At 38.0% G+C, this 230686-nt stretch carries 216 protein-coding genes, 1 other RNA gene, 5 pseudogenes and 1 riboswitch (2 of these 223 only partly in view); of the genes and pseudogenes, 61 read left to right on the top strand and 161 right to left on the bottom strand.

Features of this window, described 5'->3' with window-relative positions; genetic code table 11:
* The 3 genes from MHB44_RS09065 to MHB44_RS09055 all read right to left on the bottom strand — a co-directional run.
* Nucleotides 1-199, bottom strand: the 5' portion of a protein-coding gene (locus MHB44_RS09065; protein ID WP_341302949.1) for a benzoate/H(+) symporter BenE family transporter. Its footprint begins 1028 nt before the window's first position; only the first 199 of its 1227 coding nucleotides appear in the window; the start codon lies at nt 197-199; its stop codon lies off the left edge, out of view.
* A 29-nt stretch (nt 200-228) separates the two neighbouring features.
* Entirely contained in the window at nt 229-369 is a 141-nt protein-coding gene (locus MHB44_RS09060; protein ID WP_341302475.1) for a hypothetical protein, read from the bottom strand.
* Nucleotides 370-904: 535 nt separating this feature from the next.
* Nucleotides 905-1666, bottom strand: coding sequence for an NRDE family protein (locus tag MHB44_RS09055; protein WP_341302474.1), 762 nt, complete (start codon nt 1664-1666; stop codon nt 905-907).
* Between the two features lie 350 nt (nt 1667-2016).
* On the opposite strand from MHB44_RS09055, the gene MHB44_RS09050 reads away from it, so the two are divergent.
* Entirely contained in the window at nt 2017-2295 is a 279-nt protein-coding gene (locus MHB44_RS09050) for an amphi-Trp domain-containing protein (RefSeq protein ID WP_341302473.1), read from the top strand.
* 49 nt (nt 2296-2344) lie between these two features.
* On the opposite strand, the gene MHB44_RS09045 is transcribed toward MHB44_RS09050, so the two are convergent.
* Entirely contained in the window at nt 2345-3133 is a 789-nt protein-coding gene (locus tag MHB44_RS09045; protein WP_341302472.1) for a VOC family protein, read from the bottom strand.
* Between the two features lie 115 nt (nt 3134-3248).
* Here MHB44_RS09045 and MHB44_RS09040 point away from each other — a divergent pair, with 115 nt between their 5' ends.
* Nucleotides 3249-3734, top strand: a complete 486-nt coding sequence (locus tag MHB44_RS09040; protein ID WP_341302471.1) for a flavin reductase family protein — start codon at nt 3249-3251, stop codon at nt 3732-3734.
* A gap of 87 nt (nt 3735-3821) precedes the next feature.
* Here the strand turns inward: MHB44_RS09040 and MHB44_RS09035 are convergent, their stop codons facing one another.
* From MHB44_RS09035 to MHB44_RS09025, 3 genes are all read right to left on the bottom strand, one after another.
* A complete protein-coding gene (locus tag MHB44_RS09035) occupies nt 3822-3977 on the bottom strand; it encodes a YezD family protein (RefSeq protein ID WP_004269393.1) in 156 nt (51 codons plus the stop codon).
* Nucleotides 3978-4036: 59 nt separating this feature from the next.
* Nucleotides 4037-4123: riboswitch (SAM riboswitch) on the bottom strand.
* 180 nt (nt 4124-4303) lie between these two features.
* Entirely contained in the window at nt 4304-4984 is a 681-nt protein-coding gene (locus MHB44_RS09030; protein WP_341302470.1) for a phosphopantothenoylcysteine decarboxylase, read from the bottom strand.
* 68 nt (nt 4985-5052) lie between these two features.
* The gene (locus MHB44_RS09025; RefSeq protein ID WP_341302469.1) at nt 5053-5931 is read right to left on the bottom strand and encodes a LysR family transcriptional regulator; all 879 of its coding nucleotides are present in this window, start codon (nt 5929-5931) and stop codon (nt 5053-5055) included.
* A gap of 134 nt (nt 5932-6065) precedes the next feature.
* Here MHB44_RS09025 and MHB44_RS09020 point away from each other — a divergent pair, with 134 nt between their 5' ends.
* On the top strand, nt 6066-6965 hold the full coding sequence (locus MHB44_RS09020; RefSeq protein ID WP_341302468.1) for a DMT family transporter: 900 nt from the start codon (nt 6066-6068) through the stop codon (nt 6963-6965).
* Nucleotides 6966-7177: 212 nt separating this feature from the next.
* Here the strand turns inward: MHB44_RS09020 and MHB44_RS09015 are convergent, their stop codons facing one another.
* The 3 genes from MHB44_RS09015 to MHB44_RS09005 form a co-directional block, all read right to left on the bottom strand.
* The gene (locus MHB44_RS09015; RefSeq protein ID WP_341302467.1) at nt 7178-7693 is read right to left on the bottom strand and encodes a hypothetical protein; all 516 of its coding nucleotides are present in this window, start codon (nt 7691-7693) and stop codon (nt 7178-7180) included.
* Nucleotides 7694-8308: 615 nt separating this feature from the next.
* The gene (locus MHB44_RS09010; RefSeq protein ID WP_341302466.1) at nt 8309-8746 is read right to left on the bottom strand and encodes a general stress protein; all 438 of its coding nucleotides are present in this window, start codon (nt 8744-8746) and stop codon (nt 8309-8311) included.
* A gap of 159 nt (nt 8747-8905) precedes the next feature.
* On the bottom strand, nt 8906-9346 hold the full coding sequence (locus MHB44_RS09005) for a DNA starvation/stationary phase protection protein (protein WP_341302465.1): 441 nt from the start codon (nt 9344-9346) through the stop codon (nt 8906-8908).
* Between the two features lie 220 nt (nt 9347-9566).
* Here MHB44_RS09005 and pepF point away from each other — a divergent pair, with 220 nt between their 5' ends.
* Nucleotides 9567-11378 (top strand): oligoendopeptidase F, encoded by a 1812-nt coding sequence (gene pepF, locus MHB44_RS09000; protein WP_341302464.1) that lies wholly within the window; start codon nt 9567-9569, stop codon nt 11376-11378.
* A 218-nt stretch (nt 11379-11596) separates the two neighbouring features.
* Nucleotides 11597-12580 (top strand): SEC-C domain-containing protein, encoded by a 984-nt coding sequence (locus MHB44_RS08995; protein WP_341302463.1) that lies wholly within the window; start codon nt 11597-11599, stop codon nt 12578-12580.
* Nucleotides 12581-12705: 125 nt separating this feature from the next.
* Here the strand turns inward: MHB44_RS08995 and MHB44_RS08990 are convergent, their stop codons facing one another.
* On the bottom strand, nt 12706-13668 hold the full coding sequence (locus tag MHB44_RS08990) for a 2-dehydropantoate 2-reductase N-terminal domain-containing protein (protein WP_341302462.1): 963 nt from the start codon (nt 13666-13668) through the stop codon (nt 12706-12708).
* A 149-nt stretch (nt 13669-13817) separates the two neighbouring features.
* Here MHB44_RS08990 and MHB44_RS08985 point away from each other — a divergent pair, with 149 nt between their 5' ends.
* Nucleotides 13818-14324, top strand: a complete 507-nt coding sequence (locus MHB44_RS08985; RefSeq protein ID WP_341302461.1) for a TetR/AcrR family transcriptional regulator — start codon at nt 13818-13820, stop codon at nt 14322-14324.
* Between the two features lie 157 nt (nt 14325-14481).
* Here the strand turns inward: MHB44_RS08985 and MHB44_RS08980 are convergent, their stop codons facing one another.
* The gene (locus MHB44_RS08980) at nt 14482-14673 is read right to left on the bottom strand and encodes a zinc-finger domain-containing protein (RefSeq protein WP_053996013.1); all 192 of its coding nucleotides are present in this window, start codon (nt 14671-14673) and stop codon (nt 14482-14484) included.
* Nucleotides 14674-14833: 160 nt separating this feature from the next.
* Between MHB44_RS08980 and MHB44_RS08975 the strand changes: the two genes are divergently transcribed.
* The 4 genes from MHB44_RS08975 (at nt 14834) to MHB44_RS08960 (ending at nt 17714) form a co-directional block, all read left to right on the top strand.
* Nucleotides 14834-15226 carry a ribonuclease HI family protein gene (locus MHB44_RS08975; protein WP_341302460.1) on the top strand — a complete coding sequence of 131 codons (393 nt, stop codon included), beginning with the start codon at nt 14834-14836 and terminating at the stop codon, nt 15224-15226.
* A 204-nt stretch (nt 15227-15430) separates the two neighbouring features.
* On the top strand, nt 15431-16237 hold the full coding sequence (locus MHB44_RS08970) for an amino acid ABC transporter substrate-binding protein (RefSeq protein ID WP_341302948.1): 807 nt from the start codon (nt 15431-15433) through the stop codon (nt 16235-16237).
* Nucleotides 16238-16299: 62 nt separating this feature from the next.
* The gene (locus MHB44_RS08965) at nt 16300-16956 is read left to right on the top strand and encodes an amino acid ABC transporter permease (protein ID WP_053996016.1); all 657 of its coding nucleotides are present in this window, start codon (nt 16300-16302) and stop codon (nt 16954-16956) included.
* A gap of 11 nt (nt 16957-16967) precedes the next feature.
* Complete coding sequence (locus MHB44_RS08960; RefSeq protein WP_341302459.1) at nt 16968-17714, top strand: amino acid ABC transporter ATP-binding protein; 747 nt, start codon at nt 16968-16970, stop codon at nt 17712-17714.
* Nucleotides 17715-17896: 182 nt separating this feature from the next.
* On the opposite strand, the gene MHB44_RS08955 is transcribed toward MHB44_RS08960, so the two are convergent.
* The 4 genes from MHB44_RS08955 to MHB44_RS08940 all read right to left on the bottom strand — a co-directional run bounded on the left by MHB44_RS08955 (nt 17897) and on the right by MHB44_RS08940 (nt 22554).
* Nucleotides 17897-19957, bottom strand: coding sequence for a HAMP domain-containing sensor histidine kinase (locus tag MHB44_RS08955; protein WP_341302458.1), 2061 nt, complete (start codon nt 19955-19957; stop codon nt 17897-17899).
* Nucleotides 19935-20630, bottom strand: coding sequence for a response regulator transcription factor (locus MHB44_RS08950; protein ID WP_341302457.1), 696 nt, complete (start codon nt 20628-20630; stop codon nt 19935-19937). The genes MHB44_RS08955 and MHB44_RS08950 overlap by 23 nt, the downstream gene beginning before the upstream one ends.
* A gap of 332 nt (nt 20631-20962) precedes the next feature.
* A complete protein-coding gene (locus MHB44_RS08945) occupies nt 20963-22150 on the bottom strand; it encodes an MFS transporter (RefSeq protein WP_341302456.1) in 1188 nt (395 codons plus the stop codon).
* A 5-nt stretch (nt 22151-22155) separates the two neighbouring features.
* Nucleotides 22156-22554: a MarR family transcriptional regulator gene (locus tag MHB44_RS08940; RefSeq protein ID WP_341302455.1), complete on the bottom strand. Its 399-nt coding sequence runs from the start codon at nt 22552-22554 to the stop codon at nt 22156-22158.
* A gap of 146 nt (nt 22555-22700) precedes the next feature.
* Here MHB44_RS08940 and MHB44_RS08935 point away from each other — a divergent pair, with 146 nt between their 5' ends.
* The gene (locus MHB44_RS08935) at nt 22701-23255 is read left to right on the top strand and encodes a DJ-1/PfpI family protein (RefSeq protein ID WP_341302454.1); all 555 of its coding nucleotides are present in this window, start codon (nt 22701-22703) and stop codon (nt 23253-23255) included.
* A gap of 20 nt (nt 23256-23275) precedes the next feature.
* Here the strand turns inward: MHB44_RS08935 and MHB44_RS08930 are convergent, their stop codons facing one another.
* The 5 genes from MHB44_RS08930 to MHB44_RS08910 form a co-directional block, all read right to left on the bottom strand.
* Nucleotides 23276-23602 carry a DUF3889 domain-containing protein gene (locus MHB44_RS08930; protein WP_341302453.1) on the bottom strand — a complete coding sequence of 109 codons (327 nt, stop codon included), beginning with the start codon at nt 23600-23602 and terminating at the stop codon, nt 23276-23278.
* A 70-nt stretch (nt 23603-23672) separates the two neighbouring features.
* Nucleotides 23673-23807, bottom strand: coding sequence for a hypothetical protein (locus MHB44_RS08925; protein WP_341302452.1), 135 nt, complete (start codon nt 23805-23807; stop codon nt 23673-23675).
* Nucleotides 23808-23821: 14 nt separating this feature from the next.
* Nucleotides 23822-24046 carry a hypothetical protein gene (locus MHB44_RS08920; RefSeq protein ID WP_083448589.1) on the bottom strand — a complete coding sequence of 75 codons (225 nt, stop codon included), beginning with the start codon at nt 24044-24046 and terminating at the stop codon, nt 23822-23824.
* Nucleotides 24047-24239: 193 nt separating this feature from the next.
* Entirely contained in the window at nt 24240-25076 is an 837-nt protein-coding gene (coaW, locus tag MHB44_RS08915) for a type II pantothenate kinase (protein ID WP_341302451.1), read from the bottom strand.
* Nucleotides 25077-25489: 413 nt separating this feature from the next.
* Nucleotides 25490-26224: an SDR family oxidoreductase gene (locus MHB44_RS08910; RefSeq protein ID WP_341302450.1), complete on the bottom strand. Its 735-nt coding sequence runs from the start codon at nt 26222-26224 to the stop codon at nt 25490-25492.
* 182 nt (nt 26225-26406) lie between these two features.
* On the opposite strand from MHB44_RS08910, the gene MHB44_RS08905 reads away from it, so the two are divergent.
* On the top strand, nt 26407-27228 hold the full coding sequence (locus MHB44_RS08905) for a squalene/phytoene synthase family protein (protein WP_341302449.1): 822 nt from the start codon (nt 26407-26409) through the stop codon (nt 27226-27228).
* A gap of 38 nt (nt 27229-27266) precedes the next feature.
* Here the strand turns inward: MHB44_RS08905 and MHB44_RS08900 are convergent, their stop codons facing one another.
* Entirely contained in the window at nt 27267-27755 is a 489-nt protein-coding gene (locus MHB44_RS08900; RefSeq protein WP_341302448.1) for a metal-dependent hydrolase, read from the bottom strand.
* A 180-nt stretch (nt 27756-27935) separates the two neighbouring features.
* On the opposite strand from MHB44_RS08900, the gene MHB44_RS08895 reads away from it, so the two are divergent.
* The 3 genes from MHB44_RS08895 to MHB44_RS08885 all read left to right on the top strand — a co-directional run bounded on the left by MHB44_RS08895 (nt 27936) and on the right by MHB44_RS08885 (nt 30996).
* Nucleotides 27936-28562 carry a nitroreductase family protein gene (locus MHB44_RS08895; protein WP_341302447.1) on the top strand — a complete coding sequence of 209 codons (627 nt, stop codon included), beginning with the start codon at nt 27936-27938 and terminating at the stop codon, nt 28560-28562.
* 327 nt (nt 28563-28889) lie between these two features.
* Nucleotides 28890-29378 (top strand): hypothetical protein, encoded by a 489-nt coding sequence (locus tag MHB44_RS08890; RefSeq protein WP_341302446.1) that lies wholly within the window; start codon nt 28890-28892, stop codon nt 29376-29378.
* Between the two features lie 457 nt (nt 29379-29835).
* Nucleotides 29836-30996 carry an alanine--glyoxylate aminotransferase family protein gene (locus MHB44_RS08885; protein ID WP_341302445.1) on the top strand — a complete coding sequence of 387 codons (1161 nt, stop codon included), beginning with the start codon at nt 29836-29838 and terminating at the stop codon, nt 30994-30996.
* Between the two features lie 509 nt (nt 30997-31505).
* Here the strand turns inward: MHB44_RS08885 and MHB44_RS08880 are convergent.
* Nucleotides 31506-32822: a D-serine ammonia-lyase gene (locus MHB44_RS08880; protein ID WP_341302444.1), complete on the bottom strand. Its 1317-nt coding sequence runs from the start codon at nt 32820-32822 to the stop codon at nt 31506-31508.
* Entirely contained in the window at nt 32815-33288 is a 474-nt protein-coding gene (locus MHB44_RS08875; RefSeq protein ID WP_341302947.1) for a YaiI/YqxD family protein, read from the bottom strand. The genes MHB44_RS08880 and MHB44_RS08875 overlap by 8 nt, the downstream gene beginning before the upstream one ends.
* Before the next feature lie 173 nt (nt 33289-33461).
* On the opposite strand from MHB44_RS08875, the gene gdhA reads away from it, so the two are divergent.
* From gdhA to MHB44_RS08860, 3 genes are all read left to right on the top strand, one after another.
* On the top strand, nt 33462-34835 hold the full coding sequence (gdhA, locus tag MHB44_RS08870) for an NADP-specific glutamate dehydrogenase (protein ID WP_341302443.1): 1374 nt from the start codon (nt 33462-33464) through the stop codon (nt 34833-34835).
* Between the two features lie 184 nt (nt 34836-35019).
* Nucleotides 35020-35706 carry a phosphoribosylaminoimidazolesuccinocarboxamide synthase gene (locus MHB44_RS08865; RefSeq protein WP_341302442.1) on the top strand — a complete coding sequence of 229 codons (687 nt, stop codon included), beginning with the start codon at nt 35020-35022 and terminating at the stop codon, nt 35704-35706.
* A 127-nt stretch (nt 35707-35833) separates the two neighbouring features.
* Nucleotides 35834-36487, top strand: a complete 654-nt coding sequence (locus tag MHB44_RS08860) for a Yip1 family protein (protein ID WP_341302441.1) — start codon at nt 35834-35836, stop codon at nt 36485-36487.
* 40 nt (nt 36488-36527) lie between these two features.
* On the opposite strand, the gene MHB44_RS08855 is transcribed toward MHB44_RS08860, so the two are convergent.
* The 5 genes from MHB44_RS08855 to MHB44_RS08835 all read right to left on the bottom strand — a co-directional run bounded on the left by MHB44_RS08855 (nt 36528) and on the right by MHB44_RS08835 (nt 41318).
* The gene (locus MHB44_RS08855; protein ID WP_341302440.1) at nt 36528-37730 is read right to left on the bottom strand and encodes a malic enzyme-like NAD(P)-binding protein; all 1203 of its coding nucleotides are present in this window, start codon (nt 37728-37730) and stop codon (nt 36528-36530) included.
* Nucleotides 37731-38137: 407 nt separating this feature from the next.
* Complete coding sequence (locus MHB44_RS08850) at nt 38138-38968, bottom strand: MBL fold metallo-hydrolase (protein ID WP_341302439.1); 831 nt, start codon at nt 38966-38968, stop codon at nt 38138-38140.
* A 52-nt stretch (nt 38969-39020) separates the two neighbouring features.
* Nucleotides 39021-39575: a hypothetical protein gene (locus tag MHB44_RS08845; RefSeq protein WP_341302438.1), complete on the bottom strand. Its 555-nt coding sequence runs from the start codon at nt 39573-39575 to the stop codon at nt 39021-39023.
* A complete protein-coding gene (locus MHB44_RS08840; protein WP_341302437.1) occupies nt 39559-40332 on the bottom strand; it encodes a hypothetical protein in 774 nt (257 codons plus the stop codon). Before MHB44_RS08840 ends, MHB44_RS08845 begins: the two co-directional genes overlap by 17 nt.
* Before the next feature lie 581 nt (nt 40333-40913).
* Nucleotides 40914-41318, bottom strand: a complete 405-nt coding sequence (locus MHB44_RS08835) for an SMI1/KNR4 family protein (protein ID WP_341302436.1) — start codon at nt 41316-41318, stop codon at nt 40914-40916.
* Nucleotides 41319-41938: 620 nt separating this feature from the next.
* Between MHB44_RS08835 and MHB44_RS08830 the strand changes: the two genes are divergently transcribed.
* The gene (locus MHB44_RS08830) at nt 41939-43177 is read left to right on the top strand and encodes an IS110 family transposase (RefSeq protein ID WP_341300262.1); all 1239 of its coding nucleotides are present in this window, start codon (nt 41939-41941) and stop codon (nt 43175-43177) included.
* Between the two features lie 173 nt (nt 43178-43350).
* Here the strand turns inward: MHB44_RS08830 and MHB44_RS08825 are convergent, their stop codons facing one another.
* Genes MHB44_RS08825 through MHB44_RS08805 form a run of 5 tightly spaced genes read right to left on the bottom strand, consistent with a single transcriptional unit; the run spans nt 43351 to nt 50610 of the window.
* Entirely contained in the window at nt 43351-43947 is a 597-nt protein-coding gene (locus MHB44_RS08825) for an HNH endonuclease (RefSeq protein WP_341302435.1), read from the bottom strand.
* Nucleotides 43944-47033, bottom strand: a complete 3090-nt coding sequence (locus MHB44_RS08820) for an ATP-binding protein (RefSeq protein ID WP_341302434.1) — start codon at nt 47031-47033, stop codon at nt 43944-43946. The genes MHB44_RS08825 and MHB44_RS08820 overlap by 4 nt, the downstream gene beginning before the upstream one ends.
* A complete protein-coding gene (locus MHB44_RS08815; RefSeq protein ID WP_341302433.1) occupies nt 47030-47677 on the bottom strand; it encodes a hypothetical protein in 648 nt (215 codons plus the stop codon). Before MHB44_RS08815 ends, MHB44_RS08820 begins: the two co-directional genes overlap by 4 nt.
* A complete protein-coding gene (locus MHB44_RS08810) occupies nt 47667-49676 on the bottom strand; it encodes a dynamin family protein (RefSeq protein ID WP_341302432.1) in 2010 nt (669 codons plus the stop codon). Before MHB44_RS08810 ends, MHB44_RS08815 begins: the two co-directional genes overlap by 11 nt.
* Before the next feature lie 13 nt (nt 49677-49689).
* Nucleotides 49690-50610: a WYL domain-containing protein gene (locus tag MHB44_RS08805; protein ID WP_341302431.1), complete on the bottom strand. Its 921-nt coding sequence runs from the start codon at nt 50608-50610 to the stop codon at nt 49690-49692.
* 856 nt (nt 50611-51466) lie between these two features.
* On the opposite strand from MHB44_RS08805, the gene MHB44_RS08800 reads away from it, so the two are divergent.
* The 4 genes from MHB44_RS08800 (at nt 51467) to MHB44_RS08785 (ending at nt 57121) form a co-directional block, all read left to right on the top strand.
* The gene (locus MHB44_RS08800) at nt 51467-53698 is read left to right on the top strand and encodes a phage/plasmid primase, P4 family (protein ID WP_341302430.1); all 2232 of its coding nucleotides are present in this window, start codon (nt 51467-51469) and stop codon (nt 53696-53698) included.
* 534 nt (nt 53699-54232) lie between these two features.
* Nucleotides 54233-55132 carry a phage major capsid protein gene (locus tag MHB44_RS08795; RefSeq protein WP_341302429.1) on the top strand — a complete coding sequence of 300 codons (900 nt, stop codon included), beginning with the start codon at nt 54233-54235 and terminating at the stop codon, nt 55130-55132.
* A gap of 75 nt (nt 55133-55207) precedes the next feature.
* On the top strand, nt 55208-55411 hold the full coding sequence (locus MHB44_RS08790; RefSeq protein ID WP_341302428.1) for a transposon-encoded TnpW family protein: 204 nt from the start codon (nt 55208-55210) through the stop codon (nt 55409-55411).
* Between the two features lie 57 nt (nt 55412-55468).
* The gene (locus MHB44_RS08785) at nt 55469-57121 is read left to right on the top strand and encodes a DUF4368 domain-containing protein (RefSeq protein ID WP_341302427.1); all 1653 of its coding nucleotides are present in this window, start codon (nt 55469-55471) and stop codon (nt 57119-57121) included.
* Between the two features lie 88 nt (nt 57122-57209).
* On the opposite strand, the gene MHB44_RS08780 is transcribed toward MHB44_RS08785, so the two are convergent.
* From MHB44_RS08780 to ccsB, 3 genes are all read right to left on the bottom strand, one after another.
* Nucleotides 57210-58004, bottom strand: a complete 795-nt coding sequence (locus MHB44_RS08780) for a sulfurtransferase (RefSeq protein WP_341302426.1) — start codon at nt 58002-58004, stop codon at nt 57210-57212.
* Between the two features lie 10 nt (nt 58005-58014).
* The gene (locus tag MHB44_RS08775) at nt 58015-61626 is read right to left on the bottom strand and encodes a dynamin family protein (protein WP_341302425.1); all 3612 of its coding nucleotides are present in this window, start codon (nt 61624-61626) and stop codon (nt 58015-58017) included.
* 97 nt (nt 61627-61723) lie between these two features.
* Nucleotides 61724-62866 (bottom strand): c-type cytochrome biogenesis protein CcsB, encoded by a 1143-nt coding sequence (ccsB, locus tag MHB44_RS08770; RefSeq protein WP_341302424.1) that lies wholly within the window; start codon nt 62864-62866, stop codon nt 61724-61726.
* 145 nt (nt 62867-63011) lie between these two features.
* Here ccsB and MHB44_RS08765 point away from each other — a divergent pair, with 145 nt between their 5' ends.
* The 6 genes from MHB44_RS08765 to MHB44_RS08740 all read left to right on the top strand — a co-directional run bounded on the left by MHB44_RS08765 (nt 63012) and on the right by MHB44_RS08740 (nt 68424).
* A complete protein-coding gene (locus MHB44_RS08765; RefSeq protein ID WP_341302423.1) occupies nt 63012-64298 on the top strand; it encodes a GHKL domain-containing protein in 1287 nt (428 codons plus the stop codon).
* Entirely contained in the window at nt 64279-65019 is a 741-nt protein-coding gene (locus MHB44_RS08760) for a LytTR family DNA-binding domain-containing protein (RefSeq protein ID WP_341302422.1), read from the top strand. Before MHB44_RS08765 ends, MHB44_RS08760 begins: the two co-directional genes overlap by 20 nt.
* A gap of 416 nt (nt 65020-65435) precedes the next feature.
* Nucleotides 65436-65894 carry a chemotaxis protein CheX gene (locus tag MHB44_RS08755; RefSeq protein WP_341302946.1) on the top strand — a complete coding sequence of 153 codons (459 nt, stop codon included), beginning with the start codon at nt 65436-65438 and terminating at the stop codon, nt 65892-65894.
* 243 nt (nt 65895-66137) lie between these two features.
* On the top strand, nt 66138-66260 hold the full coding sequence (locus MHB44_RS08750) for a hypothetical protein (protein ID WP_009370491.1): 123 nt from the start codon (nt 66138-66140) through the stop codon (nt 66258-66260).
* 24 nt (nt 66261-66284) lie between these two features.
* A complete protein-coding gene (locus tag MHB44_RS08745) occupies nt 66285-66776 on the top strand; it encodes a cytochrome B5 (RefSeq protein WP_341302421.1) in 492 nt (163 codons plus the stop codon).
* Complete coding sequence (locus tag MHB44_RS08740) at nt 66763-68424, top strand: b(o/a)3-type cytochrome-c oxidase subunit 1 (RefSeq protein ID WP_341302420.1); 1662 nt, start codon at nt 66763-66765, stop codon at nt 68422-68424. Before MHB44_RS08745 ends, MHB44_RS08740 begins: the two co-directional genes overlap by 14 nt.
* Nucleotides 68425-68464: 40 nt before the next feature.
* Here MHB44_RS08740 and MHB44_RS08735 read toward each other — a convergent pair.
* From MHB44_RS08735 to MHB44_RS08615, 25 genes and pseudogenes are all read right to left on the bottom strand, one after another.
* Nucleotides 68465-69951 (bottom strand): annotated as a pseudogene (locus MHB44_RS08735) (carboxypeptidase M32).
* A gap of 161 nt (nt 69952-70112) precedes the next feature.
* Nucleotides 70113-70205, bottom strand: coding sequence for a PspC domain-containing protein (locus tag MHB44_RS08730; RefSeq protein ID WP_341302419.1), 93 nt, complete (start codon nt 70203-70205; stop codon nt 70113-70115).
* A gap of 244 nt (nt 70206-70449) precedes the next feature.
* Nucleotides 70450-71397 carry a malate dehydrogenase gene (gene mdh / locus MHB44_RS08725; protein ID WP_341302418.1) on the bottom strand — a complete coding sequence of 316 codons (948 nt, stop codon included), beginning with the start codon at nt 71395-71397 and terminating at the stop codon, nt 70450-70452.
* Nucleotides 71397-71753, bottom strand: a complete 357-nt coding sequence (locus MHB44_RS08720; RefSeq protein ID WP_341302417.1) for a BMC domain-containing protein — start codon at nt 71751-71753, stop codon at nt 71397-71399. The genes mdh and MHB44_RS08720 overlap by 1 nt, the downstream gene beginning before the upstream one ends.
* Nucleotides 71746-72030 (bottom strand): EutN/CcmL family microcompartment protein, encoded by a 285-nt coding sequence (locus MHB44_RS08715; protein ID WP_053996051.1) that lies wholly within the window; start codon nt 72028-72030, stop codon nt 71746-71748. Before MHB44_RS08715 ends, MHB44_RS08720 begins: the two co-directional genes overlap by 8 nt.
* Nucleotides 72031-72066: 36 nt before the next feature.
* The gene (locus MHB44_RS08710; protein ID WP_341302416.1) at nt 72067-72936 is read right to left on the bottom strand and encodes a phosphate propanoyltransferase; all 870 of its coding nucleotides are present in this window, start codon (nt 72934-72936) and stop codon (nt 72067-72069) included.
* 12 nt (nt 72937-72948) lie between these two features.
* Nucleotides 72949-73539 (bottom strand): phosphate propanoyltransferase, encoded by a 591-nt coding sequence (locus tag MHB44_RS08705; RefSeq protein ID WP_341302415.1) that lies wholly within the window; start codon nt 73537-73539, stop codon nt 72949-72951.
* 81 nt (nt 73540-73620) lie between these two features.
* On the bottom strand, nt 73621-73899 hold the full coding sequence (locus MHB44_RS08700) for a BMC domain-containing protein (protein WP_004269321.1): 279 nt from the start codon (nt 73897-73899) through the stop codon (nt 73621-73623).
* 16 nt (nt 73900-73915) lie between these two features.
* Nucleotides 73916-75406 (bottom strand): aldehyde dehydrogenase family protein, encoded by a 1491-nt coding sequence (locus MHB44_RS08695; RefSeq protein WP_341302414.1) that lies wholly within the window; start codon nt 75404-75406, stop codon nt 73916-73918.
* 15 nt (nt 75407-75421) lie between these two features.
* Nucleotides 75422-76072 carry an ethanolamine utilization microcompartment protein EutL gene (gene eutL / locus MHB44_RS08690; RefSeq protein ID WP_341302413.1) on the bottom strand — a complete coding sequence of 217 codons (651 nt, stop codon included), beginning with the start codon at nt 76070-76072 and terminating at the stop codon, nt 75422-75424.
* A 12-nt stretch (nt 76073-76084) separates the two neighbouring features.
* Nucleotides 76085-77062, bottom strand: a complete 978-nt coding sequence (gene eutC / locus MHB44_RS08685) for an ethanolamine ammonia-lyase subunit EutC (RefSeq protein WP_341302412.1) — start codon at nt 77060-77062, stop codon at nt 76085-76087.
* Between the two features lie 9 nt (nt 77063-77071).
* The gene (locus tag MHB44_RS08680) at nt 77072-78442 is read right to left on the bottom strand and encodes an ethanolamine ammonia-lyase subunit EutB (protein ID WP_341302411.1); all 1371 of its coding nucleotides are present in this window, start codon (nt 78440-78442) and stop codon (nt 77072-77074) included.
* Between the two features lie 5 nt (nt 78443-78447).
* On the bottom strand, nt 78448-79869 hold the full coding sequence (locus MHB44_RS08675; protein WP_341302410.1) for an ethanolamine ammonia-lyase reactivating factor EutA: 1422 nt from the start codon (nt 79867-79869) through the stop codon (nt 78448-78450).
* Between the two features lie 19 nt (nt 79870-79888).
* Nucleotides 79889-80386, bottom strand: a complete 498-nt coding sequence (locus tag MHB44_RS08670; RefSeq protein ID WP_341302409.1) for a EutP/PduV family microcompartment system protein — start codon at nt 80384-80386, stop codon at nt 79889-79891.
* Between the two features lie 10 nt (nt 80387-80396).
* A complete protein-coding gene (locus MHB44_RS08665) occupies nt 80397-80738 on the bottom strand; it encodes a BMC domain-containing protein (protein ID WP_341302408.1) in 342 nt (113 codons plus the stop codon).
* Nucleotides 80739-80759: 21 nt separating this feature from the next.
* On the bottom strand, nt 80760-82007 hold the full coding sequence (gene eutH / locus MHB44_RS08660; RefSeq protein ID WP_341302407.1) for an ethanolamine utilization protein EutH: 1248 nt from the start codon (nt 82005-82007) through the stop codon (nt 80760-80762).
* 83 nt (nt 82008-82090) lie between these two features.
* A complete protein-coding gene (locus tag MHB44_RS08655; RefSeq protein WP_341302406.1) occupies nt 82091-82669 on the bottom strand; it encodes a response regulator in 579 nt (192 codons plus the stop codon).
* On the bottom strand, nt 82662-84068 hold the full coding sequence (locus MHB44_RS08650; protein WP_341302405.1) for a histidine kinase N-terminal domain-containing protein: 1407 nt from the start codon (nt 84066-84068) through the stop codon (nt 82662-82664). The genes MHB44_RS08655 and MHB44_RS08650 overlap by 8 nt, the downstream gene beginning before the upstream one ends.
* 286 nt (nt 84069-84354) lie before the next feature.
* Nucleotides 84355-86262: an ATP-dependent DNA helicase gene (locus MHB44_RS08645; protein ID WP_341302404.1), complete on the bottom strand. Its 1908-nt coding sequence runs from the start codon at nt 86260-86262 to the stop codon at nt 84355-84357.
* Between the two features lie 85 nt (nt 86263-86347).
* On the bottom strand, nt 86348-87484 hold the full coding sequence (locus MHB44_RS08640; RefSeq protein ID WP_341302403.1) for a class I SAM-dependent RNA methyltransferase: 1137 nt from the start codon (nt 87482-87484) through the stop codon (nt 86348-86350).
* 3 nt (nt 87485-87487) lie between these two features.
* On the bottom strand, nt 87488-89233 hold the full coding sequence (locus MHB44_RS08635) for an EAL domain-containing protein (RefSeq protein ID WP_341302402.1): 1746 nt from the start codon (nt 89231-89233) through the stop codon (nt 87488-87490).
* Nucleotides 89234-89774: 541 nt separating this feature from the next.
* Nucleotides 89775-90155, bottom strand: an RNA gene (rnpB, locus tag MHB44_RS08630) — RNase P RNA component class B.
* Nucleotides 90156-90215: 60 nt separating this feature from the next.
* Complete coding sequence (gpsB, locus tag MHB44_RS08625) at nt 90216-90533, bottom strand: cell division regulator GpsB (RefSeq protein WP_341302401.1); 318 nt, start codon at nt 90531-90533, stop codon at nt 90216-90218.
* Between the two features lie 121 nt (nt 90534-90654).
* Nucleotides 90655-91902, bottom strand: coding sequence for a ribonuclease H-like domain-containing protein (locus MHB44_RS08620; protein WP_341302400.1), 1248 nt, complete (start codon nt 91900-91902; stop codon nt 90655-90657).
* A 298-nt stretch (nt 91903-92200) separates the two neighbouring features.
* Nucleotides 92201-92866 carry a VWA domain-containing protein gene (locus MHB44_RS08615; protein ID WP_341302399.1) on the bottom strand — a complete coding sequence of 222 codons (666 nt, stop codon included), beginning with the start codon at nt 92864-92866 and terminating at the stop codon, nt 92201-92203.
* Nucleotides 92867-93690: 824 nt separating this feature from the next.
* Here MHB44_RS08615 and MHB44_RS08610 point away from each other — a divergent pair.
* A complete protein-coding gene (locus MHB44_RS08610; RefSeq protein ID WP_341302398.1) occupies nt 93691-93909 on the top strand; it encodes a hypothetical protein in 219 nt (72 codons plus the stop codon).
* Nucleotides 93910-94485 carry a Uma2 family endonuclease gene (locus MHB44_RS08605; RefSeq protein ID WP_341302397.1) on the top strand — a complete coding sequence of 192 codons (576 nt, stop codon included), beginning with the start codon at nt 93910-93912 and terminating at the stop codon, nt 94483-94485.
* Nucleotides 94486-94913: 428 nt separating this feature from the next.
* Here the strand turns inward: MHB44_RS08605 and MHB44_RS08600 are convergent, their stop codons facing one another.
* From MHB44_RS08600 to MHB44_RS08590, 3 genes are read right to left on the bottom strand one after another with little or no spacing between them, the layout of a single operon-like run.
* Nucleotides 94914-97208 carry a DEAD/DEAH box helicase gene (locus MHB44_RS08600; protein ID WP_341302396.1) on the bottom strand — a complete coding sequence of 765 codons (2295 nt, stop codon included), beginning with the start codon at nt 97206-97208 and terminating at the stop codon, nt 94914-94916.
* Nucleotides 97183-97566 (bottom strand): YppE family protein, encoded by a 384-nt coding sequence (locus MHB44_RS08595; protein WP_341302395.1) that lies wholly within the window; start codon nt 97564-97566, stop codon nt 97183-97185. Before MHB44_RS08595 ends, MHB44_RS08600 begins: the two co-directional genes overlap by 26 nt.
* A 56-nt stretch (nt 97567-97622) precedes the next feature.
* Entirely contained in the window at nt 97623-97817 is a 195-nt protein-coding gene (locus MHB44_RS08590) for a hypothetical protein (RefSeq protein WP_053996073.1), read from the bottom strand.
* 337 nt (nt 97818-98154) lie between these two features.
* Between MHB44_RS08590 and recU the strand changes: the two genes are divergently transcribed.
* On the top strand, nt 98155-98799 hold the full coding sequence (recU, locus tag MHB44_RS08585; RefSeq protein ID WP_341302394.1) for a Holliday junction resolvase RecU: 645 nt from the start codon (nt 98155-98157) through the stop codon (nt 98797-98799).
* A gap of 1 nt (nt 98800) precedes the next feature.
* A complete protein-coding gene (locus MHB44_RS08580) occupies nt 98801-101455 on the top strand; it encodes a PBP1A family penicillin-binding protein (protein ID WP_341302393.1) in 2655 nt (884 codons plus the stop codon).
* A 102-nt stretch (nt 101456-101557) separates the two neighbouring features.
* Here the strand turns inward: MHB44_RS08580 and MHB44_RS08575 are convergent, their stop codons facing one another.
* The 9 genes from MHB44_RS08575 to MHB44_RS08535 all read right to left on the bottom strand — a co-directional run bounded on the left by MHB44_RS08575 (nt 101558) and on the right by MHB44_RS08535 (nt 109767).
* On the bottom strand, nt 101558-101872 hold the full coding sequence (locus MHB44_RS08575; protein ID WP_341302392.1) for a YpoC family protein: 315 nt from the start codon (nt 101870-101872) through the stop codon (nt 101558-101560).
* Complete coding sequence (nth, locus tag MHB44_RS08570; RefSeq protein ID WP_341302391.1) at nt 101869-102531, bottom strand: endonuclease III; 663 nt, start codon at nt 102529-102531, stop codon at nt 101869-101871. Before nth ends, MHB44_RS08575 begins: the two co-directional genes overlap by 4 nt.
* Nucleotides 102532-102543: 12 nt before the next feature.
* Nucleotides 102544-103275: a DnaD domain-containing protein gene (locus tag MHB44_RS08565; RefSeq protein ID WP_341302390.1), complete on the bottom strand. Its 732-nt coding sequence runs from the start codon at nt 103273-103275 to the stop codon at nt 102544-102546.
* Nucleotides 103276-103352: 77 nt separating this feature from the next.
* Nucleotides 103353-104648, bottom strand: coding sequence for an asparagine--tRNA ligase (asnS, locus tag MHB44_RS08560; RefSeq protein ID WP_341302389.1), 1296 nt, complete (start codon nt 104646-104648; stop codon nt 103353-103355).
* Nucleotides 104649-104676: 28 nt separating this feature from the next.
* The gene (locus MHB44_RS08555) at nt 104677-105870 is read right to left on the bottom strand and encodes a pyridoxal phosphate-dependent aminotransferase (protein WP_341302388.1); all 1194 of its coding nucleotides are present in this window, start codon (nt 105868-105870) and stop codon (nt 104677-104679) included.
* A gap of 16 nt (nt 105871-105886) precedes the next feature.
* Nucleotides 105887-106369: a DUF5590 domain-containing protein gene (locus MHB44_RS08550; protein WP_341302387.1), complete on the bottom strand. Its 483-nt coding sequence runs from the start codon at nt 106367-106369 to the stop codon at nt 105887-105889.
* Between the two features lie 203 nt (nt 106370-106572).
* A complete protein-coding gene (locus MHB44_RS08545; protein ID WP_341302386.1) occupies nt 106573-107526 on the bottom strand; it encodes a tetratricopeptide repeat-containing diguanylate cyclase in 954 nt (317 codons plus the stop codon).
* Nucleotides 107527-107955: 429 nt separating this feature from the next.
* Entirely contained in the window at nt 107956-109233 is a 1278-nt protein-coding gene (locus MHB44_RS08540; protein WP_341299573.1) for an IS110 family transposase, read from the bottom strand.
* 105 nt (nt 109234-109338) lie between these two features.
* Nucleotides 109339-109767 carry a hypothetical protein gene (locus MHB44_RS08535; protein ID WP_341302385.1) on the bottom strand — a complete coding sequence of 143 codons (429 nt, stop codon included), beginning with the start codon at nt 109765-109767 and terminating at the stop codon, nt 109339-109341.
* A gap of 268 nt (nt 109768-110035) precedes the next feature.
* Here MHB44_RS08535 and MHB44_RS08530 point away from each other — a divergent pair, with 268 nt between their 5' ends.
* Nucleotides 110036-111787, top strand: a complete 1752-nt coding sequence (locus MHB44_RS08530) for a multicopper oxidase (protein WP_341302384.1) — start codon at nt 110036-110038, stop codon at nt 111785-111787.
* Between the two features lie 66 nt (nt 111788-111853).
* On the opposite strand, the pseudogene MHB44_RS08525 reads toward MHB44_RS08530, so the two are convergent.
* From MHB44_RS08525 to MHB44_RS08515, 3 genes and pseudogenes are all read right to left on the bottom strand, one after another.
* Nucleotides 111854-112252: pseudogene (locus tag MHB44_RS08525) on the bottom strand (IS3 family transposase); the annotation flags it as partial.
* 593 nt (nt 112253-112845) lie between these two features.
* Nucleotides 112846-113598 (bottom strand): DUF3800 domain-containing protein, encoded by a 753-nt coding sequence (locus MHB44_RS08520; RefSeq protein ID WP_143759470.1) that lies wholly within the window; start codon nt 113596-113598, stop codon nt 112846-112848.
* A gap of 12 nt (nt 113599-113610) precedes the next feature.
* Nucleotides 113611-114003, bottom strand: coding sequence for a hypothetical protein (locus tag MHB44_RS08515; protein WP_341302383.1), 393 nt, complete (start codon nt 114001-114003; stop codon nt 113611-113613).
* 478 nt (nt 114004-114481) lie between these two features.
* Here MHB44_RS08515 and MHB44_RS08510 point away from each other — a divergent pair, with 478 nt between their 5' ends.
* Nucleotides 114482-114979, top strand: coding sequence for a hypothetical protein (locus MHB44_RS08510; protein ID WP_341302382.1), 498 nt, complete (start codon nt 114482-114484; stop codon nt 114977-114979).
* 273 nt (nt 114980-115252) lie between these two features.
* On the opposite strand, the gene MHB44_RS08505 is transcribed toward MHB44_RS08510, so the two are convergent.
* The 9 genes from MHB44_RS08505 to MHB44_RS08465 form a co-directional block, all read right to left on the bottom strand.
* Nucleotides 115253-117484 (bottom strand): phage/plasmid primase, P4 family, encoded by a 2232-nt coding sequence (locus MHB44_RS08505; protein ID WP_341302381.1) that lies wholly within the window; start codon nt 117482-117484, stop codon nt 115253-115255.
* A 139-nt stretch (nt 117485-117623) separates the two neighbouring features.
* Nucleotides 117624-118436: a Shedu anti-phage system protein SduA domain-containing protein gene (locus tag MHB44_RS08500; RefSeq protein ID WP_341302380.1), complete on the bottom strand. Its 813-nt coding sequence runs from the start codon at nt 118434-118436 to the stop codon at nt 117624-117626.
* 123 nt (nt 118437-118559) lie between these two features.
* Entirely contained in the window at nt 118560-121259 is a 2700-nt protein-coding gene (locus MHB44_RS08495) for a phospholipase D-like domain-containing anti-phage protein (RefSeq protein WP_341302379.1), read from the bottom strand.
* Nucleotides 121260-121274: 15 nt separating this feature from the next.
* Nucleotides 121275-124211, bottom strand: coding sequence for an anti-phage-associated DUF1156 domain-containing protein (locus MHB44_RS08490; RefSeq protein WP_341302378.1), 2937 nt, complete (start codon nt 124209-124211; stop codon nt 121275-121277).
* Between the two features lies 1 nt (nt 124212).
* Nucleotides 124213-124773 (bottom strand): DUF3780 domain-containing protein, encoded by a 561-nt coding sequence (locus MHB44_RS08485; RefSeq protein ID WP_341302377.1) that lies wholly within the window; start codon nt 124771-124773, stop codon nt 124213-124215.
* 12 nt (nt 124774-124785) lie between these two features.
* Nucleotides 124786-127887 carry a DUF499 domain-containing protein gene (locus MHB44_RS08480; RefSeq protein ID WP_341302376.1) on the bottom strand — a complete coding sequence of 1034 codons (3102 nt, stop codon included), beginning with the start codon at nt 127885-127887 and terminating at the stop codon, nt 124786-124788.
* A gap of 78 nt (nt 127888-127965) precedes the next feature.
* Entirely contained in the window at nt 127966-128220 is a 255-nt protein-coding gene (locus tag MHB44_RS08475) for a TIGR04540 family protein (RefSeq protein WP_341302375.1), read from the bottom strand.
* 151 nt (nt 128221-128371) lie between these two features.
* On the bottom strand, nt 128372-129469 hold the full coding sequence (locus MHB44_RS08470; protein ID WP_341302374.1) for a hypothetical protein: 1098 nt from the start codon (nt 129467-129469) through the stop codon (nt 128372-128374).
* Between the two features lie 413 nt (nt 129470-129882).
* Nucleotides 129883-130317, bottom strand: a complete 435-nt coding sequence (locus MHB44_RS08465) for a helix-turn-helix transcriptional regulator (RefSeq protein WP_341302373.1) — start codon at nt 130315-130317, stop codon at nt 129883-129885.
* Nucleotides 130318-130769: 452 nt separating this feature from the next.
* Between MHB44_RS08465 and MHB44_RS08460 the strand changes: the two genes are divergently transcribed.
* The 3 genes from MHB44_RS08460 to MHB44_RS08450 all read left to right on the top strand — a co-directional run bounded on the left by MHB44_RS08460 (nt 130770) and on the right by MHB44_RS08450 (nt 134231).
* The gene (locus MHB44_RS08460; protein WP_341302372.1) at nt 130770-130943 is read left to right on the top strand and encodes a hypothetical protein; all 174 of its coding nucleotides are present in this window, start codon (nt 130770-130772) and stop codon (nt 130941-130943) included.
* A complete protein-coding gene (locus tag MHB44_RS08455) occupies nt 130940-132442 on the top strand; it encodes a recombinase family protein (RefSeq protein ID WP_341302371.1) in 1503 nt (500 codons plus the stop codon). Before MHB44_RS08460 ends, MHB44_RS08455 begins: the two co-directional genes overlap by 4 nt.
* Before the next feature lie 82 nt (nt 132443-132524).
* A complete protein-coding gene (locus MHB44_RS08450; protein ID WP_341302370.1) occupies nt 132525-134231 on the top strand; it encodes a recombinase family protein in 1707 nt (568 codons plus the stop codon).
* A gap of 210 nt (nt 134232-134441) precedes the next feature.
* Here MHB44_RS08450 and MHB44_RS08445 read toward each other — a convergent pair whose 3' ends face one another.
* On the bottom strand, nt 134442-135014 hold the full coding sequence (locus MHB44_RS08445) for a hypothetical protein (protein ID WP_341302369.1): 573 nt from the start codon (nt 135012-135014) through the stop codon (nt 134442-134444).
* 325 nt (nt 135015-135339) lie between these two features.
* Here MHB44_RS08445 and MHB44_RS08440 point away from each other — a divergent pair.
* From MHB44_RS08440 to MHB44_RS08430, 3 genes and pseudogenes are all read left to right on the top strand, one after another.
* Nucleotides 135340-135486, top strand: a pseudogene (locus tag MHB44_RS08440) (recombinase family protein); the annotation flags it as partial.
* 158 nt (nt 135487-135644) lie between these two features.
* The gene (locus tag MHB44_RS08435; protein ID WP_341302368.1) at nt 135645-135893 is read left to right on the top strand and encodes a helix-turn-helix domain-containing protein; all 249 of its coding nucleotides are present in this window, start codon (nt 135645-135647) and stop codon (nt 135891-135893) included.
* Nucleotides 135894-136081: 188 nt separating this feature from the next.
* Nucleotides 136082-136597, top strand: a complete 516-nt coding sequence (locus MHB44_RS08430; protein WP_341302367.1) for a hypothetical protein — start codon at nt 136082-136084, stop codon at nt 136595-136597.
* Between the two features lie 95 nt (nt 136598-136692).
* Here MHB44_RS08430 and MHB44_RS08425 read toward each other — a convergent pair.
* Nucleotides 136693-138071 (bottom strand): annotated as a pseudogene (locus tag MHB44_RS08425) (IS3 family transposase).
* Nucleotides 138072-138270: 199 nt separating this feature from the next.
* Here MHB44_RS08425 and MHB44_RS08420 point away from each other — a divergent pair.
* Genes MHB44_RS08420 through MHB44_RS08410 form a run of 3 tightly spaced genes read left to right on the top strand, consistent with a single transcriptional unit; the run spans nt 138271 to nt 141790 of the window.
* Nucleotides 138271-140028, top strand: a complete 1758-nt coding sequence (locus MHB44_RS08420) for an ABC transporter ATP-binding protein (protein ID WP_341302366.1) — start codon at nt 138271-138273, stop codon at nt 140026-140028.
* Nucleotides 140029-140042: 14 nt separating this feature from the next.
* Nucleotides 140043-140720 (top strand): response regulator transcription factor, encoded by a 678-nt coding sequence (locus MHB44_RS08415; protein WP_341302365.1) that lies wholly within the window; start codon nt 140043-140045, stop codon nt 140718-140720.
* Complete coding sequence (locus MHB44_RS08410) at nt 140717-141790, top strand: HAMP domain-containing sensor histidine kinase (protein ID WP_341302364.1); 1074 nt, start codon at nt 140717-140719, stop codon at nt 141788-141790. The genes MHB44_RS08415 and MHB44_RS08410 overlap by 4 nt, the downstream gene beginning before the upstream one ends.
* A 24-nt stretch (nt 141791-141814) precedes the next feature.
* Here MHB44_RS08410 and MHB44_RS08405 read toward each other — a convergent pair whose 3' ends face one another.
* Nucleotides 141815-142402: an NAD(P)H-dependent oxidoreductase gene (locus MHB44_RS08405; protein WP_341302363.1), complete on the bottom strand. Its 588-nt coding sequence runs from the start codon at nt 142400-142402 to the stop codon at nt 141815-141817.
* 121 nt (nt 142403-142523) lie between these two features.
* Here MHB44_RS08405 and MHB44_RS08400 point away from each other — a divergent pair, with 121 nt between their 5' ends.
* Together MHB44_RS08400 and MHB44_RS08395 are read left to right on the top strand one after the other, a co-directional pair.
* Complete coding sequence (locus tag MHB44_RS08400; protein ID WP_341302362.1) at nt 142524-142961, top strand: MarR family transcriptional regulator; 438 nt, start codon at nt 142524-142526, stop codon at nt 142959-142961.
* A 281-nt stretch (nt 142962-143242) separates the two neighbouring features.
* Nucleotides 143243-144049 carry a YqcI/YcgG family protein gene (locus tag MHB44_RS08395; protein ID WP_341302361.1) on the top strand — a complete coding sequence of 269 codons (807 nt, stop codon included), beginning with the start codon at nt 143243-143245 and terminating at the stop codon, nt 144047-144049.
* Here the strand turns inward: MHB44_RS08395 and MHB44_RS08390 are convergent.
* The 4 genes from MHB44_RS08390 to MHB44_RS08375 all read right to left on the bottom strand — a co-directional run bounded on the left by MHB44_RS08390 (nt 143996) and on the right by MHB44_RS08375 (nt 148020).
* Nucleotides 143996-145309, bottom strand: coding sequence for an amino acid permease (locus tag MHB44_RS08390; protein WP_341302360.1), 1314 nt, complete (start codon nt 145307-145309; stop codon nt 143996-143998). The two genes, MHB44_RS08395 and MHB44_RS08390, sit on opposite strands and share 54 nt — an antisense overlap.
* A 17-nt stretch (nt 145310-145326) precedes the next feature.
* Nucleotides 145327-146262, bottom strand: a complete 936-nt coding sequence (locus MHB44_RS08385) for an arginine deiminase family protein (protein ID WP_341302359.1) — start codon at nt 146260-146262, stop codon at nt 145327-145329.
* Between the two features lie 492 nt (nt 146263-146754).
* Nucleotides 146755-147783: a spore photoproduct lyase gene (splB, locus tag MHB44_RS08380; RefSeq protein WP_341302358.1), complete on the bottom strand. Its 1029-nt coding sequence runs from the start codon at nt 147781-147783 to the stop codon at nt 146755-146757.
* Between the two features lie 12 nt (nt 147784-147795).
* Nucleotides 147796-148020, bottom strand: coding sequence for a transcriptional regulator SplA domain-containing protein (locus MHB44_RS08375; protein ID WP_341302357.1), 225 nt, complete (start codon nt 148018-148020; stop codon nt 147796-147798).
* Between the two features lie 429 nt (nt 148021-148449).
* Here MHB44_RS08375 and MHB44_RS08370 point away from each other — a divergent pair, with 429 nt between their 5' ends.
* Entirely contained in the window at nt 148450-151542 is a 3093-nt protein-coding gene (locus MHB44_RS08370) for a copper amine oxidase N-terminal domain-containing protein (protein ID WP_341302356.1), read from the top strand.
* Between the two features lie 578 nt (nt 151543-152120).
* Here the strand turns inward: MHB44_RS08370 and MHB44_RS08365 are convergent.
* From MHB44_RS08365 to MHB44_RS08345, 5 genes are all read right to left on the bottom strand, one after another.
* Nucleotides 152121-152630 carry a QueT transporter family protein gene (locus MHB44_RS08365; RefSeq protein WP_341302355.1) on the bottom strand — a complete coding sequence of 170 codons (510 nt, stop codon included), beginning with the start codon at nt 152628-152630 and terminating at the stop codon, nt 152121-152123.
* A gap of 151 nt (nt 152631-152781) precedes the next feature.
* Complete coding sequence (locus MHB44_RS08360; protein WP_341302354.1) at nt 152782-153537, bottom strand: 3-oxoacyl-ACP reductase; 756 nt, start codon at nt 153535-153537, stop codon at nt 152782-152784.
* A 54-nt stretch (nt 153538-153591) separates the two neighbouring features.
* The gene (locus MHB44_RS08355) at nt 153592-153816 is read right to left on the bottom strand and encodes a DUF2829 domain-containing protein (protein ID WP_341302353.1); all 225 of its coding nucleotides are present in this window, start codon (nt 153814-153816) and stop codon (nt 153592-153594) included.
* Nucleotides 153817-153944: 128 nt separating this feature from the next.
* Nucleotides 153945-155252: a GHKL domain-containing protein gene (locus MHB44_RS08350; protein ID WP_341302352.1), complete on the bottom strand. Its 1308-nt coding sequence runs from the start codon at nt 155250-155252 to the stop codon at nt 153945-153947.
* A 352-nt stretch (nt 155253-155604) separates the two neighbouring features.
* Entirely contained in the window at nt 155605-157041 is a 1437-nt protein-coding gene (locus MHB44_RS08345; RefSeq protein ID WP_341302351.1) for a spore germination protein, read from the bottom strand.
* A gap of 257 nt (nt 157042-157298) precedes the next feature.
* On the opposite strand from MHB44_RS08345, the gene MHB44_RS08340 reads away from it, so the two are divergent.
* The 3 genes from MHB44_RS08340 (at nt 157299) to MHB44_RS08330 (ending at nt 159896) form a co-directional block, all read left to right on the top strand.
* Nucleotides 157299-158432, top strand: a complete 1134-nt coding sequence (locus MHB44_RS08340; RefSeq protein WP_341302945.1) for a YibE/F family protein — start codon at nt 157299-157301, stop codon at nt 158430-158432.
* Nucleotides 158429-159196 carry a YibE/F family protein gene (locus MHB44_RS08335; protein ID WP_341302350.1) on the top strand — a complete coding sequence of 256 codons (768 nt, stop codon included), beginning with the start codon at nt 158429-158431 and terminating at the stop codon, nt 159194-159196. The genes MHB44_RS08340 and MHB44_RS08335 overlap by 4 nt, the downstream gene beginning before the upstream one ends.
* A gap of 73 nt (nt 159197-159269) precedes the next feature.
* Nucleotides 159270-159896 carry an HAD-IA family hydrolase gene (locus MHB44_RS08330; protein WP_341302349.1) on the top strand — a complete coding sequence of 209 codons (627 nt, stop codon included), beginning with the start codon at nt 159270-159272 and terminating at the stop codon, nt 159894-159896.
* Nucleotides 159897-159932: 36 nt separating this feature from the next.
* Here the strand turns inward: MHB44_RS08330 and MHB44_RS08325 are convergent, their stop codons facing one another.
* The 4 genes from MHB44_RS08325 to MHB44_RS08310 all read right to left on the bottom strand — a co-directional run bounded on the left by MHB44_RS08325 (nt 159933) and on the right by MHB44_RS08310 (nt 163765).
* Nucleotides 159933-160904, bottom strand: a complete 972-nt coding sequence (locus MHB44_RS08325) for a VanW family protein (RefSeq protein WP_341302348.1) — start codon at nt 160902-160904, stop codon at nt 159933-159935.
* 345 nt (nt 160905-161249) lie between these two features.
* The gene (locus MHB44_RS08320) at nt 161250-162092 is read right to left on the bottom strand and encodes a hypothetical protein (protein WP_341302347.1); all 843 of its coding nucleotides are present in this window, start codon (nt 162090-162092) and stop codon (nt 161250-161252) included.
* Between the two features lie 208 nt (nt 162093-162300).
* Nucleotides 162301-162909 carry a CAP domain-containing protein gene (locus MHB44_RS08315; protein WP_341302346.1) on the bottom strand — a complete coding sequence of 203 codons (609 nt, stop codon included), beginning with the start codon at nt 162907-162909 and terminating at the stop codon, nt 162301-162303.
* A gap of 229 nt (nt 162910-163138) precedes the next feature.
* Nucleotides 163139-163765: a hypothetical protein gene (locus MHB44_RS08310; protein ID WP_341302345.1), complete on the bottom strand. Its 627-nt coding sequence runs from the start codon at nt 163763-163765 to the stop codon at nt 163139-163141.
* Between the two features lie 162 nt (nt 163766-163927).
* Between MHB44_RS08310 and pgeF the strand changes: the two genes are divergently transcribed.
* Nucleotides 163928-164689: a peptidoglycan editing factor PgeF gene (gene pgeF, locus MHB44_RS08305; protein WP_341302344.1), complete on the top strand. Its 762-nt coding sequence runs from the start codon at nt 163928-163930 to the stop codon at nt 164687-164689.
* A 56-nt stretch (nt 164690-164745) separates the two neighbouring features.
* Here pgeF and MHB44_RS08300 read toward each other — a convergent pair whose 3' ends face one another.
* The 6 genes from MHB44_RS08300 to MHB44_RS08275 form a co-directional block, all read right to left on the bottom strand.
* Nucleotides 164746-164955 carry a hypothetical protein gene (locus MHB44_RS08300; protein WP_341302343.1) on the bottom strand — a complete coding sequence of 70 codons (210 nt, stop codon included), beginning with the start codon at nt 164953-164955 and terminating at the stop codon, nt 164746-164748.
* A 35-nt stretch (nt 164956-164990) separates the two neighbouring features.
* Nucleotides 164991-166490 (bottom strand): NCS1 family transporter, encoded by a 1500-nt coding sequence (locus MHB44_RS08295; RefSeq protein ID WP_341302342.1) that lies wholly within the window; start codon nt 166488-166490, stop codon nt 164991-164993.
* A 306-nt stretch (nt 166491-166796) separates the two neighbouring features.
* Nucleotides 166797-168059, bottom strand: a complete 1263-nt coding sequence (gene preA, locus MHB44_RS08290) for an NAD-dependent dihydropyrimidine dehydrogenase subunit PreA (RefSeq protein WP_341302341.1) — start codon at nt 168057-168059, stop codon at nt 166797-166799.
* 81 nt (nt 168060-168140) lie between these two features.
* Nucleotides 168141-169508 (bottom strand): NAD(P)-dependent oxidoreductase, encoded by a 1368-nt coding sequence (locus tag MHB44_RS08285; protein ID WP_341302340.1) that lies wholly within the window; start codon nt 169506-169508, stop codon nt 168141-168143.
* Nucleotides 169509-169607: 99 nt separating this feature from the next.
* Entirely contained in the window at nt 169608-171011 is a 1404-nt protein-coding gene (gene hydA / locus MHB44_RS08280) for a dihydropyrimidinase (RefSeq protein ID WP_341302339.1), read from the bottom strand.
* Between the two features lie 44 nt (nt 171012-171055).
* Nucleotides 171056-172300, bottom strand: a complete 1245-nt coding sequence (locus MHB44_RS08275) for a Zn-dependent hydrolase (RefSeq protein WP_341302338.1) — start codon at nt 172298-172300, stop codon at nt 171056-171058.
* A 140-nt stretch (nt 172301-172440) separates the two neighbouring features.
* Between MHB44_RS08275 and MHB44_RS08270 the strand changes: the two genes are divergently transcribed.
* Nucleotides 172441-173610, top strand: a complete 1170-nt coding sequence (locus MHB44_RS08270; protein ID WP_341302337.1) for a PucR family transcriptional regulator — start codon at nt 172441-172443, stop codon at nt 173608-173610.
* 132 nt (nt 173611-173742) lie between these two features.
* On the opposite strand, the gene MHB44_RS08265 is transcribed toward MHB44_RS08270, so the two are convergent.
* From MHB44_RS08265 to MHB44_RS08230, 8 genes are all read right to left on the bottom strand, one after another.
* Nucleotides 173743-174078: a DUF378 domain-containing protein gene (locus MHB44_RS08265; RefSeq protein ID WP_341302336.1), complete on the bottom strand. Its 336-nt coding sequence runs from the start codon at nt 174076-174078 to the stop codon at nt 173743-173745.
* 156 nt (nt 174079-174234) lie between these two features.
* Nucleotides 174235-174732, bottom strand: coding sequence for a methylated-DNA--[protein]-cysteine S-methyltransferase (locus tag MHB44_RS08260; RefSeq protein ID WP_341302335.1), 498 nt, complete (start codon nt 174730-174732; stop codon nt 174235-174237).
* A complete protein-coding gene (locus tag MHB44_RS08255; RefSeq protein ID WP_341302334.1) occupies nt 174719-175633 on the bottom strand; it encodes a DNA-3-methyladenine glycosylase 2 in 915 nt (304 codons plus the stop codon). Before MHB44_RS08255 ends, MHB44_RS08260 begins: the two co-directional genes overlap by 14 nt.
* The gene (locus MHB44_RS08250; RefSeq protein ID WP_341302333.1) at nt 175630-176199 is read right to left on the bottom strand and encodes an Ada metal-binding domain-containing protein; all 570 of its coding nucleotides are present in this window, start codon (nt 176197-176199) and stop codon (nt 175630-175632) included. The genes MHB44_RS08255 and MHB44_RS08250 overlap by 4 nt, the downstream gene beginning before the upstream one ends.
* A gap of 24 nt (nt 176200-176223) precedes the next feature.
* On the bottom strand, nt 176224-176832 hold the full coding sequence (locus tag MHB44_RS08245; protein WP_341302944.1) for an isocitrate lyase/phosphoenolpyruvate mutase family protein: 609 nt from the start codon (nt 176830-176832) through the stop codon (nt 176224-176226).
* Nucleotides 176833-176967, bottom strand: coding sequence for an isocitrate lyase/phosphoenolpyruvate mutase family protein (locus MHB44_RS08240; RefSeq protein ID WP_341302332.1), 135 nt, complete (start codon nt 176965-176967; stop codon nt 176833-176835).
* A gap of 129 nt (nt 176968-177096) precedes the next feature.
* Nucleotides 177097-179868 carry an ATP-dependent DNA helicase DinG gene (dinG, locus tag MHB44_RS08235; RefSeq protein ID WP_341302331.1) on the bottom strand — a complete coding sequence of 924 codons (2772 nt, stop codon included), beginning with the start codon at nt 179866-179868 and terminating at the stop codon, nt 177097-177099.
* A 161-nt stretch (nt 179869-180029) separates the two neighbouring features.
* Entirely contained in the window at nt 180030-182174 is a 2145-nt protein-coding gene (locus tag MHB44_RS08230; protein ID WP_341302330.1) for a 5'-nucleotidase C-terminal domain-containing protein, read from the bottom strand.
* Between the two features lie 251 nt (nt 182175-182425).
* Here MHB44_RS08230 and MHB44_RS08225 point away from each other — a divergent pair, with 251 nt between their 5' ends.
* Together MHB44_RS08225 and MHB44_RS08220 are read left to right on the top strand one after the other, a co-directional pair.
* Nucleotides 182426-183049, top strand: coding sequence for a hypothetical protein (locus MHB44_RS08225; RefSeq protein ID WP_341302329.1), 624 nt, complete (start codon nt 182426-182428; stop codon nt 183047-183049).
* A 3-nt stretch (nt 183050-183052) separates the two neighbouring features.
* Nucleotides 183053-183634, top strand: coding sequence for a hypothetical protein (locus MHB44_RS08220; RefSeq protein ID WP_341302328.1), 582 nt, complete (start codon nt 183053-183055; stop codon nt 183632-183634).
* 343 nt (nt 183635-183977) lie between these two features.
* On the opposite strand, the gene panD is transcribed toward MHB44_RS08220, so the two are convergent.
* From panD to panB, 3 genes are read right to left on the bottom strand one after another with little or no spacing between them, the layout of a single operon-like run.
* Nucleotides 183978-184361: an aspartate 1-decarboxylase gene (panD, locus tag MHB44_RS08215; protein ID WP_341302327.1), complete on the bottom strand. Its 384-nt coding sequence runs from the start codon at nt 184359-184361 to the stop codon at nt 183978-183980.
* 1 nt (nt 184362) lies between these two features.
* Nucleotides 184363-185217, bottom strand: a complete 855-nt coding sequence (gene panC / locus MHB44_RS08210; protein ID WP_341302326.1) for a pantoate--beta-alanine ligase — start codon at nt 185215-185217, stop codon at nt 184363-184365.
* Nucleotides 185217-186053 carry a 3-methyl-2-oxobutanoate hydroxymethyltransferase gene (gene panB / locus MHB44_RS08205; RefSeq protein WP_341302325.1) on the bottom strand — a complete coding sequence of 279 codons (837 nt, stop codon included), beginning with the start codon at nt 186051-186053 and terminating at the stop codon, nt 185217-185219. Before panB ends, panC begins: the two co-directional genes overlap by 1 nt.
* Nucleotides 186054-186459: 406 nt before the next feature.
* Between panB and MHB44_RS08200 the strand changes: the two genes are divergently transcribed.
* The 3 genes from MHB44_RS08200 to MHB44_RS08190 are packed head-to-tail and all read left to right on the top strand — an operon-like array spanning nt 186460 to nt 188211.
* Nucleotides 186460-186780, top strand: coding sequence for a PadR family transcriptional regulator (locus MHB44_RS08200; protein WP_341302324.1), 321 nt, complete (start codon nt 186460-186462; stop codon nt 186778-186780).
* Nucleotides 186773-187378 carry a DUF1700 domain-containing protein gene (locus MHB44_RS08195; protein ID WP_341302323.1) on the top strand — a complete coding sequence of 202 codons (606 nt, stop codon included), beginning with the start codon at nt 186773-186775 and terminating at the stop codon, nt 187376-187378. The genes MHB44_RS08200 and MHB44_RS08195 overlap by 8 nt, the downstream gene beginning before the upstream one ends.
* The gene (locus MHB44_RS08190) at nt 187375-188211 is read left to right on the top strand and encodes a DUF4097 family beta strand repeat-containing protein (protein WP_341302322.1); all 837 of its coding nucleotides are present in this window, start codon (nt 187375-187377) and stop codon (nt 188209-188211) included. Before MHB44_RS08195 ends, MHB44_RS08190 begins: the two co-directional genes overlap by 4 nt.
* A gap of 76 nt (nt 188212-188287) precedes the next feature.
* On the opposite strand, the gene MHB44_RS08185 is transcribed toward MHB44_RS08190, so the two are convergent.
* From MHB44_RS08185 to MHB44_RS08160, 6 genes are all read right to left on the bottom strand, one after another.
* A complete protein-coding gene (locus MHB44_RS08185) occupies nt 188288-189271 on the bottom strand; it encodes a biotin--[acetyl-CoA-carboxylase] ligase (RefSeq protein ID WP_341302321.1) in 984 nt (327 codons plus the stop codon).
* A gap of 139 nt (nt 189272-189410) precedes the next feature.
* The gene (locus MHB44_RS08180) at nt 189411-190589 is read right to left on the bottom strand and encodes a CCA tRNA nucleotidyltransferase (protein ID WP_341302320.1); all 1179 of its coding nucleotides are present in this window, start codon (nt 190587-190589) and stop codon (nt 189411-189413) included.
* On the bottom strand, nt 190576-191721 hold the full coding sequence (bshA, locus tag MHB44_RS08175) for an N-acetyl-alpha-D-glucosaminyl L-malate synthase BshA (RefSeq protein WP_341302319.1): 1146 nt from the start codon (nt 191719-191721) through the stop codon (nt 190576-190578). Before bshA ends, MHB44_RS08180 begins: the two co-directional genes overlap by 14 nt.
* Before the next feature lie 38 nt (nt 191722-191759).
* A complete protein-coding gene (mgsA, locus tag MHB44_RS08170; protein WP_341302318.1) occupies nt 191760-192164 on the bottom strand; it encodes a methylglyoxal synthase in 405 nt (134 codons plus the stop codon).
* 19 nt (nt 192165-192183) lie between these two features.
* Nucleotides 192184-192981, bottom strand: a complete 798-nt coding sequence (dapB, locus tag MHB44_RS08165) for a 4-hydroxy-tetrahydrodipicolinate reductase (RefSeq protein ID WP_341302317.1) — start codon at nt 192979-192981, stop codon at nt 192184-192186.
* The gene (locus tag MHB44_RS08160; RefSeq protein ID WP_341302316.1) at nt 192981-193316 is read right to left on the bottom strand and encodes a nucleotide pyrophosphohydrolase; all 336 of its coding nucleotides are present in this window, start codon (nt 193314-193316) and stop codon (nt 192981-192983) included. The genes dapB and MHB44_RS08160 overlap by 1 nt, the downstream gene beginning before the upstream one ends.
* Before the next feature lie 115 nt (nt 193317-193431).
* On the opposite strand from MHB44_RS08160, the gene MHB44_RS08155 reads away from it, so the two are divergent.
* Nucleotides 193432-194301: a YitT family protein gene (locus MHB44_RS08155; RefSeq protein ID WP_341302315.1), complete on the top strand. Its 870-nt coding sequence runs from the start codon at nt 193432-193434 to the stop codon at nt 194299-194301.
* Between the two features lie 621 nt (nt 194302-194922).
* Here the strand turns inward: MHB44_RS08155 and MHB44_RS08150 are convergent.
* From MHB44_RS08150 to MHB44_RS08035, 24 genes and pseudogenes are all read right to left on the bottom strand, one after another.
* The gene (locus MHB44_RS08150; protein WP_341302943.1) at nt 194923-195597 is read right to left on the bottom strand and encodes a zinc metallopeptidase; all 675 of its coding nucleotides are present in this window, start codon (nt 195595-195597) and stop codon (nt 194923-194925) included.
* Between the two features lie 61 nt (nt 195598-195658).
* Nucleotides 195659-196255 (bottom strand): DUF1405 domain-containing protein, encoded by a 597-nt coding sequence (locus MHB44_RS08145; RefSeq protein ID WP_341302314.1) that lies wholly within the window; start codon nt 196253-196255, stop codon nt 195659-195661.
* A 193-nt stretch (nt 196256-196448) separates the two neighbouring features.
* Nucleotides 196449-197243, bottom strand: coding sequence for a c-type cytochrome (locus MHB44_RS08140; protein WP_341302313.1), 795 nt, complete (start codon nt 197241-197243; stop codon nt 196449-196451).
* A 45-nt stretch (nt 197244-197288) separates the two neighbouring features.
* On the bottom strand, nt 197289-197963 hold the full coding sequence (locus MHB44_RS08135; protein ID WP_004232663.1) for a cytochrome b6: 675 nt from the start codon (nt 197961-197963) through the stop codon (nt 197289-197291).
* Between the two features lie 23 nt (nt 197964-197986).
* Nucleotides 197987-198490 (bottom strand): ubiquinol-cytochrome c reductase iron-sulfur subunit, encoded by a 504-nt coding sequence (locus tag MHB44_RS08130; RefSeq protein ID WP_341302312.1) that lies wholly within the window; start codon nt 198488-198490, stop codon nt 197987-197989.
* A 155-nt stretch (nt 198491-198645) separates the two neighbouring features.
* A complete protein-coding gene (locus MHB44_RS08125; protein ID WP_341302311.1) occupies nt 198646-199095 on the bottom strand; it encodes a YpiF family protein in 450 nt (149 codons plus the stop codon).
* 140 nt (nt 199096-199235) lie between these two features.
* The gene (locus MHB44_RS08120) at nt 199236-199793 is read right to left on the bottom strand and encodes a ReoY family proteolytic degradation factor (protein WP_341302310.1); all 558 of its coding nucleotides are present in this window, start codon (nt 199791-199793) and stop codon (nt 199236-199238) included.
* Nucleotides 199794-199807: 14 nt separating this feature from the next.
* Complete coding sequence (locus MHB44_RS08115) at nt 199808-201070, bottom strand: tetratricopeptide repeat protein (RefSeq protein ID WP_341302309.1); 1263 nt, start codon at nt 201068-201070, stop codon at nt 199808-199810.
* Between the two features lie 101 nt (nt 201071-201171).
* Complete coding sequence (gene aroA, locus MHB44_RS08110) at nt 201172-202458, bottom strand: 3-phosphoshikimate 1-carboxyvinyltransferase (RefSeq protein ID WP_341302308.1); 1287 nt, start codon at nt 202456-202458, stop codon at nt 201172-201174.
* 87 nt (nt 202459-202545) lie between these two features.
* Nucleotides 202546-203643: a prephenate dehydrogenase gene (locus tag MHB44_RS08105; RefSeq protein ID WP_341302307.1), complete on the bottom strand. Its 1098-nt coding sequence runs from the start codon at nt 203641-203643 to the stop codon at nt 202546-202548.
* The gene (gene hisC, locus MHB44_RS08100; RefSeq protein WP_341302306.1) at nt 203640-204740 is read right to left on the bottom strand and encodes a histidinol-phosphate transaminase; all 1101 of its coding nucleotides are present in this window, start codon (nt 204738-204740) and stop codon (nt 203640-203642) included. Before hisC ends, MHB44_RS08105 begins: the two co-directional genes overlap by 4 nt.
* Before the next feature lie 18 nt (nt 204741-204758).
* A complete protein-coding gene (gene aroH / locus MHB44_RS08095) occupies nt 204759-205127 on the bottom strand; it encodes a chorismate mutase (protein WP_341302305.1) in 369 nt (122 codons plus the stop codon).
* Complete coding sequence (gene aroB / locus MHB44_RS08090; protein ID WP_341302304.1) at nt 205124-206215, bottom strand: 3-dehydroquinate synthase; 1092 nt, start codon at nt 206213-206215, stop codon at nt 205124-205126. Before aroB ends, aroH begins: the two co-directional genes overlap by 4 nt.
* A gap of 3 nt (nt 206216-206218) precedes the next feature.
* Complete coding sequence (aroC, locus tag MHB44_RS08085) at nt 206219-207400, bottom strand: chorismate synthase (protein WP_341302303.1); 1182 nt, start codon at nt 207398-207400, stop codon at nt 206219-206221.
* Nucleotides 207401-207674: 274 nt separating this feature from the next.
* Nucleotides 207675-208445, bottom strand: a complete 771-nt coding sequence (locus MHB44_RS08080) for a protein-glutamate O-methyltransferase CheR (RefSeq protein WP_341302302.1) — start codon at nt 208443-208445, stop codon at nt 207675-207677.
* 84 nt (nt 208446-208529) lie between these two features.
* Nucleotides 208530-208760 (bottom strand): hypothetical protein, encoded by a 231-nt coding sequence (locus MHB44_RS08075; RefSeq protein ID WP_341302301.1) that lies wholly within the window; start codon nt 208758-208760, stop codon nt 208530-208532.
* Between the two features lie 301 nt (nt 208761-209061).
* Nucleotides 209062-210687 carry a long-chain fatty acid--CoA ligase gene (locus MHB44_RS08070; protein WP_341302300.1) on the bottom strand — a complete coding sequence of 542 codons (1626 nt, stop codon included), beginning with the start codon at nt 210685-210687 and terminating at the stop codon, nt 209062-209064.
* Nucleotides 210688-210762: 75 nt separating this feature from the next.
* Nucleotides 210763-211530: a 3-hydroxyacyl-CoA dehydrogenase gene (locus MHB44_RS08065; protein ID WP_341302299.1), complete on the bottom strand. Its 768-nt coding sequence runs from the start codon at nt 211528-211530 to the stop codon at nt 210763-210765.
* A 15-nt stretch (nt 211531-211545) separates the two neighbouring features.
* Nucleotides 211546-212694 carry a thiolase family protein gene (locus tag MHB44_RS08060; protein ID WP_341302298.1) on the bottom strand — a complete coding sequence of 383 codons (1149 nt, stop codon included), beginning with the start codon at nt 212692-212694 and terminating at the stop codon, nt 211546-211548.
* A gap of 214 nt (nt 212695-212908) precedes the next feature.
* A pseudogene (locus MHB44_RS08055) lies at nt 212909-213034 on the bottom strand (nucleoside-diphosphate kinase); the annotation flags it as partial.
* 260 nt (nt 213035-213294) lie between these two features.
* Nucleotides 213295-214347 carry an HNH endonuclease domain-containing protein gene (locus MHB44_RS08050; protein ID WP_341302297.1) on the bottom strand — a complete coding sequence of 351 codons (1053 nt, stop codon included), beginning with the start codon at nt 214345-214347 and terminating at the stop codon, nt 213295-213297.
* 23 nt (nt 214348-214370) lie between these two features.
* Nucleotides 214371-214697, bottom strand: coding sequence for a nucleoside triphosphate pyrophosphohydrolase (locus MHB44_RS08045; protein WP_341302296.1), 327 nt, complete (start codon nt 214695-214697; stop codon nt 214371-214373).
* Nucleotides 214698-214948: 251 nt separating this feature from the next.
* Nucleotides 214949-216103 (bottom strand): ATP-binding protein, encoded by a 1155-nt coding sequence (locus MHB44_RS08040; protein ID WP_341302295.1) that lies wholly within the window; start codon nt 216101-216103, stop codon nt 214949-214951.
* A 205-nt stretch (nt 216104-216308) separates the two neighbouring features.
* Nucleotides 216309-217364, bottom strand: coding sequence for a macro domain-containing protein (locus tag MHB44_RS08035; protein ID WP_341302294.1), 1056 nt, complete (start codon nt 217362-217364; stop codon nt 216309-216311).
* Nucleotides 217365-217432: 68 nt separating this feature from the next.
* On the opposite strand from MHB44_RS08035, the gene MHB44_RS08030 reads away from it, so the two are divergent.
* The gene (locus MHB44_RS08030) at nt 217433-218431 is read left to right on the top strand and encodes a DarT ssDNA thymidine ADP-ribosyltransferase family protein (protein ID WP_341302293.1); all 999 of its coding nucleotides are present in this window, start codon (nt 217433-217435) and stop codon (nt 218429-218431) included.
* A 522-nt stretch (nt 218432-218953) separates the two neighbouring features.
* On the top strand, nt 218954-220453 hold the full coding sequence (locus MHB44_RS08025) for a reverse transcriptase domain-containing protein (RefSeq protein ID WP_341302292.1): 1500 nt from the start codon (nt 218954-218956) through the stop codon (nt 220451-220453).
* A 283-nt stretch (nt 220454-220736) separates the two neighbouring features.
* Here the strand turns inward: MHB44_RS08025 and MHB44_RS08020 are convergent, their stop codons facing one another.
* The 4 genes from MHB44_RS08020 to MHB44_RS08005 form a co-directional block, all read right to left on the bottom strand.
* On the bottom strand, nt 220737-221993 hold the full coding sequence (locus MHB44_RS08020; RefSeq protein ID WP_341302291.1) for a hypothetical protein: 1257 nt from the start codon (nt 221991-221993) through the stop codon (nt 220737-220739).
* Between the two features lie 878 nt (nt 221994-222871).
* Nucleotides 222872-223333: a hypothetical protein gene (locus MHB44_RS08015; protein ID WP_341302290.1), complete on the bottom strand. Its 462-nt coding sequence runs from the start codon at nt 223331-223333 to the stop codon at nt 222872-222874.
* A 25-nt stretch (nt 223334-223358) separates the two neighbouring features.
* Complete coding sequence (locus tag MHB44_RS08010) at nt 223359-224072, bottom strand: hypothetical protein (protein WP_341302289.1); 714 nt, start codon at nt 224070-224072, stop codon at nt 223359-223361.
* An 85-nt stretch (nt 224073-224157) separates the two neighbouring features.
* Nucleotides 224158-224325 (bottom strand): hypothetical protein, encoded by a 168-nt coding sequence (locus MHB44_RS08005; protein ID WP_161804059.1) that lies wholly within the window; start codon nt 224323-224325, stop codon nt 224158-224160.
* 134 nt (nt 224326-224459) lie between these two features.
* On the opposite strand from MHB44_RS08005, the gene MHB44_RS08000 reads away from it, so the two are divergent.
* On the top strand, nt 224460-224816 hold the full coding sequence (locus tag MHB44_RS08000) for a helix-turn-helix transcriptional regulator (RefSeq protein WP_341302288.1): 357 nt from the start codon (nt 224460-224462) through the stop codon (nt 224814-224816).
* 120 nt (nt 224817-224936) lie between these two features.
* Here the strand turns inward: MHB44_RS08000 and MHB44_RS07995 are convergent, their stop codons facing one another.
* The 8 genes from MHB44_RS07995 to MHB44_RS07960 form a co-directional block, all read right to left on the bottom strand.
* Complete coding sequence (locus tag MHB44_RS07995) at nt 224937-225974, bottom strand: site-specific integrase (protein ID WP_341302287.1); 1038 nt, start codon at nt 225972-225974, stop codon at nt 224937-224939.
* Nucleotides 225975-226090: 116 nt separating this feature from the next.
* Nucleotides 226091-226507 (bottom strand): nucleoside-diphosphate kinase, encoded by a 417-nt coding sequence (gene ndk, locus MHB44_RS07990; protein WP_053994319.1) that lies wholly within the window; start codon nt 226505-226507, stop codon nt 226091-226093.
* A gap of 86 nt (nt 226508-226593) precedes the next feature.
* Nucleotides 226594-227568, bottom strand: coding sequence for a heptaprenyl diphosphate synthase component II (gene hepT, locus MHB44_RS07985; protein WP_053994318.1), 975 nt, complete (start codon nt 227566-227568; stop codon nt 226594-226596).
* Between the two features lie 19 nt (nt 227569-227587).
* On the bottom strand, nt 227588-228292 hold the full coding sequence (locus MHB44_RS07980; protein WP_341302286.1) for a demethylmenaquinone methyltransferase: 705 nt from the start codon (nt 228290-228292) through the stop codon (nt 227588-227590).
* Between the two features lie 15 nt (nt 228293-228307).
* The gene (locus MHB44_RS07975; protein WP_053994316.1) at nt 228308-229075 is read right to left on the bottom strand and encodes a heptaprenyl diphosphate synthase component 1; all 768 of its coding nucleotides are present in this window, start codon (nt 229073-229075) and stop codon (nt 228308-228310) included.
* 257 nt (nt 229076-229332) lie between these two features.
* Entirely contained in the window at nt 229333-229551 is a 219-nt protein-coding gene (gene mtrB / locus MHB44_RS07970) for a trp RNA-binding attenuation protein MtrB (RefSeq protein WP_053994315.1), read from the bottom strand.
* Between the two features lie 62 nt (nt 229552-229613).
* Nucleotides 229614-230183 (bottom strand): GTP cyclohydrolase I FolE, encoded by a 570-nt coding sequence (gene folE / locus MHB44_RS07965; protein WP_341302285.1) that lies wholly within the window; start codon nt 230181-230183, stop codon nt 229614-229616.
* 369 nt (nt 230184-230552) lie between these two features.
* Nucleotides 230553-230686, bottom strand: the 3' portion of a protein-coding gene (locus MHB44_RS07960) for an HU family DNA-binding protein (protein WP_053994313.1). Its footprint extends 139 nt past the window's final position; only the last 134 of its 273 coding nucleotides appear in the window; the start codon falls outside the window, past its right edge; the stop codon is at nt 230553-230555.

Raw genomic sequence — 230686 nt, 5'->3', positions numbered from 1 at the left:
GCCAAATACCAGTTATCCCTACACCGATGGAAATCGACCATATCCATGAAGCAGTCATTTCAGGATTCAGGCCAGCAACCTTGGCAGCCTGAAACACCAAAATAAAAGTACCCCCATAGTTAACTAAGACAGATATAAAAGCAGCGATGGTGGGCGATAGCAAATCACGACCACTCAGTGAAGCAGATGTTGTGTTCATACGCATTCCCTACCTCTCTCCTCCTTATCCTAAACAAAACTTTCCTGCCAGTTATACTCATTTGGCAAATACACTCTTATAATTGTAGATTCCTCATTACCTGAGGCTTGACAGGCTAATTCTATCAGCCTTCTCACACTTAGAGGATTTTCTTCAACTAAATAAATCATAATAGGCCTCCTTTTTTTGTCAGTTGTATTCATGAACACTTTTAGCATAGCGAATTATGGATTGAGAAAAAACATCCAAAAAATCAATTTCTAGCAGTCCATAATTGTATTATTTACAATTCTATTACCAAGTAATCTTATGTCTCACATCCTTAGTTTGATAGAAATAAAAAAATAGAGCGGTGACTAAAATATCTGAAGCTCAAAAACGTACTATGCAGATATTCCCTGAAAGGACACATCGTCAGTCCAGTCTACTAAAACTTCTATCCATAAATATTGCAAGACGAATAAACACAAAAAAGACTATCGGAAAAGAAAAATCTATTCCGATAGTCCTAGCTTTTCTATGAAATATTGGCTAAAAATTTGTGCTGTTGTGTGAAAGCGACAGCGGCATGCTCCCCCTCCCAGCAACACCACCTGCTTCACTGAGACGAATGCCTTTGGGCGGATTACGTTAAAGATATGTAAGTACATTCATTATTCGGATATTTTGTTTGAAGCGGATGAATAACTTCCATCATTGGCAAAGCTATTTACTTCTTCTTGTAACCTCTAACCTTATATCCCCAGCAAATTCACCATTAACAAAGCTTCGTTCTAGGATATCCCAGCCCGTCTGATGCTGCTTCACAATTGTCGAGGCACGCGTACCATAGCCATCAATATCAATAAAAATAGAGGAAAGCTGTTGTTCCAGTTCAAACGGTATACCTGTTGAAGGTAAATCTTTAGCTGCTGCTGTGGTTGGGTCCTTCAAAATAGCTAGTAATGCTTCTTCCTCTGTTGTGTGTTGGAGTGTTTGAGCAAAGGCTTCCTTTAAGCGATCCACCTTAGGCCATGGTGTATTAAAGGTTGCATTTGATACACAATGAACGCCTGGTGGGATAATTGTTTGCTCATTATGTACAGTATTATAATGCACAAGCTCTGTTTCATCATAGAGCAGTACATTTAACCCGCCATATAAATAACGCTCCTGCTGTAACTGACTAGCAAAATCCCGAGCACTTATAGAGCTATTCATAAATGCAATAGGAACGGCTCCCCTCGATTTTTCACCGACAATTGGCAGTTGTGGATCGCGGTAATTGGTGACTGCTGCAAATCGCCCATTATTACTCACAGCTAGCCATGTACCCATTTTCTCTAAATCTCTACCGGCCCAAATATGTGGCATATCTTTCCAGTTATGCATGCGCTCAGTTGGTCTTGCATAAAATTCATCACGATTTGCCGCAATCAGCAAAGGATACTGTGGATGCACTTGATAGCCAATTACAATAATACACATAGCGTGCCCTCCTATTTTTTTTATCTTGGTTCAACCAAAGACCCCTTCCTCTACAAGGTAGGGATGAACGCTTTTTTTACCTCTGTTCAGTGGGTGTCCAAACGCCCACTAAACCAAGATAAAAGCCCCGGTGGATGTACCTGACGCTAGCGCTTTCGGTACAAAAAACATTGTTACGGATTTTTGAGAGGAGCTTTTCGAGTGAACTCGAAAAAATCCGAACACAATGACGCTGAGGCTTAATTGATATTGAACATAGTATAGAGCACACAATAAACAAGTGCAATGCAAATGGTAGCGTTAACATTTTATGCTATAATAGAAGTAACGATAATAGGGGAGGGATTTCGATGCAAAAACAAATGAAGCCGATGACAGAAGTTATCCTAAAGCATAAAGAACGGCAAAGTGTTGTCGAATTTGCAACAATGCTTGAAGCAATTGCTCAAAAACTAAAAGAAAACGGTGAATTTACATTTATTCAAGGCACAGAGCAAACCGTTGTGGGCCCTACAGAACCACTTAAAATCGAATACTCCTATACAAAAAAGGGCGACAAACACTCATTTGAAATTGAATTTGATTGGTACACAGGCACACAAGCACCAAAGAAAATGACGATTGAATAATTGAAAAGCTACGGCAAGGGGCATTATACGCTCCCCTTGCCGTAGCTTTTTAGCGATTAATCCAATAAAAAGCGCCTGGACAAACCAATGTTTCTTTTACTCGATATGGGTCTTTTAATTGCACACCAAACGGACCGTGCTTTAAAGGTGTAAGTGTCATAGCTGTGGCAACTGCCTCATCATAAAAATCCAAGCGTATATTTGGTAACTGTAGTGATACATATTGCTCATCATGCTGTTCTGCTTTTGACAATTGCAATGCCTTCTGCCAAAGCTCAACGGTTGTCGGTACGTCCCTTACAACAAACAGCACCGCTTCCATTGTAATATTTTGCTGCTGATGAATTGCACCACTTGCCTGCAATTGTGCAAAACGCTCCTTATCATCCTCCGCCCATTCAATAAGAAATGGAAAGTCAATGGCAAGGTCAGGCTTACCAAAATGCAGCAGCTTCCACTCTACAACAGAGCCATCTGGTCTTGTGCGACTACAAGCATCAGGTCCATAAACATCAAAGCCTAATGCACGCAATCGTTCACCCTCTGCCTCTATATTTGTTGTGCGTAATGCAATTCGTGAAAATCCTTGGTCCTCTCCATCCCGTTTAAACGTATAATGTAGAGTGTAAGGGTTTAATGCCGCCTGCTCAAATAAATCACGATCATACACCGCAATTTGCTCAATATAGCTTAAGCCAAAATAGCTTAATGTATTATAAGTCCCCCACATTGTATGCTGACCACCGTTTACTGTATGGATATTTCGTTTGTTAAAGAAAACCTTTATATTTTCTGGTGATTCCACTTGCTGAACCAGATGATCGAAATATAAAGTCATGGTCATTCCCCTTTCTTTCCCGATTACCTTTACCTATATGTTGGATTCGTTTAAAATTTATGCAAGACAATGATAGCTATTTAACTTCATTGAAAATAATAACGAGGTGATTTGAATGACAGATCAAGTAACTGCTTTTAAATTAGCACTAGGTAATTACCCTACAGGTGTAACGGTTGTTACTACATGCCATGACACACAACCGCTTGGCTTAACCGTTAATTCCTTTGCATCTGTTTCGATTGACCCACTCCTTATTTTATGGTCACTCGATAAAAAATCTCAGCTTCATTCCTATTTTACAGCAGCGTCAACATTTGCAGTCAATATTTTAGCGAGTGATCAAGAACTTTTATGTACGCTATTTGCCAGCAAAGTGCCAGATCGTTTTGCCCAGGCAAAGTGGTCTATGTCCTCCCTTGACCTACCGATTTTACATGATACAGCAGCTATTTTACAATGTAAAACATATCAACAGGTTGATGCTGGTGACCACACTATTTTTATTGGGCAGGTGCTAGATATTACAAATTCACCAAAAGAGCCTTTATTGTATCATCGTCGCCATATTGGCGAGATTCCAAAAAGCTTTTATCGTTAATCGTTACACAAAAAAGGGCCACTTGTAAGCAAAGGACATCCTTTCTGCTTAGTTGTGGCCTATGACATCGTTCAACTGAAATCATCACTATTTTTTCTGCGGAAATCTCTGTTTTTCTAGCCTATTAATTTGCACAATTACACCATCCTGAATCGTAATATGCACTTCACCAAATTCAAGATTTTGAATAGCCTTCGCGATAGCCTCTAACTTCTTATCATCCACTTTTACCGACTGTGCCATATCATACACCCCTTCTTTTTCATGCTTCCTTTACAAAAGAGTTCAATTGATGGATAGCCCCTTTATCTTTTAGATACTATTGGCATCTATTCTATTGGTTGCCGAGGCTTCATTGGGCCAAATCCCTCCACCTCTCTCGATAAGAGCACTGCTTACTTGGAAATAATTTTATAATTGTGCTATACAATTGTCAATATAAATTATTAGAAAACCTAGTCGAATACTTTGTAATACGATATTTATCTCGATTTCTTCTAGCATTGTATGCAGACAATTACACATTTAGCGCTGCATAGCCATAAAAAAACTGTGCAGAAGTATACCTTCTACACAGTTTCTTGTTGTAAGCATGTTATCAATGCTTGCGCTGTTTGTTCTTTGCCCATCACCTTGATCGGCTGCCCCTCTGCTGGTACAATCCAATGAGGCTCATCTCCACCATATAACGATTGAGAGCTATTTGCCACCATAAACTGCGCCTGTGCTGTTTCCATACGTAATCTTGCACGCGCAAGTAAAAATGCCTCATCGTCTGTTGCCTCTAGTTTAAAGCCTACCAATGTAACATTTGGTTGCCAGTCCTTTATTTGCCCTAATAGTTTTGGTGCTTTTTTAAAATGAATAATAGGTGGCTCATCAGAAGGCATTTTTCCCGCCTCCTCCATTAAATTGCCTGATTGGTCATACACCTTATCAATGACCCAATCGGAGCCAGCAGCCGCCATAATGATAATATCCACTTGTTGTTCTTGCACAGCGTGGCGAAGTTTCTCGCCTAAATCCTCAATACCCTCAAATTTAATAGTTTGCATTTTACTATGATTGACTGGTAGCTGTGCAAAATAGCCATGCATATACAAAACATAAGCACCTGCTACAAGTGCTGCCTCTGCTAAATAGCAGCCCATTGTCCCCTTTGATAAATTCGTGTGCCCTCGTACACGATCCCATTTTTCAAGTGTTCCCCCACTTGTAATAAGTACGGTTTTACCTTGTAATGTCCCCATACACTCACCTATTTTCTACAATATATACAAATCCTATTTTAACGTAATGCAAGGATAGGCTTCAATAGCTACAGCACACTGTTTTGCTCCTTTAACCAAGCACTTAAAATTTCCGCAAATTTCTTCGTTACAGGCGAGGCATGATGCTTCATCGCAATACCAATTGTCCGATAGCCCCCTTGTTTTAATGGAATAGCCTTTAATGTTGACGGTAAATTATGAATAACAAGCTGCGGTAAAATACTAATACCAAGATGGTGGGAGATCATGGAGAGAATCCCAACCTCCTCTGATAGCTCAAAGCGAATATTTGGCTTTACATGATATTGCTCTAAAAGAACCTTCACATCATTTGTACCCTTATAAGAGGTCATAATAAAGGGCATTTCCTCCAAATCCGCAATATCAACCTCTGTTTTATCATAAAGAGGACTTTTAGCCGAAACAATGCACAACAAAGGGTCCTGCTGCAATTCCGTAAATTGATATTGTGCCGACTTTTGACCATTTAAAAATCCCGCCTCTATTTCACCACTTAGTAGCCATTGCTCGATTTCATAATAATCGCCCTCACGCAATTCTACCCGTATCCCTGGAAACTGATGATCCATAATACGAATAATTTCTGGCATCCAATTTGATGAGATACTTGAAATAACGCCAATCCGCACCTTACCTCTTGTGACACCCAAAATATGAGCAGCTTCCTGCTGCAATAGCTCCTGCGCATCTAAAACCTGCCGCATCGCTCGTAGCATTGTATACCCCTCACTTGTTAGCGTCACACCTGTACGACTACGATGAATCAATGCAAAGCCAAATTCTTTTTCCAAGCTTGACACGGCATGACTTACAGCAGACTGTGTTAAGCCAAGTGCATCTGCCGCTTTTGTAAAGCTTGCTACCTCTGCCACCTTTGTCAAAATTTCATATTTAACTAGGCTCATCCATTATCCCTCTATATACATGAATTTTTTTAATCCTATTCATTATAAACATTCGTTTTACTAATCACAAGACAAGCTATATAGTAATTTTTAGTAGTCAAACTGTTTTAGTACACAGATCGTAGGTGAACATCATGAGTATCCAAGGAAAAGCAAATGTATTGATGGTAATTGTTACAATGTTTTGGGGGTTATCCTATACCTTTATGGTGATGGGGCTTGAAACATTGGCTGTTTATAATGTGGTGGCATTGCGTTGCATTATCGCATTTGTAATCGCAGGTCTTATTTTTTATAAACGGATGAGTAAAGTAAATGGACAAACATTAAAATATGCGGCTATTCAAGGATTATTATTATTCATTGTGTTTGCACTCAGCTTATTTGGTTTACAATCCACTTCCGTATCAAATGCAGGCTTTATTTTAAGCCTTACAGTTGTGCTAGTGCCGATTTTCAGTAGCTTTATTGATAAAAAATTACCTTCAAGAGCCGTTAGCTTTGCAGTTATTTGCACAATGATTGGTATTACGGTGCTGACAGCAAATGGTTCATTTACTTTCCAAAAAGGTGATATATTAGTGGCGATCGCAGCGTTATGTTATTCCATTTATTTACTGTTAAATAGCTCTTTTACACGCAATGTTGAATCCATTTCTTATGGGATTTATCAGCTCGGCTTTGCAGGATTATATGCACTCATTTTAACATGTTTATTTGAAACACCAGCATTGCCTCATTCCACAACATCTTGGATCGCGATTTTAGGGCTTAGCGTTATCTGTAGTGCCTTTTGCTTTGTGGGCCAAACTGTTGCACAACAATATACATCTGCTACACATACAGGTCTTATCTTTTCCTTAGAGCCTATTTTTGCAGCCATGTTTGCGATGATGTTTATTGGCGAAGGATTAACAATGAAATTAGTGATTGGTGGTAGCTTTATTCTGATTGGGAATGTAGTGGCACAATTAGAGCATTTCCATCTATTACGCTTCATCAAAAAAGAGGCACACGAAAAAGTGATGCCATAATCAATGCTATTTTTAGCACATAAAGAGAGCTATCTCAATCGTCAATCAAATGGACGATTAGGATAGCTCTTATTCTTAATATCGATCTGCTATGGTCCATCTTCTGCATTCACTGCCTGTAATGCTCCTTGTGAATAAATAAATGACTTGCCATTTATCGTAAAAGGCTGACTTATATCAAGTCCAATTCCTTGTACAAATTTAGGAAAATACTACTTAAACATAGCATCATTATTGACATTGGCTATAGACTGTCTCCTCTCTGCTAACCGCGAGAGATTCATAAAGACAGCAACCAATTCATTTGCGCCTTGTCGCTCTGCTTGTGAATAAGAGCGGTGTCTTCTAAGAGCTTCTTCTTGTTCTGGTGTCAGCCTTGTTCCTGTTCCAGAATCTTTAAACATTGGATTGAAATTTGAATTAAAGCCGCCACCCGTTAAAGCCGTGCCATTCAAAGGTTTGCCATTTACCAAGCCTAAATGGTAGTAAACACCACTAGCAATATTAATGGCATTAGTATGTTTATCGACAAGCTGAGTTGGTGTTGCATTTTGATAAATCACATTGCAAGATTGTACAAATTCTGCATATTTTTTACGTGATGCGCCAATTTCAGGTTGTTGAGAGTCGGCTTCATCCATTTCAACTGTAAAAGATTGCTGGCTGTGCTTTGCTTGAAAGGTAGAAACGATTCCTAAACTGTTTAGTGGATTAAAAGCAAGTGTCATTAGCTATTCTTCCTTTTCAACGATTTTGAGCTCTTCTTGCTTCAGAAGTGTGCCAGATTTACTTACTATTGATGTACTAGCTTTTGCACTTAGAGAATCTTTCCGTAATAGCGTTAACACAGACCTGTACAATTGAATCTAAATCCATCCAACCACCAGTCCCACTTTCTATAAATTATGCGACAGAAGTTGTACTATAGGTCATACCATAAATTTCCAATTCAGCCCCTTTCACTACTGCTGTAACTGGAATAGAGAGCTTACATGGCTAGAAACCTTGCTTGGTTCATAAATTACGGCTATAGGCATAAATAAAAGATGGTGAACTTAAAGCAGTGCTATAAGCTGAGGCTACTTCTGTATTTAGGGCATAATTAACACTGAAAAAAAAGCAGCTATTTTTTCATAACACACTCTTTCTCCCATTTTAGTTTTAATTCAGCCTATTAAGTATGTTCATGCTGATATTATTTAGTATAATATAGATATGAAAAATTTATAAATTTTTTTAAAGTTAAAGCCAAAATATGTAAAATAGATGATTTCAATATTTCTCTCATATACACCATAAGAAAACCAGAGTGATTGTCCATCGTCACTCTGGTTTTTTGAGCTTTATAAAAATCGTCGATATTGCTCTGCCTCGATATTACGTTTTTGGTCCTCTAAACGCTTATCTAGTTCCTCAGTTGTCATGGCTGGTGTTTCTAATGGAGACAAGTCATCATCATGTTCCGCAAATAATACAATGCTTCCCTGCTCTACAAGGTGTGCATAGTAGGCTGTTTGACCCTCCGTAAAATTAAAGCGTTTTAAGCCCTCTTCTACAGCTGAATCACCTGTAAACCATGATTTGAACTGGTCTCGCCAATTACCAGCCTCATGTGTTTGCACATCCTCATCCCATCTGACATCCTCTAGCTGTTCGGGATCCTTTGCAATAATATGGATATCCTCTTTATGATACCCCTCCAAACGCATACTTTCTAAAATATGAAGCATTTCATCCTTTGTATGAGCCACTTCAATTTGTGGGTGTTGTTCATTCATCATGTTCAATTCCTCCTAATTCATATGGCTTATTAAGTTAATACCCTTACTTGTCCTAAACAAACGCTCTTTTCCATACTGTAATCAAATTGTAATCTTGTTGTGATGAAGGAAAAATAGACATCCAGAGCTGGTAAAGCTCCAAATGCCTATTGTAATATGCTAATTGTCAAGGAAGGCTTTTAGCATCCAAGTATGCTTTTCAAGGGATTGGAACATTGCATTCAGTAAATCCTCCGTGCGATCGTCCCCTTCCTCTGCTGCAAGCTCCATCGTCGAATTTAAGGCTTTCATTAGCTTTTCAAAGTCCGCAATCGTTGTTGCAACCATTTCTTCTGTTGACTCTTTTCCTGTCGCCTCTTCTACATATGACAGCTCAAGATGCTCTTTTAAGGTTGCTACTGGTTTACCATCTTTTGATAAAACACGCTCCGCAATATCATCTAAATTCAAGGTTGCTTCATTATACAATTCTTCAAATTTGGCATGTAGGGTAAAGAATGCATGACCTGTCACATACCAATGATAATTGTGAAGCTTTGTATACAGCACAGACCATGTGGCAACTAACTTATTTAATTGTTTGTTTAAATTTTGTGTCATACGTACATTTCCTCCAATATATTAAATGTTTTAGCCATTCATATGTATTACATAAGATACTGGCTATATGTCTATTGTTCCCGACCAGTTATATTTCAAACATCTATTTTGCAGTATTGGGTGTTTATGAAGAATAGTGCAACTATCTCATTTAATTATTTCACTTTCCGAAATAGTTCGTTATAATGAAATCACTTATATTACGAAGGGGTGTTTAGAAATGGATGTTTTACCATTACGCAAAGATGTCGCAGTAGAAGAAACATGGGATTTAACCCATTTATTAAAAAATGATGCTGATTTTGACCCAATGCTTGCGCAGCTTGTAGAGGATGCACTTCAGTTTGAGCAACAGTTTCAAGGAACAATTACAGATGCACAGCACGTAATTGCTGTACTAACAGCCTTTGAGGAGCTCTATAAAAACATTGTTCCTATTGGCACATATGCCAGCTTAAACCTTCAAGTAGACCGTACAAACGATAAAGCACAAATGCGTGCTGCTAAATATAGCTCAGCCATTGGGAAAATTAATAGTGCGCTCGCTTTTGTTCGCAGTGAGCTACTTGCCTTAGATGAAGCCATTTTACAGGAAGCCGCAACAGTAAACCCGCTATATCAGCACTATATTGCAGAGCTCTTAAAATACAAGCCTTATCAACTACACCCTGAGGTCGAAAAAGCACTTGCTGCCTTTAGTGCGACATTTAATGCGCCATATGAAACCTATAACACAACCAAATTAGTCGATATGAACTTTGGTGAATTTGAAGTCAATGGCGAAAAGCATCCACTTAGCTTCGTACTATTTGAAAATGACTGGGAATTTGAAGCTAACACAGATGTACGTCGTGCTGCATTTGATGCCTTTTCAAGCAAGCTGCGTGATTATCAGCATACAACAGCACAAGTTTATAACACACATATCCAGCAGGAGAAAACTATGGCGGATTTACGTGGCTTTGATTCTGTTATTGATTATTTATTATTGAATCAAGATGTAGACCGTTCACTTTATAATCGTCAAATAGATTTAATTACAACAGAGCTTGCACCACATATGCGTCGCTATGCCAAATTAATTCAAAAAACGAATGGTATTGACCAAATGACATTTGCCGACTTAAAAATAGCACTTGATCCTGACTATGATCCACATGTATCAATGGCAGAGGCAAAGGAATATGTAGAGAAGGCATTAGCCGTTATGGGAGAGGATTATAACCGTTTAATGGATAGAGCCTTTGCCGAGCGCTGGATTGATTATGCCCCAAACAAAGGGAAATCAACGGGTGCCTTTTGTTCAAGTCCATATGGCAGTCATCCTTATATTTTAATATCATGGAATGAGCGTATGAATGAGGTCTTTACGCTGATTCATGAGCTGGGTCATGCAGGGCATTTTGCGAATGCACATGCCCATCAATCTTATTTCAATAGTCGCCCTTCGCTTTACTTTATTGAAGCGCCATCTACGATGAATGAAATGCTGCTGGCCAATTATTTATTAGCGCATCATGATGATATACGCTTTAAACGTTGGGTTATTTCTAATATTGTATCAAAAACGTATTATCATAACTTTGTTACGCATTTACTAGAGGCTGCCTATCAACGAAAAGTATATGAACTGATTGATGCTGGAGAGGCTGTCAATGCTAATAGTTTAAATCAATTAAAACGTTCTGTACTTGAGGCTTTCTGGGGTGATGCAGTCGATATTTCTGAGGGTGCTGAGCTTACATGGATGCGTCAGCCGCACTATTATATGGGGCTGTATCCATACACATATAGCGCTGGCTTAACAATTTCTACACAGGTGTCTCAGCGGATTTTACAAGAAGGTGATACAGCTGTGCAAGAATGGTTAGCCGTTTTACAGGCTGGTGGCACAAAATCACCTGTAGAATTAGCGCAAATGGCAGGTGTGGATATTACAACAGAGCAGCCATTAAAAGATACCATTGCTTATATTGGTCATTTAATTGATGAGCTTGAACGATTAACACTTGAAATTGAAGCTGACCAATAATTGAAAACGGTGCTGTGCTTGATTGCGCAGCTCGTTTTCTTTTTTAGTTCTAAGTAGAAAACTAAGTACATATACTAGAATTAGGGCGTCCCACTATGTTTTTAGATATTTCAAAATAGACAATCATTTTTCTTCATACAAAAGTACCGTTATTATTAAGAGTGCGCAAATTATTTAGCAATAGTTGATTAACAATTTTCAAAGGAAGTGTTCTAATTATGGTAAAACGTAATGATCCATGCCCATGCGGTAGCGGCAAAAAATATAAAAAATGTTGTGAAGGCAAACAACAAGTAACAGTAGAAGCTGTACAGGTTGAAGAATTAGAGCGTGTGCTACAAACATTTTATTTAGAATATCCTGAGCGTAAAGATGTTCGTGCTTATATCGAGCATGTGGGCACATGGCAGCCTAAATTAGAGAGTGTTCTACAGCGTGAGCTAATTGAAGCCATTGCACTAGACGACTTTTTCTTCCATCAAGAGCCCTCTATTTGGAAGGGCTATTTAAAGAAAACAAAGAAAAAGGCAGTAAGACCTTCTACTGTCAAAGTGCTAGAAAATTGGTCTCAGCCAACGCTCTTTATTGGTATGGTGTCTGCTGTTGAGGAAAAATATTTTAAAGCTACACATTTGTTGACAAATGAGGAGCTATATATTCGTCGTGAAAATGATAAACCGATTCCTGAAGGTATGCATGTCTTTGCCTTTATTTTACCTGATGGAACAGCCACATCGACACACTACTTAGCTGTGTCTACACTGATTTTCTTCCCAGAGGATCACACGAAAGTATTTGAGGAATTTAAGAAAAACTTTGAGGCATCTAACAAGAAGGTAAATATATTCTTAAAAGATGAGCATCTAACGTTCTGGGAGCTACTTGTTGCGAATGGTTATAAAGGAGAGGAATTCACGAACTTTGAAAGCAATGTGCTATCACAGGTAAAGGATTTCTTAGAGCAAAATCAGCGTGAAACAGCACCAATGCTGGAGCTTTTAGAGGATTATCTAATCGAGGGACAGCCTTCTGCTCGTAAAGAGGCTGCTATTGCTGCTGGTGCCATTCGCTATGGTCAGGAAAAAGAGCTCTTTGAATCTCTCTCAATGACAGTAAAAGAAATTGCTGCGACATTCGAAATTTCTGCGGCTTCCCTGACAAAGTATTACCAAGATTTAAGTAGCTACGCTGCTACAAAATAATGACCATCTCAAAAAGCTACCTTTGTGCAATCACAAAGGTAGCTTTTATATAGTTATTTGGAAAATGCCCTGTTTACATGTTTTCTCTCAGCCTTGCTATTTTCAAGTACATATGTCCAATGCTATTATCGCCCTTCAACACTAGCATTTGCCATATATGTTGGTGGCAATACACGATTGTTGAATATGCTCCTTAATTCTGAAAAATGCTTAAGCTCCATGCTTGACTGTTGTCTTTTCATCTCAAAGCTATCAAAAAGTTCTTTTGTTTCCTCCACAGTTGACTGCATCATGCCTAATAAAGGCATTCGATAGAGCAGAGACATGCCTATTGTGAACAGTGTTGGAGAGCGAACCAAGTTCTTTTGTAAAACTGGTTTAATCTGATAGCCGCTCCTCTCAAGCATTTTATATAAATCTATTTGAGCCTTGGCAACAAGCTTCCATCCATGTTTATCTTTCACTAAGTCATTTACATTTGAAGCATGAATTTCTTGTAAAGCTGTCATCGTGACAATATTTACTGCATGTGTTAAGAGCCACTCCTCCATAGCTGACTCAACTTTTATGCTATAAAGCCTTGGGTTAATGCTATTCTTTAATATATTGATTTCTTTTTGATGATTGGATAAAGAGCCAATGAGCATACGCCCTTTTAAAAATCGTAGCACATTGATGTCACCATTCATTCGTTTACCTCCGGTAAGCTGAAATGCAAAGAGGATTTTTTTTGAAGAATCGTATTGGAGAATATCATGTTCCCATTTGTGCGTATCGATGTTGTTCCCTACTAATACAATATTTTTACTGATGTTCACCTTTACATCTTCTATAATCTCTGTTAAATCAGAGAACTTTGCGGTCACAAAAATAAAATCATAATAGGCTTCTCGTGATAATGCTGAAATGACTGTTATTCGATCCTCCGTCTGCTTTCTCTGTAAATAATGATTTAACCGTATGCCTTGTTCATACAGCTCGTCATATCGGCTATTTCGGGCAAGCACATCCACTTGGTTGCCTGATCGATATAGGATATGAGCAAGATAGCTTCCTTGCACACCCGCTCCATATATAAGTATTTTCATAAGCTCCCCCCTTTTTATAGACAGATGTTAATTTATGAACATCTGTATGTTACAATAGCATTGCTTTATGGGAGGGACAATGATTGATTTCCAATAAATGACCATTAATAAACAAATCTAAAATATTGTATAGAAAGCAGGAAGATCGCATGGATAGAAGAAAGAGAAAAACACAAAATGCCATCATGTCCACTTTCATGGAACTGATGGCAAAAAAAGATGTGGAAAAGATTTCAATTAGTGAAATAGCTGAAATGGCAGATGTGAGTAGAGGAACTTTTTATCTCCATTACATAGATAAATATGATTTACTTGAAAAGTGTATCGAAAGCTCTTTCGATGATTTAGAACATGTATGCGAAACCGCCAATTCCTTTGATGAAAACATGTTTGAAGTAACCTTTGATTACTTTGATAAACAGAAAGATACACTGAAAATTATCTGGAAAGCTGATAAAGAACAAATTTTCAAGAGAAAACTATCTGCAAGAATATCGACAAACATACAAACCGTTATGCCGAACATGGATGAGGTAGGGATTACTTTCATTACTGCAGGAGTTATTGGTGTCATTGATTATTGGTTTAACAATGACAATATAGCCAAAGAAATACTATCTCAAAGGTTAAGCAATGTTGTCAAAGCAACTGTTTAACAAAGTAGGAAAAAGTTACTAAATGGGAGCTATAAATGGTGGAATCATTAAAAATAGAAATAGTATCAGTTTACTGTACTTTTTTATCTATAATGTAGGGATAGGACTGTGAGCCGTGCAAAATATTCCTTTTATTTGAATACAGCGCTTAAATGGCTTATTTATGATAAACCTTTAAAAGCTCTTCTCCTAAAAACTGTAGCTTTTCACCAATTGAACAGGATTCGATACAGAAGCGATGAGCTCCTGGCTTTCCACGCTCTTTACGCAACTGCTGAATCACTAAACAATCTGCACAATACGTGTCATGCAGTTCGTCGATATCCTTCATAACCGTCACTTTATCCATAGTGAACTCTCGCTCCTTTCATAACATATGTTCAAAATTCACTTCTTTTTATTATGAAGTGTTCATTTTGAACAAGCAACTATTTTGTTTATTTTTTTCAACAATGCCCATCACCTTGTTGTACAATAACAGAGAAATTAAATTGCAAAGTAGGGATAACATGTTAGAAGTGTATATCGATGCTGCAAGTGCAGGGAATCCTGGCCCAAGCGGTATTGGACTTTATATTAAAGGTGAAGGCCACCATCTACAAATGAGTGAATATATCGGGCAGACGAACAATCATATTGCTGAATTTACGGCTTTACTCCGTGGACTTGAAGAGGCACAAAAGCTAGGCTCCTCATTTGTATCCGTACGCTCTGATTCTAAAATCGTTGTTGCCTCCATGGAAAAAGAATATGTGAAAAACGAGGAATTTAAACCTTATCTCGAAAAAGCTTTAATGCTTGCCGCAAGCTTTGATTTATTTTTTATTAAATGGATACCAGAAGCACAAAATAAGGCGGCAGATGCCTTAGCACGCCAAGCTATTCACAACCAACATAAATAAGGAAGGAACTGGGACTGTCTTTTATAAACAGTCCTTTTTCATGGTTCCCTGTCATATTATTTTCGAAAAACACTGATGAATACATTTAATTTTCTGACTACTCTCAGGTTATATTGACAATCCTGTAGCGCGATGATAACCTTTTAACAAATTAGTAATTTAGCGAACGAAAGCAACGCATCGGATTTGAGGGGGAAATAAATGATGAAACGTATAGTAACTTTATGCATGATGCTGATGGCAGTGATTGTGTTAGCAGCATGTGGCACATCGAAAGAAGGTTCAACAGAGAAAGATCAAGATCAATCATCCTCTGCTGACAAGGAAAAAATCATTGTTGGGATTGATGATAAATTTGCACCAATGGGCTTCCGTGATGAGAAAAATGACATTGTTGGCTTTGATATTGATTTAGCACGAGCAGCAGGAGAGCATATGGGCGTAGAAGTAGAGTTCCAGCCAATCGATTGGAAAACAAAAGAGGCAGAGCTGCTTAGTGGACGTATTGATTTAATTTGGAATGGCTATACAATTACAGATGTGCGTAAAGAAAAGGTCTTATTTACAAAGCCTTATCTTGAAAATGCGCAAGTGGTGGCAACAAAGGCAGACTCAGAGATTGCCCAGCTAAGTGATTTAGCAGGTAAAGAGATCGGTCTTCAATCCCTATCCTCTGCAGCAGATGCATTAAATAGTAACCCTATTCATAAAGAAGTAAAAAACATTACAGAATTTGCGGATAATGTGCTAGCTTTATCCGATTTAAAAACAGGCCGTGTGGATGCTGTTATTATTGACGCTGTGGTAGCAGAATATTATATGACACAACAGCCTGATACATTTAAGCTATTAGAAGAATCCCTTGCACCTGAGCAATATGGAATTGGTGTAAAGCCAGGCAATGAAGCATTACTAGAAAAACTACAAGCCGCATTAGATAAAATGAATGAGGATGGTACGGCTGCTGACATTTCTACAAAATGGTTTGGTGAAGATAAAGTATTAAAATAATGATAGGATTTTAGTAAGAGTTTCCTTTGTGAAGCTCTTACTCTTTTTGGAGGGACATTGTTATGGCGGATTACTGGCAAACTATGATATTGCCGATGCTAGAAGGCGCGAAAATGACTGTCTTACTGTTTATTATCGCAATTCTAGTATCCATTCCATTCGGCTTTTTACTCACACTCGCAGTAAAAAGTCGTATTAAACCACTTTCTTGGCTCGCACATACATATATTTACATCATGCGTGGTACACCGCTATTACTACAATTATTATTAATTTGCTTCGGTTTACCGATGCTGCCAGTAATCGGCGAGTATTTAGTGCTTGATCGCTTTGTGGCCGCTTGCCTTGGCTTTATTTTAAATTATGCTGCCTATTTTGCCGAAATTTTTCGTGGTGGACTTCTTGCGATTGATAAAGGACAGTATGAGGCAGCCCAAGTTCTTGGCTTATCAAAATGGCACACAACAACACGCGTTATTTTGCCACAAATGTTTCGTGTAGCATTGCCCGCATTATCAAATGAATCGGTGACATTAATTAAGGATACGGCTCTCCTCTATGCGGTCGCTGTGCCAGAGCTACTGCATTTTGCGCAAACAGCCGTCAATCGCGACTTTACGATTACGCCATTCTTTATTGCTGGAGCTATTTATTTACTGATGACACTTGTGTTAACAGTGTTCTTTAAATGGCTGGAAAAACGCTTTAAATTTGAATAGAGGTGATACATATGGCATTGATAGAAGTAACAAACTTAAAGAAAGCCTTTGATCAGACAGAGGTTCTTAAACAAATTACATTTACAGTGGAGAAAAATGATGTCATTGCTGTTATCGGTCCCTCTGGATCAGGCAAAAGCACAATGCTGCGAAGCTTAATTCATTTGGAAGAAATCAATGGTGGTAGTATTTTAGTGGATGGCGATTATCTTGTGCAGGATGGGGTCTATGCAAAACCACAGGACATTAAAGCCCTAACGGCAAAAATGGGCATGGTCTTTCAACACTTTAACCTGTTCCCTCATTTAACAGTTCAGCAAAACCTTGAAATGGCACCTCGCTTATTAAAAACGGAATCAGCTGAAGCCATTTCGAGTCGCTGTCATGATTTATTAAAGAAAACGGGACTTGCTGACAAAGCGGCGGCTTATCCAGCCAATCTATCAGGCGGTCAAAAGCAGCGTGTAGCTATTGCCCGTGCGTTAATGATGAATCCCCAAATTTTATTATTTGATGAGCCAACCTCCGCCCTTGACCCTGAGCTGACAGGAGAGGTCTTAAAGGTTATGAAAAGCTTAGCGGAAGATCATATGACAATGATTGTTGTTACGCATGAAATGGGCTTTGCGCAGGAAGTTGCCAACAAAGTAGTCTTTATGGATGGTGGCGAAATTATTGAAACCAACCATCCCGATCAATTCTTTACAAACCCACAAAATGACCGAACAAAGGCATTTTTACAAAAAAATCTTAACTAAGGTTGAAGGAGAGCAGACTGATGTCGCTCTCTTTTTTACACCAAATTATAGATCTGTACGTACATCAATATTAATTCTCAAGCATAAGCATGTTTTCTTAACCTAGTGCTTCCACTTTTATTAGCTACACCTATACACAGAAAAAGAATAGGACATGCAAGTTATCCTATTCCCTTATTACATTATTCATTTAGAAATTTCGATAGATAAATCATGACCTTAAATAAATCACCATCTACTTGAACTAAGAACTTGCCGTGCTGGATGTGAATAAGGCTTTCAGCAATCGATAACCCTAATCCACTACCTTGACTTGATCTTGATTCATCTCCGCGTTTAAAGCGTTCCATTAACTCATCAACTGAAATATTTAATTCATAAGCTGAAATATTTTTAAATGTCACAAGTATTTCATTCCCTAAATCTTCAACACCAATATATACCCTTGATGTAGGCAGTGCGTATTTAAAAATATTCGAGAATAAGTTTTCGATGGAACGCCATAGGAGTTTACCATCAGCCTTCACATACACTTTTTCTGTTGGATGGGCTAACTTAAAATCTAATGACGAGGCTTCAATTTTTTCATCCATTTCTCCAATTCCTTGCGTTAGTAATGAGACGATATCAATCCGTTCTAACTGAACAGGTATACTACCACTTGATGCTTTAGCCGCTTCAAATAAATCATCCGTTAAAAGCTTGAGTCTTTTCGATTTTTGATCTAACACATCTACATATTCTTCAATCATTTTAGGATCGTTTTCTAATTTTAATAAATCAACATACGTAATAATTGACGTTAAAGGTGTTCTAATATCATGCGAAACATTCGTAATAAGTTCTGTTTTTAAACGCTCACTCTTGATTTCACTATCCACTGCCTTTTTTAACCCATCTGTAATACGGTTAATATTTTCTGCAAGTTGATTAAACTCCCCTTTTCCGTCAACTTCAATTCGATGATGAAGATCTCCATTTTTAATTTGCTCTACGCCCTCTTTAATGCGGTTAAACGACTTCACCTTTCTCATTGCCAACCAGGCAGCTATCCCCATCGTAATAGGAAACATGAAAAACGTTGCCGCTACTATTAATGGATAGCCAATAACTAGCAGCACAATTTTCACGCCTGTACTACCACTGTCAAAAACATGTTTCACCAAAATAAATAGCTTTTTGAAAAGTTGATAGAGGAGTGTATGCTGAAATAACGTTCTATTTTTAATATGCTTTACGAGTGATAAAATCAATAATAAGCCAATGATAAAAATAGGCACGGTGAAGAACATGTACATATCACGGAAGACTTCAACAATCATGGCGATCCACATCGCTGTTAAGCAACCGATTAGCACAATATTGAGATCATTATAAAGTTTATCTATGACATGGAAATGAATTTCTTTATCTTTAAATGACGTTCTTCCAATAACTATGATTAAATACACAAAAGATAAAATAAACCCTGCTAGAAATACCATAAATTCATTCAGAAAGCTTTGGGCAGTCGCTTTATCTTTTTCCCATTCCGACATTTTTTGTTGTAGGTAAGAATCTTTAAACGCTACATACATAACATCTGTCTGTGGGTTCAATATGTCAACTTCATGTGTAAAGTAATCCAAGTATTGACTTTCTTTCACTTCATTCGGATGAAGCTTTTGTTGATAATTTTCAAATAACATATAGGCATCAAAGGATTCAAATTGCTCTTTCTTATTGAGATCACTATTGGAGAACTCATGTTCACCGTCACTCGCATAAAACACAATTCCTTCATAGGCTTCGAGCGTACTACGTAATTGATAAAAATTTCTTACCTGTTCTGTCATACTTTCTTCTTTTGTTCTAGCAATGTCTTTTGCATATTTTTCCTGATAGATGTGCTTATTTTCCTCTTCATTCAAATTAGGATTATATCTGTAAGAATTGCGAAAATCATAATATAATTCCTCTTCGATTCTTCTATTATCCTCTTCTGTTAGTGTCTTCCCACTTAAAATATATTCTTCACTTTTGTATTTTCCGATTAATTGCGCTAAAGGAGCAATAATGCTGTAACTTTCATCTGCGAATGCTCGGCTTTCAAAATAGTTATCTTGATTTATACTACTAAGATGAATCTCATTAAATTCCAGGTTAATCATTACTCTCGCTATACCAGTTAAACAAGCGACAGCAATTAGAAACACAACTACTTTCGTAATAAGTGCATGACTAATACTTCTCAACTTTCTCAACCTTATACCCAACTCCCCATACAACTTTTAAATACTTCGGCTCTTTTGGATTAATTTCAATTTTTTCTCGAATCTTTCGAATATGAACCGAAACCGTATTTTCAGGATTAATAGCCCTGACATTCCATACCTTTTCATAAATTTCTTCAATCGTGAATACTCTTCCAGCATTGGCTGTGAGAAGCTTTAAGATTTTATATTGCACTGGTGTCAAATGAACCTCTTGTTTATCAACAGTAATGATTTTCTGTTCATCATCAATCACAAGACCACCCGTTTGAAATACAGCACTACTCCTCTCAAGACTTCCAAAGGTCGTATACCTTCTGAGCTGCGATTTCACTCTAGCCACAAGTTCTAATGGATTAAACGGCTTGGCCATATAATCATCTGCTCCGATATTTAATCCCAGTATTTTATCATAATCCTCTGATTTAGCAGAAAGCATAATTAACGGAATCATATTATCTTGCCGAATCTTCATCGTCGCCGTAATCCCATCCATTTTGGGCATCATAATATCCATAATAATAAGATGAATAACGTGATCCCGAATAAGATCGATTGCCTCTATACCATTGTAAGCTTTGAATACTTGATAGCCCTCATTTTCTAAATAAATGCTAATCGCCCTAACAATTTCTTTATCATCATCACAAATCAAAATGTTCAACTACATTCACTCCTCCACCGCTTTAGGTTCATGTCATCACCCCTATAGGATTCGTATAAGGATATAATACTAATTAAATCTTAACAAACTCAGACATCAATTCTTAAGATTTTCTTAGTGTTTTCCTATGTACATTAATTATGCCGAATAGACGATGATTCTGTTTTTCTGATTCAATATAAATCCTGGGAAAACATCGCAGTTAACCAACCTGTAAGACCCTGTTAAGTTAATGGATAGATTCAAATGTTTATGTCAAATATGAGCTATGAGCTTAGAAAATAGTTAAATCACATATAAAAAAACAGCTGGGGCAGTCCCCAACTGTTTTACTATATATTTACTACTTTTTTCGGTTTCATCTTTGCAAGGCGTAATAGATAAATCATAAAGACAACCACCAGTAAGCCTGCACTTGATAAGTAGACAGAAGCATAGCCTGCCTGTACGGCCACCATACCTAAAATGTAGGAACCTAGTGCAATCCCAAGGTCAAACATCGTAAAATAAGTAGCAGTTGCGTAGCCACTCCGTTGAATAGCTGTTGATTGAATGGCTAATGCTTGGAAGCTTGTTGTCACAGCTCCATAGCCGAAGCCTACAAAAACCGCTGCACCTAAAAAAAGCACTGCCCCTTCCACAAATGCTAGCATCACAAGTCCGATAGCAAAGGCAATCAAACCGGGCAAAATCACATAGTGCGCTCCCCTTGTATCATAAAGCCTGCCTGTATACGGTCGTGTAATTAACATCGCTGCTGCAAACACCGCGTAAAAAAGGCTGGCAATAGCCATTAAGCCCTTTTGCTGTGCATAAATTGATAAAAATGATAGGACGCTTGCATAAGCAAACGACACAAGGCTCGCAATGGCGGCAATTGGCAATGCTTTACGCTCAAATAAATCATTAAATTTAAAGGTTAATGTCCCTTTTGAGGCGGGTTTTGGTAAATCATCTGTATTCACTGTTAATGCACAAAAGCCTCCTGCCAATATACAAATACTCATTACAATAAACAATACATGAAAGCTACTATATTGAATTAATAATAAGCCGATAAATGGTCCGATGACAACGGCAAGATTCGTGGACATGGTGAAATAGCCTAAACCTGCCCCTTTGCGCTTAGCAGGAATAATCTCTGCTGCTAATGACCCTGCTGCTGTTGTAATAATACTAAAGAAAATCCCTTGAATAAATCGCAGCCCAAGTAAAAGTCCAAATGGATGAATCACTACATACAATACTGTACAAATAAAATAGCCTACTAACGATAACAGTAACAGTTTTTTCTTACCAAAAACATCTAATAATTTCCCTGAAAATGGCCGTACAATAATAGCGGATAATAAAAAGCTGGATAATAATAGGCCTGCTTCCCTATCCGTTTGATGAAGTTCCCCAATGGCATAAAGTGGCAAAGTGGTTACAAGCCCATAAAAAACAAAAAATACTGATATATTCGTTAAAAATAGACTTATAAAACGCTTTGTCCATATTTGTGTCTGCTCTTGCTGCATAGCTATCAACCTTTCATTTTTTCCAATAACATCATAAATTGCTGTTGTTCCTCCGTAGTGAGTGAGCCAACCATTTCTTCCTCAAATGCTAGAATGGTTTCCATAATCGTTGGTAAACGCACCTCAGCCTGTGCAGATAAGGTGACAATTTTTTCGCGCTTATCCTCGCCATCTAAGCGTTCAATCCAGCCTAATGTTTCAAGTCGTGTAATGGCTCTTGTAACACTTGGCGCTTCCACATTTAAATATTTCCAAATTTGGGTTAAGGTCATAGGCCCATTTTTATGTAAACAATATAAAATCGCCCACTGGGAGCTATATAAATGATGCGGCTTTAATACTTCATTTAAGCAATTTGTTAAATAGCGACTTTTTTGAAATAGCGCATGGAATATTGGATTCATCTCGTAGCCTCCTCTATTTGTTTACCTAGCTAAATAAATACTATACGCCTCCTTTTTTTCTTTGTAAAGGTTTCTTTATTGGGAAGGAAATTTTTTAGTGGTGTCGAATTTAGCAGGTAGACTCACACTATAAGGGAGATGAAAGCATGGGGAAAAAGGTATTAATCATAGCAGGAGATGCAGTAGAGGCTTTAGAAATTTATTATCCGTATTATCGCTGTTTAGAGGCAGGCTACGACGTAACAATTGCAGCTCCATCAGCAAAGAAATTACAAACGGTTTTACATGATTTTGTAGATGGCGTCGATACATATATCGAGCGTCCTGCTTACGGGTTAGAGGCACATGTCGCATTTGCAGAGGTTGAGCCAGCACAATTTGATGGACTGATTATCCCCGGTGGTCGTGCGCCAGAATATATTCGTTTAAATGAGCATGTACCAGCGATCGTTAGCCATTTCTTTGAGGCCAATAAGCCAATTGCTGCTGTGTGCCATGCAGCGCAAATTTTCGCCACAATTCCTGAAGTATTAAAAGGACGTGAGCTAACAGCCTATATCGCCTGCAAGCCAGAGGTGCAAGTGGCAGGAGGCACTTATATTGATGCCAATCTCCATACAGATGGCAACTTGGTTAGTGGACATGCATGGCCTGATTTACCAGATTTAATGCGTGAATTTATTCATAAATTAGAGGAATAATCCAGAAGGATGCCGTAATTTCAGGCATCCTTCTTAGTTTCTTGTAATTCAATATGAACAATCTCCTGTGACGCAGTAATATAGCTGATACGAACATATACGCCAAATTCCTTATCAGATTGCTTCAGCCAAAGCTTAAATTTTTCAATGGTTGATTCTCCATGTACTTCTTTTCCCTCATGCAAATAATCCACAATCTTTGCGTGAGGATATTTTGCCTGCACCTCTTTTACCGCTACTTGTCCCCACCTAGCGTAGGTCGGTATTTCTTGCTCGGCATGGGCTATATGTACAGGGACCATATAACCGACGAAGAGAAGGGCTAACATCAAATAAAGTTTTTTCATTTGAATTTCCTCCCTGCTGTATAAAAAACAGCTCCAAAAGTATACTAACCCTACTTATGGAGCTGTATTTTTATGATTGTTTTGGCTGCTGAGGATTATTATGAATCACTTGGTTAAACTCTGCTGAGTATTCCTCACGATCATTTTTGTTGTGGTGCTTTTCTTGCTTCTTCTTTTTAAAGCTTGTCTTACTCTTTTTTGCCATCGCGAAGCCCCTCCTTATTTTGTTTTATTGGACTGCTGGTTTTTATCATGATTGGTTTTATTGTTTTTATTTTTTGCCTTTGCATCAAATTCAGCGCCAAACTCCTCGTTTAAGTTGTCATTTGGATTATTATTATTGCTGTTACTGCGATCGAGGTCTTTGCTTTTGTAGGTACCAAAAGGATTATGCGTTCTAACATTCATCGTCTTATTGTTGTTGCGATTATTTCGTTTGCCCACGTCCATTCACCTCCTACCTGTAATGTGTTCAGGTAGAGGCGTTTATATGTAGGTAATTTTTTCAGCACCAATACAATCAGTTGGGGTCTTATAGCCTGTACCTAATACTACGCTTTCGAACAAAAAATTATTAATACAGAATAAAAAATGTACACGACTCATTCACTTTAGCCATGTACATTCATGTCTGTCCCTAGACAGGCGTATATTCTGTAATATTGAGTAATGCGCCAACAGCTCCTGAAAAGCCATGGTCATTAATAAAGACAGGTGTATGCTTTTTTGTGCGAGTATAATTCGCAATAACGCGCGTGAGGTGCTCATTATTGCTTAAGGTTGAGCCAATATAAACGATATGCTGTGTATTTTTTTCCTCTGCATATTGAATACTGAGTGTTGTAATAACCTCACCTACAAGCCCTTGCACAGTTGCGATAATATCCTCAGCTTGATGCTTTGTTGATTTGGTAATACCTACCTTACCAAAATTACTAGCTGTTAAATGGCCATCAATCGGTGTATCCATGCCTTGATAAATATCCTTGACTAATAAATCAACACCTTCTCGATTGCCACCTGCGGCCATTTCTCGTATATCATTATAGTCTATAATACCTGTTGTAAGCGCTGACAAACCAATTAACGTCCCACCACCAACGCCTGTCCCACCAACACGAATATGGGCATTACCTTCCATATAATGAATGGAAGTACCTGTACCAATATTAGTAATAATACTACGTTCAAAAAAGTATCCTTCTTTATTTAGCAAAAATCGGACACCCTTTAAGGTTGCTTCAAATTCAACGATATAATGAATCGATTTCATTGTTTTAATGACATCAAGTAATTGTTCAGTACGCCCCCCCGTCACACCAATATCCTCAATATCTGGATGCTCTATAATCCATTTTTTCACAGTTTGCAAATCATTCGACGGAAAGGTTACTAAAACAAGTTCATTACTTTTGTCTAAATAAGCTACCTTTGTCAATGTGCCACCTGCATCAATCCCTATAGCCTTTGGCATATAATTCTCCTTTGATTTTATTGCATATATCATCGTGCTTATTAGATGATGATTATGTAAGCTGACTAAAGCTTATGCCCTCTTTGGTGCCAAGGATTTACCAGGAGCGCTTTTAAGCAAATCCGAAAAATCCTGACTTCCCTATTTGTGATAGAAAGGCTTAACGCTCTGTACAACCCTTCAAATTGTATGATAATATTTTTGCCCTTTCTAAACTTTAACGCTGTTGAAATAATTGTGCAATAACTTCATAAATTTTCATGAAAAAATCACGAAAAATATCAAAATTTTTCTATCTTAAAGCTATTTCGTGACGAATTTCTAAAACTTTATCATCATTTTACTAAAAAAATAAAAAAAGTGGAAATACCCTGTTTCATTAGGTATTTCCACTTTCCTTACACTATGGTGCATTAACGTGCGGAATAACCACCGTCAATAACAAGTTCGCCACCAGTGATATAAGATGCTTCATCTGATGCTAAAAATAAAATAGCATTTGCCACCTCTTCAGGTTGTCCAAGTCGCCCCATTGGTGTTGCTCTTACTAACATATCCATCGCTTCTTTTGCTTCCGATAAATTAGCTGTCATAGGTGTTTCAATGACCCCTGGGAATACGGTATTCACACGGATATTATAAGCGCCAAGCTCTGATGCCGCTGCACGCGCAATCGCACGTAAAGATCCTTTTGAGGCTGTGTAGGCATTGAAACCTGCGCCAATAATCGCTGTGTAAGACGATGTATTAACGATCGAGCCCTTCCCCGCTTCCTTCATATACTTAGCAGCATGTTTAATTCCAAGGAATGGACCGAATGCATTGATATTATGCATCACTGTCCAATCAGCCTGTAAGATTTGATCTGGACCTTTTTCAGAGGAAATGCCAGCATTATTAATTAAAATATCTAGTCGACCATATTTAGCAATAATAGCTTCCATTACCTCCGACCAATTATCATCAGAGGAAACATCTAGCTTTATTCCTTCTACATTGTCTAGCTCCGAAATTTTAACTAGATTTTCCTCGTTAATGTCCGCTGCGATCACCGTTGCTCCTTCCTGTGCAAACAGCTTTGCCATCGCCGCACCCATACCCGATGCGCCACCTGTTATCATAGCGATTTTATGTTCTAAACGTCCCATCTCTATAAACTTCCTTTCTTTTAAATCGTATAGTTTTAAATAGTTTATTATTAAACTATATCATCATTCGTAAACGTTTTCAAAGAATATCTTTGTATTTGTGAACAATCTGTTTTATCTTTCTTTCTATTTAAGATACGATATACTATAGAAGTGGAACCATTTGAACGGAGGAATAATAAGTGAACGATCAAAAAAGACTTTATAAGGAAGCAATGCAAGTATTAAAGGATACAAGCCGTACTTTTTATATACCGATCACTTTTTTAAAAAATGATTTAAAACTATCCGTAGCAGCCGCTTATTTAGCGATGCGTGCGATTGATGAAATTGAAGACCACGATAAACTATCTAACGATGTAAAATTTGATTTACTATCAGCAACGAGTGAGTTATTAAAGGATGCATTTAATGAAGAAGCCTATCAAGCATTACTCGCACCTTATGCAAACCAATTACCTGAAGTATCACTTCGCCTAGCTGATTGGTTAACGTTTTGTCCTGAGGGTTCACGACATATTGTGCAGGCTTCTACAAGTGAAATGGCTTTTGGGATGGCAAAGTGGGCAAAGGCAAATTGGCAGGTGCATACACGTGAAGATTTAGACGATTATACATACTATGTCGCAGGGCTTGTCGGAACAATGTTATCAGAGCTTTGGACATGGGGAGCAGATATGCAAACTGATCGTGAACTAGCAATTGGCTATGGACGTGGGCTGCAAGCTGTCAATATTTTACGCAATCAACATGAGGATTTGGATGAGCGCGGTGTGAGCTTTGTTCCTGATGGATGGACACGTGAGGATTTATTTGCTTACGCAGAAGAAAATCTTGCCAAAGCAGACCTTTATATAGCAGACATCAATAAACGTACCATTCTGCTGTTCTGTCGTTTGCCACTTGCATTAGCCCATAAAACATTAAAAGCGATGCAGGAAGGCCGAGAGAAAATGACACGTGCAGAAGTTGAACAAACCGTCGAAGAAGTACAAGCTGATTAATCAATAAAGCCCTAGTCCATGAAAACTAGGGCTTTTCTTTATGCAGAGGCAATAAATTCCACTATTAATTGATAGCTAAAGTAAATCGAGCATATCACAAGCAACATAAGTACAACATTTTCCACCTTACTGCCTGTTTTTGTGGTCAATGGAAAACGCACAGCTATGGAGGCAGGGAAAAATAATTTAACCCCTTTCTTTGTACACATATCCAGTAAAATATGACTAGCCATTCCTATTATAATTCCAACTGAAATCGCTTTATAAGGGATGAATGTATGTAATATTACCATCATTAACAATAAAAATAGTAAGCTATGTGTAAAAGAGCGATGCCCAAAGAATGTATTGACAAGCTTCGATATTATTGGAAATTTACGGCCAATTTTACTACCCCTATGACATATATCTGGAAGCAATGCACCAATCGCACTCGCCCCTACTAAAATAAGTGGATTGTCATTTGAATAATGTGCAAAGGCAAGTGCTGCTGTAATGCCTCCAACAATATGGGTATTCCCTTGCATAAACTACATCCACTCCTTCTTTCCTAATCTTTTTCTCCTATTTACTGTACCATACTTTCACATAAAAAAGAACATATATTCCGAACGCACGCTCGAATTTTAACCCAAGCAATTCACTTGGAAAATAACTTTATTTGTCGTATAGTAAAAACACATTTTACAATAAAGGAGATCATAATAATGCCTATTACAAAAAGCCAGTTACATAAAGTGATGCACGAACGTAAATCTGTTCGTAAATATGATGCAAGTTTTAAAATTCCACAAGAGCAACTAGAGGAACTTCTTATAGAAGCAACTTCTGCTCCCTCCTCCAGTAACCTACAGCCATGGCGCTTTCTTGTCATTCAAGACGATGCTGTCAAAAAAGAGCTACGCGCCATCGCTAATAATCAGGAGCAGGTGGAAACAGCCTCAGCTATTATTGCCGTTCTAGGTGATACAGAAATGTACAAAAACGCGGAAGCTGTTTATACAAAAAATTTCGAGCTTGGCTATATTAATGAAACAACAAAGGACTTTATGATTAACAACTCCATCAAGCTCTATTCACAGCTACCACAGGAGGCCTTAACAAATATCGTGACATTTGATGCGGGCTTAATTTCTATGCAAATTATGCTATTGGCTAAAGAGATGGGCTATGATACAGTGCCAATGGGAGGCTTTTCGAAAGAAGCCTTTGCAAAACATTTTGACTTAGCCAATCATATAGTGCCAGTCATTTTAATTGCGATTGGTAAAGCAGCAGCGCCAGCCTATAATTCTTCGCGTATTGAACTAAATAATATCGCTAAATTTATCTAACTATCCGTCAAGCCACCTTTTCAATCAGGTGGCTTTTTTCATGATAATGGGAATGTTCAACTAATTCGGACATATGCTAGTAATGCTTTACAATAAGCAGAGAAGCAAAAATGATTCTCTAAAACTAGCTTTAGGAATTTTCTAAGGATATTTTTTGCATTTTTTGTATCAACTACGCAAAAATCCATCATAAATGACTTGAAATCAAAAATTATTCTAGTACAAATGTGTGATTTCCAGTAAATATTACTGATAAATTATGGTAGCTTTAATAGTTTTAGCTTGTTATGATTAAGGGGAACTTACTTTCGAAGGGAGGTTTTATGGATGAGTTATGATTCTTATTATTACAATGATTATGATGCACTTTTTGGCGGTTTATTTCTTATTATTATTTTGGTAAGCCTTGTGATAGGATTAATCGCCTATGTGATTACTGCACTTATTTATTTTATGGCATCAAAAACAAATGGCTTTGCAGATGTTGCCTATATCGCTTGGATTCCTATTATTAACGTTTATAGTCTTTTCCTGCTAACTGCGGATGGATACGATCAGGAAACAGTACGTGCCACAGCTAAAAGAAATATACTTATTTATGCTGGTTTAATTATCGTTTCATTTATACCATTTATTGGATGGATTGCTTCCATTGGGGCTGCTGGCTTTACATTGTATTTCACGTATCGCCTATTTTATCGCTGGTCTGGGGAAACAGGTAAAGCTGTCCTATACATTATTTTAACAATCCTCACAGGCGGATTATTCTTTATGATTTACGGCTTAATGCGTATGAACAGACCATTTATTGCATAATTAATTCAAATGGAACCCTCTTTCTGCCCTAAAGCAAAGAGGGTTTTGTTTGTGCGGTTATTTTAAAAATAATATCGCATTGATTTAGAGATGCCTTCTACCATACAATCGACAAGCTGATCTAATTGATCTTAATAAACTCCATAAGGACCACCCTTCCAGCGGGCTACTTTGTCCGTGGTTAAACGTTGCAAACTGCTCATGTTACTGAAGCCGATTCTCCCTTTTCCATAATATCTTACTTAAATTTTATAAATAATCACATGACCTAGCGAATGTAAAAATAAATGGCTAACGTATTTTGTTTACATTCAATCTTCCCTTTTTAAGAGGTTTTATTATTAGTAGTAATAGGCTTTCCATCATTTTTCAAAAAAGCGGTTAGCATGGTCAAGAAATGTGTTATTATTTAGTTAGAAAATTTAGAATTTCTATTAAGCAAAGGGGGATGATGATTGTGTATGAAAATATTTTAAGACATCCAGGGCCAACGCCTATTCCAAAAAAGGTTCAGCTGGCAATGAATCAAGATATTTTTAGTCATCGAAGTCAAGAATTTGTGGAATTATACCGTGAAACAACGGAACTCGTAAAGCCGATTTTTGGCACAACACAAGAGATACTCTTATTGCCATCAGGGGGAACAGCTGCATTAGAGGCTGCGGCAGTCAATACAGTAGCTGCGGGTGAGGAAGTTGTTGTCATTACAGTTGGCGCATTTGGTGACTATTTTGTCTCAATTTGTGAGCAGTACGGCTTCCATGTACATAAGCTGGCAAAAGAATGGGGCCAAGCTTGCACGGCTGAGGAGCTACGGGAATTTTTACAGCCTTTAAATAATATTAAAGCTGTTTTTGTTACATACAATGAAACATCTACAGGTATTTTGAATCCAGTTGCAGCATTAGCACAAGTGATTCGTCAGGAAACAGATGCTCTTGTTATTGTCGATGGTGTGAGCTGTATTGGTGGAGCACCTGCTGAAATGGATGCTTGGGGCATTGATATTTTAGTAACAGGTTCTCAAAAAGCAATGATGTTACCTCCCGGGCTTTCGCTTGTTAGCGTCAGTGAAAGAGCATGGAAAGTAATTGAAGAAAATCAAACACCATCCTATTATTTGAATTTATTAAGCTATCGTAGCTGGGCAGAAAAGGGCATGACGCCAAATACCCCTGCGATTACATTGATTTACGGGTTGCATGAGGTGTGCAAGCTAATTGAGCAGGAGGGCGGCTTTGCTCAAACGGTTGCTCGTCATGCTTTAATGAAGGACATGGTACGTAGTGCAATGAAGGCATTGAATATTGAACTCTTAACAGAGGATCAATATGCTTCACCAACTATTACAGCCATTAAAACACCTCAAGGCATTGACCTTGGTGAATTTTTAACACGTCTTAAGCAGCACTATCATGTAGATTTTGCTGGGGGTCTTGGCCATCTACAAGGGCAAATTTTCAGATTCGGTCATATGGGCTATTGCTTCCCAAGTGATATTTTACAAGCCGTATCGTTAATGGAGGCTGCGCTAAAAGACTTTTCCTACGATTTTGAACCAGGGGCAGGCATTCTTGCCGCACAGCAAGTATTTTTAGCTGCACAACAAAAAGCATAATAAATAGGAGGAGCTCTTCTAGCAAGTGGCTCCTCCTATTTATTGAGCGAATTGATTCTAGTTTTGATCACTCACACACTCGGATTGAGTGAATCTCTCCCTTTTTGATCACCCACACACTTGGATTGAGCGAATCTCTCCCTTTTTGATCACTTACACACTCAGATTGAGCGAATCTCTCCCTTTTTGATCACTCACACACTCGGATTGAGTGAATCTCTCTACTTCTGATCACCCACACACTCGGATTGAGCGAATCTCTCCCTTTTTGATCACTCACACACTCGGATTGAGCGAATCTCTCTACTTTTGATCACTCACACACTCAGATTGAGCGAATCTCTCTACTTTTGATCACCCACACACTCAGATTGAGCGAATCTCTCTACTTTTGATCACCCACACACTCAGATTGAGCGAATCTCTCCACTTTTGATCACTCACACACTCAGATTGAGCGAATCTCTCTACTTTTGATCACCCACACACTCAGATTGAGCGAATCTCTCCTAACGCTTGGCTAAATACGCTGCACGCATTGCTGCGGGAACCATACTGCCGCCGGTTGCCCAGACAAGATGTGTTGCTTGGTCCATGTGATTTACCAAGCTATGCTTCTCCAAATAGGATTGCCCCTTTTGCCATAAACGACTAGCGCCAAACATTCCTGCATGTGCGGAGGGCTCTAAAAATAACCCCTCCCGTTCCATCGCCAAGCTCAGTGAAGTAAACAGCTCCTGATCTGTCACCGTATAGCATCCGCTAATATAATGTTCCATCACCTTCCCTACAAATTTCGATGCGCGCCCAACAGCAAGGCCATCCGCTTCCGTTTTATTGTTAAGACCAATATCCTCGACACTAATGGCATCATGTAAACCTGTCATTAAGCCAATGGTCATACAAGGGGAGGCAACTGGCTCTGCAAAGAAAATATGCACATGCTCACCAAATAATTCACGTAACCCATAGGCAACACCTCCTGGACCTCCCCCTACCCCGCACGGTAAATAAACGAACAAGGGATGGGCCTTATCTACAGCTATATCCGCCTCTTCTAATTGATCTTTCAAACGTTTGGCTGCAACAGCATAGCCTGCAAACAGGTCCTTGGAATTTTCATCATCAATAAAATGGCACATCGGATCTTGCACAGCTTCCTGTCGCCCCTGCTCTACGGCAACACTGTAATCCGCCTGATATTCAATAACTGTCGCTCCCTTTTCACGCAGCATAGCCTTTTTCCATTCCTTTGCATCACTCGACATATGTACAACGACATTAAAGCCGAGCTTCTTGCCCATAATGCCGATACTTAAGCCTAAGTTGCCTGTAGAGCCAACCGCAATCGTATACTGCTGGAAGAACGTCTGCCATTCCTCTGTTGCTAGGACGGCATAATTATCCTCTTCTTTTAGTTTGCCACTTGCTAATGCTAGCCTTTCTGCATGCTTTAATACCTCATAAACTCCCCCACGCGCCTTGATCGAGCCAGAAATCGGCAAAGCATGGTCGCATTTTACCAATAGCTGACCTGGTATCGTCACTCCAAACACCTCTTCAAGTGCTTGCTTCATTGCAGGTATACTCTTAATCGATGATTCAATCAAACCATCGCTTTTCATAAGTTCAGGAAAAGTTACTTTTAGATAAGAAGAAAAGCGCAGCAATGTTTCTTGTGCCTCTTCTACTTCTTGTAGTGAAAACAGAGATGTGGTTGGTTTTGCTAGCCAATTTGTATTTTCCCACAATACAGTGTGTTGGTTGGCTACTTCTTTTAACTGTGGAAATTGCTGAAATAGTTCATGCTGATCGTTGCTATTCATCCGTTGCTTCCTCCGTTTTAGATGCTAAAATTGCTCGTTCACAAATTTGTCGAAATTTCATTTCAAACGAAATATTGTTTTCTTGTGTCCTTTTTTTCGGTCCCTTTGTACGTCCTCCTGCACGTCTAATTTTTTGCCCAACATGGCGCATTTCGAGCAAACGTTCGATATTATCATTGGACATTTCTCGTCCATTTTGGTCAATTGGGTAGCCACCTCTCGCTAATACCATGGCAGCTAAACCATAATCTTGTGTAATGACTATATCATGTTTTGAAAGCGCATTCACTAGCGTAAAATCAACTGAATCAGGACCTTTGGGTACAATAATTGTTATTACATTATCACGTTCAATACGGTGGGATGTATCGCAAAACAAGATAGTTTCAATCTCAAACTCAGATGATACAGATAGCGCCAAATCCACTACTGGACAGGCATCAGCGTCTATTAGAACCTTTACAATAAAGCATCATTCCTTTCTCATAATTAGATCAATCAATCACCACATAATTATTTTAGAATAATTTTAATGCAGCTCCTCTTGCTCAATTTTTCACAAAGTCCAAAAATATTTTATTGAATAGTTCGAAAAATAAATATACGATACACCTATCAAATCAAATGGGGGGTTTCATTATGACAATCACAACGGTAAATAATGAACAATTAGCAAAAGAGTACGTAGATGGTGTATTTGAACAATTAAAACAACAAAACAGTCATCAAGCAGAATTTTTACAAGCAGCTGAAGAAGTTTTTATTTCATTAGTGCCTGTCTTTGCACAGCATCCTGAATATATTGAAGCAAATATTTTATCTCGTATCGTTGAGCCAGACCGCATTATTTCCTTCCGTGTAGCTTGGCAAGATGATAATAACCAAGTGCAAGTGAATCGCGGTTATCGTGTACAATATAGTAATGTAATGGGTCCTTATAAAGGCGGTCTTCGCTTCCACCCTTCTGTAAATGAATCAATCATTAAATTCCTAGGTTTTGAACAAATCTTTAAAAATGCTTTAACAGGGCAGCCAATTGGTGGCGGTAAAGGTGGTTCTAACTTTGATCCAAAAGGTAAATCAAACGCAGAAATCATGCGCTTCTGCCAAGCATTTATGACTGAATTATACCGCCATATTGGGCCAGATGTCGATGTTCCTGCTGGTGATATTGGTGTAGGCGGTCGTGAAGTTGGCTATTTATGGGGCCAATACAAGCGTTTAACAAAAGCTAGCGAATCAGGCGTATTAACAGGTAAAACACCTGGCTATGGTGGCTCTTTAGCACGTAAAGAAGCAACTGGCTACGGTACTGTTTATTTTGTCAATGAAATGCTAAAGGACACAAATGATTCATTTGAAGGAAAAACAGTTATTGTTTCAGGCTCTGGTAATGTTTCCATCTATGCGATTGAAAAAGCACAGCAATACGGTGCAAAAGTGGTGGCTTGCTCTGACTCCTCAGGCTATATCTATGACCCAGAAGGCTTAGATTTAGATGCTATTAAAGAAATTAAAGAGGTAAAAGGTGACCGTATTTCAACTTACGTTAATTACCGACCAAATGCTACTTTCACAGAAGGTTGTACAGGTATCTGGACAATTCCTTGTGATATTGCCCTACCATGTGCTACCCAAAATGAAATTAATGGTGCATCAGCTCGTACATTAATTTCAAATGGTGTGAAAGCAATCGGTGAAGGTGCTAATATGCCATCAGACCTTGAAGCGATCAATGAGTTCTTAGAGGCTGGTGTATTATTTGGCCCTGCGAAAGCAGCAAATGCTGGTGGTGTAGCTGTATCTGCACTTGAAATGGCACAAGATTCAAGCCGCGTATTTTGGTCATTTGAAGAAGTAGATGCGAAACTTCATCAAATTATGAAAGATATTTATGCAGATAGCAAAGCAGCAGCTGAAAAATATGGTTTCCCAGGTAACCTTGTTGTTGGTGCAAACATTGCTGGCTTTGTGAAAGTAGCAGATGGCATGTTAACGGAAGGCGTTTATTAATCACATTTCCGATGATTTCCAAACAAACAAGATGATGACGATCATTCGTTATTATCTTGTTTTTTTCTAGCGAACACGTTAAAAACAATAGAGAAAAACTATTTAAACGAACATTTTTCGTGTTAAATATTTAAAATATTCGTGTTATAATTTTAGTATATTATGAAATATTGGAGGGCTTGTTGTGGAATTATTGTATACAGGAAAAACAAAAAATGTATTTAAGTTAGAAGATGGTCATTATTTATTAAAATTTAAAGATGATGTCACAGGAGAAAACGGCGTATTTGATCCAGGTGCGAATACGGTTGGTTTAACAATTGATGGGGCTGGCCTAGCTGGCTTACGCTTAACTTCTTATTTCTACGCTAAATTAAATAAGCAAGGTGTTCCTACGCACTATGTAGATGCTAATTTTGAAGACGCAACGATGACAGTTAAACCTGCAACTGTTTTTGGTAATGGCTTAGAGGTTATTTGCCGCTTTCGAGCAGTCGGTTCATTCCTACGCCGCTATGGTGCCTATGTTAAGGAAGGGCAAAAATTAGATGCCTTTGTAGAAGTAACCATTAAAGATGATGATCGCCTAGACCCTCCGATTTCTGACGATGCACTGGCGATGCTAAATCTACTAACGCACGAGGAATATGCCATTTTAAAGCAACGTACAATTGAAATTTCAAAGTTTGTAGCAGCAGAGCTTGCAAAAAAAGGCTTAACACTGTATGATATAAAACTAGAGTTTGGTCGTGATGCTCAAACAAATGAAATTTTACTAATTGATGAAATTTCTGGTGGCAATATGCGCGCTTACAAAGGTGAACAATATATTGAGCCATTAGAGCTTGAAAAAATTATGCTAGCTGAATAAGCAATAAATAAGGGCATGTCTGAAAAGTTATCTGGAGACATGTCCTTTCTAATTTTTTATGAAACTTTTCCCTACATAAGTCGTATAGTAATGAAACAGAAGATTTTATCAGGTTGGAGGTAGATTAATGGAAAACTATAATGAAACACCACAAGAAGAAAGGCCAAAGCTAAATCCATTTTTATCTGTTTGGCTACACCCCAAACAAACAGCTCGTTATATGATTTATGAAAAAACAATTGGCTTTGCGATTTTTGTGTTATCAATTGGCTATATCGGCTCTATTTTATCTGGAGTAGTGGATATAGAGTTTTTAGATGGTATGGCACCTTGGCTCTTAGTGTTGCTATGTATTATTTTCTCCCCAATCGTAGGCATAATTAGTACAGCTTTTTCTGCCCTTGTCGCATGGCTATTTGGTAAGCTTTTTAAAGGCACTGGCACTTATTCGGACTTATTTAGAGGATTAAGCCTAACAGCTATTCCATTTACGATTTTAATTCCTCTCTATCTTATTTGGTTAATAACTTCACCAGAATCTTTATTCTATCCAGATTACATAGGACCACTACCTTGGATTTTTTGGCCAGCTATTATTCTAACAATTGTTGTGAGTATTTGGGCATTTATTATATCCATAGCTGTAATCGCAGAAGCACATCAATTTTCAAATTGGATGGCTTTCTTTACGATTTTAATTCCTTCGATTGTGTTAGGTATTATTGCCTTTGTCTTTATTTTTATTATTATAATTGGGCTTGTCGGTATTGGCATGATGTAAATAATCTCCCCTCTCGTTTAATGAGAGAGGAGATTGTTTTTTATACAGATAGTGCGATATTTTGTTGGAATAGCTCTGATACGCCAGACTCAACAGCTGCTCCACTAACAGCACGTGAAACAATTTCTACTACGCGTTCATCTAAAGATTTTGGTACGATGTATTCCTCTGTTAATTCCTCGTCACTGACAAGCGATGCAATAGCCTCTACCGCAGCAATTTTCATTGCCTCATTAATATCTGTTGCACGAACATCTAAAGCACCACGGAAAATGCCTGGGAATGCTAGCACATTATTAATTTGATTTGGATAATCGGAGCGTCCCGTACCCATTACACGTACACCCCATTTTCTCGCATTGTCATAGGTGATTTCAGGGTTTGGATTAGCTAAAGCGAATACGATCGGATCGTTATTCATGGACGCAATATGAGCCTCTGTTAATAGATTGGCAACCGATACACCAATAAAAACATCTGCCCCTACAAGCACATCATCCAGCGTACCCTGGATTTTTTCTGGATTTGTTAAATGGGCAACGGTTTCTTTAATTGGATTCATGCCCTCTGGACGTCCCTCATAAATAACGCCTTTTGTATCGCACATAAAAATATTTTTATAGCCCATTTGCACAAGGATACGTAAAATAGCAATACCTGCAGCCCCAGCACCATTAATGACGATCTTCATCGTTGCTACATCCTTTTTCACAATACGATTGGCATTAATCATTCCTGCCCCTACAACAATCGCTGTGCCATGCTGATCGTCATGGAACACAGGAATATCACATTCCTGACGTAGGCGATCTTCAATTTCAAAACATCTTGGTGCTGAGATATCTTCTAAGTTGACAGCACCAAATGTTGGAGCAAGCGCCTTCACAATGCTGACGATTTCATCCGTATTTTTTGTATCTAAGCAAATTGGAAAAGCATCAACATTGGCAAAACGCTTTAATAAAATCGCCTTCCCTTCCATTACTGGTAATGCTGCTTTTGGCCCAATATCTCCTAATCCTAACACCGCTGTCCCATCCGAAACAACTGCCACCATATTGCCCTTCATTGTATAGTCATAAACAAGTGACGGATTTCTTTCAATCTCTACACATGGTGCTGCTACTCCAGGTGAATAAGCAAGACTAAGATCATAAGAATCCTTCACAGGAACCTTTGAATTCACCTCTAATTTTCCGTTATAGTGTGCATGCATTTCGATAGCCTTTTTCATTACATCCATTTGATCCCATCCTTTTCTCATTTGAATTGTGATTATATTTCAGAATCATAATACTTTGTGAAAATATAGTCAACAAATATTCTGAAAATTTATTCTCTTCTTTTAAAAACATAAGATTTCACAAGCTTAAATACATTTTCCTGTCAAGTTATGTTTTTCACAATCAATTATTTTAAAGTAATAAACACAAATGGGCGTTGCTAAATAAATGTACAATTACAGCCATTTGAACTGTTAAGTTTTTCACATAGTATTTTTCTTATGTAATTGAGAATTTTTTCACAAACTTATGTAAGCGCATCCATTGGGGCAACTGGGTTTGTCACAATTTATTCACATTTTTTCACAAAGTTTTTTGTTATAGCACGCAATGATGATTTCTATTTATGCACTAATAAAAAAGAGCCCTATCGTAAGGACCCTTGTGTAAAGTGATTGATAAAAGCGGTAATTATATGTTTGGAGGACCATTGCTCCTCAGATACTTGCGTTATAGGATAATCGCGTGGAAAGATACTTTTAGTAATTTCCTCTACAGAATAGCCATGTTGAAAAAGCTGACGTACCTTATCCTCCATTTCTTCAATATACGTAATTTTTTCATCTATACGATTGCGTCCATCTGCTAAATAGCCTGCATGACAGCAATAAACTTCCTGAAAATCATAGTTTAATAATTTTTTCAAAGATGCTAAAGTATGAACAATATTTTCTTCATCTAAGACAACCTTTGTTTTTGTTTGAATATATAAATCGCCTGTAAACATCGTGCCTGTCTCACGATTATAGAAAGCTAGATGATCAGTTGTATGACCAGGTGTTTCAATAATATCCCATACAGCCGTTTTTGTCTGGAATGTTGAGCCAAAAGGTTGTGCTACAAACGCTGGGCGCTCTCCCCATAATGCCTGACGATACAATGGATATACCCCATCCTTTGCACAGCTCTCAATCGACTCTTGATGCAGATAAATGGGCACATTCCTTTGCTGTTGTAGCCAAGCAGCATTGCCCGTATGATCTTCATGAGAATGGGTTAATGCAATTTGTTCAATCGGTAAATCATTAAAAAATGGCTGAAATTTCTGCGCTAAGGAAGCAGAGCCTGTATCAATTAATAAGCCATCCACAAAAAAACTATATACACCCATGCCAAACCCCTGAACGGCTATTTTTCCATGCGCGCATTGTACATCGTTATGCTGCTCCACCTTTATGCTTGTTTCACGTTTAAACATCCCTGTCCCCCCTTTTACAAAAGTGTAGCATAAAATGAATCATGAGTCATTTTCAGGAAACCTTAACATGTGTAGTTAATTTTATATATTTCCTTACACTTCGTATATGAAGAAATAAACGGATATTCACCGCAAATAGTAAAATACCTCCTACTAGAATCAAAAGATAGACAAAAGAGTTGTCACTATTCATCAGAAATGTCCAGCTCGCTGCTACTACTAGTACAACCCGTTGATAGCTTTTCATAATATGGGGTGTCGAAGCCTGTACATAATAACGCTTTTCAATCTCTGCCACTGTTTTACTTAATTCCATGATAAGCAATAATTCAATCAGCATGCTTATCACGAAATACCATGTACTTGTCAAAGTGGTCATTGGCAATAAATACATAATCATTAAGACCATATCACCAATAAGTAAATATTTCATCAATGTTTTTCTCTGACAATACGTGAAAATTTTGATGCATGCACCGTAAAATATAAATTGTTGCAGACAATAAGTGAGCGGTATCATATTCACCAGCACAAACTTGCAACCTAGCACAATCAATAACCACTTCAAAAACTGTAATTGTTGATGCCTATTATCTATAACAATCATCCTGTTGCAACTCCTTTTGTATGCTTTCTAGTTGAAGTGGCGCATCTCGAATTACTGATACTGGCCATACTTCATCTGGACCACTAACACTTACCGTTGCAGCAACATCTGCTCCTGATTCATGAACCTGAAATGATATATTCATCGTTTGACCCTTTTTCACAGCAATCGGAAAATCTTCTTCCTTATATAGCTCACCATTGACCTTCACATGTTCAAAGTTAACACGTGGCTTTAAGCATGCAGGTACATGGACTGTATGAATACTTGTATCTTGTGCTACCTTATAGATTACAGAGGTATCACCATTACTACTGCCAGAGGATGCCAGAAAATAATCGCCTTGTTGACTAGGGTCCTCCCATGCTAAGTGCAGTGCTGCTGTTAGCCGTTCTCCATCATTTAGCACTACATACACATGCTTGCTGTGCAGTAAAGTTTCTATTTCCTGATTGTCACCACTAAAATAAGCCACCCGTATTAATTGATGCGCATTTTCTTCTATTATATCTGCTGTACCGTTTGTTGCTTCCAATAAAATAAGAGAATCTGCCTCTAAATGGGTCACAAAACGTGAGTCACTTTTATTTGTTATATAATGAATTTTAAAATGATGACTATCATTGCTACGATAAAAATCTTGAATAAGTGGCACTGTTATTGGCTGTGCTAATTGATGATAAAAATACACTATACTATTGCCAAGCAGCAACAGCATAATTATGCCTATTGCTACCATCTGTTTAAAATCACCCATAGTTTCCTCCTATTCTAGCGCTAATTGCTATTCTATCATAGAAATTGGGAGTTCTATCCACTGCTTAACCTGATTAATCTTGCACTTTGAGCTTTTATCGTCGGCTATCCTGAAAATTTTGGCTGCTATCCCTCACTCTGGCAGTTCTATCCGTCACATTCAGGGTTCTATCCGCCGCTTCCCTTAATAAGCCTTGCTCTTTGAGCTGTTCTCACATGCTATCCTACGAATTCCTGGTGCTATCCTTCACTCTGGCAGTTCTATCCGTCATATTTGAGGTCCTATCAGCCATCACCTGCCAGTGTCTATTCCATAAAAAAACGCCCACGAAAGAAGCGTTCACTTAGGGATTGAATAAAAAACTTAAATGAACAGCTTCAAGCGGGACAAAGTAAAAGACCTGTTACCACCAAGCACAAAAGCTTGTAGTAGCTGGTCTTTTGCTTTTATAGTCAGCCACACCTCATCTTAAGAAAATAAGTATGGCGCATAACAGAGACAATCTGGTCAATTGAGAGTATGTGAACCGAATATGGACGGTTTTCGGGAGAATACACATAATACTCCTAAAGCACCAAAAACTAATGTAGTGTTTCTAGAAAAGCAGTGAAACTACTAGAAATCTTTTCAGTGGTGTTTGTTTCATGTAACCAAAGCACAATATCTTGTTGCTTAGTATCAAAGCAAATATAGTTTCCACCTGGATCAGATGCAAGAGGTACTAGGTTTGATTTTTCACCTTTTAGTGTATCAATAGCATCATAAACTGTCTCTAAATCCTCTTTGTTGAAAGAAAGAAGACTTTTTATCACTCGACCTTTTGATACTTCCGTATCAAACGCTTTTTTGTCAGGACGTCCTCCATTATTTTGTTTTATGCAGGAAGTAATATCCTGCGGTAGTTTCAAACCATAATCAGCTTCAAAAGATTCAACAGCCTTGTTGTTCTTTAATGGTTTGACATATTTCCATGATAAATTGTTCATAATTTACACTCCTCGTATATTAGTAGTAAGAGCTCTTTCCGATAGAATTTCCAGTTGATCCGGACAACTGGGGGATCTGTTGGATTTCCTATAGGAAGTGGTCGCCGATTGGCTCCCTCACTCTTGTTTTATGTTTTACCTGTGTGACCCCTGTTTGACCGAGGGAGCCAAAAGGAAATCATCATTTTATTGTTAAATACTATTTTAAGTATTGCCTACAGGTGCTTACCTGTTTATTTGTCATCCCCTTTTTTAACCCAATTTTATAGCACAAGGGCGAAGGATGGAGGAGGCTCCATTTCAGTACTTCGTCCTTTTTTAGTCATCCAAAATAGTTCACGCAGCCCTGTGTCCATGCGACAATGGAACAGACAAGGTATTCACAGGAAATAGCTTTCACTCCTTGCAGACACACTTGTGTACTGCTTCATAAGCCTGCTACCCATCGTTCATTATGGAAGGTCTAACCACTGGCTGCGACGTAAGATTCAGAAGAGAGTGTAGCGCTCATAAATGGTCTTCTACTTGCGATTGCTGATAACGAGGCAGACATCGATGATTCGACTGGGCACCCAGGTCTGCGTGTATCTTGATTAATTCCCCCTTAGGAGGTGATTGGCATGTCACATATGCTAGTCGGTATTGACGTGAGTTTGCGCTCCCATCATGTTCATTTCATGCATGGAGAGGGTCACACACTCGCTGATTTTTCTGTTCGAAATGATGTAGAAGGTGCGGACACTTTGATTCAAAAAATTATACGAACAGCGGAAAAAAATCAAACAGATCAATTAAAAATCGGGATGGAGGCCACGGATCAATATAGTTGGCACCTTGCCCATTACTTAAAAGCACAATGTAAAAAAGTCTTACCCCATCTTCAAACAGCGATTTATATGCTCAACGCGCGTAAAGTAGCTCGCTTTAAAAAGGGCTACGATACATTACCGAAGAACGACAAAGTAGACGCCTGGGTTATTGCGGATCATCTACGCTTTGGACGATTGCCACATGAAATGCAAGAAACCTTAATTTACGATGCCCTGCGTCGTTTAACACGTACGCGCTTCCATTTAGTTCATGAAATTGCGCGTAATAAAACATACATGTTAAATCAACTGTACTTAAAATTTAGCGGCTTACGCCAAGATAATCCGTTCTCTGATACATTCGGTGCGACAAGCATCGCCGTCATTGAAGAACTGGACCCTGGTATCATCGCTGAAATGCCTTTGGAGGAGCTGGTCGAGTTCCTACAAGAAAAAGGTAAAAACCGTTTTGCGGAGCCTGAGGAGATGGCGAAATATCTCAAGCAGCTCGCTCGTAATTCGTACCGTTTAGATAAAATAATGGCCGATCCGGTTAATCTTTCTTTATCCGTGATTTTAAGCACCATTCAACACATGGAAACCCAAGTAAAGCGGTTAGATAAGGAAATCGAACGCATGATGAAAGGTATTCCACAAACATTAACTTCGGTAAAAGGCATCGGTCCCGTGTACGCAGCGGGTTTAATCGCAGAGATTGGGGATATTCATCGTTTTGATGATCACCACGCTTTAGCGAAATACGCAGGTTTCGTATGGACACAGTATCAGTCAGGCGAGTATGAAGCCGAGGATACCAGCCGTATGCGAACCGGCAATAAGTATTTACGCTATTATCTTGTGCAAGCATCAGACGCCATACGAAAACATGACGCCGAATATAAAGCCTTTTATCAAAAGAAATACCAAGAAGTAACGAAACATCAACACAAACGCGCGCTCGTCTTAACCGCTAGAAAACTTGTACGACTCGTGCATTCGCTACTACGCACGAAACAGTTGTACATCCCCAAAGAAGAAAGGAGAGAATAACGAATCTTTTCTCACTTTTCTTTAGTTAATTTATAACTTCCGTTTTTTAACTATTTTTAGTTAAAAAGCGTGAGGTTTATTTAAGTGCGCCTAAAATCAAGCATTCAGCGGCTATAGAGCTTAAGAATTTCCAATTTTACTGTTTTTAATGGTTGACATTTCACCACTGGGCTTTATCTATTTACGCTTCCTCCGCCCCAAATGGATTTACCACCAGTATGTCCAGTTTGTGCATGTGTCTTAGTATCAACCAATTGCATTTTTCCTTTTTCGGCATCGTGATGCCAAGTATAACCATCAGGAGTTTCACCATCCATTATTTGTTCTAGCTGTTCATCTGTAAATTTTGTAGCTAGTTCAGGATCATTTTGTACAGCTTCTTTTAGTTGACGGTTACATTCCGAAAACTGTTCATTATCAGTAGATTCGTACAACCCTTCTGGTAACTGTGCATCAAAAGCACTATCAAATTCGGGAACTACGACCTCCACTAATTCACCTTCACTATTCTCAACAACCTTAACAATAAATGGAACTCCTGTGTCTGGGTGTTTTTTTCCTTCAAGGTCTTGATTCCTTGAGGGTATTCGTTCGATTCCTTTTTCCAAGTTCATTTGAATGATTGATTCTAAAGACTTGGTTTTAACAATATCAATGTCAGGTTCAATAATTCTTTTACCTAACTCGCTATACTCCGTTATCTTTGCTATCTCTTTTACTTTAACCGCTTCTACAGTTTTAGAGACTGCCGAAATAATTTCACTTATCATTTCATGCCGCCTCCCTTTATTGCATCAATCACATCTTCCATATCCTGATCCCCACACTTTACAAAAAAGTTCTTTATAGATGTTTCTATATCAACATCCTTTTCATACTGGTATTTAATCATCTCCGACACAATGATAATACCCATTTTTCTTGTGTCTCTTGAATATAGTTGTTTGATTCTTATTTTAAAATCTTGTATTCTTTCTACGGTTGGTGTTCTAAGCAAATTTAGTATTGACTCACTTATATCGTCAGAAATCACTTTTCCTACACTATATACGCCTGCCATGAGGTATTCGATTATGGTTTCAGAAAGTACTGTAGCTATAATTTTGTTCAAATCACTATTAAAAACTAAATCAACACACTCTACACATAAGATGTTTTCCAATTCTTCTCGCACATAATTAATCGCTAAAATACAATAATCAACATCGCAAATGAGGAGAGTATTAATTAATTTAAATGCAAGCCGGTCAATAGAATCTGCGGTTGCATCTTTTACAAGGCTTGAATTAATTAAATACATCCGTTGTATGAAATCTTTATTATATAAATTTTCATCTGGTATAAAATTGTCTTCGACTGGGTTTATCTTTACATTCACAGGCTGTGTCATTCCTTCTTTATGACAAAGGGCAAAACCTGTTCTTAATGTTCCTAAGTGAATAGCTTCATCGTCACGTATCCCTATTGTATTCGCAATTATCTCTTGATCATCCGCTGATACAACTCTTTGTATTATTTTATTAGATGAGTTCTTGATTACATCCGGTGCAAGTTTTGAAGGTATCTGCTCTGCAATAATAACACCCTGACCATAGGAACGCATTTCTGCAATCATATTTGTAAAGTGTTCAACAGCCTTGCCTTTTGGATTACCCATATTTTCAGAAGAACGTTCTGTGTCCACATTTTTCAATAATCTATGAGCCTCTTCAATTACTAGCAAATGTTGAAGACCAGACTTCCTATTACCTAGTGCTTCTTTATGCACTTGACGATATTCATTAATAAACACAATTAGTAGCCCAACACAAAATGCCTTATCTGAATCATCGGCTAATCCTTCTAATTCAAACACAACATTCTCATTTAGCAATTTATCCATATCAGCGTATTTATTTGTATTAAACATATAACCTTTTGCACCATTGCAAAGACTTTCCAACCTTGTCTTAATGGCTGTTTTGATATTGCCTGCAACCTCTCCCTCATACTGCATTTCTTGGTCTATGTACCTTTGAATTTCACATTTCAAATCATACATAGTAGGAAAGAGATACATATGAGAACTGATACTATACTTTTCTTTCATCTTTTCCAAATCAAAGAAATCTACCGGATTTTCTTTGTTTACCAGAAACGGATGATACCCAAGGGTTAAATTCCACCCCTTGTTTTTATACACATTCTGCAAACACTTCTCAAGAATATATGGCATAGGGCCATAAAAAGAGAAGGAGGCATTAAACAAATCCTTTAAGTAGTCTATGTGTGTCTGTGGACTAACCCCTGCCATAATATAAAAGGGATTCATTTGTAAACAGTTTATCTCAGGCTTTCCCAAAGTATAAATAGTTGGAGTACGTCCGTCTTCCAGCTTAATATTACGATACTCCTTTTTTGCTGATTCAATAACCATAAATGGTTTAGAGCAATTTCTTAAAATTCCTTTAACGGTTGTTGTTTTTCCACTACCAGTAATACCACACACAAATGTATGCTTATTCAAGTCTGCTTCACTTAAAGCAAAAGGCATATTATCAATAATTCTTCCACTGTCTGACAATTTACCAAGTTCAATACCATTAGTACCAATACCTGTAGTTATTAGCGGATATTGCTTTGTATGTTTCAGTTCAAAATTCGGTGCACTATCTACAGGCAGTGAGCAGAGTAAACTCACTTCTGTAGATGTTAATAATGTACAAAGAGGATTCTCATTAATTCCATCAGTCATAAGGTTTTTGGGAATAAGAAGTTCTTGTCCATTTTGCTGTTCTATTGCAATTGGTTTAGCTGGGAGCAACTTAGGATTAGGTCTTGATATTTCACCATTCAAACATGCTTGGATAACATTTCTTGCTACTACATTATCACTTGAATAAGTGACGGCTGTCTGCCACATCCCACAACTTTGCCCAACTTTAAGTCTTTCAATTCCACTTTCAGCATAATCAATCAATTCTAGCGCAAATCCATTCTGAATATCACCAGATATAGTTTCTCCTTCTGAAATTGCAGAAGATATACTTTCATCATAGCTATAGCCTTTAGTTTCGGATTTGCCTTCGGTTTTGCTCTTTCCTCCTGACAATAATAGTACATTTAAACCTTTGTTTTTGTTAATGGATTCAGAGTATGCAGTGGAGCCATTGTGTCCTTCAGAATGCGATTCGGTAGTCGTCGTATTCTTTTGCCTTGATACATTTCGTTTGCTTACAGCAAAGCATCGGTCTCGTATAGTTAATAACTCACTAAGCTTTTGAGCTGAAACATCACTTGGCATCGGTTTAGCAATAATAAGCATGGTATAATTTTGACCATTAAGACTTCGCATAATAGGAGCAATATCGAATGTCTGTGGTTTATCTTCTATTTTTGTTGTTGGTATAGCAGGTAACGAACCAAAATAAGATGGATAAGCTGACTTATTCATAAAGTTAGGTTTTATACTTACAAGTTCGACACCAGATAATAATCCACCTATTATAGAAGCGATAACATCGGCATCCTTTTTTTGATATATACCTATCACCAAATTAGTAACACCATCACAGCTTACAATTCCATAAGCTATGGTCACACCAATAGAATGAATTGCTGTAAAAAGCTTCTCCATCTTTTGATTTAGATAAGCAATCTCATCATCAACATCTTCTATAGAGCAACTTGCGATGCGGTAGTAAGTAAATCCATCTAGTATCTCTGAAGAGCTACATTCAACCAATTCTGAAATATATTTGGGGTTTACAAGGTAAGATGGATATAACGATGCTAATAGGTTGTTTGTTTCCGCACATATAATATTCGTATCATTTTTAAACGCATCTAATTCCTTTGAAGGTACCATATCATTCATATTCTTCCGCCCTCCTTAAACGTACTTACAAGGCCTTGAATACGATCATTATAGTATACTTCAATTTCATCAAACCACTTGATAAACTCTTTCTTTAATTCATATAAAAAATCTTCTGTCGCTTTACGAAAGTTTGCTTTATTTTTATTTGGTATAATTTTTAAATATGTTATACAAAATGCAACTACTGCTCCAGCAATGATTGCTACTATCGGTACTTTAACTGTTGTAGCTAACGCATATTTCAACACTCCACCAATAGCTGTGGTCCCTGCCACCACTGCAAGGGACGAGTACAAACAATGGAGTTCTTTATATTGTATTCCGCTCTGAAAGGCATTGATAGTTGCAATATCAAATTGGTACTTTGATAATATATCTCTTCTAATATTTGCTTCGTAAAATTGGCTCCTTCTTTCGGCATCGTCAAATATATTAGAAGACATCGTATTCTTTGACATCTGAGCATACATATCAGTGATTAATGTTTTACTGCGCATTACAACTTCAGAGGAAACCGTATCAACAATTATTTTAGAAGCATCAGAAAAATTAGAATGTACCGCAATAATTTCATATGACTGTTTTTTCAAATCTTCAAACATGTCATCGACTTTTCCGGTAAGTACTTGTTTATTGTACATTTGCATCTATACCTCCTTTTCTTTCCTTGGCAATATTTACCAATGGTGATATTTGATTAAGTAATTTTTGCATACTTTCAATAGTTTCTTGAATTTCCTCTGCATTCTTTTTTTCTTCCATGATCCTATCTAATTCTTCTTTTTTAGCTTTCGCGTTTGCCGCTAATTCCTCTGTATAAGTTGCTGCTGTTTCATTGGCAAAATCAATCAGATTGTTTATGGCCTCATTCTGTATAGACTTTATCCGTGTCTGAATACTACTCTTTATTAACCGAAAATGCTCTGATCTCGAATACTCGGAAGAGTAATGCGTTTTTTTAAATGTAGTTCCGCTAGTATATGATTTTTCTACTTGTGCAGAAGCCTCTGTTTTTTGTTTGATTTCTGCAAATGTTTCAGCAGTAAAATCAGGCTCTAAAGAGGTGTATTTTATCTTATTTTCATTGCTGAGCGCAATTAGAGCCGCATTACACTCAGCAACTATATTTTTTTCCATTTCCTCTTGGAATTTTTTTGCCTCATCGATTTTTCTAAATGAAATCTTCTCTAATTGGTTTATATCATCATTGGAAATTGCTCCGACGCAGGTAGTAAATTCATCAATTACACTTTTAGCCTTTGTTCTAACAATGCCAGAATCACTCGTGTAACGTGTAACAACCTCGTCAACAGTCTTTCCCATTTTTGCATTGATTTCATTGAGTTTTCTCTTAATTTCAGCAATTTGCCTTGCAAGTTCCGTAGGATCTTTAACCTTAAGTTTATTCAGTTTAATTTGTTCTTCAAGGTCATCCTGTATCCGTATATAGACTTTGAGCATTCGCCCTATCAACTCACTTAAAGCCAAATAATGGGTCTTACGTCCAAATATGTTTAATGCATGGTCAACCGTTACAAAATTAGATTTTGCCTTCAAAAATTCAATATATTTCTCTTTAATAAGCATTCTCATTGATCGTGGTGGTGTAATGAAAGCATCAAGACGTCCATTACTATCCAACTCATCCAGATAAGACTCGATTTCGTCCACTGTCATATTAGAAATTTTATTTATAAAAAGTTCGACTTTACTATCTACACTAATAATCTGGCTTGTTTTGATTGTATTTCCATACAATTTTAATGCTTCATGCTGTAACCGTTCCAAGTTTTCAGGGTTTTCATTTGCTGCACGAGTCAATATTAAAAATAGAGCGTTTCCGTTTCGCTCGACACTCTTGCTTTCAAGAAAACTTCTGAACGATGTTGATTCTAAGGCTGCCCCAGTAATTGGCTTTAGAAACATGATTGCATTTGCATTTTCAATGTATTCATTAGTGATATCACCAACTCGTCCTTGTGCATTAACTCCCGGGCTATCAATAATTTCGATTCCCTTTAAGCTTTCATCTTCGAATGGATATGTAATAACCATCTTTGTTACAATATCAGCCCAGCTATACTTATTTTTTTCTATGTAAGATCGTATTTTCTTTGCGTACTCTGTACTAGATAAACCGTATATGTTCTCAGGCTGAACTCCATTTATAAGGTCGGTAATGACTCTTTCTGAAAATCTTCCTTTGTATTTGATAAGAACTTCATTATTAATAGTTGTAACTGGAATCTCTCTATAATCGTCGTTAAGGGCGGCATTTTTCACCAAAAACTCTTTGATGTCCTTTTCTCCAACCAGTTTCTTAGTGTGACTTCCTGCATATGTAGCAGTAAGGGTAAATCCTTCTCCGTATTTTATTTCAACTATAGCGCTTGTGCATTGTTTGACATCCATTGGCAATATTTCTTGACCTAAGAAAGCATTGATAAATGTTGACTTTCCACTTTTTGCTTCTCCAGCAATCATTAAAAGGAACTTATCCTTTCTAATATTCTCTGCTTGGTTCTTTAATGCTATCATGGACTTGTTATCTAGCGGAAAATTCGCTTCATCCACTACTGCAAGAAAATCTTGATACATTTCTAGAACTTCTTCTTTAATTTGTTTGTAGTTAGTAATCATATATCCTCCTATTTTATCGTATTATCTTTACATTTTCTCCTTGGCTTCGTAACCACATATCTATCCCCGTACCATATACTTCTGCGCTAATGGTAAATATGCCATCAGTCTCATTCAATACCCTGGCGGTAGGGAGTCTGTCTATAACCGCTTCGATAGATTCTCCTTTATACTCAAATTCCACTGTACGTAGCTCACCAGAGTACATAAACTGTACTCTTTTTCTAAACTCACCGTCATTGAATTTTTCCTTATACGGAACATCAAAATGTTCATTTGTATTTCTATGTTTTTCAATACGGTCAACACGAAATATCGTCGGATAATCCTTGCTTCCATCTGCCATGTATGCCACCAAATAGAAGTAATATTCCGAAAACATTATAGCTACTGGTTTTATTTTACGTTCAGTTTGTATTCCATCTTTGCGTTTATAGTTTATACAGATTATCTCTTTACTGGTAATATACTGAGATAATTCCCAGACCAATGAAATTAATGCTGTACCATGCATTGGTGGTACATAACAAAACTTTTCATTTAAAATAATATCTTCAACATGTTTTCTATCATTATGTGTTACTTGGGACAGAAGTTTCGATACCAGCGTGTCAAGCTCAGATTTATTAAACGCTCGACTCTCCAAGAGTACCTTGCAAATTGAAAGCACTTCTCCATTAGTAAACCACTCTCGTTCAAAGCGCATAAGATAATATCCGCCTTTGCTACGATCATATTTTATAGTTGCTTCTCCTTCAAAGAAATGCGTTTCAGAAAGGTATGCCCTAAGGTCGTCTATATCACGCTGAATTGTTTTAACAGTTACACCAAATTCATCAGCTAAATTTTCCTTTGTTAAGAGTTCACCTTTATTAAATCTTTCATATATACTCAGAAGGCGAAAACCCTTGTTTCTGTTATATTCAATAGACATTTTTCGGCAACAACTCCTTTCATCATGTAAATTATACCATATCAAATGGACATATTTTGGGTATTTAAAAAAATATTATTTATTTGAAACATATAGTTTCTCAAGTATTAAAAATACTTTTAGACAAAACAGTCGGAAAGACAATTGTTATAGGATAAAGCGATAGTATTAAGCCTTTTTAATTAAATATCACTTTCGCTCAAAAGTGAGCATAAGCATTACAGCCGTCTTTACCAGAGAAAAAGACAGGCTGATTTTTATTTTAAGGGTTCGAATAAGCAGAAATCTACGCTTATGGATGAGGAAGAAAAATATTTTTAGAAAATCCTCAACTAAGTTGCTCTACCAAGGCTATAAGGTGAGAGGAAAAATCCTTTGCATGACCATCCGACTTAGCTATTTGCTGTTGAATTTAGCGAGGGGGTTAATTATTTCGACTATTAGTAGAAGAAAGCAAAATCACAGAAATATTTGTTCCAGTACTCAAACTGCAGACGTGTCCTGTGGATTGTGAAAGGACATAACCTTCGAAACAGACTCTGCAGATTTACTTTTCTCGTGAGCTACTAATTACGTTTTTGCTCTCATGCTCCTTGACAACTGAATACCCCGAAATACAAGAGATACTTCAAGAAGAATATGCCATGACGTTAATTCCGAGCGTATTTCTTGAAAGAAAACGAGGCTATGTCAAACAAAGGCAAGTCCTCTGGAACGGTAGTGTTTCGGGAGATTTATGAAAGGCAAGGAGGTGAAATAACTGAATACACAATACAAAAACTTGCCGCACGTACTTAAAGATAAGCCGCAGTTTTGCTGTTGGAGATATGAAGAGCGAAGTGGCAGAAAGACCAAAGTGCCCTATGACCCGGTAATAGGAGAAAGGGCAAAGCCAGATCAACCGAGTACCTTTAAAGATTTTAATTCAACGGTATCGGCTGTTAGTAATTATGATGGCATCGGCTTATTAGTCGATTATGACATTTGCGTTATAGATTTAGATGATTGCTTCGATAGCAGCGGTAAACTTAAGCCTATTGCTCAGAATGTTGTCGATGCGTTTAGTGGCTGCTATATGGAAAGAAGTCCATCCAGAAAAGGTCTGCATATTTTCTTTAAGGCTTCCGGCTTTATTTATAACAAGACAAAATATTATATCAACAACAGGAAGTTAGGAATTGAGGTCTATGTAGCAGGAGCAACACACCGCTTTGTTACCGTAACAGGTAATGTGTTTGCTAGTGGTGATGTGCCAGAAAAATCGGAAGATCTGCAGATGGTACTGGACAAGTATATGCTACGCCCTAACCCTGTGAAACAACTACCAGACATAGAAAGCCAGTCCTATCTGTCTGATAAATCCGTTATTGAGAAAGCTGTAAAATCAGCAAATGGAGAAAGATTCAAGGCATTATGGCAGGGAGATACATCGAGTTATGCTTCCCCTAGTGAAGCTGATTTGGCGCTTTGCGGTATGCTTGCCTTTTGGTGCGGCAGGGATGTAAAGCAAATGGACAGACTTTTTCGGAAGAGCGGCTTAATGCGGGATAAATGGAATAGAACTCAGTCTGGCAGTACTTATGGAAAGCTTACCATACAAAAAGCTATCGCAAGTGTTACCGAAATTTACAAACCGGGTGGTAAGCGTTCTTCCGCCACAGAAGATTTTGAGGAACATTCCCTTGCTGATTTAAAGCCTGAAAACAATGAGCGTTACCCTTGGACAGATATTGGGGCAAGCAGGCTGTTTGCTGATTATTATAAGACTTTTGCCCGCTATGTTCCCGAAAGGAAGATGTGGTTTTGCTATGAGAATGGTGTTTGGACTCCCGATATTGGTAACCTCAAAGTGATGGAAATGTGTAAATCTCTGGCTAACCAGCTACTAACCTATGCTTTAACTATCCCAGATGAACATCAGAGAAAGGCATACATTGACTATTGCAGAAAGTGGCAGTTAAGAAGATACAGGGAAACGGTACTTAAGGATGCACAAAGTGTATATCCCATTTCAATGGCTGAGTTCGACCAAGACCCGTTTGTGCTAAATTGTGCCAACGGAACATTATTTTTGACATCTATGGATTTTCGTCCCCACAACAGCGAGGATAGACTCACAAGGATATCAGGCGTTAAATATGAGCCGGAAGCAAAAAGCGAGCGATGGGATGCATTTATTCATGAAATTATGAGCGGTGATGAGGAAAAGGCAAAGTTCCTACAAAAAGCCTTCGGGTATGGTATCAGCGGAGACACTCGGTTTGAATGTCTGTTTGTTCTCTATGGTGCCACAACAAGAAATGGTAAGGGTACGCTATGCGAGAGCATTCTTAAGGTATTAGGTAGCTATGGTTGTACTGCAAGGCCTGAGACAATCAGTCTAAAAAATAACAATAACAGTTCGAGTCCTAGCGAAGATATTGCTCGGCTTGCAGGAGTACGCTTTGTGAATATTTCTGAACCTAGCAGAGGTCTTGTCCTAAATGCCGCTCAGGTAAAAAGCATGACGGGCGGTGACACCATCAACGCAAGGTTTCTGCACGAGAATTCCTTTGACTTCTCACCAAAGTTTAAGTTGTATATCAATACCAATTATCTGCCAGTCATTACGGATATGACGCTGTTTTCTAGTGGTAGAGTGGTGATTATCCCTTTTGAACGACACTTTGATGAAAGCGAGCAAGATAAAAGCCTAAAACGTGAATTCGCCAAACCGAAGAATCAGAGCGCTATCCTCAACTGGCTAATTGAAGGCTACCAGCAGTTGAAGAAGGAAGGCTTGACTTTACCCGATTCCGTCAAGGTAGCAACGGAGGCTTACAAACATGATAGCGACAAAATAGCATTATTCTTTGAAGATGCCTTGGAGGAAAGTCCAAACAGCGAGGTACGGACATCCGAAGTGTATGCCCGGTATCAGCGATGGTGCAGTGCCAACGGCTGTTATTCAGAGAATGCCAGAAACTTCAAACAGGCACTGTCTGCCATCGCCCGAGTGGAGCGGAAACGACCACGTTCTGGCGGTGGGATGACCACACTACTGATTGGTTATAAGCTGGCCAATGACGATGAGTTTTTCCTGCTGTAAACACATTGTAGCAGCTTGTAGCAAGTAAAACAGGTTATATGAAAAAACGCTCTTGTATAGAGAGTTTGCTTTTTACCTGCTACATCTTGCTACAAAGCTTAAAAGACCTTGAAAACACTGACATTTACCCCATGTGTTCAACATAAAAAGAAAGGACGCAAAACATGAATAGGAATAAAAATAGAGTTTTCAAATCCTATGACCCTAGCGATTTTGATACAGAGCATTATGAAGGAATGTTTATATTACCGAAGGCAAAAGGCTCTCCGGTAGTTATCCAACGTAGCAAAAACGCAGACCCTCCGCACTGGTGTATCGTGCATGGATATTCCAGCAGTGTCTATTACAGCTATAAGGAAGTGCTAGATTATTGCTTAAAGCAAGGATGGCTTTAATTCCATCTATCCCCCTAGGGGAGGTCAAATCTCCACACCTTTTCATCTGGGCAACGGGCGTGGGGCAACGCGTGAAAAAACGCGGTTTCAAACGGGGTATATACCCCACAATCTATTTAAATTTAGGAGGTAAACGATTATGGCAACATCAGCAACTTATAATAGGACGTTCTGGAACGTTATGAAGGGAAAAGAAGAAAACTATCAAAATCTGAACGAGGGCTATGATAATGCCGGGGCATATGTCGCACCGGACGAATTCCGAGAAGGCTTTAACATTGCTCTTACAAAGGAGAATCTATTCCGCAAATTTGCCACTGTTATCAATCTATCTTCTACAGAAGGTAAAATTCAAGCGGTAGCCTCAACAGGTACAGCCGATTGGGTTGAGGACGGGGATCCAATCCCCGAAAGCGCTGATACATTTACACAGTTTCTGGTGAAATCGTATAAGCTGGCATCTCTTGTCAGGTTAAACCGCTCATTCGTCACCGATATGAATTTTAACCTTGAAAAATATTTGACGAGTGATTTTGCGAAGCGATTCGGCAAGGCTGAGGAAAATGCTTTACTTAATGGCAATGGCGTGACACAGCCAACTGGCATTCTTACGGCAGACGCAGATGTAACTACAGCAGATAATAGTACCATCTCTTTTGATGAGATCATCTCTCTGTATTTTTCATTAAAAGATGAATACCGCAATAACGCTGTGTTTATCATGCACAATAATACAGCCATGCTTCTTAGAACCCTTAAGGATACAAGCGGCAGTTATCTGTGGAATTCTTCGGATAACACCATCTTCGGAAAGCCTGTAGTTACCTCTCCATATATGCCTACAGTATTAGCAGGAGCAAAAAGCATTGTGTTTGGAGATTTATCATACTACTGGCTGATTGAACGTCAACCAATAACGATAAAAAAATTAAGTGAGTTATATGCATTGCAGGGGCAAATTGGATTTTCTGCTTACGAGAGATTGGATGGCAAGCTAATTCAACCGGATGCTCTGAAAATATTACAAATAAAAGCTTAAATAATGGATTAGGCACTGAGTCATCAATTCGGCTCAGTGCCAGTTCCTTCAAAACATCGGACAGGAGGTCACGATATGGAAAACCCAATTAACAGCCGCACAACCAAATCCGATATTGGAGGTACGGTCTATGTGGTGGAATCACGAGTAAGTGATTCAGCAAAGGAAAGTGCATATTCCAAGCTGAAACGACTGATTACGGTCAACGCAAAAAGCCTTTCAAAGTTATCAGATAGTTCACATAAACCCACGGAAATCAACTCGACTTCTTCAAGGTAGTACGGTAATATACATAGTGCTAAACCGCTTGAAGACTGTCGGAAATGGAGGAGAAAAATGAATAGACAGTCAACATTTAGCACTATACGTAAATCAACATTAGCATTTGAAGAAGCAAAAATTACTGCTCTGTACTGCAGGCTTTCACATGATGATGAGCTTGCAGGAGATAGCAATAGTATAGTAAACCAGAAGGCAATTCTAAAAAAATATGCTGAGGACAACGGTTTTCGTAACATCGAATTTTATGTGGATGATGGGGTTAGCGGTACAACCTTTGATAGACCAGACTTTAACCGCATGATTGCGGATGTAGAATCTGGAAGAGTCAGAACAATTATCATCAAGGATATGTCCCGCTTCGGTAGGGATTACCTCAAAGTAGGTTATTATACCGAGATTATGTTTCCTGAAGCAGATGTACGATTCATTGCTATTAACAACGGTATTGATAGTGCAAACCAAGCAGACAGTGACTTTACACCGTTTCTTAACATTATTAATGAATGGTACGCTAAGGATACTAGCAAGAAAATCCGTGCTGTGTTCAAATCCAAAGGACAATCCGGTAAGCCACTCTGCACCAATCCGCCTTACGGATATATCAAAGATCCTGAGGATAAGTTGCACTGGATAATAGATGAGAAAGCCGCCGAAGTGGTCAGAGATATTTTCCGACTGTGCATGGCTGGCTTTGGCCCCACGCAGATAGCAAAGCAACTTGAAAAGCGGTGCATTGATACACCTACGGTTCATCTTCGCAAAATGGGTATTAACACTCCAGCAAGACCACCTGAAAACCCATATGCTTGGTCGGCTCGTTCCGTAGCAGACATTCTAGCTAAAATGGAATATCTCGGTCACACGGTGAATTTCAAGACTTCTAAAAAGTCATATAAGAGCAAAGTCAAGATATTGAACAATCCAGAAGATTGGCTGGTTTTCAAAAATACCCATGAAGCAATTATTGATGAGGGTACTTGGGAAACAGTGCAGAAAATCAGAGATGGCAAGCGAAGACCATCACGATTAGGTGAAATGGGAATGCTCTCTGGTATGATGTTTTGTGCCGACTGTGGAGCAAAGCTGTATCAGGTTAGAGGCAAGGGATGGACACACGATAAGGAATACTTCGTTTGTGCTACTTACCGCAAGAAAAAGGGTATGTGCAGTTCACATCAGATACGCAATGTCGTAGTGGAACAGCTTTTGCTAGATGACTTAAGACGTGTAACCTCCTTTGCCAAAGACCATGAACAGGAATTCATCCGTGTAGTTATGAATAATTCGGAAAAGGAACTTGCTAAAGAACTTCGCCAAAGTCAAAAGGAGTACGAACATGCGCAGGCTCGTATTACGGACATAGACAAAATCATCCAGAAGTTATATGAGGACAATGTGATGGGCAAAATTCCCGAGGAGCGTTTTTACAAGATGTCCACTGAATATGAGGCCGAACAGAAGATACTGGAGACAAGGGTAACTGAATTAAAGAGTACCATTGATACAGCAAAAGAACAGTCCCTCAATACCGACCGATTCCTTGCACTGGTTAAAAAGTACACAGAGATTACAGAATTGGATGCAGAGATTATCCGAGAGTTCATTGATAAGATTATCGTATTCAAGGCTGAAAAAGTCAATGGCCGCAGAACCCAGCGAATTCAAATTTTCTATAACTGCATTGGCGCAATTGACTTACCAAACTAAAAACGGCATAGCCGCAAATCAACGACTATGCCGAATTTTTCAGAGATTATAAATCCCTATCTGACCGCTCCTAATGTGAGCGTTTTTTTTATTCTACTTCATATTCTGTAATCCAATCACTAAAGCTGCCTACATATAATTGGATATTTTCATAGCCTTCGTCTGCTAACACAGCATATAAAGGAGAGGCTGTCACACCGCTACCACAATAGACAACAATATGCTCATCGCGTGCAACTTTTTGGCGCAATGCATCGTTGGCCTTTAATTGTCCATCTACCTTTAATTGCTCCCAATCGAAGTTTTGCGCTGTTGGAATATGCCCTGCTACTTTGTCCAACGGTTCCACTTCACCGCGATAGCGTTCAGCCGCACGGGCATCAAGTAAAGTTGCTTGTACCTCACCATCCACAATGGCTTTAACAGCTTGTCTTGGCGCGTACAGCTCATCACGCCACACAAAGTCAATCTTTGTTGGTGGATATTTAATAATATCCTTGGTAAATGGTATTTTGGCCTCTAGTGCTGGTGCACCACCATTAACAATTACCACGTTTGGAAAGCCAGCATAGGTGAGCATCCACCATGCACGTGGGGCAAATGGCGCAGCACCTTGGTCATATACAACAATTTGATCCTCATAGCGTAAGCCTAGCTCCTGAAAGACAGAGGTTAATTTTTCCTTGCTTGGCATTGGATGACGCCCATCTTTACTATCCATATCAGATAGCTGTTGCTCTAAATCAAGATAAATAGCTCCTGTTGCATGCCCTTCTTCAAATGCTTTTCTGCCTGCCTCCTTATTTTGTAAATCATAACGGGCGTCGATAAAACGGACACCATCAAGTTGGATATCATCCACTGATTTGAATACTTTTCCCAAATGAATCACCTCATGCGTATTGTAGTTGTGCATAGATGGCTTTCCAAGAAGCTAAACGGCTTTCTTCTTGCAGTGCCTGTCTTTCTGTGTCAATTTGTTCAAGTGCTTGATGATAAATATATTGACGTAAATGTTCTGCTTCCTCTGCAATAAAGGTAATGGCCCATGTCATGAGCGCAACCTTTTGTACATCTAAGTACTCTTGTGCGTCTGGCTTTGTTAATGCTTCAAGTGCCTCACTTAATTTTACTTTCTCATTTTTCTCAAAGAAGGCTTTTTGATTACGGAAGTGCGATTTGACACTTGTGTATTTTGAAATATCTGTAAATGGACCTTCAAAATCAAGCAAATTTGGCTCAGACGATTCAAAGGCTAAAAATGAGAAGCTACGGTTTAGTTCTTTTAGCTCACGTACTTCATCCTTAAAGCGCTGTTGCATTTTTTTGCTAATAAATTGCGATAAGCGGAAGTTTGTGACACGCATTTCCTGTGTAAAATCAAAACGTAAGCTTTGCATTACTTCTTTCAATGCATGCTCCAGCGCTTGCTGTGCTGGCATGGCAGCAAATGTCGAAGGATTGTAGCCCTCCTTAAAGAACTCAGGATAACGATAATAAACACGTTGAAGAACATAATACAGTAGCTCATCAAGCTCTTGTTTTGTTTCACTCTCTAACATGCTGGTATTCAGTACACTGAACCTCGATTGAATATGCTGTTCAAGTGCTGTTAATTCCTCTAAGCGTTCATCCTTACGCTTTAAGTTATCCTCTGTTTGTGTGATTAAATCAGCTAGACGTTGCTCGGTTTTATCGACTTCCTCTGCAAGTGCCTGGACAGCCAAGGCACTTAATTCATCGTTTAAGAATGTGTGGAAATCTTCTTCAAATGGTGGCATACCAGATGTTAAATCGGCACCTTCTACCTTTTCTTTTAACGCTAAAAGACTGGATACCCCATACAATCGTGGGAAGCGAATACCAAAGCGTTGTAACTCTGAGCGTACATACCCTTTTACATCTTCTTGTTCTTCATCCGTTGTTGCCAAATCAATCGCATTGACAATAAAGAACATTTTATCAAGCTCAAATGCATCCTTCACACGACCAAGCTGAATTAAAAACTCGCGGTCAGCTTTAGCAAAGGCATGGTTATAGTACGTAATAAATAGGATGGCATCAGCATTACGAATATATTCAAAGGCTACACCTGTATGACGTGCATTGATAGAATCCGCTCCAGGTGTGTCAACAAGTGTCACGCCCATACGTGTTAATGGACTATCATAATAGAAGTCGATATTATCAACAAAGCATGATTTATTTTCTTGTGCAACAAATTTTTCAAACTCTTCACGGTCTACGCGAATGATCGTCCCAAGCTCAGATTTAAATGTTGGATAGCCTTCCTTATAAGCACGAATAAATGACTTATGAACGTTTAAACGCTCATCCGTTAACTGAACGGCAAGTCCTTCATCCGCACGATTATAGGCTTCATCTAATGAAGACACGGACAAGCCAATTGCCGCATAGGAGCCTTGAATGTCCTCTAGCATTTGCTCGACAGTTTTAAGCTGTACATCCGCTGTTTCATGTGGGTGCTCAGGTGTAACTGGACGAATTTTATTGATGGCTGCAGTTGTTGGGTTTGGCGATACAGGTAACACCTTCGCGCCCATTAAAGCATTCGAGAAGGATGATTTCCCCGCACTAAATGCACCAAATAATGCAATCGTAAAATCCTTTTTCTGTAAACGTTCCACTTTATTTTCAAGGTATTGAGCAACTTCTGCAAAGCCTTGAACCTCTTTAACCGCATTTGCTGTATGGCGTGCACGATTAATGACCCCATCGATTGGTAGAGTCGTTGCGCTGACTGCCTGCTGTACCTCTTCTTGCTGCACAGCTTCTTCCTTTGGCTTCAGCATGGATTCATCAAATAAACGGATATCCGCTAAATCTTGCTTAAAGGTATTTTCCCATGTTACAAGCTGTTGATTAGCAATTTGACGAACTTCATTGCTCGCTTGATGCATAATGCTTGCGCTATATTGCTGATAGCCTTCAATTTCAAGGACCGCATTAATGGCATCTACTTTGTCCTGCATACCCGCCATTTTTAATTTTGACGGCGCAGCAGTTTCTGTTGCTACAGCTTCAAGTGTTGTCGCTTGCGCATTTTTCCAGCTATCCGTTTCCTGAATAAAGTAACGTTTCGTTGCTTCTGCGACACGGTTAGCGAAGTTTAATACAGCATCACCTGTTAAAATAGCGCCTGTTTGAACTTGTTGCTCAATCAGTGAAAAAGGTAAGTCAAATACATAGGCATCAATGGCTGTAGCACGTTCTTCGTTTAATGCACCAACGTCCTTCAATGCCTTTTTCATAAGACCTTTTAAATGCCCCGTGATTTGTGCATGGACCACATTTTGATAGGCACTATACGCATCTTCTTTACGTCGGTTACGCTCTTCCTCTGTTTTTTTCTTCGCTGTAAAGAGTCCCCCTACTTTAAAGCCCTCCTGCATACTTTCTAAATAAAGACGTAGGCGATCACGTACATCAGCTGGCATGATGGCTGCATTGGCTAGTAGTTCCTTCCGTTGCTCCTCAAATGTTTCGTTCCACGCCTCTACTGAGAATAATTCAACCTGACGATTTAATTTATTGTATTGCTCTAAAATATCTTGATGGTGTGCCCAGTCATCCGCACTTAAAATTTCTTCATCAATTGCTAAACGATCCTGTCTTTCTTCCATTAAATAATTGTCATGCTCGCTTTGCAATAAACGCAATGTATTCGTAGCTGTTTGTACAAGCTGCTCCTGCCAATCATTCATACTGTCCATCACGATTTTCTTTACTGCCTCAAAATCATTATGTGGATGCTCAGGCTCTCTTAATGATGTAAAGAATACACCCTTCGGCACAACACCCCATGCTGCGAAGGACTGATGAACACTCGCTTTAAATTCTTCAAAGCTCAATTCATTATCCTTATGCTTATCAATCATATTTACAATTAAATAAACATTTGGATTATATTTCATTAATTGCTTTGTGAATTGGAAATTTAATTCCGACTGCACATGGTTGTAGTCCATTGTATAAAATACGATATCGGCAATATGTAATGCTGATTCCGTTGACATGCGGTGTGCATCATCTGTGGAGTCTACCCCTGGTGTATCCATTACAGTGACACCTAGTGGTAGTGTAGAGGCGCTGTGTCCAATTTCAATTTGTGACACTAAATCCCCTTTTTTACTTAGCTCTTTTACTGTTTTAAAATCATAGCCAGCCTCAAATTTTACAGGCTTTTCATTGTGCATATAGACAATTGCATAGTCTTCCTCTGATTTATGAACTTTTACGATGTTCGCACTTGTTGGAATTGGACTAGATGCTAGTAAATTTTCGCCCGATAGCGCATTAATCATACTGGACTTCCCTGCAGAAAAGTGGCCTGCAAAGCCAATCACATACTCCTTTTGCTGAATTTTTCGCGCAAAAAGTGATGTTTTATCCATGCGCTCTGTATCACCATTATGCTGATATATTATGTATTGCAATGAGGCTTGCTTTAATAGGCCTTCCAATTGCTGTTCAAAATCTTTCATACGAATAGTAACCCCTTTTTATTCATTATTCATATTTAGTATTCTACATGATTCGACTTGCAATGTATAACACTAATTTAACAACAAACGGTTTGTATTATGCGTATGAATGAAGCCCTGCAATCACTAAGTTCACAAATATTTGATTAAATAAAATAATGCCAAAGCCAATAATGGCTAGCCATGCCGTGCGCTCTCCCTCCCAGCCCTTTGAAAGGCGTAGATGTAATAAGGCTGCATAAAATAACCACGTTATCAATGCCCATACTTCCTTAGGATCCCAGCCCCAATATCTTCCCCATGCAATTTGCGCCCAAATCATGGCAAAAAATAAGCCGCCTAACGAAAACAATGGGTAGCCAATTAAAATAGCTCGATAAGAGATTTCATCTAATAATTTTGGCTGAATGGAGAATGTAAATGGCTTTAATAATGCATAAAGCGGTTTACGCAATACTAAACGAAGCACTATATATAATAGCGTCCCTACACCATATGACCATACAATCGTATTTAATTTTCTTGCATCAATACTAGTTGGTATCGCAAGAAAGCCTACGTCTGCATCATTTGCTACAAGAATAGGCATTGTATAGATAGCCTTGACCGTTATGCCATCCTGTGCTGTAAAGGCTATGGTTTTTGGGCTAAATGTAAGATGAAAATAGCTGGATATAAGCACAAATCCACAAACTACAACTAAATTCCAAAGGACAAACTCCATACTTTTTGTGCTATGTGTGCGTTTTGTTACATCTAACCTTTGCAATAAATACATCATACTTGTAACAAATGACACCGATAAAATGGCACTGGAGGCAGCCACTGTTATCACATGGACAGCAAGCCAATGACTTTGCAGACTAGGTACAAGTGGCTTGGCTTCACTTGAAAACACACTACCATACCCTAACAGTAATAATGCAATGGGAATCGCAAAAAAGCCAATGCTCCACTGCTTATATAAAGTGCTCATAAGTAAAAATGCACCAATTAGCATTATGCTAAAAAAGGTCATAAACTCATACATATTACTGACAGGCGCATGACCCACAGCCTTCCAGCGAGCAATAAAATAAATAAGCTGTAAACTAAAGGCAAGCCCTGTTAGTATTAGCGCTATTTGAGCACTTCTATGCTTTTTTGATTTAATCGCTAAACCAAATGGAATAATAGCGAGCAATAAAAGAACAAAAGCAAGTAATAACGCTGTGCGACTTAGCCATAAATAAGATTCCATACATTTCCCTCTTTTCGATCATCCTTATATTCGTATTTATTATAAAAATGACAGTCGAAAAAAGCTGATCTTTATCCTAAACGTGCGAATATCACTCCACAACGTTTGATTACAGTATAATAAAAGCTAGAGAGGAGGTATAGCATTGGTCTTTTCCATAATTAGCTTTATTAATTTTTTGATGCTCTTTGGCTCATTATTTTATATATGCAATATCCGTCCAACCATTCAAAGGCTAATGATTTGCCTGATACTCAATGCTTTCCTTGCATGGATAGCGCTCAATTTTCCAGCATTGCCTTGGCTCGCACTGTTAGGCAGTGTACTACTAAGCGGTGGCTTCTTTTATAGAATAACCAAAAAAAGCACTGTCTTTTTACATAGTGCCAGCCTATTAATCATAGTTATTTTAATAGAATATATGTCTTTATTTGTAGTTGAAAGGCTACAGCTAGTAGCTTCTTTACATATTTTGCTTATTATCGTGCTATTTACGCTAGCTCTTTGGCTATATAAAATATTTGTTGAAAAAACATTTCATCAAGTAATATTGCCAATAAAAGTGGAGTTACTGCTTGTAATTCTATCAACAGTGACAATTATTGTTTTTTATCTAATCGTATTCCTTCCTATGCATAGTGATATCGTTGCAGCTTCTTGGTCAAAGCTCATGATGCTTGCCTGTTATTTTCTATTTCTCTTTCTAACGATATGGTTACTGCTACAAGCCGTTCAAAAAGAACAATTGGCACAGCAGCAGGCACTTGCACAGCAGGATTTATATACCTATATGGGGCAGCTCGAAAATGTCAATCGTGAAATCCAAAAAGTACAGCATGATTATGCCAATATATTATTATCCATTCGAGGATTTCTTGATAAGGATAACCTCCATGGCTTGAAAAAGTATTTTAAAAAAATAGCACCACAAGAGCAGCAGCCATATATTGCAAGCTTGAAGCAGCTTGAGCAGCTTCAACTTTTCGAATTAAAGGGCATTGTAAGCGCCAAATTATTACAAGCACATACTCAGTCGATTGCTGTCCATATTGAAATACCTGAACCTATCCAATCTTCCTTTATTGAATCCATTGATTTAGTAAAGTTAGTGGGCATTTTAATGGACAATGCCATTGAGGCCACCGTTCATCATCAGCAGCCCCAACTACAGCTTGCCCTATTATGCATCCAGACTAATGAGCAGCTAATCATTATACGCAATACAACAAAAGAGCGTTATGCTGATATTGAAAAATTATTTCAAGAAAATTATTCTACAAAAGGAGACAAAAGAGGCTTTGGCTTGTACAATATAAAGCAATTATTACATCGTTACCCTAACATAACGCTCAATACCTATATTGAGGAGGAGTGGTTTGTGCAGGAGGTACGTATCGAAAGGATAAGAAAACATGCGAGTAGCGATCTGTGAAGATGATCCATTTCACCAACAACTGATAGTAGAAGCCATTCAAAACTATGCGCTGTTTCAAGCACCTAGCATTGATATTGTATTATGTACACAGCAGCCAGCTGATTTATTGTCACAAATTGACACAACAGCCATTGACTGTTATATATTAGATATTGAGCTAGGTGGCGCTGTCAATGGCTTAGATATAGCCAAGACAATACGTGAGCAGGATCCATTAGCCCATATTATTTTTATGACCAGCTATGCCAACTATTTGCAATTAACCTTTACATATAAAGTAGCAGCACTTGATTTTATCGTGAAAGATACCCCTGCACAAATGCAGCATAATGTAGTGGAGGCATTGCAGGCTGCGCTAACTAAATATACACAACTTGGTACTACCGCCTCAACAAAATGGTTTCAGGTGAAAATGGGCGAAAAGGTAAAAAATATTGCATTAGAGGATATTTATTATTTTGAAACTTCCTCCCAGCCCCATAAGCTTGAACTATATGAACGCAATGGACACTATTCCTTTTATGGCGCTTTAAAGGATTTAGCCTATTTGGATGACCATTTTTTCCGCTGCCATAAAAGCTTTATCATTCATTTAAAAAATGTGAAGGAGTTCAATTTTAAAAGCCGCTACGTGTTAATGGAAAATGGCAGCCGTTGCCCAATTGCTTTTCGACTCATCGTACCGCTTCAGAAAAGGTTAAAAAGTTTATCTTCATAAATTATAGATTATCCTCCTCAGTGCAAAGGGCATATTGCAAACCATATATCTAACTTTGAACATTTCGGAATCATTATGTTCAACTTTAAAAATATTTTTAGCTACCATATAAAAAGACATAGCCCGTATTTGGACTATGTCTTTCAAAGCTTTATTTCAAATGTGCAGTCGTTTGTTTCACGACGTATTTCCCAACACCAATATAAATGGCTACAGCCGCTCCAATCAATACGAATGTCATTGCTAATCGCCCCTTTTCCTATTAAAATGCATTCTTTTGTATGTATATATAATGAATTTGAAAATCATTCTCACTATTATCTTATAAATTTCATGTTAATTCGTCAAGACATACTTTCATCTTACCCTTTTTACATGGTAAGATGTAGAAAAGTCGGAAAAAGGATGCGGTAATGATGAGTAATTCGAAGTACTTTCAAACTATTTTAAATGGGACAATCCATGCTTTAAAATCGATTCTTCCTATGGATATCGAAGTAAAGTCACCTAGCATTATTTCTGAACCCTTTCAACAGCAACAAATGGGTGTATTAATTGGCTTAATCGGCGATTTAAAAGGCCGTGTCATCATTGATTCCTCTCCTGAGGTATTTTGCGGGATTGGTAATATCATGTTCGGAATGCCACTAGAAGGCGAAATGCTAGAGTCCTTTACAGGCGAATTTGGCAATATGATTGCAGGAAATTTATGTACAGCGGTTGGGCAAGAAAACTTAGAAATTGATATCACACCGCCAACTGTGATGGTCGGCAACACAAAATTATATGGCTTTGAAAAGGCATTCTCTCTTCCCGTATCAATCCCAAGCATCGGTGCTTTAACAGTTCTATTAACAATTGAGGAAGAAGAGTAAAGCGAATTCCACCTAAACAATTACATGGTTATGTTTGAAACAAATCTAGTATTTGTGGAAAAGGTGAACAGCATGGAGTCATCTCAAAGGTTTTTGAGATGGCTTCTTTTTTTGTGCTGTTAATTTTTCACACTTTTTTCACATTATTTGCTTAGATGTGTGATTTTTTTCACATCGAAATGGGATGGATTTTTATATGATGTCAATAAGCAATATTACAATAAGAGCGTAGGAGGGGCAAAAATGGCAAACAAAAAGAAGTCAGATGAAAATTTAAAAGGTTCACTCTATGCAGTTTTTGGAGTAGGTATTATCATCATTTTACTTTGGGTGTACTGCTTCGATTTGTTCATTGGACGGTTTTAATCTACGAAGAAGGGACAGAAACATATGCACATACATAAGTATGAGAAGTATTGGCTTGTGTTCGGAGTCGCTACCTTAGTAGCATTCCTTATCATTCTCGGCGTTGGAGCATTTCACCAAGGCTCCCATCCGAATAATGGTAAAAAAACACTAGATTATGAGAAAGTAAAAGAGACAGCACCTTTCGATAATCCTGGTGTTCATAAAGTCGAAGGTAAAGATTGGGATTATGAAGTAGTTGTGGTTGCTGCTGCATTCAGCTACACCCCTATGGAAATTGAAGTACCACTTGGTGCAAAGGTGAAGTTTATTGCGACCAGTGAGGACGTTATGCACGGCTTCCAGATAGCGGGCACAAATATTAATATGATGCTTGAGCCTGGCTATATTTCAGAATATGTAACAGAAGTCAATAAAGTCGGTGAGTTTTTAATCGTATGTAATGAATACTGTGGTACAGGACATACGATGATGCACTCTATGCTAAAGGTGGTGGACCCAAATGAGTCACACTAATTCATTGACAAAGGTAGATCGTCGAGATGCGAAATTAGCTATGGCACATATTTATGTAGCATTTATCGCATTGTTATTAGGTGGTCTTGCAGGATTATTACAAGTATTTGTGCGTTCTGGTCAATTTACATTACCAGCAGGCATTGGCTATTATCAAGTTTTAACAGTACATGGTGTACTACTCGGTCTTATTTTAACTACATTCTTTATTTATGGCTTCCAAATTGCTAGTGTCAGCCGCACGTCAGGTACATTTACAGATGGCCAACGCAAGCTTGGCTGGATCGGTTTCTGGTTAATGACAATTGGTACAGCGGCAGCTGCCACAATGGTTTTATTAAATAAAGCAACGGTTCTTTATACATTTTATGCTCCACTACAGGCACACTGGATTTTCTATTTAGGCCTGACTTTAGTCGTGGTTGGTTCTTGGGTTGGCGGCGCAGGTCAAATTTTACGCTATGCCCAGTGGCGCAAAGAGAATAAAGGTAGTGGTCAACGCAGCCCATTATTATCATTTATGGTGGTTGTTAATAATTTGATGTGGTTTGCAGCAACGCTTGGTGTAGCAGCTTCTGTATTATTCCAGTTACTTCCATGGTCATTGGGCTTAATTGAGCGTGTGGATGTTGCTCTATCGCGTACACTATTCTGGTATTTCGGTCATGCACTTGTGTATTTCTGGTTACTACCAGCCTATATGGTTTGGTATACAATTATTCCCAAGGTCATTGGCGGGAAAATTTTCTCTGATTCACTAGCAAGACTTTCCTTTATGCTTTTCTTAATCTTCTCGGTTCCTGTTGGGATTCACCATCAGCTAACAGAGCCTGGTATTGATGGTACTTGGAAATTTATACAGGTTGTTTTAACATTTGCGGTTATCGTCCCATCATTAATGACAGCCTTCTCTATGTTTGCGATGTTTGAATTACGTGGACGTGAGCTAGGTGGTAAAGGACTATTTGGTTGGTTTAAAAAATTACCATGGAAAGATACACGCTTCTTCGTTCCATTTATCGGTATGGTTGCCTTTATTCCTGGAGGTGCAGGTGGGATTGTCAATGCATCCTATCAAATGAACCAATTAATTCATAACACCATTTGGGTAACAGGTCACTTCCATTTAACAATTGCAACAGCTGTTGTCTTAACGTATTTTGGTGCAGCGTTCTGGTTAATTCCACATCTAACAGGTCGCACACTGACAAAATCTTTAAATAGCCTTAGTAATTTCTCAGGTATTTTATGGGCTGTTGGGATGACAATTATGTCCTCTGCGATGCATATTGCAGGTCTAATTGGCGCACCTCGACGCTCCGACTATTCAGAATATGGCGGTGCTCAGCAAGCCTATGATTGGATTCCCTATCAAATTGCACAGGCTGTTGGCGGAACGATTCTCTTTATTGCCATCCTGGTGATTATATATATCGTAGTGCAATTAGCTTGGTTTGCCCCTAAAGGTGAAGAAGAGTTCCCTGTAGGAGATGTCCATGAGCATAGCGGTCCAACACCAGCAATGCTTGAAAACTTTAAAGTATGGCTTGTTATTTTAGCGGCATTAATTTTATTTGCTTATACAGTGCCAATTATCGATATTATTTCAAATTCACCAGCAGGCTCAAAAGGCTATCAATTGTGGTAAATATAAAGCGATTTCTCGTAGATGAGAAATCGCTTTTGTTTTATAGTTGATAAAGTCTTGAATATTTATCCTGTAAATAGTTGGCCAAGTATGTGACATTTAAGCCTTCCTCTGTCACTTCTTTTAGCAATTCAAATGGCTTTTTCAATGCACCATACTGATGTACATGATCTGTTAGCCATTGTCGAATAGGCAATAGCTCCCCCTTTGCTAATAGCTCATTAAAGTTCGGAATATCTTGATCCATCGCACGCTTCCACTGAGCTGCATAAATCATTCCAAGCGCATAGGACGGGAAATAGCCAAACATGCCCCCTGACCAATGCATATCCTGAAGCACACCCTGTGCATTCGTTGCTGGGCAAATCCCTAAATATTCCTCATATTTATCATTCCATACTTGTGGTAAATCCTTCGCCTGTAAATCACCATTAAATAAATCACGTTCGACCTCATAGCGAATCATAATATGTAATGGATAGGTTAGTTCATCTGCTTCAATGTGAATAAAGGACGTTTCCACCATATTAATGGTACGTAGAAAGTCTGCTAATGGTACATCTCCAAACTGTATCGGTGAATAGTGTTGAAGGCGCTCATAGTTGTGCTGCCAGAGCTTTTCATTTCTACCGACAATTTTCATAAATGGGTGATTCATGGATACCCGTCGAAGTACCTCTCGCTAATGGCGGACCTGCAAGCTTTTGATCAATATTTTGTTCATACATGGCATGACCACACTCATGAATTGTTCCAAAAATAGCAGTGCGGAAATCACGCTCATCATATTTTGTTGTAATGCGGTTATCTCCAAGGTTAAGCCCAATCATAAATGGATGCACACTTTCATCCAAGCGTCCTGCCTCAACGTCATAACCGAGCTGTGTAAAGCAATTCCAACGATAATGCTCGCTGTGCCTTATATGGGAAATGCTTATATAGCATACTTGTATTAGGCTTTGGTGCGGCTGCAATTTTTTTCACAAGCCCAATGATCACTTCACGCAAGTTACCAAATACTTCATCTAGCACATCCGTTGTCATTTCTGGCTCGTATAAATCAAGCAATGTATTGTATGGGAAACCGTTTTTAATGCCCAATACTGAATAAATTTTTTCTGATATTAAATAATTTTCTCTAAATATGGAAGGAAAAGAGCAAAGTTATTCGTAGTCTTTGCCTCTTCCCAAGCTGTTTCTGCCTTAGATTGTAGAATGACAAACTCCTTATATTCATCAGCGGAAATTTTTTTATTTTGGTCGTAATTTTTTCGTACTTCTTCTACTAAGCGACATGTTACTGTGTCGGGATCAGCCTGTTGTGCCTCCTAGTGCTGTTAATAGCTCGCCCAATTCATCGCTCGTTTGCATAGCAAATAAGGAGGCTGATAATGTGCCAACAACCTCTGAGCGTTGTGCTGATCCTTTTTTTGGCACACCTATTCGCATATCCCAATAAATAACATTAAGTGCTTTCTCATAATGCTGCATTTTCTTTATATAGTCTGTAAATTGCTGAACAACCATTGTTTGTCTCTCTTTTCACATTATTAGTTCATCATATTTTTGAAAATTTCATCTATTCCTAAGGTAATAAATCAATATAACTGACGATCAACCTCTAAAAACAATCCTAACAGGAGATAGACTAAAATATTGCCTGACATAAAGATAAAGATGATTCGAATCTATCTTGAATCTATCCCCAAATAATTGGCAATCCCACCACATACACCAAATAGATAGCGAACATTTTTTGATTTTGTTAATTTGTTCTCCATCACAATTTCTCCCTATTAGTAGAAGTTGCATTTCTATTATTTCATTATAAATAATTCACTCCCTCTTCACCATCATTTGGTCTTAAAGGAAATTAAAAAGGCTGTAGCAAATTAGCTACAGCCTTTAGGGGATTTTTTCTAGCTTTTAAGTCTTGTTCGGTTTCCAATCAAACATTTGTTAATCACTGTTCGCCATAGCAAGTTGGGGATGCTTACTATGGCGGGAGAATCGTGTCTGTTTACACTATTCAATATTTTGGCAAATAGCAATGACTTGCTGTACAGCCTCCGCAGAATGCCGGAGAGCTGTTTGTTCTTCTAGTGTTAAATGTAATTCAATCACAGATTCGATACCGTTGCCACCTAAAATGGTTGGTACACCTAAAAATAAATCATGATAGCCATACTCTCCTTCTAATAAAGCGATTGAAGGAATAATTTTTCGTTGGTCTTTCATAATAATTTCGACCATTTGTGCACATGCAGCGGCTGGTGCATAATAGGCACTGCCATTTCCTAGCAAACCAACAATTTCGCCGCCACCTTTACGTGTACGTTCAACGATTTGTTGTAGTCGATCTTGGGGAATCAATTTTTCTAATGGAATGCCACCTGCATAGGAATAACGAATTAATGGCACCATTTCATCGCCATGTCCGCCTAATACAAAGCCTGAGACATCCTCTGGTGCAATTTGCAGCTCCTGTGCAACAAATGTGTTAAAACGCGCTGTATCTAAGACACCCGATTGACCAATAATGCGATGTTTCGCAAAGCCTGTTTCCTTGTAGCATACATATGTCATGGCATCAACAGGGTTGCTTAACACAACGACAATGCTATTTGGTGCATAGTGTTTAATTTGTCTTGATACTTGTTGTATAATTTTAGCATTGGTTGTCACTAAATCATCACGACTCATGCCCGGTTTACGAGGTAGCCCTGCTGTAATAACAACAATATCTGCACCTGCAATATCCTCATAGCTGCTTGTTCCTTTAATGGATACATTAAACTTTTCAATAGGGCCTGTTTGTAGTAAGTCCAAAGCCTTCCCTTTTGTTGGATTTTCCGCCTCTGGAATATCGACAAGCACAACATCACCTAATTCCTTTTGTGCTAAAAATAAACTCAATGTGGAGCCTGTATGACCTGCTCCAATTACAGCAATTTTACTTTTACGAAAAGCCATTATGCCTCACCTCGATTATCCGTTGCTGCTGTTGTTTCTGTTGCTTTTTTAGCACGCGCTGATACAGGCTTTTTCTTTGGCGCTTCTGGTCCTTTCACCATTTTGAAGACATCTTCATCAGGTCGTGGTATTACGTGTGCGCCCAATAATTCACCGACTCTTATGGCAGCGGCTTTACCAGCTTCTACCGCAGCTTGAACAGAGCCAACATCGCCTGTGACAACCACTGTCACAATGCCACCATCCACAAATTCCTGCTTCACAACTGTGACATCGGCTGCCTTAATCATCGCATCGGCTGCCTCATAAGAACCGATCAATCCTTTGGTTTCAATCATGCCCATTGCGCTACTCATTATCCTCACCTCGCATCACTTCTGTAGAATCAATAATACCAATCACAACTGCATCAATCGGGAGCGGATTATCTTTCATAATATAGCGTGATGATCCACCGCTTGTTACAAGCACATCATCGCCAATCCCTGCTCCTATACGATCTGCTGCAACCATTTCTGTGCGAATCGGCTGTTGATTGGCGTCAATTGGTTGAATGATTAATAATTTTAAACCATTCAGCCCTTCCTCCTTGCGAGTTGCCCATACACTGCCTATCACTCTTCCCATTTGCATGAACGTCACCCTCTTTACGCTACACAGCTTGTCTGTTTACTCTGAACGAACCGTTAATGTTTTATTTAACTCTCGTAATTTATCATAAGCCAGTGCTGTGACAATGGTTTTTTTTGGCACAACAATTTCCTGTGCCTCTATTGCTAATAAGTCTAGTTGTGAAAGCAGCTTTTTATCATAGTAATAGACAGATGGCTGCTCTACTTGCTGAACAACTGAAGGCTGTGCATTCACAGCTATAGGTTGTTCATGCACTTGATGGTGAACAATTTCAGCGAGTGTACCTTGTTGAATCAAGCCGGCATTCGCTTCATCTGTATCAATATGCATTTCTAAACGATAACGCTCAGATACACGAATAACCACATTCGATAAAATAAGTGGACGTACTCCTGCTACCTTGATCTGTACAGATTGTCCATCGACCACATTAAAGCTCGTACTATCTGCTGGTGACATATGAATATGTGCCTGTGCAATAATCAGCCCTTCCTGTAAAACAACACTGCCCTTAGGACCAATTAATGTCACAGGACTAGAGCCTTGAATATCACCTGAAATTCTTAATGGCGGCTTTAATCCTAATTTCATGGCATCTGTCCAGCTTACTTCCACTTGTGATAGCGAACGGGCTGGACCTAAAATACGTACACGTTCAATCGACCCCTTTGGTCCAGCAATAACAACGGTTTCCTCCGCAGCAAACTGTCCTGGCTGGGAAAGCTCAAATTTTGGTGTTAGCTCGTAGCCCTTCCCAAATAGCTGCTCCACTTCTGCCTGTGCAAGGTGAACATGGCGAGCGGATACACCTATTGGAATTTTACCGTTATGTGGAGGGGCAGATTGTTTTTTTAACACTTGCTGTAGCACTTCTTCGACAATTTTTTGTACTAAATTTTCCTGCATCTTACCTCCTCCTTATGATGATGCTTTCACTAATTTTCCTTGTGTCTGCTGTTCAATAAAGCCTGCATTCGCTTCATCTGTATCAATATGCATTTCTAAGCTAAAATCGTTGGAAACACGTACCACGACGCCACGGAATGTCACAGGCCGTTCACTGACTACTTCCACTGCTACAACTTCATTATTGTGTACTGCTAATGCTTGCGCATCTTCCTCTGTCATATGGATATGTGCCTGAGCAATAATCACACCTTGTGGAATCACTAATTCACGCTCTCCATAAATCAGCTTAATGCTAGCGGAGTTGTCAATATCACCAGATTGTCTTAACGGCGGGTGAATACCTAGCTTCATCGCATCTGTTCGGCTAACCTCTACTTGCGTTGCTGCTCTTACAGGACCTAATACACGAACATTGTGAATAATGCCCTTAGGCCCTTCAATTGAAACGCGCTCTTTGGCAGCAAATTGCCCTGGCTGTGATAAGTCAAAATCCATTGTAAGCGTTGCATTGGGACCAAAAAGTGTTTGTAAATCCTCTTCACTTAGATGGATATGACGAGCCGAAATGGCAACGGGAAATGTTTTAATTACTGTTGTCACACAAGCCACCTCTATATCTAGTTGATTGTTTCATAGATCGAGAGCTGATCTATCGTCGAATCAGCTCTCCCTACTGATTCATTACGCTTCCGCTTTTGGTAAAATCATTTCTAATTCATGGTGTGGACGTGGAATTACATGGACAGATAATAGTTCTCCTACACGTTGTGCTGCTGCTGCACCTGCATCCGTTGCTGCTTTCACTGCACCTACATCACCACGTACAAGAACTGTTACAATACCGCCACCAACATGTACTTTTCCTACTAAATTAACGCTTGCTGCCTTTACCATTGCATCCGCTGCTTCAATTGCTCCTACTAAACCTTTTGTTTCTACCATTCCTAATGCTGTACTCATTTGTCATTCCTCCAAATTATTTATTTTGTAATGTGATTTGTTTTAAGACTTGGTCAACAATTTGTTGTACCACTGTTGTATCGAGAGCAGGCTCCTGTGATACAACCGACTCAACGACTGACTCCACTTCAACTTCTGGCTTTGGCACATCAACATCTTTAATGCCATATGCCATACGTTTAATATTGATTAAATGTCTTGCTGTAATATTGTCCGACGTAATATTGCCGCCAAATGTACCACAGCCTAATGTAAAGGATGGTGATAAGCCCGTTGTACCGCCCACTGCACCGATGGATGATAATGTATTGACCACAATGCGAGATACAGGTAATTCAACAGAGAATTGTTCTGCTAATGCCGCATTTTCTGTATGGATGGAGCATGTATGTCCACGTCCACCAATATTTAACAGGTCAATCATGACTTGCTTGGCTTCTGTACTATTTTCTACTATATAAAGCGCAAAGATTGGTGATAGCTTTTCAAGCGAAAACGGTATATTTTTACCAATCATTGTTTCTAAACCAACAAGCACTTTGGTATCTGCTGGTACTGGAATGCCGGCTGATTGTGCTAGGCTAACGGCAGATTTACCAACAATTTTAGGATTTACTTTCCCCGGTACTGGCGAAATCAACTGCTCCATTTTCGCTTTTTCCTCAGCATTTAAAATATAGGCATGATTGTTCTTTAATTCTGTTTGCACGACCTCAGCAATCGCTTTATCAACAATAATGGACTGCTCTGTTGCGCAAATTGTCCCATTATCAAAGGATTTACTTTGCACAAGCTGGCGTACAGACTTTTGAATATTCGCTGATTTTTCAATATAAGCGGGGACATTCCCTGGTCCTACACCGTAAGCTGGCTTGCCTGAGCTATAGGCCGCTTTAACAAGTGCACCGCCACCAGTTGCTAAAATTAAATGCACATCAGGATGCTTCATTAGCTGCTGCGTTGCTTCCATCGATGACATTGTTAAACAGTGTAGTAAGCCTTCTGGTGCACCTGCTTGTTCTGCAGCTACTCGGCAAATATCCAAAGCCTCCTTTGTACATTTCACCGCATATGGGTGCGGGCTAATAATAAGCGCATTTCTTGTTTTTAATGAAATTAATGTTTTAAAAATAGCTGTAGACGTTGGGTTTGTCGTCGGTACAATACCTGCAATCACGCCAAAGGGACTCGCAATTTCCGCTACTTTTTTCATGCGGTCATAGCCAACAATGCCAACTGTCTTTAAATCTTTAATATCTTCAAAGACATCTCGTGAAGCTACTTCATTTTTTATTTTTTTATGATTTGGCACACCCATTCCTGTTTCTTGTACAGCCATTTTAGCTAAACGATCTGCTTCCTTAAATGCCGCATCTGCCACTGCCTTTACAATGCTATCTACTTGTTGCTGTGAAAACTGCATATAGGCAGCTTGTGCTGTATTCGCCTGCTTCACGGCATCTCTCATTTCCTGTATGGCTAATAAATCTTGATCTAATGTGGCCATAAAGCCGCCTCCTTTCTATATCACTGGGTTTCTTGCTATCTGTTCAATGGCTTCTCTAAAGGCATTTGCCGCAGCCTCGCAGGACGATTGACTGCCGCTTAGTAAGCCGCCACCAAAATTGGTTTCTGATGGAGGGCCAAAGAACACCTTGAGCTCTACATCTGCCGCCTTTAATGCTACATCTAAGCCAACAACTGCCTCTAGTGGGGGTGCGATTAAATACGCAAGAGGCGTGCCCACTTTGACATTTGCCACCTCAGCAAGATACGTACCACAGCTAGCTACTGTATGTGCAAACAATGCATGATTGTCATTATTATTAATGGCCTCAAAGTACGTATCAAATTGAATTTTTTGCTGAATGGCGTCTAGTCCACTACGAATCTCATCTGGTGAACTGCCAGCAATAATGCCAATTACCTCGCCTGATAATGGGCCAGATGCATGTGCTGCTCCAGCATAGAAGCTTTTCGCATAGACAACATCCACATCTGCTTTTTTCGTTGCTTCGTCTAATGCCACATAGGCAACATCATCAATTGTGAGTGTCACAAGTCCAATACTATGGTGCGATGGCTTTAAACCTAGCTGCTGTGCTAATTCACTATTGACCCTTGGAATGGTTTGCATCGCTAAAATTTGTGCCATTATTTTTTGAGGATTCATCTTATTAGCCCCCTAACCTTCTTTTGCGACAAGCTCTACACCACTTGCCTGATAATGCAAGATTTTTTGTACGACTGTTCCAAGATAAGCGCCAGCCTCTAATGGCGGAATACCACCTTTATGGATATTAGAAATAACCATGCGCTCTGCCTCCACCGTGCCAATTCTTGGCTTATAGCATAAGTACGCGCTCATGGATTCAGCCGATACAAGACCAGGACGCTCACCAATTAAATAAACAACGACATCTGGCTGTAATATCTCGCCAATTTCATCCATTAAGGCAACACGGCCTTTATCAATATAGAAGGTTGTCCCCATATTAATATTTAAGTTGTTTAAGCTTTGCTGAAGGGCTAAGTAAACGTCTTGTACATTTTCTTCAATGGCACTGGCACTTAAGCCATTGGAAATAATAATTTGTACAGTTGGCTGCTGTTTACATTTTTGCTGAATCAATGCTTTTGCTTCATCCGATAAACGACGACCTAAATCAGGTCTTGTAATATATTCCTCTTTATCTGTCACTTTTGTTGTTACTTGAAAAACATTCAGCTTTTGTAGTAGCTCCTCTGATACTTCACCATATACAGCATCCACTGCTGCTGCATGATCGAGTCGGAATTTCAACCATGTTTTTGTTTTTGGTCGTGTTCCTGCCCTACCTACACCAATTCGCGCTGGTGTATATGTTTGAGCTGCCTGCACACTATCATTCAATGGCGCAGTGTCAAATTGAAACGGCTGCGCTGGTGCAGCTTCTGGTAATGGCTGTTCAGGCGTTGTATGAACCTGCTCACGTTGGTATAGCTTAATTAGTGGTTCAGATGCTGCTGCTCTAGGCTCTGTTACACTGTGCTGCGAGTTCCCTGTCTTATCATAAAATTGAATGAGTGGCTGTGCTGTTGCTTCAGGTGTTTGACTCTCCACACCTTGCTCCATTTTCTCCATGACAAGCTGTGTAATCATTGATACTAGTTGCTCATTCACTCGACTCACCTACCTTTCAAAAATGGATAAATCACCAGCTCTTGCTGACAGTCGTCCATTTTCATAAATGCCCATTTTTTCTAGCCATGCTAAAAATGCTGGTGCTGGTTTTTTACCAAATGTTTGCAGTAATGTAGCCACATCATGGAAGCTCATTGATTGATAGTTCAGCATGACATCATCACCCATTGGTGCTGCAATAATAAAGTTAACGCCAGCAGCTGTTAGCAATACACTCAAATCTTCCACATCATTTTGATCTGCCTTAATATGGTTTGTATAACAAATATCCACACCCATTGGAATGCCGTGCATTTTACCCATAAAATGATCTTCAAGACCTGCACGAATCACTTGTTTATTGTTGTACAAATACTCTGGGCCGATAAAACCAACAACTGTATTGACAATATAAGGATTGAAATGTCTAGCAAAGCCATAGTTGCGTGATTCCAATGTTACTTGGTCAATGTCCATATGAGCCTCTGCTGATAGCTCTGAGCCTTGCCCTGTTTCAAAATAAAAGAGATTTGGACCCGTTCCTGTCCCTTGCTTTTTAATAAGCTCCTCTGCTTCACGAATTAAATCCGCAGAAATACCGAACGAACGGTTCGCAATTTCTGTCCCTGCGATACTTTGGAAAATCATATCTGCTGGCGCGCCCTGCTTAATCGCCTTCATCTGTGTTGTAATATGTGCCAATACACAGTTTTGCGTAGGAATCGACCAGTCATTGATAAATTCCTTTGTCGCAGTCAAAACCTTTTTAACACTTTCAACAGAATCATCTACAGGGTTAATGCCAATAACAGCATCACCAATACCGTAGGATAGCCCTTCCTTTAATGAAGCAATAATGCCATCAATATTGTCTGTTGGGTGATTTGGCTGTAGACGAGATGACAGCGTCCCTTTTTGACCAATCGTAATATTACACGTTGAAAGTATTTCAACTTTATTGGCTGCATGTACAAGATCTAAATTGGACATTAGTTTTGTAACAGCGGCAATAATCTCGGAATTCATCCCTTTACTTAAACGCTTTAATTCACGATCACCCGTGTCATTTGATAAAATGTATTCACGCAGCTGCTCGATGCTCCAGTTTTTGATTTCTCCATATATTTGCTCATTAATATCGCCCTCAATAATGCGTGAAACCTCATCATTTTCCTGTGGCACTAATGGATTTTCTCGTATATCTTTTACTAATAGCTCACTGAGCACAGCCTTTGCGGCAATGCGTTGTTGTACTGATTCAGCAGCAATCCCTGCAAGCTGATCACCTGATTTTTCTTCATTGGCCTTCGCCATCACATCTTTTAATGATCGAAAATTATATTTTTCTCCACCAAATATCACCGATAGATTCACATTCATCCTCCTTACTTTGAGTGGAAGGCAAGTGTTTTAACAACAACAGGTACAACGCCAGATGGCAGAACCTCACCAATGTCGATATAATCGCCTGTATCCACTTTAATTTGATCGATGCACAGTATTGGCACTGTAGGATTAATTGCCTGTATCGTTTGGCCAATAATTTTTGCATAATCTGATTGAATGACTATGATAATTGGTATGGCCTTGGAGCATTTTGTTGCCAAATGCTGCAAAATCGCCTCACATAATGCATGGACATCCTGAAAGCTTAAATATGGCAATTCACTAAAATAGAGGGCAAACGGTGAACGATTATCCTGTATGGAAAATAAATCATCTGCCCGCTCTACCGCTGTCTTCACTGTCGTGTGAAAGTCTATTGACGCATCTATATGACAGTTGAAGACAGGTACATTTTTTAGCGGTAATACTTCGGCATCCACCTGAATCGTTGCTCCGCTAATTTCAGTTGTTTGTGTGCCAGCACCAGTCACTGTTGCACGTGCTGTTTCCTTTGGCTGGAACCATAAAAATGATTGGAGCTGTTCATGCTGTAACAGCATCTTTGCTAATTTCTCACCAATATCATCATATTGACGCTGTGTGCAGTCATGTTCATAAATGCAGGAGGCCACACCACCAGAAAAGACGATGGCATCTACTGGTTTATGCCAATTTGGTAAATGCCCTAGCAATAATGGATGTCCTTCATCCTGACATTGACCATGTAAAATCATGGAAAGTGTCTTAACCATTTCTTCCACACATTGTGATACTCGCGCATCATCTGCTGCATCACCAACAGCTAATGGCTGGGGCCATTTTTCCATCAATCGCAGGAGTGGTGGAGAGATTGATTGAATTTTGCCATCTTGAAACTCAATCAATCTGCCACCAACATGTAAGGTACAAGTGCCAATGACTTCGCCAAACTGCATCACTGCAATATTGGCAGTGCCCCCGCCAATATCAATATTGGCTATTACCTTGGCAGAGTTTTTTGATTGCTGTAATGTACCGGCACCTTTTGCAGCAATAATGCCCTCCAAATCAGGACCCGCGGTAGCAACTAAAAAATGACCAGCGTCATCTGCAATCGTATGAACAACCTCACGTGCATTTTCCTTTGTGGCAGATTCACCTGTAATAATAATGGCTCCTGTGGAAATATCCGCAGGTGCAATTTGTGCCAATTGATATTGCTGAAAAATAAATTCCTCAATTTTTTTCATATCAATCATGTCTTTATTGAGAAATGGTGTTTTAATAATAGGACTTTGATGTAACACTGTTTTCTCAATAATTTCAATTCTTGGTACATGTGTAACGCCTGCCACATTTTTTAATAGAAAACGACTGACAACCATTTTTGTGGTGCTTGTTCCAATATCAATGCCTGCACTATAGATTTTTTCAGTTTTCACCCTACGCCTCCTCTCACCACTATGGGTAATACATGAGATACGGACTATCGCGATCCTTGACATACTGACGAATTTCCTCGTTAGTACGAAGCTCAATAAGTGGGGCAATAAATTCCACACCAAGCTTTTGCCATGAAGAGGTTTTGACAATAGCACCTTGCGTAATCACATTTTTCAATAAAGCTATAGCCTGTTCAACATCTGCATCAGGTGCATCAATTTTCGTAATCACGCCAATTTGTATTTTAGGAATCCCTAAGCTAAATTGCGGCGGGAACACACTTTTAGCTGATGTTGCATCTTGCAAATAAATGACATGTGTCACTTCCAATGATGTTGCCATAATATTTCTGTAATACATGGGATTTTCAATATACTCACCAGGTGTATCAACAATCCAGTCATCATAAACGAGTGCCTGTGTTTTATTGGCTGCGCTTTCTTTGCCTAGCAAGGTATTCATCAATGTTGACTTTCCTGCCTGCACACCACCTATTATCATTACTCGATTTTGCATATGACACATCCTATGACTTCGTTATTTTCGATGGTGTATAGCCTAATGCCTCAGATAAAAAACGATTAATTTCTAGCATCGCCATTTCCACCTCTGACACACTACCAACAATAACAAGACTGCCTGTAAAACGATCTAAAAAACCGAGTTTAACATTGGCTGCCTTTGTCGCTAAGTCCCCTGCAATAATTACCGTTTCACTTGGCGTACAAGTCATAATGCCAAGCGCACCTGCTTCTTGTATGCCAAGCTTTTGAAACATATCAGGATCTGGATTGGCAATTAAATGACTTAATGTTAGCTGCTTTCCAGGCACGAACTCCTGAATAAACCGCTTCTTTTCCTCACTCACCTATCATCACCTTGCCCTTCTTTATTCAGATTTTTGCTCTGTTAAATATTCGCCTTCTTTAATAATGCCCGCCTTGCGATCTTCAATTTCTAGCTTTAAAGCCGTTGGAACAGATAGCTTATAAGCTAAAATAATGGCAATAACGCCCGCTAAAAACTTACCAGCAATCACAGGTAAAATAATCGTTGGCTGGAAGTTAGCTGTAAATGATAAATGGTCGCCTAACAAGAATGCCGAACATACACCAAATGCAATATTAATGACTTTATCTTTTGGCGGCATCTGGCGAATAAGTGTAAACATTGCAAGGATATTAGCGACTGTTGCTAATATTCCAGCACTCCCTACTGCGGATAATCCCAATTTTTTACCAGCAGCTTCAAGCGGTTTCGAAGCATATTTTCGAATTAAATACACCATTGGGAATGCTCCCGCTAGCATAATCCCGATATAGCCTGCTGTTTCCAATGCACGGAATTGGTCAAGCTCATCAGCCATAATTGGATCAAAGCCCCATGCACCAAAAATCTTAGTAAACAGACCTGTAAAAATTTCAACAATCGAGAAGACAAGCACTAGCTTAATCCCTGCATCCATTATGCGTCCGAACAACATAAAGCCCGTAATCATTGCATTTGGCACAAGCTTTAAGCCTAATGCGATTAAAATAACAAAAATAAATAAAGGCAATAAATTAATTAATATTTGTAAAATCGAAATAGCAAACACATATGTTGGAGCCTCTGTTGTGCTAATAACTTCGCGTACTTCTGTGTTAAATAGCACGATCATAACAGATGAAATAAATGCACCAATCGGAATTGTTAATACGCCAGCCATAATACCTAGCGCCATATATTTATGATCACGCTTGTCCAACATCGCAAGGCCCATTGGAATCGAGAAAACAATCGTAGCACCTGACATAAAGCCAACAACAAGCGCCATCACCCAGCCCTCATAGGATTCTTTTAAAGCATTGGCTAATTGATAACCACCCATGTCTGAAGCTAAAATCGTCGTCGCTGCAATCGCAGGATCGGCACCAATAAATTCAAAAATCGGACTAATAAAATGACTAATAAACCACGTTAAGTAAGGTATAGCTGCCATGATTCCTGCTGCTGGGACAAAAATATGACCAACCGTATGAATCCCATTCATAAATTCTTTCCCAATTCCATACTCAGCATCTCGGATAGCTCCGATTGCCCCTAAAACAGCACAGATCATAATAATATAAACGATAACCGTTCCTATCATTGCCATCTTACTCATCACCCCTTTTTTATTTATAAATTTATATAAAAAAAGGCACTTTAAAGAAGAAATCTCTTTAAAGCGCCTTTGCTTCAACTATTGACTTGTAAGTTATTAATAATTTGCTGTGCAATGTGCACCATTTCCTGCTGTGTCTGCATGCTTTCGTTGCGAATTTTACGATAAGCCTCGTCCTCGCTTATATTTTCAGCCTGCATCAGCAAGCCCTTTGCACGTTCGATCACTTTTCGCTTTTCTAATTGTGTCTGCTTATGTAAAAGCTCTCCATTGAGGCGGTTGAATTTATCTATTTGATGAAAAGCAACCTCTAATACAGGCAACACATTTTTTTCGGAAAATGGCTTCATGACATAGCCTAATATATTATCTTGTTTCATATATAGCAACAATTCTTTTTCACTGTAAGCAGAGATAAAAAGAACAGGTATTCCAAGCTGTTGTTCAATGATCTTGCTTGCCTTTAAGCCATCCAGTTTTGGCATTTTAATATCCATTAAAATTAACTGTGGCTTATGCAAAAAGGCGAGCTCAATAGCGGTTTCACCATTATTTGCTTGCGCTACAACCTCGTAGCCATTATCCTCTAACATAAACTTTAAATCAATTGCAATCAGTGATTCATCTTCGACAATCATAACTTTCCTAGCCATTTACGATAAATACCTCCTCACTTACAGGAAACTGAATTCGAGTATGTGTACCTTCTTCACTAGGGATAATTGAAAATGAGCCGGCCAAATCATATTCGACAAGCCTTGTAATCATCTCCATACCGAAAGATGCCTTCACCTCTTGCATTCCAACGCCGTTGTCAGAAATATGAAGTGCTATATCGGAATCTTCCTGTAGGAATTGAATATTAATGATTCCTTCCTCACAGCCGATAAATGCATACTTTAATGCATTTTGCAGTAGCTCACAAATAATAAGTGCAAGGGATACTGCCTTTTTCGAATGGCAAAATAACTGTATATTATGATGATGAAAGGCTAATTGAATTCTGGCTGTATTGGATGTGCCAATCATTTTATGACCAATCTTTTTAGCTAATGCAATAACATCTACCTTTTCTTCAGCGTTCTCCTCATTTTCTAAAATCAGCTCATAAACAGATGAAATACTATAGATTCGATTTAATGCCTCTTGAAAAGCACTTGCATTTGCAGCAGATGAGTCATTTCGCATTTGCAAGCGTAATAGACTTGTCACTGTTTGAAGATTATTTTTCACCCGATGATGAATTTCTCGTATCGCAAACGTTTTCATCATCAGTTCATTTTCTTTCAGCTTTAGCTCTGTTAGATCATGAATAATCAACAGTGTAACTTTATCATATTGACTGCGAATTGGGATTTTCTTAACAATAAAGGATTTACGATCAATCGTAATTTCTAGGAAAAAGACATCATCGCCTTGATCATAGACCTCTTGCAAAAAGGGTAAAATTTTATCCAATGCAACATTATCAAAGTTTTCCAATCCCGATAGCTCAGAAATAAAATGGTAGCCTGCTGGATTACTATAAATCACTTTGTTTTCATGATTTGTTAAAATAATCGACTCTACTAATAAATCTGAAACGACTGGCATTGGTTGAGAATTTGGCTCTACAATATGCTCAATCAATGCAAAGGGCATATTGTGAAAATCATCCTTTGGTGTTGTTTGCATCCTGACCATTTTTTCTTGAATCAACACCGCAATCACTTGTTGCTGCTCATTAAAAATTGGTACAACATACTGCTCTACCGTAATCCCTTCCTGCGTAACAGCTCTGGAGATGGACGATTTTTCTTTATGTTTAAACGCAGCGAAGACGGCTGGTTCAAAGCTTTCAAATACGAATTTTCCTATAACAGATTTTTCGTATAAGCCAATTTCCTTCTTTGGGAATGCCTCTGCCACTACAATTGCATGTGGTAAATTTTCCAACATACAATCGATGAACATATAACAATCAGTCAGCTCAGCATAGTACGTTAATGTAGCTTCTAGTTCAAGCAACTTCTCAATATCTGTTGCTGATAGATTTGTATATTTTCTACACAATGATTGAACGTTCGACAGGATTAAGCCCCCTATCAAAGAATAGTTGACAAACAATATGACTATTCTTAAAAAATTCTTGTCATCATTATAAACCTTTTGTGAAATCATTTTCAATACAAAAAAAATTTTATTTTATCAAAATTTATTACACAAATAAGAACTATATAGTTTAAAAGAGAAATATTCAACACTTTCTTAAAAATAACATTATTTACCTATTCGAATTTAATTATTTAAATATAACAAAAAAAAGCAAGCTTGCTTTCTAGGCAAACTCGCTTTTTTACTACTTTATTTCTGGCGCAACCGCTAAAATATTGTCAAAGGCTGTGCGCTGTTTTTGTTCTTCGTCATTTAATAAAATATGAATATCACCATGATCATTTGACGTACGAATTAAACGCCCCATGCCTTGCTGCAAGCGTAATTGCATAAAAGGCAATTCTACCTCTTCAAATGGATTTTCAGCAAACGTACGCTTCGCATCAAATAATGGATCATGCGGCGGGAAGGGCAGGTCATAAATAATGACACGTGTTAATGCCTCTTCCGGCAAATCTAAACCTTCCCATAAATGATAGGAGCATAATGTTTTAATCGTTCCTTCTTGGAAATCTCGTACAATAGCTGAAAGTTCTCGATCTCCTTCAAAGGCAACATACATTCGCTCCATTAGCGGCAATTGCTCCTTAAAGTTTAACATCGCCTGCTTTGACTTAAATAAAATCAATGTTTGTTCACCATCGCGCAAAAGTTGCTGAACACGCGCTGTTTTCTTATTTTGAGAGAGTTCATGTAAATAAATTTTCATTACTTCTTCATAATCAAATGGCGAAGGAACAGAAAATGATTGGTACTCTCGAATCCCTAAACTATAGGCAATATACGAGAAATCTTTGTTGACAGCTAATGTTGCAGATGAAAAAACAATTGGCAGCTTCTTAGAAAATAATTTTTCTGCTAAAACTTCTGTAATGAGTCGAGGCATAATCACGAGTGTTTCCTCGCCATCTGTTTCCTCTAACCAATCTACTGCATCTCCCTGTGCGGTAAAAATGCGTAACGAAGCCTCATATTGCTCTAAATACTCTTCCGCCATATTTAATTCGTATTCAGGAATCATATACATCTCTGATTCAAAGACAAATTCCTCCATCAATACCTCAACATCATTTATGAGCTGCTTGCCATACGTTAATAGTGTTTTTGATTTATTGATGCGTTTACGATCCTCGTCAGAAGCAACAACATCATCACGTAGCTGGTCAAAAAATAGCTCATGATCGTCCTGTAGTTTTTCCATTGCATATAGTGTACGCTCTCGCACACCATCCACCATCAAGCGTTCTAATAAATTTACAATTGTCGTTGCCTGTACCTTATAAGTCATCGCCTTTTGTGCTGCATATTCCAACAGATGCCCTTCATCCAGCACCATCATTGATACTTCAGGCAATAAAGCAAGCTGTCCCTCACGCTCACGAGACTCTTTCGTTGCTAAATGCTCCATTAAAAAATCCTGAGAGCAAATGACAAGATCTGTTGATTTACGATAGTGCGCACGATGTAATGTTTGCCCACAGCGATTACGAAGGTCACAAACAGAGCATTGCATAATCGCATTATAGTTGACCTTTTGCCAATCCTCATCACTTACCGTTGGATAGTCGCTACGTTCCCCATATGGAGGAATAGCAATCATCGAGCCTTGTGCATAGACGCCATCAGGAATAGAAAAGGCAATATCATCAATCCATTCATCCGTTTCCACCTTTTCCGCTTCCTCAAAACGTTTTAAGCATAAATATTGATCTCTCGATTTTGCAAGGCGAACATCAATAGTAAGTCCTAATGTTTGCTGAAGTTTATAAATATCGCCACCTTCTTTGACAAGCTGGTCGATTAATGTTTCATCTGCGCAGGCAATTAGTGCGGGCTTGCCTGTGTAACGCGCATAAGAAATCGCTGGCAACAAATAAGCAATTGTTTTTCCTGTACCTACGCCTGCCTCTGCAAAGAGTACATTTTTTTCTTTTAGTGCTTGTTCTATTTGATAAGCCATAAAGATTTGCTCATCACGGCATTCAAAGCCTTTTTCAGGTAATTCATCATAAAGAACATCGCCCATCCAATCACCTAATGATTCAAAAAATGAACGATCCTTTGATAATGCAAATGGTAAAGATTTACGCAATTGATGTGCCCCCTCTAACAATCTGTTCCTATTATACGCGACGAAACGGAAGATAAGAAAAAATCTTATCTTCCGTTATCATTCGTTAATCTCTTTTAGATTTTTGACCCCAGAATTGATAATAATTTGTTTCAATAAAGCCATTGAATAATTTACGTTTTTTCGTAGCTTGACGTCCATATAATTCTTCAAAATTTTTCATGGAGGATAGCATATAGACAGACCAAGTTGGATAGTTTTTCATCACTTTGCCTAAATCACGAATCACCTGCTCCACGACTTCTACATCGCCAATACGTTCTCCATATGGCGGGTTCCCAATCATCACACCATCAGTTAACAAAGTCGTAAAATCACGTGCCTGCATCTGCTTAAACGTAATTAACTCACCAAAGCCAGCTTCTATCGCGTTTTCTTGCGCAATACTCACCATACGATGGTCAATATCTGAGCCAATAATTTCTAAGGGCTGATCGTAATTTGCTAAACTTTCTGCCTCATCACGAACCATATCCCAAATATTTGCCTTGATCCATGGCCATTCCTCTGAAATAAATTCACGGTTATAGCCTGGCGCTATATTTTGTCCAAGCATCGCTGCCTCCAATGCAATTGTACCAGAACCGCAAAATGGATCAACAAATGGACGATTTGGATTCCACCTCGATATTTGTACAAGTGCTGCTGCCAGTGTTTCTTTTAATGGTGCCTCACCTTGAACCTGACGGTAGCCGCGTTTATGTAAGCCAGCGCCAGACGTATCAATTGTTAGTGTCGCCACATCTTTTAAAATTGAAACCTCAATTTTGTAAGTCGCACCCGACTCATCTAAAAATCCAAGGCGTTTATAATGCTGTTTCATACGCTCAACAATCGCCTTTTTGGTAATTGCTTGGCAATCTGGTACACTGAATAATTTCGATTTAACAGACTTCCCCGAAACTGGGAAAGCAGCATCCACTGGTAAATATTTTTCCCAAGGTAATGCTTTGACACTTTCAAATAATTGCTCAAACGATTTCGCTGGGAATTGTCCAACGACAATTTTTACTCGATCCGCTACTCGCAACCATAAATTGGTACGTGCAATAGCCGTTTCATCGCCTTCAAAATATACTTTGCCATTGTCAACTGTTGTTTCATAACCAAGTGCTTTTACTTCTTGTGCCACAATAGCTTCTAAGCCCATTGCTGACGTAGCTACTAATTGATAGTTTGCCATAGATTATTTCCTTCCTTGATGCTCAATTTCCCAATACTCCATAAACTCCATCAGTTCGTTTAACGGGAGTGGTTTGCTGTAATAATAACCCTGGATAATATCGCATTTCATTTTACGTAGTATATCCACTTGTTGTGCCTGTTCTACGCCCTCTGCTACAACTTTCATTTTTAGCCGATGAGACATTTGAATAATCGCATCTACTACTGCCTGCTTTTCATCCAGTGAGCCAATATGCTGAATAAAGCTGCGGTCAATTTTTAAACAATCCAATGGAAAGCGTACTAAATAGCTTAAAGATGAATAACCTGTGCCAAAATCATCAATGGAAATTTTAAAACCTAATTGCTTTAGACGAACTAGTTTACTAACAGTTTCATTAGCGCTATTCATCACCGTGCGCTCTGTCACTTCAATTTCAAAATTGCTAGCTGGCATATTATAACGCTCTAATATAGCCTGCACAGATTCTAAAAAGTTTTGCTGTTTAAAGTGAATACTTGAAATATTAATGGCTACAGGAATTTTCCAGCCACTTTGCTGCATCTGAATCACAGCTTCACATGCTTTTTCAATAATTGCCTCACTTAGCGGGATAATTAAACCAGTTTCCTCCGCATAAGGAATGAACTCGCCTGGTGAAACGAATCCTAGCTTATCATTACGCCATCTAACAAGTGCCTCTAACCCTTGAATTTGTTCGTCTTCCATCGTAACTTTAGGCTGGAAGTAGAGTTCAAATTCACGGCTTTCAATCGCTTTTCTTAGCTCTGTATCTAGCAATAGAACACGCTGTGCATCTGTGTGCAGTTCATCGAAATAAAAGGAATAGCCATTCACTCCATTGTTTTTCGAATAGCTCATAGCCTTATCTGCACGATTAATTAGCTCTTCTGTTTTTTTACCATCTGTAGGATAAATACTAATACCTACACTTGTGGAAATGAAAATTTCTTGATCATTCACTTTGATTGGCTGCTCAATGGTATGAATAATCTGCTCTGCGAACTTTGCAGCTTCTTTCACATTTTTCACATTTGTTAATGTAAGGACGAACTCATCTCCGCCATATCTAGCAATAATATCTTTATTCTTCAGTAGCTGCTTTAAACGTTTCGCCACTTCCGTCAAAAGGAAATCTCCAACAGCATGACCTAATGTATCATTAATTTGCTTAAAACGATCCAAATCTAAAAAATAAACTGCATGCTGCACTGAATGAGAAACAGTAGCCGTTGATTCCAACAAATTATCCATGCGCTCAATATAAGCAAATCGATTCGATACATCTGTTAATGAGTCGGTGAGCAAACGCTTTTCTAATTCATTTTCTACAATTTTACGTTCAGACAAATCTGTGAAAATACCACAATAATTTGTAATCTCTCCCTTATCATCATTTACGCGCACAATAGTTAGCCATTCAGGATATACATCCCCTGTTTTACGGCGATTCCATATTTCCCCTTGCCAAATGCCTTCTTGTCGTATCTGTTCCCACATTTTTAAATAAAATGGCACTTCGTGTACACCAGATTGTAAAACGGCTGGCGTTTTCCCCGCTACATCGTCACGTGTATAGCCTGTTACAAATTCAAAGGCAGGATTAACCATTATTATTTTTTTATTTTCATCAGTAATCATGATGCCTTCAGATACATTTTCGAAGATTTTAAAGATTAAAGCAGTAGGATATTTTGAAATCAGCTTCAAGTCATCCTTACTTACCCAATTATTCACTCCGCTCATGTCCCGCTCCATCCTATCTTTTTATACTCCCCCTCATTAGGGTATTTCCACTAGACCAACTCGTATGTATACAAATTCATCCTATTTTGATGCGATAACCGTTTTAGGTGTTATGACTCGAAGGTAGCGATAAGGATTTGACTAATAATTTTGTCGATTCTCAAACGTATCACATATACCAAGACCTTATTGACAAGGTTATTGTTCCTTCTCAATTATGCCTCAGCGTAACTGCGTCTGGATTTTCAGTAGAGCTCGTGAGCGAAGCCTCTTCAAAATCCATGACAATGTTTTCTGTACCAAAAGCGCTAGCGTCAGGTACATCCGCCAGAAGCTTTATCTTGATTCAGCGAGGGTTCATCCACCCATTGAATCGCCAATAGCATTGTATCCATCTCGCCACCAAAAAAGGTGAGCGTCTCCAGTATCTACCGCTGCACTTTCGATACAAAAACATTCGCTGAATCAAGATAAACTCAAAAGAAAAGCTCTCCACCGAATTGGAGAGCGCTTGTTATTTTGTAGATAAGCATCAAAAAAATTCCATAAGCCATGTTTTGTTCCTGGGTACTCAAACAGCTTTACGCCTCGTACGATCAGGTGGTAATCATCTATCTACAGAGCAAACTCTGTCCCTCTATCCGTTTAATTCCTTTTAGAGAGTGCCCCTACCATAATTTGGGTTTCTCACTCGTGGGGTTTACCTCGTTCCACCTTGCCAGTTTCCAAGCAAGCTTCGTCACTGTGGCACTTTCAGGAAGTGTCAACCATATCCGAAGACTTAGGTTTTCCTTCCGCCGTCAGCCATAATAGCTGCCTTACCTTATTTTTTCAGTAAGCACGAACACTACGGTCATCTCAGAGCCGTGTGAGCATGGACTTTCCTCTACGATGTCTAGCATCGCAGCGATTACCAGAATTTCATGATGATACAAAATATTATACTAAAGTTTTATCTTAAACACAATATAATTGAACAAATTTATTCGTATAGCTTACTGCCAAATACATGTTTCTCTAAGTTAGAAAGACGTTTTAAAATATCAAAATTCGTTGTACCAGCCGCTGCCGATGCAATTGGTTGTCGTTTAGGCGTACTATCGATTTCTTCTTTTAGCTGTCGATTTTCTTCTTTTAATCGTCCATTTTCTTCACGTAGTTGGGCCACCACTTTTTCAAACGTTTCATAGTCTTGAATAATTTCATCAAGAAAAGAATCCACTTCTTCTACATTGTAGCCTTTAAAGTTCTTTTTAAATTCCTTTTCAAGGATCATTTTTGACGTTAATTTAATGTCCATTTACATCGCCCTTCCTCACACTACATACACGAATTCATTATAGCATACTTCCTCACATTATATCTGCTGAAAGCACCGATTGTAAGGCTTAAGTTGCTGTTTCTTACGCTTACCGAGGAAATTATTTCTTATTTCCTAGTCTATGCAATCGCTTTTCCCAGGAAATTACCCATTTTTGTTTTTGTTCCACACTCCATTGCTCATTATTTTGGATTAGCTGTATGCCTCCTTGCGTATAATAAAGGGCCTGTTGATAATCTTTTAGGTGATGCTCATGGAGTATGGCTAGTTGCTCAAGGGCATGCAACTTTGTTCTTGGCTTCACAAAATGGAGGGATGCCACAAAAGCGTCAATGGCTTCACTATAACGTTTATTCTTTTTATGCTGCAACGCTAAATAGTATTGTGCATCGCCTGCTGCAAGCTCATCAAAGTGTGTGGTCACTCTTTCTAACACCTTTACACTTTGTGTGCTTTCTTTTAAATCACTATACCATTTCCCAATATTGGTAAAGGTTTTGGCGGATTCTTCTTTATTTTCCTCAAATAATAAATGTGTAGAATGACTATAAAGTGTAATCAATGAAAGTAAATCCCACTCATTATGAAGAAGTACCTTCATTAAAGCATCTGGTATACCGCTTTTCACAGCATCTAAATAAATAATCGGCGCAAGATAGCCCGGGATATCTCCAATACGAGAAAAACCAAGCTTCTCTTCCTCCACAGCTTTTAATTTTAAGTGTTCCATATCATTTTTCCATAAACGCTTCGAACTATGCAATAAATCAATCTGTCTTTGTGCACGTAATTTCGGTAATGTTTTTTTATGCAATGTCCATCGTGTTTCAAGCTGTGGCCAATCAAAGCTTTTCCCATTATACGTAATGATCGTGGCTGTTTTTTGCCAAAGCTTGGATTCAAACAGCAGCGCCGCTTCGTGAGCAGGATCAGCAAGAATATACTGGGTGAGCACAAAGGCTTCTTCTGTTATCTCTAAAAAACCCAGTAAAAAAATATGTGTGCCCACACCCTTTAAGCCTGTCGTTTCTGTATCAAAAAATAATACAGACTCATTGATATCAAGTGCATATGGATGGTTAAAATCAGCGTCCTGCCATTTTCTTAAAGCTTCAAAAAAAGACTGCAATTGATAATGACCATGCTGATAAGCGCTTGGATAATAGACTTGGCGCTTAAAGACAATGCCAAAGTCATTTTCTACAACCGTTAGCCCCGCCTTCTCCCATTGCTCCGTATAGCTTGGGTTTGCAGGCTTTTGATAAGCGGATTGTTCTGCTTTTTGAGTAGTAGGCGATTTTTTACCAAGCATCTTTTTCATTTGTAGGATTTTATTTTCGTATGACATATATTTCACTCATTTTCTGTATGTATTCATTCATCATACAAATAAGCGTACCATGATTGATAATGCTATTCCAAATTTTCTTAATTACAAGTAGATTCACTTGTGTTAAAGAAAAAAGAACAGAATTAAGAGGACACTGGAAAGTTTATAATTATAAAAAGTCGATTTACGCCTAAAATATTGGGGTAAATCGACTTTTTCAGTGTCTCGGATAATAACTACCCTTTCTTCATACTAATAGCGCCATCTTTCCATTCTAACCTTTTACTCATGACAAAATAGTAGTGCATTTGCTAGATTAAAGAACATGTTTATCTTTTGCTTCCTGCAACCACTTTGGGAATTCATCCAATAGCTGGTCGTATAACTGTGCATCGCTAACTGTTTCTAAGTTATCCAAATGAAAGAAATTAGCATTGTCAATAAAGCGACCTTCCATTGTATCTAATTTACGCAAAACATCGAAGTTAGAATCGCCAATCCCTACAAATTGCCAAAATATCGGCTTATTGGATGTTTCCACAATAAAACGCTTAATTCCTGCTTTACAACCTCCATCGTTTATAAAAACAATAAAAGTAGGATCTTGGCTTGGTTCCTCGTCTATATACTTTTTGACGACATCCCCCATCACAAGCGGCTCATCGTTTCTTCCAAATTTATGTACATCAGCATTGTTTAAAATTTGTCGTTCCACATATCCATCAAAATCCTTTTCTGTCACAGCTGGAAGTCTGGAAAATTCATTATCATAGACCCATATATCTAATGCACCATCATCATCAAATTGACTCGCCACTGCTAGTACGCGTTCAACCGCTTCCTGGACAACCCCTTGACGATAAAGCTTTCTCATGGATCCTGAAATATCTAATACAATCCCTACACGTGCTACAACATCTGTTAATTTCTTTTTCTCTAACACAATTTGTATAGCCTGCTTCTTTAAATTAATAGAATTCATTGGATAACCTCCTAAATTGGCTACTTAGCTCTTATTCCAATTTTATATCAAAACTCCAATTTATTGTAGATAAAATCTATGACACTAGTTAAAAAATAAAAATCGTCCAAAATAAAAGCGTTTATATCCCATTTTGGGCGATTTCCCCACAAAAGAGCACCTTCAAGTTTACAAAAGCCTGCTCAATTGATTAGTTTCATCTCCCAATTATGTTGCTGTGTATTTTTCTACGAAACTTATCAATATATTTAAGTATTAAAAGAAAATCTACTTTTAAAAAATCTAGTTCTTATGGAAATTTTATGTAAAAAAGAAGAAGTAGTTTAATTGGGAGGTTTTCACTAGTTCTTCAAATAAGTAGGATGAAACAGGTAAAAGCCATTATTCAAATGATGTTTTTCGTGTAAACCTCTCCATGCTTAGGTCCTTTATTGTGGATTTGGATAGGTTACAGAAAAATCAAATTACAATAGGTCGATTAATTATTTTAATGCGACACTAGTGAGTTTACATCTTTCCTAGATTCTTTAAGATTGAACCTGTTCATTTTTTCACCTTTGACTATATAATCTACTAACTTCTCTTGATTCATCATTAGCTTAGCATCAGCCCCCTTCTAACTAACTCGCTCTGCGGTTTCTTTTTGTTACTTTTCACATTTGCTCCCCACTAGCTGCTAGTCATTATCGCACCTTTAATTAATAGTGCAAATGTTTAATGCTATTCTGATATCAATATTTTTAATTCCCAATTATTGCAAAGAAGTATTTTTGAATGTACCATATAAAATAGTAGGGGATGAGTATGCATAATGAAGAAGCTATATGCTCTTAAACAAAGATGTGTGTCAATCTTTTCTTGCAAAAGTGCAACAACTTTTTACGAAACATACAAAAATAGCCACTACTACTGTAGAAGAAACAATTGAAGTAGAGGTAGGAAAAGAATTGGATACTAGCCGTCAAGAACTGCTATATAAGAAAAAAGCAAAAATGTTTTCAGCTTCAACTGAGCAAAAAAAGCAGGATAAGGAGAGGAAATAGATGGCAATGAATGAACGACGTTTAAAGCAGCGTTCTGAAATTATTGATGGGAAAACAATTATGATGTCACCACGTCCAACAGTCAATCATAATACGATCATTGTAAATCTATCTATATTATTTGGCATTTATTTAAATGGGAAAAAGTGTCGTAATTTTACGGACGGTGTAGATGTTCACCTAGATGAAAAAAATAGAGTAGTACCTGATAGCATGATTATCTGTAATCAAGATATTATCAAACGGGATGGCATATATGGCGCACCTGATTTGATGGTTGAGGTGCTTTCACCTTCTACCGCACGCCATGACAAAATAAGAAAAAAAGCACTCTATGAGAAACATGGTGTAAAAGAATACTGGATTATTGATCCTGACGCAAAATCCATTGAAGCTCATTTATTAAAAGATAATAAATATGAATTAGATGATGTCTATACCGTGCTTCCTGATGAAGATTGGGAGGAGATGACGGAAGAAGAAAAAGCAGAAGTCGCCCTTACTCTTAAAGTATCGCTTTATGATGATTTCATTATCAATATTAAAGATATATTTAGAAATGTTACTACTTACTAAAATCATTAATATTTTTGCGCAAAACATTAATTACGAAAAGGAGCAGGCTCATTAACAAGAGCCCTACTTAGAGCAGCCATCTATATTCCTGTATCCATAAAATTTGCAAGAAGACTAGTATAGTTTATCAGCTTAAACTTACAGGGCTTACTGGCTATGCTGAAAATCACTTTCAAAGATACAGATCCAGGTACAAATTTCGAAAAAACAGATCTTAAATCGCTACTAAATTACGTGGAAGATGGGAAAATAGATGTTGTATTAGAAATCGAACAAGAGCATTTATCAAGGCTTGACGTATTATCTCAGCATTTTTTTAAAATTTGTTACGAGAAAATAATATAAAAATCGCAAAGCCTTAGTATATTTTGAACTTATCAATGTGAATGTTATATATGAGAAAAATTTAAAGCGTTGAAGGCACACCCTCAACGCTCCTTTTCCTTATTTAATTGGGACCCTAAATAGCTTAATAATTTTATAACATACCCTTTTGATTCATTCAAGCTGTCTTGAACGCCGATGCAAGATGGACAACCTGCTTCACATGGACAGCTTGATACGTGTTGTAGCGTTTTGTCCAAAAGTTCCCCCCACAAATCGTAGACTTTTTCACTTAGCCCAATGCCACCAGGATACTTGTCATAGACAAAAAATGTTGGTAGCTCGTTATGCGTAGCCTTTATTTGCGGCACAACAGCGACATCACTATTATCACATCGAATGAAAATCGGTATAAATGCATTGATGGCATAAGCAGCACCAACCATAGCTCCATCTAATTCCGCTTCTGACCATTTCGTTGGAGCATCAAACGATAGCCAAGATGCGCTAGTATGCATTTCATCAGGTGGTAAATGAATTGTTCCCGACCCGATATTGTCCTGTTTTCCACCAAACTTTATCTTTTTAAAAATCGTTGCCTGTGCAACTAAGCCGACATCCCCAAAGCTAATTGTGCCGCCTATGTGGTGTCGGCTACGGTCCTCCTCTAGCACCTTCATTTCTACTGCGAGATTTGCATCCGTATAGTAATCAACATCTACCTCACGTACGTAAGCTTTCTTCTCCTCCCAATCCAGCTTTTCCACTTGAAATTGAATGCCTTGGTGTAAATAAATAGCTTCTTCATGTAATAATGTCATCGCACTATGACGATCCATTTCACCAATCACCTTTGTTTGTGCTGGTATAGATATATCAATAATCACTACATTTTCCTGTGAGGCAGAGCGCAGGCTAATATCATGAGCTGGGAAACGATCACTCATCCAATGCCATTTATCACTTGTTTTAAAGACAACACCTTCTTCTGCTAAATAGTCCAATAATTCCTGAATGTCATATTCGCCATATGTATCGTCTACGGAAAACGGTAGCTCAAAGGCTGCACATTTTAAATGATCCATTAAAATTAGCATATTTTCAGGATAAATACGTGCCTCCTCAGGTGTACTACCAAGTAAAAACAATGGATGATTGACTACATATTGATCAAGTGCAGACGATTGTGCTACATAAATAATTAATGCCTCATCCTGTCTTCTTCCTGCACGTCCTGCCTGCTGCCAAGCGCTAGCAATATTTCCTGGATAGCCTGTCATAATACATGCTTGTAATTGACCAATATCCACCCCTAATTCTAATGCATTTGTACTAACAACTGTTTGAATCGTACCATCACGTAACCCCTTTTCAATCACACGCCGTTCAGAAGGCAAATAGCCGCCTCGATAGCCACGCACAGATTTATCCTGCAGTTTATTACGCGTTAGCTCCTTTAAATAGGTAACAATCATCTCAACACGCACGCGACTTTTCGCAAAAATAATCGATTGAATGCCTGCCATATAAAGTCTTTTTGCTAAATCACTGACCTCTAAAACAGCACTTCTACGCACGCCAAATGTTTTATGAATAACAGGCGGATTGTAAAATAGAAATGTTTTTTTGCCAACAGGAGCACCCGATTCAGTAATAAGCTGATGGGGTTCATTCGTTAATAGCTCTGCAAGCTCCTGAGGGTTTTTTATGGTTGCTGATGTACAAATAAATATAGGCTGACTACCATAAAATTCACAAATACGCTTTAATCTACGAATAACATGCGCCACATGTGAACCAAACACCCCTTTGTATGTATGCAACTCATCTATCACAATATATTGCAAATTTTCAAAGAGGGACACCCATTTTGTATGATGTGGCAATATGCCTGAATGCAGCATATCGGGATTGGTCATCACAATATGTCCTGCCTTGCGTACTTTTTGACGAATCCCTGGCGCTGTGTCGCCATCATACGTATAGCTTAAAATTTCTTCACCACTCTGCTCAATCAGCTCATTTAAGTCATTTTTCTGATCCTGTGCCAATGCCTTTGTTGGAAATAAATAAATGGCACGAGCATTTTTATCCTCCAATATTTTTTGCAGCACGGGTAAATGATAACAGTATGATTTACCAGAGGCTGTTGGTGTTATAGCGGTAAAGGAAGAGCCACTTTGTGCTAAATCAAAAGCCTCTCGCTGATGGGTATAAAGCTGCGCAATGCCTCTTTTTTGTAGGGCTTTTCCTAAAGAAGGATGTAGATTTTCCGGAAAAGGCGCATATTTGGCTTGTCGTCCATCAAGGGTTTGCCAATGCAAAATACGCTCCTTTAGTTCTTCATCATAGCGCCATTCATTTAAAAGCTCGCTAATCGTTCGTTTCTTCGATAACATCCTGTGCGACCTCCTTTAGTAAGCGTTCAAAGTTTTTTAATGTATAGGAGGTAGAATGGATGGCATCTAAGAATCGTTTTTTACTTGTTTCTTTATAAAAGGATTGCACAACAAATTGCTCCATGGATTCTCTTACTGAAGCAATTTGTTGTGTATGCATATATTTTGGTTGGTGTCTATGGATCCATTGATTGGCTTCTTGCTGCCATTCTGTTAAAAGCATGTGAATCTCATCCGCATGTGGCTTCACCTCTCCATAAAAATCTGGTGTACGATCCTCCTCGCGCATTTGCCAAAAGCGTACCACACATTGCTCGCATTCCTCTATTAATTTCGTTGTTTGTTTCCATACTAACATATTTGCACCTCATCTCTTACCTTTCATTGCTGATGAGATAAGTGTACCAAAGTCTATCATTTTTCACTACTAATAGGCGAACAAGCATTCTTTACTTGCCAGTTCTTTTCTGCTAAGCTTACTTTCTGGCTAACTGCTTTAAGCTGTATAAAAAAATGCATACAGTGTGCATTGTTTTCCAGTGACACTCTCGTGCAAAGTAACTGATTAACCAGATCTAACTGCGCAATTAATTGCTCTAACTTGTTCAATATAACGCCTCCTCTTATGCTTTACTCTAGTATTCCTTGCGTGTATAGAATTACCTTCAAGCATGACAAAATAAGCGTAAGTTAGTTGAAAGAAGAAAATTTTCGATAAAATTTTAGGTGTGAACATTCATCCTTAAAAATCGTTATCAATGAAAGGTGTGAAAATACCTCTGTTTCGTGCTCAAAATTATCTGTTATTTTGACGATTCGAGGAATTCGGAAGCTGGCGGTTTTTCGACGCAAATGAAATTATTGTCTAACTGTTAGAAGTAGAGAATAGCCACTAAAACATGGTAAACTAGTGACTAGAAAAGCAGTATAATAGAGGGTGAGCTAAATGACAATTCGTTATCCAAACGGGAAATTGTATACCCCGAATCATTCTGTACAGAAAGCAGAGAAAAAAAGTAACAACAAAGATTTATCTTTTAGCAATCGTGGAAAGACGCTAGAAGATGAAATTAATGAAGCAAACGACTATTATATAAAAAGGCGGCTTGCAATCATTCATAAGAAACCTGTGCCTGTGCAAATCGTCAAAGTAGAGTACCCTTCACGCAGTGCTGCTGTTATTCGTGAGGCTTATTTCCGCACACCGTCTACAACCGACTACAATGGTGTTTGGAATGGGCATTATATTGATTTTGATGCAAAGGAAACTGCTTCTAAAACTAGTTTCCCTTTAAAAAATATTCATGAGCATCAAATGACACATATGCAGCAAGTGACGGAACAACATGGTGTGGCTTTTATTATCGTTCGCTTTTCAGCTCATGAACGATATTTTATTGTGCCATATGAAGTTTTACAAAAGGCCTGGCAAGCAATGGAAAATGGCAACCGTAAATCGATACCCTTGTCAACAATTGAACAAGAGACATATGAAATTCCAACAAACTATTATCCACGTATCGATTATTTACCCATTATCCAACAACTAATCGACGCAAAATGCTGCAGGTCTGAAAGTGAGGAGAAATAGAATGACTGAACGTCGTCGAACACGTGGAGAGCATCAAAAAGCTCTCGCTGAAAAAAATAAAAAGAACAAGAACAACAAGAAACCCGCTACCACCGCTAAAACTTGGTTTAAACGCATTTTCTTAACCTTATGTATCGTTGTGGCGGTAGGTTTACTTGGAGGAGCTGGGTTATTTGCCTACTATGCTAGTACAGCACCAGAGCTTGATGAAGAATTATTGAAGGACCCTGTTTCTTCAGAGTTCTACGATAAAAACGGTGAGCTATTTGCAACAATCGGTGCTGAAAACCGTAAATATATAAAATATGAAGATATACCAGAAGATATGGTTAATGCGATTCTAGCAACGGAAGATGTACGCTTTTTCGAGCATCACGGGATGGATTTTTATCGTTTAGGGGGGGCTATCCTTGCCAATTTCCGTGATGGCTTCGGTGCACAAGGTGCATCTACGCTAACACAGCAAGTTGTGAAAAATTCATTCTTACAAAATGAAAAGAAACTAAAGCGTAAAGCACAGGAAGCATGGCTAGCCTTTCAGCTAGAACGTAAATATTCAAAAGAAGAAATTTTTGAAATGTACTTCAATAAAATGCTAATGTCTGGTCGTATTTATGGCTTTGGTACAGCAGCTCAATATTTCTATGGTAAAGAATTAAAAGATCTATCATTGGATGAAGAAGCATTACTAGCAGGATTGGTGCAACGACCAAACGCTTATAATCCCTTAAAAAATCCTGAGCTGGCAAAGAAACGTCGTAATACGGTGCTAGGATTAATGCATCAGCATGGTAAAATTTCTAAAGCTGAAATGGAAGAAGCACAGCAATTGGATGTGCAAGCAGGTCTTGCAGATGATACAACACGCCAATCATTTGCTGGTTCGAAATATGATGCCTTCCTAGATGTTGTTATTAACGAATTGGAAAATAATGGTGATGGTACAGCCATGGCAGAAGGAATTAAAGTTTATACGACACTTGATCCGAATGCCCAAAAAGTTGTAGAAAATGTCATGAACGATGACAGTAATTTCCCTACAGAAGAGATTCAGTCAGGTGTGGCTGTCATTGATACAAAGACAGGTGCGATTCAAGCCGTTGGCGGCGGTCGCAATTACGGTGCTATACGTGGCTGGAACTATGCCGAGGACTTAACAAATAATCAACCAGGTTCAACAATGAAGCCCTTAATTGATTACGGTCCAGCCATTGAATATTTAAAATGGTCGACAGGTCAAACACTTGTAGATGAACCAATTACTTACACAGGTACAAAACAGACGATCACTAACTGGGACGGTCGTTATATGGGGGCTATTACTGCTCGTAAAGCGCTCTATGCTTCACGTAACGTACCGGCTGTCAAAACATTACAAGAGGTTGGAATTGAAAAAGCCAAGGAATTTGTAGGACGTTTAGGCATTAAAACAGATGATCTTTATGAATCGGATGCGATTGGTGGAGGTGCTATTACGATCTCCCCTATCCAAATGGCAGCTTCTTATGCAGCTTTCGGTAATAACGGGGTCTACACGGATCCACATTCGATTACAAAAATAGTCTATCGTGATGGCAAAACATCTAAAAACTACACACCTGAACCTAAAGTTGCTATGAGCGATTATACAGCTTATATGGTAACAGATATGCTGCGTGATGTAGTGGGCAATAAACCAGATGCATCTGGTACTGCTGCCAATGTACCAGGCTTAGATATTGCAGGTAAAACAGGTACAACCAACTACTCAGTGGAAGATTTTAGTAAATATAATTTACCAAATACAAGTGTGCCAGATTCATGGTTTGCTGGTTATACAACCAACTACTCTATTGCTATCTGGAGCGGCTATGAGAAACACTTTGACCCAATTACAACATGGGAAGAGCGTCGATTACCGCAAAATTTATTTAAAACAATTATGCAAGAAATTTCAGCAAGCGTTGAAACAGCAAGCTTTAAAAAGCCAAGCACGGTTGTAGAGGCAACGATTGAAGTAGGCTCGAACCCTCTTCGTTTGGCGAGTAATTATACACCAAGTGAGCTACGTCAAACAGAACTATTTGTGCGTGGTACTGAGCCAACAGAGGTGTCTAGTGTTTACGAAGTACCAGCATTATCGACACCTTACAACGTGACAGCAAGCTTAGACTTAGAGGGGCAGTCCATCAATATTTCTTGGGAGCATGATACTATGCTTAATCCTGAAACAGATGAACCTTTACCAACTTCATTTGAAGTATCTGCCACTCGTGAAGGCGGAGAAAGTATTGCCCTTGGTACAACAGACAGTAAAGGCTTAACAGTAAGCAATACGCTGGAAGAAGGTAATTACACCATCTCTGTTGTCGCTATTGTGGACGGTACGCGTAGTGAACCTGGCACAACCTCCTTCCAAATCGTCGGCACACCGGAGGAAGAACCAGATGTCGAGGAGCCAGAGGAAGTAGAGGAGCCAGATATTGAACTGCCAATAGACCCTGGTCAGGATGGCAATGAACCCGATATAAATAATGGTGAAAATGGCGGGGATACTAATAATAATAATAATAACAACAGTGGAGATCATAATGGTCCGATTGATAATAATCAACAGCCGCCAACATCTCCTATTGAGCCGCTTAGTCCAACAGAAGAAGAGCACAGTACAGAATAATAAAAAGCCGGGAAGCATATTTTTTGGATATGCTTCCTGGCTTTTTAAATTATTCACCACTTTAGGAATTCTATCCAGCACTTTAGAGGTTCTATTCGTCAGTTACCCTTTTGTTGCTTGAAGTCGCAATCGTGCTGTGCGCTTTTTTGTTTCCTTAAATAGTTCATCTAGCTGACGATAACACGCATATTGACCTGGCTTCGCTTTAATAAAGGCAAGTCGTTCAACTCCATTAATCGGTAATACCTCATTCCCTGCTACTTGTACAAACTGCTCAAACAGCCCGATAGCTTCTTCCATGAATGCTTGTGCTGTACCATCTCTAGCATCATGGGCTGCATGAATCGTTTCTTGTAAGATTGTCCACTGGGCAAACCAAGCATCTACTTGATCCTTTGCTATTGCCTCGAGATTCACGCTTCCTTCACCAAGCCTTTCTTTAAACGCTTTTGACCTTCACGACAATCATTTAGCAAAGGACAGACATGGCATCCAGGGTTTTGTGCCTTACAATGGTAACGGCCAAAGAAAATTAACTGATGATGCGTTTTGGACCATGCTACCATTGGTGTTTTTTTCATAATCGTTTCTTCCACCTCAAGCACGGAATCTTTCCATCGGCATAGCCCTAAACGCTTCGAGACACGCTCCACATGGGTATCGACTGCTAGTGCTGGAACATCAAAGGCTACAGATAATACAACATTCGCTGTTTTACGCCCTACACCAGGTAATGTCACTAGCTCTTCCCTCGTTGCAGGAATTTCACCATTGTATTCATCGAGCAAGCGTCGACATAAAGCCTGAATATTCTTCGCCTTATTGCGATAAAGACCAATAGAGCGAATATCTTGTTGCAATTCTTCCAACGGTACAGCTAAATAATCCTCAGGTGTTTTATATTTTTGAAATAATGTTTTTGTTACTTTATTGACAAGCACATCTGTACATTGTGCCGATAATAATGTAGCAATCGTCAGCTCAAAGGCATTTTCATGTACAAGCTCACAATGTGCATTTGGGAACATTCGATCCATTTCCTCTAGGCAATGCTCCCACTGTTTTTTTGTTAACAAACTCGATACCCCCTATTCTCTTTCTTCTAACCAGTTATAAAATGATACTTTATTGGTTGATGGTGGCGTCTCTTGCTGAGTTGTTCGTGCTGGTGTTCTATTTAACGTTTGTTTCTCACGGAACTGCTCAGTTTGCTTTTGTGCAGCCTGTGGTGTTGTAATATTTTTCTTTTTCCACTCCAATAAAATGCGGTCAATATATCGAATGCTTAGCTTTCCTGCAAAGACCGCTTCCTTTAGTGCCTCCTTAATAAGCGCTGGACTATGCTTGTCCTCATCAAGCCAAGAGCCTATTTTTTCAAGTTCTAAAGGAGATAACAGACGCCCCATTTCCTCTTCAAATAGTCGGAATAACTCTCCTTCCTCTTGTTGAAGTGTCACTGCAGATTTTTGCTGCTCTTTCATATCCATCATCTGCACAATTCGCTCCCATAGTGGATAAACTGCATATTTCTCATATAGCCTACCACTGACATCCACATCGCGTATAATTTCGAGGAAGCCTTTTTGCATTAAACGTTGTAAACGCGATGTAATATCATGATCAGACATTGTAAGACGATTTTTTAAATCATTTGGTGTGGGGAAATCATTCCCCTCCATATGAAAGGCTAGTAAGTGCATGACAATTAACGCCTCTTCATCCTCCATATTTAACTCCTTATAAAACTGAAAAAAAAGTTGAGGAATCGATATCATTCTCTGCTCAGTCCATGTACGGAGTCGATGATTATTTGCGTTCATAGTTCTCCAGACTCCTTCTTTAAGTAAGTAGAAAAGCCGCGTAGATTGTCTACTACGCGACTTTTAAATTGATTGGCTTATGGATATAAGCGGTTTAGTAAACGTGGGAATGGAATGGTTTCACGAATATGCTCTGTGCCTGAAATCCATGCCACTGTTCGCTCCAGACCAAGACCAAAGCCTGAATGCGGGACAGAGCCCTGCTTGCGAAGCTCCAAATACCATGCATAGGCATCTAATGATAGGTGATGTTCTTCGAGACGTGATTTTAATAAATCATAGTCATGGATACGCTCAGAGCCGCCAATAATTTCACCGTAGCCCTCTGGTGCAATTAAATCAGCACATAATACAACATCATCACGTTCTGGATGTGGTTGCATATAGAACGGCTTTATACCTACTGGGTAGCAAGTAATAAATACTGGTTTATCAAATGTATTGGCAATCGCTGTTTCATGCGGCGCACCAAAATCATCGCCCCACTCAATATCGTCGAAACCTTGTTCATGTAAAAGCTTAATCGCATCATCATAAGAAATACGAGGGAATGGCGCTTTGATATTTTCGAGCGTCGATGTATCACGGCCAAGTCGTTCTAAATCTAATTTACAGTTTTTTAGCACAGCCTGTACGATATGCTCGACATATTGCTCCTGTACTTCTAAATTTTCTTCAAATTCAACAAATGCCATTTCAGGTTCAATCATCCAAAACTCGATTAAATGACGACGTGTTTTTGATTTTTCGGCGCGGAATGTTGGGCCAAATGAGAACACTTTCCCTAATGCCATCGCAGCCGCTTCCATATAAAGCTGCCCTGATTGAGAAAGATAGGCATCTTCCTCAAAATATTTTGTATGGAATAGCTCAGATGTCCCTTCAGGCGCCGATCCTGTTAAAATAGGTGGGTCCATTTTTGTAAAACCGTTGTTGTTGAAAAATTCGTATGTAGCACGAATAATTTCATTACGGATTTTCATAATGGCATGTTGCTTACGTGAGCGTAGCCATAAATGACGGTTATCCATTAAAAATTCAGGACCATGTTCCTTTGGTGTAATCGGGAAATCTGTTGCTGCATGTAACACCTCAATCCCCGTTACAGCAAGCTCACAGCCAAAGCTTGAACGCTCGTCCGCTTTTACTTCGCCTGTAATATACATTGACGTTTCTTGCGTCATACCTTTTGCTATTGCAAAAATATCCTCGCCTACCTCTTCTTTTACAACAACGCCCTGGACAAAGCCAGAGCCATCACGTAGCTGCAAGAAAGCAATTTTGCCGCTTGAGCGCTTATTTGCCAGCCAAGCGCCAATTTTAACCGTTTCTCCGATATGCTGTGGCATATCTTTAATCATAATTTTCTTCATAGAAATCCTCCAAAGTTGATTAGAAGGATTAGTCTTGCCATTTTGATTTTACAAATGCATCAATACGACGGACTGCCTCTTCTAATAATTCTAAAGATGTAGCATAGGATAATCGCATTGTAGTGGGTGTGCCAAAACCAGAACCTGGAATCACTGCTACGTTTGCTTCTGTTAAAATATCCGCAGCAAATGCATCTATTGAATCATAGCCGGTATGAGCCATAGCTTCTGCTACATCTGGTAATAAGTAGAATGCACCCTGTGGCTTTAAGACACGGAAGCCAGGAATTGCACTTACCTGTGGATAAATTTTCTCGAGACGGGATTCAAATGCCTGACGCATTTCTTCTACTGCTTCTTGTGAACCATTGTACGCCTCTACAGTTGCATATTGTGCTGTTGTTGTCGCATTAGATGTAGAATGTGATGCTAGGTCAGTCATTGCTTTAATAATAGTGGCATCTCCTGCTGCATAGCCAATACGCCAGCCTGTCATAGAGTGAGATTTTGCCACACCGTTTACAACGATTGTACGTGCTTTCACTGCATCAGAAAGCTGTGCAATTGAAAAATGCTCAATACCATTGTATACAAGCTTCTCATAAATTTCATCTGACACGATTATAATATCTTTTTCTTGTGCAACAGCAGCGAGTTCTGCTAGCTCCTCACGAGAATAAATCATGCCTGATGGGTTGCTAGGGGAATTAATAATCACTGCCTTCGTTTTCTCTGTAATCGCCTCACGTAGCTGGTCGGCTGTAATTTTATAGTCCTGTTCGCGTGAGCCCTCTACATATACAGGTACACCGCCTGCTAACTTTACTTGCTCAGGGTAAGAGACCCAGTAAGGAATTGGAATAATGACTTCATCACCATCATTTAAAATAACTTGGAATAGTGTGTATAGAATATGCTTTGCCCCTACACCCACGATCACTTCATTTGGTTGATAGGCAAGGTTGTTATCACGTTGAAGCTTGTCAATAATAGCTTGTTTTAAAATTGGAAGCCCGCCTGCGGGTGTATATTTTGTATAACCCTTTTCCATTGATTCAGTGGCTGCATGTAAAATATTTTGAGGTGTATTAAAGTCTGGTTCACCAGCGCCTAGACCGATTACGTCAATACCTTGCTCTTTTAATGCTTTTGCTTTTGCAGTAATGGCTAATGTTGAAGATGGTGTTAAAGTTTTTACTCGGTTTGCTAATACATTTTTCATTCGAAATCTACTCCTCTTATAAATTCGTTATACGTTTCCACCAATCGCCATCCTTAAACAGAATATAGACATAGTTAAGCTGATCATGACCGTTTAGGTAGGTAATTTCCCAAACTGGACCAGGCTCCTCATAGCCTAATTTCATGTGGAGGACTTTTTGTACATTTCCTTCATTTTTAAAAACCGCTAATGCTTGCTTCTCCGTAATACCATCTTCTAATAACACTTCCTGAATAGAATCCTTATCCAGATTCGTTGGGACAAAGACAGCTTTTTTATCACCATGTTCGTCTACCCCGAACACAGTAACATACGAATGTTTGCCATTATATGTGTAGGACTCCGATACAACTGTAAGAGCATTGGCATCAAGTGCTAACTGTGTGGCCTGCTCTTCAATTGAACGAAATGGAGCCTCGGCTTTCCAGATTACTAAAACGCTAATCACCAGTGACAATGAAACAATAAAGACAGAAATGAAAATCAACCAGTTTTTCATACAATCACCTTATGTTTCCTATCCAGCTGATTTTGCATAACATATAGCTGCTGTTTGAGTGTATGCATAGCTACGGTACTCTTCATTTTGCTTTTCATTTTGTCAACCTGCTTTCTTTCCTCATACCACAATATTATACAACAATTTTGTATAGTCGTGTTTCTTAATTTCATAGAATATCAACGATTAAATTAGCTATACGTTTATAGAAGTTCTTCTATGACATAGTTTGCGCGACCATTTTCTTTTGCTTGATATAAACAGTGATCTGCCTGCTTAAATAAATCCTTATAATGATAATTTTTTTGATTGTTAACACAGACCCCCATACTTACCTTTAATGGATAGGACTGCTGTGCCTCCTTTACTGTTAATGACAGTAAATAGCCATGTATATTTTGCACAAGCGTTTTGATATAGTCCTTTTGAGCATGTTTTAAACACACAATAAACTCATCCCCACCATAGCGAATAATTCTCACATCTTCCTCGCATAAAAATGTTTTTAAACCATCTGCCACAAGCTGCAAGGCCATATCTCCAAACAAATGACCGTGTTTATCATTAAATTTTTTAAAATAGTCAATATCCAAAACGATCATACCTACATAGAACTGTGTTGTTTTAGCTCGATTTAACCATTTTTGTAGCTGGTAATCTAAAAAATAACGATTGAACACACCTGTTAAGGGATCATAATATGCTTTTTTCTCTAGCTTCTCTTTTTGACGTTTAAATTCTAAATTCATCACTTGCTGTAGTAAATGATCGACATTCATTTTTTCAGTAAGCTCAATATAGTCCCGTTGCACATCAAAAATTTCATCTCGCCAATTTAATTGATATAAAACATTTAACAGTAGACGCATTACCTTTTTGATAAGTTGCTTATCTCCATAAGATTGGGCAAGCGTGATTGCTTGGTTATAATAGCCTATTGCCTCCTCAAGCCTGTGTTGCTTTTCATATAAAAAACCATACCCAAACAGAGCCGCTACTTTTTCACGTTTATGATTGTGAATAATATTGGACGTTAATGTGCGATCTAGCAACGTCTGTCCTGTGTTAAAATCTCCCTCTAAAATATAAACATCGGCTAAATTATTGTTAATCCGAATATCTTGTAATGTTGCTAAATCAGGCAGTATATTCGACAACTGCTCATTATAGACTCTTGCTTGTAATCCCGCTTGAAGTGCCTCCCTCTATAAATATTGGTATATCAACGGTTTGACCCGATTTGATCACTGAAAAAATATTTTTTTCTTGTCCTTCTTTCTCGTTATTTTCTACTAATGCAATTGTTTAACAGTTGGTGGGTACGCTACGCTAACGTTAATTGGTAATCATTAACTTTCCGTTCCGTTATATGATGCACATTGGATCTCTGCGTTGCTTATGAGGACGTACCCTCCCATGTCTCTAGGCGTCTTGGTTAGCGCGTACATTCCTTCGTTCGGTCTCTTCATAAGGCAGAGGCTGGCGATGCTCCTTTAGGGACTCTTAGCTATTTGCATCGTCGAATGGGATAAATAATGCCGGCTTCTCCGTGTCATCCTCTTGATTTTGACTGTTGTTCGTACCGCTTACGCTACGCTTTGAAGCTGGGTGAAATCGTTCATCATTCGCTGGGCGTTAAACACCGTTTTCTTTTTGCACAAGGCATGTAAAATCTTCAGTAACTTGCCACACAGCACGACAATCGACTGCTTTTTACGTAGCGGATTCATGGCGCGTGTGGTGTAATGTTCGTGTAGTGCTTTAAACGCTGGATTATGCAAAATTAAGGGCATCATGACGCGGAACAGAAGCGCACGTAATTGACGTCTCCCTCGCTTCGAGATTCGTTTTTGTCCTTTCTGTTGCCCGGAAGAGTTCTCCCGTAAAGTTAACCCCGCTAGTTTGATTAATTGGCGTGGGTGATTGTATTGGGTCAAAGAACCGACTTCGGACAGGAAATTGACAATGGTCACATCGCCCATCCCAGGAACCGATGCGAGGTATTCATAATCCGTCATTTGTTTCGCTAACTCGACTAGTTGAGCGGTTAATTCGTCAAGCTGTGCCTGCATCAGCTGGTACTGCGCAAGAAGTGTGGCGATTTCAACACGGGCCATCACAAGTCCTTCCGTTAGTCCAATCGAATGAGGGGCTAGCGCGACTAATTGTTTAGCCTTTGGTAGCTGGGGACTTTTCATCCCTTCTACTTGGCGATACAGGAAGAGGAGTTCTTCCAGTGTTTTCCCTTGAATATCCATTGGGAATGGTGTTTTTTCAAGCACCGCATACGCCATTTTTCCGAAGCTTTTAAACACTTGGGTAAACTCTGGGAAAAAGCGGTCTAACCAACGAATGATGCGATTTTGAAGGGCATTTAAATCGGCTTGTATCTTGGCACGTAACGTCGCCCCATTGCGGAGTTCTGCTTCTACCCCCACTAACATCCGTGGATAACTAAAGCGGCCATCTCGCATTAAACGAGCGATGACAAGCGCGTCCTTTTGGTCATTTTTCGTTTGCAGGTTGTCATCTAATTCTTTCGAACGATTGACGTGCATCGGATTCACCATCACAAAGGGAATCCCGTAGTTTGTTAAAAACGCTGCTAGGTTCATCCAGTAGTGACCTGTTGGTTCGAAACCAACGAGGATTTCTTGTTTGCCATGCGCTGCTTTTAAGGCAAGCAAGCGTTCATAAAAGCCTTCAAATCCAATGCGTGATTGGGCAATTGGAAATGATTGTTGGAGCACACGCCCTCGGTCATCGATGGCACAAGCGAAATGTTTATGTTTGGCGATGTCGATGCCAATGACTAACGTCTGTTCAGAAACTTGATTAATTTTTTGGTTCGTATTAGAATGCATAGTGGAGTCCTCCTTGGTGAACAAATTAGGGGTCAATTCGTCGATGATTTGACACCCCGCATCATACCAAGAGGGCTCTTTTTATTCAAGTCCCCGAAAATCCTTCTAACAGGAATGCTCCTTTAAAAAGCCCTTCTCCACCTCTAAATAGCATAAATTATTATGACATCGTACAAGCATCACTAGATCCTGTAATTCCTGTGCATAGACAATTGATTTTTTTGTCATCTCCACTGTTTTTTCTCTTAGACCAACTAGATCATAGATTAATGACATGACTAAATAGTAATGCATAAAATTTTTACTGGAGCCATACCTCTGACAAAGAGCTCCGTATTCATGCATAAGACTAACCATTGTCGATGTATCTCCTAACGAATGATGAATTAATATTTTTTGATAATATAAATCTAGCATATATGGATAATTTTCGCTTTCTAATGCTACTAAAAGTCCTTGGTCTGCTAATTTTAGTGCTTCTGTTAAATACCCCTGTGTGCGCATTTCCATAATTGTTTTAGTTAATTCCACCATCTCATCACATCTCTAAACCCCTATATCATTTAATTATTAAGTATATAGCAAGCCTTATCCGACCTTTTCACAATATACCATCTATTACCTACAACTTTTGTTACAGGTCTATATTCTTATATCGGTTTATCTATTAGCTAAATGATCTCTTTTCAATAAAAATTTCACAATTGCTCAAATTTTTAAGACTTTCTCCATTTTTGTCCCCGTTATCTATTGCTTTTACCCATATGATGGATTAATTAGCTACTTTAAGTAAGGATGTGTTATGTTGAGTACACCCATTAACCCTGCTGATCCAGCAACAATTCCTAAATTTGTGGATGAACTACCTAAGCCTGTTGTCGCTAAACCAAAAAGATCTAATTATTATGAATTGGTAATGATGGAGAGTGAGCATCGTTTTCATAAGCATTTTCCATTATCCGTTATTTGGGGCTACAATGGCCTTTATCCAGGACCAACTATTGAAGCCGCGAAGGATCAAACCACTTATGTAAAATATAAAAATCAACTGCCTTTACACCATTTCTTACCAGTCGACTTTTCGTTGCACGCTGCCAATGATTCACAGGAAGTAAGAACAGTCACGCATTTACATGGCGCTAAGGTGGATTGGGAAAGTGATGGACATCCAGAGGCATGGTATACAAGAGATTATCGACACACTGGACCAAAATTCAAAAAGGAGATACATGAGTATACCAATCACCAACCTGCCACTACAATGTGGTATCACGACCATGCAATGGCATTAACACGTTTAAATGTCTATGCAGGCTTGGCAGGCTTTTATTTATTAAGAGATGCGCTTGAGGAACGCTCCCATTTACCATGTGGCGACTATGAATATCCTATACTCATTCAAGATAAATCTTTTCATGAAGATGGCTCCTTGTTTTATCCTGATGAACCACCATTCCCTGTAGATATTCATCCATCCATTACGCCTGGATTTGTCGGCAATACCATTGTTGTCAATGGCAAGCTTTGGCCCTATCTAAATGTAGAGCCACGCAAGTATAGATTTCGCTTTCTAAACGGCTCTAATCGCAGAGGCTATAGGATTAGCCTTTCAAATGATCAGCCAATGATTCAAATTGGCACAGATGGAGGTTTTTTAGCTACGCCTCAAGAAATTCAAGCTGTGGAGCTACTGCCTGCTGAACGTACTGATATTATTATTGATTTTTCAAATTGTGAGGGGCAGGACATTATCTTACTCAATACAGATACAGATTTTATGGATGAACATACAAATGTTATTATGCAGTTTAGAGTCATTGTGCCTATAAAAGGCGAAGATACAAGTGAAGTTCCAGAGAGGCTAGCGGTTACAATGGATTTACATCCACATCATGCCCATATTGAAAGACAGCTACCATTAACCGCAACAACGGATGAATTCGGGCGGCCCATGCTGTTATTAGACAATCGCATGTACCATGATCCTGTCACAGAAAAACCAGCCTTAGATAGCATTGAAATATGGAGTTTTATCAATGCCACACCTTTTATCCATCCTATGCACATACATCTTGTGCAATTTAAAATTTTAGAACGAAGACCCTTTAATGTAGAGCTCTATGAAAATGAAGGAAAGCTAGTATTCACAGGACCACCAGAAGCACCACGTGACTATGAGCGAGGCTGGAAAGATACAGTTAAAGCCGAGGCTGGTAAGGTTACAAAAATTATTATGCATTGGAAGGATCATTGTGGTCATTATATGTGGCATTGCCATTTCCTAGAGCACGAAGACCATGATATGATGCGCCCTATTCTTGTGATAAAGGATGTTCATGCCGTTCAACAGCCACATGCAACAAGCACACAGCAGCCAGCTCAACAAGAAGCTGTTGCCCATAAGCCACCCGTTAAAGAAGAAGTGATACAGGATTCTAGCGTTATGCATACCGGCAATAATGCACTGAATATCCCTCCACTTCTTCTACCATCACAGCCCTCTTCTCCTAAAGCAACAAGAATAGACGTTTTAAATAATAAAAAAAGCTATTGAGATGTAAAATGTACCCTTTGTAAAGGACATTTTGAAAAAAAGCAAGGTTACTTGTTGAAGCTGCTGTCTGTATTTTGCAGGCGGCAACTTCTTCAAATTCCATTGCCCACAATAATGATTGTAGTACATCATATAACTCTTAATTTCTCGTTTTACGTCTTCTAGTGTTTCGCAATCTTTGATAGTGGTTTCATCTTTTAAATGCCTAAAGAATGATTCTTGTGGCGCATTATCCCAACAGTTTCCTCGACGTGACATGGACTGTCCTAATCCCATTTTCTTCACGAATGCTTGTTAAGTTGGACTTGTATAATGGAATCTTTGATCTGAATGGATAAAGGCATTTGCTGCTAAATGTTTATATTTTTTTCATTTCTTCAGCGTATTGAGCGCGATATCCAATGACAATGAATCGGACACTTCATACGCTAGAATTTCGTTCGTTTCGGCATCTTTAAAAGAACTTGGCAATAAAGTTTTCGTTTCTCGCCAAATTCATTTAAAAATATAGATTAGAAAATATATTGATTACATTTAATCAATCTTCGACAACCAATGGCTATTTATAGTAAATCAATCCTTTGTTTTACCATCTATTTGTGATACAGTTCACCGTAGTTATTTAAGAGGCAAAAAACACTTGGAATGAACGGTATTTGATGAAACAATGACCAAATACCGTTCATTTTGATTGAATATAGCTTTACAATTGTACATAAGATTACAGTATATTTTTATAATCATAAACGAAATTATTGACTTCTTTTCTATTTCAGCTATAATTAAGTTACAGATAAGCAGGCCACTACGGATCGTGTGACTTGTTTATACAACAGTTTCAGGTCGGTACGGATCGTTCGGCCTAATATCAAACTCATTACGGATCGTATGGGTTTGACAAAAGGGCCTATCACAGTGATATGGCCTTTTTCCATCTAAAAATACAAAAAAACGTGTATTTTTTCCCTTAAGAGGGCATATTTATAAGTATCCTCACTACGGATCGTGTGGGGATAACCCCCAGGCCACTACGGATCGTGTGACCTGGGGGTTTCTTTTTAACATTGTTTTATCTTTAGAACCCTTTGCAATTTATTATATAAATACCTTACACTTTGGGCATAATCATCACTTCTATTGGTTCCAAGACGGTGAAAAGCTTGAAAGACCCATACACCGATATCTGCAACTTGTAGTAACGGATAATCCTTATGTTTACCGCAAACAAGCTCTCCAAAAAACTTGTTCAAATTAGAACTACTCAGACAGTCTTTAAGAACTTCTTTTTCGCCTGCATCACCATCATCTATTACAGTTAAAATTTGAGCGTGTTCAGATGTGTCGCTTTCTATAAAGCTTAAAAATTGTTCATGTAAATGGCGATATTCGCCCATATTATTATTTCTTAAACTAATAGTAGACTGATAGACGGCCTTGTCCAATACACCAATGTAAAACGTGATATCATGTTTAATGATGATATCAATTATATCTTCTAATACTTTGAAGCGTTCTGTTTCATCCAATTTACTCCATAAAGCGGTCCTATTTATTATATTCTTCGCATGAAAATGGAAATCAGTAAGAAAATTCACATTGGTTCCTACCTCCGCTAAGAAGTTTTCAGCTCTTAGGCCTGATTGAAACCTACTTGCTATTATGCCAAGGTACTTTGTTTGAATTAATATTAGGTCGTCGCTTAACTTCTTCCATGTCGAAGGTTCAATATATGGACCCCCATAAATTAGTAATGGTTGATTCGTATCCCGTAAACCCGTATTCCCTGCTTCATCTAAATATAAAATTCCCATGGGCATACCTCCTTATTCCTGCATTTCAGCATCTTCATTAATGTCAGCAGGTGAATTCAGATCTACAACTAAGAATTCTCCTTCTTTTCTACTTAAAAACCGCTTCGCTTTATCCAACTTAATCTCTGGGCAGTATCTCAGAATAAACCTTACAAAGTCTTTATTATTAATACGGATAAATCCGTTTTTTTCTTTGCCTATAAATTCAATAGTGTCTTCTGTAGATTCCTCCTCTGTAACCCCTATTACGACAATATATTTTTTCTCACGATCAAAACCTATTTTTATAGAATGTGGAGATCCTAATGTTGCTATTGAAGCCTTATTAAACACAATACCATATTCCGCTATTGAAACTATAGGCGTACCTAAGTTCGGCGAATACCATTCTATATTAAATTCCATCTATATCGGCTCCTTTGTAATTACATTTACAATTTTACGCCTTTAAACATATTTACATTTCCTCTATGTTTCGATTATATCACGTGTACATATTATAACACAAAATAATCATAATGTTTTTTGTTCCAATGATACTTTATCAAAATCGCTGATTAACATAATTCCAAGAGTATTTCAAGCCGACTACCACTGTTAATAGAAAAATTGACTAATGATATGATTTATGGTAAGTATCCAATTAAAATGAAAGGCGGATTGCATAGGAACCAATCATCTTTATGATAATAATTGATTTATATTTTTGAAACGTATAGGGAAGAAAGAAGTTACCCTTAAGCATCAAAAATCAAATTTAAAGGATAGAAAAATAAAATAAAGTTTCTCTCCTGACGAAATTAACGTTGAATAATACAAACATGGAATTACTTGTCTATGTAGATCTATAATATAACATCGAAACTGACAAGGAGGTGTACACATGAACAAAGACAGCTTCACTACAATGAGTAGCAAGGAACGGGTTGCAATCGTAAATGATCTTCTAAGTAAGGATGGCTTTGATTTACAAAAGGTGGCGGATACACTTAAAATGAATTACTCTACCTTTACAAAACTAATGCAGGAAGATGATTATGTATTTATTAAACGAGATAACCAGTATTACAAATTTATTCGGGATGAAAACCAAATTATAAGTGTTACTGCCCCCAAGGATCCCGAATTGGACTATATCAAGCAAAACTTCTTAGCCCTAAAATCATTAATTGAGCAATCTAAAAGTAACAATGACTTCATTTTGGACAAGCGAATTTTCCAATCTCCTAAATTTGCAACGAAGAACTTCCGTATGTCGGACGAGTTGTATAAACAATTTGTCAAAACTTGCGAAGAGCATTTTCCCCAATACAAGCTACAAGATATAATCGCCCAGTTACTTTTCAACTTCAATGAAAAATACTCCAAAAACAATGGTTGAAATATTTAAAGGCAGTTCCAAAAGTTCAATGCTTATGGAAACTGCCTTTTCATTATTCACAATGTCGGTAAGAGTATCTTATTGGGTGGGTCATTTACTTCCAAAAAGAATTCTTTTGCAACCACTTATCACAACCACAGGAGGAGGGGGTATTTCAAAGGCTTTTACGTAACCTTTAGAAATTTATTTGTTTACAACCTTCTTCCATTCAAATTTTTTTATAAGTTGTAAAAACCCTTTCTTTTACCCGCTCCCCTCCCTTGTGGTTGTACTTCAGATGTTACGACGAATCTTTATTCCCTTGAAAATGATCCGTTTGCTATTGGATTCTTCGGTTCTTAGTAGTTGTTTTGGATAATCATTTTCAAGCGATTTGTTGAATTTTGTTTGCGAGATGGGTTGTAATCCATTCTCAAGGCACATTTGCTTGTAATATTGATAAAGTTGGCGACTATATTCAAATTGCTCTGGGATAAGTTCGCAATGCTCTTCTACAAACCAAATGACGTTATTTGACTGTTTGCGATAGTCGGCGAGCAATGCCTTATTCGATTCGCTTTTCGTAAATTGAAATTTGTTTTTAATAAGACGATGAAGGCCCTCCAAAGCCCATTGAATAATTCCATCAAGCTCGTCTTGGAACTTTTGCAATAGAAAAGGATCTATTTCTGTTTCAGGCACTTGTCTTAGAAATGGAAGTATAATCAATCGGCGGTAAAAGCCGTCTGTTCGGTCAACATAATTGGAAGGTAATTCATTACAAGAGAAGACGAGCCTTGCTTTGTTTGAAAATGAAAAAGGAGTGCCGAACTTTTCTTCTGCAACAATGGAATCTCCACTTACAAGGGTCTTGAAAACGCCTGTATCTTGAATGGATTTATTAGGAAGGTCAGCGTAGATATTTGCAAGTTTTCCAAGTAAAAGGCTTGCTTTAAATCGTTGGGATAGGTCTTGTAAAGCCACGTTGCTAATCTGATCTTTCCCTAATATTTGCTCAATTACCTTTAGGAATGTTGATTTTCCACTACGTCCTGGTCCATACAAAATGAATGCCTTTTCGGCGGCCACGCTCGGAATTAATAAATAACCTACTAACTCTTGGGCAATTAAAGCGTCTGAGGAATTGAGGGATTCTTGAATAAACTTTTTGAATTGAGGGCAAGTTGCAGATGGGTCGTATTGTGCGTTCACTTGAACAGCGGTATAAAAAAGAGGAGAGTGGGGAAGAAGAGTCTTATTATTCAAATCGTACATACCATTTTTGAAGTTGATCATATCCGTCAAGTTGGGATTATCCATTAAATCCCCTTCATAAGCGATGCGTGTTTTCCATTGCTCCAAAGTGTCCTGGATATGATGGCTCTTACTATGCTCATCTAACAAATTTTCTTGTACAAGGCTTTTCACCTTGAGCAACGGCATTTCCTTGTATACGCCATGTTCGTATTTAAAAAACCGTTCACTCGAATAAATGAAATTTGCGGTTTCAGCTAAGTGCTTTGCTAAAACTCCAGGTTTAAACCTCATTGATGTTTGTGTTTGCTCATACCACGCTGGTAAATCCTTTTTTGCATCTATATTGTCTACTTGCTTAGGCTTAATAGGGGTTCGTACCTCATTTGCCGTAAAAACTACAGATGTCCCTTCTATTGCCTTATTAATCACAACTTCTCCGTAAGTGGAACCATCTGCATAGTGAATCTGATCCCACTTCTTCCGAAACAACCCAGATTTACGGAACATCCGATCCATCTCATTGGCATCTTTCGCTGTATAAAAAGCCAATGCATTACAAAGGGCTAAGTCAGCCTCACTTTGCGAGGAATGATAGTTTTCCCAGTGTCCATCATACAAACTTCTTAACCGTTCACCCCCTTTACTTGAAAACATAATATTTAGTAGTCCTTCTTCAGTAAGTCCTTTGTTATAACTTCCTTTTTGCTTTATTGTCACGTTATCGTCATCCTCCTTTTTGGTCATATAATTTCGAAAAAGCTCATGCACTTCTCTTGTACAGTCCTGGATTACTTCTATCGGGTACAAATGATTGGCTGTTACGGTGAAGTAACGTTTTTGATCGTACATTTCAATACCATAATCAGCATTTTTAGAAGGACCATTTGGCTTTTTTCCAATTGCAATGACGTGAATTCCCCTCCCACTTGGAGAAAATTCGATATATGCCTTGTTCGCAAAGCTTTGCACAACTTCATTTGCCAAAGAGGAAAGCTCACCTTTCTTATTAATGCAATCATCCAGATCAATTCCAATAAAAGGATCATGGTCTGAAAATACAAATCCAATACCTGAAATTCTGTTGTTACCCTGATTTAATTCGTGAACTGCCTCATTGAAAGTAAGCCAGTTTTCCTTGTTATTCACGTCAATCGCCTTGCCATTTGATGGATTTACAGGTACTTTTGTAATCCTCTCACCTTTTGGAATCGCTTGATAGCAGACCCATTGACTCATTTCTTTTAATTGTTGTGGAATATTTTCAAACATAAAAGCTCCTCCTTTCGTGTGATACAACCTATTTATATCAGGTTGTCAACACATCGGGAATGCTTTATTGGTTCGAGCTGGTCGAACCATACCTTAAAGGCTCACTGATACAAAAGTGAGCCTCAGAAAGCTAAGTATATTAATATGTAGATTCACCAATTAACGCCATTGCCGAATCATAAAGGTTGTCATAATGAAGTAATAAAATATTCTCTGACAATCTTTTTTGTCGCTTTAGTTGATAGGTTCTCTCGTTGAAGTCGTCTCGTCTTCCTGCTACAACAACGTAGTGTATACGGCTACTATCGAATTTCATGAATTCTTCGGGTAAATCTTGATTTGGGGATTTGTACTTTTTAAAAGTCTCAAAAAGTGTTATATAATTGGATTGCAACCACCCCTTCCAATCTGTTACCTGTCTTTCGCCCTTTCTAAGAGCATCTCCCATATGACCATCTTTTAAAGTTATATTTTTATTTGGATGTTCCAGTTCTACAAAAATGAATTCATAACCTCCAGAACTCTTACCTACAATTAGATAGTCCGCTTGATATGTATTACCTAATTGAAATTCTGGAAAAATAAATGCATCATGATGTCCAAAAGAGTAAGATCCCTTCATAATAGATGCAATAATAAAGTAAGCATTTTTTTCACGAATCCAATTAAGGATAGACCTCTCGTTGGAGTCAGGATTGTCTATTAATCGGTAAAACTCTTCCGTTAAAGATGTTAAATAATCTTTCTTTTGTAAATCGACTATATCCAGGTGGTTATTTGGAAACAAGCTTATGTAGTGTCTTACAGCTACTGGATACTCCCTGTAAAGGCTTTTTCGAACAGCCAAGTCGCCCTTTCCAATTCTATGAACAATTTCTTTCTCCTTTAAAACTTCCCAGTCATTTATTTCTTCTTGTGTCAAGGAACAGTAATCCCTTGTACGAATCTTCATAATAACACCTTCCCCACCTATATCCCTTTCAACTATGTAAGAAAAAGAATCGGAAATAAACCGATTCCTTCCCTTATTTCATATCGTTAGTTCTAAAAATAATTGTATCGCTTACGAATAGCATTACCAGCCCTGCTCAAAATACTTTCTCATTTCTTTCTTATCAAGCACTTTTGAGCAACTTTCCCAGTCAATTTTATCTACATTATTGTTATAACGATTTTCGAATGGATGTTTTTCAGGAACTTCATTTAATCTTTGCCTTGCTTTTTCTTCATCTTTTAATGCAATATCTACCCAAACATCTTCGAGTACGTCAGGTAATTGTCCAAAGACTCCATGAATGTTTTTAAATCGTTCTGACAAAAGACTATGAACTCGGTCCTCTACCGAATCCTTATATCTTAAGTTATAAAGATAAACTTCGTCATTGACTTGTCCAATCCGTTGAATCCGACCTTTCCTCTGTTCAAGCCTTGTTGGGTTCCAGGGTAAGTCAAGATTGATCAATGTGCCAAGTGTTTGAAGGTTAAGTCCCTCGGATGCTGAATCTGTTCCAACTAAAACCTTTAATTCACGATTTTTTACTGCTAATTTTAATTCTTCTTTTTCTTTCTTTACAAAACTTCCATCAGTAAAAATTCCTGATTTATCACCACCAGCATATAAACCAATTGGTTCGTTTGAAAAGTGATTCGATAGTTTCCTTGCAACCCATGAGGCTGTGTCAAAGTATTGGGAGAAAATAATACATCCTTTGTCAAGCCACTTCCAATCTTCCAGTAACTCAACAACTTTTTCATATTTAGGATCTACCGCTTCATTTGTTTCCAATGCCTTGACATATTTAATTAACATTTCTTCTTCTTCTGGTGTCAAATTCTTGATATCCGATTCTACTTCTTCGTCTCCCTCTTCATCTGACCAAGCCGATACTGATGTGTTCCATTCATTCAACATCTTACGACCAGTATTAAGACCCGCCTCTATAGAACTACCAATTCGCTTGAGTAGTAGAGTTTTCAAAAACCCACTACTTTTCGAACGTTTACCAATCAAATTACAAAATTCTTCCGCATACGAATAAGCTTGCTTTAAGTAGCTTGATAGCACCAAAGCATCATCATCAGATTCTCCATAAAGCATAACTTCTATTTTCTTTAAATATGGCTCACCTGTTTCTGGATTAATCGTTTCTTCCAAATACGAGCGTTCTCTTCGTACTACATGGCGAATGTAAGGATTGTTTCGTTGATAAAACTTATTATCCAGAATTCTACCAATGATATTTTGTTCTGGTTTCTGCAGGTCAAAGTGGCCTTTCTGGATAACAAACTCATCTTCTTTTATTCCCAGTCTCCGTCTGAGCAATCCAAACGTTGGTTCATGTTCAAATGAAGGTGGGAAGGGGTTACGAATCCACTCCCAATTTTCAGGATTGAAAAACTCCATTTGCTCTTCACCTGTAATTAACTTTAAACTTCTTGGTATTTGCTCACGTTTTCTCCACATAGAAAAACCATTCCCAAGAACGCTATGATTCTTTTGTGAGAGAATATTCATCAAATCCCAAAGCTCAATGGGATAAAGCTGAATGGGAGTGGCTGTTGCAAGTAACATACTTTTCGTTTTTCGGGATATTTTCAACAAAAATTCATATAAATTATTAGGATCAGGACTTTGCAGTTCTTTTTTGTCGCCAAGGTTTTTCCTTCTCGCTCTATGAGCCTCATCAACAATGACACACTCATAATCTTTTGCTAATAAGTATTCGGAGATAGGTGACTTAGACACGATTAATCCTTGCGATACAATTCCAATTTTCCTTGGACATTTTTTTATATCTTCTATACCTTTATTTGGATAAGGAAACCCATTCTCGTCAATCCATTCCCTCCCATTCCAAACAGCGGAAGGTATATTCAATAAAGTGTTCAACTCATCTTGCCATTGCCAAAGTAGCGTTTTCGGAACAATTACGAGAACTGGCTTATCACCATACAATGCCATTAGTTGAGCTGACATCGCAAGTTGAATCGTCTTCCCTAATCCTACAGGGTCAGCAAGTATATATCTGGCCCCGTAACTTTTTTTATGCTCCCTAAAAGCCAAATCAACAAAATATTTCTGATGTTCCCATAACCCAAGTTCTTGTCTATACACAGGCGATTCAATCGCTGTAGATGCAGGCTCAGCATCTTCCTTCCATTCATCAACAGAGCTTATGACTTCCCTTTCAGAAATTCTTTTTATATCCTCAACAATAAAATCTGAAAGACGTACAGCAGTAGGATCATCCCATAATGCATCAAATTCTTCCTGTACCCACTCTACAGCTTCAGCAGATGCGTCTTCCCAGATCAACTCATAATTCATTCTCCAGCCACTATAAGTCTCATTTGCACTCCCTAAAAAGGATGTCTTTGTACCATCCTGAAGTGTAATAACCCCTGCTTTCCCATGGATTAATCCAAATTTCTCGTCTGGTATCACTTTTACTTCCAACTTGCCAGATGACAATAATTCGTATAACTTTCTAAATCTCCTTGAAGAATCAGGAAGTTCTTCAGGTTTAAAATCACACCATTCTCTTCTCATGGCATTTTGAGCAAGTTGAGCTGTTAATACATCCTTAACATCCAGACCTGAATTACAGATAACCCTTATCTTTCCTTCTACTTGCTCAAGTGACTCACCAGCGACTTCCAAAATGGATGAACTAAAATAGCCTGCTATTCGATCATATTGCTTTGCATTTTGTAAATGGTTATGAAGAAGAGAGGCACTAATTGCCTCTCTCCTCGTTGAGTACCGCTTAATCACATGGATTCACCCACCTTAAATACCATCGTTACGTACTGCTTCTTTTAGAAGCCTCGCATAATAAGCATCTTGATGCCAATGACTCATATGTGCTATATTCTCGAATCTTGAAATGAACTCCAAAATCTCCATGATTGCAGTCCGTTGATTCCAATACTCGTTGTTCAAATCATAGGTTGCTTTTAAATAATTTCTTCCTTCCGTTGTAGATTCGGCTTGTACAGATTGATGAATAGCCATTAAGATATGTCTGAATAACGTTCTTCCAAAGATATCATTATTGATTCCACGATTTCTATATTCGGAAGCCGTTTTCAAACGAACACTATTAGCTCTGAAGTTTTCAAAAAGATCCCTGTAATCTTTTACACCAAAACCTCTTGCTAACTCTTGATAAGCTCCCGCTTGATAAACATTACCCATTTCTAACTCGAGACCACGAATATAAAATCGCTCTTCTTCTTTCAAATCTCTCCAAACCATTTGATCAATACCCTCTGGTATCAAATAGTCATAAGCAATTTTAACTGCTTTATTGATAATAGCTTCAATCGGGCTTTCTTCATCTGAATTCCTCGATTTTGACAATTCATATACTACATCTATTCCTTCAATATCTTTATAAGCAGTTAGGACTTTTAGTGAAGATGCGTAGGAAGCTAACAAATAATCCGCATCTGAAAAATTCGGGTCTTCCTTGTCATCGAGGTCTCTCATGCTATCAATTTGAAACTGAACCTCTTTTTTTATTTTCCTATATAGCTCATCTTGAAAAGCAATCTCGTTTGACTTTTGCTTTTTTAATACTAATAAAACAGTACCTTGAACATAATTTCCTTGCCTTAATCCATTTGCATCTGTTTCAGTAGCTATGTTCCAAGCAGACTCGACTTTTAAGCCTGACGACCATAATATCATAGCTAACTCAGCCCAAACTTTTACATCCTGATGTGTAAACATAACAACCTGAGTTCCATTGTCTGGCATGTTCAAAGCCAACTTTTTATAAATTTCTATCATGCTATTATTAAAGGATTCACCTGTACCTTTTACCGCAAGAATTCTTTTACTATCGGAATACCAATCTGGGAACGTTTTTTCTAATAACATCTTATCCCACGCTAAAAAGAACTCTGTTAATTCATGATAGTTTACTGCGTCTGCATATGGAGGATCGGTAATCCAAATATCACATTCGTTTTCTATAACTCGAGCATCAGTAACATTTACATCAGAATTACCATACAAAGGGTAATTATTCACATTAAAAAACCATGTAGTTTTTAATGATAACATTGTCCGAGTTATATAATTATACAAGGTGTTTAAGGATTGGTCGCTAAATACTTCTTGCCCTTTTTCATTAGCTCCATCGGAATTCCAACGGGATAACTTAGCATTCCAGTTGTTCAATTTATTAATTCCCAATAGCCCAAATACACGCTCTTTATCACTTTTTGCTAAAGAGTTAACATGTTGAACGAATAGCCCTATACATAGCAACTGTCTTGGATTAAACATTTGATGCCAGTATTGCCAACCTCTTTCCCTTATTGGCTGATCAGTATTATAACCATTTTCTATTGCTGTTGACGGAATGAATCCTTTTTCTTGCCAATCAGAAAATCTCTCGGATAATAATTCAACAACTATTTCCTCTCTTTTTATATCTTCCGCTGTGGGACTCTGATAGTAACGAAATGTCTTCTCAATTCCATTATCATCTAAATACGTTTCAACGTATCTAATACAATATAATCTCTCTTTAAAAATATCAGAATCCCTTGGAACAAATTCATTTTTGCTCCATCTTCTTAATCCATAGATAGTGTTTCCACCTTCGCCCTTTCTGTCCCTCCGAAGAACTGGAATTGGTGTTTCTTTGTTGCAATTAGGGCACCATAGACTGCCATTTTTTATAGTTTTTAGGGATTCTGCTTTTTTAATTTCTTCTTTAGATGCATCCTGGATAATTTCAATATTAAAACCATTAGAACCATTGTTCTTTAATATTGCTACAGTTTTTGTCCCCTTACCGATAAACCAAGATGGGGCAAGAGGAACTTGATAACCACACTCTGGACAAGCAGATTCGAAACAATACAAATATGAATCCGCACGATGCCCCTTTTCATTGTGCTCAATCTGCCACTCTGTAATTTGTTTATCAACCTTTTCATAAACATCCTTTTGAAATGCCCTTAATTGTTCAATTTCTTCCTGGGAAGCTCCAGCAATGTTTAGAGAAGACCACGTTAGCAGTGAAGCCACAGGATTCAAGTCAGACGCATACACATCCGCCCCCATCCTGGCCGCCTCGAACGGAATACTTCCCCCTCCCGCAAAACAGTCCCCTATCCTTGGAGCATGACCGTATCTTTTTTCCCCAAGTTGTTGAATTAGTTCCTGCAGGGTCGTTGCCGAAGTTTTTAAATGATTGTTCACAACTTCCCAATCACTTGTAGGTATATTTTCTACATGTTCAGGGCGACTACAGTAAGTTAGCTTATCATCATATGATAAGCGATTAAAGGTTAGCCTTTGTAACGCATCTTTTTCAGCTTTAGTTATTCCTCTTTTATAAGTGGGCTTGTCTTCAGTGGATGACTCTTGAAAGTATTGACTTCTTTCATCTTTAGTTAGTAACTTAAAAACTTCTTTTGCTGTTAAATTTTTAAACTTTCTTAACAATAAACCATCATCATCCATCGTTAAAAGTTTCAAGAAGATCTCTCTATCTTTTTTCGGATCATCCGAAACTGGAAGCAATATGCCCAAAATTGTTGCACGAACCAGGATAAGTGGTTTTCTTCCCCACCACTTACCCAGTCCTGTTAAAGTTTGACCTAAATTTGCTTTCCGTTCTTTATAACTTTCTTTGGAAACTTTTGAAACAGGAAATTGTGTTTCAATAAATGATTTGCTGTAATCGAGCAATGTTTTTTCCCCCAACCTACGAATTCTTATATAACTTTTCTAATATGTTTCCATGAATATCTGATTCATCTTCAACTGGATTTTCCGTTAAAGCAAAACGAATTGCTTTACGCCAACCTCTTTTATCATCTGCATGTCCCGTAATCGCATTAGACATGGTGAAAAGCCACCAACGCTCTTCCCTACTCAGTCCATGCCAATTTTTTAGTGCGACTGGAATCAGACTCGGATCTGAATCTTCAATCGCCCACATAAGCAATACCATTTCTTTCCCCAACAATCGCTCAACTGGGTTTACTCCTATCTTAAACCTGCCAACATTGATATTTTTATCTTTTAAACGGCTATTGAATGTATTTGTCAATCCTTCTTTAATTAGATCCCACTTGTGGTGACTTAAAACCACTTTCAAGTTTTGATCGACAACATCAGAAACTTGTTTTTCATCATCTTGATCCCATTCGAACCGCTCATATACTGCAATATCCTCTTTCTTACTTCTTGGAATTACAAGTAAAAAGTGGTGCTTTGACTCTTCTGGAATATAGCCAAATCCTAACGCTTTTCTTTTAGCCACAAAAGTGCCTCCTTATTGGCTTATATTGCTTTTATAAGTATCAATACTTTGCTTATTATCCGCAATCCAATCCTCAAAGTCCTGTCCCTTTTCGAACTTACATTTTTCAATATTGAGAGATAGATCTACGGTCTTATCTTTATAAAAGCTATCCCTTAACTGCTCAATTTGTTGTAATACAACTTCAGTGTTATGAAATACATAATTGTCAAAAGACAAGGACAGCCAGCCTTGTTGTGCAAAGTTTCCTTGTTCATATAAATCAAAACTGATCCCAGCAATTGATGCTTTATGTTTAATTAAACTCTCCAACTGCTTGTATACCTCTGCCGTTGATGAGCTGGTGATTGATTGTGATAAAATTAACTGTTTTTCTTTATCAATTTCAAACTTCCGTTCAGTTATTGGAATTGTTAAAACTTCAGAATAAATTCCAAGTTCTTCATTTACAGCAATTGCTTGAATAAATTTTGTTCCTGTCGGGATTTCAAACGAATCATCGTAAAGACCGCCATTATTCTTAGGATTGGATCCATCCGTAGTGTACATGATTTTCATTTTCGGTGAAGTTGCCTTTAATTCAATAAACGTTTTCCCCGCTTTGTCATAGTTGTGATATTTCAGTTCAACTCGATTTGTCCAATACTCCAATGGTCCCGTTTGATGAATTCCAGTAGAATCAACACATAAAAATGACAAAGATAGTTCAGTTGTTTTAAAGTCATTCATGTTTTCCACTAAACTGGATCCTGTTGTTGCATCACCATTTATTTCATAATGAACCTTATCTCCATTTTGGGGGGTGATTTTCAGTGTCACTTCACCAGTATTCGGATCCCTGAATTGCTCTCGTACATTTACGCCTGTTTCTGGTGCTGGTGGTTCTTTATCAAGATAGCCACCCTCTTCAACCCAAATACCTTTTCTTAAAGCTTCCCGCATCATATCCTCTAACGCATCTGCAGGATGCCAGGACCAAGATGTATTTGTTGCGACTCGCTCTTTAAGATCTATCCATCGGGCTTGGCGAGTCGTGAATATACGTGCTTCAAATTTCCTTCTGAACGTGTCAGAAGACGTATCTTTGTCAAATTTCATCTCATCAATTAATAAATTTCGGATTTGTGCTTCTGCATCAAAGTCCATATTTTTAAATTCCATTTTAAACTCACTTGATTCAAACCCATCCGAAGTCGGATAATAAAGTGTGATAAATGTTTCCCTTGCTGTTTGTAATAAATTCAATTCCAACTTGTGCTGTATATCTTGAGCCTGCTGATACTGTGGATCATTTTCGGCTACTTTATCTTCATTCTTCATTCGATTAATGATGGATTTAATAGCTTTTAACTGCTTTGAGACTTCCAACAAGTTGTCCATCGAATTTCTTTGTCCAGTTAAAAACATAACTCTGTTTTTATATCGAACATTTTCATAAAAGTTCTTTAAATCTTTTTGAAGACCAACTCCATTTGGATTTGGCTCAAATAGAATAAGTGAAATCTTGTCCTGCTTTAATTCAATTTCATCTATAGCTGGAAACACTTCTACTTCCTGATAACAGTCTTTTAGTTTTGGAGCAAATTTTCCTTTAAGAATATCTTTTATTTCTTGCTTTGCGATATCATTGTTGTAAGTATCTACCACTGATAGGAGTTCAGCGTTGACGTTTTTCACATCTTTAAAATAAAGTTTTCCTTGATTATCAGTGTATAAATACCATGCTTTCACTTTATAATCTTCCAAAGCACTTTTAACTTCTGTAATGCTTCTTCCAGGAGTCACTAAATAACCTATCGCTTCTGGTAAGCTTAAACCTAATAAAGTATTTGTTACATTTCCTAATGATGCTACAAGCAATAACTTACTCAAATCTTGCATATCACGACTATTTGTTGTTGAATCAATTTCTTCTGCCACCGCTTTACCATTTTGGGCAATGTCATGAGCAATTGCATTTGATAAATTAGACTTGATGCCTCGTACCATAGAGAACATTTCAGAATTATTCAAATCCATATCGTAAGCATTCAATAAATAAGTAGACTTTGCTTTTGGTTCAGTTCCCTCGTACAAACTTTTAACCATCAATCTTGTTAATCTAATAAACCCTCTCGTTTGTTGGAAACCAGGGTTCTCTTTAAAACGTGCAAATAAATCTTTGATAGAGGGATGGAATGGATAAGCATCCATAATTCCCGTATAAACCAAATCAGGGTTATAGTTCGTGTAGTTCATTTGCTTAGCTTCTTTAACGGCTCCCTTATATCCCAAAGCTATTTCGTGAATCTCCTCTGGAGTAGCTGTTTTCTCGAATAATCTTGTTCTCAGAATATGATATAAATCATCCGATGTTGTTCCTACTGGTTCTATATTGATGGATGAGCGTGAAATCTCATTTTCAAGATTTCTAAAAGACTTTTGAAGTAAATCCGATCCAGATTGGTATGTTGCTTGTAAATCAGAAATTACAAGACATACGTTAGAAAGCTCCGCCTTTCCAAGTGCGTTAAATAGGTTCGATAGTGCATTGGTTGTAATATCAGCAAGCGTACCTGTTCCAGCAGGTATAGTTCTTGCATATTCAAGATAAGGTGGCAACTCATCAAGTAAAATAAGGATAGGCTCATCCTTCAGTAGATTTATCCACGCTGATTGCCCAGGGGCTTTCAATGGGGCATAGTAATCCTTGAACAGCTCTTCTTTGCCAAGTTGACGGGCAATCTCTCCCCAAATACCATATTGAATATCACTTTCACGACCAGTATAAGCAACAACTTTTATTTCTTTTCCACCGAGGTCATATTTTCCGTCTAACAACTTTGTTCTCAACGCTGGGTTTTGTGCTAACAATCCGAGTGCAACCATATTATGCGTCTTTCCGCCCCCCATCGCTTGAGTTAGTTTTATTAATCCGCTTGGAGCTTTCCCTTCAAACCTCTTAAAAGCAGTATCAAAAACAAGATTCATACCCTCAGTTATATAAGTTTCTTTGAAAAACTCTTCAGCATTAATAGACTGATCAATTAGGTTTGCCAAATCTAACGTATCGTCTCTTTTACTTTCATCAAAAACACTTTCTCTTGGTTTACACACTTCGAATAGACTCTTCATCGACATTTTCCCCCAAATTCTTATTTCACATATTTGATCCAGCAATTATAACTTTAATCATACGGAGAAATACCTATATTACTGAGAAACGCTTTTTTCGATTATCTTATCAATAATTTCCAATCGTCTTTTACCACAAGTTTGTTGAATTATCTTAGTGTAATCATTATCTTTAATCATTTTGTTTGTATTATGTTCGTGAAGGTCTTTTACACCCTCCATTAATGTTGACTCATCAATCTCTTCTTGCCAATATGCATCAACGAGTTGATTTAATGCCGTAGCCAAATCTCGTTGTGTCCGATAAAACAACTTCAATTCCAAAATTATCACCTCTCACTAAAGTTGTACTTTACTTATATTCTACTCTTACTAAGCTGGTAAAACAATGAGAATCTATATTTCAGTAGGAAAATAGTCTGATAATATTCAAACTTAAATAAAAAGACTCCACATCTTAACAGACATGAAGCCTTTAATGGAGTTACTTCGTTAACATCAGTTCGGATAATTCCTCCATCTGAATTCTATAACTATCCTCAGTTGAAAACGGTTGCTCTGGTAACTCGATTGGAACTTGAACAAATTTCTTCATTATATTATCATCATAATCTTCTACTGAAACAGTCGTACAAATCTCTTTTCCTCCAAGAATATAAGGGGAGAATCCATCTATCATTTTCTGAAAGACCTCCGCAATTTCCTCAAAGGTTTGTTCATAATCCTCGTCTGGCTTGAAATAAACCCCAATTCTCCTTTTCCTAAAGCACAAATCCTTGTGAATAGTAGCAACGAGTTCCCTTTCAATACCTTTAAATGATTCGTACCAATCCTTTTCTGCTTTGTCGAAGTATAGCTCGACAAATGCAAGATTCCGAACATCTTTTGCTGAGCATCTATAAATTATCCCTGTTTTACCCGCACCGCAAGCAAGGATTCGATCATTTCGATTTGTCTTTTTATCGTAATGGAAATTTAGAAAGTACGGTATTTTGCTACGTAACACTTGTAACATTGCTCGCTTTACATCTTCAGTTCGGTCAAAGTCAGGTAGTGATGGATTTGTATTAATCTGCCCACAATGCGATGGATGAATTTGGTGGTTCACTAATTCAGCATTTAGCAGGGGATTCAGTTCCCTTAACAGATAAAAGTTCTTATATATATCCAAACGATACATTTCATTTAGTTTTTCCAATACAGCGATGGTATCTTCATGAAGCGAAAGGGCATAAAAATCAACAAACTCTTTTTGATGTAATGAAAACCACTTCCTCAATTCATCCAAAATTTCTTCATCAAATGACTTTGCAATCCATACTATAACCGATTCATTATATCTCTCAATCATTTCTAACATTCGATTCAAATATGCGGTATTAGCTTTCGTGAGCTGAACTTCAATAAGTAAAGGAATTCTTCGTTTAGAATCCACCGCTCGAATATCTATGTTGCGATGAGCATGTCTCTGTTCCAAAACCAAATTGTCTACCTGAAATCCAAGTGCATCTGAAAGCAATTGCGGGTTCTCCTTCAAGAATATTGAAAGTAAATTTTCTTTCTTCGTACCACTCTTACTCATGACACTCCACCCTTTCACAATTTAATTATTCCTTCTCTTTTGGGTTTGGTAAAAAATAAATACATGAAAAAAGCACCTACCAAGATTCTTAACACATTCGGTAAGTGCTTTGCCTTTTACTTATAAAAATGTCCTTTTTTCGGTTCCTAAAAACCATATAATTCACCTCATTTTGCTATTTTCTGTGAATTATAAATGGGTTATTGGCTATAGTCAAGCATTCTAAACGAACGTTTATTAGACTTGAAAATCATATGGATAACATCTATACACTTTCTATATATGTTAAATATGTTCTATATTCCTTGCATCGGAGAAATCTACATTATATATGAGGTTTATATTTATAACATTAATAACTTATATCTATTCCATATGTAAACGGCAACAGTAAGCCTGTTACCGCCGAAGAATTACAGCTCCTTTAATTCACTGACCAATTCTCCGATCACCTGCAATTCCTGCAAAAGACTTTCTTTTGACCAGTCCGCATCGAGGGTTGCTTCAAGGATTTCAAGTAGTATTTCTTTTACCTCTGCACTTAGTATTTCCCCGTCATGCTGTACCTGGTGATTGAACAATAATTCTTTTAAACCTATTGTCTCTCCTTTGTTCCAGTTAAGACTCGAACCCGCAAGTACCCATGGTTCGACTCCTAATGCTTCTGAAAGTGCCACAAGCTTGGGAAAGCTCACAGATTTTCTTTTTGATTGCTCAAGCCTATAGATGTACGAACTTGAGATGCCAGTTTTAATTGAGAGATCATTTAAGGAAAGCCCTTGTTCTACTCTCAACCTTTTTAACATTTTGCCAAAATCATCTGTCATTTGTTGTGTTTCCTTCTTCAAAAACAATCATCTCCTCATTCACGTTTTTCCAAAACGGAAATCCTGTTTTATGATCGACTGATCCTTATTATCATAGATAGGAGATGTGTTTTAATAACACAAGATAGAAAAAAAGAAAGAACCATCCGAAGCCTCGAAAGCGGAATGGTTCTTCAAATGGATCTACTTATTGCCGTACTGAACTTCAAGTTCAGTTATCGCAATATCGTGCTTACTAATATTATAACCACAATTAGCCATATATCAACTGCAATAATTTTGAAGATATTACAGCCTTCGTTCATGCATCACCATACTTCACCGCTTTAATGTACGAAACCTCAGACACATATGCTATTTACTTTTTTCTACAAGTTCTTATAATGTGAGTTGTAAGTGCTACAACCCCTATTACTACACATCTCTTCGAAACAATACCCCGAAACAAAACCCCGAAAGAAAGGAAGATTCATTTGCAAAACAACTATATCTTTGACTTCGACACCCATTATAAAGAACTGATTTTTGGCGAAAAAGATAAACAAAAATTAAAGGCAAATAACTTTCTAAACCTATTTGTGGATTTGATTATCGACAATCTCGATGAATATCAAAAGACAACCGAAAGAAAGGAGAAAGTATCTTGAAAAAAGCAGTCGGCTATTTAAGGGTAAGTACAGATATTCAACTTGATGGCTATTCTATTCCTAAACAAGATCGGGAAGTAAGAAGACATTGCGAGTATGCCAATTTTGAATTACTGAAAATCTACAATGAGGGATCAGGTTCTGGATCTTCTATAAAAGAAAGACCTGAATTTAGGCAACTCCTTCATGACGTTCTTTCTAATGAGAAGGAATCTATCTATATTGTTGTATGGAAGCTGGATCGGTTTGCTCGTAATTTGAAAGAAGCAATGTGTTTATTAGATGAAATCCACAAAAAGGGTCACTACTTGGTTAGTATATCTGAAGGGATTAACACTGAAACGGAGGGATCTATACTTTTACTCCAGGTTTTATTTGCAATGGCAGAGAACGAACGACGTAACATTTTATTCCATTGCAAAAACGGAATGAAAGAACGAGCGGAAAAGGGCCTTTTTAACGGTGGAAGGGTATTTGGTTATTCTTCTACACCTGCAAAGAAGCTTCAAATTAATGAACATGAAGCGAAAATTGTTAGATTTATTTTTGACAGATATGTAATAGATGGATGGGGCTATAAAAAAATCGCCTCCTATCTGAATAACCATTACACTTCAGATGAAGATAATTCAAGAAGTTGGAGTATCTTTTCTATAAAATCAATTGTAACCAACCCTATTTACGCTGGTTTTATACGATGGGGTGAAAAAGGGAAAGAACGGAAAATTTACAAAGGGCAACACCACGCAATTATTAGTGAAGAGCAATGGTTTAAAGCACAAAGCTCTTATAGTGAACGTAGCTATCAGCCTGTTAAAATTCATAAGGGATCATACTTTTTATCTGGTTTCCTTAAATGTCCAGAATGCAATTCTTCAATGGTTCAGCACAAATCGTCGGGTGGCAAATACCTTTATTACCAATGCAGTCAAAATAAGAATAAGGGTTTATGTAAAGCAAATTTAATCAATAAAAACGATGCTGAACAGAAAGTCCTCACCGAACTATCCTCGAAATTAAAAGCCACCGAAATAAGAATGTTCCTATCTTCGAAATTATCCTCCCAATTAAAGTTGGATATCCAACCCAAACATGAGCAAATAAAATTCTTTAAAAAGCGATTAAAGGAATTACAAACAAATAAAAAGCAGTTATTCGATTTATTTTACAAACAGATAATTGACGAAGACGCATTTTCCGATCAACTTAGTCATTTACAAAGTTCCGAGAGGGATATCAATAATAAACTAAAAAGAGTGGAATCAAGCATTGAATTAGAAAATAATTTGAATGTAGGGTTAATTGTCAATAACATTTTAGATAACTTCGAACAGTTTTTTCAGTCATTAGATGATATAAAGAAAAAGGAGCTGTTGAAGGAAATCATTCAAGATATTCAAGTTACAACCGTTCCTTTTGGTAAAAAGAGAGTGAAAAGGGTCGTGAAACAAATCAATTATCACTTTGAAATAAATTCTATTTCAAAACTTGTATCATAATAGAAATTCTTTGCTGGGAAAGAGAACGTTCTTTCCCTTTTTCTTTTTCCATTATACACTGTTATCGAAAGGAGGCATTCTAATGAATGAAATAAAACGAGTCGCTATTTATTGTCGTGTCTCTACAGAGGAGCAGGCAAATGAGGGTTACAGTATTACAGCTCAACTACAAACCCTTCGCAATTATGCAGGTCTGTATGGTTGGCAAGTGGTAAAAGAATATGTCGATGAAGGGGTCAGTGGTAAAAACATTTCAGGTCGCCCCGCTATGCAACAATTGGTGGTTGACGTGGAAAAAGATGAGTTCGATGCCGTTCTTGTTTGGAAAATCTCTCGGCTATCCCGTAACATGTTAGATACACTAACTGTGCTGGATAAGTTTGAAGAAAATAGTGTTAAATTTATCTCTTACTCAGAGAACTTTGACACTGGAAGTCCCATCGGCCGCCTTGTTGTGCAATTAATGGCTTCCATTGCCGAAATGGAACGCAATACACTGTCAGAAAATGTAAAACTTGGCATGAAACAACGTGCTTTAGAAGGGTCCTGGAACGGCGGGGTCTGCTTTGGCTACGATTCTGTTAAAAAGGAACTTATTATCAATGAAGAAGAGGCAAAAGTTGTTCAACTTATCTATGAACTATACCTTTCAGGAAAAGGGTTAAAAGCAATTGCGAACCACTTAAACAAGCGTGGCTATCGGACCAAAAGAAACAGATACTTTTCAATCAATGGGGTCGCTCAAATATTAGACAATCCCGTTTATGTTGGAAAAATCAGTTGGCTTAAAGTTGAAAACTGGGATACGAAGCGACGAAAAGGTAAGAATCCCAATCCTATTCTTGTAGATGGCAAACACGAAGCTATTATTACCGAGGAACTTTGGCATCTGGTGCAAGCCAGAAGAAAGAGCAAGTCATTTAAGCAACGCCAATCAAATGAGCCGTTTTTATTAAGTTCCTTACTTCGTTGTCCCGACTGTGGGCAGGGTATGGTTCCTGCCATCACGACTTATACACGAAAAGATGGTTCAAAACGAAAACATCGTTATTATGTCTGTTCCGACTTCCATAATAAAGGGTCATCCGCCTGTAGATCTAATGGTATCAAAGCATATGAAGCGGAAAATCAAGCGTTTGAGCGAATTGTAAACTTCCTTGCCAACAAGGAATACTTCGTCTCAACAATTCAATCTTTAAATAAGCAATCTGTTCACTCCATTTCCGCACTTAAGAGGGACTTAGAAGAAATAGAAAAGAAGCTAATAGACATACAACAGCTTCAAGAAAAGTATTTAGAAGCATTTGAACAAAACCTTTTCCCTGTCGCAATTTTGCAGGAACGACTACAACAGGTTGCTAAAGAAAGAACACAACTGGAACAAAAGAAAAATGAACTCAGCATACAACTAAGTTCATCAGATACAAAAGTCATTCCGCATGAATTGGTTCGATTTCTATTAGAAAAGTTTGTAGAAGTCTATCAAAGCTCCTCAAGAGAAGGAAAAAAGCAGTTGCTCCAGCTACTCGTAGGAAAAATATCAATACGGCAACTGGAGAATCGTTCAAGAACTATTCATCAGGTTGAACTGGATTTCGATTTTACAGATGTTAATATATCAAAGACCTTTACACTTATTCATTTGCTATATCGTGAAACGGATATAGAAGTTGCATTTTCCCAACCCTTACCCGCTTCCGACAACAAAATACCACCTTATCTTCAACTTTTTTTGCCTCTATTTGTGGTACGGTTCGCCCTAGTTAATATAAAACTATTTATAATATAGTTAATAAATAGACCTTAAATGAATACAGCCGCATTTCTTAAAGAAACGCGCCCGATTGTTGAATATCATAGTTTAAATCTTATTCAAGTTAAGCACCAGTTACTTTAAGTACATTCCTTCCCAATCTAACATATAAAATTACATAATCTGGGCATAGATAATAATATCGTTTAATTTCGAAAGGAGAATAGATCATAATCTCCCCATATACTACTTTATGCTTTCCTGTAATTTTGGCACTAACGATTTATAATTTATCCAAAAATCTTGTATTGATACAGTTAAAAAATAAGGGATACTCACAGATTTCCCTATTACATATTCATCAAAAATCAAAGTAATATGTAGATATTTTTGAGGCTTTCTTCCGCTTTGTTTAAGTCCATTAGATAAATCATTGTATAAGTTTTGTGCCTTATCGCCAACAGAGCGTTCCACTGAAAATTGCCCTGCTAAGCTTCTCCACCATACTGAAAATGCTTTATAAATCTCGTTGAAATGCTTTGACGTATCACGCTCAAACAACGTTTCATAAAACAACCGCTTTTCATTGTAAAATATCTCCACATCATTACTCTCTTTTTCACATAATCTTACTAGAAGTTCATTCCATAAATCTTGGAATTTTTCTTCAAATGTTTCTATAAAAGGTGATCCACTTTGCATAAAAGGATATTTCAAATTGTCATCGTCCAACTTTTCATTTAAGTAAAGATTTTGAAGGTAAATCATAAAATTTAATACATACGTTGCATCTAATTGAATAAGCAATGACTTCTCCATAATCGTCCCCCTCTATAAATATTAATATATTAACGGATTAGAATGTGTTCCTATCCTTAATAACAAGTATTTCAAATCCCTACATTTTTTACAACCACTTTATTCCACAACCTGACCTATTTGTTGAATATCATAGTGGCTATTTTAAATTTTTTAACAAAAGCAGAAGTTTGAAAAGAAGATTTTTACAAAGTGTATACTTGTTATGCAAACTATTGATAACAACATGTTATAGGTTGTTAGAATTTAAAATATAGGAAAGTGGGATTTTATGATTATTGGTTATGCACGTTTGAGTTTGAAAGAATAAAATTTAGAGAGACAAATTAAAGAATTAAATGATTTCGGTTGCAAACGAATTTTTACAGAAAAAGAATCAGCAAAAAATTTCGAGCGTCCAGTTTATCAGGACGTAAAAGAAAAGCTGCGATTTGGTGATTTATTTATTGTTCAAGATTTACCTCGATTCGGACGTAATAAAGAAGAGATAAAAAAGGAATGGTTTATAGAAAATGAGAAAGATATTGCAGTAATAAACATGCCTATTTTGAATATAAGAAATTATTCAAATTTAGAAGATATAGTGAAACTTGTGAATAACATTGTTCTTAATCTATTCTATTATCTTGGATGGTTGAAGAAGAACGAAAGCGTATACGACAAGCACAAACAGAAGGGATACGTATTGCAAGAGCTAATAGTAAATATAAAGGCAGACCGATTAAATATAGTCCTAATGCAAAAGGGGCTTATAAAGTTATTTACGATCAAATAATTGAAAGACTAGATAAAAATGAATCTGTACAAGATATTAGTCGTTATACTGGTGTTTCAAGGGCAACTATCTATAAAATGAAAAAGAAAAAACAAACTATTTAATAATATAGCTTGTTATCTTTTATATTCCATTCTATTTACACGTTGGATTTATTTGTATATAATAACTAATATGTGATATATATCCAATTAAAGGGGACATTGGCAAGTATTTTTAGTTTTTTACCTCTTAGTTCAAGTTAAAAATATTCTTTATAAGTATTAAAATTCAATTTAAGGGATGGTTAAAAGTGAGGAAATATTTTAAAGTTTTGTTAGCATTTAGTGTTATTTTTATTATAGGGATTTTCAAATTTAATATAGGCTATGCTCAAGCAGAAGAACAAATTTCAGACAATACTTTTGAAATGTATGAATTAAAGAACACTGAAGAAGACAACAATATCATAACACCGTTTGCTACTTTTTGGGGTAACAGTGGAACAGCGGAAATTAATTATATGCCGACTGCAAGAGCCTTCGCTTGGTCTTTAAATATACCCAGTACATCAGGAAAATTTTTATCTTTTACTTGTAGAGCTGATATTTATACTCAGTCTACTGGTGCTTTTAAAGGGTCAATGTATTTTTCAGGAGGGGGGACTGGTTTTAGCATATCTGGTCTTGCTGATATAAATGGCGTTTCTTTGACAAAAGGTGTTAGTTACCTTGCAAGATTTACAGGAGAAGCAGTGGAATCCCCTTCTTTAAAAGTACACTATCTAAGTCCTTTAGCATATAGCAACAGAGTAGCTTTTATGTACTAGTAATAACTTCTGCTTGAACTATAAATAATAATATTATAATCTTTGAAGAGTGAACTGCTCCCTGTCAAGTAGACAGTGGAAATAATAAAAATGCTTTAAGCGGCTTGAGACCTGTATTCTAGGGGACTCAAGCCGTTGAATGTTTCTTGGTAACGTTCATTATGGTAGAACTCTATGTATTTATCAATGGCGTCCTTTAACGATTCATATGACTCATATTTATGTAAATAATACTTCTCTACTTTTAATGTTCCCCAAAATGCTTCAATCGGTCCATTATCGATACAGCGACCTACTCTCGACATATGATGTGTTATGTATGCTTTTTCCAGGATTCGCTTAAATTTTTTAGATGTATATTGATAACCACGATCGCTATGTAAAAGCGGGAATTCATCCTCTTTTAATGCTCGAATAGCCGATCTTACTGTCTTAAAGACAAGGTCGTTATTATTGGATTGCCCTTAATACATAACTTACAATAGATTTATCGTACAGATCGATAATGGCACTTAAATAGACCTTTTTCACGTTCCCATACTTAAATTCTGTAACGTCTGTACACCGTTTTTGATTCGGTTTTTCCGCTGTGAATTCGCGTTGTAAAATATTCCCCGCTACATAATCCGGCTTTACCTTACGATAACGCTTTGGTCTACATCGAATAACCGCCTCCAAACCACAAATTTGCATTAGGCGATAAATTCGTTTCTTATTCACTTTCTTCAAGCCTCCTTTTTCATGCTGGCGATTAATCGTCATGGCGATACCCGTAGATGCCACCCACTTGCGTATATAAATGTTGAATGGATACCGTTAGTTGTTGGTTTTCGACTTCACGTGCTCCTGGCTGACGTTTAAGCCATTTATAGTAAGATGCATGTGATACATCTGCAATTTCACACAATAATACAATCGAGAAATTCTTCTTCTCCGCTAATTCTTGAATCGTGATATAGCGGCTCTGAATTCGAATCTTACTTAACGACGCCTCCTTTCGAGTTCCCCTAACTTTTTTAATAGTAAATTCTCTGCACATAATCGTTCATTTTCGCGCTCCATCTGTTGAATTTTTAAGCGCAGTTCGTCCTCGGGTTTCCGTTCTTCTACGGTTGTTTTTCTTCCTTTAGTCATCCTTTTCCTGAATCGTTTAATTCACTATGACTAGCATAGATTTTCAACCACTTTTTGAACACTGATAAACTACTAATCCCATATTTAGCTAGGATATCGAATATTTCTCTGATAAATAATCTTCCACAGCACGCTGCTTCAATTCTTCTGAGTACACCTTATTTTTCTTAGGGCATACTAAAGCTTCTACTTCACCGTATTTATAAAGAGCACGCCATATTTGTAGGGTTATCATATTAACAGAAATCATCCTACCGATTTCTTGACGTGTATGACGACATTCCTCTAAATATTAAAGTGCTAAGATTTTAACATCTGGTGAAAATGATTTTTTAGGCATAAAAAACTCCCCATTTAATAAACAGATTTTAATTTTAAATCTGTCTACCTAATAGGAAGCATATCAATGATCACCATTCTCTCAATAGCTTTTTTTACTAATCGTTTGCCATTTCATATTCAGTTCATAAAGTCATGCTATAGTAAAACCCATAGAAGTAAAACATATTGTTTTACGATCATAAAGGGGGCATATTTCTTTGCAAGAGATAGCAAAAGATACAACGAAAAAACGGGATTGGCAACGCTTTATCCAGTTAGTCAAACAGGCGGAGCCACCTATTTGGCTACTCGTCATTGCTTTAGTGATGAGTTTAGCAACAACGGGCGTCGGCTTTATCGTACCGTTATTTACAAAGCAATTAGTAGATGGCTTTTCCTTAGCATCCCTTAATTATTGGCAAATAGTAATACTTGGTGTTGCCTTTATTGCACAGGCTATAGCTAGTGGCTTATCTATTTACTATTTAAATCGAGTTGGTCATCATGTTGTGGCAAAATTACGCGATCAGCTATGGAGAAAGCTGTTGCATTTACCAATCCCCTATTATGATGAACATGATACAGGCGAAACATTGAGCCGTGTTACCAATGACACAGGGGTTGTGAAAGAGCTGATAACAGAGCATTTAGCAAACTGTTTATCTGGCGTTATTTCCATTATAGGTTCTATCATCATTCTTCTATTTTTAGATTGGAAAATGACATTGGTCATGCTGATAGCCGTACCACTGGCAATGGTCATTTTAATGCTGCTAGGTCGACGCATGTTTGTGATTTCAAAAGGAATGCAAGATGAAACAGCGAAGTTTACGTCTGTATTAAATCAAGTATTACCCGAAACACGCCTAGTAAAGGCCTCGAATGCTGAGCAAATTGAATATGAGCGTGGAAAAAAAGGCATTACAAACCTCTTTACATTCGGCTTAAAAGAAGCGAAAATCCACGCATTGATTTCCCCGCTTATTTCATTTGTTTTAATGTCAGTGCTTGTTGCCATTATTGGCTATGGTGGTGTTCGCGTTTCCTCTGGTGAACTAACCGCTGGCGATATGGTGGCATTTATTTTATATTTAATCCAAATCATTATGCCGATGACGCAATTGACGATGTTCTTTACCCAACTCCAAAAAGCAATGGGTGCTACAGAACGAATTAGTGCATTACTTGAATACGAAGAAGAACATATTGAAGAAGGCTTAACAGTAGAAAAAGTAGATCAACCCATTTATGTTAAACATGTTGACTTTTCTTATGGGGAGGAACCGATTTTATCTGATATTAACTTCACCATTGAGCCAGGCAAAGTAACAGCCATTGTAGGACCAAGTGGTGGCGGTAAAACAACCACATTTTCCCTATTAGAACGATACTATCAGCCAACCAGCGGCAGTATTACACTGGGAGATACACCAATCGAAACATTCTCACTTCACTCTTGGCGCAGTCAAATCGGCTATGTCGCTCAGGAAAGTGCCCTGCTATCAGGAACAATTCGAGAAAATATTTGCTATGGTATTGACCGTGAAGTGCAAGATGATGAGCTAGAAAAGGTGGCTAAAATGGCCTATGCAGATCAATTTATTAATGACCTTCCAGACAAGTTTGACACAGAAGTTGGAGAACGAGGCATCAAGCTTTCAGGGGGACAACGTCAGCGTATCTCTATCGCAAGGGCGCTGTTACGTAATCCGCAAATATTAATGCTGGATGAAGCCACATCGAGCTTAGATAGTAAGTCAGAAATTTATGTACAAAAAGCATTAGACAACTTAATGCAAGGGCGCACAACATTAGTCATTGCGCACCGTTTATCGACAGTGGTAGATGCCGATCAAATATTATTTATTGAGAAAGGGCATATTACTGGCTGTGGCACACACGAAACACTCTTTGAAACACATGCTATGTATCGTGAGTTTGCCATGCAGCAATTACGCATTAAAGACATTGAATAAAGGGGTTTGTTGAAATGACAAAACTATTAGTGGTGGATGATGATGCACATATTCGAGAATTAGTAAAAGTGTTTCTGCAAAATGAGGGCTTAGAGGTGATAGAGGCTATCGATGGTGTTGATGCACTGTCCAAATTAGACACTGAAAAAGTCGATATGGTCGTGATGGACATTATGATGCCCAACATGGATGGCTGGGCATTATGTGAGGAAATACGTTCATTCAATACAGATCTACCAATCCTTATGCTCACAGCTAAAGGAGAAACCTCTCAAAAAATCAAAGGCTTTCATTTAGGGACGGATGATTATCTCGTGAAGCCTTTTGAGCCTGCCGAGCTAATTGTACGTGTTAAGTCAATCTTAAAAAGATACCGTATTTCCCTTTCTCAAGTTGTAGAGGCTGGTAACGTCAAACTGAATCGCCACACACATGAAGTGGAGATGAACGGCGAGACGATTCTACTTCGTTTAAAGGAATTCGAGCTATTATTTACATTTGCAAGCTATGTTGGCAAAACCTTTTCCCGTGAACAGTTAATCGAAGAAATTTGGGGCTACGACTATGAGGGAGATGAACGAACAGTTGATGTCCATATCAAAAGAATACGCGAGCGCTTCCCACAGGAGATGAGTGGCTTTGTCATTCGTACCATTCGTGGGCTCGGCTACCGCTTGGAACTAGCTTCATGAGAAAACGAAGATTCCTTTTAAGATTAGCCATGGTCTTTTGTTTGTTTCTTATTGCCAATACTGTTTTTGCTTTTATTTCTTATCACGCAACGACATGGCTGTATGGTCGATTAGGGACAGAGCCTCATGGTTTTTGGCTACAATTAGCAACAGTAATTGGCGTGTTTGTGCTTTTTGCCTGTTCAGCTGCCATTATCTTTTTAATCGGACTAAATCGACAACGCAACTACTGGGATACCATTGTAGATGCATTAAGTCGCATGGCAAAGGGTGATTTTGATGTCCAGTTGGATTTGAAAGCGGATGAAGAGGATCAATTTGGGCAATTGATTCACGGCATTAACCATATGGCTGTTGAATTAGCTGAACTGGAAAGAATGCGTCAGGAATTTATTTCAAATGTTTCCCATGAAATCCAGTCACCCTTAACGTCTATTAATGGCTTTGCCAAAGCACTAAAAAATATGGATCTACCTGAGGAAAAACGTCAGCATTACTTAGCGATTATCGAAATGGAAAGTCATCGCCTATCGAAAATTAGTGAAAATTTACTTAAACTTACTTCCTTAGAATCGCAGCATCATCCATTTGAGCCTACAAATTATCGACTCGATAAACAATTACGCAATGTGGTGTTGGCACTTGAACCAAATTGGTTAGCCAAACAGATCGACTTTGATCTCGATCTTGACAGCATGAGTATCACGGCAGATGAGGATTTAATGAATCAAGTCTGGATGAACTTGCTGACAAATAGTATTAAGTTTACGCCCGCCAATGGAACCATCACACTCTCTATGAAAAAGCAATTCGATACGATAACCGTGATGGTTCAAGATACTGGCATTGGCTTAACCGAAGAACAACAAAAGCATATTTTTGAAAGATTTTATAAGGCCGATCAATCACGAACTGCAGGAAACGGTGGTAGCGGATTAGGGCTAGCCATTGTCAAAAAAATTATCGATATGCATCATGGAACCATTATGGTGGAGAGCAAGCTAGCTGAATTTACAAGATTTTTGATTACTGTGCCTATCGATAGTACGCCAACGCGTGCAAACAACTAAAACCGTTTGCACGCGTTATTTTTTCTAGTAAGCTACTTTGCTAAAGTATCGATAGACTTTATTTAGTTTTTGCTGTTGCTTCCCTTTTTTGCTTTCCATGTTACCGAACTCAAAAAACTTCACTTTTTTCATCCCAACAAACTTAAACAACGCTTTCTTCATCAAAATTTTATGTGCATTGTTCAACCATAAAAACGGATAATTGGTTGGCCCCTTCATCGTGGACACACAGACCACAGATTTCCCTTTTAGAAGACCCTCTGGAAATAACCCCTTTGTATCGCGATAAGCAAAGTTTGCCGCAAATAATTGGTCAATATACCCTAACAGCATGGCTGGCGGTCTCCCCCACCAGATTGGATAAACAAATACAATTTGATCTGCCCAAGAGAGCTGTTGGCGGTATTTTTCCATTTTCGGATCCTGATACATGTCACGACGTCGCTTATGCTCATGGAAAATTAAACGTGGATCGAACTCTTCTTCATATAAATCTAGTATTTGAATCTCCTCGATGGCAGGATTTTCACGACACCCCTTTATCACCTCTTGTAAAAAAGCATAATTTAAACTTTTATGGTTTGGGTATGTATAAACAATTAACGTTTTCATTGTGTGCCTCCCTATTACTTATCATTTGATAACAAAATAATAATCTACCTACCTTTAGTTGTCAAATGATAATTGTTTTAAGACAAGTTATTTGTTATCTTGACAGTAAGAGGTGATCCCATTGAATAAAAGCGCTTTATTTCATCAGTTTGTATCATTTACAGCCACCATCCATCAAGTGACACATGATCTCACACAAAATGTTACCGCTGCGAATATCACACCGCTACAATATAAAATTCTTGAATATATTAAAGTAAGCCAACCCGTCACACCAACCGAAATCAGTGAATGTCAACACATGTCCTTACCCAATACAAGCCGTGAATTACGGAAATTGCAGGAACGACAGCTAATCGAAAAATTTAGCGACACAGCCGACCGAAGAAAGCAGTATGTCCGCTTGTCCAAAGAAGGCGAAAAAATGATGGAGGAGGCATTCGCCTGTATCGAAGAACGCTTTTTACAGCTTATTCAACACGCAACACCGAATGATCTAAAGGACATTCAGCAAGCCCTAACTATCCTAGAGCAAAAGGTATTTCAACAAAGAAGCTAAGACTATACTGCTTCAAAAACATGGTGGTAGGTGCTTTTTAGCAAGGAATTTTCGAGGGGGAAAACATGTGATTTCCGGTCTTATATCCGCAAAATGGATATAAGACCAGAACAGCTCATTCCCTTAAATAGAATTATTCATCTTTCACGCAACACGATAATCATAGCTTGAAATGAATCATTAAAAATCTTTAAAAGCATCCCTCTATCATTTACCACAGATTCGTAACCCATTTGCCTTTTCCTTAATAGTATAAAGATGAGTAGAAGGAGGAGTCTCAAGTGGGAGTAGTGGTATTTGATAGAAAGAGTATTGAAGAGCAGTTTGAAACACTTCCCTTATGGCAACAGGCAGCCTATACAGATTTTGCTGCTACGATTGCCGATGAAGCGAATACATTTCCGTGTATACCAGCAAGAATGGGCTTTTTATCAAACCATTTACGCTATAGTTTTGTCGGGGATCCACGGGAGGAGCAAACGATTAAGATGTTAGCACAATGCTTAAAGGAATATGCGAAAGCCTCACGAACTTTTGGAAAATATACAACGTTCACGGTATTCTTCCATACCCCTCAAGATATGCTAGATAGCTTTGAGGTGATGGATTATCAGCAGTTATTTTGGTCCATCTTAAACAATTTAACCAACATAGATGAAATGGATTGGCCTGATGGAATACCAATGGAGCCTACACACCATGAATGGGAATTTTGCTTTCATGGAGAGCCCTATTTTATTTCGTGTGCAACACCAGCCCATAAATTGCGAAAGAGTCGTCATTTTTCCACTTTATTAATGGCCATTCAACCACGTTGGATATTCGATGATATAAACGACTCCACTACCTTTGGGCGAAAAATCAAAAAGCTCATTCGGCAGCGGATTGCAGACTATGACACGGTTCCAGGGCATCCTGATTTAAAATGGTATGGGCAAGAAGATAGTTATGAATGGAAGCAGTACTTCTTAAGTGATGATAACCATAGTCCATCCAAATGTCCTTTTTTAAGGATGTCTCAGGAAAACGGTTCATTACGTAATGTTTTTTTGCCTTTTCACAACAATCCAGGTCGCCACACTGATTAAGGCTATAAAGAGCAGGCTCACATAAAAACCGAGTCTGCTTGTTTTTTCACCTAAAGTTCCAGATACCGTCACAGCAATGAGCAACATCCCTATACCATTCTTTACATGCCCCCACTTCGTTAACTCCATGAGCTTCCAGTAGGTCATTAAAATAAAAAGCCAATTATAGATCAACATTAAGCCCGCTGCCGTGATCAAATATTCAAAGATTTTTTCTGGCATCAAAAAACCAATGACAATCGTGATCACTAGCCCACTCGTTAAAAATAAAAAGGCTGGAAAGGGAACTTTCATTTTTCCTTTCTTTGCGAGTATTGCCGGTGCATCATGATCCTCTGCAAGTGTAGTGAGAATGGTGATCACTGCATAAAGCGAGGCCACCATTGTTGAAAAACCAGCAATGATTAACACACCATTAAAAATATCTGCCACAAAAGGTATATGGTATCCTTGAAGCGCTGTAATAAAAGGACTTTCATCAATCGAAAAGTCTTTCCACGAAACGAGTACTAATGCAAGGGCGATGGCCATGATAAAAATAACGGTAATCACGATCAGCATAATTCTCCCCGCTTTTGGCGCCTCTTTTGGATTTTTCAAATCGATGACCATTAAACCCATCACTTCAATTCCTCCATAGGCATAAAAGGCATAAAGTAATCCGAGCCAAATACCTTTTAGTCCTTGTGAAAAAAATGCTTCATAATTAGCTTGAAGTGAAGCCATTGTAGTAGATGGTGTACCTCTCATGATGATAACCACTGCTACAATAATGAACATAATGATGGCAGCTGCCTTTAAGGCACCGAAGATATTTTGGAAATTTTCAAAGCCCTTCATGCCTGTGAGAATAACGACTAAACCAATAGCAGCATAAATCGATGCAGCAATCCACAGGGGCAGCACCGGAAACCAAAATTTCGTAAAAATGCCGAGCGCCATCAGCTGGCTTCCCATGATTAATAGCTCAGAAATCAAGTACACCCAGCCATTGCTAAATCCTGCCCAGCGTCCAAAGGCTTGCTTGGCATAGGTACGAAAAGAGCCTTTATCTGGATTTTCCACAGACATTTTAACAAGTGCATCATACACGATATACGTACAAATGGCCGCTAATAAAAAAGGAATTAATACCGCAGGCCCACTTTTATGAATGGCCATACTTGTCCCAAGAAAAAAGCCCGTTCCCAAAGTACAACCGATTCCAAGAAGCGAAAGCTGCCACCAGGCCATACTTCCTTTAGCTGATTTTGAAGTCATTTGTTCTCAACCCTTCGTTACGTTCTTACCAATGGCAATGTCATACATCGAATGCCACCACCGCCTTTTTCAAGCTCAGTGACATCAACTTCGAGCAAGTTTTTATTCTTCAGCAGTGGATGCGCCAATAATTGTTGTTGTGTTGCCTGCTTGCTTATCAACAGTGTTTCAGGATTCAGATTAATAAAGTTGATGTCTGGAATGGTCTTATACGAGTTCAGCCAGTAAACATCCAAACCATGACGCTTTAAAAATGACTCTACCATATCAAAACGACTGCTTTGAGCTGTTAACACCTGAATAGGAAAATGGCGTACAAAGCTTTTAGCAACAACCAGATTCGCGTTTACAACATTACAATTCATATCTAAATGCAGCGTATCATTGCTTTTCGGTAAATCAATTATGGCAATTTCAGAAAACCCCTCTTGAAAAATGCCTTCCTTTAAGCTTTCGATAGCTTCTATCGATGTTCTCATTCCAAGATTAATAAGCACAGCATCTTTATTTAAAATTAACAAATCTCCACATTCGAAGGAATGAAGCGGCTGCAAATTAGCTTTCCATTGTTGTGGTAACCATTTTTCTAATAGTGAATGTGCAAGAGGGTACTCTGGATTTCTAAGTGAGCTTCCAGCATTTCCAAGTAAAAGCCGATTCCCAATGACACAGGCTAGGTCACGCACAAAATAACGATTGAGGAGCTGCTCACTTAATAGCTGCTGATCTGGGGTTAGTTCGTTTGCATAATCAAGTACATGTACCCCTGCGTTTTCGAATGTTGTCTTTAATGCCATGAAATTATCCATTGCCTTCTGATGGTTGACCGTATCACTCCAACCAACCTGCTCTGCTATTGTTAAATCCGTTACATCTACGATTGATGGTGCACAAAGCATCACTACTTTTAATTCCCCATGTTCTGACCAACAATTTAGTTGAAATGAATCCATTCAAGTATTCTCTCCTTCTTCACAACGATCTCTGTTAGCGTTACCATTGATTTTCGGATTATACTAGGACTATAAATAAGAAGGATTTTCTAGCTAAATAAAATACATTTATAAAAATGGGTGTCATTATAGGGACTATAAATCGAAGTATTACTCCAAAAAAGATATGATGGTGGTTGGAGGCTCCCTAGTAGCTTGATGAAATTAGGTGAGAGCTTAGCGGATACTGCCAAAAGAAAGATACAAGAAGAAATAGGGCTAGTCATCTCAGATTTACAATTATTGAGTATTCTTATATAAGGGGCAAATTATATACAGTTACAGCGTTCTACTATACAAAAAATATGAACGGTGATTGAGTGGTTAATTACAAGGAATCTGAGACAATACCATATTTCTCCCTCTTGAATTTGCCAACAGAACATCATTATATTGAACCGTATAAAGCCCAATTAATAAATTAGAGAGAAAACAAAATGTTCTTTCTAATTGTCATGTAAAGTACTCCAATTTAGCTTGAGGGAAAAATTTTTTCATATAGCCATACAAATGCTCCTTAATATCTTCCTCTTCTTCTTTTTGATAAATGTATTTACCTATCCCATATTTGCCCCATTTATATCGTCTCACTGTCTCATCGAGCTCTAGCTTCGTCATCGGGTAATTTTTTTCAATCACTCGTTTGGCTGGCTTTGTAAAACGATGCTGAATAAATTCAAAGGTAATGTCATCTCGCACATCCTCTGGCAATTCTGCATCCAATCGCTCAAACATATGATAATACCCCTCCTGCCAGCCATCATGTAGATAAATTGGAGCGACAATAAAACCAAGAGGATATCCAGCTCTAGCCACTTTCCCCGCTGCCTCAATGCGCTTCTCCAATGGTGATGTACCTGGCTCAAAGTGCTTAATCACATAATCAGCATTGACACTAAAACGAAACCTTGTCCGACCATTATGCTTGGCATCCAATAGATGATCCACATGATGGAATTTCGTTACAAATCGTAATTGGCCTAGCTCACTTTGGCCAAAATGCTCAATGGCTCGCTTTAAGGTATGTGTAAGATGATCAATACCTACAATATCAGAGGTACAGGATGCCTCAAAGCGTGTGATGTCAGGAGCTCGTTCAGCCATATAGTGATCGGCCTGTTCTAGGATTTCATCGACATTGACATACGTCCGAATATAAGGTTTGCTGCCCATTGTTGTTTGTAAATAGCAATAATGACAATGTCCCATACAGCCAGTTGCAAATGGGATGGCATATTCCGCTGAGGGCTTAGATGTATCAAACTTCAATGTTTTTCGAATGCCCACTACTAATGTTGATTTTGCTACCCGATACTTTTGAAAATCATTGTCTCCAGGAAGATTTCTTACTTGATTATGCGAAGTTGTATAGCGAATTTCAATCCCCATCTGCTCAAACTTCGCTTTTAGCTCCTGACCTAGTGGATACTGGAGGGCATCTGGCTCAAAATAAACAAGCTGAGGGGTAAATGGCTTCATCATGTGATTCCTCCCTTAATGAAAATATTGATGATAAGCCTGTTCAGCTGCCATCTCGTTTGAAAAAATTACCATGTCATTCGTGATTGGATAATAGGTTTCAAATAAAAATAGAGCTAGCTCCTCTGGATTCTCTGGATGATAAACCACTGCCGCTTCCTGTATATTCGCTACATCTTGAATATGTGGATTGCGGTAAAAAATATAAACAATATCACCCACATCATATGGTTGTTGCATCTCTTCACCTTCCTCTGTCTTTCCATTAGTTTGGTGAAAATGTACAAAAAATATGTCATAAAAAAATTTATTGGCAATATATACATTCGTGCGGTTATTTTCATCAGTTATCTAGGAAATAGCAAGCTGGTGATAGAATAAATGACTATGGGCAAGAGAGTCGCCTACTGCCCTATGTTTCGTAAAGTCTATCAGTATAATCTTCATTATTAGCCAATCCTCCTGCGCCAAATAGTGTGGCACTATCCACTCGAAATACCCTTACTCAGCTCAGCCCACTTGTATGGAAAGTGAACAAGAAAAGGTATTGATATAGCCTGATGGTTAAATTTTCTTCAAAAGGTAAAAGGGTGAAACTTTTAAGCTGTTGATACGTTAAATTAGATGTCATGCTAAGTCAATCAAATGGCATGAAGAAGGGTGGAATTTATGAAAAAAATATGGACTTTACTTTTTGCTGCGATACTCATTGTACCGTTATTATTGCAGCCGGCCACCGCACAAGCGGCAAAAGCCATTACTATTAATGTGGACGGGGTTCAATTGAAGACCGATCAGCCCCCAGCGATGATTCAAGGTCGTGTTATGCTACCACTTAGAGCAATCTTTGAGGCATTGGATGCAAGCGTGAATTGGGATCAAAAGAATCAAACTGTCACGGGGATTAAAGGAGACACAACGGTAGTCCTCAAGATTAAATCGAAGGTAGCTACTATTAATAACCAGACAGTTACGCTTGATGTACCAGCACAGATATTAAAAGGTAGAACAATGGTACCAGTACGCTTCGTTAGTGAAGCGCTTGGTCAAGAAGTTGACTGGAACTCGGAAAAACAGCTTGTTTCTATTAAATCTGACACGCCGAGTAATATCAGTATTTCTCCTGTGAGCAATGTGTCGGTTCGAGATGTTGGTGATCAGGGAGATGGGCGTGACCTTGAGGTTAGCTTCTCTAAATCGTCTACAGAATCATACGTTGATCATTATCGAGTTATGGTTGTGAAGGCTTCAAAAAATTTTAATTTGGCCTCGGCTCTGAAAGTCTCTCCCTCTAATTATTCGGTGGTATCGACTTCAAGTGCGAATCGTGCCGTAACTTTATCGCAGAGCTCGCGAGATGTAGACGGGGACTACATAAAAAATGATCAGTCTTATGTGGTTCATATACTTGCTATTGGTAAAGGTTCTTATTCCAGTGTATTATCGACCTCTTCTCCGAAGATTACTCTAACAGACATGTCTTCTGTTACAACGGTAACAAATGTGAAGATGAGCGATATTAACGATTTTGGCGATGGACGCGATGTTTCAGTTAGCTTCACTCGTCCGCAGAATGATAACAATATTTCCAATTATCGTGTGTTTATCGTAAAGACCAAGGATGCTAACAATTTTAGTCTTACTACTGCGAATAATTTATCCAGCAACTACTATACAACAGTGGAAAAATCGGGAAGCAACGGCAGTACGTTGGTAGTAACTCTGTCTTCCTCAACACGTGATACTTCTGGTGACTTTATTAAGAATAGCGAATCTTACACAGCTTTCGTTATGTCTGTAAGTAGTACGAATTCAGTTGTTAATAAGCTGTCTCCTGCTTCATCGTCAGTAACACTTACTGTATCTACTCCGATTATTACACAAGTGGATGATGTCAATGACTTTGGAGATGGACGCGACCTAAGAGTTAACTTCAACAAAGTGTCTGATGAATCTAATATCAACTCTTATCGAATTTTTGTTGTAAGAGCTAATAACTATTCGAACTTCACACTGACGAAGGCCAACAGTTTATCTAACTCTTATTACACACAAGTGAACAAGACAGGCAACAATATTACTCAGGTGCTCTCTACAGGGGCAAAAGATACTGATGGTTATGCCATTCAGAATGGCATTAGCTATCGTGTATTTGTTATGGCTGTAGCTAATAACTCAGCGAATAACGTACTCTCTTCAGCCTCCAATATGATTTCGCTACTTAACAACAATGTGGGTGCAGTGTCGAATCTCAATGCCAGCGATGTGAGTGATTATGGCAACGGGCGTGACCTCTTTGTCTCTTTCAATAAGGCTGTGGATGAATCAACTATTAATCACTATCGAATTATGGTTGTACCAACAGCAAATTATAGTAACTTTAGCCTGACAGATGCTAATAGCGTATCCAGCAGCAATTACACGACTGTAAACAAGTCTGGAAAATCCACATATGAGCAGGCATTATCTGAAACTACACGGGATGTGCGCGGCAATTATATCAAAGAAGGTACTAGCTACCGTATCTATGTATTGACTGTTGCCAATGGTAATTCCATAGGAAACAATGCGCTAACTGCGGCGACGGCTACGATTACACTAACTAAGAACTTCAATGTGCAAGCTGTAACCAATCTGAATGTTGCAGATATAGACGATAATGGAGATGGTCGTGATGTGCAGGTAACGTTCACAAAGCCTTCTGATGAAACGAATGTCAATCATTATCGGATTCTAATCGTACCAACAGCTTATTACAGTAGCTTTAATCTTTCACAAGCTAGTAGCAGCACTTATTACATCACAGAAAGCAAAGGTGGAAATATAGCAACAACTAGAACATTGGATGGGATTAGGGATGTTCGCGGTAATTTTATTACAGAAGGAACTAGCTATCGCGTCTATGTACTAACTGTAGCCAATGGAAACTCTTCAAATGCCTATGCCCTATCATCTCCTTCGTCTGCGATTACACTTAATAAAAGCAAAGCTGTTCAAGCGGTAAGCAATATTAATGTAAGCGATGTTGGTGATTATGGAGATGGTCGAGATCTACAGATATCATTTACGAAACCTTCTGATGAATCAAATATTGATAGTTATCGTATTCTTGTTGTACCCGCTTCAAAAGCAAATGGCTTTGATCTGAACACAGCTACTAGAGTCACTAATTATACAGATATAAATAAAGGCCAGTATAGTATGAAATTGGGAGCTGGTAGTAGAGATACAGATGGAAGACTTATCACTAACGGTGAAGAATATCGTGTATATATATTGTCCATAGGTAGCGGAAATTCTAAGGCAATGTATACCTTATCTTTCCCATCTTCCTTCATTACTTTAGAAGATCGTTCAGCCTCTGGGTCGGTGGAGAAAGTGACACTGAGTATTCAGGGGGATGGATATAAGTATTCCGATATTAACATTAGCTTCGATGTCAAAAATGGACAAAACGTATCGGAGTATAGAGTGTTTATGTTACCTAAAGATGTAGCAGATAGCTTCAAAATAGATGATGCTATTAATAATCCAAATAGTACTAGAATTTATCCGAATAACCTCTCCAACGTTAGCCAAGCGCTAAGCATACCAGTAGATGCATTTGGTAATCAACTCAATCCATCTACAGAATATGTTGCTAAGGTTTTGACTTTGGTAAAAGGAACTTATATGCTATCGAGCTCTTCCAATAATTCAGTGCAACTCCGTCCAAGTCCTGATAATATTGAGACGTCCCAAGACTCTCAAATTAATCAATAGGTCAAGTAATTTCTTCATAGTAGGGACTTCCTATGGTGCTTCATGGACCAGAGGGAGTCCTTTTTTATTGTGTGCTACGCAATGCATTGTCCCTAGACCCTTCCACAAGTGATTGGTCTAACTAGCAAAGGTAGCAATCAAGTAGTGGTGGAGTTTAGGATAAAACGGATGATGGATTAATAGTGAAAATCAATCTAGTGATATGTAAAATTCGCTGATCCTCTTAAATATTATAGAAATAAGGATGATTGTGGTCTAAAACCGGCTTCTGGGAGGAGTTAGCCATTGACTTATGGTTTGGGATGCCTTGTAGCTATCTGCATAATTATGGATTGCCCATGATGAAGTAAATCGTAGCCCGGATTTTGATTTGAAAAATGCCAGACAGAATCCGGGCAAAGAGGCTTTTTTGATGTTCGGTAAAAAATACTACAGGTTAAATATATGAAGTAATAGCTTACATTTACGTTGACACTGGGTACAGTAGATTTGAACTGATAACTCTAACGAAGTGGTGGAGATATTCTCAATTCGATACTTTTACTCTTACTATGTTAATGCCTTTTTTATACATTTTTTTATTTAGATAAATCTATTTTTTTATTTAGTAAGTAAATCGTCAATCCACCAACAGTCATCGACAATAATTCTCCAACGCCCACTGTAAACCATGTTGCCCAAAAAGGAAGGTCATACAGGATGGTTAATTGTCCAGCAACCGTAAACATGGAGAGAGCGAAAATCAATGCAGTAACCACCATTTTGGTAATGTCATTTGTTATATGTTTTGTGACGTGTCTACATAGGAGTAAGACAAGGAAGGTTGCAATTCCCCCGATTGGCACATCCAGTATCCACGTCGGTGACATAAAATTGGCTAGTATAACGCCTAAAGTCACCGCAACAACATAGCGCTTATTGTACAATGCCAGATAATTAAACATTTCTGACAAACGTAGCTGGACAGCGCCAAAGCTAATGACTGATAATATAACCGTTACAGCCACATAAAGAGCTGCAACAAGTGCCGTTTTTGTAAGCTCACTTACAGAAAAACGGCTTGAATCTTTTACAATAGATGTATTCAATTTTATTCTCCTTTGTAAAATAGCTAGTCGCTATTTTAGTAATAACTACGACCAAAGGAAGAGAGCTACACGCCCTATCTGAAGTGCCGTAGTGCAAGCAACTTCTTGCTTACCTGCGTATTATAGCCGAAGAATATCTTCTTGGACAATACTATTTTGTCAGCCAGCCACCATCAATTGGTAACACGGCTCCATGAATATAATCGGCAGCCGAGCTTGCTAAAAATAGTGTTAAATTGGCGACCTCAGAAGGCTGTGCCCAACGACCTGCTGGCGTTTCGTTGGCTACCCATTTTGCCATCTCCCCATCACCTTCAAAGTCTGCCTTATTCATCGGTGTTTGAATGGCTCCCGGTGCTATCGCATTTGCACGAATGCCCACGCGGCAATAATCTAAGTCTAGCTGCTTCGTATAGCCAATAATGGCATGTTTGGAAGCTGTATAGGCTGCACCGCCACCGCCCGCAACAAGTCCTGCAATCGATGCCATATTGACAATTGTGCCAGAGCCACGTTCCACCATATGCGGTAAAATTGTATTCGTTACAAAGAATGTTCCCTTTACATTCGTGTTCATAATTTTATCCCATAACGCTTCATCCGTCTCAAGCGTTTTCGCAAAGCCATCTAAAATACCTGCCGTATTACATAAAATATCAATTTGCTTAAATTTCGAGATTGCCTCCAAATACGACTGCTTCACATCGTTTTGCCTACACACCGTACCAACCTTATAGGAAAAGCAATCAGGGTATTGCTGCTGTAAATGAACTAATCCTTGCTCCTCTAAGTCAAAACCAAATACATTTGCCCCATTTTCTAAAAATGCAACAGCTTGAGCATAGCCAATACCTGAGGCCGCACCTGTAATAAATACCGTTTTACTCATATATTCCTCAAACTTCATAACGTTTTCCCTCACAGAAAGAAGCCATCCCACAAATTGAGATGACTTCTCTTATTACGATTCTACAATTATCCAATCCTCTGCTAATAAATCACATATAGTAGGTGTGAACATAATGTAGCCCTCACCTCGCACATTAATTAAAAAATAAGGATTCAATGTGTCACCATCATGCTGGCTTTTGCCGACTAGCTTCACATAAAGCTCAGCACCACCCCAGCCCTCGCGAATCACCTTTTGTCCTGCTTTTAAGCGCGGTAATATTTCTTCAAAAGTCATATATTCCATCCTTTATATCCATTCTTTATCGCATTAGTATACGGGATTTTTTCCATATTGACAACCTTCCTCAGGATACTATCTGTACAATCATTCTTATGAAAAACTACAATATTATCTAATTTTAATTATTTGATTGGAATTTTAACAATAGCCGTTGTTTCTTGATAGTTGGAAGAGTCAAAGGCAATATGCCCATTATATTTTTGGACAATTTCTTTCACAATAAATAAGCCCTGACCTCTAATTTTTCCATTCCCTGCTTTTTTTGTAGAAAACCCTCGTTTAAATATATAGGTTGTATCTTCAATATTAGGGCCTGTATTTGTTACACTAAAGTCATATTGTGTCTCATCTGCTTTACAGCAAATTGTAATTTTACGTTGGCCCTCTGGCAATTCAATAGCAGCCTCAATAGCATTATCAATTAAATTGGATAAAATCTTAATTAAATCAGTTGTTTTAATTTTATAAAAGGCATTTTGGGAAATGGTAAAATCCATATCAATATTATGATTTTGAGCTGTTAATTTCTTTGTTTGCAATAAAATAGATAAGCCTGGATGATCGATGTTTACTTGAAGTGATTTAATGGCTTGTACCTCTTTCGATAATGAGCACAAATATTGCTTTGCTTGTTCTGTTTTTTCTAATTGCAATAGCCCATGTAAAACTTGGATATGATTCGTAAAATCATGGCGTAGTGACGATACTGAGGCAATTAATGTTTTAATTTCTGCTTGATAGGCATCCTCTGTAGCACCAACCTCCTTCGCTACCTCCTTTTGATACCATCTTTGGAGCAATAAAAAGGAAGCAATCACCACTAAAATAAGTACACCATTAAAAATAAACATAAAGATATTGTCTTTAATCACTTTTCCCTTAATACCATTTAGCATATCTGCACTAATATCAATGCCAAGATAACCAATAATTTCGCTTGTCTCATCTTTGATTGGTGCACCGACAGAGACATAAGAACCATGTAGAACATCATCAATAACCTCTGTGACATAGGTTTCACCATTATAGGCCTTGTGTACGTCGCTTGCAGGCACTGTACAAGTTTCACCAATATCAAAGCTCATGGTATGCTCTCTCGGTAATCCCATAATCATTGCTTTTGATACCTCTGGATTATCCACCAATATGGTATAAACAAATAAAGCGCCTGTCTTTACTCTTGCATCATTTAAGTAACTTCTTATTTCCCAATAATAATCATTTTTTTGGGGATCTTCTAAAAATTTTTTATATGTATCTGTATCTATAGCAGAGGCAATAGAAATGGCAGCCTCTAAACTTTGATTGGCAATGGACTCCTCTACCGTCTTTTTAATTTTTATATAGGATGTAATAATATTTAAACTTGTAAACACACATAATAAAATCACTGATAATAGTAAAATTAGTTTTATTTTTCGATTTTTCATAAAAAGCGAGACTTCCTCATCTATAGAGATTAATTCCAATATTAAAGATAACTAACTTTATTTTTCACTTGTACGCAAACATTGCTTGTCTAGCCTACCTAAATTAAATGATAAAATCAATTTTTATTTTATAAAATACTAAAATTATCGTTGTAACCTAGCTTAATTGCAACGTATATGGATAAAATTGAATATTCAAATAATTATTTTCATCTCATTTAAGTAGAAAAAATTTTTTTATAGAGAACTTATATTAAAAAGTAGCAGTATAGCTCGTTTATAATAAAATGATTTATCACTATAGGCGTTATAAAAAGATCAGGCTGAAGGCTACCTGATCCTTATTTACATATTATTTTTTACTAGCCGTGCGTGTTCTATCATGTGGTTTTAGAAAAGCTGGTCGTCTGGCATAGCCCTTTGGTGTTAGACGCATTAGCGATTTCCCAATATTACTCTTTTCAAAACTTGCACCAAAGTTAATATACGGCATACCTAGAACACGTATATTGGCTGTGTACAATAAGATAAAAAAGATGGAGACAAAAAACCCAAATAACCCAAAAAAAGCAGCTGCCATAATAATAATTAATCTAAAAATGCTCATCGCAGTTACAAAGGATTGGTTAACAAGTGTAAAAGCAGCAATGCTTGAAATCGCGATGACTACAATCATGGAGGGGCTTGTGACACCAGCTTTAATAGCAGCATCACCGATAATTAACCCCCCCACTACGCTGACAGAGCCGCTCACCGCGCTCGGCAGGCGTAAGCTAGCTTCTCGAAATAACTCAAACATAAAGAGCATCATTAATATTTCAAGAATTGTTGGGAAAGGCAGTCCTCCTCTCGACTCTACAATGGTTGCTAACAGTATAAACGGGAGCTGCTCTTGATGGTATGTTGTCAGTGCAAGCCAAAAGCCTGGTAATAGCATACTAATTAATATCCCTACAATTCGCAGTAAGCGTTCCATAGAGCTAACGATAATTGGATATTCATTATCCTCTCCTGATTTAAAAAGTAGCATAATGTTTGCAGGGATAATAATAGCATAAGAAACACCATCAATCATGATAAGTATTCTTCCTCTAATTATGGCCTGCATAGCAAAATCTGGCCTTCCCGTGTAGTCATGTTTAGGCAAGATTTTTGTTGTTTCCTCCACCGTTTCCATTAGTAAATCACCATTCATGACAATATCTGTATCTACTTTTTGTAATTTTAATTTTATGCGCTCCAACATATTTACATTTACAATATCATCCATATAAAGAATTGCTACAGCGGTTTTTGAACGTGTCCCAATTTCTAACATATCCACACTAAATGAATTCGTTGGTAATCGTTTTCTTAATAAAGCAATGTTAATAAAAATATCTTCAATAAAGTCATCACGTGGCCCTTTTACCACAAGCTCAAGTGTTGTTTCTCCAGGCTCTCGATTGGGTCTTTGAGAAATATCACTGGCATAAAGCAAGTCAGCTTCCTCAATATACAATAGGACATAGCCTTTATAAACTTTTGTAATAGCATCCTCTTTTGTTAAAACCCTTTGTAAGTAAGGGATGTGTAAATATTGTTCAATTTGTTCCTGTAACACCTCATCAGTGCTATTATTTAATAAGGATTGAACCCGTTGAACAACAACTGCCTGAAGTAGGTGCTCATTAATCATTGCATCACAAGTTAGAAAATGTACGGTATATTGCTGAAATTGATACTGTTGGAATTGTACATCAGCAGAGCGTTGAAATAGTGATTTCAATATTTTTAAATTAAGTTCCATGGATGAAATACTTCTCATCTCCTACTGAGCCAGCTCAAGATTAGTACATTTATAAAAGTTATAAATACACTTACGCATATTTTCTCCATGACGATGAAAAATATTCAGGAAAACAGATGTTGCTCCTGTTCAACTTTTTGGAAAAAGCTATTCGTCCGTTTGACTAGGCTATCCATTGCTTTCACGTTTTTATCAATCAATTGAAGGAACCTCTGCTTTAATCAATCGTTCCTTTACAAGTAACTTGTCCTATGGAGATGATCTATTTGCAATTTTTCAAAAAAACAACATATAAACAAGGGATTTTTTATTGCTTATTAGTACTTTGCTGTATTATTTCGATTGTTGTTGTGCATCATAATGAACAATTTTATGAACAGCCCATTGCGGAAATTATCAAAGCTGAAGTGGTAGAATCAGAACCTCTCACAGATATGTATGATAATGATGATTATTTATTTACACAGGAGATTATAGCTGTGCTAAAAAATGGTCAGGCTCAAGGACAACGCATTCACTTGACCAATGAATATTCCTCATCAGGTGCTTTTGACCAACAATACCATGTTGGTAATAAAATTTTTGTTGCCGTCAATGAACAGGCAACCCAAAGTGATGTAACAGGTACAATTATCGATGTAAAACGAGATCAAACCATTGTCATTATCGCTTGGATTTTTATTTTTGCCTTACTGATTATTGGTAGAAGACAGGGCTTATTTGCCATTATTAGTTTAGTAATTAATGTACTGATTTTATCCTTTGCTTTGGACCTTTACGTTAAGCATGGTAATACCAGTTTATTACTGATCAGCGGAGCTTGTGCCATTTTATTTACTATTATTTCATTGTTGCTTATTAGTGGATTAAAGACAAAAACATATGCGGCTATTGTGTCAACACTGCTGGGCACAATAATTGCTCTTCTTATTAGCTCACTGGTGATGTGGGTAACGGGGGAAAATGGACTTCGCTATGAGGAAATGCAATTTTTAACACGTCCTTATCGTACAATTTTTATGGCAGGATTATTTATTGGCTCACTTGGCGCAGTGATGGATGTATCCATTACAATGGCATCCTCCATTTTTGCTTTATATGAGCAGGACCCTTCAATTTCTGTACAAGCACTAAAAGCTTCAGGTCAGGAAATCGGAAAAGATATCATGGGCACAATTACCAGTATTTTATTCTTTGCCTATCTTTGTGGCTCCATCCCAATGGTCATTCTCTATTTAAAAAACTCTTACACATTAGGACTCACACTTTCCTTAAATCTTTCATTAGAATTAGCTCGTGCTTTAGCTGGTGGTATTGGAGTCGTTTTAACGATTCCGATTAGCCAGTATATTGCTCTATTTTTCATTACTCGAAAGAAGGTTAAAGGATGAATGTTATCGTTTTATTAGCAATTATTTTATGTCTATTAATGGTAATGGTTGGTGGCAAGCAAGGATTCCGTTCCTTCTTATCATTATTTTTAAATTTTGGGGTCCTCTTTATCACTATCTTTTTAATGACAAACCCAAAGAACAGCCCTATCATCCTAACATTTATTGCTTGCACCATTATTAGCTGGATTAGCTTATTTTATATTAATCAAACAAACAGTAAAACCATTACAGCATTTATTGCCACAATGATTACGATAGTCGTTTTACTGCTTTTTATTACCTTCGTTACAAAAAAAGCAATGATTCAAGGCTTTAGCGAGGAATCTACGGAAGAAATCAGTATTTTTTCCTTGTATATTGGGGTCAATTTTGTTCAAATTGGCGCCTCCGTTATTATTATGAGCACAATTGGGGCGATTATGGATGTTGCCATTTCTATTGCTTCTTCTATGCATGAAATTTTTTATCGCAATCCTTCAATTAGCAAAAAAGCACTATTTACATCTGGGCTAGGCATTGGAAGAGATATTTTAGGGACAGATACTAATACGCTGTTTTTTGCTTTCTTTGGTGGCTATTTAAGCTTATTAATTTGGTTTAAGGACCTTTCCTATTCTCTTGGTGAAATCATTAATTCCAAAGTATTTAGTGCAGAAATTATGACGATTTTCTGCGCAGGTATTGGGATTGCATTAATCATCCCTATTGCTTCCTTTATCAATGCCTATTATTTAGTAAGAACACGTGAGAAAACCCTATAAAACCGCCTATATCATGTAGCCTTTATGAGCATAAACCATTCATACAACTAGATGATAAAGGAGTATGCCTGCTATGAAGCCTATTATTGTTGATTTTGATGGAACATTGGCCGATTCCACAGCTGCTCTTGTAGCAGCGTGGAATATTATTGCACAAAAACACCAATTGAAAGACATTAGCTTAAAGGATATCGATGGATTGAAAAAATTATCACTTATGGAGCGCAGCAAATTATTGAATTTATCCATGTATAAAGTGCCGCTCGTTTTACCGCAATTTTATCAATTATATCGTCAATCATTACAGGATATTCGCCCTTTTAAAGGCATGAAGGAAGTGCTGTTAGAGCTGGCTAAAAGAGGCTATAAAATCATGATTATTTCCTCTCATGCAAAGGATACTATTTTAACATTTCTAAAACTGAATGACATTCACTGTATTGCAGAGATTCTTTATTCAAACCCTATTGCAGGGAAGGATAAAGCGATAGAAAAATTTATAAAAAAATCTACTATTCCAGCAGATGAGATGCTATATATTGGTGATGAACAAAGGGATATTATCGCCTGCAAAAAGGTGTGTGTGCCAATTATTTGGGTGGGATGGGGCTATGATGCTAAAGAAGCGATACAATACTTGCAACCTGACTACCAAGCGGTAGCACCACACGACATTGTAAAGATTATAGATAGCCTATAGTGTTGGCTATCATTAATAGTTGTTCTTTAGCACCATTTAAAATGTCTTGCTCTTTAGGATAGCTAAATATTTTTCTGCGGTTCTTATTTCAATTGTTAGAAAATCTTCCCCGTAGATGGCTTTTATTAAAAAAGGTGCATCACTAGTATTTTGGAATCGAAAATCTAAACTATCGTAGGAAACTGTTGCATCTCTGCCCTGAGGCACATAGCCAATATCCAATGAATGATGATGACGCTCCACAAATTTGACTGGAATTTGATCTACTGCATTAAACAAAGTGGAGGATGTTTGGCAAATCCCCCCACCAATACCCATCACTATTTTTTTATTAATAATTTCGGGTGCAGGCTGATAGCCATTCGCCTCATCTCTTGGCCCTACAATATGATTAAAGGAAAAATAATCGCCACTACCAACGATTACATTGTCAATCGCCTTGGCAGAGAGCTCGATATTTTTATTTCTCCCTACATCTGCACGGTTAAAATAAGTTGTATAAGTTGCCACAACAACATCCTCTAAATAAGGAATATCTTCAAGCGAGTAGTTGCTTTTGGTAATCAAAATTGGCATTTCCACTTGTCCACCTGTTGCAGAAACAGCTAGTATGCTTTCCACTAATTCACGCTCTTTTAAAATTATGTGGGGTCTACCCTTGATAATATTCCCTTGATCATCCAATTTATCAAGCACCATATGCTGATCATAGCCAACCATTGTGGCTGTTCCTCTCGCCAAGTCTCTCGCTATTTGTTCAAGCAGCTTTTGATAGGCTTGTATATCTGTATCATAGCTAAATACTTGGGGTGAAATAGTCTCAATGATCGTATTCGTAGTCGGATCAACCACTTCTACAACAGGATTGGTTTGTTGTGTTGATTCATAGATAACAGGCTCTTCTAGCTGTTGACTCTCAGATGTTTTAGGATTTGCTGATTTTCCCTGACATCCTATTAATCCAACTGTACAAATCATACAAGCGATAGCTACCCACTTCTTTTTCAACTGATCGCACCTACCTTTATTGTTTTACTACAGAAACATCTTATTCGACTATTGCTAATAGTGTGTTGCTTTTTATGTATTTTTATTTGTTTCCACATAAAAAACACTCTCCAAGGAATATTGGAGAATGTTTAATTTTTTCAAACTCATGAGGGGAATCTCTTTCAAATTTGCGCCATCTGGTAGAGGCTCTCTCTTAGTGAGTGGGCGTTTGAAGACCCCGTGAACAGGGGTTCAATAAGCATTTATCTCAGCGCCTGTAGTAGTGAGCACGCTCTTTTATATTCAATACAAAACCACTTGCGGAAGCAAGATAGCACTATCCCCTAGCAGCTTAGGATACTTTTAGAGGATTAACTGTGTTAATTGATGTGCTTCTGCATGGAGTGTTTTATTGCCATGTCGTACATGTAGAAAATAAATATCCATGACAGCTTTGAAACGGTGAACCATTTCTTGGTAAATTCGCAATGCAATATGTGAGGAATCTTTATAGCAATGATGCAAAATACCTTCAAAATCATAAACAATACACACTTGTTGTAGTCTATTGGCAAACGCCCATTCCAGCGCACGCAAGCACGCCATTAATTCAGCACCTACATTTTGTAAATCATTAAAATGCTCATCGTAAACATAACCAAAATCTCGATAAACCGGCTCACTATTATGGGTAGAATAGACAATAATACCATATGTACCTTTATCTTTTTTAAAGCTACCGTCAATATAAATAACCATTTGCTCCACTCTATCCTGTTGCTCTTGCTCTACAGTTGCTATTTTTACAGGAGCTGTTAGTGCTTTTTGCGTCTTTTTCTTCTTTTGCTGTTTGGCAAATGAATTCAGCCATTTTTGTGCCTGCTGCTCATTCACACATTTTTTCCCACGCATCCCCTTCTTACCAAACACCTTGTCTATAAATTCCTCTTTCGAATAAACGATACCCGTAAAAACTGAACCATATATTGCATATACGCAAGCATTATTTGACGCTGAAGGTTGTTGCCGTTCCTTTGGGGAAACAAAGCTCTCTACCCAATCACGAGCCTCCTGCTCTAACGTAAACCTCTTACCATACATCCCTTTCTTCCCAGTAACATGTGCTTTAAATTCTTTGTGAGAATCGACAACCCCCTTGAACGCTGGACCCCAAATACCATAATAAACACTTTTCTTCTTTGCCACTCAAACACCGCTTTCTGTCTTGTCACTATAGGGTTTATTATAACATCATATAATCGCTAACAAGAAATTCCTCTTCATTGAATTTGCATCTACTATTAGAAAAAAGCTACACTACTTCACACTCTATCAAAAGCATTAACATTTTTATTCAGACAAAAAGAACTGTCCATCTCTTAGTCATCACTAAGTTTAGGGCAGTTCTGTGTGGTTATTTTTGCATAAACATTTGTGTCCAGTAGTTGCCATCCTGTACATACCCTACACCGATATGTGTGTAGCTTTTGTTGAGAATATTGGCGCGGTGTCCCTCACTATTCATCCAAGCCGTTACAACTTCCTGTGCGGAGCGTTGACCTTTTGCGATATTTTCACCAGCAGATTTATACGTAATACCGAAGTTTTTCATCATTGTAAAAGGTGTACCGTACGTTGGGCTTGTATGGTCAAAGTAATTTTTATCGTGCATATCTTGCGACTTATATTTAGCTACCCTTGATAGCTCCCAGTCCTCTTGTAATGCTGAAAGACCTATCTTTGCCCGTTCTGCATTGACAAGTTTAACAACCTCCTGCTCAACACTTGCCTGTTCCTTTACAGGGATATGAATGTTTTGCCCTGGTTCGATTTGATTTGGATTAGCAAGCTGAGGATTCGCCTCAATTAGCTCTTGAACACCCGTTTCTGTTTTCAACGCTATTTTCCAAAGTGTGTCACCCGATACCACTGTATAAGATTCGGCTGCCCTTGCCGCTACTGGTACTAATAATGAAGTTGCCATTACTGAAGCTAGTGCCGCTTTTTTTATTTTTTTCAACATATTCATCATCCTTCCTATTTGCTCTACCATTATCGTAAATAGTTTCAGAGCCATAATCATTACAAAATATTTGGAAGGATTTTTACAATTGTATGACAAGCATGCAATATGAGTAGCCAAAGCCCTTTATCACGCTATTTTTATCATTTACCTTGTCATCAAGTTGCAATCTGTTTGTAATTGGCATACATTACTAATAAATTCAGGCTTAAAATTTTCATAATATATCCTATTTTGCTAATTGCTTACGTTGCATTCGATAAATTAAGAGAATATAGAGGCAGTCATAAAAGAGGGTTGCCACAGAAATAATGGTAATTAATGGCGTACGGAAGAAGAGATAGAAGCCGACTGCGGCAAATAATGTACCCACCATCTTACACACTGCAATCCCCATTGATTGACCAGCTAAATTCCCTCTTCGCAATAATAAAGCAATAAATAATCCTGACATCATAAGGTTTTGGAAGAATGCTGCGTACTTCCCTTCGAAATCTTGAAACTCATAGACTATGCCTAAAATGATCAGCATGCTGAAAATCAAGGTGATCAAAAAGGAGAAATACAATAGCTTTTTAGAAAGCATCCTTCGATATTCATTTGGGGCATAGCGCAAAAATTGCATCAAAATAAAGATATCCAATACGAGCCAAATCAGTGTAATATAACGTTGAAGATCATTTTGCGGGTAGAAAAAGGCAAAGATAAATTCCCATGAAATATTGGCACAAATAGCGACCATAGGCATGCCATAGCTTTTATCTTGCCATCCTTTATAAATAACAAGTATATATGTAAATATCCAAAAAAGACCCATGCCTACTTGGCAAATTAATAATATGTCTAGTTCACTCAACGTTCACTCTCTCCCCTCTATAGCATTCCTCCTACTATATGTGAGGAAATCGATTCATTATGTCTAAAAGTTTGATAGACGGGTAAAGGAGTAGCTAAATATTAAATGACTGCAACCTATACATTCCATAAGTAATCCTATATAGTAATACGAGGTGATTGAATGAAAACAAAAATTTATGTAGATAATGAGCAATTTATTGCAGGTACTACCTTAAAAGATGAGATGGAACTAGAGCACAATAATATGGCTTTGCATAGTTGTGAGAGTGTTCAAAATATTATTGAAAACCGTCAACAACTAGCAACTGCCCTACATTGTGATCTACAGGATTTTGTCTGTACGGAACAAACACATAGTGCCAACTTTCATCGTGTTGTAGCGGCTGATAAAGGGCGCGGTGCTCTACACATGGATAGCGCGATTAAAAATGCTGATGCTCTCTATACGCTAGAGCCACATATTTTATTATGTAGCTTTACAGCCGATTGTGTGCCAGTTATATTTTATCATGCTGTTACAGGGCTGATTGGTGTTATTCATTCGGGCTGGCAAGGAACCGTGAAAGAAATTACACCTAAGCTATTTCACCATCTACTGACAGAAGAGCATTGTCGCCCAGAGGATTTCCATGTGCAAATTGGTATGGCACTTAGTCAGCAAAAATTTGAAGTAGATGCAGATGTCTATGAAAAGTTTCATCAGCTTGGCTATGCAGAGAACTTTATGTATTACAACGCAGCAACCAATAAATATCATATTGATAATCAACAAACCGTCAAGAAGCAATGTGAGCTTGCTGGCATTCCAACTGAGCACATCCAAATCGATACAACCTGCACCTTTCTTAGCCCAGATGGCTTCTCCTATCGTCAAGACAAACAGGCAGGTAGACATTTAAGCTTTATTATGCGAAAAGCTTAACACAGCAAAAGCGCTATTCCAGTGTTGTACGCAACAAAAGGAATAGCGTTTCTTTGTTATTGTAATGATGTCTGCTCCTGTAATTTGGCAGCGAAATATTTGCGTGCATCTGCTGTTAAAATTTGCAGCACTGCAACCTCTTCTTGCTGTGCAAATTCCACAAACATTCCGCTTAAATTTTCGTAAACATCGTTAATTTTATAGCCCTTATCTAAATACTGATCTATTTTTCGGATCTCCTCCGTGCTTTGCTGGAATTCAGACATATACCATCACCTTTCTTACGTTTAAAATGTCTTGACTAGTCAACACCTTTTACTTCTAACAGAGGGTCTTGCGGCTCTAACAGTTCATCTTCTGCTGGTAGTTGCTGACCAAATAATTCATCCAAATTCTGCCCCGCAGTAATGCCTAAATACTTGGCATCATTTAGCTCCTCTAGCTCAGCCTGCGGATACTTTTTAAACCACCAATACTTCGCTAATAGATAATAAACAAATGCCCCTACAAAGAATCCTACTAATGAAGAATAGGTGGAAAAAATATTAGCGACAGTCCCGCCAATTACCCAAGCGAGTAAGCCCGCGAGATTAAAGCCTTTATAATACTTAAATTGTCCATTTAGATCATAAAGATCCTTAACATGTACGCGACGTTTACGAATTAAATAATAATCAGCAAATAAAATCCCAACAATTGCTGTTAAAATCCCACCAATAATTAATAACACATTGACCATTACATCAAATAAGCTCCAAGGCTGTGCCAAAATACCAATAAGTCCAGCAATAACAACCCCTACCCAAAACGGAACTTTCGGCCCACCAATATTCGAGAAAATCGTCGCTGCTGGTACAACATTCGCTGAGGTGTTTGTCGACCACTGTGCTAGCACAATCATTAACAATAGAATCCCTAAAATAAAGCCGCTTGCACTTTGCTGTAAAGCATTGATGGGATCAGCCGATGCAACAGCCATATAGCAAATAGCGCCGATTGTGACAATAAATGTATTGGTAATAGGCATCACAATTAATGAGCCAACAAGCTGTGTTTTATTACGCTTAAACCAATTACGCTCATTTTTCGGTGCTTTAAAGAAGCGGGATAGTGATGGCATATCTGCTGCCAATGTTGCCCAAAAGCCCATATTTGCCATAACCACTACCATAAATGCCGTAAAAGCAGCTAAGTCTGTTGTTGGGGCTTCCACCCACGTCCAAATATTTTTGCCCTGCACTGTTGCTGTATCGGCAAGCGTATAATACATCCAGCAAGAAATTAGAATAATGATCGGTGCGGCTAAATCAGCAAAGCGTTCAATCGATTTAATGCCTAGTGATGTATTAAAAAGCTGAAGTGCTGCAAAGACAAGGAAACAGATAAACCAATTATTAAAGTTAAACAATAAATTTAAAATACCGTTAATGGCTAATGCTCCAAAATATGTGTTAAGACCAAACCAACAAGCAGCCGTAACGCCACGCACCAGAGAAGGGATATGTGTACCAAATATGCCAAATGGTGCACGCATATAGACAGGGAAGGATAGCCCATGCTCGATCCCTATATCACCAATTAACGTCATAAAAATACCGATTAAACAAGAGCCTACTAACGTCGCTAAAATCACCATTGGCAGGGGTAAATGAATAATTGCTGAGCCACCGATAGCAAAGGCAGCTAACACAATCGCCATTCCTATCCAAATCACTGCAAAACCAAATGTTCCAATATTTCTTTGTTGATGTGTCACTGGAAGTAAATCTGGGGATTTTAAATAATTCCCTTCACGTTCCATAATGTTTCGCTCCTTTTATGCCAATTTCCGTGACAACTTACCTTGAAGCTACGTCTTCCCTCACCTAAAAAGCAAAGGGAAGGTGGAATTTCGATTTTACCCTGCATTAACAGGCAGTCATTTATCTATATTAAAGTAAGGTGGCAAATATAAGATCTTCATTTTCAAGCTTTAGATAGAGGAATAGCTGTCTGTAAATACCCGAATGGTAAAAATTTTTGCGCAAAAACGAAGTGACAGCGGCAGATACAGCAATCAGTGAGGAGAGAGCCTCACTGATGAAAGGTTTACTTTATAAAAGAATATTTATTTTGATAGACTACTAATTAATGTTTGGCGTTCATTCCATGTCATTGGCGGAATTGTCGATGGACGTTCAACCATTGAAATAGCACCATCGACAGGGCAAACAATGGAGCATAAATTACAGCCTACACAGTCTTCCTCGCGAACCTTTAGCATTGGGCGACCATCCTCCGTATAAAGATCAATACATTGATGGGATGTATCCTCACAAGCTATATGGCATTTATTGCAATTAATACAAATATCATTATTAATTTCTGCGACAATTTTATAATTTAAATCTAAATCGCCCCAGTTTGAATACCTTGGCACAGAACGACCAACCAAGTCCATAACCGATGCTAAGCCTTTATCATCTAAATAATTATTTAAGCCATCGATCATATCCTCCACAATACTAAAGCCATGATGCATCGCTGCTGTACATACCTGTACACCTGTCGCACCCATTAAAATAAATTCCGCAGCATCTTGCCAATTGGAGATGCCACCAATGCCCGAAATTGGTACATTGACTAATGGATTACGGGCACATTCCGCGACCATGTTCAGTGCAATTGGTTTAACTGCTGGACCACAATAGCCCCCATGCGCTCCTTTTCCAGCCACATGTGGTACTGTATTCCAAGAATCTAAATCAACACCAGCTAAACTGTTAATCGTATTAATCATACTCACAGCATCTGCGCCACCTCGTGTTGCCGCTTCCGCCGTCACGGTAATATCCGTAATGTTGGGCGTTAGTTTAACAATAACAGGTGTACGCGCCGCTTCCTTTACCCAGTACGTTTGTTTTTCCACCAATTCAGGGACTTGACCAGAGGCAGAACCCATGCCTCGTTCTGCCATCCCATGTGGACAACCAAAGTTAAGCTCAAGACCATCAACCCCCACATCTTCTACTCGTTTTACAATTTCATGCCATTTTTCCTGCTTTGGCTCCACCATTAACGAGGCAATAATTGCGTGATTAGGAAATTTCTTTTTCGTCTCATAAATTTCTTGTAAGTTCACTTCTAATGGTCGGTCCGTAATTAATTCAATATTATTAAAGCCCGCCACACGTTGGCCATTATAGCTAACTGCTGCAAAACGGGATGACACATTTAAAATTGGTTCTCCTAACGTTTTCCATACAGCGCCACCCCAGCCTGCTTCAAATGCACGCTGTACTTGATAGCCTGAATTCGTTGGTGGAGCAGATGCTAGCCAAAATGGATTCGGTGATTTGATGCCCGCTAAATTAATGCGTAAGTCTGCCATATAAGTTCCCCCTCTATCCCGATTGGTGAAACTAACAATCAGTGGAGGATAAAGAAAACCCCTACTGATTGAAGGTTCACTTTATGCAATCTCACTTGGTTTTCTTAAACATTCATGAATCTTATATGCTGCATCTTTTCCTTGCTGTACAGCGGTCACTACCATCGCTTCACCCTGTCCATTACCAAAGACAACATCTCCACATGCAAATACTTTGTCATTGGACGTTTGCATTGTTGTCTCATCAATGTCTACGACACCATTTGTATGAGCTAAACCAAAGGCTTCAATTAACGATACGAAACGAGTTTGCCCAATGGCTTTAATAACAGCATCCACTTCAATGATAAAATTGGAGCCCTTTACTTCTTCTGGGCGTTGTCGACCATCAGGACCCGCCTCACCAAGCTTCATTTTCACACATTCAATGCCTGTCACCTTTCCTGCTTCATTGCCGATAATTTTCTTTGGTGCTGTTAGCCATTTAAATTCCACGCCGTCCTGCTTGGCAAATTCATACTCAAATTTGTATGCCGTCATTTCTTTTTGTGTTCTGCGATAAAGAATTTGTACATTGTCTGCTCCTAAGCGTACCGCACTTGTAGCACCGTCAATAGCCGTATTTCCAGCACCGATTACAGCTACTCGTTTCCCTACAATATCATTTGTAAGCGGTCCCATTTTTGTTTTTCGAATAAATTCAATGGCATCATGTACCCCTTCTAAATCTTCCCCATCAATGCCCAGATTCGGGACAGCACCCATGCCGACAGCTAAAATAACACTGTCATAGTGTGCCAAAATTTCAGCAGCAGAAATATCCACACCTACAGCTGTATTCGTTTGTATATCCACACCAAGCTGTTCAATCTGCTCTACTTCCCAATCTACGACATCATTTGGCAATCGGAACGCTACAATTCCATAGCTTCCTAAGCCCCCAGCCTTCGCTTCAGCCTCATAGATCGTTACTTGGTAGCCTAAGCGACTGAGTTCACGTGCTGCTGACAAACCAGCAGGACCTGCCCCAACAATGGCTACTTTCTGACCATTATATGACCCTGGTTTAAATAGCTGAGCATTGGTTTCCATTGCCCAATCCGTTGCATAACGTTGTAACTCGCCAATTTTAATTGGCTTTGTTGAAGAATTTAAGACACACGCTCCTTCGCACAGTTCTTCAGTTGGACAAACTCTTGCACAGCTTGCACCAATTGGGTTTGCTTCTAATATAGTCGTAGCAGAACCCTTCATATTACCAGATGCAATTTTTTTTATGAAATTTGGTATTTGAATACTTGTTGGACAGGCTTTAATACATGGTGCATCATAGCAATACAGACAACGATTGGCTTCCTCAATTGCCTCATTTTTCGTCATCTTGGCTTTCAATTCCATAAAATTATGTCTAAGCTGTATGGTCATCGCATTTTCTTGAATCGGAACCATTGCCATACCCCCTCAGTTGTTCATTTTTTCCGTCCCCTTATTAACTAGACCGATTGCTTTGTTCTCCAGTCAAAACAATCAGTCCTATTCTGTAGGAAGCTAAATATTTAGTGCTTCCGCCGCTACTGTTTTTAATGGACGTTTAATATATCGTCCACTGCCAAGTACCCCTACAAATTCTTTATTTTTAATGACATATTCCCCACGTACGAGTACACTAACAGGCTCACCTGTTACCTCCCAGCCTTCATATGGGTTATAGTCCACATTCATATGATGTGTTTTAGCCGAAATTTGGCGCTGTGCCTCTGGGTCAAAAATGACGATATCAGCATCTGAACCAATTGCAATCGTTCCTTTTTGCGGGAATAAGCCAAATATTTTTGCGGCACTAGTAGAGATCATATCAACAAATTCATTGATGGAAATTCTACCTTTTGCCACGCCCTCTGAGTATAAAATACTGAAGCGGTCTTCAATGAATGGTCCGCCATTTGGAATTTTCGAGAAATCATTTAAGCCTAGCTGCTTTTTACCCTTAAAGCTAAAGGAGCATTGGTCTGAGCCGATTGTCTGAAGCTGTTTCGCCTTTAAGGCATTCCATAAATGTTCCTGATGATATTTAGGACGAAGTGGAGGTGACCAAACATATTTGGCTCCCTCAAAGCCTGGCTGCGCTAATGCTGATTGATCGAGCGTTAAATATGGTGGGCAAGTTTCACCAAAGACATCATAGCCCTTTTCACGAGCAGCAATAATTTCATCTACCGCCTCTTTACATGTCACATGCACCACATAGAGCTTTGCACCAGCTATATGCGCTAATTCAATAGCACGCTTTGTTGCCTCTCCCTCTAATTCCGCTGGACGAGTTAGTGCATGATAGATCGGTTCCTTATGTCCAGCACGTCTTGCCTCCTCTACTAGCTCATCAATAACAGAGCCATTTTCACAATGGACCATCACTAGCGCACCAAGATCCTTAGCGATTTTAAAGGCTTTAAATAGTGTACGATCTGTCGCTTGGAATTCTTTTGCATAAGCCATGAAGACCTTAACCGAAGTAATGCCCTCTTGCTCCAATAATTGCGGTAATTCAGCTTCGATTTCAGGTGTTAAATCACCAATCATCAAGTGGAAGCCATAGTCAATAGCAGACTTTCCTTGTGCCTTGTCATGCCATTTTTCTAACGCTGTCGATAATTTTTCTTCCCCTGCTGTTAAACAAAAATCTAAAATAGTCGTTGTCCCACCAAAAGCCGCTGCAATGGTGCCTGACTTCCAATCATCATCTGTCACCGTATTATTGAATGGCATGTCTAAATGCGTATGGGGATCAATGCCACCAGGTAATACGTACTTGCCTGTAGCATCAATAATTTCAGCGCCAGCATCCGTTAAATTTCGGCCAATTTGAACAATTTTACCGTTATCAATTAAAATATCTGCCTCAAATACATCAGCAGCTGTTGCTACTCGTCCACCTTTAATGATTTTTTTCATTATGCCTCTCACCCTTCATCACAAAATTAGAGAATGCTTGATAGTTAATGCAGTGTATATGTTTCGCCCATACTAAACTTCGTTTGTAGCGTTAACACCGTTTCTAGTAAAATATCTGCGCCCTTTGCACAATCTTCAAAGGCTGTTTCCTCTTCTTCACAATGACTCTTCCCTTGAATACTTGGCACAAAAATCATCGCGGAAGGAACCATACTTGCCATATACTGTGCATCATGTCCAGCGCCACTAAACATACGATGAGATGAATAGCCAAAACTTTGACAAGCTCTTTCTACTTCATTGCAAATCGCACTATCAAAATACACGGTATCTCTGCCCCATAACTTGACAGGCTGAATATGGCATCCGCCTGCTGTCTCAGGAAGCGCATTGAGAATATCCTCAACCTGTTGCATGACCTCTGGTTTTTGATGACGTGAATCAATTGTAAATGTCACCTTATTAGGGATAACGGTATGAATATTCGGGGAAACATTCATACGACCAAAAGTAAAAACAAGCTGTTCGTCAATTTTTCCCAATTGTTCATATAGCTCTTTAAGGATGGTCGATGCCACAATCATCGGGTCTTTACGCATTGACATTGGGGTTGTACCTGCATGGTTTGATTGCCCTGTAATGGTTATTTCATAGCACACCATGCCGAGCACACCTTCCACCACACCAATGTCACATTGTTTTGCCTCTAGTACAGGACCTTGTTCAATATGCAATTCAAGATAGGCAAGCGCTTCGGTTAGGCGGTTTTCCTTTTTCCCCTTATAGCCACTTGCTTGTAGTGCCTCTCGAAAGCTCATCCCATTTTTATCCGTAGATTGTAGCATTTTGTCTTTATCAAATTTTGCGGTAATTACACCTGAGCTCATCATAGCAGGGTCAAAACGTGCTCCTTCTTCATTCGTGAAATTGATAATCGTGAGTGGGATATCTATTTCAATATCATTTTCCTTAATTGCTTGAATCGCCTCGATCGCTGTTAGTACACCTAACACTCCATCAAACTTTCCACCTTTTTCAACTGAATCTAAATGAGACCCCATAACAATTGGTGGCACATTCTTTTTCCCAGGAAGAGTCGCATAAATATTACCCATATCGTCCACCTGAATGTCCATTCCTAACGCTTTGCAACACTCACAAAAATAGTTTCTTGCTAATACATCCTCATTTGAAAGAGACAAACGTGTGACGCCACCATTGCCAGTAGCTCCAAATTGACTAAATTGTTCAATTAACGCTTGCAATCGTCTACTATTACATTTATACATATGCCAGTCCTCTCTTTCACAGTAGTTATTAAACATTCTAAAATAGCTAGAAGTTGTGAGATATGGATAGAAAACTAAAAAAATATATGCAACTGCACATTCTATATGGTAAGTTATGTTCATAATAAGGGAGGGGAAATATGGGGACGATTCGTAAAATGGTAGAGGGAGTTCAATTCCCAATGCTCACATTAATCGCTGGACATAGTGGTACGTATCGCAGAGTTACTGGTATTAATGTTGTGGAAAGCAGTGATTTAATCATGTTTTGTAGACCTAATGAATTGGTCGTCACAACAGGCATCAATTTAGATGCACAGCGAGATTCCTTAGAACAGCTTGTCAAACAAGCGCACACAAAAAAAGTAGCTGGCTTTATTATTAATACAGGACCATTCATTCCTACTATTCCAGAAGCCGTCATCTCTTTTGCTAATCAATATGATTTCCCTATTTTTCAAATGCCATGGAATTATCGTATTGCCGATTTATTAAAAACAACCTTTCAATTTATTTCCAGCCATCATCAAGAGCTTTCCATCGAGGAAAAGGCGCTGTTCAATCTACTATTTCAGGACAAGCCAAACACTCATGCAATAAAAGAGCAATTGGCACAGCTAGGATTTCCTCAAGGGAGAGAATTAGCGATCATTACCTGCACAACGATCGATGCACAAGCAACCATCGACCGCTATGAAATCATGATTCAATTCGCTTTGCAAAATCGATATCAACGCTTCTTAAAATTAAAGCATAAAAATCATCTTATTTTTTTAATCGATAAAGCACAAATCATTACACCAAATACGCCCTTTTCCAAGATTGTGGAAGAAATTTACGAAAGAAATATATCAAAAAATGGTTACTTAGATATCATTATTGGTAAAGGTAATTTTCATAAAGAGCTTGAAAATATTCGTAACAGCTATGAAGAATCATTAGCTGTTATTCATTTAGCACAGCTGCATAATAATCGATATTTATATAAATATAAAGAAATAGGCGTTTATAAAATTATTATGGCGATACAAAATCAGTCTTTAATGAAGAGTTTTCGGCAAGATATGTTAGAGCGACTTTATCGTTATGACGAATTACACAACACAGATTACGTACCCTTTTTACGCATATTTGTTGAGGAAAATGGCAGTACAAGCAGAATTAGTGAACGTCAGTTTATTCATCGTAATACCGTTCTTTATAAAATAAAAAAAATCGAAATGCTTTTAGATATGGATTTAAGCAATCCATTTACAAAGACAAGCTTGTATATGGCCTTTTTAATAGAGGATGTTTTAACGCATCAATAGCATTGCTCTTGATAACTACCATTACATGCTCCACTCGCAACTTTAGCCTTTTATGAAATTTCCTTTCTCACGCCGGGTCATTTTCAAAATGGAAAAAACTGATGAGCCCATATGGTCATCAGTTTTTTTAACTTACTTATGCTGGGAATCTTTATTCTCAACCTTTTTCACCTTTTTCTCGGTTACTTCGGTGAAATCCGCCTCCTCGCCAGCCTCCATACCATAGCTAGGATTTTGGTCTATTCGAGTATGTGTTTCCACTTCATCCTCGTCTTCAAAACGCTTGGCAATAATCGGTATGGCAAGCAAGCCTGCAATACCCACAAGTGCATAAATGATTCGAGATAATACTGCTGTTTGTCCACCAAACAAATACGCCACCAAGTCAAATCTAAAGAATCCAATAAGTCCCCAGTTGATAGCACCAATAATGACTAATACTAAAGCAAATCTATACAATGCGCTCATTCGTACACCTCCTTTATCATCAATGCTCCACACGACTTTTTTCCGCATGGAGAGGTTATAAAAAGCGAATAAATTGCCCATTATAACGGTTTTATTTTTTGCAATCAGCACTTTTTTATACCTTGTATGATTGCGATAAAGGAGAGATATACTACATTAATTAGTCAGTTTACTTATCTTTTCACGATGTGATTGCTCATGCTGAAGCAGCCATTCTTTACGCCACATGCCACCGCCATAGCCTGTTAATGTACCATTTGAGCCGATAATACGATGGCAAGGAACGACAATGCTGATATTATTTTTGCCATTCGCACTGCCCACAGCTCTTACTGCCTTTTCATTGTTGATGGCAATGGCAATATCTTTGTAGGAGGCTGTCTTACCATAGGGAATATGTGGTAAGGCATGCCACACCGCTTGTTGAAAGTTGGTTCCTTCAAATTGATACGGAAATGTAAATTCAAAACGTTCGCCTAAAAAGTATTCATGCAGTTGTTCGTAGCATGCTAGCATCACTTGTGGCGTTTCTTGCTGCGGCATATGTGCAAGCTGCTCTCGTTCCGAAAAATTAATACCATAAATAGCCGTGTCTGTACCCTCAATTTCAATTATGCCAATTGGTGATTGATAATCTAGTTTATATTGCTTCATATAGTGACCTCCATAAATAAAAGGTGGCATATGCCTGCCAGCCCTCCCATTGTTTTGCATAATCATTTATTTTCTCAATTGTTGGTTTTTGCGCTAACGATAATTGTATTTTTAAAGCATTGTGTAAGCCAACATCTGCTAATGGAAAGGCAGAGGGCTCCTGTAAGCAGGTCATTAGTACATAATCAGCAGTCCATGCACCAATTCCACGAATCGCCATTAAATGCTGTTTCATCGCTATATAATCGCCCTGCTGCCGCAGTACATCTTTTGTTAACTCACCATTTGCTATGCTTTTAGCAATCGCTATTGTATATTCAGCCTTTCTTTGTGAAAATTGTAGCTTTCGTAAATCCTCCACCTGCATTTCAGCTATTTTGGCAGGCGTAGGAAATAGCCAATAGCTTTCACCCTCCACATAGAGTTGCTCACCAAAGGTTTCTACAAAGCGCCGTTTTAATGTATAAGCAAATGATAAATTAATTTGTTGTCCAATAATTGCCCAAACAAGCGCCTCAAATAAACAAGGAATCCCTATTAATCGTAATCCTCTATATTTTTCCACAAGAGGTTGGAGGATTTTATCTTGTTCCGCCATCTTGTAAAAGCTTTGTAAATCTCTTGTTAAATCAAACCATTCCACTAGATAGTGGACAATTTTTTCTTTTTCATTCGCTGTAGGCTGGTACATAGGAAATTCAATCTTGATCGCCGTTGCTTGCTCGCTTATTTTGCATAAAATAGGCTGTTCTTCTATTTTAACTAATTTATAGAGTGTGTCATCCTTGATTCGGTAGAGAATTTCTTGATCCGTGCGATGAAAGAATTTTAAACACGCTGGAAAGCTAAAATCATTTGGCTTGGAAATCTTTATATAATCTGCATGATCAATCCACTTCATAGCACCATCTTCTCCTTCTGGCGATACTCAGTAGGTGAGCAATTTTTCAACCGTCGAAAGACTTTATAAAAGTTGGAGGGGCTTTGAAACCCCACCTCATAGCAAATTTCAAGATTTGTATAGGCTGTGTGCTTTAGCAAATAAGCAGCCTTATCAATTCTGATTTTTTCTAAGTACATACGAGGTGTTTCAGCCGTTTCTTGTTTAAATAACCGTTCGAGATAAAAGGGGCTAATACCAATATGCTCCGCTATATCCTGTAATGTTAGTTTGTGCTTATATTCGTTAATTAAAAAAGCTGTTACATTTTTAATTAATTGCGTATGGGGAGAATGCTCAATTTCAGGCTGACATCGTTTACATGCTCGATAGCCCGCCTCCTCTACTTGTTGTATAGTCCGATAAAATTCAACATTTATTTTTTTAGGCTTTCTTGATTTGCATGAAGGGCGACAATAAATTTTAGTCGTTTTCACGGCTGTATAAAATAGCCCGTCATAGGTTTTATCACAGACTATAATTTTTTCCCACATCTCATCAAAAGATAAATTCACTGGATTATTCACTAATAGCTCACCCCGTTTTTTTGACTACTCATATAAACAGAAAGTAGCTCGGCTCTCTAGTAATTGTGCAGCATTTTTTGTTAAATGTGCAATGATTTTGTCTGAAAGTGCATGGCCAAAGCCAAAGTGTTTACACCTAATGCTTTTAACTGTTGATAATTTGTTAGATGGGTATATCCCATATCTTGTGATGCCCTTTATTTCATAGGCATCTGTTAACCCAGGTATAAATATGCTGCTTGCACCACTTTCAACATAAGCCTTTGCCCTCGTTAACGTTTCCTCATAAGGCTGCTCTAATTGAAAATAAGTATCCGTTCGGGCATTGATAAAGAAATTTTTATAGCCATGATTGTCAAGTGTAGCCCTTATATTTGCTAGTAGCTGACAATGCTCTTTCACATTTCTTAAGCCTGGTTGATGTTTAAAGGCGTCTTCAATATTGATGCCGGCTACACCTGTATCTGTTGTTCTTGACACATTCCCAATAATACTTTGTGCATCATGTCCATATCCTCCTTCGATCTCTGCTGATATGGATATGCTCACATAGTCTCCAATGGATTGAATACTCGCTAAATGCCGATGAAAATCAATAAGTTCACCATCTGCATAGCCAAGTGAAGTAGCAATTCACCAGTCTGTCGTGTCAATTGCCTGAAAGCCTACCTTTTCTAATATGGAAGTGGATAATACATCCCACGCATTCCCTATAAAGAATAGCTCTTGCGTAGAATGTAAGTCATTGAATATCTGAATTTTTGTCATTGAAAAGCCTCTACACTGTTTGATTGACCTTATCTTATCAGGAAATATCCACTGATTTCGTCCTCAATCTTGCTGTTATGGTCTATGTAAAAAGAAACCCCTTCTAGCTGCTGCTAAAAGGGATTCTTTTTATTGTTGCCAATGATTAAGCTCTTTTAATAATTCAGGTAGCTGTAACTTCCTTACGTCAATTGGCGGTAATGCCCTGATAAATTCCTTGCCATACGATTTGGTTGTAATACGGCGGTCTAGCACAATAAAGGCTCCTTTATCCTGTGAGGAGCGAATTAAGCGACCAAAGCCTTGCTTAAATCGCATAATGGCTTCTGGTAAGGACAGCTCTGCAAAGGAATTACGACCTTGTGCTGTTAAATACTTTGCTCTTGCCTTAAAAACAGGCTCTTCTGGTGAGGAAAATGGCAGGCGTACCACAATGACAGAGGCAAGTGCATCACCTGGTACATCCACACCCTCCCAAAAGCTATTTGTGCCAAAAAGCACAGCATGGCTAAACTTTTGGAATGATTTTAGAATACGCATACGGCTGCCGCCTGTTACCCCTTGTGCAAATAGCATATAATCATCGAGCAGCTCACTATCTTGAATGAGCTCGACTGTTTTTCGCAGCATATCCTGTGCTGTAAAGAGCACAAAGCAACGACCCTCTGTCATTCGCACTGTTCGTGTAATCGCATGAGCAACTGCCTCGATATATTCTTCCTGACTAACATGCTGGATTTCTGGCATATCTGTGACAATATACGCCTTTGCACCTGCATAATAGGCTGGCGGTGCTTGTAGCTTCATTACTTCTACATCACTCGCAATGCCTAACTGACGGGTTACAAAACGCTCATTGCCTGGCACCGTTAATGTTCCTGATGTCCAAACAATACTTGCCTGCTTGCGTATTGGTGCTAATACTTGGTCAATAATAGCTGTCACATTGATAGGTTTTTTAAACACTTGGAGACTACCAGGAATACTACGTACGTCAAATTCCAGCCACACTGAATTGCCATCCTGTGCTGATAGGAAGATATCCTCCCATTCAGCAATTTTTATTTTTAATTCGCGTATCCAATAATGCCATTCCGTGACAATATAGTGATCATTTTTATCTAATTGCTCAATGTTATTTTCAAAAGCTCTGCCTGCCTCCACTGCAAGATCAAGCCATTGCTGTGCTAATTTGCTAACATGCATAAATGGTTCTTTGGCTAATGCCGCTTCTTCTAAAAATAAGGTGCGTTTACTAGTTGTCTGTTTTCCTTTTGACAGCTGCTGCATCTTTTTCAAAGCTTGGTGGACTGTGTGATCAAATGCCCGCTGTAAGCGTATAAACTGGGCAGCTAGCTGTTGAAGGCTTTGCATGGACACACGTTGCTTATTCTTGGCTGCTGCACTAAATTGGTGAAACAGGGCTGTATCTTCCATTGTCCCAATTTGCCCCAGTATATATTTCCATTGTGTATAGGAGAACACAATTTCATCCTGCTGCATAGCAGCTTGAATAAATTGATGAGCCTCATCAATCACCCAACCATCAATTTGCGTAAAGATTGGTGTTTGACGCACTAAATCACTTAAAACCATTGCATGATTTGTTACAATACAGTCGGCAGCCGCACTATTTTGTAAGGCCTGTTCATAAAAATCAAAGCTTTTAGGTGGTTTGTTAGTTGGTATTTTTCGGATTTTTTCTAAAAATAGCTGTCCACCACCTGAAACATTTAACTCGCTTAACACACCTGTACCTGTCTTCGTTAACCAAACAAGGATTTGCAAAATGGTTAATGTATCATCATAGGATTCATCTGCATAAGCCATACATTGCTCAAAGCGCTCAAGGTCAATATAGTGCTGCATCCCTTTTAATACAGTAATATTGACCTTTGTGCCAAGAATTTTTTCAATCTTCGGTAGCTCCTCCTCCACAAGCTGCTCTTGTAGATAGGAGGTATACGTACTAATCGCTATTTTTTTATTCATAGCACGCGCATATAAAATAGCAGGAAGTAAATACCCTACGGTTTTGCCAATCCCTGTTGAGGCTTCAATCACGCACTCTTTTTGCTCATGTAAAGCCTGCCATATTGTATCCATCATCATAAATTGGGCAGGGCGCTCCTCAAAATTAGGCAACGCTTTTGTCATAAGGGCTATCTTGTCTGTTGTAGTTTGAGGATAGACAATAGCCTCTTCCAGATTGGTATGCAGCTTGCGTCCATTACAAATCGCCAAATGATGATAATAATGCACATGTTCATTCGTTGTGACATGTTGGCGTTTAATTTGCAGTGCCTCAAAAAATAACTGAGAAATATTTGATTTCAAGCGAAACGAGCGTTTATGCATCTGCTCTAGTGTTAGCTGCGGCAGACTTAATAGCTCCTTCCAACAGCGTTTAAATAGCTCTGCTGTCGCACGTGCATCATCATCTGCGCGATGGGCATTCGCCAGCTCTATGTGTAATTCTGCTGCTAAATCACCTAATTTAAAACTAAGGGACATTGGAAATAAAATTTTGGCTAGCTCCACCGTGTCCATTTTTTTGCCCTGCCATTTTGACAAGCCCGCTCGTTTAAACTCTGCCTGTAAAAAGGATAAGTCAAAATCTGCATTATGTGCGACAAATACACAATCAGCCAGCAGCTCATATATGGTGTCGGCATGTGCCTCAAAAGGTAAGGCATCTGCTACATCCTTATTTGTTATATGTGTTAAATCCTGAATAAAGGACGGGATCGCCTTACCAGGATCAATAAATCTCGTATAGGTACGCTCAATTTCCCAATCCTTCATAATGACAATGGCAATTTGAATCATCCTGTCACCATTTGCTGGTGAATGACCAGTTGTCTCCAAATCTACAATTGCATATTTTTGACTTTCCATCATACATCTCAACTCACAGTTCACATTAGATAGATGAATTTTATCATATATTTGGTTTAGCAGCATCCTTTCATACCATCTAGCAATCTTCTAAAAAATAAAAGCCGCAATCTTCGAGAATAGCTCTCATCCAATTGCGGTTTTTACGTCATGAGTTGAATGTCTTATTGCTGTTGGGCAATATCAACAATACGTCCTTCTGTCGTTGTTTTGATTTCTTTTAGTGATAGTAATTGCTCCTGTAGGTTTTCCCAGTCAGATAAACCTAAATCTGTTACACGGCCTTCCTCGTATGCTTTAGCAAACATATCAAAGCCATCTCCGCCCTTAGCAGTAAAGGCATTTGTTGCGACTGTGTAAGTTTTAGCATCCTCTACTGCTACATACTCGCCTGTTGCTTGATCTAAATACTCAATTGATACAACACGTGAGCCTACTTCTTGTGAAGAATCGTATTGTACTTTTGCGCCTGCAACGTGTAAGAAGCCACCATTTTCTTCTGGTGCATTTTTTACAGATACTTCAAATGCAGCTTTTAATTCTGCACCTGTTGCATCCATTAATGCTAATGTATTGCCAAATGGCAATACCGCAATAACTTGACCAACTGTAATATTACCTGCTGGAATAGATGTACGGATACCGCCGCCATTTTGTAATGCCATCACAACGGCTTTATCTGTATATTGTTGTGCTTTTGCCAGCATACCATCTGTAATAATATTGCCTAATGCTGTTTCATTGCTACGCACACTTTCCAAGCTACCTTCACCTGCACGTGGACTAGCTAATTCTTCTGTTAATGTGACACCAATCTCTTTATTGTTTACGGCATCCACTTGCTCTTTATAAGGTGCTAATAATTTTACTAATGCTTCATCTTCCGCTACTTTTCCAAGGTCAATTAGTTCACCATCGTACTCCGTAACAACACCATTTTCATCAAATGTAACATCAAGCGTACCTAAATATTTTACATACTCATTTGCTTGAACAATTAATGTTGCCTCTTTCGCTTCTCCTACTGTGTTGGTATCCACAATAAATGGTTCGTCTAATTTTGTATGGTCGTGACCACCAACAATTACATCAATACCTGGTACATTTTTGGCTAATAAAATATCATTATCAACATTTGGATTATCGTTATAGCCAATATGTGTTAGGGCGATAATTTTATTGACACCCATACCTTCAAAGGCCGTGACCGCTTTTTTCGCTTCTTCAATATAATTAGAGAATGTTACTTTCCCTGGAGATGCAATATCTTTCGTTTCTTCTGTTGTTAAGCCGAAAATCCCTACTTTTTCACCATCAATTTCCTTGACAATCCCTGAATAGATTTTGCCATTTTCAGGTTCACTTGACACTAAATCTGTAAAGAGACCCGTGAATGTATCATCTGCTGAGAAATCTACATTGGCACCAACGAATGGGAATTTAGCACCTTTTACAAAATCTGCAAGTGCCTTATGTCCTTCAGGTGAAGAGCCTAAATCAAATTCATGGTTACCAAACACCATCGCATCGAAGCCAATTTCATTTAATAACGCTAAGTCTGCTTGACCTTGAAATTCATTGAAATATAATGTACCGCTAAATGCATCACCAGCATGCAATGTAAGAACATTTTCTTTTGCCGCACGTTGTTCTTTTACAGCTGTTGCTAATTTCGGTAATTGATCTGCACGAGCATGTGTATCATTGACATGTAAAACAGATAATGTAAATCCATCTTCTGTTGGTGTTTCAGGCGTTTCTGGCACTTCAGGTGTTTCTATCCCTGATTTTGTTAGCGCTTCTGCAATGAATGTTGCAAGCTGACCACGTGTTACACTATCGTTTTCTGCATAGCCTTTCGCACTCTCTAACACTGGTAATGCTGGAATAGAACCTAGAATTTTTGCTAAATTACCATGTGTAATTGTTTGATTTGGACGGAATGTGTCATCCTCATAGCCTGAAATAACGTCCAATGCTGCAAGTGCTGCAATAGAGCCATAGTATGGGCTTGATACATCAACATCTGTAAAATTTGGATTCTCGATAGTTTTTGTATCTAGCTGGAGTGCGCCTGCAATCATTTTCGCAGCTTGTCCACGTGTGACTTTTGTTTCCGGTTTAAATGTACCATCTGGGTATCCATTGACAATACCTGCTGCGTAGAGTGTGGCAATGCCTTCATAATGGGCATAGTCTTCCTTGACATCTGAAAAAGGGCTTGCTGCTGATGCTGGTGCTACTGCCACTGCTGCTACGGCCAATACCGCTGCAGTTGCTGTGTAAAATCTGTTTCGTTTGTTTGTCATTGCAACTGATACCTCCATTAATCAATTAAGTTATATCTTACAACTAAATTTTACATAAATATGATACAAAATACTAGAAGATTCGTATTTTTATCAAATATATTTTATAAATACGATAACGTGTCTAAAAACTCAGATTCGTTGGGTTAAACTCAATAAAATTACATTATAAATATAAAATCCAATTATTTAAAAATATAGTAGATTAATAGAGTAAAATTTAGTAAAATAAATGAAAAAGAGTTAATTATATGGTAAAAAGAAATTTTTTCTCAGCATTTATCTTAGGATGTTTAATCATTGGGTATTGTAGCAGTACATTTGCAAGCCATGATACAGCTCACATATTAAAAGGTCAATTTAGGCAAGGCGCTAGTTCGTTAACTTATTGGTTAGATTCAAGTGTCAACTCATACGGTATGCAAAGCCATTTTCAACATGCGTTTACCAACTGGAATAATTCATCTTCTAAAGTAAATATGTCAGCATCTACAAATGCAAGTTCAGACATAAAAGTTTATGTTGGTAGTAATAACTTGCCAGTAGGTTATGCAGGATTGACTGAGATGTATTATTTAAATATATTGGGGACCGCAGTTTTAATTAGTCCAAATAATGTAATAAATGGTACGCTTTTTGATAGAGTTACTATTAGAATTGACGATACACAAAGAATAGCTTTGGGTTATACTGGTTGGGATAAAGTTGTTAAGCTAACTGGACATGAAATTGGACATGCATTAAGTATGCATCATTTTGAAAACAATCCAGCCCACAGTAATCAGAACTCATGGATGTATTCAGGTAGTCAGACAAATTCTGCTTACCCGTCTAGTGATGATGTTAGCCATCTGCGATATAAATGGGGGAATTAAATAATGAAAAATAACAAGAGAATGTATGGGCTGGTAATCATCCTGTCTATAGTGATCGTAGCTTATATTGTAGCAGACTTAAATAGAGTGAAAACCATTCATCTTGAGAGTGGGATGATGAAAACATATGAAAATTATGAAGAAAGAATGGAAGGAAGCGATCTTGTCGTTACAGCCCAACTGATCGGGAAGCCTGAAAATATCTTAACGCCTTTTGACGGGTTTCCTGACGGTTATCATTTAAGTACTATCAAAATAGTAAATGTCATCAAAGGGGATCCAAAATTAGAAAATACGGAAATCGAAATTAGAGAGCCTTATTATATAATGGAGAATGGTTTGGAGCCTGGGATTACGGAAGTATATTATGGGCATTATACAAAACTACAATCCGATTCAACCTATGTTTTATTTTTAGGTTGGGTGGAGGCATGGAATCAATATGGCATTAGCTCTGCCCATCAAGGGAAATTTAATATAGATCAAATGGATAAGGCAGAAGAAGATATGCAGAGGAAGGATAAGGGAACGACTAACTTAAAGGAAGATATTTTCAGTAAACTACCTATTGAAAAGCTGAACTAAGCCTATTAGTAAAGACCTGTAAATCTATTTATCTTGATTCAGTGGAAGATCACTTCCTCTGTAGGGAAGGATGAATGCCTATTTTCACCTCTGCTCAGTGGGTGACGAGACACCCACTGAATCAAGATAAAAGCCCTGGCGGATGTACCTGACGCTAGCGCTTTCGGTACAAAAAACATTGTCATGGATTTTGAAGAGGATTTCCCTTGCGAGCTCGAAAAAATCCAGACGCAATTACGCTGGGGCGTAATTGATTAGAGTTTACAGGTCTCCTAAATTCATTTTTATTCTATAGAGGAAGGATCTGTTTCCCCTAGATTCTTTTTAGGTTCGACCAATGATTTTACATCACTGTCGCTTCTGGCTCATAAGTAATCATTTCGCGAATTGTATTGCCCTCGCCCATAATGGCAACAGTTGGTTTATGGTCTTTTGCCTCATCATTATCTACATAGGCATAGGACATAATAATAACAATATCCCCACGTTGCACAAGTCGTGCCGCTGCACCATTGACACAAATCACACCTGACCCTCGCTTACCTGCAATAATATAAGTTTCAAAACGAGCACCATTGTTATTATTAACAACATGTACCTTCTCGTTTGCCAGCATCCCTACTGCCTCTAAAATATCCTCATCAATGGTGATCGAGCCCACATAGTTTAAATCAGCTTGTGTTACTGTCGCACGGTGAATTTTACTATTCATCATCATTCTTAACATATTACAGTCCCTCTTTCACAGTAAAAATACAATTATCAATTAAGCGTGTTTTGCCGATATAAACGGCTGCTGCCACTAGCACTTGCTCAGTTGTAGCTGTGACAGGTGTTAGATCTGGATATGCGAGTAATTCAATATAATCAATGCTGCCTTGTGTGTGCGCTTGAATATGACTCTTTGCCTCGATAAGAGCACTTGCTGCATCTTCAGTTGCTAAAAAGCGGTCGCGTGCTAGCTGCAATGCTTCTTGAATAGCAGGAGCCTCCTGCCGCTCTGACTCACTTAAATAAACATTACGGGAGGATTTTGCTAAGCCATCCTCCTCACGCACAATCGGTATAACACGCATTTCTAAAGGAAAATTAAAATCGCGTACCATTGTGGCAATAATCGCAACCTGCTGTGCATCCTTTTGACCAAAATAAGCTCGTGTTGGCTGTGTTAAATGGAATAATTTAGCTACAACCTGTAACACACCGTCGAAATGACCTGGTCGACTCGCTCCGCACAGAATGGTTGCCTGCTTCCCTGCGGCAATACGAATACCACCATCCTGTGGGTACATTTCTTCCATACTTGGCGCAAACACAATATCGACACCAACTGACTCCGCTAAAGCTGTATCTCTAGGCAAATCTCGAGGGTAGCTTGCAAAATCTTCATTTGGCCCAAACTGTGTTGGATTGACAAATATACTCATAACAACAATATCATTTTCAGCACGAGCTGCTTGTGCCAATGCTAAATGGCCCTCATGTAAATAGCCCATTGTTGGTACAAGCCCAATTGTTTGTTGCCTTTGCTTTGCTGCTTGTATTTCTGTCGTTAATGCTTGTATCGTCGTTACAACTTTCATTACTTGACGCCCCCATATAACTGATCCAATGCTTCCTCTTTCATCGTAAAGAAGTGCTGAGGTGCAGGGAATGTGCCTGCTTTCACTGCTTCTACATAATGCACCATGCCACCACTCGCTTCCTTACCCATATCTGCAAATTGCTGTACAAATTTTGGTACATGATGTGATCCGTAGCTGAGCATATCATGGTATACAAGCACTTGCCCATCAGCCTCTACACCTGCACCAATGCCAATTGTTGGAATAATAAGGTTTGCTGCCACAAGCTCTGTCAGTTGATGTGGGATACATTCCAAGACGACTGCACAAGCACCTGCAGCCTCACATTTTTTAGCATCCTCAATAAGTGTGGCAGCCTGTTCAGCCGTTTTTCCTTGCACCTTATAGCCACCTAGCACGCCTGCTGACTGTGGTAGCAAACCTAAATGAGCAACGACTGGAATACCCGCAGTCGTTAATTTTTGAATAACCGCAATAACCTCTCCAGCCCCCTCAACCTTTAGGGCATCTGCACCTGTCTGCTGCATCATCGCAATCGCTGTTTTTAATGCTTCATTGCTATCACCGTGGTACGAGCCAAATGGCATATCCACCACCACAAAAGTATCTTTTGCACCGCGTCGTACTGCCTTTGCATGGTGAACCATATCTGCTACCGTTACTGGCATTGTAGAATCATAGCCAAGCACTACCATGCCTAGTGAATCGCCTACAAGGATCATATCCACACCCGCGTCCTCGGCAAATTTAGCAGCAGGGTAATCGTAAGCAGTCACCATTGCAATTTTCTCGCCTGCTGCTTTCATTTTAATAAAATCTGAAGTTGTTTTCATTCTTATAATCCTCCTTTTTTAAAGAGAAGAAAACAGAAATACCCTTCTGTTCTAAAAGTGGACAGAAGGGTTAGCTTTGTTCATGGGTAATAGACCTGTTGTGTTAAACAAAGGTCATAAACTTAAGCTTGATCAATGCATCACAAGCTTATTGAACGTATCGTTTTCTTCCGTCCCTGTCTTTACCAGATCAAGGCAGATATTTATAATGAGTGGGTCTTGCGTTTGTGAAGGTGCCGTTCTCAATAGATACTGCCCTTCAGCACATACTATAACAATAATTCTAACAATCTTCAAACATTATTTTTAAGTAATTGACATTTAATACTATACGTCATATACTATCCATATACTATATGTCATATAATATAAATCGAAGTATAGGTATTGAATGTGAGGTGGAAAGATGACATTTCAGCTAGGTTCAGCTTTACTGGATGCTTGTGTACTTGCCATTGTTGACAAAGAGGATGCCTATGGCTATTCGTTAACACAGCAGGTACAAGCGGTGATGGACATTTCAGAGTCTACTCTGTACCCTGTATTACGTCGCTTGCAAAAGGCCAATTATTTAATCACCTACGATCAGCCCTTTCAAGGTAGAAATAGACGCTATTATCAAATTACCGAGCAAGGACGTGTACGGCTATTGGAGCTCTTGAAAGAGTGGCATGTGTATAAGGAGAAGATTGATTGTGTACTTTTAGGAGGGAATTTAGATGGATAGAGCAAGCTATTTAAAAAAGCTACGAGGGAAATTACATCGGCTTCCTGCGCAAGAGTTAGACGCTGCGCTTGCCTATTATGAAGAATATTTTGACGAGGCAGGAGAGAACAATGAACAGCAAGTGATTGCACAGCTTGGCTCCCCCTCACATGTTGCTTCACAAATATTAGCTGATTTTGCATTAAAGGATTTGGAAACTCCTTCTCCGAAATCGACCAAAAAGAAGATGACTGCTATTTGGCTAATTATTTTAGCAATCCTGTCTGCACCACTATCATTACCGTTATTAGCAGCAGCGATCGCACTTATTTTTTCCTTCGGGGTTATTATTATTAGTTTTATCTTTGCGATTGGGGCTGTCGTCGCAAGCATTTTTTTCAGTGGCATTGCCGCCCTTATTGGAGGCGTTCTTATTTTAACTGAACATTGGCCAACTGCACTGCTCTTTATGGGAATTGGCTTAATCGTCACAGGATTAGGTGTCTTACTATTTCCAATGGTTGTTCGCATTATCAAGAAAATTGCCCTTATCTCTGTAGAAGCCTTAGGACATCTATTTCATAAAATAACGAAAAAAAGAAAGGAGGCTTTTAAATGACCGCAAAGCATACCCTGATTGCTATAACAATGATTGCAGCTGGTATTTTATTAGCGCTGGTTGGTTATTTTACGGGTGGTCGCTGGCTCATTATCAAAGATGAGGATGGCTTTCATGTACCGAGCAATCAACAATTAGTGAACCAAACTTATACATTGGATGCATTTACAAGGATAGATCTTCAAAATGATTACGGTGATCTTGATATTATCGCAGGTGGTAGCGATTATAAGCTAGAAACAAAGGTGTTGAAGCAGCAGGATGTAACATATCGTATTGACAATGGAACATTAATCATTGCAACAGCAGCAAGGAAAAAGAATAGCATAGAATTTGGCTTTGGCAACTTTCATTCGCCTTCTATCAAAATCTATGTTCCAGCAGATCAAAAATTAGATACCATTACAATCAACAATAGCTTTGGTGATATAGACATCCATCAACTGCATTATCAACAGCTAAACCTTCAGCAAGATTATGGTGATATTAGCTTTGATCATATAACAGGGGACAACACAAAAATTAGCCAATCCTTTGGTGATATCACACTTCAACAATACACAAGCAATGGCACAATTATTGATAGCGAGCATGGTGATATTGATATTGATGGCACGTTACATGGTCCAACGTCTATTAGCTCTAACTTTGGCGATACAACGCTCTCTTTACAAAATAAAAAAAGTGAGATCGGCTATGACCTCACAACAAGCTTTGGCGATATTACCATCAATGGTGAGGAACAACGTAACAACGTGACACAATTATCCGATGGTGATCATCAGCTTACTATTTCCTCATCAAGTGGTGATATCGAATTATCGCTAAAATAACGGCTGGGAAATACTTACTTACAGGTCAATTTACATGATCAAAAGCTGCAAGTTTTCTCTCCTTGCAGCTTCTTTTTTATAGTAATTTAATATCACCAGCATAAATAATTCGGACCGTGCCATCATCTTGTGTAAGCTGTAGCACCCCATCATTTGTAATGCCACTCGCAACTCCTTCAAAGCGCTCACGTATGGTCGTCACTTCAATGCGCTGACCAATTGTACAGGATAGCTGCTCCCATAACGCTTTCATACTAGCAAAGCCCTCTTTTACATATAATGCTGTAAATTGCTCTAAGTATTGTAAGATGGATGCAACCAATGCAGCACGATTAATTTCCTCATCAGCCTCTAAGCGTAAGGATGTTGCAATATCAGCAATATCAGGTGAAAAATCAGAAGCCACTTGGTTCGCATTAATACCAATCCCTACAAGTAAAGCCTGCACACAATCAGCCTCAGCCTGCATCTCTGTTAAAATACCCGTACATTTTTTGCCATTAATCAATAAATCATTAGGCCATTTAATAGCTGGCTCTACATGCTTGTATAGTGTTTTAATCGCCATGGTAATGGCTACTGCTACAACAAGCGTATAGGAGGATGCCTGCTGAGGAGTTACATCTGGTCGTACAATAACGGTCATCCAAATACCTGTACCATGAGCGGATTCCCAGGGGCGAGCCATACGACCACGCCCTGCTGTTTGCTCCTCCCCAATCACAACCGTACCGTGCGGAGCACCCTCCTGTGCAAGCTTATGCGCAATGGTTTGCGTAGAATCTACAACATCATAATAATGAATTTCACGCCCAAAATGCTCTGTTTGTAAAAATAATTCAATTTGCGTTGGGCTTAAGCTATTTGGCACACCTGTTAAGACATAGCCTTTTTTCTTAATAGTTTCAAAGGTATAGCCTTCCTCTTGCAGCGCCTGCATATGCTTCCAGATGGCTGTCCGTGAGACGCCAAGAGCATCTGCTAAGTCCTGACCTGATACCGCTTCACCATTCGCCGCTAATAATCTCTTTAAAATTTCATCTTTTATGGAATTTGTCATGTCCCCATCAATCCTTTTATCAACTTCGCTATTTTGCTTATTCAACCGTCTTTATCATACTGTAAATCAGTGTAAATGACCATCAGTGTCTACCAAAAAACCGTCCCCTGTATATAAGAGACGGCTTTTAGTAGATTTTTTACGCTTTATCGAAACCGTTATGCTCCAGCCATTTTTTTATTTGTTGACGGTCATTCGGTAGTTCGTGTTGAAGAATGGCTTGCAGCATAGCCTCTAATGTAGCTTTTACCCAAGGCCCACCCTTTTTACCCGACCACTTCAGCAAATCCGCACCATTGACCACCAGCTCCTGTTTATGACGAAGCGGTAGCTGTGCTTGTAATTCGTGGATACTTTGCTGTGGATATGGCACATTTAGCTGTCTTAATTGTGCAAAATAACGTGCTGCCTCTAACGCCTGCTCTGTATACATAAAATAATGCTGATTTGTCCAGCCGCTTTTCAGGGCTTCAAAGGCTGTGACAACCGCTTTGGCAAATGCCATTTCTTTATTAGACAATCGATAGTCTCGCAGTATTTCTTGCCAGCCTGCGCCCTGTAGTAAAGCAAAATATGCCCAGCCTACAAGTTGATTCTCTGTATTAAAAGAACGCCAATCCTCAGCATAAAAATCGCCTGTTAAATATGCTGCTAAGCCACTGTCCTCTAAATTAACAATAGCGCTATAAACTGCTTGTCCTATCCAGAGTTTATCCAGCTCTGCTTTTATGCGCTCTCTGGCAATAAAGGCAATATCCGCTGCTTGATATTGGATAGCAGCTAGTGTATCCGCTGTTATCGTAAAACCAAGCTGTGCTGAAAAGCGTATAGCGCGCAGCATGCGTAAAGCATCCTCTGCAAAGCGTTGTTGTGGTTCCCCAACTGCTCGTATCACTCGTTGTTCAATATCTTGAACCCCACCATAAAAATCAACAAAAGAACCATCTTGTCTTAAAGCGATGGCGTTCATCGTAAAGTCACGGCGTTGTAAGTCTTCTTTCAATGAACGCACAAAATAAACTTGTTCTGGTCTGCGATGATCCATATATTCGCCATCAGTGCGATAGGTTGTTACCTCAACAGGTCCCGCGGGTACGATTACCAGTACTGTCCCATGCTGAATTCCTATATCTATAGTTCGCTGAAAAACAGTTTTTACTTCCTCAGGCATCGCATTTGTCGCAACATCGACATCATGAGCAGGACGTTGCAGTAAGGCATCCCTTACCGCACCCCCGACAATGACAGCCTCAAAGCCTGCCTGTTCTAATTGTTCAATAACGGCATAAGCTGCCTGCCATTCTTTATTGTTTTGCATGATTTCTTTCCGCAACCTTTTCATACAGCTGTTCATACTGCGCAACAATTTTAGAGGAATGGAATTTATCACTTACTGCATGAATAGCAGCCTCTCTAAAACGCAGTAATTGTTCCTCATTTTGCAATAAACGAACTGCATACTCCGCTACTGCATCTGTATCCCCTTGCTCTACGATATAGCCGTCTACACCATGCTCAATAACCTCTGGAATTCCACCTACATTTGATCCGATACAAGGCACGCCACAAGCCATTGCCTCTAATAATACAAGCCCAAACGACTCCTGCTGAGAGAGTAATAATTTAAGATCGCTAATCGCATACAACTCTGCTAGATTTTCCTGCTTCCCTAAAAACAAGACATCATTCATATATGGACTTTCCTTTACCTGATCCATGACACGATGCTTCTCTGGACCATCGCCCACTAACAATAGCTTAGCCTTGATATTTGTACGGATTTTCATAAATGCCTCCACAATATGCGGAAGATTCTTAATTTTACGGAAGTTCGATACATGAATAATGACTTTCTCATCTTCTTGAATGCCGAATTGCGCTTTTAAGTTTCCTGGATTACGTGGGAAATATTCACGCTCATCCACAAAGTTATAGATGGTGTCAATAGGCTTTACTGTATCAATCAATTCATAGGTTTGTTCTTTTAGTGCATGGGATACAGTTGTAACAATATCAGATTTATCAATGCCATACTTTATAGCACGTGAAAGCGTAGAATCTTGCCCTAGTACCGATATATCTGTACCATGAAGCGTTGTAACGATACCAATATCCTGACCGCTCATTTCGCGTGCTAACACTGCACAAACTGCATGAGGGATGGCATAATGCACATGCAATACATCCAAACCTTCATCTTTGATAACATCTGCCATTTTACTTGCTAATGCAATATCATATGGTGAGTACTGAAATACTGAATAATTACTAACTTCAACTTCGTGGAAAAAGACGGTTGGATAAATTTTATTCAAACGAAATGGTACGCTTGAGGTAATGAAATGAATTTCGTGTCCTCTTTCTGCAAGCATTTTGCCTAATTCTGTTGCAATAACACCAGAGCCTCCAACTGTTGGATAACAAGTAATGCCTATTTTTAGCTTTTTCATTCAATATTCATCCTTTCTCAATCACGTCTTTTATTCATTTAATTACGTCTTTCTTGTATCATTCTCCAATCCACAAAACCTTCTTGTAGGCCCTTTAATAGTATTTCTGCTGTTCCCATATTTGTTGCCAGTGGTACTTGGTAAACATCACAAAGACGAATCAGTGCAGAAACATCTGGCTCATGGGGTTGTGCTGTTAATGGATCACGGAAAAAAATAACCATGTCCATATCATTATTAGCAATCATGGCACCAATTTGTTGGTCGCCGCCAAGCGGACCTGAACAGAAGCGTGTTATCTGTAAATTAGTGGCTTCCATCACACGCTGTCCTGTTGTACCTGTCGCATAAAGTGAATGTTCCATTAAAATACCTTCGTAGGCAATAGCGAACTGTACTAAATTATCTTTTTTACGATCATGTGCGATTAATGCGATTTTCATATAGCTTCCATCCCCATCTTTAAATGATGTTTTCTAAACCATATACAAGTTGATCCATTTTCATAACCTCTTCTACACAAAAGGCAATGCCTGACATAAAAGAATTACGATTTAGTGAATCATGGCGAATCGTTAAAAGCTGCCCGTCTCCTCCAAATAAGACTTGCTGGTGTGCCACTAAACCAGGCAAGCGTACGGAGTGAATGCGCATACCATCAAAATCTCCACCTCTTGCGCCTTCAATGGTTTCTTTTTCTTCTGGATGTCCTTGTGTTTTAGGTGCACGAGCCTCTTGTATTAATTGAGCAGTTTTCACGGCTGTTCCAGATGGTGCATCCAGCTTCTGATCATGGTGCATTTCTATGATTTCTACATCTGGTAAGTATTTTGCTGCTTCTTTTGCGAACTTCATCATTAGTATAGCGCCAATGGCAAAGTTAGGGGCGATAATGCAGCCTAGCTCCTTTTCTCTGGCTATTGCTGTTAATTCCTCAAGCTGTGCATCTGTAAATCCTGTTGTTCCAATGACAGGTCGCACATTTAACGTCAATGCTTCTTTTGTGTGCTTGTATACTGCATGCGGGTTTGTTAAGTCTACTAGCACATCTGGTGCCGTTGCTTCTACAAGTTCATGCATTTCTGTAAAGATAGGCGCTGTATAGCTGGCTGGAAACATCTCTAAATCAGCTAGTGTTTTACCTACTTCTTTATAATCTAGTACAGCTACTAGTTCCATTTTGTCATGTTTCATCACTGTATGTACAGCCTCAGCTCCCATTTTTCCTCTTGCTCCTGCAATGGCTACACGAATCGACATTATTCCTCATCCTTTCTCGTCCAACGATCCTTATCTCTCGTCTCAAACTTATGTATAACTCGTAGAAGTGCTTGATCTAATTGAATGCCTTGTGCATTTGCAAAGCATACTAATACAAAGAAAAAGTCTCCCAGTTCTTCTTCAATACTATTTGTTCCTTCAGTATTCTTTTTCTTTTTTTGCCCATAGACATCCTGCACTTCACGCGATAGCTCACCAAGCTCCTCTGTAAGACGCGCTAATAGCTCAAATGGTGGAAAATAGCCTTCTTTGAATTGTCCTATATAAGCATCCACACGCTCTTGCAAAGCTTGCATTGATAGTTGTTCTGTCATAGTTCATCACACTCCTATTTACCATCGTATAAAATTTACACCATTGTTGTCAAAACCAATAAAATGTCAGATAATAGATAACACTACTTCATTGATTGGAACTACAGGAGGTCAAATGTTAAAACAGCTTAAAATTCGTAATATTATCGCAATAATGCTCGGAGCGGCAATTTTTAGCTTCGGCTTTGTGCACTTCAACATGCAAAATCAGCTTGGTGAGGGTGGACTTAGTGGGATCACACTTATACTTTATTTTACATTAGGTTGGGATCCTGCCTTAATGAACCTATTATTAAATATTCCGATGTTTATTATTGGGTATCGTTTGCTTGGCAAAAAGTCATTTATTTATACATTGGTTGGGACATTATCTGTATCTGTGTTCCTTAAAGTTTTCCAAAAATATCAATTTGCGATTCATTTAGAGGATGATATGCTGCTTGTTGCGCTTTTCGCTGGTGTTTTTGTTGGGTTAGGACTTGGTATTGTTTTTCGCTATGGTGGCACAACAGGCGGTGTCGATATTTTAGCTCGATTAGGTCATAAATATTTGGGCTGGAGTATGGGTAAAACGATGTTTATTTTTGATGCCATTGTTATTATGCTGTCATGGCTCACATTTCTGGATGCCCGTTCGATGATGTATACGCTAGTTGCCGTCTTTGTTGGTGCACGTGTTATAGATTTCGTACAGGATGGCGCTTATGCAGCTCGTGGTGCTCTTATTATCTCCGAACAATCAGATGTGATTGCGAAGACGATTGCACTACGCATGGAGCGAGGGATTACGATTTTAGAAGGTCATGGTCATTTTACAAAGCAACCAAAAGAGATTATTTATTGTGTTATTGGTCACAATGAAGTGGTACGCCTAAAATCCATTGTCCACGAGGTTGATCCTCACGCTTTCGTCTCGATAATTGAAGTACGAGATGTGGCAGGGGAGGGCTTTACACTTGATGAACAAAAACAGCCGTTGCATTAAACGAATGAGAGAAAAAAACTTGTTATGGTTGTGATACTGAAAAGCATGACGTTGGAAAGATGAGTTGAGAATTCAGCTCCTCTTTTCTATAATCGTTATTATAATTCAGTTCAACATAAGGACTGGATTATAATAACTAAAAGAGGTATCTCAAATGAGCAAAAATTATCTAACAAGAATACTTCTGTTACCAGTAATAGTAGCGTTAGTTACCACATTAAGTCTTTTATTTATCGAGATGGATTTAGAATCGGAATTAATGTCTCTCTCGATGTTTGAGATGTTAATGTTTTTTGTATTGTTCTATTTAGCTATCTATTTATTTACTATTGTTTTGGTAGTTCCTATTAATATTTATATTTCTAAAAAGCTTGAAAATAAGCTAGTTTCATTTATTCTGTTTAATAGTATAGGGTTCATATTGATAGGTTGTATTGATATTTGGTTCTTAACGCTTGGTAGTTTCATGTCTTTCTATTTAATTTTCCCATTATTCTCATTTTTAACTCTACCTTTTTTAGAAAGAGATTAAGACAGCGCTAATTTTTCCATTATGGCCGCCACTTAGTTTTTAGTATATGAAAAACTTGTTATGGTCGTACAACCATAACAAGTTTTTTCTTAGTCATCACCGCGCATATTTGTAAAGATTAAAATTAAGCGTAATAGCTCCAGTACAGCAACTGCTGCAGCTGCCACATATGTTAAAGCTGCGGCACTTAATACCTTACGTGCTGGACGTTCCTCTTCATTTGTAATAATCCCTAGTGAATTCATTTGCACCAAAGCGCGCTTAGATGCATCAAACTCTACTGGTAATGTTACCAATTGGAAGACAACCCCCGCTGCTAGTAGGACAATCCCTAACAGCAAGAAATTTGTACTGCTTGCAAAAATACCAATCATTACGAAAATCCAAGACATATTTGATGAAATATTAGCCACTGGAACGAGCTTACTGCGTAAAGTAAGCATAGAATAAGCTTCTTTATGTTGGATGGCGTGACCTACCTCATGGGCAGCTACAGCAGCACCTGCAACACTCGCTTCATAAAAGTTACTCTCTGATAAAGCAACAGTCTTGGTTGCCGGATTATAATGATCTGACAACACACCTTGTGTCGGAACAACTCGTACATCATATAACCCATTGGCATCTAAAATCGTACGCGCTACCTCTGCACCCGTCTGCCCCTTCATTGTACGTTGTTTTGCAAATTTCTTATACGTCCCCTTTACCTTCATTTGTGCGTAAAGTGGCAACAGCATAATAATTACAAAATATACAATATACATGCCTGTTGACAATATTCTAACCCCTTTCTACCTCAGGTACTATAATTTTATAATTAATGCTCTAATTCGGCAAATATTTGCGCCATTTAATTGAGAAAATAGCGAGTAAAATACAGGCAATGGATAGCCAAAATGTAAAGTAGCCAATATAGCTTGTGTAATTAGCTAAATCTCGATACATTGGCATTTGTCCAAAAACATAATCAATAACATCATTATGCAATGTCCAAATAGCCGCTATCACTACATGCCAATAAGAAAAAACATATTTTTGAATATATAAAACTGCCTGTACTGCCATCGCAAAATGTGAGCCCACAAGCATCCAGCCTTGCCAGCCAATAGAGCCTGTTTCAATCAATGTCCAAATATTCATCACATCTGCCCATAGTCCATATTTCACCAATGTAATAAGCGCTAGAACCTCCATAAGAGGCCAGCGTTTGCCCATAATCCATGCGATTAAGACAAAGCAGAAAAATAAGCTCGCTGTAGGGCTATCTGGTACAAAAATATAAAAAATAGGCTTGGTTATGGCAAGCTGCCAGCCATACCAATAATAGCCGTAAACCGTCCCTACTATATTAACCAGCAGCAACATGATGAGAAAGGATTTATGGGTGAGAAGATACCAAATATTTGCTCGTGTTATTTGCATGATTACAACTCCTTGAACTCTAACGTTCCAAAAATATTTACCATTATTATGTATTATTCATTTACAACAGAAAAGCTATACTTTTTTCGTAAAAATAACTATGTATAAGGGAACTTTTAAGCTTCATTTTCAGTCACAATAGTAGCATAACATCGAAAAAAAGAGCCAGTTTCCTGACTCTTTTAAATTATATTTATTCAATAGGTTTTAAGCTTGCAAGGAACTCAGCTAATTGCTGTAATTCTTCCTCTGTTCCCTGGAATTGTCCACCTGGCATACCGCCACGACCATTATGAATAACCTCTGAAATCTCTTCAGCTGTTAATGTATTACCACCTAATGCAGGCGCTGCTGGGGCAGCTGTAAAGTCAACAGCGTGACAAGAAATACATGATTTTGCTTGATCACCTGTTTCGCCTGTCCAAATTGCATAACCAGGCATTGTTTCATCTACATTAAATTCCGCTTGTGTTGGAATTTTACTCATCTCTTTTTGAGCTTCCCAGTCATGGTTAGCCACGGACTCCCAAGTTAGGTAGAACATAGCTGCTAGAGTTAATAACATAAACGCTGTTGGTAATGGACGTTTAGATGGACGTCGCTCTGGGCCTTTGTCTAAAAATGGCATTAATAATAGCGCTCCAAATGCAAGACCTGGCATAACAATAGCTCCGATTATGTTGTATGGACCAGAAGCAAATGAGTATTTTAAAAGCTGATACATAAATAAGAAGTACCAGTCTGGTAATGGTATATATGCTCTAGTTGGATCAGCCGGCCCTTCAAGTGGTGATGGGTGAGCGACTGTTAATAATAAGTATCCAATTAAAAATACAGCACCTACCATCCATTCCTTCAGTAAGAAGTTCGGCCAGAAAGCTTCCGTCTTACCTGGATATTCGGAATAATCCTTTGGAACGTTCGGCATTCTGTGATTCGCTTTAATACGAGAATCGCCGACAAATTTCATTCCTTTTCCGCGATGCATAATGTCCCCTCCTTTTAAAGATCATTGAACCGTCAAGTCAATTAATTACAACGGTCCTGAAATTCCTTGACGACGAATCATGATAAAGTGTGCTGCAAGTAACCCAAACAATACTGCAGGTAAGAAGAATACATGAATCGCAAAGAATCGCGTTAGCGTTTGAGCACCAAGAATTGTTGTGTCACCCGCTAATAATACTTTAATCATCCCACCGATAAACGGTACAGATGCAGCAATTTCGATACCTACTTTTGTAGCGAATAATGCTTTCATATCCCATGGTAATAAGTATCCTGTAAAACCAAGACCCATCATTACACCAAAAATACCTACACCAACCATCCAGTTTAACTCACGAGGTTTTTTATAAGAACCTGTGAAGAATACACGAAGCGTATGTAAGAACATCATTACGATTACTAATGAAGCTCCCCAGTGGTGCATACCACGTACGATTTCACCAAATGCTACTTCGTTTTGTAAATAATAAACTGATTTCCAAGCATTCACAACGTCTGGTACATAGTACATTGTTAGGAACATACCAGATAGAATTTGAATTACTGTGATGAAGAATGTTAATCCACCGAAGCAATAAACGAATGCTGAAAAATGATGTGCAGGGTTAACGTGCTCTGGCACTTCGTGGTCGGCAATATCACGCCAAATCGGTGTAATATCTAATCGTTCATCGACCCAATCATAAATTTTATTTAGCACTGTTGTCGTACCCCCTTACTTATTTAACTTAGAGTATTTGCTTTTGTTGGACCAATCATTAAATAGCCATCTTTTTCTTGTATGTCATATTCATCCAATGGGCGTGTAGGTGGTGTACCTGCAATGTTTTTCCCGTTTTTCTCATAACGCCCTGCATGACATGGACAGAAGAACTGATCAGGGTGTGCTGAATCTGCACCCCAGTCCACCATACAACCTAAATGTGTACAAACTGGTGAAAGGGCAATAATTTGGTCGCCACTTTTATAAACCCATGCTACACTTGTTACATCTGATTTGTACCATGCATCAACTTGCTCAAAGCTAAAGTCAACTTTAACAGGCTCTTCTGTGATGTCAGTCACTTTAAGTTCCGTTTGCACAAAATCTCCACTGCCATGACTTTGTAACACTGGGTCAATTGCAAAACGAACCATCGGCATTAGCATACCTGCCGCCATAAATCCACCTACACCAGTTAGTGTATAGCTTAGAAACTGACGACGTGAAACTCGATTTTTACTCACTTGTTTTCCCCCCTCTAACTTAAAGGTCAGTCCAACGGACATACTTTTACAAATAGTAATACTAGGACATATCTATGATATATCAAGTCCATAGCTTGGTCAATATAGCATTCTGTGGAAAGCTGAAGAATGTGAACATTTATTGAAGCTAAATGTTAAATTTGTGCCCATTTCGTCGAAAGCAGCGGAATTACTTGTCGTAACTGATCTTCTAAGATCTTTTTTTTCACATTCGCATCCATACTTTCTAACGGAATAGCTGGTAACCAAATCATATTGACGCTATCTCCACCACTTATCCAAAAATGGTCACAAGTAATGAAGAACACATGCTTAAAGCCAGCATTATGTAATTGTACTTCTAATCGCTGTGGCAAGTCATCATATTTTAAAGATGGCATATACGAAAACGGTGGCATGACAAGTAAACGTCCCTTAAACTGCTTCTCAATAAAAGATGTTAAAGACATAATAAAATCTGCTTCTGCGCCACTCTGTTTCATTTTTTCAGCAGCTAGATCAATGGATACAAGTGGGACAATAGCAGTATCGATGAAATCCTTCTGTGCCATAAATGCTGTTACATCGCTTGCATTAAAATACATTCATCAAACCTCCTTTTGCTGCAAAATAAAATGCCCTTCTCCACTTTCAAGTAGGATAACCAATACAAAGTGAAAACAATCATTCACTAGTAATGTTACCATATTGAAGTGGGTAAAGGACATTCAATTTTTACCTATGATTAACGTAAATTAGCCGTTTCCTTTAATGCTTGTAACAAATTGGACAATTCATAAAAGCGTTCCTCATCTCCCTTATCAAGGGCTTCATCAATTTGTGCAAGTAATTTTTCTTCTTGGAATACGAGTAAGCTATTGGAAAGCAGCTCTTCTGCTAGTAAACGATCTTTTTCACTGACTAACAGTGTTTCTGGCATATAAGGGTTTTCTTCAAGAACTGCTAAGTATTGTGCACTTGGTGGTATATTTGGAAAATTCAATTGTATATACATATCTTCTTGTTCATGTAGTCGTAAATCATGGAAAGACTTCTCGGCATCTGCCGTCATCACATTGCCTTTATAGAAACGAAAAGGCACACCTGTTGAGTCTACTGTCGACATCACCATTGCCCGAGGACAATAGTGAGCTTCTTCCACAAATCGGATTCTTTTTAATAAGTCATCATTGCTTAATAAATAATTTAAAATCCATACACATTCACGACGCTTCAATTGGTAATTTTTTAAAAACCATCGAACAAATGCTTTTTTATCAACAACTGATACAGAAGCAGTCATACCCACTCCCTCCTTTACTCAAATTCTAAGGTTTCTAACAGCTCTTGCCACGCTGGTTCACCTGGTTGGATGCGCAATAATTGCTCAAGAACCTCTTTTGCCTCTAAGCGTTTGCCTTCCTCTACTAAAAAGTAAACATATTTTTCTAAAAATGTTGCGTCTTCCTTAAAATCATTATATGCCAAACGGTAAAATTCGTATGCACGGTCGTACAATTCTAAATTTTCGTATGCCGCTGCTGCAAAAGGATATAAGGCGCTCCATTCAAAATCATTTTGCTGTAATGTCTCAAATAATTCAATAACATCCTCATGGCGCTCCTGCTGTCCGAAAATGGCGATAAGAGCCAATACCGCTTCCATATATTCAGGATCCAGTGCGATGGCTTCTCTTAAATGTTGTTCAGCTTCTTCTGGTAAACTGTTTTTGAGGGCCATTTTACCCGCAAATAAATAGAGCGATTTATCATATTCATCGCGCTTTAAACCCTCTTGAATAGCAGTGTATGCTTTTGGATTATCCTCTAGCATCGCGTAGCTTTCTGCCAGCAATAAATACGCTGAGAAGTAATCAGGGTCTAATTCCTTTAATTCCTCTAATTGCTGAATAGCCATCTCATATTTTTGTGACTGGAAAGCGGAATACGCCGCACCAAATAAAACATCGGGCTTGACCTCATCTTCAAGTGCTTTGCTATAATAATCCAAAGCTAGTTCATAGGCAGCTCCTGCACGATAGACCTCCGCCAACCGCTCTACAAGGTTGACACCAGCAAATTCACGGTGTTGCTCATATAATTCTTCATACAATCTAGCAGCCTCTAAAAAGCGACCTGTTTCAAATAGCAGCTCTGCTTTGGCAAAATGCAGCAATGGCTCTTCCGGTAAGATTGCCAATGCTTCATTGATACGTATTTCTGCTACCTCAAACAACCCTTGCATTTGATAATAATCTGCTAAAACAAGTAACGCTTGCGGATACTCTTGTGCTGTTTCATCCACTTCTAACAATAAATCTAACGCACCGTCCTCATCACCAAGCTCCATTAACACATTTGCACGATCTATTTTTAACTGTGCTTCCTCTGGCATTAAAAATTGTAAATGCTCCAGTACACGATCAGCTTCCTTCATATACCCATATTGCATGAAAATTTCAGCCAGTGTATAAATGTCCTCAGGTAGCTCCTTCGTTAAAAATAATTCCAGTAGCTGATCTATTAATGCCAAGTCTCCTTGCTCAAGTGCTTGCATCATTTCAGTCATCGCATTGTTCACAGTTATTCACCTATTCTTTCATTAATACCTTTATGCTACAAAACATTTACATTTGAAACAAGAAAAAACTCCCCAAAAGCTGGAGAGTCCATTTTCGATTGTTATTTAACTGCCTCAATATGCTCAAAGAACGATGGGTAGGATACAGCGATACAGCCAGCATCATCCAATGTGACTGCACCATCTGTGATTAATGCAGCAATTGCACCCATCATGCCAATACGATGATCGCCATATGTTTGTAGGCTGGCACCGTGCAGTGGTGTTGGGCCTTCAATAACCATGCCGTCTGCTGTTGCTTCAATATTCGCACCTAGTTTTGTTAATTCATTAACAACAGCCGTTATGCGGTCTGTTTCCTTCACCTTTAGTTCCTCAGCATCTTTAATAATTGTTCGGCCATGTGCTTGTGTAGCAAGCAGTGCAATAATCGGAATTTCATCAATTAAACGTGGGATCACATCACCCTCGATTGTTGTAGCTGCCAATGTTGATGTTTCAATTTGTATAGTTGCTGTTGGCTCAGCCTGTGTGTCGGTATCTGGCGTCACTGTCATTGTTGCACCCATTTTTTGAAGAACCTCGACAATACCATCACGTGTGGGGTTTATACCGACATTCTCTAATGTTATTTTACTATTTTCGCAGATAGCTCCTGCCACTAGGAAAAAGGCCGCTGAGGAAATATCTCCTGGTACAGCAACATGCGTTCCTTGAAGAGTTTGTCCACCTTCTAGTGAGACAACGCCATTATTTACTTCTACTTGTGCGCCAAATTGACGTAGCATTCGCTCAGTATGATCCCGAGATACTTCTGTTTCTCGCACAATTGTTGTTCCTTCAGCACGTAAGCCTGCCAGTAAAATAGCAGATTTAACTTGTGCGCTTGCCACAGGCATTTGATAATCAATGGCTTGTAGCTTTGCCCCTTGAATAGCTAGCGGTGTATACTGTCCATTTGCACGGCCTGTAATCTGTGCGCCCATTTGACGTAATGGGTCAATCACACGGCGCATTGGTCGCTTGCCAATGGATGCATCCCCTGTCATGACAGAATGAACAGGCGAGCCAGCTAAGATCCCTAACATTAAGCGTGTTGTGGTTCCTGAGTTACCTGTATACAATACCTCTGTAGGCTCTTGCCAGTTCTCCATTCCTGGACTGTGGATAGTTACATTCGTTCCTTTCACCTCAATATGAACACCAAGCTTTTGGAAGCAATCAATGGTACTTAAACAGTCTTCACCTAATAAAAAGCCTTCTACTGTCGTTGCACCGGTAGCAATTGCTCCAAACATGACAGAGCGGTGAGAAACTGATTTATCGCCAGGAATCGTTAATATGCCCTGTAAAGAAGGCTTATTGTATTGCAAAACTTTTTCACTCATTGATTTTCTTCCTTTCTATGAAGATGGGACTGCTGAGAAAGGAAATATTTTCTCAACAGCCCTCTTCTATCATCAATATCCACTATACTATGAAATATATGTTTCGAAATTAGCTCGTTTCTGTATACATGTTGCGGCACGTTCACGATCATTTTCATTTTGGAAACTAATAACAAGAATACCAAAAACATCTTCACGAGATTCAACAATTCTTAAGTTTGTAATACTAATCGCTTCATCTGCAAGGAAGCCTGTAACCTCTGAAATCACACCTGGATAATCAGGAACATCCACATATAAATCAAACGGTGTATACATGGCTCCTGCACCAATCGGTAATTCATCTCTAAGTTCTTTGGCAACAGCAAAATAAGCTTCAATATCTTGTGATGTGCCATTTATCAGCAGTTCCTTAATACGCTGCATTTCCTTTTCCCAACCCTCAAGCTGTGTTAGTAGCTCGTCACGATTCTGTAAGGTAATATCCCTCCATAAAATAGGGTTAGAAGAGGCAATTCGCGTCACATCACGAAAACCACCAGCGGCAAGAGAACGCGTCATCGGATATTCTCCATTTTCGCCCCCTAATTGATGAACAAGTGAGGCAGCAATTACATGTGGGAAGTGGCTGACAACCGCTGTCATATGATCGTGTTCACTGGCAGATACACTGACAACCTTTGCATGGGTAAACTTTAACAAGCTTTCAAGCTGTGCCATGTGGACAATTTCCTCTCCAGCAAGGGGTGTTAGCATATAATAAGCATTCTCAAAAAGATGTGCCTTTGCTGCTAATACACCGCTTTTATGAGAGCCTGCCATTGGATGTCCGCCAATAAATGTAATGCCCAGTTCACGCAGTTCTCCAGCTTTTTGCATAATTAATTTTTTTGTACTTCCCGTATCTGTTACAATCACTTTATTTTTTAAGGACCATGTTTTTAATTGCTCCATCCACTCAAGTGTTGCATTCACAGGTGTACCAAAGATAATAACATCAACATCTGCGGCAGCTGCTTGTGGGTCTGTCACAATATCATGGACAATATTTAATGTTTTTGCATGCTCGCGTGTTTGAGCATCCATATCATAGCCAATAATTCTAGTTTCAGGTGCTTTTTGTAAAGCCAGCGCAATGGAGCCGCCAATTAAGCCTAGCCCAATAACAAGCACTTTGCGTGTCATGCAAAAACTCCCTGTTCTTTTAAAAGAATATCAAGTTGGCTCAGCAATGCGGCGTTTTGAGCCTCTGTGCCAATTGTGACGCGGATGAATCCTGGCATTCCTAAAGCATTACCACTGCGGATAATAAAGCCTTTTTTCATCAGCTCTTGGAACACAACATCACTATCAGCCTTTATATCAAAGAAAATAAAGTTTGTATCAGATCGGAAGTATGTCAAATTATGCTTTTCACAAAATTCAACATATTGCTTTTTACCTTTTTCGTTCGCTTCTCGACATGCTTGAATATAGTCTTGATCGCTAAGAGCAATAGCCGCAACTGCTTGGCTTAAAATCGTATTATTAAATGGTGCGCGTACAGGATCAAGCTTCGCAATAACTTCAGCCTGACCAATCGCATAGCCAACGCGGAACGATGCTAGTCCATACGCTTTAGAGAATGTACGTAATAGAAGAACATTTGGATAGTCGGCAATAATTGGTAATGTATTTTTATGACCAGGGTGTGTCACGTATTCAATATAAGCTTCATCTAAAATAACAAGAACATCGCTTGGTACTTTTACTAAAAAGGCCCGTAGATCAGCATCTGGAATCACAACACCTGTTGGATTATTTGGGCTACATACCCATACAACTGATGTTTGTTCATCAATCGCTGCAGCCATTGCCTCTAAATCATGTGCGCCATCAATACAAGGAACTTTACGTACTTCAGCGCCTTCAATTTCAGCATTATGCCCGTATTGAGAGAAGGATGGGTCAGCCATCACAGTATTGACACCTGGATACAGTAAGGCACGCGTAATAATGGCAATCAGGTCATCAGAACCATTCCCAAAGAGCAGTTGTGTCTCTTTCACACCTAAATAATTAGCAATAGCTGTACGCAAGTTTTGTGCGTAACCATCTGGATAAAGGGCATGATTCACTGCATTATTTTGTAAATAAGCTGTTACCTTTGGCGAGCACCCAAATGGATTCTCATTCGATGCTAATTTAATAACTTCCTTTAAGCCATACTCACGTTGTACCTCTTCAATTGGTTTCCCTGGCTTATATGCTTGCATACCGTCCAATTGCTGTTTCCACTTCATCTATAACATCTCCTCTACTTATTTAGCTTGTGCTAAATCTGGTCTTAATTTTACAGCATCGTTGAGATATAAATGCTTTACATCTTTCTGTGCAACATCTACATTTGCATGAATTAATACACGAATACATAGTGGCAATGCATTCGGCACATCCATTTCATGTGTACACATGACAGGCACATATTGCCAGCCAGCCATCAAGCGTACTGCACGTGCAGGAAATGCTGAGGTGATATCAGGTGTTGCAGAAATCACAATTGATGCAATATCATCCACCTCTACATTATTTGCTGCCACAACCTCACGCACTAATCTTGCTGTCTCATCCCATACAAACTCTGGCTTGTCAGATTCAATTGTTATTGCTCCTCGAAGTCCACGAATCATACAAGCACCTCCGCTAATAGTTTTCTATATTCAACATCTACCTCTTGACATTGTGCTAAGTCAATGGCTTGCACAAAAGGTTTGCCGATTTCCTTTAATAATACAAATTGCAAAATACCATATTCCGTCTTTTTATCTTTCATTAAATACGTTGTTAATTGTTCAAATGAATATTCATAAACAGCCTCAAACGGATAGCCATTCTTTATGGCAAACTGAAAAAATGCTGTGGTAAATGCACGATCTAATTTGCCATATCGTTCACTTAGTAGTAAACAATAGACAAGCCCGATCATTACAGCCTCACCGTGTGCTACCTTTCCATAGCCAGCAGCAGCCTCAATGGCATGTCCATATGTATGGCCTAAGTTTAAAAATTTGCGCACAGATTGCTCTGTTTCATCCTCAGCGACAATATGTGCCTTCACTTCAATTCCTTTTTTTAGCTGGTTTGCTAGTTCATACTGATTAAAGTGCAGCACCGAATCAGCTGCCATTAATTCCTCCAGCCAATGGCGATCAGAAATCATCGCATGCTTAATTAATTCTGCTGTTCCTGAACGTATCTCACGTTCGGATAAACTTGCTAAAAAGGCTGTATCATAAATAACACCTTCAGGCTGATAAAATGCACCAATCATATTCTTGCCTAATGGGTGATTAATAGCTGTTTTACCGCCGACTGCCGAATCGTGCGCTAAAATGGTTGTTGGAATTTGAATAAACGGAATTCCTCGCATATAGGTTGCCGCCACAAAGCCTGTTAAATCGCCGACAGCTCCTCCACCAAAGGCAAAAACAAATGATTTGCGGGAGCATTTTTGCTCCAATAAAAATGTTTGAGCAGCATTGTATTGTTCAAAGGTTTTACAAGCCTCACCACTAGGCAAAATAAAGACCTCAAAATCATATGGGAAATTCCCTTTGAAATAATCTCCCTGTGCAGCCCACACATTAGCATCTGTAAACACAATCAGCTTATCTGCTTTTTGAAGTTTATCTGCAAATGCTTCAATAGCCTCAGTTAGAAATTGATGACCAAGAACTACTTCATATTGATGTGATTTTGTTGCAACTGGTACACGCATACATTAGAACCCCTTTGTATATTGACGATGTTCATCAATTTGAGCTTTTAGTTGTGGTAACTGATCACTATGGAATTGCTCCAAAATCGCATTGGCTATTTCCCAGGCAATAACATGTTCAGCAACAATAGATGCTGCTGGGACTGCACAGCTATCAGAGCGCTCAACACTTGCTTTAAATGGCTCTTTTGTATCAATATCCACACTTTGCAATGGTTTATATAAAGTAGGAATTGGCTTCATCACACCACGTACAACAATTGGCATGCCAGTAGACATCCCGCCCTCTAAGCCACCAAGACGATTAGTCGCACGCGTGTAGCCCTCTTCCTCAGACCAAATAATTTCATCATGCACCTCAGAGCCTTTACGACGTGCCATTTCGAAGCCAAGTCCGAACTCCACACCTTTAAAGGCATTAATAGATAGCATAGCTGCTGCTAGCTTTGCATCAAGCTTACGATCATAATGCACATAGGAGCCTACACCTGCTGGCACTCCCTCAATAATGACTTCAACAACACCACCAATGGAATCACCAGCTTTTTTTGCTTCATCAATAGCTGTTACCATTTTGGCAGATGCCTCTGGATCTACACAGTAGCATGGATCAGCCTCCACAATGGCACGGATTTCATCTGCAGATTTCCCTTCTATTAACGAAGTGTCAGCTTTAATTCCTACAATCTCTGTAACATGTGCCACAATGGAAATGTCTAATTCATTTAATAAAGCTTTCGCCACAGAGCCTGCTGCTACACGTACAGTTGTTTCACGTGCAGAAGATCGCTCCAAGACATTGCGTAAATCACGATGACCGTATTTTATGCCCCCCACTAGATCAGCATGACCTGGTCGCGGTCGTGAAATTTGACGTTTAATCTCCTCAGGATTCACATCATCTGCTAATGGCTCAGCACCCATAATTTTTGTCCAGTGCTTCCAGTCATCATTTGTGACAACGAGTGCTACAGGAGAACCAAGTGTTTGCCCATGACGAACGCCAGCCACAATCTCTACTGTATCTGTTTCGATTTGCATACGGCGTCCACGTCCATGACCTCCTTGACGTCGTTTTAAATCATGATTAATTTTTTCTGCTGTAATTGGCAAGAGTGATGGTAATCCCTCAATAATTGTTGTTAATTGAGGTCCATGTGACTCACCTGCTGTTAAGTAACGCATAAAACACTTTCTCCCTTCAACTCGCTAAAGTATGTATTTTTCACTATAACATATATTCTTTAAAAAAACAGTCCTTTTACAAATGTCTTTTTAGACGTCCATCTTTATTCCCACGCTTTAAATGTGAATATTCTGAACGATTATGATAAAAAATACGCCTTTGCTTATAGTAAGCGAAAAGCGTATCGATTATCTATATCTAATGCTTTGCTTCCATGTATATACATAACGGCTAACTTGCCATTCGTACAAATGCTTTTATCCATATTATTAACTATTTTTTTCGATAGAAGAATGTATCCTCCACTTCAAAGTCATACCGTGTTGGATTAAAAATTTGCTCCGTTGACCCAACAAATAAAATGCCATCCTTACGCAAGGCTTTACTAAAGTCGTTATAAATCTGATCTTTGGCTTCCTCTGTAAAATAAATCATCACATTGCGGCAAACGATCAAATCATAATTGCTATCATAAGAATCCTTTAGCAAATTATGCTTCTTAAAAGTTACACACCGTTTAATCTCATCCTTTACGCGATAGAAAGAGTCCTCTTGTTCAAAATATTTGGCTTTAATGTCTAGTGGCACCTCTGCTAAAGAGCGTTCAGGGTAGACGCCTAATTTAGCCTTTTGAATGACATTTTCATCTAAATCAGTAGCAATAATTTGTATTTGCGATAAAGGTACTAGCTGAGACAACACCATCACTAATGAATAGGGCTCTTCTCCTGTTGAACAAGCAGCACTCCAAATTTTTAAACGCTTATTCGTTTGTAGTAGCTTTGGGAGTATTTTCTTTTGCAATACTTCCCAGCGCTTACTATTACGATAAAATTCGGAAACATTAATCGTCATACGATCTAAAAATTCATTCATTAAATTACGATCTTGTTCAAGTGCCTTTAGAAAGTCAACAAAATTACGATAGCCCTTTTTCTCATACAGAGAGGTTAATCGTCTTTTCATTTGCGCTTCTTTGTACAACGCTAAATCTATTCCTGTTTTGCGCTTAATACCTTCTATAAACTGTTCATAATCAGACATATGGTCATCTTCCCCTCTAGCATCGTATTTCCATTATAGCGGAAAAGTGCCAATCCTGAAATAGTCTTTCTCATGTATAGCCTTTTACTTTCCGGTGTTTTGTTTTTCTTCTAATAGTAGCACTTTCGAATGCTCTAATTCCAGCCGCATTTTTTCTGTCTCCTTCGTATAGGTTTCCAGTCGAAGCTGCTCTAACTCAACTTCCTTTTCGATTGCCTTTAGTTTTATTTTCTGTTGTCTTGTATGAGCGTCTGTAAAAATTCCAGCTAATGAAATAATGACACCACCAATAATCGCTACTATCGCAATTGACAATCCGTTCACATCCTTTCATTACTAAAAATTATACAGTAAAATCAACTAAATCGTTTCACTTTTCTGGAATTCGTATGCATAAAAAAATGAAGGTAGCTTGTCACCACCTTCATTGCCTAGTATTAAGCGAGTCTCCTCTTGGATTGAGCGGTTTCCTCCTTGAATTGAGCGCTTCTCCCCCATTATTGAGCGAGTTTTTCCTTCGATTGAGCGCTCCTCTCTCATTATTGAGCGGTTTCCCCTTCCATTGAGCGAATTCCCTCCTATATTGAGTTCCCTTTCCTTAAATCAAGCGACTCTATCAAATTTGCACTTGGTAATCCTTTAATTCATCTCGTAATCTAGCCTTCAAAAACTTCCCTACAGATGTTTTTGGCACCTCGTCAATAAAAACAATATCATCTGGAATCCATGTTTTATGGAACTCTGTCCGTAAACTCTCTAACAGCTCCTCTTTGGAAATCGAATCCTTGTATTCAGGCTTTGGCACTACACAGGCTAATGGTCGCTCAAGCCATTTTTCATGCGGAATGGCAATAACAGCAGCCTCAAATACTTTTGGATGCGACATTAACGCATTTTCAAGGTCTACAGAGGAAATCCATTCACCACCACTCTTAATTAGATCCTTTGTACGATCTGTAATTTTAATATAGCCATCAGGTGTCATTACTGCAATATCTCCTGTATAAAGCCAGCCATCCTTAAAGGCTTCTTCTGTACGCTCATCACGATAGTATTCATCTGCAATCCATGGCCCTCGAATCGTCAGCTCACCCATTGTTTTACCATCCCATGGCACTTCACCGTTTTCATTAATAATGCGCGTTTCAATAAGCGGCATCGTCATCCCCTGTGTAATTCGCACATGCATTTTCTCATCAGCACTATAATCCTCCATGTGCGTTAAATACGTGGATAGACTTACAAGTGGCGATGTCTCCGTCATACCATAGCCTGTCATATAAGGAATGTTCAGCTCCTCCTCAAAGCCTCGCACAAGCCCAATTGGTGAAGCAGAACCCCCACAAACAATCAATCTCATAGATGATAGATCACGAGGATTTTGGCGTTGCTCCTGTAAAACACCCAGCCAAATCGTTGGCACGCCTGCCGTTAACGTTACCTTATACGTTTCAAATAATTCAAGTAACAGTTGTGGTGTAAACATTGGTCCTGGCAACACTTGCGTCGCGCCAAAGCCAACACTTGCAAATGGCAAGCCCCATGCATTGGCATGGAACATTGGTACAACAGGTAATACCACATCTGATTCACAAATAGCAATACTATCTGCAAGACCCGCTGCCAAGCTGTGAAGCACAATGCTACGATGTGTATAGACAACACCCTTTGGCATACCAGTTGTTGCGCTTGTATAGCACATGCCAGCAGGTGTATTTTCATCTAAATCCTCTGGGAATATAAATTGTTCATCAGCCTCCGCTAACAATGCCTCATAGGAAAGTGCATTTGGAATTGGTAGTGATGCCACCTCTACAGCATCTCCCATAATAATAAAATGCTTGACCGTTGTAAGCTGTGACACAATTGGCGCAATAAGTGGTACTAAATTATCATCGATTAATAAAATTTCATCTTCTGCATGATTAATGACATAGGCAATATGCTCAGGCGCTAGTCGAATATTAATCATATGTAGCACCGCTCCTGCGCAAGGTACAGCAAAATAAGCTTCTAAATGACGATGGTGGTTCCAAGCAAATGTCCCTACCTTCATCCCACGTTCCATGCCTAGCTTTGTTAAAGCATGTGCTAAGCGACGAGTTCTTTTTACATATTCTTTATATGTAAACTCATGTATAGTTGTAGCACTTGTTCGTGAATAAATTTTCTTTGCCTGAAAAAATCTCTCTGCACGATTCAAAAAACTTGTTAATAATAAAGGTGTATCCATCATATGCATGATAACGCTTCCCTTCGTAGACAAATTTTTGAAACAATCAAGACTGACAGCTACTACAAATCTACTAGCTTTGACTTACTTTGGCTGCATGCGAATGGCTCCGTCCAGACGAATCACCTCCCCATTTAACAGGCCATTTTGAATAATACTGTCAACCAGAAGTGCATATTCTGCTGGCTTGCCAAGACGCTTGGGAAAAGGTGTCATTTGAGCAAGGGCTACTCTTGCAGGCTCTGGTAACGTCGCAAACATTGGTGTTTCAATTAAGCCAGGCGCAATCGTCATCACACGCACCCCAATAGCGGCAAGCTCCCGCGCAATCGGTAATGTCATCGCAGCCACACCACCCTTGGAAGCACTGTAGGCTGCTTGTCCAATTTGCCCATCAAATGCCGCGACAGATGCTGTATTAATAATAACGCCACGCTGCCCATCTTCATTTGGCTCATTCTGCTGCATCTTCTCTGCTACTAGACGAATCACATTAAACGTACCTACTAAGTTAACAGCTATTATTTTTTCAAATAGCTCAAGTGCATGAATACCCTTCTTTGACAGAACCTTACTAGCGTCTGCTATGCCTGCACAGTTCACCGCAACATTGACCTGATCGAAAGAGCGAATCGCTTGCTCAAGTCCTGCTGCTATATCCGCCTCTTGTGTCACATCCACTCGCACATACAGAGCATTTTCCCCTAGCTCTGTCACAAGTGCCTGTCCACGCTCATCATTCACATCAAAAATAATGGCTTTGCCGCCCTGTCCAACAATATGACGAACGGTTGCCTCCCCTAATCCTGATGCACCACCCGTTACGATTGCTACTACTCCATGGTTGTTCATCCAGCATAACCCCCTTTACATTTTTTCAATAATTGTTGCGTTGGCCATCCCCATACCTTCGCAAATAGCAAGTAAGCCATAGCGATAATTTTCTCTCTCCATTCGGTAAAGCATTGTGGTTAATAGCTTTGTCCCAGTTGCACCTAACGGATGCCCTAGTGCAATCGCTCCTCCATCTGGATTAAGCTTCTCAGGGTCGCCACCAATTTCCTGTAACCAAGCAAGTGGCACGGGTGCAAAGGCTTCATTGACCTCATACGTATCAATATCCTCGATTTGCAGGCCTGCACGCGCTAATGCTTTTCTTGTAGCCTCGATTGGCCCTGTTAGCATCAATGTTGGGTCAGAGCCTACAACTACCCTTGTAATAATTTTAGCTAGCGGACGAATACCAAGCTCCTGCGCCTTGTCCAGTGACATAACTACAACAGCTGATGCACCATCGCTCATTTGACTTGCATTCCCTGCTGTGATGACACCATCCTCCTGAAAAACAGTCTTTAAGCCATTTAAGATATCAACGTTTGTTTCTGGACGCGGACCCTCATCCACTGCAACTGTTACAAGAGAGCCATCCTCCTGTAGTATTTGAATTGGCAGTATTTCATCTTGGAAGTGACCTGCCTCTATTGCTGCTAAAGCTCGTTGATGGCTTTGGTAGGCATAGTTATTAAGCTGTTCTTTTGATAAAGACCATTTTGCAGCTATTTTTTCTGCCGATAATCCTTGATGGATAATCGTATAATTTTCTTGTAAACGCTTACCTTTATAGGCATTTTCCATATTAGAACCCATCGGCACTCTTGTCATGCTTTCCACACCGCCAGCAATTACAATATCCATATCCCCTGCTAAAATTGCCTGTGCTGCAAAATGGACGGCTTGTTGACTTGAGCCACATTGCCGATCAATGGTCACACCAGGTACACTGTCAGGAAATCCTGCCATTAACAAAGCTGTACGTGCAATATTCGCACCTTGTTCAGCGGTTTGCGTGACACAGCCTAAAATCACATCATCCACCTGTGCCTTGTCGATGCCTGCTCGTTGTACCGCCTCCTGTAACACATCGGCTGCTAGATCATCAGCGCGCACATGACTGAACGCCCCCCTACTTCGACCAACCGCAGTCCGAACCGCTGCCACAATCACCACTTCTCTCATAAACATACCCCTTTTCCTTATCATCCTTCATAGTTTATTGAGAAGGCCTCTAATATATTCCTATCTTAATTATCAGAATATTATAGCATTTATTGTACATGATACAGAAGTTTTTAACAATTCTTTATGTATCTAGCAATAGAACCTACTGTCCTTTTTTGGGCAACAAAAAAAGCAATCCCAATATTTTGAGATTGCTTTATCTATTTGCATATTAAACTAAATCTTCACCGAAGAATAAGCCGATTTCGCGCTCTGCAGATGCAAGAGAGTCAGAACCGTGGATGATGTTGTGAGAAACAGTTGTTGCGTAGTCACCACGGATTGTACCTGGGTTACTACCAAGAAAATTGTCTTTAACTATTGTCTCCTCAATAACTCATATCACTCGTTCTCTGAAATAAACGAAAAAAACTAAATTAGAACCGAGCTTTTACCTTCTATTAATTAGTAACTATACATTACTTTTAGCCATGTTAGCAAGTAGAAGTGGAAAAATCCCCCTATAATAAAGTCATCTATTTGCAATTAAACTTTTAGACTCTTTACACTTTTATAAAGGCAGTACCATACCATCCTGTAGTTTTTCATTGCTCTATTTTAAAATCCAATGTCATACTCTAATTTAGGTTTCCACTTTGCTCTACTTAGGGTCTCCGCAAGTCTATACATTAGTTTTAAAAAATTAGCTCTTTGCTGTGGATTTTTACCTGTTCGCATAATAATCGTTTCTTTTAGCGGATGATTGCTTTCAATTAAATACTCATTACGCTTATACAATCGTTGTAAAAGAGGGTCTTCAGGTAGTCTAGCAAACTTCCCATTAACTTCACCTCTATTGCAATCCTGACAGCTTAGAACTAGATTCCAAACACAATTTAAGTCTAAATCAAGTGTACTGTTGAACTGTGTTGATAGCGGTAAGAAATGGTCTATGTCACAAGTATTCAATTGGTTACTTTCAATTGAAATCGGTTTGTAGCAATAGAAGCATTTTCCCTTTTGATATCCGTTTAATGGCTTTCTAGCAGAAGTTAGATTTATTCTTTCATGAGACAACATGAACTGCTGTGGTGTCATAGGCTTTATAAAGAAAAACTGCTCAAGGTCTGTATCAAACTGAACTTCTAGTTTTGGATTTCGTTCAGTCCATGCGTTTTCAACTAAGTTCCATCTACCTTCAATTTCACTTAATATATTTACTTTTTGGGCGCTTCCATTCAACAAAAATATACTATCAGTCAACGTAATTCCTAAAGTCTTTCCTTGTATGGACTTTTCATAAAAATTTTTATCAAGTTCACCATTAGGAATGTTATGAAAGGCATCTATCACATTGTTAAACCCTACTTTTTCAGTAACTTCAAGTAATTGTTCCCACGTAATTTGGTTTTGATGAAATAAATTCAATGCACTAATAAACTTAGATGACTGACTTGTTATTTGTCGTTTCCCGTTCCTAATATGCTCTAACATGTACTTTGCAAATATAGGGGATAATTCTTCTAAGCTCACAAAACTTTTATTACTCTCACCTAATTCAAGTAATGTTTTAGCAAACGCAAATTTATAAGTAGCAACATTTCTACCAAATAAGTATATTGAGCGAAAATTCGATTCCAAAGTATTATCATTGTCTAAGTAATTATTCATCTAAACACTCCATTGAAAATAGGTTACTTATCCTCTACATCAATTAAATAAATCGCCTTTTCAAATCCTCCACGTTTAGCCTTCTTCTGTCCTCTAATCGCTTCCAGTTCATCATAACTTACATCTAATGCATTAATAGCTGTATGTACTAATTCTAAAATATCTGCTAATTCTTCAATACTTTCTTGTACATTATCTGTTCCATGAAACTCTTTAGCTTCTTCAATCATTTTTGCTTTTACTTCCACTAGAAGTTCCTTCGGTTCTAAAATTCTTGCATTATACTTTAAACCATCCGCTTCAATAATCTCTAAAATCTTATCTCGTACTAATTTATTATACACAGGCATTGTCATTCTCCTTTAGCGATATATTAACTTACTCTCATTGTACTAAATTACAAACTTAATTCATAACTCAAAAGTTACCCATCAAAAAGGTACTTACTTGAACCTCTCAGTAAGCACCTAGCTTCTTAATATCTACTCACTTGAGATAATAATTTTATCTACCAAAATTATATTAATTGAGTTGAAATTTTAATTAATTTTCTTCTAGACACTATACGTTACTTCATAAAAAGTGATAAATTTAGTGGCTATTATTTAATTTGAAGTTCTAATTTTGTTTGAATTGGAGATGGCAGGTTTTTACCATACAATTCACAATTTACTAATACACTTTCCCCAATTAAATTACCATTTATAAACACTCTAATATCTTCATCAAAAAATTGTACAGTCTTCTTATGAGGTAAATCTCCATAATTCCATTCAACAATAAAATGAGTTTCATTTTCTTCTACTATCGGATAATTATGATTATAAAAACTATTGAATTTATTAAACATACTATTCGGCTCTTCAGGAATCTCTTCAAAAACCCTTAAATTCCCCTCATATTTAGGTAATTTCAATATTATATTCGCATCTTCGATATACTTCTCAGAATTGTTTTTTATAAATACATTTAAATTTATACTTAATGACTCGCTAATATAGTACATATCTTCCTCTTGATAATAACTTTCTATATCAGCTAGCATTTGCTCTAATTCCTCAGTTGTTCTCTTTGATAAAGGCTTTTTATTAGAACTCAATAATGCATCATTAATATCAAACCCTATATCCCATTCGACTACTAAACCATATTTTCTTCTTTCTAAAATACCTTCAATTTCTCTTTTAGCTTTACTTGATGGAAGCTCATAATCTTTCTCTATAACTGTATTTAACTTTTCAGCCATATCTTTAGATAAACCCATAATAACTTTGTTATTAAATAAGCTTTTTTGTTTAAATGCAAGTATTTCATCTAAATCGCTACGAGTAATTTTATCTTGCTGACTTCCTTTTCTAATAAACATATCGCCTTTTTTTAACTTATCACCAAAGTTTTTCTTTAACATATATGGTGGATTATCGCATTTATCAATTTCAATAATACCTAGTAAATTTCCATCTAAATTAAATGAATAGTAATCAATTTCAATGTATGGCTCTATATTCTCTCTGATAATTTGTTGATACGTAGCTTTATCAACAAATTCTTTTTCATTAATTGGAAAACACTCTTTACAACCACTTGAAGTTTCTTTAATGCCAATAACAATATACTTCTTTTTTCCAATAGGTGTATTTGCCATTGAAATTATATCTTTTATTAAATCAGAATACTTTGGTTTCAAATATTGTTCCCTTTTAAAATCTAAAGTTGTATTCTCTGTTTCATTTTTTATTAGCCACTCTAGTTCCAACTTCAATCTCCCTCTTTCAATTAATCTATAATAGCTAAATTATGCCTACTATCACCAATATCTATTAATTATCGCTTAAACATATTATACCTTTTCATTTAACTACCTTGATAAAATAAAAAACGAGATAAACGTAGAGTTTATCCCACTTCTTAGTTACTTATATTCTAATAAATCTATAAATAAGAATTTAATTATTTAATATTTATAAATCAAATGTCAAAATATCGACAATCCTAAAAGTTTTTTCTATTCTTGAAACAGCTTTTCTAACTACGCTATCGTCATAATTAAATTTATTATTCTTTAACCAATCTGATATCAGAGTATATAATTCTTCACCAAAAACCTTATACTTTTTATGCATCCATAAGCCAATGGTCAGTATTAGCAAACCCTCTTTCAATTCGAAACCATTAAGAAAATCTTTAGTTTGGATGAAATCTTTATCTTTTAGTAGTGCGGATTTTTGAGGGAAATCTAACGTTACTATCTCAATAGGAGTAGCATCTGACTCATTTTGTTTTACTAAAGGTTTTATATAATACTTAGCTAAATTTGTAATAATAGGATTAATACTAGGGCTATAAGGGCCATATGATTTCAAGTCAAATTCTATTTTCGAATTATCATGGTGCATTATATAGCTTAGTGCATTGATTTCTTTATAGGTTATTTTCGAATTGCCTTTTGTCTCATTATAAATATCCATCAAAAGTAAAAGTATTTTTCTATCCTTTGTTAATCTTGGTTTTGATATCTTTGATTTTGATATCTTTGGTTCTTTTTCTTGTCTTTCCTTTAGTGCAGGTTCATAAATGATTATTTCTACATCAATTAGGTTAGAAAGTTTATTAACAATTAAAGGCTTTACCACTTCCCAATCTAAACCACCATTACCACAACCCAAAGCAGGCATTGCAATTGATTTTAATTTATATTTTTCTATCACTTCTACTAAATCATTTAATCCTTTATCAATATACTCTATCTTAGAATCGAACCGCCAATGATTTTTTGTAGGGAAATTTATAATGAACTTAGTCCTTTTGGCTTGAGGAATTTCATAAATGTAATTTTTTCCAATAATTATTTCTTTTCTTTTACATTTTTCTTTATACTCATTTAAAAGTATTGGATATCTTTTAGCAAATTCTTTTGCTACACCCTTTCCCATTGCTCCAACACAATTAATCGTATTAACAATAGAATCAACATTTTCTAATTCACTAAAAATATTCCCTTTTTTAAAATTTATCACAATAACACTCCTTTAAATTCATTATATGTTATTATTTTCTATAAACAAAGTCAGAAAGGTGTAGTTCTATGAATAAGACTAATAACAAAAATCCCAAACAGATACTTAATAATCATGCTCAAAATTACCTACCATCAAATTACCGTTGGTGGGCAGATTACATCTTCCATTTCAGTCATGTAACTAATATAGCTTCCATTCTTAATCTTGGAAAGCTCCTGTCGGTAAATAAAGTCAACAGTTTAAATTCGACTACTTTAAATGACAATGCTAGTGCTGAAGTGCGAAACGGAACGTCTAGACCAGTTCTAGACTGTGTTCGTTTTTACTTTAGACCTTTAACACCTACACAATTCAATAACGAAGGAATCAGAGCTAAAAATGAATTTAGTAAATATAATGCTCATTGCCCTGTACCCATTTTCTTATTATTTGATTCAAATATGCTAAATGATTCGAGAGTCTGGTTTAGTGAAGAAAGTTTAGCTTCACATTATCAATCTCACAATATTTTCCAAGGTTCACATAATTTAGATAAAGCCCCTTTTAACGAAATATACCACGTTGGACCTTTTGATAGTACAATAAGTAATATGATTGTTAAAAGACGCCATGCCGAAGTAATCGTTAAAGATGAATTTGATTTAACTTACCTAAAAAAAATTGTTTGTAGAACTAAAGCTGAGGCTGAAACACTCAAAAATTTACTCAAGTCGCAAGCTACTTTGAATTATGCAGATATGATTTGTGTCCCTGAAGAAATGTCAATAAATAGTGAAACTATTTTTCTTAATAAATACTTACAAATTACACAAGTAGAACTAACAAAAGAATTTCTTAAAGTGTATTTAAGTCAGCCATGTCATTATAAAAGAAATTTATATATCCAAATATCTGATACTGAAGATAATTTTATTTGTAGTTTCTCTGACAAACACTATGTTTTTGGATTTAAACTTGACTTTACTGCCAATGTAAATGGTTTATTAGATAATAGGCAAATTGTTAAAGTAGAAATATTTATTGACGATAATTTTGTTTTCTCTAGCGTCTTTAAATTGATATAATATACCAGAAAAAGAAGCACTAATCTAGTGCCTCTTTTTTAGGTTTAATACACTTAGGTTCATTCATAGCTTTCTTTTTTGATTAATGTAATAGTAGGCAAAAGAATAACTACCCAACATGCTTAGAGCATGTTCTAGTTGTACCATAGTATATTTTTGTTATTAATATAATTCCACTTAGCTATCCCATTCCCTTCTCCTTTCCATTCAATAATTCATATGCGTTCCTTTTTAGCAATAATTTGTAATAAGAATTTACGTTTAGGTGAATTTTCAATCAAGCCGATTGCTAAAGCTTCATAATACTAAAAATTCCTATTTACATAATATACAAATTTATGGTAAAGTATGATTATGTCATTAGGTGACGAACGGAAGCTATATAGTTCGAATTTCTTATTCGAAGATGGAGAACAAAGCTACTTCATGCTGAGTTCTAAGTGAGAACTTACTTTTAATTATAGCTTTCGTGGAAAGCCTTACCTTTTAAGGTAAGGCTTTTTGTTTAGGAGGAATGAAAACATGCTTCTTGAAGACATAGAATTTCATATTAACCAAATAGCGGTGCGCAAGGCACAAGAGTTTCAAGAATATCATAATAATTTAGAGTTAATCTACAGGAGGGAAAAAAGAAGGATTAAAAATCCCCAGAAAAAAGATATTAAAATTCCTGAGGAATGGCTAATTGATAAAAAATATAACCCCTTCTACGTGTTAAAACATCAAAAGCAAATTGCAAAATCGATATTCAATAAGTTAATAAATGATACTTATAAACCATTTAAACCATATTTAAAAGAAATACCTAAGAAGAATAGCACAAAAACTAGACCTGTACATATTTTCCAAATCCCTGATGAAGCCGTTTCCAATTATTTTTATAGTAGGCTTCTCAGTAAAAATAAACATAGATTTAGTTCCTTTTCTTATGCTTATAGAAATGATAGAAATGTTCATTACGCTATTCAAGATATTGCTTTAGATATAAAGGCTAATCCAAGAATGTTTGTTGCTGAGTTTGATTTTAGGGACTTTTTTGGCTCAATTAACCATGTATATTTAATAGAGCAACTTCATCAAAATGGCTTTTTAGTAAGTGAGTTTGAAGAAAACGTGATTAAAGCATTTCTTAATCATTTTAAACAAGGTATTCCACAGGGTACTTCCATTTCTCTATTCTTAGCAAACCTTGCTTGTTGGCGATTAGATAAAAAATTAGAATTAGAAGGACTTAGATTTGCAAGGTATGCCGACGATACTGTTATATGGTCAGAAAGTTATCCTAAAATTTGCAAATCATTCGATATTATGCAGGATTTCTCAAGGGAGACAAGCGTTGAAATAAATTTTGATAAATCTCATGGTATAAGCCTATTATCAAAAAAAGGGATGCCTTCTGAATTTGACGCAGATAAAAACTCCATAGAATTTCTAGGTTATGAACTCTCTGGAGATAACGTTAGTATTAAACCAAACTCGGTAAATAAAATTAAACAACATATTAGTTATGTACTATACAAAAATCTAATACAACCGTTAAATAAAACCCCTTTACAATCTGTAACAATTCCTAGTAATGACAATGATGGTGACTTTGTTACAGCGATCATGCAAATAAGAAGATATCTATACGGAAATTTAGGGGAATATATGCTTAAAAATTATTTAAACGGGGCTTATAAACGGTTAAATTTTAAAGGCGTTATGAGCTTCTACCCCTTAATTGATGATGAGGAACAAATGAAACAGCTAGATAGTTGGTTACTATCCACTATTCTTAATGCAATAAACAAAAGGGCTAAACTACTCTTAAAAAACGGCTTTAATCGTTATAATCAATTTCCATTTAATTTAAATAAAAACAACTTAATTGAAGAGTGTATGCGTAGAAGAATAAACGGGAAGAAAGGACTGATTGAAATACCTAGTTTTACAAGAATATATCGAGCAATTAAAGAAGAAGTTTTAATTAAAGGCATCGAAAGAACAATGCATCCAAAATCAAATGTATATAGTTACTAAAATTAGAACGAGGCTGGGACAAAAGTGTTTCAGCCAACAAAAATTCCGAACTATCCACTGAAACGCTCACGAAGTGTTTCTGAATAGTTCGTTTTTCCTAGTTATCGTGTTTTGCTAATATAGAGATTATTCTGCTTTATGAAGTTCCCAGTTAGTTATGTCCCAGCCTCTTCTATACTTTGTGTTTGAAATACTTGATTTACATTATATGTTTTTGTGTTATATAAGGTTAATCAAAAATTCCAATACCTCATATTTTTGTTTCTATTCAAAATAAATCATTTTATTTAAAAGTATGCCCATAGTATTCTTGCAACTTCCTATATGCTTGCACATACAATTCTAAATACATCATTTCTTTTGTTTTGTCCCAAATGTTTTTATCATCGTAAGGGTCGTTTTTAACCTTTACAATTCTTCCTTCAATCCCCAATTCCTCATTTGCTCCTATAACTTTTTCAGAAGGAGTATTAAATTTCTTTTGTCTGTTCTCCGCTAAACTAACAATATAATCATTTCTGGTTTCGTGAAAATCCTTCGCATTTTCCAAAAAATATTTCATGCTATCACCATTGTATAATTCAATCGCTCCACGATTATTTTTCTCTAGCCATTTTATGATTGGGTTTTTCCCTGCCCCAACAAATAGTGCATGTGCCGTATAAACTAATACAAGAAACAATCGTTCTCCACTTTCATCTGTAATTTGATTTAAGCGCAATTTATATTCCTTCCAATACTCCTGTACAAGCTTCATACCTTTTAGACCATGAATTTCTTTTAGTGTTAGATGTTTAAATCTATCTTCATTTTGTAAGCTTGATTCCATGTAAGCTATTTTACATGCAACATGAGGAGATAACTCTAAGTATTCATATGTATAAGCAATTTCGTTGTCCAGTTCTTGTTTGTCATTATTAATAAATTCATATGTATGTGGTATTTTACATTTCCCCATTAAATATGGTACATGTTTTATAATTTTCGCTTCTTCTAATTTGTCTACCACCTGCATAAAATATTTATTCAATCTTTGAATTTCTCTTTCAACATAATCCGTAACCATGCAACTATTACCACTTTTAATTACATTTTTCTTTTCTAATTTACTCATCTGATTTTCTAGTACCCTTGAATCATATCTCAGCTTGCTCGCTTCAAACATTTCATTTGTAATAATACTCATATCCAACAACCATTTATTAATGGTCTGTGGTTTTTCGCTTCTATTCATATGTAAATACTGTAACATCATAATGGGAAAACCCTGTTCGTACTTTAAAGGGACTTGTCCTTTTCCGTTATCTACTCGTTTGTCTTTACGGCCTGCTTCAACATCACGTACAGCACCTAATATGTATCTGGTCTTCATGCCACCTTTGCCAATCGTTTCTACGGTTTCATATCTTTGTTCTAAATCCCTTACAAAGCGATTAAACATATTTGTCATCAACTTATTATATTTAGCCATATGCTCTTTTATAATGTCGTCACCTTCAATTTCTATAATCTCTTTTTGTGAATATTCTTTCTTAACCACTTAAAACAACCTCCTTTTCTTTCCATATCATAAAATACAAAAAGATACATAATTGCCTTATAATAATAGATTATATTATTATAGGTCGATATTGTATCTTTTTCTTTCTTTACTAAAACCCTAGTCGGTAAATCTCCACTATCGTTCCGATTTACCGCCTTCACATACACAACTAACGTTGTGTATGTGGAAATATACTTTATTCCTATTACGATTAAGTCGAAAAGCGAGCTGTCAAGCTTGCTTTTCAAAATCAATCTCATGAAGTTATGAGCACAGCGAATAACGTAATGAGTTGATTTACTTTTACTTTATGGAATTATGCAACAAATAGCATTATTTCGATTCATCATCCCCTTCATACTCGGTTGACCAATACACTAAAACTTAAAAACAGTCAACTATTTATAACTTAAGTATACCATTTTTTCTATTTTTTCTCCACTTCACCATGCTACGTTCTAATCTCTCACTAAATATCAGTTTATCAAAAACCGCTAAATTCAGAATAATTTGTAGTAAAAAAATATTGGTAGTTGATAAAAACTCAATTTTATCCATTAGATAGACAGCTAGCACACAGCTTATAAACTAAAAGAAGCGTCAAATACACGAAATTGTATTTTGACGCTTTTAAATTGCTAACTACGTGTAGGAGCGGATGTGCTACCATGTCTATGACTATAAACATCAACCTATTTGGTCTTTAATACCCCCGTGCTACTCACACGTAGAAATCATCTCTATTATCATTATTTTATTCCAAATTGCACGTGACGTATTTTCCATACATTTGCGTGGCTGATAGACTCTTTTTCACTGTTCATGATAATAAAACAAATAAAAAACAGGGATTTCTCTCCCTGCTCTCTTCATCTTTATGGTTCTTGTTTATCATCAACATACTCCCACTGATATTCAAATGACTTTGCATTAGCTTGAATGATTTTTTGTTGCAACATCTCAACTGTGTCCAACATGTCGGAGTCAATATCCTCGTTAGCAAATTCTAGTGTAGACAAATCTAGTAATATCTGTGCTGATTCTCTTTTATCATCATCGAATACAATTTCCGTAACAAAGCTATTACCTTCTTCGTCTTTTTCTCGTATTTTTATCATGTTCATTACTTCATCATAATCTAATACTTTATAGGTTTTATCTTTTTGACTCTCTTCATTAACTTGTATAATGCTGTCTTCACTAATATAGTACTCTGTTGCAGATTCTTCATCTATCCAATGACCATAAAGAGATGTTTTTACATTGGATAAATCTCTACCACTACAAGCACTAAGAATAAAAATCAGCGACATTATTACTAAGATTAATTTGTTCACTCTACTTCATCCTTTGACAAATGTTTTAACGTGACATTTCTTTCTGAATATATATTCGGTCTGCCTCTTCTTCACTTATACCATATTTCTCACTTGCTAATTTAGATACCTGTACATCATGTATTTCAGGATTATAATTTTCCCCATTATTAGTTAATGCACTGTATGACTGCACCATAAATTCATAAATCTCATCATCACTAGCTTTATAAATTGTGTTCAATTCTGTTGTAGCTGAATCAAGTAAATTCACAGCCACTACAAAATGCCTTGATGATTCAAGTACCGTTTCAACATTTTTTTCTAATGAACCTTTTTCATATAAATTTGCACCTAATTCTAACTCCTTAAATACCTCTATCATTCGTGAATGATAGTTTAATAATTCATTGGGTACACCCATCTCTTTAATATATTTGTAATTATCTCTAACTTCTTTAGCAACACCAGTTATCCTCGATACAAATTCTTTATCTTCTATTATTAGAGGATTATCAGCCATTTTCTGACTCAACGCTTCCATAGCTTTTAATTCTATATATATGTTTTCTTTAAATCTTTGCATATCGCTGAGATATTCCTCAATATTAGCTGTACTATCGCTTTCCGCAATCATCTTGGTTGTAGATAACGCAACTTCATCTTTTTTATTTACTTCTTCTGTGGTTTCATCCAATTTATCAGAACACCCTGTTAATGTCGCACCTAGTAATAATAGAACTCCTACTTTTTTTAACATTATTCCCCTCCTATAATTTGCATTATTGAAAACCCTATGACCCGCTTCAATTAAGATAAACACTCATATAGCTGTATATGTACCATCAATCTTCTTTCTCGCCATCTTTTTTCTTAGGCTTGGTTACACCCACAACTTGATTCGATTGGGCAAACTCTAGTGCCTGTAAAATACCAAGTATATAACGCTTTCCTTCTTCATCTAACCTTTTAAAGCTGGACTCTAGTTGCTTGTATTGGTCTTCGTTTTCCATGAAACCCCTCCTTATTCACACCTTATGAGAGTATTATATAATTACATAGAGAGTAATTCAACTGCATTTTATTTATATTTACTTTCAATGTGAGTGGATATATGATATTTTGAATACTAACGAGGTGATATCTATTGTCTACTACTATCAATCAACGTGTTAAACAAGTACGAACTGAACTGAATTTATCGCAAGCCAAATTTGCTAAAGCTATTTCAATATCCAATAGTCATATAGCAGGCATTGAATTAGAGCATCGAAAGGTAAATGACCGCATCATCAGATTGATTTGTATCACTTTCAATGTGAATGAAAATTGGCTAAATACTGGTGAAGGTGAGATGTTTAAAAGCCCTGCTGATACTAAATTTGAAATGGCTATGACAATTTTCAAAGAGTTAAATCCTGATTATCAAGAGTTTGTGTTAAAACAAATTAACGAGCTATTGCAAATCCAAAATAATTGGAAAAATAAACAAACTAAGAAATAGGGCTATCAATAGTAGCCCTATTTTTCATCTCGTTTAGACACATATACAAGTAGTTCTAAAAGCGGGGCAAATATAAGCTTTTCGCTATCGCTTTAAACTAACTCTGAGAAGAAGTATATGTTATAAAAAATCACGTAAATTCTTTGCTACTGTATCAACATCTAACCCCAAATATCTCGTAGTTGTTGATAAGTCAGAATGTGCTAAAGCATGAGATACTAAGTTTATATCTGCTCCACGTTTCACCAAATTCTGGGCATACAATCTTCTAATAGAGTGAGGATTAACGTTCTTTAAATTCCACTTTTTACTGTATACCCATAAATTTTTCGCAATTAAATTGGACGGTGAAACTGTATTTGAAATTGGTACGCCTATGTTTGAAAGAAAAATATAATCATTCTTTTCTCTATGTTCTTTCCTAATATCATCATTTATTGAAATTAACTCTCTTAATAAAGTACACATTTCATCATCTAAAGGGAGAATCAATGGTCTATGCGATTTCATTATCTCTCCTTGTAACTTCAAAAGCATATTTTCAAAATCAATATTCTGTTCTCTCAACGCTCCCAATGTTTTAATTCGAATACCTGTTTTGTATAAAAGTAAAATTCCTATACTATCACGTAATCCCGAATACGTTGATTTATCCAAAAGTGATAACAAAAGTGCCAGTTCTCTTTCCGTAGTAGCTTCCTTAACGCTTGTATTTACTTTTATTTTGATGTTTGTCCAAAACTTTGAGTTATACCAACCATTATCGTGACACTTGCTTAAAACGGCTTTAATTTGCTTTAAACGACCATGTAGAGATGTGTCCTTTGCATTTTTGAAACTTGATAAATATTGATAAATTTTTTCATTGTTGATTTCGTGGAGATATTCAACTTTAGTAACTTCAACAAATCGCTTAAAATTATAGTTGTAACTATCAATTGTCCTTGGTCTTAATCCGTTTAGTCGCCATTGTTGATTTAAAATTTGTATGGCGTGTTTAATGGCAATATTTCTGTTGTCCAATTCATCATAAGTATCCATTTTAACTATTGAGTTATTGATTTTTGTCACCATTTCTTTCTTTGGTTCTTTTTCAGTTTTGATAGTCAATAAGCTTAAATCAATGTTTGTGTTAACTTTATTGAATGATTTTGACAAATAAAAAACCCCCTAACATTTTTTGTTAGAAGGTAAAAGTTCCATCGGAAAAATAGATGATTTTTTTATTGAGTTCTATTCGTAGTTATTTTCGCTACGCTTCTTGTATTCACGAATTAAACTAAATCTTCACCAAAGAATAAGCCGATTTCGCGCTCTGCAGAAGCAAGAGAGTCAGAACCGTGGATGATGTTGTGAGAAACAGTTGTTGCATAGTCACCACGGATTGTACCTGGGTTAGATTCTTCAGGTTTCGTTGCACCCATCATCGTACGAGCAAGCTTGATTACGTTCTCGCCTTCCCATACCATAGCGAATACAGGACCAGAAGTGATGAAATCAACTAATTCACCGAAGAATGGACGCTCCGCATGCTCAGCATAGTGCTTTTCTGCTAATTCTTTAGGAATTACCATTAATTTAGCACCTTTCATGATAAAACCGCGACGTTCGAAACGGTCAACGATGTCTCCTACTACTTGACGTTCCACGCCATCTGGCTTAACCATTAAAAAAGTTTTTTCAATTGCCATGTTTAAAACACTCCTTAAATTCGTCTAACAGGTTTTTCACCTACCGATAAATATTAACAAAAAATGAGCCTTTGTACAACAAAAAGCTAGAATTTGCGCTTCCCCATAAACAATGCAACATCACGTAGTTTTTTCTTAACGGGATGTTTTGGTAAAGCATCAATTTCCTGTAAGGCTTTTTTCAAATATTTATCACTCATACGATTAGCTTGCTCAATTGCATGAGATTTACGCACATATTGCAACATATTTTGACGTTCCAATTCTGTTAATGTCCCTGCAAATACCTTTACTAAGTATGGTTGTAGTTCTGGATCATCTTTTAACAATAAAATCGGTAGGGTAATATTGCCCTGCAATAAATCACTACCTGCTGGTTTCCCTAGCTCCTTATCAGTTGCCATAATATCTAAAACATCATCGATAATTTGAAAGCTCATGCCTACAAAATAGCCAAAGCGTTTTAAATGTCGCACTGTTTTCGCATCTACGCCTGCTGCTACAGCCCCTAGCTCACAGCTTGAGGAAATAAGTAATGCTGTTTTGCGTTTGATTCTTCTAAAATAATCTTTTAGACCTTGATCTAATCTAAATTTATCCTCAATTTGAATGACTTCACCGTTACAAATCTCTACCATCGTACGCGCTAAAATTTGATGTACAAGTGGGTCCTCTAACTTTGTAATATATTCCAGAGCACGTGCAAAAATAAAATCGCCCGTGTACATAGCTACTCTGTTATTCCACTGTGATTTGACCGTTGGGCGTCCCCGTCGCATATTGGAATCATCAATCACATCATCATGCACAAGAGATGCCATATGAATGAGCTCTAAAGGCACTGCGACATCCTTCATCTTTTCAATATCATAGTTGCCAAATTTCGCACCTAGCAATACAAAAATTGGCCGTATCCGTTTGCCACCAGCTTGTAATAAATGAAGGGAAGCATCGTTGATCAAATATGAAGATGAGTCCACCGCTTGTTCTAACTCTTGTTCAATGATATCGATATCTGATTTCAAATCGGAATAGAGTAGTTTTAACTTCATCTTTTCCACGTGTGAAAACCTTCCCCCATTAACGTACCTTTTTAAAGCCCATATGCATTGCCGCAGCCCCGCCACTGTATGGTTTGTACGTTACTTTTTCTAATCCTGCCTGCTCAAACAATGCTGCTAACTTTTTCATACCTGGGAAATCATTTGCAGATTCTTGCAGCCAAGAATACTCCTTATAACTTTTTGCAAATAGTTTACCAAATATCGGCATTATATATTTAAAATAAAAACGGAACAGTTGACGGTAACCAGGAATTTCTGATTGGGATGTTTCCAAGCAAACAACCATACCACCTGGCTTTACCACTCGTTGCATCTCCTTTAAGACTTGTAAATAATCTGGTACATTACGAAGGCCAAAACCAATCGTTACATAATCAAATGTATCGTCTGGAAAAGGTAATTCCATTGCATTGCCATGGATCAGTTCAATTTGTGGATATGGCTCTACTTTTTGTGCGCCAACCTTTAACATATTTTGACTAAAATCCAGCCCCTTGACCTCTCCATTTTCACCAACTGCTTCCGCCAATGTGATCGTCCAATCTGCTGTTCCACAGCATACATCAAGTGCCTTTGTTCCAGGTTTTACAGCCATGCGCTTCATCGTATCGTTGCGCCAGCCAACATGCATCTGGAAGCTAATAACACCATTCATTTTATCGTAGTTATCCGAAATACTTTCAAATACTTCGTGAACATGTTCTTCTTTTGTTTTAGCCATTTTGAAAAACCCCTCTTATCCATTAGTAGACGCAATGGATGCCTCTACATGTGCACGTAAAGCCTGTTTCATATCACTTTGTAAAAATGATGCACTACCAATCATCTGTGATAGCTCTGTTTTTAACTGTATAATTTTCTCCTGAATGACGCTTGTAAAGGTTGCACCAATTCGTTGAACGCTTGCTTCAAGTGCCTTGCCCATCAAGGACATTTGCCCCTGTTGATAGGCTATCCATTCTCTTTCCAAACGCAAAATTAATAAGCTCTTTTCGATAAGCGGTATATAGTTATGAAAAGCATATAAATCGAAAAATTGAGCAATTAATCCCGATTCAATATTGCTCATCGAAGTGTACCATTGCTCGACTGTTCGTTGGCTTGCTTCGTATACTCTAATTTGATGTTCACAGCGTGCGGCAATTCCTTGCGATAAGTTACGAATTAATGCAACATTGCCAGACATTGCTAATATCTCATAGTAACGACCACTATAAAAATCTCCAGCTAAAACAGTTAGCTGCTGTTCTTTCGATGTAGCATCTAATTCTTTGATATGATCGTGTGCTGTTAATGCTGCATACACAATACCAACCGTAACGGCCGCCTCTTGTTGCTCTTGTTGCCACTCTTCACCGTTCAAAAATGGGATTAACAAATAAAACAATTGATTTTCATCTAGCACAGGCACGCCTGTATATTTTTGCAAAGTTCTATGACGAACATCCATGAAAATCTCTGTTTTTAACTGTGTAATTGAATTTTGAATGTATGTTGCATTCATAGACCTTACTCCATTTCACTTTCAAATACGTTTCCCCTAGCAAAGGCTTAACGTTTGCTTACTGAGTCATTATAGCATACGCAACGATTCGACATAAAAAATTTTTGCTTTCTTCACAATAGGATAGGCAGTACGGCTTTCCCCATAACTGGATGCAGGAATGCCAACTGCCCTTAAAACTATAACCTCAGTTTTGCACATCTAATCTATATATACGTCCATACAAGGAACCAGCTCCGTTGCATAAACTATCGTCATTATTTTTTTGCTTCACTATGAATCAAACCATGCGCTGTGTGAATTTGTGCTTTCCCACGAATTTTCATCGCAGATGTATGTTCAGTAAATTGAGCTATCATAACTTCGCCGGTATCTAGTTTTTCTGAATGATGGAACTTTGTATCAGTTCCACGCGTTAAACCAATAACATGTACACCATCTTCTTCTGCTTGAATAACAATATAATCTTGTGACATCCTTGTACACTCCTTAAATCCGACAAATTCTTACTTCATCATAACATAATTAGACATACAATTTAAGACATTTGAATAAATGACAGCACTTCTCTACGTTTCACTTCATCTTCCTCATAAATACCACGTGCAACAGATGTCACCGTCTTTGAACCAGGTTTTTTTAATCCACGCATCGTCATACACATATGCTCAGCCTCGATCACAACATAAACACCTTTTGGCGCAAGCATCTCCATAATTGTTTCCGCTACTGAAGAGGTAATACGCTCTTGTAGCTGTGGTCTGCGGGCAATCGTTTCAACAGCACGACCTAATTTACTGAGCCCAGCAACAACGCCGTCATTTGGTATGTATGCAACATGTGCTTTGCCATAGAAAGGTACTAGATGATGCTCACACATCGAATAAAAAGGAATATCTTTGACAAGCACTAATTCTTCATGATCCTCATGGAATACCATTTTAAAATAATCTTTAGCATCCTCATGCAGTCCACTAAACATTTCTGCATACATTTTTGCTACACGTTTTGGTGTATCCAATAACCCTTCACGATTTATATCCTCACCAACCGCTTCTAAAATCATTTTTACTGCTTCTTCTATTTTCAATAAATCAATATTTGACATCTGTAAAACCCTCCTGCGTATCAAAACATTACACATTTCCTTATGCATCGTAGCATATCCAAAAGGCAAGCGCAAAATGACTTACCTATTTCCATAGAAATTCATATTTGAATCAGCAAATTTTATGTTTATTGTTAGTACTTCACCGAAATGTAGTCGCACTTTTTGCAGAACATAGCTTCGACTTCATGCAAAAAACGGCTTATTTTCCTGTGGAGGTTGCTCCTCTCCATAGACAGTTGCCTCCATTGCAAATACATATCTTAGTGACAATCCTTATTTTCTATGTAAAATCCACTATTACGTTAAAAAGAGCAGCCCCCATGTTCGTTTACATGAAGACTGCTCTATGTAACTACTAGACGTGTATTATTTTACCGCGTCTTTAAGTGCTTTACCTGGTTTGAAAGCAGGCACCTTGCTAGCAGCGATTTCGATTTCTTCGCCAGACTGAGGGTTACGTCCTTTACGAGCCGCACGCTCACGTACCTCAAAATTACCAA

The sequence above is a fragment of the Lysinibacillus sp. FSL H8-0500 genome (assembly GCF_038051955.1).
Taxonomy (GTDB): domain Bacteria; phylum Bacillota; class Bacilli; order Bacillales_A; family Planococcaceae; genus Lysinibacillus; species Lysinibacillus macroides.
This window is presented reverse-complemented; position numbering and strand designations above follow the sequence as displayed.

Coding starts and splice junctions, on each gene's coding strand:
- hydA (WP_341302339.1), bottom strand. CDS start 171,011: ATGAAAAAAATCATTAAAGGTGGACGAGTAGCAACAGCTGCTGATGTA.
- MHB44_RS09035 (WP_004269393.1), bottom strand. CDS start 3,977: ATGGCACAGTCGGTAAAAGTGGATGATAAGAAGTTAGAGGCTATCGCG.
- MHB44_RS08360 (WP_341302354.1), bottom strand. CDS start 153,537: ATGAAGTTTGAGGAATATATGAGTAAAACGGTATTTATTACAGGTGCG.
- MHB44_RS08065 (WP_341302299.1), bottom strand. CDS start 211,530: ATGAACAACCATGGAGTAGTAGCAATCGTAACGGGTGGTGCATCAGGA.
- MHB44_RS08025 (WP_341302292.1), top strand. CDS start 218,954: ATGCTTCTTGAAGACATAGAATTTCATATTAACCAAATAGCGGTGCGC.
- MHB44_RS08225 (WP_341302329.1), top strand. CDS start 182,426: ATGGTAAAAAGAAATTTTTTCTCAGCATTTATCTTAGGATGTTTAATC.
- MHB44_RS08910 (WP_341302450.1), bottom strand. CDS start 26,224: ATGGGACGTTTAGAACATAAAATCGCTATGATAACAGGTGGCGCATCG.
- MHB44_RS08270 (WP_341302337.1), top strand. CDS start 172,441: ATGGGGACGATTCGTAAAATGGTAGAGGGAGTTCAATTCCCAATGCTC.
- MHB44_RS08790 (WP_341302428.1), top strand. CDS start 55,208: ATGGAAAACCCAATTAACAGCCGCACAACCAAATCCGATATTGGAGGT.
- MHB44_RS08410 (WP_341302364.1), top strand. CDS start 140,717: ATGAGAAAACGAAGATTCCTTTTAAGATTAGCCATGGTCTTTTGTTTG.
- asnS (WP_341302389.1), bottom strand. CDS start 104,648: ATGAAGAAAATTATGATTAAAGATATGCCACAGCATATCGGAGAAACG.
- aroC (WP_341302303.1), bottom strand. CDS start 207,400: ATGCGTTACTTAACAGCAGGTGAGTCACATGGACCTCAATTAACAACA.
- MHB44_RS08580 (WP_341302393.1), top strand. CDS start 98,801: ATGACTGAACGTCGTCGAACACGTGGAGAGCATCAAAAAGCTCTCGCT.
- MHB44_RS08795 (WP_341302429.1), top strand. CDS start 54,233: ATGGCAACATCAGCAACTTATAATAGGACGTTCTGGAACGTTATGAAG.
- MHB44_RS08390 (WP_341302360.1), bottom strand. CDS start 145,309: ATGACTTCAAAATCAGCTAAAGGAAGTATGGCCTGGTGGCAGCTTTCG.
- MHB44_RS08720 (WP_341302417.1), bottom strand. CDS start 71,753: ATGAGTAGCGCAATGGGCATGATTGAAACCAAAGGATTGATCGGTTCT.
- MHB44_RS08925 (WP_341302452.1), bottom strand. CDS start 23,807: ATGGCAAAAAAGAGTAAGACAAGCTTTAAAAAGAAGAAGCAAGAAAAG.
- MHB44_RS08200 (WP_341302324.1), top strand. CDS start 186,460: ATGACATTTCAGCTAGGTTCAGCTTTACTGGATGCTTGTGTACTTGCC.
- dapB (WP_341302317.1), bottom strand. CDS start 192,981: ATGTCGATTCGTGTAGCCATTGCAGGAGCAAGAGGAAAAATGGGAGCT.
- MHB44_RS08445 (WP_341302369.1), bottom strand. CDS start 135,014: ATGGAGAAGTCATTGCTTATTCAATTAGATGCAACGTATGTATTAAAT.
- MHB44_RS08605 (WP_341302397.1), top strand. CDS start 93,910: ATGGCAATGAATGAACGACGTTTAAAGCAGCGTTCTGAAATTATTGAT.
- MHB44_RS08275 (WP_341302338.1), bottom strand. CDS start 172,300: ATGTATAAATGTAATAGTAGACGATTGCAAGCGTTAATTGAACAATTT.
- MHB44_RS08730 (WP_341302419.1), bottom strand. CDS start 70,205: ATGGAGAACAAATTAACAAAATCAAAAAATGTTCGCTATCTATTTGGT.
- MHB44_RS08045 (WP_341302296.1), bottom strand. CDS start 214,697: ATGCCTGTGTATAATAAATTAGTACGAGATAAGATTTTAGAGATTATT.
- MHB44_RS08105 (WP_341302307.1), bottom strand. CDS start 203,643: ATGACACGCAAAGTGCTTGTTATTGGGCTAGGCTTAATTGGCGGCTCC.
- MHB44_RS08860 (WP_341302441.1), top strand. CDS start 35,834: ATGGAAAACTATAATGAAACACCACAAGAAGAAAGGCCAAAGCTAAAT.
- MHB44_RS08070 (WP_341302300.1), bottom strand. CDS start 210,687: ATGCATATGATGGATACACCTTTATTATTAACAAGTTTTTTGAATCGT.
- preA (WP_341302341.1), bottom strand. CDS start 168,059: ATGGCAGACTTACGCATTAATTTAGCGGGCATCAAATCACCGAATCCA.
- aroB (WP_341302304.1), bottom strand. CDS start 206,215: ATGCGTGTACCAGTTGCAACAAAATCACATCAATATGAAGTAGTTCTT.
- MHB44_RS08540 (WP_341299573.1), bottom strand. CDS start 109,233: ATGCATTCTAATACGAACCAAAAAATTAATCAAGTTTCTGAACAGACG.
- MHB44_RS08125 (WP_341302311.1), bottom strand. CDS start 199,095: ATGTATTTTAATGCAAGCGATGTAACAGCATTTATGGCACAGAAGGAT.
- MHB44_RS08535 (WP_341302385.1), bottom strand. CDS start 109,767: ATGGTGGAATTAACTAAAACAATTATGGAAATGCGCACACAGGGGTAT.
- MHB44_RS08345 (WP_341302351.1), bottom strand. CDS start 157,041: ATGGAACTTAATTTAAAAATATTGAAATCACTATTTCAACGCTCTGCT.
- MHB44_RS08895 (WP_341302447.1), top strand. CDS start 27,936: ATGCCTATTACAAAAAGCCAGTTACATAAAGTGATGCACGAACGTAAA.
- MHB44_RS08640 (WP_341302403.1), bottom strand. CDS start 87,484: ATGGCAAACTATCAATTAGTAGCTACGTCAGCAATGGGCTTAGAAGCT.
- MHB44_RS09005 (WP_341302465.1), bottom strand. CDS start 9,346: ATGACACAAAATTTAAACAAACAATTAAATAAGTTAGTTGCCACATGG.
- MHB44_RS08240 (WP_341302332.1), bottom strand. CDS start 176,967: ATGACAAAAATTCAGATATTCAATGACTTACATTCTACGCAAGAGCTA.
- MHB44_RS08355 (WP_341302353.1), bottom strand. CDS start 153,816: ATGACTTTTGAAGAAATATTACCGCGCTTAAAAGCAGGACAAAAGGTG.
- hisC (WP_341302306.1), bottom strand. CDS start 204,740: ATGAAGTGGAAACAGCAATTGGACGGTATGCAAGCATATAAGCCAGGG.
- MHB44_RS08965 (WP_053996016.1), top strand. CDS start 16,300: ATGGCGGATTACTGGCAAACTATGATATTGCCGATGCTAGAAGGCGCG.
- MHB44_RS08980 (WP_053996013.1), bottom strand. CDS start 14,673: ATGGATAAAGTGACGGTTATGAAGGATATCGACGAACTGCATGACACG.
- MHB44_RS08340 (WP_341302945.1), top strand. CDS start 157,299: ATGATCTATTTGCAATTTTTCAAAAAAACAACATATAAACAAGGGATT.
- MHB44_RS08145 (WP_341302314.1), bottom strand. CDS start 196,255: ATGCAAATAACACGAGCAAATATTTGGTATCTTCTCACCCATAAATCC.
- MHB44_RS08995 (WP_341302463.1), top strand. CDS start 11,597: ATGGTAAAACGTAATGATCCATGCCCATGCGGTAGCGGCAAAAAATAT.
- MHB44_RS08005 (WP_161804059.1), bottom strand. CDS start 224,325: ATGGAAAACGAAGACCAATACAAGCAACTAGAGTCCAGCTTTAAAAGG.
- MHB44_RS09015 (WP_341302467.1), bottom strand. CDS start 7,693: ATGACACTTGCTTTTAATCCACTAAACAGTTTAGGAATCGTTTCTACC.
- MHB44_RS08190 (WP_341302322.1), top strand. CDS start 187,375: ATGACCGCAAAGCATACCCTGATTGCTATAACAATGATTGCAGCTGGT.
- mdh (WP_341302418.1), bottom strand. CDS start 71,397: ATGGCTTTTCGTAAAAGTAAAATTGCTGTAATTGGAGCAGGTCATACA.
- MHB44_RS08300 (WP_341302343.1), bottom strand. CDS start 164,955: ATGTCTGAATTCCAGCAAAGCACGGAGGAGATCCGAAAAATAGATCAG.
- MHB44_RS08180 (WP_341302320.1), bottom strand. CDS start 190,589: ATGCAAAACAATAAAGAATGGCAGGCAGCTTATGCCGTTATTGAACAA.
- MHB44_RS08985 (WP_341302461.1), top strand. CDS start 13,818: ATGGATAGAAGAAAGAGAAAAACACAAAATGCCATCATGTCCACTTTC.
- MHB44_RS08975 (WP_341302460.1), top strand. CDS start 14,834: ATGTTAGAAGTGTATATCGATGCTGCAAGTGCAGGGAATCCTGGCCCA.
- MHB44_RS08415 (WP_341302365.1), top strand. CDS start 140,043: ATGACAAAACTATTAGTGGTGGATGATGATGCACATATTCGAGAATTA.
- MHB44_RS08385 (WP_341302359.1), bottom strand. CDS start 146,262: ATGGATTCATTTCAACTAAATTGTTGGTCAGAACATGGGGAATTAAAA.
- MHB44_RS08595 (WP_341302395.1), bottom strand. CDS start 97,566: ATGTTAGTATGGAAACAAACAACGAAATTAATAGAGGAATGCGAGCAA.
- MHB44_RS08655 (WP_341302406.1), bottom strand. CDS start 82,669: ATGGCTAGGAAAGTTATGATTGTCGAAGATGAATCACTGATTGCAATT.
- gdhA (WP_341302443.1), top strand. CDS start 33,462: ATGACAATCACAACGGTAAATAATGAACAATTAGCAAAAGAGTACGTA.
- MHB44_RS08230 (WP_341302330.1), bottom strand. CDS start 182,174: ATGACAAACAAACGAAACAGATTTTACACAGCAACTGCAGCGGTATTG.
- bshA (WP_341302319.1), bottom strand. CDS start 191,721: ATGAAAAAGCTAAAAATAGGCATTACTTGTTATCCAACAGTTGGAGGC.
- MHB44_RS09030 (WP_341302470.1), bottom strand. CDS start 4,984: ATGGGGACATTACAAGGTAAAACCGTACTTATTACAAGTGGGGGAACA.
- MHB44_RS08260 (WP_341302335.1), bottom strand. CDS start 174,732: ATGAAGCAATATAAACTAGATTATCAATCACCAATTGGCATAATTGAA.
- MHB44_RS08810 (WP_341302432.1), bottom strand. CDS start 49,676: ATGATTACTAACTACAAACAAATTAAAGAAGAAGTTCTAGAAATGTAT.
- MHB44_RS08850 (WP_341302439.1), bottom strand. CDS start 38,968: ATGTTTAAACGTGAAACAAGCATAAAGGTGGAGCAGCATAACGATGTA.
- MHB44_RS08930 (WP_341302453.1), bottom strand. CDS start 23,602: ATGAAAAAACTTTATTTGATGTTAGCCCTTCTCTTCGTCGGTTATATG.
- MHB44_RS09045 (WP_341302472.1), bottom strand. CDS start 3,133: ATGACTTTATATTTCGATCATCTGGTTCAGCAAGTGGAATCACCAGAA.
- MHB44_RS08195 (WP_341302323.1), top strand. CDS start 186,773: ATGGATAGAGCAAGCTATTTAAAAAAGCTACGAGGGAAATTACATCGG.
- MHB44_RS08520 (WP_143759470.1), bottom strand. CDS start 113,598: ATGGGAATTTTATATTTAGATGAAGCAGGGAATACGGGTTTACGGGAT.
- panC (WP_341302326.1), bottom strand. CDS start 185,217: ATGAAAGTTGTAACGACGATACAAGCATTAACGACAGAAATACAAGCA.
- MHB44_RS08555 (WP_341302388.1), bottom strand. CDS start 105,870: ATGAAAAATGTATTAGCAAACCGAGTAAAAACTTTAACACCATCTTCA.
- MHB44_RS08830 (WP_341300262.1), top strand. CDS start 41,939: ATGTCACATATGCTAGTCGGTATTGACGTGAGTTTGCGCTCCCATCAT.
- MHB44_RS08750 (WP_009370491.1), top strand. CDS start 66,138: ATGGCAAACAAAAAGAAGTCAGATGAAAATTTAAAAGGTTCACTCTAT.
- panD (WP_341302327.1), bottom strand. CDS start 184,361: ATGTTAAGAATGATGATGAATAGTAAAATTCACCGTGCGACAGTAACA.
- MHB44_RS08615 (WP_341302399.1), bottom strand. CDS start 92,866: ATGAATTCTATTAATTTAAAGAAGCAGGCTATACAAATTGTGTTAGAG.
- MHB44_RS08120 (WP_341302310.1), bottom strand. CDS start 199,793: ATGACTGCTTCTGTATCAGTTGTTGATAAAAAAGCATTTGTTCGATGG.
- aroA (WP_341302308.1), bottom strand. CDS start 202,458: ATGAGTGAAAAAGTTTTGCAATACAATAAGCCTTCTTTACAGGGCATA.
- MHB44_RS08255 (WP_341302334.1), bottom strand. CDS start 175,633: ATGAAGTGGATTGATCATGCAGATTATATAAAGATTTCCAAGCCAAAT.
- MHB44_RS08285 (WP_341302340.1), bottom strand. CDS start 169,508: ATGGTTCCGATTCAAGAAAATGCGATGACCATACAGCTTAGACATAAT.
- MHB44_RS08405 (WP_341302363.1), bottom strand. CDS start 142,402: ATGAAAACGTTAATTGTTTATACATACCCAAACCATAAAAGTTTAAAT.
- MHB44_RS08855 (WP_341302440.1), bottom strand. CDS start 37,730: ATGGATGTAATGAAAAAGGCTATCGAAATGCATGCACACTATAACGGA.
- gpsB (WP_341302401.1), bottom strand. CDS start 90,533: ATGGACATTAAATTAACGTCAAAAATGATCCTTGAAAAGGAATTTAAA.
- MHB44_RS08710 (WP_341302416.1), bottom strand. CDS start 72,936: ATGCAGGAAAATTTAGTACAAAAAATTGTCGAAGAAGTGCTACAGCAA.
- MHB44_RS08970 (WP_341302948.1), top strand. CDS start 15,431: ATGAAACGTATAGTAACTTTATGCATGATGCTGATGGCAGTGATTGTG.
- MHB44_RS07980 (WP_341302286.1), bottom strand. CDS start 228,292: ATGGCTAAAACAAAAGAAGAACATGTTCACGAAGTATTTGAAAGTATT.
- MHB44_RS08530 (WP_341302384.1), top strand. CDS start 110,036: ATGTTGAGTACACCCATTAACCCTGCTGATCCAGCAACAATTCCTAAA.
- MHB44_RS07975 (WP_053994316.1), bottom strand. CDS start 229,075: ATGAATGCAACATACATTCAAAATTCAATTACACAGTTAAAAACAGAG.
- MHB44_RS08060 (WP_341302298.1), bottom strand. CDS start 212,694: ATGAGAGAAGTGGTGATTGTGGCAGCGGTTCGGACTGCGGTTGGTCGA.
- dinG (WP_341302331.1), bottom strand. CDS start 179,868: ATGATGGAAAGTCAAAAATATGCAATTGTAGATTTGGAGACAACTGGT.
- MHB44_RS08890 (WP_341302446.1), top strand. CDS start 28,890: ATGAGTTATGATTCTTATTATTACAATGATTATGATGCACTTTTTGGC.
- MHB44_RS08505 (WP_341302381.1), bottom strand. CDS start 117,484: ATGTTTGAAAATATTCCACAACAATTAAAAGAAATGAGTCAATGGGTC.
- MHB44_RS09020 (WP_341302468.1), top strand. CDS start 6,066: ATGAGTATCCAAGGAAAAGCAAATGTATTGATGGTAATTGTTACAATG.
- MHB44_RS09055 (WP_341302474.1), bottom strand. CDS start 1,666: ATGTGTATTATTGTAATTGGCTATCAAGTGCATCCACAGTATCCTTTG.
- MHB44_RS08150 (WP_341302943.1), bottom strand. CDS start 195,597: ATGTATATTGTATATTTTGTAATTATTATGCTGTTGCCACTTTACGCA.
- MHB44_RS09060 (WP_341302475.1), bottom strand. CDS start 369: ATGATTTATTTAGTTGAAGAAAATCCTCTAAGTGTGAGAAGGCTGATA.
- ccsB (WP_341302424.1), bottom strand. CDS start 62,866: ATGGAATCTTATTTATGGCTAAGTCGCACAGCGTTATTACTTGCTTTT.
- MHB44_RS08565 (WP_341302390.1), bottom strand. CDS start 103,275: ATGAACGCAAATAATCATCGACTCCGTACATGGACTGAGCAGAGAATG.
- MHB44_RS08805 (WP_341302431.1), bottom strand. CDS start 50,610: ATGTCTATTGAATATAACAGAAACAAGGGTTTTCGCCTTCTGAGTATA.
- MHB44_RS08515 (WP_341302383.1), bottom strand. CDS start 114,003: ATGGAATTTAATATAGAATGGTATTCGCCGAACTTAGGTACGCCTATA.
- pepF (WP_341302464.1), top strand. CDS start 9,567: ATGGATGTTTTACCATTACGCAAAGATGTCGCAGTAGAAGAAACATGG.
- MHB44_RS08740 (WP_341302420.1), top strand. CDS start 66,763: ATGAGTCACACTAATTCATTGACAAAGGTAGATCGTCGAGATGCGAAA.
- MHB44_RS08435 (WP_341302368.1), top strand. CDS start 135,645: ATGGTTGAAGAAGAACGAAAGCGTATACGACAAGCACAAACAGAAGGG.
- MHB44_RS08760 (WP_341302422.1), top strand. CDS start 64,279: ATGCGAGTAGCGATCTGTGAAGATGATCCATTTCACCAACAACTGATA.
- MHB44_RS08845 (WP_341302438.1), bottom strand. CDS start 39,575: ATGATTGTTATAGATAATAGGCATCAACAATTACAGTTTTTGAAGTGG.
- MHB44_RS09010 (WP_341302466.1), bottom strand. CDS start 8,746: ATGATGAATGAACAACACCCACAAATTGAAGTGGCTCATACAAAGGAT.
- MHB44_RS08375 (WP_341302357.1), bottom strand. CDS start 148,020: ATGCAACAACCATATGATGTGGGTGATATTGTTTATATTTTTTACCGC.
- MHB44_RS08670 (WP_341302409.1), bottom strand. CDS start 80,386: ATGCAAAATCGAGTAATGATAATAGGTGGTGTGCAGGCAGGAAAGTCA.
- folE (WP_341302285.1), bottom strand. CDS start 230,183: ATGTCAAATATTGATTTATTGAAAATAGAAGAAGCAGTAAAAATGATT.
- MHB44_RS08610 (WP_341302398.1), top strand. CDS start 93,691: ATGCTCTTAAACAAAGATGTGTGTCAATCTTTTCTTGCAAAAGTGCAA.
- MHB44_RS08350 (WP_341302352.1), bottom strand. CDS start 155,252: ATGAAAAATCGAAAAATAAAACTAATTTTACTATTATCAGTGATTTTA.
- MHB44_RS08715 (WP_053996051.1), bottom strand. CDS start 72,030: ATGCAAATGGGAAGAGTGATAGGCAGTGTATGGGCAACTCGCAAGGAG.
- MHB44_RS08010 (WP_341302289.1), bottom strand. CDS start 224,072: ATGTTAAAAAAAGTAGGAGTTCTATTATTACTAGGTGCGACATTAACA.
- MHB44_RS08220 (WP_341302328.1), top strand. CDS start 183,053: ATGAAAAATAACAAGAGAATGTATGGGCTGGTAATCATCCTGTCTATA.
- MHB44_RS08815 (WP_341302433.1), bottom strand. CDS start 47,677: ATGTACAATAAACAAGTACTTACCGGAAAAGTCGATGACATGTTTGAA.
- MHB44_RS08835 (WP_341302436.1), bottom strand. CDS start 41,318: ATGAACAATTTATCATGGAAATATGTCAAACCATTAAAGAACAACAAG.
- eutL (WP_341302413.1), bottom strand. CDS start 76,072: ATGAATCCTCAAAAAATAATGGCACAAATTTTAGCGATGCAAACCATT.
- MHB44_RS08880 (WP_341302444.1), bottom strand. CDS start 32,822: ATGAATAGCAACGATCAGCATGAACTATTTCAGCAATTTCCACAGTTA.
- MHB44_RS08945 (WP_341302456.1), bottom strand. CDS start 22,150: ATGCAGCAAGAGCAGACACAAATATGGACAAAGCGTTTTATAAGTCTA.
- MHB44_RS08775 (WP_341302425.1), bottom strand. CDS start 61,626: ATGAAAGATTTTGAACAGCAATTGGAAGGCCTATTAAAGCAAGCCTCA.
- mgsA (WP_341302318.1), bottom strand. CDS start 192,164: ATGAAAATCGCATTAATCGCACATGATCGTAAAAAAGATAATTTAGTA.
- mtrB (WP_053994315.1), bottom strand. CDS start 229,551: ATGTCACAAGATTATATTGTTATTCAAGCAGAAGAAGATGGTGTACAT.
- MHB44_RS08155 (WP_341302315.1), top strand. CDS start 193,432: ATGTTAAAACAGCTTAAAATTCGTAATATTATCGCAATAATGCTCGGA.
- MHB44_RS08315 (WP_341302346.1), bottom strand. CDS start 162,909: ATGTTGAAAAAAATAAAAAAAGCGGCACTAGCTTCAGTAATGGCAACT.
- MHB44_RS08600 (WP_341302396.1), bottom strand. CDS start 97,208: ATGTTATCGAAGAAACGAACGATTAGCGAGCTTTTAAATGAATGGCGC.
- MHB44_RS08940 (WP_341302455.1), bottom strand. CDS start 22,554: ATGAATCCAATATTCCATGCGCTATTTCAAAAAAGTCGCTATTTAACA.
- MHB44_RS08990 (WP_341302462.1), bottom strand. CDS start 13,668: ATGAAAATACTTATATATGGAGCGGGTGTGCAAGGAAGCTATCTTGCT.
- MHB44_RS08185 (WP_341302321.1), bottom strand. CDS start 189,271: ATGACAAATTCCATAAAAGATGAAATTTTAAAGAGATTATTAGCGGCG.
- aroH (WP_341302305.1), bottom strand. CDS start 205,127: ATGATTCGTGGACTTCGAGGAGCAATAACAATTGAATCTGACAAGCCA.
- MHB44_RS08480 (WP_341302376.1), bottom strand. CDS start 127,887: ATGAAGAGTCTATTCGAAGTGTGTAAACCAAGAGAAAGTGTTTTTGAT.
- MHB44_RS08635 (WP_341302402.1), bottom strand. CDS start 89,233: ATGAGCGGAGTGAATAATTGGGTAAGTAAGGATGACTTGAAGCTGATT.
- ndk (WP_053994319.1), bottom strand. CDS start 226,507: ATGGCAATTGAAAAAACTTTTTTAATGGTTAAGCCAGATGGCGTGGAA.
- MHB44_RS08160 (WP_341302316.1), bottom strand. CDS start 193,316: ATGACAGAACAACTATCAATGCAAGCTTTGCAAGAGCGTGTGGATGCT.
- MHB44_RS08080 (WP_341302302.1), bottom strand. CDS start 208,445: ATGTCTGATTATGAACAGTTTATAGAAGGTATTAAGCGCAAAACAGGA.
- MHB44_RS09025 (WP_341302469.1), bottom strand. CDS start 5,931: ATGAGCCTAGTTAAATATGAAATTTTGACAAAGGTGGCAGAGGTAGCA.
- MHB44_RS08840 (WP_341302437.1), bottom strand. CDS start 40,332: ATGGGTGATTTTAAACAGATGGTAGCAATAGGCATAATTATGCTGTTG.
- coaW (WP_341302451.1), bottom strand. CDS start 25,076: ATGCCAAAGGCTATAGGGATTGATGCAGGTGGCACATTGACAAAGGTA.
- MHB44_RS08335 (WP_341302350.1), top strand. CDS start 158,429: ATGAATGTTATCGTTTTATTAGCAATTATTTTATGTCTATTAATGGTA.
- MHB44_RS08820 (WP_341302434.1), bottom strand. CDS start 47,033: ATGAATGATATGGTACCTTCAAAGGAATTAGATGCGTTTAAAAATGAT.
- MHB44_RS08550 (WP_341302387.1), bottom strand. CDS start 106,369: ATGAAAAACTGGTTGATTTTCATTTCTGTCTTTATTGTTTCATTGTCA.
- MHB44_RS08030 (WP_341302293.1), top strand. CDS start 217,433: ATGAATAAGACTAATAACAAAAATCCCAAACAGATACTTAATAATCAT.
- MHB44_RS08330 (WP_341302349.1), top strand. CDS start 159,270: ATGAAGCCTATTATTGTTGATTTTGATGGAACATTGGCCGATTCCACA.
- MHB44_RS08510 (WP_341302382.1), top strand. CDS start 114,482: ATGAACAAAGACAGCTTCACTACAATGAGTAGCAAGGAACGGGTTGCA.
- pgeF (WP_341302344.1), top strand. CDS start 163,928: ATGAAAACAAAAATTTATGTAGATAATGAGCAATTTATTGCAGGTACT.
- eutH (WP_341302407.1), bottom strand. CDS start 82,007: ATGGCAATGATAGGAACGGTTATCGTTTATATTATTATGATCTGTGCT.
- panB (WP_341302325.1), bottom strand. CDS start 186,053: ATGAAAACAACTTCAGATTTTATTAAAATGAAAGCAGCAGGCGAGAAA.
- MHB44_RS08370 (WP_341302356.1), top strand. CDS start 148,450: ATGAAAAAAATATGGACTTTACTTTTTGCTGCGATACTCATTGTACCG.
- splB (WP_341302358.1), bottom strand. CDS start 147,783: ATGATGAAGCCATTTACCCCTCAGCTTGTTTATTTTGAGCCAGATGCC.
- MHB44_RS08450 (WP_341302370.1), top strand. CDS start 132,525: ATGAATGAAATAAAACGAGTCGCTATTTATTGTCGTGTCTCTACAGAG.
- MHB44_RS08745 (WP_341302421.1), top strand. CDS start 66,285: ATGCACATACATAAGTATGAGAAGTATTGGCTTGTGTTCGGAGTCGCT.
- MHB44_RS08700 (WP_004269321.1), bottom strand. CDS start 73,899: ATGAGTACAGCATTAGGAATGGTAGAAACAAAAGGTTTAGTAGGAGCA.
- MHB44_RS08825 (WP_341302435.1), bottom strand. CDS start 43,947: ATGATAAGTGAAATTATTTCGGCAGTCTCTAAAACTGTAGAAGCGGTT.
- MHB44_RS08140 (WP_341302313.1), bottom strand. CDS start 197,243: ATGCATCGCGGAAAAGGAATGAAATTTGTCGGCGATTCTCGTATTAAA.
- MHB44_RS08695 (WP_341302414.1), bottom strand. CDS start 75,406: ATGGCCACATTAGATCAAGATTTATTAGCCATACAGGAAATGAGAGAT.
- MHB44_RS08050 (WP_341302297.1), bottom strand. CDS start 214,347: ATGAATAATTACTTAGACAATGATAATACTTTGGAATCGAATTTTCGC.
- MHB44_RS08960 (WP_341302459.1), top strand. CDS start 16,968: ATGGCATTGATAGAAGTAACAAACTTAAAGAAAGCCTTTGATCAGACA.
- MHB44_RS09050 (WP_341302473.1), top strand. CDS start 2,017: ATGCAAAAACAAATGAAGCCGATGACAGAAGTTATCCTAAAGCATAAA.
- recU (WP_341302394.1), top strand. CDS start 98,155: ATGACAATTCGTTATCCAAACGGGAAATTGTATACCCCGAATCATTCT.
- MHB44_RS08500 (WP_341302380.1), bottom strand. CDS start 118,436: ATGAAGATTCGTACAAGGGATTACTGTTCCTTGACACAAGAAGAAATA.
- MHB44_RS08620 (WP_341302400.1), bottom strand. CDS start 91,902: ATGTCATACGAAAATAAAATCCTACAAATGAAAAAGATGCTTGGTAAA.
- MHB44_RS08755 (WP_341302946.1), top strand. CDS start 65,436: ATGAGTAATTCGAAGTACTTTCAAACTATTTTAAATGGGACAATCCAT.
- MHB44_RS08900 (WP_341302448.1), bottom strand. CDS start 27,755: ATGCAAGGGAATACCCATATTGTTGGAGGCATTACAGCAGCACTTGCC.
- MHB44_RS08295 (WP_341302342.1), bottom strand. CDS start 166,490: ATGGAACGTGAAGGGAATTATTTAAAATCCCCAGATTTACTTCCAGTG.
- MHB44_RS08785 (WP_341302427.1), top strand. CDS start 55,469: ATGAATAGACAGTCAACATTTAGCACTATACGTAAATCAACATTAGCA.
- MHB44_RS08680 (WP_341302411.1), bottom strand. CDS start 78,442: ATGAATGTGAATCTATCGGTGATATTTGGTGGAGAAAAATATAATTTT.
- MHB44_RS08470 (WP_341302374.1), bottom strand. CDS start 129,469: ATGAGTAAGAGTGGTACGAAGAAAGAAAATTTACTTTCAATATTCTTG.
- MHB44_RS08265 (WP_341302336.1), bottom strand. CDS start 174,078: ATGAGCGCATTGTATAGATTTGCTTTAGTATTAGTCATTATTGGTGCT.
- MHB44_RS09040 (WP_341302471.1), top strand. CDS start 3,249: ATGACAGATCAAGTAACTGCTTTTAAATTAGCACTAGGTAATTACCCT.
- MHB44_RS08935 (WP_341302454.1), top strand. CDS start 22,701: ATGGGGAAAAAGGTATTAATCATAGCAGGAGATGCAGTAGAGGCTTTA.